The organism is Pseudomonas sp. PKS (assembly GCF_051913525.1).
Taxonomy (GTDB): Bacteria; Pseudomonadota; Gammaproteobacteria; order Pseudomonadales; family Pseudomonadaceae; genus Aquipseudomonas; species Aquipseudomonas guariconensis_D.
The window spans coordinates 113,670-291,536 of sequence record NZ_JBEGDO010000004.1 but is presented as its reverse complement, the minus strand read 5'-3'; the positions used below and the strand labels follow the sequence as shown (position 1 = coordinate 291,536).

At 63.5% G+C, this 177,867-nt stretch carries 159 protein-coding genes, 2 tRNA genes, 3 pseudogenes and 1 riboswitch (1 of these 165 cut by a window edge); of the genes and pseudogenes, 94 read left to right on the top strand and 70 right to left on the bottom strand.

Features of this window, described 5'->3' with window-relative positions:
- The first annotated feature begins 231 nt into the window (after window positions 1-231).
- From recC to ABOA88_RS06935, 6 genes are all read left to right on the top strand, one after another.
- Window positions 232-3,714: an exodeoxyribonuclease V subunit gamma gene (gene recC / locus ABOA88_RS06960; RefSeq protein ID WP_367851326.1), complete on the top strand. Its 3,483-nt coding sequence runs from the start codon at window positions 232-234 to the stop codon at window positions 3,712-3,714.
- Window positions 3,711-7,388: an exodeoxyribonuclease V subunit beta gene (gene recB / locus ABOA88_RS06955; protein WP_367851327.1), complete on the top strand. Its 3,678-nt coding sequence runs from the start codon at window positions 3,711-3,713 to the stop codon at window positions 7,386-7,388. Before recC ends, recB begins: the two co-directional genes overlap by 4 nt.
- Complete coding sequence (recD, locus tag ABOA88_RS06950) at window positions 7,385-9,460, top strand: exodeoxyribonuclease V subunit alpha (RefSeq protein ID WP_367851328.1); 2,076 nt, start codon at window positions 7,385-7,387, stop codon at window positions 9,458-9,460. Before recB ends, recD begins: the two co-directional genes overlap by 4 nt.
- A 107-nt stretch (window positions 9,461-9,567) precedes the next feature.
- A complete protein-coding gene (locus ABOA88_RS06945) occupies window positions 9,568-10,107 on the top strand; it encodes a YfiR family protein (protein WP_437437083.1) in 540 nt (179 codons plus the stop codon).
- Window positions 10,104-11,375, top strand: coding sequence for a diguanylate cyclase domain-containing protein (locus tag ABOA88_RS06940; protein WP_367851329.1), 1,272 nt, complete (start codon window positions 10,104-10,106; stop codon window positions 11,373-11,375). Before ABOA88_RS06945 ends, ABOA88_RS06940 begins: the two co-directional genes overlap by 4 nt.
- 3 nt (window positions 11,376-11,378) lie before the next feature.
- Window positions 11,379-11,879 carry an OmpA family protein gene (locus ABOA88_RS06935; protein ID WP_367851330.1) on the top strand — a complete coding sequence of 167 codons (501 nt, stop codon included), beginning with the start codon at window positions 11,379-11,381 and terminating at the stop codon, window positions 11,877-11,879.
- Window positions 11,880-11,925: 46 nt separating this feature from the next.
- On the opposite strand, the gene ABOA88_RS06930 is transcribed toward ABOA88_RS06935, so the two are convergent.
- Complete coding sequence (locus ABOA88_RS06930; protein ID WP_070092810.1) at window positions 11,926-12,870, bottom strand: LysR family transcriptional regulator; 945 nt, start codon at window positions 12,868-12,870, stop codon at window positions 11,926-11,928.
- Between the two features lie 129 nt (window positions 12,871-12,999).
- Between ABOA88_RS06930 and ABOA88_RS06925 the strand changes: the two genes are divergently transcribed.
- Entirely contained in the window at window positions 13,000-14,526 is a 1,527-nt protein-coding gene (locus tag ABOA88_RS06925; RefSeq protein ID WP_367851331.1) for a CoA-acylating methylmalonate-semialdehyde dehydrogenase, read from the top strand.
- Between the two features lie 10 nt (window positions 14,527-14,536).
- On the top strand, window positions 14,537-15,424 hold the full coding sequence (mmsB, locus tag ABOA88_RS06920; protein WP_196169830.1) for a 3-hydroxyisobutyrate dehydrogenase: 888 nt from the start codon (window positions 14,537-14,539) through the stop codon (window positions 15,422-15,424).
- Window positions 15,425-15,672: 248 nt separating this feature from the next.
- On the opposite strand, the gene ABOA88_RS06915 is transcribed toward mmsB, so the two are convergent.
- From ABOA88_RS06915 to dmeF, 3 genes are all read right to left on the bottom strand, one after another.
- The gene (locus ABOA88_RS06915; protein ID WP_043215260.1) at window positions 15,673-16,017 is read right to left on the bottom strand and encodes a cupin domain-containing protein; all 345 of its coding nucleotides are present in this window, start codon (window positions 16,015-16,017) and stop codon (window positions 15,673-15,675) included.
- Between the two features lie 96 nt (window positions 16,018-16,113).
- On the bottom strand, window positions 16,114-16,872 hold the full coding sequence (locus ABOA88_RS06910) for an aminoglycoside adenylyltransferase family protein (protein WP_367851332.1): 759 nt from the start codon (window positions 16,870-16,872) through the stop codon (window positions 16,114-16,116).
- A 36-nt stretch (window positions 16,873-16,908) separates the two neighbouring features.
- Window positions 16,909-17,841, bottom strand: a complete 933-nt coding sequence (dmeF, locus tag ABOA88_RS06905; RefSeq protein ID WP_367851333.1) for a CDF family Co(II)/Ni(II) efflux transporter DmeF — start codon at window positions 17,839-17,841, stop codon at window positions 16,909-16,911.
- A gap of 70 nt (window positions 17,842-17,911) precedes the next feature.
- Between dmeF and ABOA88_RS06900 the strand changes: the two genes are divergently transcribed.
- Window positions 17,912-18,187, top strand: a complete 276-nt coding sequence (locus tag ABOA88_RS06900) for a metal/formaldehyde-sensitive transcriptional repressor (RefSeq protein WP_043208377.1) — start codon at window positions 17,912-17,914, stop codon at window positions 18,185-18,187.
- Window positions 18,188-18,275: 88 nt separating this feature from the next.
- Here the strand turns inward: ABOA88_RS06900 and ABOA88_RS06895 are convergent, their stop codons facing one another.
- The 7 genes from ABOA88_RS06895 to ABOA88_RS06865 all read right to left on the bottom strand — a co-directional run bounded on the left by ABOA88_RS06895 (window position 18,276) and on the right by ABOA88_RS06865 (window position 25,117).
- Window positions 18,276-19,208, bottom strand: coding sequence for a phosphatidate cytidylyltransferase (locus tag ABOA88_RS06895; protein ID WP_070576767.1), 933 nt, complete (start codon window positions 19,206-19,208; stop codon window positions 18,276-18,278).
- Window position 19,209: 1 nt separating this feature from the next.
- Window positions 19,210-19,833, bottom strand: a complete 624-nt coding sequence (locus ABOA88_RS06890; RefSeq protein ID WP_196169827.1) for a lysophospholipid acyltransferase family protein — start codon at window positions 19,831-19,833, stop codon at window positions 19,210-19,212.
- Window positions 19,834-19,843: 10 nt separating this feature from the next.
- Window positions 19,844-20,278 (bottom strand): hypothetical protein, encoded by a 435-nt coding sequence (locus tag ABOA88_RS06885; RefSeq protein WP_367851334.1) that lies wholly within the window; start codon window positions 20,276-20,278, stop codon window positions 19,844-19,846.
- A complete protein-coding gene (locus tag ABOA88_RS06880; RefSeq protein ID WP_367851335.1) occupies window positions 20,275-21,633 on the bottom strand; it encodes a phosphatase PAP2/dual specificity phosphatase family protein in 1,359 nt (452 codons plus the stop codon). Before ABOA88_RS06880 ends, ABOA88_RS06885 begins: the two co-directional genes overlap by 4 nt.
- Window positions 21,633-23,381 (bottom strand): bifunctional alpha/beta hydrolase/class I SAM-dependent methyltransferase, encoded by a 1,749-nt coding sequence (locus ABOA88_RS06875; protein ID WP_196169824.1) that lies wholly within the window; start codon window positions 23,379-23,381, stop codon window positions 21,633-21,635. Before ABOA88_RS06875 ends, ABOA88_RS06880 begins: the two co-directional genes overlap by 1 nt.
- Before the next feature lie 30 nt (window positions 23,382-23,411).
- Window positions 23,412-24,017, bottom strand: coding sequence for a CDP-alcohol phosphatidyltransferase family protein (locus ABOA88_RS06870; RefSeq protein WP_367851403.1), 606 nt, complete (start codon window positions 24,015-24,017; stop codon window positions 23,412-23,414).
- A gap of 215 nt (window positions 24,018-24,232) precedes the next feature.
- Window positions 24,233-25,117, bottom strand: a complete 885-nt coding sequence (locus tag ABOA88_RS06865) for a LysR substrate-binding domain-containing protein (protein WP_196169823.1) — start codon at window positions 25,115-25,117, stop codon at window positions 24,233-24,235.
- 77 nt (window positions 25,118-25,194) lie between these two features.
- On the opposite strand from ABOA88_RS06865, the gene ABOA88_RS06860 reads away from it, so the two are divergent.
- Window positions 25,195-25,959, top strand: coding sequence for a sulfite exporter TauE/SafE family protein (locus tag ABOA88_RS06860; protein ID WP_196169822.1), 765 nt, complete (start codon window positions 25,195-25,197; stop codon window positions 25,957-25,959).
- On the opposite strand, the gene ABOA88_RS06855 is transcribed toward ABOA88_RS06860, so the two are convergent.
- Window positions 25,949-26,263: a putative quinol monooxygenase gene (locus tag ABOA88_RS06855; RefSeq protein WP_196169821.1), complete on the bottom strand. Its 315-nt coding sequence runs from the start codon at window positions 26,261-26,263 to the stop codon at window positions 25,949-25,951. The two genes, ABOA88_RS06860 and ABOA88_RS06855, sit on opposite strands and share 11 nt — an antisense overlap.
- 190 nt (window positions 26,264-26,453) lie before the next feature.
- Here ABOA88_RS06855 and ABOA88_RS06850 point away from each other — a divergent pair, with 190 nt between their 5' ends.
- The 3 genes from ABOA88_RS06850 (at window position 26,454) to ggt (ending at window position 29,872) form a co-directional block, all read left to right on the top strand.
- A complete protein-coding gene (locus ABOA88_RS06850) occupies window positions 26,454-27,044 on the top strand; it encodes an NAD(P)H-dependent oxidoreductase (RefSeq protein WP_196169820.1) in 591 nt (196 codons plus the stop codon).
- 145 nt (window positions 27,045-27,189) lie between these two features.
- Window positions 27,190-28,086 (top strand): LysR family transcriptional regulator, encoded by an 897-nt coding sequence (locus tag ABOA88_RS06845; protein WP_196169819.1) that lies wholly within the window; start codon window positions 27,190-27,192, stop codon window positions 28,084-28,086.
- Between the two features lie 118 nt (window positions 28,087-28,204).
- Window positions 28,205-29,872: a gamma-glutamyltransferase gene (gene ggt / locus ABOA88_RS06840; protein ID WP_196169818.1), complete on the top strand. Its 1,668-nt coding sequence runs from the start codon at window positions 28,205-28,207 to the stop codon at window positions 29,870-29,872.
- Between the two features lie 146 nt (window positions 29,873-30,018).
- Here ggt and ABOA88_RS06835 read toward each other — a convergent pair whose 3' ends face one another.
- The 3 genes and pseudogenes from ABOA88_RS06835 to ypfJ all read right to left on the bottom strand — a co-directional run bounded on the left by ABOA88_RS06835 (window position 30,019) and on the right by ypfJ (window position 33,043).
- Window positions 30,019-30,882 carry a methyl-accepting chemotaxis protein gene (locus ABOA88_RS06835; protein WP_419183386.1) on the bottom strand — a complete coding sequence of 288 codons (864 nt, stop codon included), beginning with the start codon at window positions 30,880-30,882 and terminating at the stop codon, window positions 30,019-30,021.
- Window positions 30,874-31,812, bottom strand: a pseudogene (locus ABOA88_RS06830) (methyl-accepting chemotaxis protein); the annotation flags it as partial. The gene ABOA88_RS06835 and the pseudogene ABOA88_RS06830, both read right to left, overlap by 9 nt.
- Window positions 31,813-32,155: 343 nt before the next feature.
- Window positions 32,156-33,043 (bottom strand): KPN_02809 family neutral zinc metallopeptidase, encoded by an 888-nt coding sequence (gene ypfJ, locus ABOA88_RS06825; RefSeq protein WP_196169816.1) that lies wholly within the window; start codon window positions 33,041-33,043, stop codon window positions 32,156-32,158.
- A gap of 199 nt (window positions 33,044-33,242) precedes the next feature.
- Between ypfJ and pcaH the strand changes: the two genes are divergently transcribed.
- Both pcaH and pcaG read left to right on the top strand, forming a co-directional pair.
- Window positions 33,243-33,962 (top strand): protocatechuate 3,4-dioxygenase subunit beta, encoded by a 720-nt coding sequence (gene pcaH / locus ABOA88_RS06820; protein WP_196169815.1) that lies wholly within the window; start codon window positions 33,243-33,245, stop codon window positions 33,960-33,962.
- 10 nt (window positions 33,963-33,972) lie between these two features.
- A complete protein-coding gene (gene pcaG / locus ABOA88_RS06815; RefSeq protein ID WP_367851337.1) occupies window positions 33,973-34,578 on the top strand; it encodes a protocatechuate 3,4-dioxygenase subunit alpha in 606 nt (201 codons plus the stop codon).
- A gap of 40 nt (window positions 34,579-34,618) precedes the next feature.
- On the opposite strand, the gene trmA is transcribed toward pcaG, so the two are convergent.
- The 3 genes from trmA to ABOA88_RS06800 all read right to left on the bottom strand — a co-directional run bounded on the left by trmA (window position 34,619) and on the right by ABOA88_RS06800 (window position 38,486).
- On the bottom strand, window positions 34,619-35,704 hold the full coding sequence (trmA, locus tag ABOA88_RS06810) for a tRNA (uridine(54)-C5)-methyltransferase TrmA (protein WP_196169813.1): 1,086 nt from the start codon (window positions 35,702-35,704) through the stop codon (window positions 34,619-34,621).
- The gene (locus ABOA88_RS06805; protein ID WP_196169812.1) at window positions 35,701-36,996 is read right to left on the bottom strand and encodes an NCS2 family permease; all 1,296 of its coding nucleotides are present in this window, start codon (window positions 36,994-36,996) and stop codon (window positions 35,701-35,703) included. The genes trmA and ABOA88_RS06805 overlap by 4 nt, the downstream gene beginning before the upstream one ends.
- A gap of 269 nt (window positions 36,997-37,265) precedes the next feature.
- On the bottom strand, window positions 37,266-38,486 hold the full coding sequence (locus tag ABOA88_RS06800; protein ID WP_367851338.1) for an MFS transporter: 1,221 nt from the start codon (window positions 38,484-38,486) through the stop codon (window positions 37,266-37,268).
- A 340-nt stretch (window positions 38,487-38,826) separates the two neighbouring features.
- Here ABOA88_RS06800 and ABOA88_RS06795 point away from each other — a divergent pair, with 340 nt between their 5' ends.
- The 3 genes from ABOA88_RS06795 to ABOA88_RS06785 are packed head-to-tail and all read left to right on the top strand — an operon-like array spanning window position 38,827 to window position 41,426.
- Window positions 38,827-40,263: a cytochrome ubiquinol oxidase subunit I gene (locus ABOA88_RS06795; RefSeq protein ID WP_196169810.1), complete on the top strand. Its 1,437-nt coding sequence runs from the start codon at window positions 38,827-38,829 to the stop codon at window positions 40,261-40,263.
- A 3-nt stretch (window positions 40,264-40,266) separates the two neighbouring features.
- Complete coding sequence (cydB, locus tag ABOA88_RS06790; RefSeq protein ID WP_043208417.1) at window positions 40,267-41,274, top strand: cytochrome d ubiquinol oxidase subunit II; 1,008 nt, start codon at window positions 40,267-40,269, stop codon at window positions 41,272-41,274.
- 11 nt (window positions 41,275-41,285) lie between these two features.
- Complete coding sequence (locus ABOA88_RS06785) at window positions 41,286-41,426, top strand: DUF2474 domain-containing protein (protein WP_043208419.1); 141 nt, start codon at window positions 41,286-41,288, stop codon at window positions 41,424-41,426.
- A 139-nt stretch (window positions 41,427-41,565) separates the two neighbouring features.
- On the opposite strand, the gene ABOA88_RS06780 is transcribed toward ABOA88_RS06785, so the two are convergent.
- Window positions 41,566-42,690 carry a methyltransferase gene (locus ABOA88_RS06780; protein WP_367851339.1) on the bottom strand — a complete coding sequence of 375 codons (1,125 nt, stop codon included), beginning with the start codon at window positions 42,688-42,690 and terminating at the stop codon, window positions 41,566-41,568.
- A 170-nt stretch (window positions 42,691-42,860) separates the two neighbouring features.
- On the opposite strand from ABOA88_RS06780, the gene ABOA88_RS06775 reads away from it, so the two are divergent.
- Window positions 42,861-43,637, top strand: coding sequence for a ferredoxin--NADP reductase (locus ABOA88_RS06775; RefSeq protein ID WP_196169808.1), 777 nt, complete (start codon window positions 42,861-42,863; stop codon window positions 43,635-43,637).
- A gap of 107 nt (window positions 43,638-43,744) precedes the next feature.
- Here the strand turns inward: ABOA88_RS06775 and mscL are convergent, their stop codons facing one another.
- A complete protein-coding gene (mscL, locus tag ABOA88_RS06770; RefSeq protein WP_070092760.1) occupies window positions 43,745-44,155 on the bottom strand; it encodes a large-conductance mechanosensitive channel protein MscL in 411 nt (136 codons plus the stop codon).
- A 174-nt stretch (window positions 44,156-44,329) separates the two neighbouring features.
- On the opposite strand from mscL, the gene radA reads away from it, so the two are divergent.
- Window positions 44,330-45,697, top strand: a complete 1,368-nt coding sequence (radA, locus tag ABOA88_RS06765; RefSeq protein WP_367851340.1) for a DNA repair protein RadA — start codon at window positions 44,330-44,332, stop codon at window positions 45,695-45,697.
- Between the two features lie 125 nt (window positions 45,698-45,822).
- Here the strand turns inward: radA and ABOA88_RS06760 are convergent, their stop codons facing one another.
- The gene (locus ABOA88_RS06760; RefSeq protein WP_196169806.1) at window positions 45,823-47,340 is read right to left on the bottom strand and encodes a nucleobase:cation symporter-2 family protein; all 1,518 of its coding nucleotides are present in this window, start codon (window positions 47,338-47,340) and stop codon (window positions 45,823-45,825) included.
- 261 nt (window positions 47,341-47,601) lie between these two features.
- On the bottom strand, window positions 47,602-47,967 hold the full coding sequence (locus ABOA88_RS06755) for a PilZ domain-containing protein (protein WP_196169805.1): 366 nt from the start codon (window positions 47,965-47,967) through the stop codon (window positions 47,602-47,604).
- Window positions 47,968-48,137: 170 nt separating this feature from the next.
- Here ABOA88_RS06755 and ABOA88_RS06750 point away from each other — a divergent pair, with 170 nt between their 5' ends.
- From ABOA88_RS06750 to yjiA, 3 genes are all read left to right on the top strand, one after another.
- Window positions 48,138-50,204 (top strand): carbon starvation CstA family protein, encoded by a 2,067-nt coding sequence (locus ABOA88_RS06750; protein ID WP_196169804.1) that lies wholly within the window; start codon window positions 48,138-48,140, stop codon window positions 50,202-50,204.
- Window positions 50,205-50,222: 18 nt separating this feature from the next.
- Window positions 50,223-50,420, top strand: coding sequence for a YbdD/YjiX family protein (locus ABOA88_RS06745; RefSeq protein WP_008094130.1), 198 nt, complete (start codon window positions 50,223-50,225; stop codon window positions 50,418-50,420).
- A gap of 193 nt (window positions 50,421-50,613) precedes the next feature.
- Complete coding sequence (gene yjiA, locus ABOA88_RS06740; protein WP_367851341.1) at window positions 50,614-51,591, top strand: GTPase; 978 nt, start codon at window positions 50,614-50,616, stop codon at window positions 51,589-51,591.
- A gap of 109 nt (window positions 51,592-51,700) precedes the next feature.
- On the opposite strand, the gene glyA is transcribed toward yjiA, so the two are convergent.
- Together glyA and ABOA88_RS06730 are read right to left on the bottom strand one after the other, a co-directional pair.
- Window positions 51,701-52,954, bottom strand: coding sequence for a serine hydroxymethyltransferase (gene glyA / locus ABOA88_RS06735; RefSeq protein WP_367851342.1), 1,254 nt, complete (start codon window positions 52,952-52,954; stop codon window positions 51,701-51,703).
- Window positions 52,955-53,179: 225 nt separating this feature from the next.
- Window positions 53,180-57,004, bottom strand: a complete 3,825-nt coding sequence (locus tag ABOA88_RS06730; RefSeq protein ID WP_367851344.1) for a sensor domain-containing protein — start codon at window positions 57,002-57,004, stop codon at window positions 53,180-53,182.
- Window positions 57,005-57,245: 241 nt separating this feature from the next.
- Between ABOA88_RS06730 and ABOA88_RS06725 the strand changes: the two genes are divergently transcribed.
- From ABOA88_RS06725 to gdhA, 3 genes are all read left to right on the top strand, one after another.
- Complete coding sequence (locus tag ABOA88_RS06725; RefSeq protein WP_196169801.1) at window positions 57,246-57,650, top strand: hypothetical protein; 405 nt, start codon at window positions 57,246-57,248, stop codon at window positions 57,648-57,650.
- Between the two features lie 225 nt (window positions 57,651-57,875).
- A complete protein-coding gene (gene ettA / locus ABOA88_RS06720) occupies window positions 57,876-59,543 on the top strand; it encodes an energy-dependent translational throttle protein EttA (RefSeq protein ID WP_196169800.1) in 1,668 nt (555 codons plus the stop codon).
- A gap of 291 nt (window positions 59,544-59,834) precedes the next feature.
- Window positions 59,835-61,175 carry an NADP-specific glutamate dehydrogenase gene (gene gdhA / locus ABOA88_RS06715; protein WP_196169799.1) on the top strand — a complete coding sequence of 447 codons (1,341 nt, stop codon included), beginning with the start codon at window positions 59,835-59,837 and terminating at the stop codon, window positions 61,173-61,175.
- A 98-nt stretch (window positions 61,176-61,273) separates the two neighbouring features.
- Here the strand turns inward: gdhA and ABOA88_RS06710 are convergent, their stop codons facing one another.
- From ABOA88_RS06710 to ABOA88_RS06695, 4 genes are all read right to left on the bottom strand, one after another.
- Window positions 61,274-61,771: a GreA/GreB family elongation factor gene (locus tag ABOA88_RS06710; protein WP_196169798.1), complete on the bottom strand. Its 498-nt coding sequence runs from the start codon at window positions 61,769-61,771 to the stop codon at window positions 61,274-61,276.
- Window positions 61,772-61,837: 66 nt separating this feature from the next.
- On the bottom strand, window positions 61,838-62,194 hold the full coding sequence (locus ABOA88_RS06705) for a hypothetical protein (RefSeq protein ID WP_196169797.1): 357 nt from the start codon (window positions 62,192-62,194) through the stop codon (window positions 61,838-61,840).
- A gap of 149 nt (window positions 62,195-62,343) precedes the next feature.
- Window positions 62,344-64,197 carry an Lnb N-terminal periplasmic domain-containing protein gene (locus ABOA88_RS06700; RefSeq protein WP_196169796.1) on the bottom strand — a complete coding sequence of 618 codons (1,854 nt, stop codon included), beginning with the start codon at window positions 64,195-64,197 and terminating at the stop codon, window positions 62,344-62,346.
- Between the two features lie 80 nt (window positions 64,198-64,277).
- A complete protein-coding gene (locus tag ABOA88_RS06695; protein ID WP_043208451.1) occupies window positions 64,278-64,766 on the bottom strand; it encodes a DUF3015 domain-containing protein in 489 nt (162 codons plus the stop codon).
- 264 nt (window positions 64,767-65,030) lie between these two features.
- Between ABOA88_RS06695 and ABOA88_RS06690 the strand changes: the two genes are divergently transcribed.
- The 5 genes from ABOA88_RS06690 (at window position 65,031) to ABOA88_RS06670 (ending at window position 69,778) form a co-directional block, all read left to right on the top strand.
- Window positions 65,031-67,469, top strand: coding sequence for a Lon protease family protein (locus ABOA88_RS06690; RefSeq protein WP_196169795.1), 2,439 nt, complete (start codon window positions 65,031-65,033; stop codon window positions 67,467-67,469).
- 162 nt (window positions 67,470-67,631) lie between these two features.
- The gene (locus tag ABOA88_RS06685; protein ID WP_043208458.1) at window positions 67,632-67,970 is read left to right on the top strand and encodes a PA4575 family protein; all 339 of its coding nucleotides are present in this window, start codon (window positions 67,632-67,634) and stop codon (window positions 67,968-67,970) included.
- Between the two features lie 164 nt (window positions 67,971-68,134).
- Window positions 68,135-68,623 (top strand): TIGR00645 family protein, encoded by a 489-nt coding sequence (locus tag ABOA88_RS06680; RefSeq protein ID WP_043208460.1) that lies wholly within the window; start codon window positions 68,135-68,137, stop codon window positions 68,621-68,623.
- A gap of 138 nt (window positions 68,624-68,761) precedes the next feature.
- Window positions 68,762-69,067, top strand: coding sequence for a DUF6482 family protein (locus tag ABOA88_RS06675; RefSeq protein WP_196169794.1), 306 nt, complete (start codon window positions 68,762-68,764; stop codon window positions 69,065-69,067).
- Between the two features lie 93 nt (window positions 69,068-69,160).
- Window positions 69,161-69,778 (top strand): FKBP-type peptidyl-prolyl cis-trans isomerase, encoded by a 618-nt coding sequence (locus ABOA88_RS06670; RefSeq protein ID WP_196169793.1) that lies wholly within the window; start codon window positions 69,161-69,163, stop codon window positions 69,776-69,778.
- A gap of 115 nt (window positions 69,779-69,893) precedes the next feature.
- Here the strand turns inward: ABOA88_RS06670 and ABOA88_RS06665 are convergent, their stop codons facing one another.
- The 3 genes from ABOA88_RS06665 to ABOA88_RS06655 form a co-directional block, all read right to left on the bottom strand.
- Window positions 69,894-70,139 carry a PA4570 family protein gene (locus tag ABOA88_RS06665; RefSeq protein ID WP_196169792.1) on the bottom strand — a complete coding sequence of 82 codons (246 nt, stop codon included), beginning with the start codon at window positions 70,137-70,139 and terminating at the stop codon, window positions 69,894-69,896.
- 142 nt (window positions 70,140-70,281) lie between these two features.
- Window positions 70,282-70,623, bottom strand: coding sequence for a zinc ribbon domain-containing protein YjdM (locus ABOA88_RS06660; RefSeq protein WP_043208469.1), 342 nt, complete (start codon window positions 70,621-70,623; stop codon window positions 70,282-70,284).
- A gap of 161 nt (window positions 70,624-70,784) precedes the next feature.
- Window positions 70,785-71,753: a polyprenyl synthetase family protein gene (locus ABOA88_RS06655; RefSeq protein WP_070092742.1), complete on the bottom strand. Its 969-nt coding sequence runs from the start codon at window positions 71,751-71,753 to the stop codon at window positions 70,785-70,787.
- A gap of 246 nt (window positions 71,754-71,999) precedes the next feature.
- Between ABOA88_RS06655 and rplU the strand changes: the two genes are divergently transcribed.
- From rplU to ABOA88_RS06630, 5 genes are all read left to right on the top strand, one after another.
- Window positions 72,000-72,314, top strand: a complete 315-nt coding sequence (gene rplU / locus ABOA88_RS06650) for a 50S ribosomal protein L21 (protein ID WP_003247466.1) — start codon at window positions 72,000-72,002, stop codon at window positions 72,312-72,314.
- 37 nt (window positions 72,315-72,351) lie between these two features.
- On the top strand, window positions 72,352-72,609 hold the full coding sequence (gene rpmA / locus ABOA88_RS06645; protein ID WP_043208473.1) for a 50S ribosomal protein L27: 258 nt from the start codon (window positions 72,352-72,354) through the stop codon (window positions 72,607-72,609).
- Window positions 72,610-72,797: 188 nt separating this feature from the next.
- The gene (gene cgtA / locus ABOA88_RS06640; RefSeq protein ID WP_196169791.1) at window positions 72,798-74,021 is read left to right on the top strand and encodes an Obg family GTPase CgtA; all 1,224 of its coding nucleotides are present in this window, start codon (window positions 72,798-72,800) and stop codon (window positions 74,019-74,021) included.
- A gap of 87 nt (window positions 74,022-74,108) precedes the next feature.
- Complete coding sequence (gene proB / locus ABOA88_RS06635) at window positions 74,109-75,227, top strand: glutamate 5-kinase (RefSeq protein ID WP_043208477.1); 1,119 nt, start codon at window positions 74,109-74,111, stop codon at window positions 75,225-75,227.
- A gap of 22 nt (window positions 75,228-75,249) precedes the next feature.
- Entirely contained in the window at window positions 75,250-75,693 is a 444-nt protein-coding gene (locus tag ABOA88_RS06630; protein ID WP_196169841.1) for a CreA family protein, read from the top strand.
- A 128-nt stretch (window positions 75,694-75,821) separates the two neighbouring features.
- Here ABOA88_RS06630 and mksF read toward each other — a convergent pair whose 3' ends face one another.
- Genes mksF through mksB form a run of 3 tightly spaced genes read right to left on the bottom strand, consistent with a single transcriptional unit; the run spans window position 75,822 to window position 80,624 of the window.
- Entirely contained in the window at window positions 75,822-78,653 is a 2,832-nt protein-coding gene (mksF, locus tag ABOA88_RS06625) for an Mks condensin complex protein MksF (RefSeq protein ID WP_196169790.1), read from the bottom strand.
- Complete coding sequence (gene mksE / locus ABOA88_RS06620) at window positions 78,650-79,357, bottom strand: Mks condensin complex protein MksE (protein ID WP_196169789.1); 708 nt, start codon at window positions 79,355-79,357, stop codon at window positions 78,650-78,652. Before mksE ends, mksF begins: the two co-directional genes overlap by 4 nt.
- A complete protein-coding gene (gene mksB / locus ABOA88_RS06615) occupies window positions 79,347-80,624 on the bottom strand; it encodes an Mks condensin complex protein MksB (RefSeq protein WP_043208486.1) in 1,278 nt (425 codons plus the stop codon). Before mksB ends, mksE begins: the two co-directional genes overlap by 11 nt.
- A gap of 302 nt (window positions 80,625-80,926) precedes the next feature.
- Here mksB and ABOA88_RS06610 point away from each other — a divergent pair, with 302 nt between their 5' ends.
- The 4 genes from ABOA88_RS06610 (at window position 80,927) to ABOA88_RS06595 (ending at window position 83,507) form a co-directional block, all read left to right on the top strand.
- Entirely contained in the window at window positions 80,927-81,715 is a 789-nt protein-coding gene (locus tag ABOA88_RS06610) for an energy transducer TonB (RefSeq protein ID WP_196169840.1), read from the top strand.
- The gene (gene rimI / locus ABOA88_RS06605) at window positions 81,712-82,167 is read left to right on the top strand and encodes a ribosomal protein S18-alanine N-acetyltransferase (protein WP_043208488.1); all 456 of its coding nucleotides are present in this window, start codon (window positions 81,712-81,714) and stop codon (window positions 82,165-82,167) included. Before ABOA88_RS06610 ends, rimI begins: the two co-directional genes overlap by 4 nt.
- A 52-nt stretch (window positions 82,168-82,219) precedes the next feature.
- Entirely contained in the window at window positions 82,220-82,858 is a 639-nt protein-coding gene (gene can / locus ABOA88_RS06600) for a carbonate dehydratase (protein ID WP_070576852.1), read from the top strand.
- A gap of 73 nt (window positions 82,859-82,931) precedes the next feature.
- Entirely contained in the window at window positions 82,932-83,507 is a 576-nt protein-coding gene (locus tag ABOA88_RS06595; protein ID WP_367851404.1) for a D-Ala-D-Ala carboxypeptidase family metallohydrolase, read from the top strand.
- On the opposite strand, the gene ABOA88_RS06590 is transcribed toward ABOA88_RS06595, so the two are convergent.
- On the bottom strand, window positions 83,429-84,364 hold the full coding sequence (locus tag ABOA88_RS06590) for a LysR substrate-binding domain-containing protein (RefSeq protein WP_196169788.1): 936 nt from the start codon (window positions 84,362-84,364) through the stop codon (window positions 83,429-83,431). The two genes, ABOA88_RS06595 and ABOA88_RS06590, sit on opposite strands and share 79 nt — an antisense overlap.
- 197 nt (window positions 84,365-84,561) lie before the next feature.
- Here ABOA88_RS06590 and ABOA88_RS06585 point away from each other — a divergent pair, with 197 nt between their 5' ends.
- The gene (locus ABOA88_RS06585; RefSeq protein WP_367851345.1) at window positions 84,562-85,179 is read left to right on the top strand and encodes a LysE family translocator; all 618 of its coding nucleotides are present in this window, start codon (window positions 84,562-84,564) and stop codon (window positions 85,177-85,179) included.
- Window positions 85,180-85,251: 72 nt separating this feature from the next.
- Here the strand turns inward: ABOA88_RS06585 and ABOA88_RS06580 are convergent.
- Window positions 85,252-85,328: transfer RNA gene (locus ABOA88_RS06580), tRNA-Met, on the bottom strand.
- A 305-nt stretch (window positions 85,329-85,633) separates the two neighbouring features.
- On the opposite strand from ABOA88_RS06580, the gene ABOA88_RS06575 reads away from it, so the two are divergent.
- The 5 genes from ABOA88_RS06575 (at window position 85,634) to ABOA88_RS06555 (ending at window position 92,751) form a co-directional block, all read left to right on the top strand.
- The gene (locus ABOA88_RS06575; protein ID WP_196169786.1) at window positions 85,634-86,848 is read left to right on the top strand and encodes an MFS transporter; all 1,215 of its coding nucleotides are present in this window, start codon (window positions 85,634-85,636) and stop codon (window positions 86,846-86,848) included.
- 354 nt (window positions 86,849-87,202) lie between these two features.
- Window positions 87,203-88,363 carry an MFS transporter gene (locus ABOA88_RS06570; RefSeq protein WP_367851346.1) on the top strand — a complete coding sequence of 387 codons (1,161 nt, stop codon included), beginning with the start codon at window positions 87,203-87,205 and terminating at the stop codon, window positions 88,361-88,363.
- A 152-nt stretch (window positions 88,364-88,515) separates the two neighbouring features.
- On the top strand, window positions 88,516-89,142 hold the full coding sequence (locus ABOA88_RS06565; RefSeq protein ID WP_196169784.1) for a DNA-3-methyladenine glycosylase family protein: 627 nt from the start codon (window positions 88,516-88,518) through the stop codon (window positions 89,140-89,142).
- A 91-nt stretch (window positions 89,143-89,233) separates the two neighbouring features.
- On the top strand, window positions 89,234-90,301 hold the full coding sequence (gene ada / locus ABOA88_RS06560) for a bifunctional DNA-binding transcriptional regulator/O6-methylguanine-DNA methyltransferase Ada (protein WP_367851347.1): 1,068 nt from the start codon (window positions 89,234-89,236) through the stop codon (window positions 90,299-90,301).
- Window positions 90,302-90,357: 56 nt separating this feature from the next.
- Complete coding sequence (locus ABOA88_RS06555; RefSeq protein WP_196169782.1) at window positions 90,358-92,751, top strand: DUF3772 domain-containing protein; 2,394 nt, start codon at window positions 90,358-90,360, stop codon at window positions 92,749-92,751.
- A gap of 158 nt (window positions 92,752-92,909) precedes the next feature.
- Here the strand turns inward: ABOA88_RS06555 and ABOA88_RS06550 are convergent, their stop codons facing one another.
- The 4 genes from ABOA88_RS06550 to ABOA88_RS06535 all read right to left on the bottom strand — a co-directional run bounded on the left by ABOA88_RS06550 (window position 92,910) and on the right by ABOA88_RS06535 (window position 97,927).
- On the bottom strand, window positions 92,910-94,127 hold the full coding sequence (locus ABOA88_RS06550; protein WP_196169781.1) for a DUF3422 domain-containing protein: 1,218 nt from the start codon (window positions 94,125-94,127) through the stop codon (window positions 92,910-92,912).
- 377 nt (window positions 94,128-94,504) lie between these two features.
- Window positions 94,505-95,935 (bottom strand): aldehyde dehydrogenase family protein, encoded by a 1,431-nt coding sequence (locus tag ABOA88_RS06545; protein ID WP_196169780.1) that lies wholly within the window; start codon window positions 95,933-95,935, stop codon window positions 94,505-94,507.
- Window positions 95,936-95,948: 13 nt separating this feature from the next.
- Window positions 95,949-97,448, bottom strand: coding sequence for a purine-cytosine permease family protein (locus ABOA88_RS06540; protein ID WP_196169779.1), 1,500 nt, complete (start codon window positions 97,446-97,448; stop codon window positions 95,949-95,951).
- Between the two features lie 89 nt (window positions 97,449-97,537).
- Window positions 97,538-97,927, bottom strand: a complete 390-nt coding sequence (locus ABOA88_RS06535) for a YybH family protein (RefSeq protein WP_070576886.1) — start codon at window positions 97,925-97,927, stop codon at window positions 97,538-97,540.
- 411 nt (window positions 97,928-98,338) lie between these two features.
- Between ABOA88_RS06535 and eppA the strand changes: the two genes are divergently transcribed.
- The 5 genes from eppA to ABOA88_RS06510 all read left to right on the top strand — a co-directional run bounded on the left by eppA (window position 98,339) and on the right by ABOA88_RS06510 (window position 102,960).
- Window positions 98,339-98,515 (top strand): EPS-associated small membrane protein EppA, encoded by a 177-nt coding sequence (gene eppA, locus ABOA88_RS06530; protein ID WP_167358099.1) that lies wholly within the window; start codon window positions 98,339-98,341, stop codon window positions 98,513-98,515.
- A gap of 363 nt (window positions 98,516-98,878) precedes the next feature.
- Window positions 98,879-99,436, top strand: coding sequence for a polysaccharide biosynthesis/export family protein (locus tag ABOA88_RS06525; RefSeq protein ID WP_196169778.1), 558 nt, complete (start codon window positions 98,879-98,881; stop codon window positions 99,434-99,436).
- An 18-nt stretch (window positions 99,437-99,454) separates the two neighbouring features.
- Complete coding sequence (locus tag ABOA88_RS06520; RefSeq protein WP_196169777.1) at window positions 99,455-100,570, top strand: hypothetical protein; 1,116 nt, start codon at window positions 99,455-99,457, stop codon at window positions 100,568-100,570.
- 21 nt (window positions 100,571-100,591) lie between these two features.
- Window positions 100,592-102,157 (top strand): GumC family protein, encoded by a 1,566-nt coding sequence (locus ABOA88_RS06515; protein WP_196169776.1) that lies wholly within the window; start codon window positions 100,592-100,594, stop codon window positions 102,155-102,157.
- A gap of 11 nt (window positions 102,158-102,168) precedes the next feature.
- On the top strand, window positions 102,169-102,960 hold the full coding sequence (locus ABOA88_RS06510) for a CpsD/CapB family tyrosine-protein kinase (RefSeq protein WP_230387801.1): 792 nt from the start codon (window positions 102,169-102,171) through the stop codon (window positions 102,958-102,960).
- A gap of 29 nt (window positions 102,961-102,989) precedes the next feature.
- On the opposite strand, the gene galE is transcribed toward ABOA88_RS06510, so the two are convergent.
- The 3 genes from galE to ABOA88_RS06495 all read right to left on the bottom strand — a co-directional run bounded on the left by galE (window position 102,990) and on the right by ABOA88_RS06495 (window position 108,257).
- On the bottom strand, window positions 102,990-103,961 hold the full coding sequence (gene galE, locus ABOA88_RS06505; RefSeq protein WP_196169775.1) for a UDP-glucose 4-epimerase GalE: 972 nt from the start codon (window positions 103,959-103,961) through the stop codon (window positions 102,990-102,992).
- A 136-nt stretch (window positions 103,962-104,097) separates the two neighbouring features.
- On the bottom strand, window positions 104,098-106,725 hold the full coding sequence (locus ABOA88_RS06500) for a cellulase family glycosylhydrolase (protein ID WP_196169774.1): 2,628 nt from the start codon (window positions 106,723-106,725) through the stop codon (window positions 104,098-104,100).
- Between the two features lie 5 nt (window positions 106,726-106,730).
- A complete protein-coding gene (locus tag ABOA88_RS06495) occupies window positions 106,731-108,257 on the bottom strand; it encodes an O-antigen ligase family protein (protein ID WP_196169773.1) in 1,527 nt (508 codons plus the stop codon).
- Window positions 108,258-108,354: 97 nt separating this feature from the next.
- On the opposite strand from ABOA88_RS06495, the gene ABOA88_RS06490 reads away from it, so the two are divergent.
- The 12 genes from ABOA88_RS06490 to ABOA88_RS06435 all read left to right on the top strand — a co-directional run bounded on the left by ABOA88_RS06490 (window position 108,355) and on the right by ABOA88_RS06435 (window position 120,662).
- Complete coding sequence (locus tag ABOA88_RS06490) at window positions 108,355-109,731, top strand: oligosaccharide flippase family protein (RefSeq protein WP_196169772.1); 1,377 nt, start codon at window positions 108,355-108,357, stop codon at window positions 109,729-109,731.
- Window positions 109,732-109,794: 63 nt separating this feature from the next.
- The gene (locus ABOA88_RS06485; RefSeq protein WP_328327890.1) at window positions 109,795-109,998 is read left to right on the top strand and encodes a twin-arginine translocation signal domain-containing protein; all 204 of its coding nucleotides are present in this window, start codon (window positions 109,795-109,797) and stop codon (window positions 109,996-109,998) included.
- A gap of 2 nt (window positions 109,999-110,000) precedes the next feature.
- Window positions 110,001-111,467: an FAD-dependent oxidoreductase gene (locus ABOA88_RS06480; protein WP_196169770.1), complete on the top strand. Its 1,467-nt coding sequence runs from the start codon at window positions 110,001-110,003 to the stop codon at window positions 111,465-111,467.
- Window positions 111,468-111,593: 126 nt separating this feature from the next.
- Window positions 111,594-112,214, top strand: a complete 621-nt coding sequence (locus tag ABOA88_RS06475; RefSeq protein WP_196169769.1) for an acyltransferase — start codon at window positions 111,594-111,596, stop codon at window positions 112,212-112,214.
- A complete protein-coding gene (locus tag ABOA88_RS06470; protein ID WP_367851348.1) occupies window positions 112,211-113,167 on the top strand; it encodes a glycosyltransferase family 2 protein in 957 nt (318 codons plus the stop codon). The genes ABOA88_RS06475 and ABOA88_RS06470 overlap by 4 nt, the downstream gene beginning before the upstream one ends.
- An 8-nt stretch (window positions 113,168-113,175) precedes the next feature.
- Window positions 113,176-113,685 (top strand): serine O-acetyltransferase, encoded by a 510-nt coding sequence (locus tag ABOA88_RS06465; protein WP_367851349.1) that lies wholly within the window; start codon window positions 113,176-113,178, stop codon window positions 113,683-113,685.
- Between the two features lie 4 nt (window positions 113,686-113,689).
- Window positions 113,690-114,667 carry a glycosyltransferase family 2 protein gene (locus ABOA88_RS06460; protein WP_367851350.1) on the top strand — a complete coding sequence of 326 codons (978 nt, stop codon included), beginning with the start codon at window positions 113,690-113,692 and terminating at the stop codon, window positions 114,665-114,667.
- Between the two features lie 7 nt (window positions 114,668-114,674).
- A complete protein-coding gene (locus ABOA88_RS06455) occupies window positions 114,675-115,643 on the top strand; it encodes a DUF535 family protein (RefSeq protein ID WP_367851351.1) in 969 nt (322 codons plus the stop codon).
- 30 nt (window positions 115,644-115,673) lie between these two features.
- A complete protein-coding gene (locus ABOA88_RS06450; RefSeq protein WP_367851352.1) occupies window positions 115,674-116,876 on the top strand; it encodes a glycosyltransferase family 4 protein in 1,203 nt (400 codons plus the stop codon).
- A complete protein-coding gene (locus ABOA88_RS06445) occupies window positions 116,873-118,060 on the top strand; it encodes a glycosyltransferase family 2 protein (protein WP_196169763.1) in 1,188 nt (395 codons plus the stop codon). The genes ABOA88_RS06450 and ABOA88_RS06445 overlap by 4 nt, the downstream gene beginning before the upstream one ends.
- The gene (locus tag ABOA88_RS06440) at window positions 118,060-118,803 is read left to right on the top strand and encodes a WecB/TagA/CpsF family glycosyltransferase (RefSeq protein WP_196169762.1); all 744 of its coding nucleotides are present in this window, start codon (window positions 118,060-118,062) and stop codon (window positions 118,801-118,803) included. Before ABOA88_RS06445 ends, ABOA88_RS06440 begins: the two co-directional genes overlap by 1 nt.
- A 437-nt stretch (window positions 118,804-119,240) precedes the next feature.
- Window positions 119,241-120,662: an undecaprenyl-phosphate glucose phosphotransferase gene (locus tag ABOA88_RS06435; RefSeq protein WP_196169761.1), complete on the top strand. Its 1,422-nt coding sequence runs from the start codon at window positions 119,241-119,243 to the stop codon at window positions 120,660-120,662.
- Here the strand turns inward: ABOA88_RS06435 and ABOA88_RS06430 are convergent.
- Complete coding sequence (locus ABOA88_RS06430; protein ID WP_367851353.1) at window positions 120,659-121,783, bottom strand: hypothetical protein; 1,125 nt, start codon at window positions 121,781-121,783, stop codon at window positions 120,659-120,661. The two genes, ABOA88_RS06435 and ABOA88_RS06430, sit on opposite strands and share 4 nt — an antisense overlap.
- 323 nt (window positions 121,784-122,106) lie before the next feature.
- Here ABOA88_RS06430 and ycaC point away from each other — a divergent pair, with 323 nt between their 5' ends.
- The 5 genes from ycaC (at window position 122,107) to ABOA88_RS06405 (ending at window position 127,044) form a co-directional block, all read left to right on the top strand.
- On the top strand, window positions 122,107-122,727 hold the full coding sequence (gene ycaC, locus ABOA88_RS06425; protein ID WP_043214892.1) for an isochorismate family cysteine hydrolase YcaC: 621 nt from the start codon (window positions 122,107-122,109) through the stop codon (window positions 122,725-122,727).
- Between the two features lie 74 nt (window positions 122,728-122,801).
- Window positions 122,802-124,955 (top strand): FUSC family protein, encoded by a 2,154-nt coding sequence (locus ABOA88_RS06420; RefSeq protein ID WP_367851354.1) that lies wholly within the window; start codon window positions 122,802-122,804, stop codon window positions 124,953-124,955.
- Complete coding sequence (locus ABOA88_RS06415; RefSeq protein WP_043214896.1) at window positions 124,945-125,151, top strand: DUF1656 domain-containing protein; 207 nt, start codon at window positions 124,945-124,947, stop codon at window positions 125,149-125,151. The genes ABOA88_RS06420 and ABOA88_RS06415 overlap by 11 nt, the downstream gene beginning before the upstream one ends.
- A 2-nt stretch (window positions 125,152-125,153) precedes the next feature.
- A complete protein-coding gene (locus ABOA88_RS06410) occupies window positions 125,154-126,101 on the top strand; it encodes an HlyD family efflux transporter periplasmic adaptor subunit (RefSeq protein WP_419183382.1) in 948 nt (315 codons plus the stop codon).
- A gap of 19 nt (window positions 126,102-126,120) precedes the next feature.
- Window positions 126,121-127,044 carry a LysR substrate-binding domain-containing protein gene (locus ABOA88_RS06405; protein WP_196169757.1) on the top strand — a complete coding sequence of 308 codons (924 nt, stop codon included), beginning with the start codon at window positions 126,121-126,123 and terminating at the stop codon, window positions 127,042-127,044.
- 40 nt (window positions 127,045-127,084) lie between these two features.
- On the opposite strand, the gene ychF is transcribed toward ABOA88_RS06405, so the two are convergent.
- From ychF to ABOA88_RS06365, 8 genes are all read right to left on the bottom strand, one after another.
- Entirely contained in the window at window positions 127,085-128,185 is a 1,101-nt protein-coding gene (gene ychF, locus ABOA88_RS06400) for a redox-regulated ATPase YchF (RefSeq protein ID WP_043214908.1), read from the bottom strand.
- A gap of 22 nt (window positions 128,186-128,207) precedes the next feature.
- Window positions 128,208-128,792, bottom strand: a complete 585-nt coding sequence (pth, locus tag ABOA88_RS06395) for an aminoacyl-tRNA hydrolase (RefSeq protein ID WP_196169735.1) — start codon at window positions 128,790-128,792, stop codon at window positions 128,208-128,210.
- Window positions 128,793-128,871: 79 nt separating this feature from the next.
- Window positions 128,872-129,468: a 50S ribosomal protein L25/general stress protein Ctc gene (locus ABOA88_RS06390; RefSeq protein ID WP_043214913.1), complete on the bottom strand. Its 597-nt coding sequence runs from the start codon at window positions 129,466-129,468 to the stop codon at window positions 128,872-128,874.
- Between the two features lie 120 nt (window positions 129,469-129,588).
- On the bottom strand, window positions 129,589-130,530 hold the full coding sequence (locus ABOA88_RS06385) for a ribose-phosphate pyrophosphokinase (protein WP_043214915.1): 942 nt from the start codon (window positions 130,528-130,530) through the stop codon (window positions 129,589-129,591).
- A gap of 47 nt (window positions 130,531-130,577) precedes the next feature.
- A tRNA-Gln gene (locus ABOA88_RS06380) sits at window positions 130,578-130,652 on the bottom strand.
- Window positions 130,653-130,686: 34 nt separating this feature from the next.
- On the bottom strand, window positions 130,687-131,532 hold the full coding sequence (gene ispE / locus ABOA88_RS06375; RefSeq protein WP_367851355.1) for a 4-(cytidine 5'-diphospho)-2-C-methyl-D-erythritol kinase: 846 nt from the start codon (window positions 131,530-131,532) through the stop codon (window positions 130,687-130,689).
- 3 nt (window positions 131,533-131,535) lie between these two features.
- On the bottom strand, window positions 131,536-132,153 hold the full coding sequence (gene lolB / locus ABOA88_RS06370) for a lipoprotein insertase outer membrane protein LolB (protein ID WP_196169733.1): 618 nt from the start codon (window positions 132,151-132,153) through the stop codon (window positions 131,536-131,538).
- A gap of 3 nt (window positions 132,154-132,156) precedes the next feature.
- A complete protein-coding gene (locus tag ABOA88_RS06365) occupies window positions 132,157-133,884 on the bottom strand; it encodes a tetratricopeptide repeat protein (RefSeq protein WP_367851356.1) in 1,728 nt (575 codons plus the stop codon).
- 699 nt (window positions 133,885-134,583) lie between these two features.
- On the opposite strand from ABOA88_RS06365, the gene hemA reads away from it, so the two are divergent.
- Genes hemA through murI form a run of 5 tightly spaced genes read left to right on the top strand, consistent with a single transcriptional unit; the run spans window position 134,584 to window position 139,310 of the window.
- On the top strand, window positions 134,584-135,861 hold the full coding sequence (gene hemA, locus ABOA88_RS06360) for a glutamyl-tRNA reductase (protein ID WP_196169731.1): 1,278 nt from the start codon (window positions 134,584-134,586) through the stop codon (window positions 135,859-135,861).
- Entirely contained in the window at window positions 135,858-136,940 is a 1,083-nt protein-coding gene (gene prfA, locus ABOA88_RS06355) for a peptide chain release factor 1 (protein ID WP_043215331.1), read from the top strand. The genes hemA and prfA overlap by 4 nt, the downstream gene beginning before the upstream one ends.
- On the top strand, window positions 136,941-137,771 hold the full coding sequence (prmC, locus tag ABOA88_RS06350; protein WP_196169730.1) for a peptide chain release factor N(5)-glutamine methyltransferase: 831 nt from the start codon (window positions 136,941-136,943) through the stop codon (window positions 137,769-137,771).
- Entirely contained in the window at window positions 137,765-138,520 is a 756-nt protein-coding gene (locus ABOA88_RS06345) for a molybdopterin-synthase adenylyltransferase MoeB (RefSeq protein ID WP_196169729.1), read from the top strand. The genes prmC and ABOA88_RS06345 overlap by 7 nt, the downstream gene beginning before the upstream one ends.
- Window positions 138,513-139,310, top strand: a complete 798-nt coding sequence (gene murI, locus ABOA88_RS06340; RefSeq protein WP_196169728.1) for a glutamate racemase — start codon at window positions 138,513-138,515, stop codon at window positions 139,308-139,310. Before ABOA88_RS06345 ends, murI begins: the two co-directional genes overlap by 8 nt.
- 67 nt (window positions 139,311-139,377) lie before the next feature.
- Here murI and phrB read toward each other — a convergent pair whose 3' ends face one another.
- The 4 genes from phrB to ABOA88_RS06320 form a co-directional block, all read right to left on the bottom strand.
- Window positions 139,378-140,793 carry a deoxyribodipyrimidine photo-lyase gene (gene phrB / locus ABOA88_RS06335; RefSeq protein WP_367851357.1) on the bottom strand — a complete coding sequence of 472 codons (1,416 nt, stop codon included), beginning with the start codon at window positions 140,791-140,793 and terminating at the stop codon, window positions 139,378-139,380.
- 10 nt (window positions 140,794-140,803) lie between these two features.
- A complete protein-coding gene (locus ABOA88_RS06330; RefSeq protein WP_196169726.1) occupies window positions 140,804-141,664 on the bottom strand; it encodes a MerR family transcriptional regulator in 861 nt (286 codons plus the stop codon).
- Window positions 141,654-142,622, bottom strand: coding sequence for a YbgA family protein (locus ABOA88_RS06325; protein ID WP_367851358.1), 969 nt, complete (start codon window positions 142,620-142,622; stop codon window positions 141,654-141,656). Before ABOA88_RS06325 ends, ABOA88_RS06330 begins: the two co-directional genes overlap by 11 nt.
- Before the next feature lie 109 nt (window positions 142,623-142,731).
- The gene (locus ABOA88_RS06320) at window positions 142,732-143,718 is read right to left on the bottom strand and encodes an NAD(P)/FAD-dependent oxidoreductase (protein WP_367851359.1); all 987 of its coding nucleotides are present in this window, start codon (window positions 143,716-143,718) and stop codon (window positions 142,732-142,734) included.
- 187 nt (window positions 143,719-143,905) lie between these two features.
- Between ABOA88_RS06320 and ABOA88_RS06315 the strand changes: the two genes are divergently transcribed.
- Window positions 143,906-144,811: a TIGR01777 family oxidoreductase gene (locus tag ABOA88_RS06315; RefSeq protein WP_367851360.1), complete on the top strand. Its 906-nt coding sequence runs from the start codon at window positions 143,906-143,908 to the stop codon at window positions 144,809-144,811.
- Between the two features lie 13 nt (window positions 144,812-144,824).
- The gene (hemH, locus tag ABOA88_RS06310) at window positions 144,825-145,838 is read left to right on the top strand and encodes a ferrochelatase (protein WP_196169722.1); all 1,014 of its coding nucleotides are present in this window, start codon (window positions 144,825-144,827) and stop codon (window positions 145,836-145,838) included.
- 73 nt (window positions 145,839-145,911) lie between these two features.
- Here hemH and ABOA88_RS06305 read toward each other — a convergent pair whose 3' ends face one another.
- Together ABOA88_RS06305 and upp are read right to left on the bottom strand one after the other, a co-directional pair.
- Window positions 145,912-147,186, bottom strand: a complete 1,275-nt coding sequence (locus tag ABOA88_RS06305) for a uracil-xanthine permease family protein (protein WP_043215312.1) — start codon at window positions 147,184-147,186, stop codon at window positions 145,912-145,914.
- Window positions 147,187-147,188: 2 nt separating this feature from the next.
- On the bottom strand, window positions 147,189-147,827 hold the full coding sequence (gene upp, locus ABOA88_RS06300) for a uracil phosphoribosyltransferase (RefSeq protein WP_028691132.1): 639 nt from the start codon (window positions 147,825-147,827) through the stop codon (window positions 147,189-147,191).
- Window positions 147,828-147,992: 165 nt separating this feature from the next.
- Here upp and ABOA88_RS06295 point away from each other — a divergent pair, with 165 nt between their 5' ends.
- From ABOA88_RS06295 to ABOA88_RS06280, 4 genes are all read left to right on the top strand, one after another.
- A complete protein-coding gene (locus tag ABOA88_RS06295; RefSeq protein ID WP_043215311.1) occupies window positions 147,993-148,550 on the top strand; it encodes a hypoxanthine-guanine phosphoribosyltransferase in 558 nt (185 codons plus the stop codon).
- Window positions 148,551-148,552: 2 nt separating this feature from the next.
- On the top strand, window positions 148,553-149,026 hold the full coding sequence (locus ABOA88_RS06290; protein WP_367851361.1) for a WbuC family cupin fold metalloprotein: 474 nt from the start codon (window positions 148,553-148,555) through the stop codon (window positions 149,024-149,026).
- A gap of 198 nt (window positions 149,027-149,224) precedes the next feature.
- The gene (locus tag ABOA88_RS06285) at window positions 149,225-149,695 is read left to right on the top strand and encodes a hypothetical protein (protein ID WP_196169720.1); all 471 of its coding nucleotides are present in this window, start codon (window positions 149,225-149,227) and stop codon (window positions 149,693-149,695) included.
- A gap of 68 nt (window positions 149,696-149,763) precedes the next feature.
- Window positions 149,764-150,054 carry a PA4642 family protein gene (locus ABOA88_RS06280; RefSeq protein WP_196169719.1) on the top strand — a complete coding sequence of 97 codons (291 nt, stop codon included), beginning with the start codon at window positions 149,764-149,766 and terminating at the stop codon, window positions 150,052-150,054.
- A gap of 146 nt (window positions 150,055-150,200) precedes the next feature.
- Here ABOA88_RS06280 and mqo read toward each other — a convergent pair whose 3' ends face one another.
- On the bottom strand, window positions 150,201-151,712 hold the full coding sequence (gene mqo, locus ABOA88_RS06275; protein WP_367851362.1) for a malate dehydrogenase (quinone): 1,512 nt from the start codon (window positions 151,710-151,712) through the stop codon (window positions 150,201-150,203).
- 679 nt (window positions 151,713-152,391) lie between these two features.
- Window positions 152,392-152,544 carry a hypothetical protein gene (locus ABOA88_RS06270; RefSeq protein ID WP_437437084.1) on the bottom strand — a complete coding sequence of 51 codons (153 nt, stop codon included), beginning with the start codon at window positions 152,542-152,544 and terminating at the stop codon, window positions 152,392-152,394.
- A 177-nt stretch (window positions 152,545-152,721) separates the two neighbouring features.
- Between ABOA88_RS06270 and ABOA88_RS06265 the strand changes: the two genes are divergently transcribed.
- Complete coding sequence (locus ABOA88_RS06265) at window positions 152,722-153,306, top strand: YajG family lipoprotein (RefSeq protein ID WP_196169717.1); 585 nt, start codon at window positions 152,722-152,724, stop codon at window positions 153,304-153,306.
- Between the two features lie 138 nt (window positions 153,307-153,444).
- Here the strand turns inward: ABOA88_RS06265 and ABOA88_RS06260 are convergent, their stop codons facing one another.
- Window positions 153,445-153,651, bottom strand: coding sequence for a hypothetical protein (locus tag ABOA88_RS06260; RefSeq protein WP_196169716.1), 207 nt, complete (start codon window positions 153,649-153,651; stop codon window positions 153,445-153,447).
- A 159-nt stretch (window positions 153,652-153,810) separates the two neighbouring features.
- Between ABOA88_RS06260 and ABOA88_RS06255 the strand changes: the two genes are divergently transcribed.
- The gene (locus ABOA88_RS06255) at window positions 153,811-154,071 is read left to right on the top strand and encodes a hypothetical protein (RefSeq protein WP_196169715.1); all 261 of its coding nucleotides are present in this window, start codon (window positions 153,811-153,813) and stop codon (window positions 154,069-154,071) included.
- Between the two features lie 75 nt (window positions 154,072-154,146).
- Here ABOA88_RS06255 and ABOA88_RS06250 read toward each other — a convergent pair whose 3' ends face one another.
- Window positions 154,147-155,316: a 1-acyl-sn-glycerol-3-phosphate acyltransferase gene (locus ABOA88_RS06250; protein WP_196169714.1), complete on the bottom strand. Its 1,170-nt coding sequence runs from the start codon at window positions 155,314-155,316 to the stop codon at window positions 154,147-154,149.
- 123 nt (window positions 155,317-155,439) lie between these two features.
- Between ABOA88_RS06250 and ABOA88_RS06245 the strand changes: the two genes are divergently transcribed.
- From ABOA88_RS06245 to ABOA88_RS06235, 3 genes are read left to right on the top strand one after another with little or no spacing between them, the layout of a single operon-like run.
- Window positions 155,440-155,625, top strand: a complete 186-nt coding sequence (locus tag ABOA88_RS06245; protein WP_043213807.1) for a CPXCG motif-containing cysteine-rich protein — start codon at window positions 155,440-155,442, stop codon at window positions 155,623-155,625.
- Window positions 155,625-155,885 carry a putative signal transducing protein gene (locus tag ABOA88_RS06240; RefSeq protein WP_196169713.1) on the top strand — a complete coding sequence of 87 codons (261 nt, stop codon included), beginning with the start codon at window positions 155,625-155,627 and terminating at the stop codon, window positions 155,883-155,885. Before ABOA88_RS06245 ends, ABOA88_RS06240 begins: the two co-directional genes overlap by 1 nt.
- A gap of 12 nt (window positions 155,886-155,897) precedes the next feature.
- Window positions 155,898-156,518, top strand: coding sequence for an SOS response-associated peptidase (locus tag ABOA88_RS06235; protein WP_367851363.1), 621 nt, complete (start codon window positions 155,898-155,900; stop codon window positions 156,516-156,518).
- Between the two features lie 33 nt (window positions 156,519-156,551).
- On the opposite strand, the gene ABOA88_RS06230 is transcribed toward ABOA88_RS06235, so the two are convergent.
- The 3 genes and pseudogenes from ABOA88_RS06230 to ABOA88_RS06220 form a co-directional block, all read right to left on the bottom strand.
- Window positions 156,552-157,295 carry a methyl-accepting chemotaxis protein gene (locus tag ABOA88_RS06230; protein WP_419183385.1) on the bottom strand — a complete coding sequence of 248 codons (744 nt, stop codon included), beginning with the start codon at window positions 157,293-157,295 and terminating at the stop codon, window positions 156,552-156,554.
- Window positions 157,296-157,406: 111 nt separating this feature from the next.
- Window positions 157,407-157,601: pseudogene (locus ABOA88_RS06225) on the bottom strand (HAMP domain-containing protein); the annotation flags it as partial.
- Window positions 157,602-158,422: 821 nt separating this feature from the next.
- Window positions 158,423-158,693 (bottom strand): annotated as a pseudogene (locus tag ABOA88_RS06220) (methyl-accepting chemotaxis protein); the annotation flags it as partial.
- A 148-nt stretch (window positions 158,694-158,841) separates the two neighbouring features.
- On the opposite strand from ABOA88_RS06220, the gene ABOA88_RS06215 reads away from it, so the two are divergent.
- Complete coding sequence (locus ABOA88_RS06215; RefSeq protein WP_043213812.1) at window positions 158,842-159,657, top strand: M48 family metallopeptidase; 816 nt, start codon at window positions 158,842-158,844, stop codon at window positions 159,655-159,657.
- 72 nt (window positions 159,658-159,729) lie between these two features.
- On the opposite strand, the gene ABOA88_RS06210 is transcribed toward ABOA88_RS06215, so the two are convergent.
- From ABOA88_RS06210 to ABOA88_RS06200, 3 genes are all read right to left on the bottom strand, one after another.
- Window positions 159,730-160,314, bottom strand: a complete 585-nt coding sequence (locus tag ABOA88_RS06210) for a TMEM165/GDT1 family protein (protein WP_177343710.1) — start codon at window positions 160,312-160,314, stop codon at window positions 159,730-159,732.
- Window positions 160,315-160,404: 90 nt separating this feature from the next.
- Window positions 160,405-160,525, bottom strand: a riboswitch (yybP-ykoY riboswitch).
- 38 nt (window positions 160,526-160,563) lie between these two features.
- The gene (locus ABOA88_RS06205; RefSeq protein ID WP_196169710.1) at window positions 160,564-161,562 is read right to left on the bottom strand and encodes a class I SAM-dependent methyltransferase; all 999 of its coding nucleotides are present in this window, start codon (window positions 161,560-161,562) and stop codon (window positions 160,564-160,566) included.
- Between the two features lie 50 nt (window positions 161,563-161,612).
- Entirely contained in the window at window positions 161,613-162,578 is a 966-nt protein-coding gene (locus ABOA88_RS06200; RefSeq protein WP_196169709.1) for a 2-hydroxyacid dehydrogenase, read from the bottom strand.
- Window positions 162,579-162,804: 226 nt separating this feature from the next.
- Between ABOA88_RS06200 and ABOA88_RS06195 the strand changes: the two genes are divergently transcribed.
- From ABOA88_RS06195 to ABOA88_RS06160, 8 genes are all read left to right on the top strand, one after another.
- Window positions 162,805-164,487, top strand: coding sequence for a fatty acid--CoA ligase (locus tag ABOA88_RS06195; RefSeq protein ID WP_196169708.1), 1,683 nt, complete (start codon window positions 162,805-162,807; stop codon window positions 164,485-164,487).
- 311 nt (window positions 164,488-164,798) lie between these two features.
- Window positions 164,799-166,688 (top strand): DUF1302 domain-containing protein, encoded by a 1,890-nt coding sequence (locus tag ABOA88_RS06190; RefSeq protein WP_196169707.1) that lies wholly within the window; start codon window positions 164,799-164,801, stop codon window positions 166,686-166,688.
- Between the two features lie 24 nt (window positions 166,689-166,712).
- Window positions 166,713-168,077 (top strand): DUF1329 domain-containing protein, encoded by a 1,365-nt coding sequence (locus tag ABOA88_RS06185; protein ID WP_367851364.1) that lies wholly within the window; start codon window positions 166,713-166,715, stop codon window positions 168,075-168,077.
- A gap of 324 nt (window positions 168,078-168,401) precedes the next feature.
- Complete coding sequence (locus tag ABOA88_RS06180; RefSeq protein WP_367851365.1) at window positions 168,402-171,116, top strand: LuxR C-terminal-related transcriptional regulator; 2,715 nt, start codon at window positions 168,402-168,404, stop codon at window positions 171,114-171,116.
- A gap of 148 nt (window positions 171,117-171,264) precedes the next feature.
- Window positions 171,265-172,872, top strand: a complete 1,608-nt coding sequence (locus ABOA88_RS06175; RefSeq protein WP_367851366.1) for a response regulator — start codon at window positions 171,265-171,267, stop codon at window positions 172,870-172,872.
- Window positions 172,869-173,561, top strand: coding sequence for a sensor histidine kinase (locus ABOA88_RS06170; RefSeq protein WP_196169703.1), 693 nt, complete (start codon window positions 172,869-172,871; stop codon window positions 173,559-173,561). The genes ABOA88_RS06175 and ABOA88_RS06170 overlap by 4 nt, the downstream gene beginning before the upstream one ends.
- A gap of 209 nt (window positions 173,562-173,770) precedes the next feature.
- Window positions 173,771-174,415 carry an MBL fold metallo-hydrolase gene (locus ABOA88_RS06165; protein WP_196169702.1) on the top strand — a complete coding sequence of 215 codons (645 nt, stop codon included), beginning with the start codon at window positions 173,771-173,773 and terminating at the stop codon, window positions 174,413-174,415.
- Window positions 174,416-174,509: 94 nt separating this feature from the next.
- Window positions 174,510-175,229, top strand: a complete 720-nt coding sequence (locus tag ABOA88_RS06160) for an OmpA family protein (protein WP_043213831.1) — start codon at window positions 174,510-174,512, stop codon at window positions 175,227-175,229.
- Between the two features lie 46 nt (window positions 175,230-175,275).
- On the opposite strand, the gene pta is transcribed toward ABOA88_RS06160, so the two are convergent.
- Both pta and ABOA88_RS06150 read right to left on the bottom strand, forming a co-directional pair.
- Entirely contained in the window at window positions 175,276-177,366 is a 2,091-nt protein-coding gene (pta, locus tag ABOA88_RS06155) for a phosphate acetyltransferase (protein WP_367851367.1), read from the bottom strand.
- A gap of 31 nt (window positions 177,367-177,397) precedes the next feature.
- A complete protein-coding gene (locus ABOA88_RS06150) occupies window positions 177,398-177,700 on the bottom strand; it encodes a DUF3565 domain-containing protein (protein ID WP_196169700.1) in 303 nt (100 codons plus the stop codon).
- Between ABOA88_RS06150 and ABOA88_RS06145 the strand changes: the two genes are divergently transcribed.
- A protein-coding gene (locus ABOA88_RS06145) for an FKBP-type peptidyl-prolyl cis-trans isomerase (protein WP_070576981.1) crosses the window boundary here: on the top strand, window positions 177,699-177,867 show its 5' portion. Its footprint extends 317 nt past the window's final position; the window shows 169 of its 486 coding nt (coding positions 1-169); its start codon is at window positions 177,699-177,701; its stop codon lies beyond the right edge, outside the window. The genes ABOA88_RS06150 and ABOA88_RS06145 overlap by 2 nt on opposite strands.

The following is a 177,867-nucleotide window of genomic DNA, read 5'->3' as shown; positions in this document are numbered from 1 at the left end:
TAGTGTGGGGCTTCCCCATGTGAGAGTAGGTCATCGTCAAGATTCATTTCGCAAAACCCCTATCTGCGTGAGCAGGTAGGGGTTTTGTCTTTTCTGCATCCTGTACTTACCGCTCGACCGGTGCTTCCTGGAAGGCGCTTCCTACCGCGATTTGGGGCCTGCAACACCTCGGGCGATGCATAGCCCCTGTGATATGGTTCCCTACCAGAACCTCCCCGGCTGAGACGCTCAATGACCGACACATCCTCCCTGCATCCAGGTTTCATGATCGTTCAAGGCAACCGTCTGGATGACTTGCGCCATCTGGTAGTGGGTGTGATGCGTCGTTATCCCTTGGCACCGCTGGAGAACGAGATCGCGCTGGTTCAGAGTAACGGCATCGCCCAATGGCTCAAGTTGGCCCTGGCCGAAGACCCGCAGGAGGGCGATCAAGGCGGATGTGGAGTTGCGGCTGCTATCGATGTCCAGTTGCCGGGCAGTTTCATGTGGCAGTTGTATCGCCGTGTTCTGGGGCGCGATGAAATTCCTGAGGTTTCGTTGCTGGACAAAGCACCTCTCACTTGGCGGTTAATGCGCCTGCTTCCTGAGTTGATCGAGCTCCCCCATTTTGAACCCCTGCGCCGCTTCCTCACCGACGATAGCGACCTGCGCAAGCGTTACCAATTGGCCGAGCGCTTGGCGGACCTGTTCGACCAGTACCAGGTTTATCGCGCCGACTGGCTCAAGGATTGGGCAGTGGGCGAGCATGTGCTCAACAGCGCCCGCGGCGAACGCAAGCCCTTGCCTGTCGCTAATCGCTGGCAGGCGCAGCTATGGCGAGCCTTGCTCGAGGATGTCGGCGAGGCGGGCATGGCGCAGAGTCGCGCCGGGGTGCACCAGCGTTTCATCGAACGTATCAACAGCCTGGATCAGGCGCCTGCCGGTTTGCCGAAACGGGTGATCGTCTTCGGCATTTCGTCCTTGCCCGCCCAGGCGCTGGAGGCGTTGGCGGGTCTTGCTCGCTTCAGTCAGGTGTTGCTGTGCGTGCATAACCCTTGCCGCCACCATTGGGCTGATATCGTTGCTGACAAGGACCTGTTGCGTCATCAGTACAAGCGCCAGCAGCGCAAACACGGCACACCCTTGCAATTGGATGACGAAAGCCTGCACCAGCACGCCCACCCATTACTGGCTGCCTGGGGCAAGCAGGGCCGTGACTACATCAACCTTCTCGACAGTTATGATGACCCCGGCAGCTACCGCGGTGTATTCAGCGAGGGTCGCATCGACCTTTTCCAAGAGACTGAGCCAAATTGCCTGCTTCGCCAGTTGCAGGATGACATTCTCGAGTTGCGCCCACTGGCCGAAACCCGCGAGCAATGGGCTCCCGTCGATCCCGCCAAGGATCGCTCGGTGCGCTTCCATGTGGCCCACAGTCCGCAGCGTGAAGTGGAGATCCTTCATGACCAGTTGCTGGCCCGCTTCAGTGCAGATCCCTCGCTGCGTCCGCGTGATGTCATCGTCATGCTGCCGGCCATCGACGACTATGCACCGCATATCCGCGCGGTCTTCGGCCAACTTGAGCGCAACGACCCTCGCTACATTCCTTTCACCCTCACCGACCAGGGCCAGCGTGGTCGACAACCGCTGCTGATCGCTCTGGAGCATCTGCTCAAGCTGCCGGAGAGTCGCTTTGCTGTCAGCGAAGTGCTCGACCTGCTGGATGTCCCTGCTCTTCGTGCGCGCTTTGCCATCTCGGAGAGCGATTTACCGACCTTGCATCGCTGGATCGAGGGCGCCGGCATCCGCTGGGGCCTGAGCGCCGAGCAGCGGGCGACCCTGGGCCTGCCTGAGGGCCTGGAGCAGAACAGCTGGCGGTTCGGCCTGCGACGCATGTTGCTGGGGTATGCGGTCGGTGTCGGGGAGGGCTTCGACGAGATCGAGCCCTATGATGAAATCGGTGGCCTCGATGCCGCGTTGATCGGTCCGCTGGTGGCCCTGCTCGACGCGCTCGATGTGGCATGCGAGGCCTTGTCGCAGCCGGCTACCGCGGGCGAATGGGGCGAGCGCCTGCAAGCGTTGCTGCGGGTGTTTTTCCTCGCCGAGAATGAGCATGACGAGTTCCTGTTGATGCAATTGCAGGATCTGCGTGACACCTGGCTGGCCACGTGCGAAGCGGTCGGCCTGCAAGACGTGTTGCCGCTAACGGTGGTTCGCGAGGCCTGGTTGTCGGGTCTGGACCAAGGCAAATTATCCCAACGTTTCCTGGCAGGTTCGGTGAACTTCTGCACGCTCATGCCCATGCGCGCGATCCCCTTCCGGGTGGTATGCCTGCTGGGCATGAATGACGGCGACTACCCACGTGCCCAGCCGCCGCTGGACTTCGACCTCATGGCCAGCGACTACCGCCCCGGTGATCGCTCCCGCCGTGAAGATGATCGTTATCTGTTGCTTGAAGCCCTGCTCTCGGCGCGTGACCAGCTCTACATCAGTTGGGTCGGACGCAGCATTCGTGACAACAGCGAGCGTCCCGCATCGGTGTTGATCGGTCAGTTGCGCGACCACCTCGCCGCAGGTTGGCGTCTGGCGGGCGCCCAGGAGGGGCTTCGGGAGACCCCTGGCGAGCAATTGCTGCATGCCCTGACCCAGGAGCATCCGCTTCAACCCTTCAGCCAACGTTATTTCCAGAAAGGCAGCGCGCTGTTCAGCTACGCCCATGAGTGGCAGGTATTGCACCAGCTCGACACGGACCCTGTGGCCTGTGATGACACGCTGCCGCCCTACGTAGCCGAGGAGGCATTGAGCCTCACTCAGTTGCAGGATTTTCTGCGTCACCCTGTACGGCACTTCTTCAGTCAGCGTCTGAAAGTCTTCTTCGAGGCCTTGGAAACGCCAACGCCGGATGAAGAACCTTTTGTGCTCGATGCCTTGCAGCGCTACGGGCTGAGCGAGAGTCTGCTCGGTGCCGCGCTGGCCGATCCCGACAACGCCGCTCACGCGCTGCTGAGCCAGGCTCGTCGCCTTCAGGCCTGCGGCCTGCTGCCGCTGGCCGGGTTTGGCGAAATCCTTCAGGCCGAGCTGATCCAGCCCCTGCCTGACCTGCTGCAACGTCATCGCCAGTTGCTGCAACGCTGGCCAACCGTTTTAGATGGGGCGCTGCCGATTCATTTCGACCATGCAACGCAGCGTCTGGAAGGATGGCTGGGGAGGGTGTACCAAGCCCAGGACCAGAGCCTTCTGACCATCACCACAGTGCCCAACACCCTGAGTGCCGGGCGCAATAGCCGTAAATGGCATCGCTTGATCCCTGCCTGGGTCGTACATCTGGCGGCCTGTGCCGCAGGCTATCCATTGCATACCGCCATGGTCGCCAGCGACCTGACCTTGTTGCTCGACCCGCTGCCCCAGCCCCAGGCTGCGGAGCTTTTGAGCGACCTGATCGTGGCCCGCCAGGCGGCCATGAATGCGCCGCTGCCCGTGGCTGCCAAGACTGCGTTCGCCTGGCTGGCCCAGAGCGATCCGGACAAAGCCCTGGCCGCTGCGGTGCGTGCCTACGAGGGCGATGGTCAGAACACCACCGGCGAGTGCGGTGAGAGTCTTGCCTTGGCCCGTCAGTTCCCTGACTTCGCCGCGCTTTGCGCCGACGAAACCTTCGAAGGTTGGTGCGAGACCCTGTACCGCCCCTTGTTCGCAGCGCCCTGGCAGACCCTGGGCAATCCGGAGAGTGCCGCATGACCCAGGCCCGCCCCTTGGCACTGAGCTTTCCGTTGCACGGCAGCCAACTGATCGAGGCCAGTGCTGGCACCGGCAAGACGTTCACCATTTCGGCGTTGTACCTGCGCCTGATCCTGGGCCATGGCGGTGAGCAGGGCTTTGGCCGTGAATTGCTGCCGCCACAGATCCTGGTGGTGACCTTTACCGACGCTGCCACCAAAGAGCTGCGTGAGCGGATCCGTGCTCGCCTGGCCGAAGCGGCACGGTTCTTCCGCGGTGAGCTGGCCGAAGCTGATCCGCTGCTGCAGATGTTGCGCGATGATTATCCCGCCGAGCAGTGGGCGCGTTGCGCTAGTCGCCTCGAAGTTGCTGTCCAGTGGATGGACGAAGCCGCGGTGTCGACCATCCACGGTTGGTGCCAACGTATGTTGCGCGAGCACGCCTTCGACAGCGGTAGCTTGTTCACCCAGAACCTGGAGACCGATCACAGCGAGTTGCTGGGTCAGGTCATGCGCGATTACTGGCGGCGTTTCTGTTACGGCATGCAAGGCGAAGCCCTGGCCTGGGTACGCAACCAGTGGGGCAGCCCCGACGCGTTGCTGCCACGTATCCGCCCGTTGTTCGGCCGTTTGCGCGGTGAGGTGGATGATGCGCAGCCACAAGCGTTGATCGAACAGGCCCTGCGCGAACGTGCCACGCAGCTGTGCCAGCTCAAGGCGCCCTGGGGCCGATGGGCCGATGAGCTGCACCAGATTTGCCAGGCAGCCGTGGCCGGCAAGCTGGCGGATGGCCGTAAGCTGCAGGCACGCTTCTTCGAGCCTTGGTTCGACAAGCTGCGCGCCTGGGCCGGTGACGACCAGCTCCTGGAGCTGGACCTGGGCACCGGTTTCACACGGCTGACGCCTGCGGGCATGGCAGAGGCCTGGAAGTCTGGTGAGCCGCCTGATCATCCCGCGCTGCATGCCATGCAGAGCCTGCATGAGCAATTGCAGGGGCTGGCCAGCCCCGATGCACGGCTGCTGGAACACGCCGCTACCTGGGTGTCGGCGCGCTTCGAGGTGGAGAAGCGCAAGCGCGCCGAGATGGGTTTTGACGACATGCTCTTGCGTTTGGAGCAAGCGTTGGCCAGCGAGTCTGGGGAACGCCTGGCCGGAGTGATTCGTGAGCAGTTCCCGGTAGCGCTGATCGATGAGTTCCAAGACACTGACCCGGTGCAATATGGCATCTTCGAGCGCATCTACCGGATCAGCGAGAACCACAGAGATACCGGCCTGTTCATGATCGGCGACCCCAAGCAGGCGATCTATGCCTTCCGCGGGGCCGATATCTTCACCTACCTGGCCGCCCGCCGCGCCACGGCAGGGCGCTTGCACAGCCTGGATACCAACTACCGGTCCAGCCAGGCGATGGTAACGGCGGTCAATCGCGTGTTTCTCCAGGCCGAAGAGCGCCCTCAGGGTCGCGGCGCCTTCCTGTTCCGCGAAGGCCAGGACAACCCCCTGCCCTTCGTCGAGGTCCGTGCCAAGGGGCGCGATGAGCAACTGGTGATCGATGGCCAGCCCGCTGCGGCGTTGCAATGCTGGCAACTGCAAAGCGAGGAGCCGGTCTCCAGCACGCTCTACCGCCAGCAACTGGCGGCCAGTTGCGCCAGTCATATCGTCGGCTTGCTCAATGGCGGCCAGCAAGGCGTGACCGGACGGGTCGATGGCCAAGGCACGCTGCGCCCCTGTCTGCCGTCGGACATCGCCATCCTTGTACGCGATGGCCGGGAGGCCCAGTTGATTCGCGCTGAGCTCGCCGCCCGCGATGTGCGCAGCGTGTATCTGTCGGACAAGGACTCGGTCTTCGCCGCTCAGGAAGCCCATGACTTGTTGGTCTGGCTCAAGGCCTGTGCCGAGCCGGATTCCGAGCGTCTGCTCAAGGGCGCCCTGGCCAGCCTGACCCTCGATCTGCCGCTCGCCGAGCTGGAGCGTCTGAACCAGGACGAGCGCGTGTGGGAAGGTTGGGTCATGCGTTTTCGTCAGTACCGCGACACCTGGCAGCGCCAGGGCGTGTTGCCGATGCTGCGGCGCCTGCTGCATGACTTCCAGCTGCCGCGCATGCTCATGGCCCGCAGCGACGGTGAACGGGTGCTGACCAACTTGCTGCACCTGGCCGAGTTGCTGCAGCAGGCAGCGGGTGAGTTGGACGGTGAGCAAGCCTTGATCCGCCATCTGGCCGAACACCTGGCCAATGCCGGACACGCCGGCGAAGAGCAGATCCTGCGCCTTGAAAGCGACGAGCAGCTGGTCAAGGTGGTGACCATCCACAAATCCAAGGGGCTGGAATACCCTTTGGTCTATTTGCCGTTCATCTGCACCAGCAAACCGGTGGATGGTCAGCGCCTGCCACTGACCTGGCACGATAGCCAAGGCCAGGCCCATCTCACCCTGACACCCGACGAAACACAGATCGCCCGCGCCGATGACGAACGCCTGGCCGAGGACCTGCGCCTGCTCTACGTGGCCCTGACCCGTGCGCAGTATGCCTGCTGGCTGGGTGTCGCCGACCTCAAGCGCGGCAGTCAGAAAACCTCGCAATTGCACCGCTCTGCCCTGGGCTATCTGCTCGGCGCAGGCTTGCCCCTGGCAGCTTCCAGCGAACTGGGCGAATGGCTTGCGCTGCTGCAGGGCACCTGTGCGGACATCACGTGCAGCGGGCTGCCCGAAGCCGACGCCCAGCGCTATCACCCCCCTCGTGACGAGCGCGAGCTGTTGCCGGCGCGCAAGCCACGGCGGGCCGCCGCCGAGCATTGGTGGATCGCCTCCTACAGTGCCCTGCGAGTCGGTGATCAGACCTTGAGCGCCGACAGTTCCCAAGCCCAGCAACTGCTGGACGACGAAATAGTCGATACCCAGGCATTGCGTGAGGTGCCCGCCGAGGGCGGAGATATCCACCGCTTCCCTCGTGGTCCGAGTCCCGGCACCTTCCTCCACGGCCTGCTGGAGTGGGCCGGCCGGGAAGGATTCGCCGAGGTCAGCGGCAAGCCGGAGCTGATCAAGCGCACCGTGGGGGAGCGTTGCAACCGCCGGGACTGGACCGGCTGGATTCCCACCTTGGAGCAGTGGCTGGGGCAATTGCTGAGCCGACCGCTTCCGTTGCACGCCGACGGCCCGAACCTGATCCTCGCCGAGTTGCGTCACTACCAGATCGAGATGGAGTTCTGGTTCGCCAGCCATCAGGTGGATGCCGTGCGCCTTGACCATCTGGTCGCCCGCCATACCCATGGCGCAGCGGCGCGTCCTGCGGCCCTGCCCACGGTGCTCAACGGCATGTTCAAAGGCTTCATCGACCTGGCATTCGAGCTGGACGGTCGTTACTACGTGGCGGACTACAAATCCAACTGGCTCGGCCCGGACACCCAGGCCTACAACAGCCTGGCCATGGAGCAGGCGATCCTGGATCATCGCTACGATCTGCAGTACGTGCTCTACCTGCTGGCCCTGCATCGCCAACTGCGGGCTCGGTTGCCGGACTACGATTACGACCGTCATGTGGGCGGTGCCGTGTTCATCTTCCTGCGTGGCGCCGACAGCGCCGGCCATGGCTTGTATTTCGCCAAGCCGCCGCGGGTACTGATCGAGGCGCTCGATGCGTTGTTCCGCGGTGCCCATGAGCCGGAACAGCAGGACCTGTTTGCTGGAGTCGCGCCATGAGCCGATGTCTCGATGACCTCTTGCCTACCCCTGTAAACGCCGAACAACTGTCGGCTCTGGCGCCCCTGCGCGAGAGCCGTGACCTGCTGGTGCTGCTCGATCGCTGGGTCGAGCGAGGCTGGCTGCGGGCACTGGACCGTGCCTTCGTGAACTTTCTCGAAGAGCGTGCCCCCGGCAGCGACACCTTGCTGTTGCTGGCAGCGGCCCTGGCCAGTCATCAGTTGGGCCATGGTCATGTTTGCCTCGATCTGGAACAGACCCTCGCTGAGCCTGATTTCGCCTTGTCGCTGCCGCCGGAGGGCGACGTACTGACCGGGCCTTTGCTGCTGCCCTCGCAACTGCTCGCCAGCCTGACCCTGGACACCTGGCTGCAGCGTATTGCCGCCAGCCCTCTGGTGGCCGCGGGCAATAGCCCGGGGCAAGGCGCACGGCCCCTGGTGCTCAGCGGCCAGCGTCTTTATCTGCGCCGCTACTGGAGCTACGAGCGGCGCATCGACGACGCCTTGCGCCAGCGTCTGACCCAGAGCGAAGCCATGCCGGCGGATCTGCCCGCACGGCTTGATCACTTGTTCGAAGGCGGCGCCCCGGCAGAGCAGGTGGACTGGCAGAAACTCGCGTGTGCGCTCGCCACGCGCGCGGCGTTCAGCATCATCACCGGCGGCCCTGGCACCGGCAAGACCACTACGGTGGTGCGTTTGCTGGCGTTGTTGCAGGCACCGGCCGTGGAGAAGGGGCGCCCTTTGCGCATTCGCCTCGCGGCGCCCACCGGCAAGGCCGCCGCGCGCCTGACCGAGTCGATCGGCCAGCAGGTCGAGCTGCTGAAGGTCAGCGGTGAGGTGCGCGCGCAGATCCCGACCGAGGTCAGTACCGTTCACCGCCTGCTGGGCAGCCGACCGGGGTCCCGTCACTTCCGTCACCATGCCGGCAACCCGTTGCCGCTGGACGTGTTGGTGGTCGACGAAGCCTCGATGATCGACCTGGAAATGATGGCCAACCTGCTCGACGCCCTGCCGCCCAAGGCACGTCTGGTGTTGTTGGGCGACAAGGACCAGTTGGCCTCGGTCGAGGCCGGCGCGGTGTTGGGTGATTTGTGCCGCGATGCCGAGGAGGGCTGCTACTCCCCGGCTACCCGGGCCTGGCTGGAGCAGGTCGGCGGCCAATCGCTGGAGGGGTGTGGTCTCACGCCTGGGGATGCGCAGCGCAATCCGCTGGCCCAGCAGGTGGTGATGTTGCGTTACTCGCGCCGTTTCGGCGAAGGCAGCGGCATCGGCCAGCTGGCCCGCCTGGTCAACCGCCAGCAGGCACAGCAGGCGCGTGATCTGCTGACCCTGCCGCCGAGCGATGTGTTCGGTCTGACCCTGCGCGGTGAACAGGATCGGGCTTTTGATCGCTTGCTGTTGGACGGCCTGGGCCGTGGCGACGATGGGCCCCAGGGTTACCGCAGCTATCTGCGTGCCATTGGTCGTCATCGTCCGCCCCCTGGCACGCCCGTCGATGACCCGCGCTGGGAGCAGTGGGCCAGCAAGGTGCTGCAGAGTTTCGAGCACTTCCAGTTGCTCTGCGCAGTGCGCAAGGGCCCTTGGGGGGTTGCGGGTCTGAATGAACGTGTGGCGCGTGTGCTTGGCAACGCCGGGCTGATCGACAATCAGCAACCCTGGTATGAAGGCCGGCCAGTGCTGGTCACGCGCAACGACTATGGCCTGGGCCTGATGAACGGCGACATCGGCATTGCCTTGCGTCTGCCGGATGATCTGGGCGAGCCGGTACTGCGCGTGGCCTTTGCGCGCAACGATGGCAAAGGCGGGGTGCGCTTTGTGCTGCCGAGCCGGCTCAACGAGGTGGAAACGGTGTTTGCCATGACCGTGCACAAATCCCAGGGCTCGGAGTTCAGCCATACGGCCTTGGTGTTGCCGGATGCACTGAACCCGGTGCTCACCAAGGAGTTGGTCTATACCGGTATCACCCGCGCCAAGCACTGCTTCAGCCTGATCGAGCCGCGCACTGGCGTTTTCGAGGAAGCGGTGGCGCGCAAGGTGCGGCGGATCTCCGGATTGATGCTCGAGCAAGTGTGACGTAGCGCACATTTCTGGGCAAAAGGCCTTGTGCTATCGTTGCGCCAAATCGGAAGGGACTTTGTGGGATTTCCTAAATGGTGGCTGTCTCGCCTCGGGGACGCGTGATGGGCCGTGCGCTTGCGCTGTTGATGGCCGCCTTGCTGCTCGCAGGCCCTGCATGGGCAGACACCCCTGCGAGCGCTGCCCAGGTCCAACAGCGGGCCAAGGCCGTGACCCAGGTCGTGCTGGGCATTCTCAGCTATGCGCGCTGGCCGGTGGAGCCAGTGCCGTTGCGCTTGTGCCTGGTGGGGCCGACCGAATACGCCGATGACCTGATCAAGGGCAATGTGCAGAACTCCGGCCAGCCCTTGCAGGTGCGGCGCTTGCTGGTGAACGACCAGCGTGTCGCCAGCGCCTGCGACGCACTCTATATCGGCAAGCTCGACCAAGGTGAGCGGGAGCGGCTGTTCCAGTCGGTCAGCGGCCATCCGGTGCTCAGCATCAGCGAGGCAGACGACCCCTGCACCGTGGGCAGCTTGTTTTGCCTGCGGGTCAGTGACGAGCAGGTGGCCTTTGACGTAAACCTGGATTCGGTCGCTCGTAGCGGTGTGCGCATCCACCCCAGTGTGCTGCAGTTGTCTCGCCGACGGGCGGTGCAGCCATGAGAGGGTGCACCCAGCCTGGCGTTCGCCCGACCCTGCGTTCGGTGCTCGGCCGCGGCCATCTGGGGCTGGCCTTGCTGGCGGTGGGGTTGGCAGGCGTCTCCCTGACCCTGCTTGGTGTGCTTGCCTTGCGCGTCTATGCCAATCACAACCTGCATCTGATTGCCCGGTCGATCAACTACACCGTCGAAGCGGCGGTGGTGTTCGACGATGCCCCTGCCGCAAAGGAAGCCCTGGCGTTGATCGCAGCCACCGAAGAGGTGGCCGATGCCAAGGTGTTCAATGACGAAGGGGAGCAACTGGCCCATTGGCACCGTGACGACGATGGCATGTTCGCCCAGCTGGAGGCGGAAGTGGCCAGCGCGCTGCTGGAGGAACCGATCACGCTGCCGGTGATGCACCAACAACAAAAAGTCGGGCACATCGAAGTGTCCGGGCAGGGCGGCAACCTGCTGCGTTTCCTGTTCAGTGGTCTGGCGGGGATCGTCTTCTGCACGCTGCTCAGTGCAGTGGTGGCCCTTTATCTGTCACGTCGGCTGTTCGGCGACATCATTCGCCCGTTGCGCAGCCTCGCCAGCGTCGCCCATGCCGCCCGCCGCGATCGTACCTTCGACCGGCGCGTACCCGAAACGCAGATCGCCGAGCTCAACGAACTGGGCAACGACTTCAACGCACTGCTCGACGAACTGGAGGCCTGGGACAGTCACCTGCGCAGTGAGAACGAGAACCTGGCTCACCAGGCGACCCATGACAGCCTTACCGGCCTGCCCAATCGCGCGTTCTTCGAGGGGCGCCTGAGCCGCAGTCTGCGCAATGCCCTCCGCCAGCAGGAGCAGTTGGCGCTGTTGTTCCTCGACAGCGACCATTTCAAACAGATCAATGACAGCCTGGGCCACTCGGCGGGGGATGAAGTCCTCATCAGCGTGGCCAGTCGGATCCGCGCGCAATTGCGCGAACACGACCTGGTGGCGCGCCTGGGCGGGGACGAATTCGCAGTGCTGCTGACGCCCTTGCAGTCGCGAGGCGACGCCGAGCGCATCGCTGAAAAGATCATCGCCAGCATGCAACTGCCGATTCAACTGGAAACCGGCAACAGCATCACCACCTCGTTGAGCGTGGGCATCGCCTACTTCCCCGAAGACGGCCTGGACCCGGCAGGGCTGCTCAATGCCGCTGATGGGGCGATGTATCAGGCCAAGCGCATGCGCCGTGGCCATTGGCAAGTGGCGCAGACGGAGCATTCGGCCACTGACGTTGATAACAGGAGCTGAACCGTGATTCACCGTGTCGTTGAACTGCGTTTACCCGCGCTGGTATTGGCATTGCTGACGTTGCTGGTGCTCGGCGGTTGCCAGAGCGTTCCCAAGGGCTTGAGCGAAGAGCAGATCGCCGTGCTCAAGCGCGAAGGCTTCGCGCCGACTGACGAAGGCTGGGCGTTCGATCTTTCCGGCAAGGTGTTGTTTGGCAGCGATCTGGACAGCCTGAACAGCCAGAGCCGAGCAATCGTCGAGCGCATCGGCAAAGCCTTGCTGTCGGTGGATATCCAGCGGGTACGGGTTGACGGCCATGCCGATGCCTCGGGCAAGGAGGCGTATAACCAGCAGCTGTCCGAACGCCGTGCGCAGAGCGTCGCCCGGGCGCTGATCGGCATCGGCATGCAACCTCATAACATCCGCACCGTTGGCTTGGGCAGCAGCCAGCCGGTGGCGGACAACCGTACTGCCAGCGGGCGAACCGAGAACCGCCGCGTGTCGATCGTGGTGGCGTCCTACTGAGCCAAGTGCAGGCGCCTGCGATTGGGCGCAGAGCGCCCATCCGGCATCACGCGAACTTCATCTCCCGGCTGTTGCCCATCAGCAACGGCGCGTTCGCCTCGGTCACATCGCGAATGTAGTCCCACAGCAGGGTGATGCGCTTCAACTTGCGCAGGTCCTCCCGGCAGTACATCCAGAACTGCCGGGTAATCTCCACCTCTTCCGGTAGCAGATTGATCAACCGTGCATCCTGCGCAGCCAGGAAACACGGCAGGATTGCCAGCCCGCGGCCTTGCAAGGCCGCGGTGTATTGGGCGATCACGCTGGTGCTGCGCAGGTGGGCGTTGGCGTTGGGGATCAGGTTGGCCAGGTACAAAAGCTCAGAGCTGAACGCCAGATCGTCCACATAGCTGATGAACCGGTGCTGGGTCAGGTCGGTGGCCTGGCGGATTGGCGGGTGGTTGTCCAGGTATTCCTGGGTCGCGTACAGCCGCAGGCGGTAGTCGCACAGCTTGCAGCACACGTAGGGCCCATGCTCGGGCCGCTCCAGGGCGATGACGATGTCGGCCTCGCGCTTGGACAGGCTGATGAAGTGCGGCAGGGGCAGGATGTCCACCGAGATCGCCGGGTAGGCATCGACGAAATGGCTCAGTTGTGGGGTGACGAAGAAGCTGCCGAAGCCCTCGGTGCAGCCCATGCGGACATGGCCCGAAAGTGCCACGCCTGAGCCGGAGACCTGCTCGCAGGCCATGTGCAGCGTGCTTTCGATCGATTCGGCGTAGCCCAGCAGGCGTTGGCCCTCGGAGGTCAGGACAAAGCCGTTGGTCCGGGATTTTTCGAACAATAGCGTGCCCAGCGCACCTTCCAGCGAGCTGATGCGTCGCGACACCGTGGTGTAGTCCACGGCCAGGCGCTTGGCCGCGCTGCTGGCCTTGCGGGTGCGCGCCACTTCAAGAAAGAACTTCAAATCGTCCCAGTTCAGTGAGCTTAGGGAGGTGAGGTCTTTTTGCATGATGATCCGGTTTTTTTGTGCGTTCTTGTTGGATGTTTGCACATCTATACTCGAAAAAAGCCCCACGGCGCCACCCCGCCTCGGCGCGCTGGCGATCTCGTTCCGACAATAATTCCAAGGAGAGCGCAGATGAACGCACCCCATACCCCCGACCAGGCCAAGGTCGAGCAGGTCAAACTGCTGATCGACGGCCAGTGGGTCGAGTCCAAGACCACCGAGTGGCGCGACATCGTCAACCCGGCCACCCAGCAGGTGCTGGCGCGGGTGCCGTTCGCCACCGCAGAGGAGGTCGACGCCGCCGTGGCTGCGGCCCAGCGGGCCTTCGCCAGCTGGCGCGACACCCCCATCGGCGCCCGCATGCGCATCATGCTCAAGCTGCAGGCGCTGATCCGCGAACACACCAAACGTATCGCCCAGACCCTCAGTGCCGAGCAGGGCAAGACTCTCGCCGATGCCGAAGGCGATATCTTCCGAGGCCTGGAAGTCGTCGAGCACGCCGCCTCCATCGGTACCTTGCAGATGGGCGAGTTCGCCGAAAACGTCGCAGGTGGCGTGGACACCTATACCCTGCGTCAACCGATCGGCGTGTGCGCCGGCATCACCCCGTTCAACTTCCCGGCGATGATCCCGCTGTGGATGTTCCCGATGGCCATCGTTTGCGGCAACACCTTCGTGCTCAAGCCGTCCGAACAGGACCCGCTGTCGACCATGATGCTGGTGGAACTGGCCCTGGAAGCCGGCATACCGGCCGGTGTGCTGAACGTGGTGCATGGCGGCAAGCAGGTGGTGGATGCGATCTGCACCCACAAAGACATCAAGGCGATTTCCTTCGTCGGTTCCACCGAGGTCGGCACCCACGTGTACAACCTGGGTAGCCAGCACGGCAAGCGCGTGCAGTCGATGATGGGCGCCAAGAACCACGCCGTGGTGCTGCCGGACGCCAATCGCACCCAGACGATCAATGCCCTGGTCGGTGCCGCTTTCGGCGCGGCCGGTCAGCGCTGCATGGCCACCTCGGTGGCGGTGTTGGTAGGCAAGGCCCGCGAATGGCTGCCGGACATCAAGGAAGCCGCCAGCAAGCTCAAAGTCAATGCCGGTAGCGAGCCGGGCACCGACGTCGGCCCGGTGGTTTCCAAGCGTGCCAAGGAGCGCGTGCTGGGGCTGATCGAAAGCGGTATCAAGGAAGGCGCCAAGCTCGAACTGGACGGGCGTGACGTCAAGGTGCCGGGCTACGAGCAGGGCAACTTCGTCGGCCCGACCCTGTTCTCCGGGGTACGCACCGACATGCAGATCTACACCCAGGAAATCTTCGGCCCGGTGCTGGTCACCCTGGAAGTCGACACCCTCGACGAGGCCATCGCCTTGGTCAATGCCAACCCGTTCGGCAACGGCACGGGCCTGTTCACCCAAAGCGGTGCGGCAGCACGCAAGTTCCAGAGCGAGATCGACATCGGCCAGGTCGGCATCAACATTCCGATTCCAGTACCGGTGCCGTTCTTCAGTTTCACAGGTTCGCGTGGCTCCAAGCTGGGCGACCTGGGCCCGTACGGCAAGCAAGTGGTGCAGTTCTACACTCAGACCAAGACTGTCACCGCTCGCTGGTTCGACGATGACAGCGTCAATGACGGTGTGAACACCACCATCAGCCTGCGCTAAGGAGTTCGTCATGCGTATCGCATTCATCGGCCTGGGCAACATGGGCGCGCCCATGGCCCGCAACCTGATCAAGGCCGGGCATCAGTTGAGCCTGTTCGACCTGAACAAGACCGTGCTGGCCGAGCTCGCCGAACTGGGCGGGCAGGTCAGCGCCTCGCCCAAGGAAGCGGCGGCCAGCAGTGACCTGGTGATCACCATGCTGCCAGCGGCGACCCATGTGCGCAGTGTCTATCTGGGTGACGATGGTGTGCTGGCGGGTGTACGGCCGGGCACACCGACCGTGGACTGCAGCACCATCGATCCGCAGACCGCCCGCGAGGTGTCCAAGGCCGCAGCGGCCAAGGGCGTGGACATGGGCGATGCGCCGGTGTCCGGCGGTACTGGTGGCGCGGCGGCGGGCACCCTGACCTTCATGGTCGGCGCCAGCGCCGAACTGTTCGCCACGCTCAAGCCGGTGCTGGAACAGATGGGGCGCAACATCGTGCACTGCGGCGAGGTGGGTACCGGACAGATCGCCAAGATCTGCAACAACCTCCTGCTGGGTATCTCGATGATCGGTGTGTCCGAAGCCATGGCCCTGGGCAATGCGCTGGGCATCGACACCAAGGTGCTGGCCGGCATCATCAACAGCTCCACCGGGCGTTGCTGGAGTTCGGATACCTACAACCCTTGGCCGGGCATCATCGAGACCGCCCCGGCTTCGCGCGGCTACACCGGCGGCTTTGGCGCCGAGCTGATGCTCAAGGACCTGGGGCTGGCCACCGAGGCTGCGCGTCTGGCGCACCAGCCGGTGATCCTTGGCGCCGTGGCGCAGCAGCTGTATCAGGCCATGAGCCTGCGTGGCGAGGGCGGCAAGGACTTTTCGGCGATCGTCGAGAGTTATCGCAAGAAGGATTGACGAGCGAGGTGAATTTTATCGCGGGCCAGGTGGCCTTCCCTCTGTAACTGCGCACCAGAGGGAAGGGCACTTGCCTCGCGATTTTTTTGTGCTCGATTCTTCGAGCGCTGCATAGTCCTGTAGGAGCGGGTTCACCCGCGAACACTGCAGTGGCTGTAGCACTGCATTCGCGGGTAAACCCGCTCCCACAGGGTCGAGTCGTGCTCAACTGTTTGCGCTATGGAAGGCCCTGCGAAAGGGCTTTGGCATCAGGCGAAGACGAAGTACTTGCGCACGGTCTCGACCACTTCCCAGGTGCCTTTGAGGCCCGGCTCGATGATGAACACGTCGCCTGCCTTCAGGTGCTTGGGCTCTTCACCTTCCGGGGTGATGATCACGTAGCCTTCGAGGAAGTGGCAGAACTCCCACTTCTCGTAGTTGATCTCGAACTTGCCAGGGGTGCAGATCCAGGTGCCCATGATCTTGCTGCCATCGGCAGAGAGGTAGGCGTTCAGGTTGACGGTCTGCGGGTTGCCGCCGATGCGCTTCCACGGGGTGGCGTTCAGGGCCGGGGTCGGGCAGGTTTCGCGCAGGACGGTAATGAAGTCGGACATGGCAGGTTCCCAGGTAAGTGGCTGAATGACACGTCACCATAGGGCCTGCGCTGGCGATGGAGTTGCCTGGGCTCGACGTCCAGGTGTCTGGATGCGCTATGTGGGCATATGCGCTTTGCAATGAAGAACGAAGGCGTTGACCTGTTCCGGCCATTGGGCGAGCAGGTCCGGCGCGGTACCCAGGTAGGCGGCGCGCGCGTTGGCCAGCACCGGCTGATGTGCGTGTGGCAAGCGCTCCAGCAACCACTGGGCGGCTACATCCTTGGCCGCGATCGAACCCGTCGCCAGGCTGTACCAGATGCGCGCCAGGGCGAGCACCACGGTGTGCTCGTCGCCGGTCCAGTCCTCGGGCATATTCCACTGGGCCAGGGTGTCGGCAAAGGCTTGTTTCAGATCGTCGGGCGGCACCGGGTCGAACCAGCTCGCAGCCGCTTCGCCCATCAGGCAACGGCTGTGCTGGCGGGCCTTGGTCAGCAGGATCGCCAGGTCTGGGTCGAACTGGGCAGGTTCGACCTCGCTCGCCAGCAGCGACTCGCGCAGCCACTCACCGAATTGCAGCTCGCGGCGGGCCGGATAGCGCCAGGGATGGATGTCGTCGCGTACCAACAGCGTCACCTCCAGGGCGCGCAGGTTGGGGTCTGCTGCCGGTGGTGCGGAAACATCCAGCAGCGCGCGCATCAACCCCTGGCGTGTGGCGTCGGACAGCGGTCGGGACACGGTCACCAGCAGGTCGAGATCGCTGTGCGGCTTCAATCCACCGGCTACGGCCGAGCCGTACAGGTGGATGGCCTGCAAGGTGTCGCCAAGGTGCTGGGCAAGCAGTTGCTGGGCAGCGAGCAGTTGTGGGTCGGTCATGGTGCGCCTCCTGAGGGCACACCATAGCAATCACCCTCAGGCGTTGGCCATTGCGTTGACTTCGACCGTGATGTGCGCCAGTTCTTCATGGACCGCCAGTGCCTGGCGTACGGTGTCGGCGCTAAGACAGCCCGTCGCCGCCAGGCTGAGGATACAGGCGTACTGGTCCTTGCCGACACGCCACACGTGCAAGTCGGTGAGGGTGGCCGGTACTGACAGTTGCGCCACGACGTCGCGAATCTCCTGGACCACGGGCGCGTCCATCTCGGCGTCCAGCAACACCCGCCCGGTGTCACGCAGCAGGCCTTTGGCCCACACCGCCACCAGCACCGCTCCCACCAGGCCCATCACCGGGTCGAGCCAGGCGGCGCCCCAGAACTTGCCGGACAGCAGCGCAATGATCGCCAGCACCGAGGTCGCGGCGTCGGCCATCACATGCAGGTAGGCCGAGCGCAGGTTCAGGTCATGGTGGTGATGATGGTCATGATCATGGCCGTGGTGATGATCGTGCTGGTGATCGTCGCGCAGCAGCCAGGCACAGGCGAGGTTCACGGCAAGCCCGAGGGTCGCAAGGGTGATGGCTTGGTCATAGTGAATCGGCCCCGGTGCCAGCAGCCGCTCGACCGACTGGAAGGCCATGAGCCCTGCCACGCCCAGCAGGAGCAAAGCGCTGGAGTAGCCGCCGAGGATCTCGATCTTCCACGTGCCGAAGGCGAAGCGACGATCCCGGGCGTAACGCCGTGCGGCAGCGTACGCCAGCAGCGAGAGTCCCAGGGCCAGGGCATGGGAGCTCATGTGCCAGCCGTCGGCCAGCAGCGCCATGGAGTTGAAGTACCAGCCGCCGGCGATCTCCGCCACCATCATCACTGCCGTGAGCCACACGGCCAGGCGTGTCTTGCGCTCGGCGCCGAGGTTGCCGGTATGGAACTGATGGCTGTGCAGCCACTTGTCTGAGGTTTGCGCAACCATGGTTTATCATGCTCCGGTAGATAGGCGAAATATACTATACCCCAGTATACCTAGAGTGATGCAGAACCCTATGGCACATACCATCAAGAGCAAGAAGCAACTGCTGACCCGTGTGCGCAAGATCAAGGGCCAAGCCGCAGCCCTGGAAAGCGCGTTGGAGCAGGACAAGGACTGCTTGGCGATCCTGCAGCAGATCGCCGCCGTGCGAGGTGCGGTGAATGGGTTGATGGCAGAGGTGATGGAAGGGCACATTCGCGAGCATTTGGTGGCCGATGACCTGAGTGCCGAGCAGCGCCAGGAGGAGGCCGACAAGGTGGCCTCGCTGCTGCGCTCTTACCTCAAGTAACCAGTGTGGGGCTGCGTTGCGGCCCATCGCAGGCTTGGCAATTCGGCAAGCCCAGGCCGCAGTTCTGAATACCCCCTGGGGGTATTTTCTAGGCCCACCAGTACCGCACGAAGTGGAAGAACACTGGCGCCGCGAAGCACACCGAGTCCATGCGGTCTAGCATGCCGCCGTGGCCTTCGATCATGTGTCCCCAGTCCTTCACCCCGCGGTCGCGCTTGATCGCCGACATCACCAGCCCGCCAAAGAAACCCATGGCGTTGACCGTCAACGCCATCAGCGCCGCCTGCCAGAAGCTGAACGGGGTGATCCAGCACAACAAGGCGCCCACCAGGGTGGCCAGGGCCACGCCGCCGGCCAGCCCTTCGACGGTCTTGGAGGGCGACAGGTTGGGCGCCACCTTGCGTTTGCCGAACAGCTTGCCGCAGACGTACTGCAACACATCGCTGATCTGCACCACCAGGATCAGCCAAGCGATCAGCAGCAGGTTGCGGCCTTCATAACCGGGAATGTCCAAGGTCATCAATGCCGGCACCGAGGACAGGCAGTACACCGCGATCATCAACCCCCACTGCACCTTGGAGGCGCGCTCGAGAAAGCGCGTGGTATCGCCACCGAAGCTTGCCAGGATCGGCAGGAACAGGAACAGGTACACCGGGATGAAGATGCTGAACAAACCGTACCAGTCCATGGCGATCAACAGGTACTGCACCGGCAGCGCCACGTAGAAGGCCGCCACCAACGCTGGGTAATCGCTGCGCCGGGTGGGCGTGAGGGTCATGAACTCGCGCAGGGCATAGAACGAGACGAAGTAGAACAGCACGATCACGCCGTACTTGCCGAACACGAAGGCGATGCCGATCACCAGCACCATCACCCACCAGGCGTTGATGCGGGCGTTGAGGTTGTCGATCACGGCGTGCGGCGCGGGGCCGGCGCGCCATTTGAGCAGCCGGCCGATCACGCTGGCGAGCAGGAGCAGGGCGCCGATGCCGGCGAACAGGGAAAGGGTGTTGTCGTCCATCTCAGGCATCCTTCGGGGCCAGGTTCAGCAGGGCCTGGCGGGCCCGCTCGAGAAAGGCCTGCTTGCTCTCGTCGGGCAGCAGGTGCAGGGGTTCGCCGAAGCTCAGGGTGCACAGCAGCGGCAAGGGCAGGGCGCGGCCCTTGGGCATGACGCGGTTGAGGTTGGCGATCCACACTGGCACCAGTTCGATATCAGGGTGGGCCGAGGCCAGGTGGAACAGGCCGCTCTTGAACGGCAGCAGTGGCTCATCGCTGAGATTGCGGGTGCCTTCGGGGAAGAAGATCAGCGAATCGCCCTGGCCCAGGGCATCGAGCACCGGTTGCAGTGGGTTGTCGTTGGACTCGCCGCGCTGGCGGTCGATCAGCACGGCGTCGAACACGTTACGGATCAGAAAGTCCCGGATGCCCGGCTTGGCCCAGTAGTCGGCCCCGGCGACCGGGCGGGTGCGGCGGCGCAGTGGTTCGGGCAGCGAAGCCCAGAGCAACACGAAGTCGCCGTGGCTGCTGTGGTTGGCAAAATACAGGCGTTGCCTGGGGTGCGGCGTGCAGCCGAGCCAGAGGGCCCGGGCACCGGTGATCAGGCGTGCGGCAGAGGTGATGGCAAAGGCGGTCAGGGCGGCGAACATGGCGCGGTGGTTATCCGATGAAAGGGAGTATCAGCAGGGTAGTCAGGGCCAGCACGACTTGCGCGGCGAGACACAGCGCCTGGCGTCGCAGCAGGCCCAGCGCGCCTTGGCTGCGTGCGGGCCAGTCGCGTGCGTCGCGGGCGTGGGGCTTGAGGCTCAAGTCGAACAGGGCGCGATCCAGGGCCTGGGTGTCGGCTGTGAGGTCGGCGCTGGTGGCGAGCCGGGCGAACAGCGCGGCGTCCAGGGCTACGCGGATTGCCCAGTATTTGTGCAGCAGCCCCAGCCCCAGCCCCAGCAGCACTGCGCACACCGCACTGGCCAGCGGCGACAGGTGTGTCACCAGAGGTGCCAGGCCGTAGGCCAGGGCCAACAGGGTTATGCCATCGGACAAGCATTCGAGCTGTCGACCACGGCCCAGCAGGCTGGCCACCAGATGCAGGTTCATGGCTGGGCCTCCAGCTGTTCGAGTGCCAGGCGATGGCCGGGATGTAACACGACAGAGGGGCGGGCTTTGCGGATCAGCGCTTCGGCCTGGGTGACGCTGGCGCAACGGCCACTGTGCACCAGCCAGGCGGCCACAGCGCTGGCGCTGCGGGAGTAGCCCAGGGCGCAGCAGACCAGGACCGGGCCCTGCTGGCGTAGGCATTCGATGGCCTCGGCGGCCTGTCTGAGCAGGCTGGCATCCGGGACGATCAGGTCCAGGGTGGGCAGGCAGGTGTACTGTGTGGGCATCTGCATTGTCTGGCCCGGGCCATTCTCGGGTTTACCCGCGAAAGCGTCGGCACAGGCATAGCACGGCAGTTCAGCCGTCAGGTCCACCACGGCAGTGAACGAGGAGGCCGCGCCGGCTCCGGGAATGCGCCCCAGAAACACCCCATCGCACACCTCATCGGCTTGTGGCCGTTTGCGCGTCCAGATCCGCGAGTTGAGCCAGGCGCCCAACAGATACGGCGCCAGCAACCAGCTGGCGGCGTTGGACAACCGCCCATCTGCGCCTTTCTGGAAACCGTCGGCTCCGAACACGGCATAGTTCAGCGCCACCATCAGCAGCGAAACCGCCGGCCACAGCAGCCATAGCCAGGCGCCCGCCAACTGCAGCGCCAGCACCGTGCAAAACAGCGCACCGCCCCCGTAATACAGCGCAAGCCGCCAGCGTCGAGGATCACGGGCCAGGCGTGCTGCCTGCAGCGGCACCTCGCCCTCCCGCGGCCATAGCCAGACGCACACCAGCCCCGCCAGAGCCCCGGTGGGCAGATCGATGAAATGATGCTGCCAGGTGGTCAGCACCGATACCCCGATCAATGCCATCCAGCCATGCATCAGCCCGCGCCAAGGCTGGCGATGAACATGACGGGCAAACATTGTCCAGATGATCACCAACAGCGCGATGTGCAGTGACGGGGCCTGGTTGAAGGGCTTGTCGAACCCCATCAGCACATCGAACAGCCAACCGAACAGGCCGTCCAGCGCTGGGCGTTCGAAGGTAAAGCGCAGTGGCCACAGCAAGAAGCAGCCGACGCTGATCACTTGCGCGGTCAGCAGGGCCAGGGCATGGCGGTCCATCTCCCGGCGGGTGGTCGGCAACAGGAAGGACAACCCGTACAGCAGGTCGATCGACCAGTAGGGCACGATCGTCCACGGCCATAAAGGCGTTTGCCCCTCCCAGCCAAACACCAGGCTGCCGACGTCGTCGCGAGTGGCGGTATGGTTGTTGACCAGCCCGTAGCTGAGAAAGAAGAACGGCCCCAGCAGCAACAGCCAGAGCACGCCTCGGCGGATCAAGCCGGGTTCGCGGGCCATCAATCCACCCGTTGCGCCAGGCTGACACTGAAGATGCCCCACTCATCGATGCGCTGGGCGATCTTGCGAAAACCTGCTGCCTCCACCAACTGGTCCATCTCTACCTGGCTACGCCGACGCATCACCCAGGCCTGGCCATCGCGGTGGCTGGTCAAGGCGCGGGCGATCATCTCCAGTTGCGGGTGCCAGGGCTGGCCGGTGTACACGAGATAGCCGCCCGGCTGGACAGCATCGGCCAGGCCCGCCAGGGAACTGCCCACCAGGTCATTGCTGGCGAACAGCTCATAGAGGCCAGACACCACTGCCAGGGTCGGGTGCGGATCGAGACTGGCCAGGCTCTGGCGGTCGAAGGCATCGCCCTGGACGAAGCGGGCCACCTCGGTCAGGCCCTTCTCGGCGATCAAGGCGCTGCCTTGCTGGACGTTCAGCTCGCTGTAGTCGCGCAGCAGGATCGAGTCGGGCATCTGCTCCTGCAGCGCTTCGAGGATGTAGCGACCGTGGCCTGCCGCGATGTCGACGATGTGCACCGGGCGCTGCTGCTCGCGCAGGCGGCGGATGGCTTCGCGCAGCAGTTCTTCCACATGCAGCTTGCGTTGGCGGATGCCGCGCCAGCCGATGGCGTTGAGGTAGTTCTGGTCGATCAGCTCACCCAGCTTGCCTTTGCCGCTGGGCTGGTTGCGATACACGTAGTCCAAGGTGCTGCCCGAATCGAAGCCAGTGTCGAAGCCCAGCTTCACCCCCTCCGAGAAACCCTTGCCCAGGCCCAGCCCGGCACGGGTGGCACGCCAGTAGAGGTCGCGTGGCGAGTTGCGAGGTAGCGGCGCGGCCAGGCTTTCGGCTTCAGCGCAGCTGGGGCCGCTCTTGTCGGCATCGAGCAGTGAGGGCACCGGTGCGGGGGTATCGAAGCAGTGCGCAACGAAGCGCTGGATCCGCGCCAGGGCGTGGGCCCGGTCGCGCTCGCCGAGGGTGTCGTGGAAAAAGCCTGGGAGAACATGCATCTCCTTGCGCGCACTGCCCAGACGCTCGAAGAAGCGCTCCTGGGGTTTGCGTTCGACCACAAGGTCGGCGCCGGACACCAGCATCTGGGTCGGTACCTGGATCGCCTGGGCGTCGGCGACCACCCGATCGGCCGCTTCATACAGGCCCAGCAGCATGGTCACCGAGATCGGCCGACTGATCAGCGGGTCGGCCAGGTAGGACATGACCCGCTCCGGGTCGTGGGTCAGCAGGCGTGGCTTGACGTAGCTATTGACGAAGAAGTTGCCGCGCAATGCCTTGAGCAGCTTCAGGCCGGGGCGAGCGAACGGCACGTAGAGCTTGACCTTGAAGGCCGGCGAGGCCAGCACCAGGCAGCGCACTTTCGGCGCGTAGTCATGGGCCCAGGTCGCCACCAGCACCGCGCCCACGCTCTGGGCCAGTACCACCATGTCCGCCTCGGCAATGCCATGGCTGTCGCGGACATGCTCGATGAAGGTCTGCACGTCCCGCACGCTGGTGGCAAAGCCTGGGCTGTCGCCACGGGCACCGGGCGACTGGCCATGGCCCCGGGCGTCCCAGGCGAAGAAGTCGTAGCCGGGCATGTCCAGCTCGTCGGCCAGATGCGCCATGCGCCCGCCGTGTTCGTGGCCGCGGTGGAACATCACCACCGCCCGGCGTGGCTGGTACTCGTTGCGGGTGGCGGGCCAATAGCGGTAATGCAGCTCGACACCGTCATGGGTGGAGAAATGCAGCGATTGCGCTTGGCGCATGGCGAAGCTCCTTGTCCGGCGGCGAAGAGGTCAGCGAGTTTCGGCTAGGCCCTGGCGAACCCGGTTGTAGAGGGTATAGAGCGAGAGTGCGAGGATGACCAGCAGCAGGCCGTCGATCCACGCCGCACTCAGCACCCCGAAGGCGATCCCGGTGCCCAGCACGCCAAAGGCGAAGGCCCGGTCGCTCTTGCCCATGGGCCCGTCGTAGCGCCGCGAAGCCCCTGTCAGCGGACCCATCACCCCGGCGTACTCGCTGATGATCGCGCTCACGACCACCAGCACCACCAGCACTGGCGAGACGCCCGGCAACAGGGCGAAGGGCAGGTACAGCGCTGCATCGGCGACCACGTCACACAGCTCGTTGAGGTAGGCTCCAAGCTTCGATTGCTGGCCGAACTCCCGCGCCAGCATGCCGTCGACGGCATTGAGGGCCATGCGCAGCAGCATCCACACCGGCACCAGGATGAACAGCCCGGTCACATCGTGCTGCCAGGCCAGCAGCAGGCCCAGCAGTACCGACACCACGGCGGCTGCCACGGTGACTTGATTGGCGGTGACGCCCCGCGCGTACAGGCGCTTCACGCCGGGGCGCAACAGGGCCTGGAAACGGGGTTTGAGTTGATAGATCGACGGCACGTTGAACTCCCTTTCATGGCGCGACATGACCGGATTGTGGGGAATGAGCCTGGTGGGCGGCAAGGGGGACGTTGATTGATCTTCAGTGGCGCGCCATCCCGTGGTATCGGAGGGCTGCGGACGTTGGGGCAGGCGTGCCAGGACCGTGCAGGGTTCGCTGTGGGTCGAATCTCGATTATGCGGTTGGGGTGATTTCGATCAGGCCTGCGCAGGTTTCAGCCCGCCGCCAGTTGTTTTACCAAAGCGGCGGCATACCCTGGCAATGCTTCGAAATCCCGGGCGCACAGCAACAGTCGGCGGTTGGCCCAAGGCTCGGGCAGTGCGACCCAGCGCAGTGGCAACACCCCTTCCCAGCGTCGCACGGATGCCAACGGCACGACCGCTACCCCGGCGCCACCGGCAACCATGCGAATCACCCCGTCGAACCCTTCGGCCCGAACCCGGACCTGCATGCGCCGCCCTTCGCGCAGGGCCTGTTCCTCGAGATGCAGGGCCAGCGCGCTGTTGGCGCCCAGCCCGACATGGCCATGGGCGAGGCTGTCGATGAAGGTCGGCGTGGTCTGCTCGGCCAGGGGATGACCGATGGGCATCGCCAGCACCAGCGGGTCGTCGCGAAAGGGGCGAGTCTGCAGGTGCTCATTGGGCGCGGCGGTGGAGATGATGCCCAGGTCGGCCATGCCCTGGGTGATCGATTGCACGATGCGCAGGCTCGGCATTTCCTGAACATCGACGCTGACACCGGGATGGCCGCACAGATAGGCAGCCAGCAGTTCGGGCAGGTATTCGGTCAGCGCGGCGGTGTTGCACAACAGGCGCACCTGGCCATATTGGCCTTGGGTGTACTGGGCCAGATCGTATTGCAGGCGCTCGACCTGCTGGCTGATCAGTCGGGCATGCTGCAACAGCGCCTGGCCGGCGGGTGTGGGCAGCACGCCACGGCGATTGCGCTCCAGCAACGCGATGCCGAGCGAAGCTTCCATGGCGCGGATACGGGCACTGGCGGCGGGCAGCGACAGGTGGCTGCGGCGAGCGCCGGCGGTGATGTTGCCGCACTCGGCGGTGTGGCGGAACAGCTGGAGGTCGGTCAGGTCGAAGTGCATCAGCCTCTGTCCTGGCAAGAGTCTGGCTGAGTATATGGCAGATTTTCAGCCAAGCACCGAGGCGTCATCCTGGCGCCATGAAGACCTTCTTGGCGTTTTATCAGGATATGGGGCCGGCATTGTGGCTGCTGGTGACGATGACCTTTCTGCTGGCCGGCGCGGTCAAGGGGGTGATTGGCCTGGGCCTGCCGACCATCGCCATGGGCCTGCTCGGTCTGGCTATGGCACCGGCGCAGGCTGCTGCGCTGCTGATCCTTCCTTCCACCGTCACCAACCTCTGGCAGTTGGCCTCTGGTGGCCATTTACGGGGGTTGCTACGCCGACTGGGTCCGTTGTTGCTGATGATCCTGGCCGGCACCTTGATCGGCAGTGCCTGGCTGGGTATCGACAGTGGACCTTGGGCCGCTCATGCGCTGGGTGGGGCGTTGCTGTTGTATGCCGTGTACGGGCTATTGGGGCCGACGATGAAGGTGCGGCCGGCATGGGAACGGTGGCTGGGACCATTGTGTGGCCTGCTGACCGGCCTGGTGACGGCGGCGACGGGCGTGTTCGTGATGCCGGCGGTGCCTTACCTGCAAAGCCTGGGCTTGTCGCGTGACGAGATGGTCCAGGCCCTGGGCCTGTCGTTCACGGTGTCCACGCTGGCGCTGGCCTTGGGCCTGGCCGGTCAGGATGCCCTCGGCGGACAGGCGCTTGGCGCTTCACTGTTGATGTTGGTGCCCGCCTTGTTGGGGATGCTTGGCGGCCAGTGGTTGCGTCAGCGCATCAGCGCGCAGGTGTTCAAGCGCTGTTTTTTCATTGGGCTGGCGCTGCTGGGCGGGCACCTGCTGCTCAACGGCTAGCCGAGGAAGGGCTGAGCATCTCGATCAGCTGGATGTCGAAATCGCGCTCCAGGTAATCCATGCGCTGTTCGAAGAATGCGCGCATGTGCGGCAGGGCCGAATGCACATCCAGGTCGGCCTTGCTGGCCCAGACCTCATAGAACACGAACAGGCTGGGGTCCTGCTTGTCGCGCAGCATGTGGTATTCGATGCAGCCCGGCTCCTGGCGGCTCGGTTCGACATAGGCGCGGAACAACTGCTCGAACGCCTCGGCTTTTTCCGGGCGGGTCTTGGCTTTGAGAATGAAAGCGTATTGCTCGGTCATGGACTGGCCTCGTGGGTTAAAAGATGGGAAGAATTCTAAGGCAATAATGGGTGTGCAATTCGTGATTCGAGCGCAAATGTATTTTGCCGTTCGAGCGCTTTTTCTCAGCTTCCCGGATGCCTAATCTGCCGCCATCGAACTTGACGTGACCGGTGGCCGACAGCCTCGGGTCCCCTTATCGGAGGCTCCCATGAAAAAGATTCTTCTGCTCAACGGCGGCAAACGCTTCGCCCATTCCGACGGTCGTCTCAACACGACCCTGCACGAGGTTGCCCTGGCCCATCTGGACCGCGCAGGTTTCGACGTGAAGCAAACCTTCATCGATGGCGGCTACAACGTTCAGGAAGAAGTCGAGAAGTTTCTCTGGGCCGATGTCGTGATCTGGCAGATGCCCGGCTGGTGGATGGGCGCGCCGTGGACCGTCAAGCAGTACATCGATGAAGTCTTCACCGCAGGCCACGGCAGCCTGTACGCCAACGATGGCCGCACCCGCTCCGACGCCTCGCAGAAGTACGGCAGTGGTGGTCTGATCCAGGGCAAGCAGTACATGCTCTCGCTCACCTGGAACGCGCCACAGCAAGCCTTCGACGACCCGAGCGACTTCTTCGAGGGCAAGGGTGTGGATGCGGTGTACTTCCCGTTCCACAAGGCCAACCAGTTCCTGGGCATGACCGGCTTGCCGACCTTCCTGGCGGTGGACGTGATGAAGCGTCCGGATGTGCCGGCGGCGACGGCAGCCTATGAAGCTCACCTGGACAAGGTGTTCGGCAGGGCCCAGTGAGGGGCTAAGGCTGCATTGCAGCCCCTCGCAGGCTCGGTCAGCGCTCCAACGCGCGTTGGGAGCCGCCCAGGCCTGCGAGGGGTGTCTTGCGTGAATCCCCATCACCGGCTATCAATCACGGCATTCCCCGAGACAGGCCTGATACGTGAAAACCCGATCCGAAGAGCTCCAGGTATTCGTCGCTGTGATCGACTGCGGCTCGATTTCCGCCGCAGCCGAGCAGATCGGCCAGACCCCGTCGGCTGTCAGCCGCACGTTGTCACGGCTGGAGGGCAAGCTCGGCACCACCTTGGTCAACCGCACCACCCGGCGCATGGACCTGACCGAGGAAGGGCGTTTTTTCCTGGAGCGTTCACGGCGGATCCTCGAGCAGATGGACGACATGGAAGAGCACCTGTCGATGCACAACCAGACGCCTTCCGGGCGCCTGCGCATCAATGCCGCGGCGCCGTTCATGCTGCATGCCATCCTGCCGTGGATCGGTGAATTTCGTCGCCAGTACCCTGGGATCGAGCTGGAGCTCAACACGGACGATCTGATCATCGACCTGCTGGAGCAAAGCACTGACGTTGCCATCCGCATCGGCGATCTCGCTGACTCCAGCCTGCATGCCCGCGCCCTGGGGTGCAGCCCGATCCAGGTGCTGGCGAGCCCCGAGTACCTGGCCCGCCATGGCACGCCGGAAAAGGTCGAGGACCTGAACGCGCATTCGCTGCTTGGTTTTAGCCAGCCGGAGTCACTCAACCGCTGGCCGCTGCGCCATGCCCAGGGTGATTACTGGCAGATCCGTCCTAGTCTCATTGCCTCCAGCGGCGAAACCTTGCGTCAACTGGCCTTGGCGGGGGAGGGCATTGTCAGCCTCTCGCACTTCATGACCCACGAGGACATCCGCACCGGCCGCCTGCAGGTGGTGCTGGGCGATTTCAACAACGGTTATCGCCAGCCGATCCACGCGGTGTACTACCGCAATACCCAATTGGCCCTGCGCATCCAATGCTTTCTGGATTTCATCCAGAAGAAGCTGGCGATGTACGCCTGCTGAGTTGCCTGAACACGACAGGACCTGTGCAGGGGCGGCGCAATCTTCCCCGGGTGTTTGCTTAGTCGAACGGCTTCGGCCTTAATGACTGATCAACAAAAACAACACCAAGGAAGTGCGCATGCGTATCGTCATGTTCCAGTCCATGGCCCTCGGGGCCGCGATCCTGAGCTGTTCGTCCGCCTTTGCGGTCACCCTGGAGGGGGGCGCGGTGGCCGCGCCCGATCAATATGGCGCACAGGTGGCTGCCGACATCCTGAAAAAGGGTGGCAACGCGGTGGATGCCGCCGTGGCCACGGCCTTCACGTTGGCGGTGACCTACCCTGAAGCCGGCAACATCGGTGGCGGTGGCTTCATGACTCTGTTCGTCGATGGCAAGCCGTATTTCCTCGATTACCGCGAAGTGGCGCCCAAGGCGGCCAGTCGCAACATGTACCTCGACGAAAAAGGCGAGGTCATCGAGAACCTCAGCCTGGTCGGAGCCCGTGCCGCTGGTGTGCCAGGTACGGTGATGGGCCTTTGGGAGGCCCACAAGAAATTCGGCAAGCTGCCCTGGAGCGAACTGCTGACCCCCGCCATCGGCTATGCCAAGAACGGTTTCAAGGTCGCCCAGAAGCAGTACCAGTACCGCAACGATGCCCAAGGCATGTTCAAGACCGCCACCAACTTCAACGATTACTTCGGCAACATGAAAGTGGGCGAGCTGTTCAAGCAGCCTGAGCTCGCCCAGACCCTGGAGCGTATCGCCGACAAGGGCGTCAGCGAGTTCTACCAAGGCAAGACCGCCGACCTGCTGGTGGCGCAGATGCAGGCCGACAAGGGCCTGATCACCAAGGCCGACCTCAAGGATTACAAAGCCGTCTGGCGCCAGCCGATGGCGATCAGCTGGCGTGGCAATATTGTCTATACCGCACCGCCACCTAGCTCTGGCGGCGTGGCTCTGGCCCAGCTGCTGGGCATCAAGGAAGACCGCGCGGCGGACTTCAAGGGCGTGGCGCACAACTCGGCCAAGTACATTCACCTGCTTTCGGAGATCGAGAAGCGCGTGTTCGCCGACCGTGCCGACTACCTTGGTGACCCGGCTTTCACCAAGGTGCCGGTCGACCGGCTGATCGCCAAGGATTACCTGGCCAAGCGAGCCGCCCAGGTCAACCCGAACGCCATTTCCGACACCGACAAGGTCAAGCCGGGCCTGGAGCCGCACCAGACTACGCACTTCTCTATCGTGGACAAGCAGGGCAATGCGGTGAGCAACACCTACACCCTGAACCTGGATTACGGCAGTGGCGTGGTGGTCAAGGGCGCGGGCTTCCTGCTCAACGACGAAATGGACGACTTCAGCGCCAAGCCGGGCGCAGCCAACGCCTTCGGTGTGGTAGGCGGCGATGCCAATGCCATCGAGCCGGGCAAGCGCATGCTGTCATCGATGAGTCCAAGCCTGGTGACCCGTGACGACAAGGTGGCGCTGGTGCTTGGCACGCCCGGGGGATCGCGGATCTTCACCTCGATCTTCCAGGTGATGAACAACCTGTACGACTACGACATGCCGCTTGAGAAAGCCGTGGCGGCGCAGCGCGTGCATCACCAGTTGCTGCCCAAGGACACCCTCTATTTCGACAGCTATGCGCCACTGACCGGCCAGGTGGCCGATGAGCTGAAGAAGATGGGCTATGTGCTGGAGGACCAGGGCTGGGAGATGGGCGACATCCAGGCGATCCGGGTGACCGGCGAGAAGCTCGAGACTGCCTCTGACCCGCGTGGGCGGGGGGTAGGGATGATCGTGAAGTAAGCCAGTGGTGAGTCAGGTCATGCAAGGTTGCCTGGCCTGACGCATTCGCGGGTAAACCCGCTCCCACAGGGTTGGGCTGCGCTCAAGGGCGCCGCCAAACCTGTGGGAGCGGGTTTACCCGCGAAGAGGGCTATGCAAATGTGAGGTCAGACACGGAACTGGCTGACCAGTGCCTGCAGATGCCCACCCAGACGTGCCAGCTCGACGCTCGAAGCCGCAGTCTCGTCGCTTGCGGTCGCGGTCTGCTCGGACACATCACGCACATTCAGGATGCTGCGGCTGATTTCCTCGGCCACGGCGCTCTGCTGCTCGGCGGCGGCGGCGATCTGCTGGTTCATCGACTGGATGTTCGACACCGTGCGGGTGATGTTCTCCAGCGAAGCGCCAGCCTTGCGCGCCAGCTCAACGCTGCTGTCGGTCAGGCTGCGGCTGTCATTCATCACATCAGCCACTTGCTGGGTGCCATTCTGCAGGCTGGCCACCAGCCCTTCGATTTCCTCGGTGGACTGTTGGGTGCGTTGAGCCAGGCCGCGGACTTCATCGGCGACCACCGCAAAACCACGGCCGGCCTCACCGGCGCGGGCGGCTTCGATGGCGGCGTTCAGCGCCAGCAGGTTGGTCTGCTCGGCCACCGATTTGATTACGTCCATGACGCTGCCGATCTTCTGGCTTTCCTGCTGCAGCAGGCTCATGGCTTCGGTGGAGCGGTGCACTTCCGAGGCCAGGCGCTCGATCTGGCTGATCGCCTCGCCTACCACACGATCACCTGCACGGGCTTCTTCATCGGCGCCCGTCGCGGCATGGGACGCTTGCTCGGCGTTGCGTGCCACTTCCTGTACGGTGGCGGCCATTTCGTGCATGGCGGTGGCGACTTGGTCGGTCTCGACTTTCTGGTTGTTGGCGCCGGCGCTGGTCTGCTCGGTCACCGCCGACAGTTCCTCGGCGGCACTGGCGATCTGGGTGACGCCATCGCGGATGCCGGTGATCAACTCGCGCAGGGTCGTGCCCATGCGCGCGATGCCTTGCTGCAGCGCGCCGAGTTCGTCGCGGCGTGTGACGCGCAGGTTCTGGGTCAGGTCGCCATTGGCGATTTTTTCCACCACGTCCATCGTCTCGCGCAGGGGGCGGGTGATCTGGCGGGTGATGAGGAATGCCGCCAGCACGCCGACCAGCAGTGCCAGCACGGTGGCGATGGTCTGCAGGCTGCGGGCCTGGGCGCTTTCGCTGTCGCGACGGTCCAGTTGGATCTGGTACAGCTGGTCGCTGCGTTTGACGATGTCGGCGCCTTCGACGGTCATTTCCGCACGGGCCACGCCGACTTCGGCGTTGGCATCGCGGAACTGACGCAGCGCATCGCGGTAGCCGGTCATGGCCGACTCGAACGCCTGGATTCGGGCAGTTTCGCCAGGCAACTGGCGCTTGAGGTTGTCGATCTCCACCAAGGTTTTTTCAACCTGACGGGTGACGGTCTGTTCTGCATCGCTGGTGAGGTCCGCGATGTAGCTGCGCACGTCCAGGCGCAGTTGGACCAACTGTTCCTTGGCCTGGCTGATGGCCAGGAACTGCTGGAGGGTGGCCGTGTCGCCAGAAGTGCGCGCCAAGGCGTCTCGGCTGACGGCCTCGATGGCGGCGAGCGCCTCGCTGGCCTGGCGGGCGGTCTGGTTCATGGCTTCTCGCGCGGCGAGGCCGGTTTTGTAGGCCTTGCGCATCTTCTCCAGCGAGACCCAGTACTGGGCGATGGTCTCGCCCTGCTCGCGTAGCAGCTTGAGGTTTTCGGGGCTCTTGAAGGTATTGACCAGATGCTGTTGCTGCGCACCGAAGGCATCGAGCTTGTTCAGCACGTTGGCGGCCGAGGTGTCGTCGCCGTTGGTCAGCATGTACTGCAGGCGCGCCACGCGCAGGTTGGTCAGGTCACTGTTGAGCTTGGTGATGTCGCTCATCCAGTTGCTGCGGTCGATCAGGCTGCCCAGGCTGGTCCAGCCGGTCAGGGCCAGAAGCCCGGTCAGAAGCAGGACCAGGCCGAAGCCCAATCCGAGTTTGAGGTTGACACTGATATTGGCAAACCAGCTGTTCATGGCACGCTCTCCAGAAAATTGATTTTCGCTCGCTTGATCTCCAATCGCTGGGCATTGTTGTTGTCGGCGCCCGCTGATTCATGTGAGGAGTTATCGGCAAGGTAGGGCGAAGCTGAAACGCTTTTTCAGCGGATTTGTAACCTACTGAAAACGTTTGCGTTTTGGAGATGGCAGAAGGCTGCGATGGGCCGCAGAGCGGCCCTGTCTGTCAGAGGCTACGTGAGCCGAAGGTATCGCAGCGGTTCACGTCCCCGCTGGAGAAGCCGGTCTTGAACCAGCGCACCCGCTGCTGCGAGGTGCCATGGGTGAAGGAGTCCGGCACCACGCGCCCTTGGCCTTGCTGCTGGAGGCGGTCGTCGCCGATGGCGTTGGCGGCGTTGAGGGCTTCTTCCACATCGCCGGGTTCGAGCCAGTTCAGGCGCTTTTGCGCCTGGTAGGCCCAGACGCCTGCCAGGCAATCGGCCTGCAGCTCCTGGCGCACCAACAGGCCGTTGTCGCCCTCCATGCGTTGGCCGTTGCGCCGCGCCGCGTCGACCTTGGCCGAGACGCCAAGCAAGGTCTGCACATGATGGCCGATCTCGTGGGCGATCACATAAGCCTGGGCAAAGTCACCGGCGGCGGCAAAACGGGTTTCCATCTCGCGGAAGAAGGTCATGTCCAGATACACCCGCTGGTCTGCCGGGCAGTAGAACGGCCCGACCGCCGAGGAGGCGAAACCACAGGCGGAGTTCACCTGGCCACTGAACAGCACCAGTTTGGGATCGCGGTACTGCTTGCCGGCCTGGGCGAACAAGGCCTTCCAGGTATCCTCGGTGTCGCCTAGGATCGAGGCGACGAACTCGGCCTGCTCGTCATGGGCCGGTGGCGCCTTGCCGCCTGCGCCCGACGGCGCCTGTTGCTGCTGTTGCTCCATCTGGCCGGCGAGTTGGCCGAGGATCTGCAGCGGGTCCTGCCCGGTGATCCAGCCGATGCCGACGATCAGCAAGATGGCGCCGAGCCCCAGCCCTTTGCCACCGCCAAAGCGCATGCCGCCGCCACCGCCTTCACCTCGGGCATCGACCACATTGTCGCTGCGTCGGCCTTTTCGCCATTCCATGTAATGTTCTCCGGAGCTTGAAACATGAGCTCAAAGATTAGTTCAGGGCTGTTTCGGGTGTCAGCCAATCTGCAGATACATAACCATATGGTTATGTGTTGTGGCGTTGTTTTCAATGTTCATGCCCCGTGACCTATCTGAAACTGCATGCCCACCTGCCACGCACAGGTGCCCGACAATTCCAAGAGAGGAACACGGCATGCCCGTCCAGGACACCAGCCGCTTCGTGATCCGTGATCGCAACTGGCACCCCAAAGCCCTCACGCCTGACTACAAGACCTCCGTGGCCCGCTCGCCACGCCAGGCGCTGGTCAGCATCCCGCAGTCGATCAGCGAAAGCACCGGGCCGGACTTTTCCCACCTAGGCTTCGGCCCTCACGACAACGATCTGTTGCTCAACTTCAACCACGGCGGTCTGCCGATCGGTGAGCGCATCATCGTCGCAGGCCGGGTGGTCGACCAGTACGGCCAGCCGGTGCCCAACACCTTGGTTGAGATGTGGCAAGCCAACGCCGGTGGCCGTTACCGCCACAAGAATGACCGCTACCTGGCGCCGCTGGACCCGAACTTCGGTGGTGTCGGCCGCAGCCTGACCGACCGTGACGGCTACTACAGTTTCCGCACCATCAAGCCAGGGCCTTATCCGTGGCGCAATGGCCCCAACGACTGGCGCCCGGCGCACATCCACGTGTCGGTCAGTGGCCCGTCGATCGCCACCCGCTTGATCACCCAGCTGTACTTCGAAGGCGACCCGCTGATCCCGCTGTGCCCGATCGTCAAGTCGATCGCCAACCCCGACGCGGTGCAGCGCCTGATCGCCAAGCTCGACATGAGCAACGCCAACCCCATGGACTGCCTGGCGTATCGCTTCGACATCGTGCTGCGCGGCCAGCGCAAGACCCACTTCGAAAACTGCTGAGGACCCCGTCATGCCTATCGAATTGCTGCCGGAAACCCCTTCTCAGACCGCCGGCCCCTATGTGCACATCGGCCTGGCCTTGGAGGCAGCCGGCAACCCCACCCGCGATCAGGAGATCTGGAATCGCCTGGCCAAGCCTGACGCGCCAGGTGAGCACATCCTGTTGATCGGTCATGTGTACGACGGCAATGGGCACCTGGTGCGCGACTCGTTCCTGGAGTTCTGGCAGGCTGATGCCAACGGCGACTACCAGGACCAATACCACCACGAGAATGCCTTCAACAGCTTTGGCCGTACCGCCACCACCTTCGATGCCGGCGAGTGGACCCTGCACACGGTCAAGCCGGGCGTGGTGAACAATGCTGCCGGGGTGCCCATGGCGCCGCACATCAACGTCAGCTTGTTCGCGCGGGGGATCAACATCCACCTGCACACCCGGGTGTATTTCGACGATGAGGCCCAGGCCAATGCCCAGTGCCCGGTGCTCAACCTGATCGAGCAGCCGCAACGGCGCGAGACGCTGATCGCCCGGCGTTGCGAGGTGGATGGGAAGACGGCATATCGTTTCGATATCCGTATCCAGGGGGAAGGGGAGACGGTGTTCTTCGACTTCTGAGTGAACTCTGGGGCTGCAGTGCAGCCCCAGGTTCTGAAACTCAACGCCGAACCAGCAGTACGCCGCTTTCCATGTGGTGGGTGTAGGGGAACTGGTCGAACAGCGCGCAGCGCTCGATGCGGTGAGTGTCCTGCAACTGGGCGATGTTGGCCGCCAGCGTCTCGGGGTTGCACGAGATGTACAGGATCCGCTCGAAGCGGCGGGTCAGCTCGCAGGTGTCCGGGTCCATGCCGGCGCGCGGCGGGTCTACGAATACGGTGCCGAAGTCGTAGCTTTTCAGGTCGATGCCTTCAAGACGACGGAACGGGCGCACCTCGTTCAGTGCCTGGGTCAGCTCTTCGGCCGACAGGCGCACCAGGCGCACGTTGTCCACGGCGTTCTCATCCAGATTGCTCAGGGCCGCATTGACCGAAGTCTTGCTGATTTCGGTGGCCAGCACCTGGCGTACGCGAGTGGCCAGCGGCAGGGTGAAGTTGCCGTTGCCGCAATACAGCTCCAGCAGGTCATCCTCACGCTCGCCGATGGCCTCGTAGGCCCAGCTCAGCATCTTCTGGTTCACCGCGCCGTTGGGCTGGGTGAAAGCGCCTTCTGGCTGGCGATAGCTGAACACGCGGCCGGCCACGTTGAGCTTTTCCACGGCATAGTCGCGACCGATGACCAGGCGCTTGCCCTTGGAGCGGCCGATGATGCTGACGCCCAGATCCTCGGACAATTGCCGTGCAGCGACTTCCCAGGCGTCATCGAGCGGGCGGTGATAGCACATCGTGATCATGGCATCGCCGGCCAACGTGGTGAGGAACTCCACCTGGAACAGGCGGTTGCCCAGTTCCTCGCTGGCCTGCCAGGCAGCCTTCAGGCGTGGCATCAATGCGTTGATCTGTTCACTCGCGATGGGGAAGTCGTCGATCAGGATCGCCTTGTGTTTTTCGCCCGGGGCGAACATCGCATAGTGGCGCTGGCCCTCTTCGCGCCACAGGCGAAACTCGGCGCGCAGGCGGTAGTGCTCGCGCGGCGAGTCGAAGACGGCCGGCTCCGGCGCGCCGAACGGCGCCAATAGCTCACGCAGCCGGGCGACTTTGCCCTCGAGCTGCGTGGAATAGGCGGAAGGGTCGAAGACAGCACTCATGCGTTGAACCAGCCCAGCTTGATGACGAACAGGATGGAAAGGATCACCAGTGCCGAGTTCAGGTCGCGGTGGCGACCGGAGATCAGCTTGATGGCGGTCCAGGCGATGAAGCCGAAGGCGATGCCGTTGGCGATGGAGTAGGTCAGCGGCATGGCCAGGGCGGTGACCACCACGGGCGCAGCTTCGGTGACGTCGTCCCAGTTTATTTCCGCCAGGCCCGAGGCCATCAGCACCGCGACGAACAGCAGCGCGGGCGCGGTGGCGAAGGCCGGTACGCTACCGGCCAGCGGCGCGAAGAACAGCGCCAGCAGGAACAGGATGGCGACCACGATGGCGGTCAGGCCCGTGCGGCCACCGGCGCTCACGCCGGCTGCAGATTCGATGTAGCTGGTGGTGGTCGAGGTGCCCAGCAGCGAACCGGCCATGGCGGCGGTGCTGTCGGCGATCAGGGCGCGGCCCATCTTCGGCATGTGGCCGTCCTTGCCCATCAGGCCGGCGCGTTTGGCCACGCCGATCAAGGTGCCGGAGTTGTCGAACAGGTCGACGAACAGGAAGGCGAAGATCACGCTGATCAGGCCGACGTCCAGGGCACCCTTGATATCCAGTTGCAGGAAGGTCGGGGCCAGCGAGGGCGGCATGGACACCACGCCGCCGAAGGGCGTCACGCCCATCAGGATCGAGGCCAGGGTCACTGCCAGGATGCCGATCAGCACCGCGCCGCGGACTTTCATGGCCTCCAGGGCCACGATCAGGAAGAAGCCCAGGGTGGCCAGGATCGGTGCAGGTTGCTTGAGGTCGCCCAGGCCCACCAGGGTGGCCGGGTTATCCACGACGATGCCGGCGTTGTGCAGGGCGATCAGCGCCAGGAACAGGCCGATACCGGCAGCGATGGCCGAGCGCAGCGGCAGCGGGATGCTGTTCACGATCCATTCGCGAATACGAAAGATCGACAACAGGAAGAACAGCACTGCCGAGAGGAAGACCGCACCCAGCGCCACTTGCCAGGTGTGCCCCATGTGCAGGACCACGGTGTAGGTGAAGAACGCGTTCAGGCCCATGCCCGGTGCCAGGGCGATGGGGTAGTTGGCGATCAGGCCCATGGTCACCGAGCCGATGGCTGCGGCAAGGCAGGTGGCGACGAAGATCGCGCCCTTGTCCATGCCGGTCTCGCCGAGGATGCTCGGGTTGACGAACAGGATGTAGGCCATGGCCAGGAAGGTGGTGACGCCCGCGAGAATCTCGGTGCGCACGTTGGTGTTGTGTGCTTTTAGTTGAAACAGCCTATCCAGCATGCCCGCTCCCCAAGGCGCCCCCGGCGCCGCGATTGAATCGTCCCCAATCAGCAAAGCACAGACCGTCGACGATGCCTGCATTTGTGTGGGGCGCAAAAAAGCCGCGCATCATACCAGTATGGGTGGCGAGGGCCTATGGCCGGTGGGAAGGCCGCTGGCCGCGTTGGCCCGTTCGCGGGGATACCCGTTCCCACAGGGGGCCTGAAGGGCCTCGGGGGACGGGCCGACGCAACCCTTGTGGGAGCGGGTTGACCCGCGAATGGGCCGTTTCAGTCACCGTGCAGCCTGTCGCGCTTGGCCAAGGTCGGGAACAGCTTCATCCAGGCCCCGGTCACTATCAGCGTGCCCACGCCACCGAGCACCACCGCCGGCACGGTGCCGAACCAGTGGGCCGTCACGCCGGACTCGAACTCGCCGAGCTGGTTCGAGGCGCCAATGAACAGGCCGTTCACCGCGCTGACCCGGCCGCGCATCTCGTCCGGAGTCTCCAACTGCACGAAGGCGCCACGGATGACCATGCTGATCATGTCCGCCGCACCCAGTATCACCAGCACCGCGAGGGAGAACCAGAACGAGGTCGACAGGCCGAAGGCGATGGTGGCCACGCCGAACACGCCGACGGCGGTGAACATCGTCAGCCCCACCTTGCGCTCCACCGGGAAGCGCGCCAGCCACAGCGACATCAGCAGCGCCCCCACCGCTGGCGCCGAGCGCAGCAGGCCCAGGCCCCAGGCGCCGGTGAGCAGGATGTCCTTGGCGAACACCGGCAGCAGGGCCGTGGCACCACCGAGCAGCACGGCGAACAGGTCCAGGGAGATCGCTCCGAAGATGTCCGGGCGGCTACGGATGAAGCGGATCCCGGCCAACAGGGACTCCAGGCTGGCACGTCCACGTTGGGCCACTTGCTGGCGGGCATCGAGGCTCAAGGTCAGCAGGCAGGCGATGACGTACAGCGCCACGGTCGGTCCGTACACCCAGATGCTGCCGAAGGCATAGAGAAAGCCACCCACGGCCGGGGCGACGATGGTCGCCGCCTGGGTTGCCGATGCCGATGCCGCCACGGCCCGTGGGAACAGCCCAGGTGGTACGACATTGGGCAACAGGGCCTGGGTGGCGGGCATCTCGAAGGAGCGCGTGGCACCGAGCAGGAAGGCCAGCACGAAGATCAGCTCGCGGCTGACGTTGTCGGTGGCACTGCCCACGGCCAGTGCCAGGGCGATCAGCGCCTGCAGGCTCTGGCACAGGGCGGCGACACGGCGCCGATCATAGCGGTCGGCGACATGGCCGGTGTGCAGCATGAACAGCACCCGCGGGGCAAACTCCACCAGCCCGACCAAGCCCAAGTCCAGGACATTTCCGGTCAACTGGTAGAGGTGCCAGCCGATGGCCACGGTGAGCATCTGGAAGCCGCTGGCGGTGAACACACGGGCCAGCCAGAACGCCAGGAAGGGGCGATGCTGGCGGAGCAGAGGCGTGGTGGAGTCGGACATCGGCGAGCCTTGGCCTCGGTACGGGGAGGCGTTGCAGGGTATCACCTGTTTGTAACAAATGGTTGCTGTTTGCCGAGAGAGACAGCTTTTTCACGCCCCTTCAAGACGGTGGGACAACCGGTCACGCGGCAATCAACCGCACGGCTCGTCCGAGTATTCGGGTCTATGCTTCCCAACAATCGTTGACTTGGGTCAATCGTTCCAAATGCAACGATCCGGCCATCGGCCGCAATCCCTGCGATCGAACAGAACAATTCCAAGACAGCGCACTCGATAACCGTGGGGGCAGTGGGCGTCAGGGCCATGAGCCCGGCGCCGGATTACCTGAAGAGGAAGCACTATGTTCGGTTTAGAGGCCTTGGAGCTCGCCCGAATCCAGTTTGCGTTTACCGTGTCCTTTCACATCCTGTTCCCGGCCATCACCATCGGCCTGGCGAGCTACCTGGCGGTTCTGGAGGGCCTCTGGCTCAGGACCGGCAACAACACCTACCGCGACCTTTACCACTTCTGGTCCAAGATCTTTGCCGTCAACTTCGGCATGGGTGTGGTCTCAGGCCTGGTCATGGCGTATCAGTTCGGCACCAACTGGAGCCGCTTCTCCGACTTCGCCGGCGCCATCACCGGCCCTCTGCTGACCTACGAAGTGCTCACTGCCTTCTTCCTCGAGGCGGGCTTCTTGGGTGTCATGCTGTTTGGCTGGAACCGCGTCGGCCGGGGGCTGCACTTCTTCTCCACGGTCATGGTGGCGCTCGGGACCCTGGTCTCGACCTTCTGGATCCTGGCCTCCAACAGCTGGATGCAGACGCCCCAGGGCCACGAGATCATCGATGGCCGGGTGGTCCCGGTGGATTGGTTGGCGGTGATCTTCAACCCCTCCTTCCCCTTCCGCCTGATGCACATGGCCACCGCCGCGTTCGTCTCCACCGCCTTCTTCGTCGGAGCCTCGGCCGCCTGGCACCTGCTGCGCGGACGTGACAACCCGGCGGTGCGCAAGATGCTGTCGATGGCCATGTGGATGGCGCTGATCGTGGCGCCGATCCAGGCGGTGATCGGTGATTTCCATGGCTTGAACACCCTCAAGCATCAGCCGGTGAAGATCGCCGCCATCGAAGGCCACTGGGAGAATAAGCCTGGCGAGCCGACACCGCTGATCCTGTTCGGCATCCCGGACATGAAGGCCGAGACCACCCACTTCAAGATCGAGATCCCGGCACTGGGCAGCCTGATCCTCACCCATAGCCTGGACAAGCAAGTCCCGGCCATGAAGGAGTTCCCGCCCGAAGACCGCCCCAATTCGACCATCGTGTTCTGGTCGTTCCGGATCATGGTCGGCCTGGGCCTTCTGATGATCGCCGTCGGTTTCTGGAGCCTATGGCTGCGCAAGCGCGGCACGCTTTACAGCTCGCGTCCCTTCCTGCACCTGGTGTTGTGGATGGGGCCGTCGGGTCTGATCGCATTGCTGGCGGGCTGGTTCACCACTGAAATCGGCCGCCAACCTTGGGTGGTCTACGGCCTGATGCGCACCGCCGATGGGGTCTCCAACCACAGCTACGGCCAGTTGGGCCTGACCCTGGTGATCTTCGTGGTGGTCTACTTCGCGCTGTTCGGCACCGGCCTTGGCTACATGATGCGTCTGGTGCGCAAAGGGCCGAAGACCGGCGAGGGCGACGAGCACAATCCTGGCGGGCCTGGCCAGCAACGTACGCCGGCGCGGCCACTGTCCGCCGCCGATGAAGGCCATCAGGCCGATTCCGCCAGTCTGAGCAAGGGGAACTGAGCCATGGGTATCGACCTTCCGTTGATCTGGGCCGTGATCATCATCTTCGGCGTGATGATGTATGTCGTGATGGACGGCTTCGACCTGGGGATCGGCATGCTCTTCCCCTTCGTCAAGGCAGAGCGTGACCGCGATGTAATGATGAACACCGTTGCCCCCGTGTGGGACGGCAACGAGACCTGGCTGGTGCTGGGCGGGGCGGGGCTTTTCGGTGCCTTCCCGATGGCCTACTCGGTGGTGCTCGAAGCGCTGTACCTGCCGTTGATCCTGATGCTGGTTGGGTTGATCTTCCGGGGCGTGGCGTTCGAGTTCCGCTTCAAGGCCACGGCGCACAAGCGTCACCTCTGGGACAAGGCGTTCATCTGGGGCTCGCTGGTGGCGACCTTCTTCCAGGGCGTGGCCCTTGGCGCCTTCATCGAAGGCTTCAAGGTGGTCGATCGCCACTATGCGGGCGGGGCTTTCGACTGGTTGACCCCATTCAGCCTGTTCTCAGGGCTGGGGCTGATCGTTGCCTATAGCCTGCTCGGTTGCACCTGGCTGATCATGAAGACCGAAGGGCCGTTGCAGGAGCAGATGCACACGCTGGGCAAGCCTCTGGCGCTGGTGCTGCTGGCGGTGATCGGCATCGTCAGCCTGTGGACGCCGCTGGCTTATCCGCAGATCGCCGACCGCTGGTTCAGCATGCCCAACCTGATCTGGTTCATGCCGGTGCCGATCCTGGTGCTGGTGACCTTCTACGGCCTGTTACGGGCGGTGGCGCGCAATGCGCACTACACCCCGTTCCTGCTGACCCTGGTGCTGATCTTCCTGGGTTACAGCGGTTTGGGCATCAGCCTGTGGCCGAACATCATCCCGCCGTCGATCTCCATCTGGGATGCTGCGGCGCCGCCACAGAGCCAGGGCTTCATGCTGGTGGGGACGCTGTTCATCCTGCCATTCATCCTGGGCTACACCTTCTGGAGCTACTACGTGTTCCGCGGCAAGGTGACCCATGACCAGGGCTATCACTAGGAGGTCGGGCAATGATGGCTGAACAGAAGAAGCCCTTGTGGCAACGTCTAGGCTGGCTGGTGCTGATCTGGGCGGGCAGCGTGGCCGCCCTCGGTGTGGTGGCCTGGCTGATGCGGATGTTCATGAGTGCGGCTGGGTTGAGTACCCACTGAGCCTTGGGGCTGCTGTGCAGCCCATCGCCGGCTCCCACAGCGCGATTGTGGGGCTGCTGTGCAGGCCCTCTCTGGCTTGCATCGGAGCTCGTGGGCGCTGGCGAAGCCTGCGATGGGCCGCAAGGCGGCCCCAATCAGGTCACTTGCGTGCCTTGAGGATCACGAACTTGGGCGTCGCCGCCACTTGCTCCACCCCTCGGAACAACCGGCCCAGCTTACTGTGGTAACCCAGGTGACGGTTGCCGACGATGTACAGCGCCCCTCCTACCACCAACGCCTCACGGGCCTGCTGGAACATGCGCCAGGCCAGGAAGTCCCCGACCACCTGCTGCTGGTGGAACGGCGGGTTGCACAACACCACGTCCAGCGACTGTTTTTCCTGCCCCGCCAGACCGTCGGCGGCGCGGATTTGCACGTCCCGCTCACCCAGCGCCGCCTGCCAATTCTCGCGGGCCGACTGCACCGCCATGTACGACTCGTCCACCAGCGTGTAATGCGCCTCGGGGTTGGCCAGGGCACTGGCGATCGCCAGCACCCCATTGCCGCAGCCAAGGTCCGCGACCCGGGCCTGGCCCAGGTTGCTCGGTAAGTGTGGAAGGAAGGCGCGAGTGCCGATGTCCAGCCCTTCGCGGCAGAACACATTGGCGTGGTTGATCAGCTCCAGGGCCGGCGCATCCAGGCGATAACGGGTGGGATAGGGCGACCGGGTGACCGGGCGCTCGGCGACGGTGGCGGTCAGCAGTCGGGCTTTTTTCTGGGCCAGCGATGCCTGGACCGGGCCGATGTACTTTTCCATCAGGTCACCTGCCGCTCGCGGCAGGTGCTTGATCATGGCGCCCGCGATCACTTCGGCGCCGGGGGCCAGATGGCCTTGCAGGCGGATCAGTTGCTCTTCGAGCAGGGCCAGGGTCTTGGGCACCCGTACCAGGACCCGGTCGAACATGCCTTGCCAGGCCTCGCTGGCGGGAATGAAGGGCACGCTGTCGAACGGCTTGCCGTTGCGCACCAGGTTCTTCTCCAGCGCCAGGCGGCCCAGGTGGGAATCGCCGCTGCTGACCACCGGCAAACGGCCTGCCAGGCTGGCTGCCAGCGCGCCGAAGCTGTCGTTGAGCACCAGTACCCGGCAATCGGCGGCAGGCGCCTGGCTGGCCAGGTGTTCCAGCAGGTACTGGTCTGCGGCGTCGAAGGCCTGCAAGGGGTCGTTGGCCTGCTCAGGCTGGCGGATGAGGTCGAGTTCGGCGAAAGGGCTGGTTAGCAGGGGCATGGCGTAGGGCTCGGGTACCAATCTGCTCGACGCAGGCCACGTCGAGCTTCAAAGGCGCGATTCTACAGGGCTTTGTCGTCCGCTTGTACGGATGGAGGCCCTACAAACCATCGGTGTTCATCCCTGGCGCTTTGCGCGACACTGGGCGCACCTGCTCGATGGAGTCCGTCATGACCGCCAGCGCCGACAAGTTCACCCGCCAGACCCTGCTTGACGTCCAGCCGCTCACCCCCAGCCTGTTCACCCTACGGGTCACCCGCGATCCTGGATTTCGCTTCCGCTCCGGGCAGTTTGCTCGCCTGGGTGTGACCAAGGCCGACGGCAGTGTGGTGTGGCGGGCGTATTCGATGGTCAGCGCGCCCCATGACGAGTTTCTCGACTTCTTTTCCATCGTCGTGCCGGGGGGCGAGTTCACCAGTGAGTTGAGCCGTCTGGGCGAGGGCGATACCGTGCTGATCGACCGCCAGGCCTTCGGCTACCTGACCCTCGACCGATTCGTTGGCGGCCGCGACCTGTGGTTGCTGGCGACCGGCACTGGCATCGCGCCGTTCATGTCGATCCTCCAGGACTTCGAAGCCTGGGAGCGTTTCGAGCACATCAAGCTGGTGTATTCAGTGCGCGAAGCGAAGGAGCTGGCCTATCTGGACCTGATTGCAGGCCTCGAGCAACGCGAGTATCTGGCGGAGTTCGCGGGCAAGCTGCAGTTCATTCCGGTGGTCACCCGTGAGGCGTATCCGGGGGCGCTGAATGCGCGGATCACCACGCTGATCGAAAACGGTGAGCTGGAAAGGGCAGCGGGGTTGGCGCTGTCGCCGGAGCATTCGCGGATCATGCTGTGCGGCAACCCGCAGATGATCGATGACACGCGCAAGGTCCTGAAGGCGCGGGACCTGCAGTTGAGCCTGAGCAAGCGGCCAGGGCAGGTGGCTGTGGAGAACTACTGGTAAACCCGCATCCACCGGGTCGGCGCTGACCCCTGTGGGAGCGGGTTCACCCGCGAAGAGGGCGCCGCGGAGCAAGAGCGTTGCGCTTGCCTGCTCCCCGCGCGCTTGTGTCACTGGCGATTCTGCGCCTTGAGCAGGTCGCGGATCTCGGTCAGCAGGGTTTCCTCGGCGCTCGGCACAGGCGGTGCGCTCGGCGCCACGGCCTCTTCACGCTTGAGGCGATTGATCGCCTTGATGCCCATGAAGATGGCGAAGGCGACGATCAGGAAGTCGATCACTGTCTGGATGAACTTGCCATACGCCAGCACCACCGCCGGCACGTCACCTTCGGCCGCCTTGAGGGTGATGGCCAGGTCGCTGAAGTCCACGCCGCCAATCAAAAGCCCCAGCGGGGGCATGACCACGTCGCCGACGAAGGACGATACGATCTTGCCAAAGGCCGCTCCGATGATGATACCGACTGCCATGTCGACGACATTTCCCTTGACCGCGAAGGCCTTGAATTCACTGAGCATGCCCATGGTTTATTCCTTGTAACAAATGGAGAGGTAATCGCAGTGTAAGCCAGCAATGCGCTTCATGCGTTGCATCGCGATTACAGACTTCGCTTAGAGCGAATAGTTTTGTCGCCTCCCAGCACATTCGAGACACGTCCGGCTCGGCTATCATGGCGATTTTTCCAGGAGACTGAGCCCATGGCCAAGGCCAAGCGCTTGTATGGCTGCACCGAGTGCGGCGCAACCTTTCCCAAATGGGCTGGCCAATGCGGCGAATGCGGGGCCTGGAACACGCTGGTCGAGACCCTGATCGAAAGCGGTGGCGCTGCGGCCCCGGCCGGGCGTACCGGCTGGGCCGGGCAGCAGGCGCAGATCAAGACCCTGGCCGAAGTCAGCGTCGAGGAGATCCCGCGTTTCACCACCAGCAGCACCGAGCTCGACCGAGTGCTGGGTGGGGGACTGGTGGATGGCTCGGTGGTGCTCATCGGCGGCGACCCGGGCATCGGCAAATCGACCATCCTCCTGCAGACCCTGTGCAACATCGCTACCCGCATGCCAGCCCTGTACGTCACCGGGGAGGAGTCCCAGCAGCAGGTGGCCATGCGTTCGCGTCGCCTGGGGTTGCCCCAGGAGCAGCTCAAGGTGATGACCGAGACCTGTATCGAGACGATCATCGCCACCGCACGGGTGGAGAAACCCCGGGTCATGGTCATCGACTCGATCCAGACCATTTTCACCGAACAGTTGCAGTCAGCCCCCGGCGGCGTGGCCCAGGTGCGCGAAAGCACGGCCTTGCTGGTGCGCTACGCCAAGCAGAGCGGTACGGCGATCTTCCTGGTGGGCCATGTCACCAAGGAAGGCTCGCTGGCCGGGCCGCGGGTGCTGGAGCACATGGTCGATACCGTGCTGTATTTCGAGGGCGAGTCCGACGGCCGCCTGCGTCTGCTGCGGGCGGTGAAGAACCGCTTCGGCGCGGTCAACGAACTGGGCGTGTTCGGCATGACCGATCGTGGGCTCAAGGAGGTCTCCAACCCGTCGGCGATCTTCCTCAACCGCACCCAGGAGGAGGTTCCGGGCAGTGTGGTGATGGCGACCTGGGAGGGCACCCGGCCGATGCTGGTGGAGGTCCAGGCGCTGGTGGACGACAGCCACCTGGCCAACCCTCGGAGGGTCACCCTGGGCCTGGACCAGAACCGCCTGGCCATGTTGCTGGCGGTCCTGCATCGGCACGGCGGCATTCCCACCCATGACCAGGACGTGTTCCTCAACGTGGTGGGTGGGGTGAAGGTGCTGGAGACGGCTTCTGACCTGGCGCTGCTCGCGGCGGTGATGTCCAGCCTGCGCAACCGCCCGCTTGCCCATGGGCTGCTGGTGTTCGGCGAGATCGGCCTGTCTGGCGAAGTCCGTCCGGTACCCAGTGGCCAGGAGCGCCTCAAGGAAGCGGCCAAGCATGGCTTCAAGCGCGCCATCGTGCCTAAGGGCAATGCGCCGAAGGAGGCGCCGGCGGGCTTGCAGGTCATTGCCGTGACGCGCCTCGAGCAGGCGCTGGATGCGCTGTTCGAGTGACATCGCGGCGGCCCTTTCGCGGGTTTACCCGCGAAGAGCACACCGCGCCATCGGGTTTGTCTAGAACAAAGAAAAAGGGGAGCCGACGATGCGCATCGGCTCCCCTCGACCACCTCTGCGGGCGATCAGTGCTCGGCTAACGCTTTGCGCCGGGGCGCCTCGTTGCCATGTTCGTCAAGCTCCATCACAGGCACTTCGTTGCCGTCGGCGTCGAACAGCTTGCCATCTTTAAAGTAGTCGCCATCACGCAGGCAGGAGATGTCCGAGTATTGGATGGTGCGCTCGTAGGCGGCGGCGAATACCGACTGCTGGTCCGAGTTGCCGGTCTTGAGGTGGTTGAACAGCAGGTTCAGCAGGATCGCCATGATCGCCGCGGAGCTGATGCCCGAGTGGAAGATGGTTTCGAACCAGCTCGGGAAGTTGTGGTAGAAGGTCGGTGCAGCGATCGGGATCATGCCGAAGCCCAGGGAGGCGGCGACGATGATCAGGTTGACGTTGTTCTTGTAGTTGACTGTCGACAGGGTGCGGATGCCGCTGGCTGCCACGGTGCCGAACAGCACGATGCCGGCGCCACCCAGGACTGGGGTCGGTACCGCAGCGATGACGCGGCCCATGATCGGCAGCAGGCCCAATACCACCAGGATGACGCCACCGGTAGCCACCACATAGCGACTCTTGACCCCAGTCACGGCCACCAGACCAACGTTCTGGGCGAAGGCGCTCTGGGTGAAGGAGCCGAAGATCGGCGCCAGGATGCTCGAGGCCATGTCGGCGCGCAGGCCGTTGCCCAGACGCTTGGAGTCGACCTTGGTGTCGATGATCTCACCCACGGCAAGGATGTCTGCCGAGGTTTCCACCAGGGTCACCATGATCACGATGCACATCGACAGGATCGCCGCGATGTGGAAGGTCGGCATGCCGAAGTGGAACGGGGTGGGGAAGGCGAAGACCGGGCCTTCGGTGACTTTGCTGAAGTCGGTCATGCCCAGCGACCAGGCGATCAGGGTGCCGATGACCATGGCCAGCAGGATCGACAGGCGCGAGATGGTCGCGCTGCCCAGCTTGCTCAACACCAGGACGATGGCGAAGGTCAGCGCTGCCAGGCCGATGTTGGCCACGCTGCCGAACTCCGGCGAGGCGCTGTTGCCGCCCATGACCCAGCGCGCGGCGACGGGCATCAGGGTCAGGCCGATGGTGGTGATGACGATACCGGTCACCAGCGGAGGGAAGAACTTGGTGATTCGCGAGAACACCGGCGTGATCAGGAAACCGATGAACGACGCCGCCATGACCGCACCGAGCACGCCCGGAAGACCGCCGCCGTCCTGGCTGCTGAGAATGGCGCCCATGGTTGCCACGCCTGCGAACGAAACCCCTTGCACCAGCGGTAGCTGACAGCCGAAGAACGGCAGGCCGAGGGTCTGCAGCAAGGTCGCCAGACCACCTGCAAACAATGATGCGGCGATCAGGATGCCGATTTCCGCGGGGGTCAGGCCTGCTGCCTGGCCGAGGATCAGGGGTACGGCAACGATGCCCCCATACATGGTCAAGACGTGTTGCAGACCATAAGCCAAGTTGGCACCAAGCCCGAGATTTTCGTCTTCGGGACGTTTGGTGGGAGACGTGCTAGGGGACGTAGTCATGGAGCAGGCTCACTTGTTTATTGTTGTGCCGCTACTGTAGACAATTCCTTCAAACAAATACCACATGAATTGTATACAAGATTTTGATCGGAGCACGAACGCAGGTGAGCGCCACGTGCGGTACAAGTGAATGCAGGTTGTGTTCCAAAGTGTCAGAGGCGGTGCTAGAGGGGTGTGTACATCCTGTCCACCGGCTGGCAGAAAGCTGTCTGGGTAGACAGGAAACACATTGAGGCTAGAACGTTAGCAGGCTAAGAGATATCAATATTCGATGAGTTCGCGCAGTTCACGCATCATTTCGGTGCCGTCGGCCACGTTCAGCTCCACAAGACGGTGCAAATGCGTCATTGAGTCGATATCGATATACAGGCAGATGAAGCCCAGGCGGGTGGGTTCTTCGTGGCGCAATTCGACCTGCATGCTCACGTGATTGTGAGGGTCGAGGTGGATGATGGCGTCGAAATCCTGGGTCAGGTCCGCATCCCAGGGTTCTGGCCTTTCGATCAACAGGCCCTTTAACGAGAGATCCAGCAGCTTTACCGGCCAGCGTTTGAGGCCCTGGCGCAGTTCGGTGGGGGCGTCGAAATCAATGCGCAGGAAACGGCGGCGTTCGTCGTGTTCGCTCATGGGGCAGGCCCTCCGGGGGGTACTTCCTGACTATAGTTGATTGTGTATGTCCTTCCGGTACCTGAATCGGGCCGCAGAGGCTCTAGACCAAAGCAAGTGTGGCAATGCGCGATGACACGCCCTAGACTCGATGGGCGGTCTTTTTCCAATCCACCAGCTGGAAGTAAACCATGAACAACAATAATAGCCTGCTACGCCACATTCCGTGGCTGGCGCTGGCAGTCATAGGAGCCTGCGCGTTGGGTGTGGTTGCCCTGCGTCGCGGCGAGGCGATCAACGCCTTGTGGATCGTGGTCGCGGCAGTGGCCATCTACCTGGTCGCCTACCGCTACTACAGCCTGTTCATCGCCACCAAGGTGATGCAACTCGACCCCCGTCGGGCCACACCGGCGGTGCTCAACAACGATGGCCTGGACTACGTCCCGACCAACAAACACATTCTCTTCGGTCACCACTTCGCAGCCATTGCCGGCGCAGGCCCCCTGGTCGGTCCGGTGCTTGCCGCGCAGATGGGCTACCTGCCCGGCACGCTCTGGCTGATTGCAGGCGTCGTGCTGGCAGGTGCGGTGCAGGACTTCATGGTCCTGTTCCTGTCCACTCGCCGTAACGGCCGTTCCCTTGGGGACATGGTCCGTGAGGAAATGGGCCGCATCCCCGGCACCATCGCCCTGTTCGGCTGCTTCCTGATCATGATCATCATCCTCGCGGTGCTGGCGCTGATCGTGGTCAAGGCCCTGGCCGAGAGCCCATGGGGCATGTTCACGGTGATGGCGACTATCCCGATCGCGATGTTCATGGGCGTATACATGCGCTACATCCGTCCGGGTCGCATCGGCGAGATCTCGCTCATTGGCGTGGTCCTGCTGCTGCTGTCGATCTGGCTGGGGGGCCAGGTAGCGGCCGATCCGGTCTGGGGCCCGGCGTTCACCTTCACCGGCGTGCAGATCACCTGGATGCTGGTGGGGTATGGCTTCGTGGCTGCCGTGCTGCCGGTATGGCTGGTGCTGGCGCCGCGTGACTACCTGTCGACGTTCCTCAAGATCGGCACCATCGTGGGCCTGGCCATCGGTATCTTGATCATCGCGCCGGAGCTGAAGATGCCGGCCCTGACCCAGTTCACCGACGGCACCGGCCCTGTCTGGAAGGGCACCCTGTTCCCGTTCCTGTTCATCACCATCGCCTGTGGCGCGGTGTCCGGCTTCCATGCGCTGATCTCTTCGGGGACCACGCCCAAGCTGCTGGACAACGAAGTCAACGCTCGCTACATCGGCTACGGCGGCATGCTGATGGAGTCGTTCGTTGCCATCATGGCCATGGTCGCCGCCTCGGTGATCGAGCCGGGTGTGTACTTCGCCATGAACAGCCCGGCCGCAGTGGTCGGTGCCGACGTCGCGTCGGTCGCCCAGACCGTCAGCAGTTGGGGCTTCATGATCACCCCCGAGCAGCTCGAGGCCACCGCCCGTGACATCGGCGAGCACACTGTCCTGGCCCGTGCCGGTGGTGCGCCGACCCTGGCGGTGGGGATCGCCCAGATCCTGCACCAAGTGCTGCCGGGCGATAACACCATGGCGTTCTGGTACCACTTCGCGATCCTGTTCGAGGCGCTGTTCATCCTCACCGCGGTGGACGCCGGTACCCGTGCCGGTCGCTTCATGCTGCAGGACCTGCTGGGCAGCTTCGTTCCAGCCCTCAAGCGTACCGACTCGTGGGGCGCCAACCTGCTGGGCACCGCAGGCTGCGTGGCCTTGTGGGGCTACCTGCTGTACCAAGGGGTGATCGATCCGCTCGGTGGCATCAACACCCTGTGGCCGCTGTTCGGCATCTCCAACCAGATGCTGGCCGGTATCGCCCTGATGCTTGGCACCGTGGTGCTGATCAAGATGAAGCGCCAGCAGTACGTCTGGGTCACCCTGCTGCCAGCGGCCTGGCTGCTGATCTGCACCACCGCCGCAGGCCTGATCAAGCTGTTCGATCCGAACCCGGCAGTGGGCTTCCTGGCCCTGGCCAACAAGTACAGCGTCGCGCTGGACGCAGGCCAGGTACTGGCGCCGGCCAAGGACATCGGCCAGATGCAGCACGTGATCTACAACGCCTACACCAACGCGGGCCTGACCGTGTTGTTCCTGGTGGTGGTGTTCAGCGTGCTGATCTTCGCGATCAAGGTCGGCATCGCCGCCCTGGGCCGCAAGGAGCGCAGCGACAAGGAAACTCCGTTCCAGGCCTTGCCTGACGCGTAACCGAAGAGGAATGCAGTGATGTTCAACGACCTGGGTCGACTGGGTAAGTACCTAGGCCAGGCAGCCCGCCTGATGGTCGGCATGCCTGACTACGACAACTATGTCGAGCATATGCAGACCAAGCATCCGGACAAGCCGGTGATGAGCTACGAGGCGTTCTTCCGTGAGCGTCAGGAGGCCCGTTACGGTGGCAAGTCCGGCCCCAAGTGCTGTTGACGCAACCCCTGGGAGGTCGGCTGCCGGCCTCCCATTGAACATCACGCCCCTCATTGAGTAGCAGAACCTGTGGGAGCGGGTTTACCCGCGAAAGCGTCGGTGAGTTCACTGGCGCATTCGCAGGCAAGCCTGCTCCCACAGGTTTATTGCTTGAGGCCTCGCGCAATTCTTATCAGCTTCAGGAGACGACTGCGTGCAAACGCCTATTCCCGTGACGGTGCTGACCGGCTTTCTCGGTGCCGGCAAGACCACCCTGCTCAAGCACATGCTCAAGGCCGAGCACGGTCTGAAGATCGCCGTGATCGAAAACGAGTTCAGTGAAGCAGGCATCGACAGTCAACTGCTCGGTGACGAGCCAGTACAGGTCATGACCCTGGCCAACGGCTGCGTGTGCTGCACCATCCACACCGACCTGACCAAGGCCCTGTACCTGCTGCTCGAGCGCCTGGATGCCGGCGAGATCGCTTTCGACCGCCTGGTGATCGAATGCACGGGCCTGGCTGACCCGGCTCCGGTGGCACAGACCTTCTTCATCGACGAGGACCTGCGCGAGCGCTACCTGCTGGACGGCATCATCACCCTGGTCGATGCCGCGCACGCCGAGGTGCATCTCACCCAGGCCATCGCTCAGGCCCAAGTCGGTTTCGCCGATCGCCTGCTGCTGAGCAAGACCGACCTGGTCGAGCCTGAGGGCGTGAAGGCCTTGGAGCAGCGCCTGTCTCGCATCAACGGTCGTGCCGCGATTCGCGTGGTCGAGCATGGCCGCATTGACTTGGCCGAGTTGCTGGATGTGCGCGGCTTCAACCTCAATACCGACTTGGGCGCCAACCTCAAGCCCGCGTTGCGACCGGTGCTCAAGCCCGCTACCCCGGATCGTATCTCGACCCTGGTGCTGTGTACCGACACCCCGCTGGACATCGACCGCCTCAGCGACTTCATGAACGAGCTGCTGGAAAGCCATGGCAAGCAATTGCTGCGTTACAAAGGCGTGCTGAACATCGCCGGTGAGGACCGCCGCTTGGTGTTCCAGGGGGTGCTCAAGCTGTATGGCTTCGACTGGGACGCCGAGTGGGCCGAGGGAGAGAAGCGGGAAAGCGTGATGGTGTTCATTGCCGATGAGCTGCCGGAAGATAAGATCCGGGCGGGGTTCGAGGCGTTGAGCCAAGGCTAGCAGCTGATCCAGCGACTTATCGCTGGGCAAGCTGAACCCATCGTGAGTTTTACGCACAATGAAAAAGCCCGGCACAAGGCCGGGCTTTTTCACATCAGGCGATTGCCGATCAGTTGCCGTACACCGGCAGCTTCTTGCAGATGGCCTTGACCTTCTCGCGAACGGCGTCGATCACCGCTTCGTTGTTCAGGTCGGCGAGGATGTCGCAGATCCAGCCGGCCAGCTCGCGGCATTCGGCTTCCTTGAAGCCACGGGTGGTGACGGCTGGGGTGCCGAAACGCAGGCCCGAGGTGACGAACGGGGAGCGTGGGTCGTTCGGGACCGAGTTCTTGTTGACGGTGATGAAGGCCTTGCCCAGGGCAGCGTCGGCGTCCTTACCGGAGATGTCCTGCTTGATCAGCGACAGCAGGAACAGGTGGTTCTGGGTGCCGCCGGAAACGACGTCGAAGCCACGTTCGATGAACACACTGGCCATGGACTGGGCGTTCTTCACGACCTGCTGCTGGTAAGCCTTGAACTCAGGCTGCAGTGCTTCCTTGAAGCAGATCGCCTTGGCGGCGATGACGTGCTCCAGCGGGCCGCCCTGGGCGCCTGGGAAGACGGCCGAGTTGAGCTTCTTCTCGATTTCTTCGTTCTTGCGCGCGAGGATCAGGCCGCCCCGTGGACCGCGCAGGGTCTTGTGGGTGGTGGTGGTGACCACGTCGGCGAACGGAACAGGGTTCGGGTAGACGCCTGCGGCGACCAGGCCGGCAACGTGGGCCATGTCGACGAACAGGTAGGCACCGACTTTGTCGGCGATGGCGCGGAAGCGGGCGAAGTCCAGGACCTGCGAGTAGGCCGAGAAGCCCGCGACGATCATCTTCGGCTTGTGCTCGACCGCCAGGCGCTCGACTTCGTCGTAGTCGATCAGGCCGTTGCTGTCGATGCCGTACTGGATGGCGTTGTACAGCTTGCCGGAGGAGCTCACGGCGGCGCCGTGGGTCAGGTGGCCACCGTGGGCCAGGCTCATGCCCAGGATGGTGTCACCGGCCGACAGCAGGGCCAGGTAGACGGCGGCGTTGGCCTGGGAGCCGGCGTGCGGCTGGACGTTGGCGTAGTCGGCGCCGAACAGCTGCTTGGCACGGTCGATGGCCAGTTGCTCGACGACGTCGACGTACTCGCAGCCACCGTAGTAGCGCTTGCCTGGATAGCCTTCGGCGTACTTGTTGGTCAGTACCGAGCCCTGGGCTTCCATGACGGCGGGGCTTGTGTAGTTTTCCGAAGCGATCAGCTCGATGTGCTCTTCCTGGCGCAGAGCTTCTTGCTGCATGGCTTCGAAGAGCTCGGCGTCGTACTTGGCAATGGTCAAATCACGGCTGAACATGGCGGTCCTCAAGGATCGGGCTGAATTGGGTGGGCATTCTAACCGATTGATTCGCCACTGGCATATGAAGTGGTGTCACGTAGCAGACCAATGGGGTTCATGTTGCAACCCGCGCCCTGACTGGGCTGCGCACCTGTGCAGGTTGACTCGAAAGTCCGGTTTTGCCTGCGGCTGGCCTGGGCGGTCAAGCGACGCTTTTGCGGGTAAACCTGCGAACCGCCTCGCTCACTGGAACACGAACAACGTCTCGTGGCTGAACTGCGCCTCGAACTGGTGGGCCGGCATGGGGCGGCCGAACAGGTAGCCTTGCACTTCGTCGCAGTCGTGTTCGCGCAGGAATTCCAGCTGCTCGTGGGTCTCGACCCCCTCGGCAATGACCGCCAGGTTCAGGCTGTGGGCCATGGCGATGATCGCCCGGGCGATCTGGGCGTCCTGCTCGCCTTCCGGCAGGCCATCGACGAAGGTGCGGTCGATCTTCAGCACGTCGATGGGGAACTGCTTCAGGTAGTTAAGCGACGAATAGCCGGTGCCGAAGTCGTCGACCGCGATGCTCAGGCCGAGGTTCTTCAGACTGTCCAGGATCTGCATGGCCTCGTTGACTTCGCGCATCAGGATACTTTCGGTCAGTTCCAGCTCCAGGCATGCCGGGGGCAGTCCGGTTTCCTCGAGGATGGTGGCGATGCGCGTACCCAACTGGCCATCGGAGAACTGGCGCGCCGAGATGTTCACCGACACCTTCGGCACCCGCAGCTTGGCTTTGTGCCAGGCCTTGAGCTGGCGGCTGGCTTCTCGCAGCACCCAGTCGCCGACGTCCACCACCAGGCCCAACTCCTCGATGACCGGGATGAAGTCGCCCGGTGGAACCAGGCCTCGACGTGGGTGACGCCAGCGCAGCAGGGCCTCGGCACCGGTCAGGCGTTTGCCGTCTCCGCTGAACTGCGGCTGGTAGTAGAGGATGAATTCGTTCTGCTCCAGGGCATGGCGCAGGTCGCTTTCCAGCTCCAGGCGCTCCAGGGCGCTGGCGTTCATGTCGGCCTGGTAGAACTGGAAGTTGTTCTTGCCGCGCTCCTTGGCGTGGTACATCGCGGTGTCGGCGTTCTTCATCAACTGGCTCAGCTCACCGCCATCCTGCGGGCTGAGGGCGATGCCGATACTGGCAGTGACGAAGAACTCGCGGTTTTCCAGGACGAACGGGCGCACCAGGCTGCCGAGGATGTTCTCGGCCACGTGAATGGCGCGGTTCAGGGCCATTTCGCGGCTGGCCTTGGGTTGCAGCAGCAGGGTGAACTCATCGCCGCCCATGCGCGCAACGGTATCGTCGTCGTCGACGCAGGCCAGCAGGCGCTGGGCCATGTCCTTGAGCATGCGATCGCCTGCAGCGTGGCCGAGGGAGTCGTTGATCGGCTTGAAGCGGTCCAGGTCCAGGAACATCAACACCACCCATGACTTGTGCCGCTCGGCCTGTTGCAACGCGGTGAACAGGCGATCCTGGAACAAGGTCCGGTTGGGCAGGTGGGTCAGGGCATCGTAGTAGGCTAGGCGGTGGATGCGCTGTTCACTGGCCTTGCGCTCGCTGATGTCGGTGAAGAAGCACACATAGCTGGCCAGGTCGCCCTCGTCGTCGAGCACGGCGGTGATGCCGACCCAGGCCGGGTAGTGCTCGCCGTTGCGACGCTTGAGCCAGACTTCGCCTTCCCAGCTACCACGTTGATGCAGCTGCTTGACCACATAGCGCAGGTGCGCCTCTTGCTGGGCGTCGACCGTGAGCATGCCGGGCAGTTGATCGAGCACCTCGCTGACCGCATAGCCGCTGACTCGGCTGAATGCCTCGTTGGCTTGCACGATATAGCCGGCCGGGTCGGTGATGAGGATGGCCGACGTGGAATGCTCGAATACCGTTGCGGCCATGCGCAGGTCTTTTTCAGCGCGGCGCTGCTGGCTGATGTCACGCCCGACGCCGAGCACACCTTCGAAGTGTTCGTGCTCGTCCCAGACCAGCACCAGACGCAGCTCGATGGGAATCTTGCGACCATCGGCGCGCAGGCAGTCGAACAGGAACAATTGGGTGGGCAACTGGCTGCGCAGTTGGGCCAGCTGCTCGCTGTCGTGCAATGCCTTGCTGACCCGCTCGAGCAGGGTGTAGACGCCCGTGAGTTGGGCCGGGTTGGCGACGATCGATTGCCAGCCGTGCTCGAAGATCCAGTCGGCCTGATAGCCCAGCACCGCCTGCACCGACGGGCTGACATAGTTGAGTTGCAACTGGCTGTCGGTGGAGAAGATCACGTCGCTGATGCTTTCGGCCAGCATGCGGTAGCGCTGCTCGCTGTCGCGCAGCGATTCACTGGCTTCGATCTGCACCGTGACGTCCTTGCCCACCCCGATGATGCGTGTCACCTGGCCATTGGCCTCGCGGCTCAGGACCTGCTCGCGGATTTCGTAGCAGCGCCAGCCGCCGTCACGGTGGCGGAAGCGCAGTTGGCAATGCAGGGTCTGGCCGTGACCGGTGTCACGCTGCTGCTGGCGGAGCGCTTCGTAGTGTTCGGCATCCTCCGGATGCAGCAGCAGTTCCCAGAAGCGATCCCCCATCTGTGTAAGCTCGGCGCGGTCGTAGCCCAGGGTCTGGCCGAGATGGCGATTGCTGAAGATGATCCGTTGGCTGTGCACATCCTGCACGTACAACTGGTCGGGAACGGTTCGCACCACGTCCGACCAGAAGCTCTCGCGTTCGAGCAGTGACAGCTCGACCTGTTTGCGGCGGGTGATGTCGCTGATGCTCAGGATCACCGCCTGGTAGTCCCGGCGCTGCTGGGGCAGGCGGGCCATCAGCCAAAGGTGCAGCTCGCCGCTCGTGGGCGCGGGCAGACGCACTTCCAGTTCCAGCAGGTTGCGTTGCTCGATCAGCGCATCGATCAACTGCATGCCGACGCTTTCGCGGCCATCGCCGCTGCCGTCGATCAGGCGCTGCCAGGCCCCCTCGTGGCATTGCACGTTGAGCAGTTGACGCGCGACTTCGTTGATTTCGGTGATCTTCAGCTCTTGCAGCAGCGAGCGGCGCAAATTGGCATCCAGGGCCAGGCTCTGCTTGAGGGCGGCATGGTTGCGCAGGTGGTAGCGGTCGAGCTGGCCAGGCAGGCTGGACAGGTCGAGCACGCACAATGCCACGCCCGTGCCTTCGAAGATTTCCTGGTAGCGACGACGGTCTTCCTGCAGCGCCCGATGGCGACGGCGCAGGTTGATCAGGGCCAGCACCGGCAGCAGGGCGCAGAACAGCACCAGTAGGCATTTTCCGATCAAGGGTGGGAGCAGGTCGGCACGTGCCTGCTCGGCGTCGAACAGCCCGCGCAGTTGCCAGGCACTGTTGTCGATGAAGGCCAGCATCACGCTTTGCAGAGGCTCGCTGGGCTGCGGGACTGCTCCGTGCCGCTCGAGAACCTTGCCGCTGCGGCTGTTTTCCAGCAGCCACAAGAGGTGACCCGTGCCGTTGAGGTGTTCGGACAGTTGCTGGTAGTAGCGGGGGGCAAGCCGCAACAACCAGTAGCCGCGGTCGTCTGGCTGGCGCAGCAGCAGGTAGATCTGGTGGTTGTCCGCGGTATTGCTGAAGAAGTACGGGCGGCCTTGGATCAATTGCAGCAGCTCGTCAATCGATTGACGGTCCGGGCTACCGGCCAGGCTGTCGGCCACGACCCTGCCGCCGTTGTCCAGCCAGGCCAGTTGTTGCAGGGTGGGAAGACGATCACGAACCGCGCGCAGCGCAGCGGGCAAGGCCGCAGGTGTCGGGGCGTTGACGTAAGGCTGGAGAATGTTCCCGGCCTGTTCGGCCTTCAGGGCCATGTTCAGGCTCAGGTGATCGGCCAGCTGGGCGCTCGCTGCCAGGCTCTGGCGGTGCAGCTCGGCCTGGGTTTGGCGGTATTGGGAGAACAATTGCCACAGCAGCAACGCCAGCAGGACCAGGGCCAACAAGGCCAGGGCGCTTTTGAGCGAGCCCCGCGGATTGCCAGCCGAGGCAGGTTCAGCAGGGCGCAGGGAGGGCGATCGAGTGAGATTGGTCAAGCGTTGATCCTGCGATTGGGCTGGCGATGGCAGGGGCTGAACATGCATGGGGCGTGCCTGGGCATATCGCCGGGCGCACTATTATAGAGTGGCGCATCAAGCCGACTAGCATGCCTTGAATTATGGCGAAGTGCCACTCTTCTGTCCGCTGCCGATGGTCGACATCCTGTTCGGCAAGACCCTTCAAGCTGTGCGAGAATGCGCGCCGCTTCATAGTCAACGCTTCTGGAGATGTACGGTTTTGGTTACTCACTATTCCACCAATGGCCTCGATTCCGCCTGTGGGCGCAGCAGTCAGACCCTGGTCAGCACTGCCGTGACCGACGACGTATCCTGCAAGTCCTGCCAGCGTTCGTTGGCAAAGCCAGATGCCACCAGCGCGGCGGTGCGCAAGAGCCCTTCGCTGGCTGAACTGCGCAAGTCGGCCAAGGCCTGTGTCGAACCGGCTGCCGAGCCGGTTGCCGTGGCTGCACCCTCGGCAAAACCTGCCGCCAAACCGGTTGCCCAGCGTGGCGCCAAACCAGGCGCGAGCAAGCCGGCACGCACCGGCGGTTTCAGCGTCAAGGCCGCCTGGGCTGCGCGCCTGGCCGAGCAGAACGACCGTTGCCGCCTGCCACGCGGCAAGGCCAAACAAGCTCACGTCTGAGTTTGCCTCGGCGCAGGCCGCTCCCTCCGGTACAGCCCGCGTACGGAAGGGGAACGGCCTCGCCAGAGCACTCTTCCTTCAATGCACCCATTCGACGCCCCGCCATCTGTGAAACGCCACGACTTGGCGTAGAATGGCCCACTTTGTTCAACGACACCCCGTAAACACATCCCCCTGGCCCATGCCGGGGTCGTTGTCTTTACCTTTCTGATAGAGGGCTTGGTTTTGGCTCAATACGTCTACACCATGCATCGGCTGAGCAAGGTCGTGCCGCCGAAGCGGGAAATCCTGAAGAACATCTCCCTGTCGTTCTTCCCCGGCGCGAAGATCGGTGTGCTCGGCCTCAACGGCGCGGGCAAGTCGACCCTGCTGCGCATCATGGCCGGCGTCGACAAGGAGTTCGACGGCGAAGCCCGTCCGATGCCGGACATCAATGTCGGCTACCTGCCCCAGGAGCCGCAGCTGGACGCGAGCAAGACCGTCCGCGAGGTCGTCGAGGAAGCGGTGAGCGTGATCAAGGATGCCCAGGCACGCCTGGACGAGGTCTACGCCGCCTACGCCGAGCCGGATGCCGACTTCGACAAGCTGGCTGCCGAGCAGGCCAAGCTCGAAGCGATCCTGCAGGCCTCCGACGGCCACAACCTGGAGCGCCAGCTGGAAGTCGCCGCCGACGCCCTGCGTCTGCCGCCATGGGAGGCCAAGATCGAGCACCTGTCCGGTGGTGAGAAGCGCCGTGTGGCCCTGTGCCGCCTGCTGCTTTCGGCCCCCGACATGCTGCTGCTGGACGAACCGACCAACCACCTGGATGCCGACTCGGTGGCCTGGCTCGAGCACTTCCTGCACGACTTCCCCGGGACCGTGGTGGCGATCACCCACGACCGTTACTTCCTGGACAACGTTGCAGGCTGGATCCTCGAACTGGACCGTGGCGCCGGTATTCCGTACGAAGGCAACTACTCGGGCTGGCTGGAAGCCAAGTCGGCGCGCCTGGAGCAGGAATCCAAGCAGCAGAGCGCTCACGAGCGCGCCATGAAGGAAGAACTGGAGTGGGTGCGCAAAGGCGCCAAGGCCCGCCAGTCCAAGTCCAAGGCTCGTCTGGCACGTTTCGAGGAGATGCAGTCCCAAGAGTTCCAGAAGCGCAGCGAGACCAACGAGATCTACATCCCGGCCGGTCCGCGCCTGGGCGACAAAGTCATCGAGTTCAAGAACGTCACCAAGGGCTACGGCGACCGCGTGCTGATCGACAACCTGTCGTTCTCCATGCCCAAGGGCGCCATCGTCGGCGTGATCGGTGGCAACGGTGCCGGTAAGTCGACCCTGTTCCGCATGCTGATGGGCAAGGAGCAGCCGGACTCGGGCAGCATCGAGATCGGTGAAACCGTGCAACTGGCCTGTGTCGACCAGAGCCGCGAGGACCTGGACGGCAGCAAGACCGTGTTCCAGCAGGTTTCCGACGGCTCGGACGTGATCCGTATCGGCAACTACGAAATCCCGTCGCGTACCTACGTTGGCCGTTTCAACTTCAAAGGCGGCGACCAGCAGAAGTTCGTGAAGGACCTTTCAGGCGGTGAGCGTGGCCGTCTGCACCTGGCCCTGACCCTGAAGGAGGGCGGCAACGTCCTGCTGCTCGACGAACCGTCCAACGACCTCGACGTCGAAACCCTGCGTTCGCTGGAGGAAGCCCTGCTGGACTTCCCGGGCGCCGCGATCGTGATCTCCCACGACCGTTGGTTCCTGGACCGTGTGGCCACTCATATCCTGGCCTACGAGGACGACTCGAACGTGGTGTTCTTCGAGGGCAACTACACCGAGTACGAAGCCGACCGCAAGAAGCGCCTGGGTGATGCCGCTGCCCAACCGCACCGGGTACGGCACAAGAAGCTGGCCCAGTAAGCCGGCACGCGCTGCACAAGAATGGGGCCCTCAGGGGCCCCATTTTTGTGCCTGGCGTCTGAGGTGCCGTTGCCTGAGCGTGGCTGTTGAAGAGGGCCTTGTGTTGAGACCGGGCGCGGTGCAAGGCGCTCTTGAGCGCGCCGATTGGCATGGTGCCGTTTGTATACAGTTATAGAAATTGCACCAGAAAATTTCAAAAAAACGACATATCGCCCTGTTCCGGTGCGATTGGTTCTTGGTAAAGTCTCGGAAAAAACCAATAAGTCCAATCCTCTTGGTGAGATGTCTACCATGATCGAATCCGTCGACGATTTCCTGGCCCGCCTGAAGCAGCGCGACCCGGCCCAGCCTGAATTCCACCAGGCCGTGGAAGAAGTTCTGCGCAGCCTGTGGCCTTTCCTCGAAGCCAACCCCCGCTACCTCAAGGCCGGTATTCTCGAGCGGATGGTCGAGCCCGAGCGTGCCGTACTGTTCCGCGTTTCGTGGGTCGACGACCAAGGCAAGGTGCAAGTCAACCGCGGCTACCGCATCCAGATGAGCAGCGCCATCGGCCCGTACAAGGGCGGCCTGCGTTTCCACCCGTCGGTCAACCTGGGTGTGCTCAAGTTCCTGGCCTTCGAGCAGGTGTTCAAGAATTCGCTGACCTCGCTGCCCATGGGCGGCGGCAAGGGTGGCTCGGACTTCGATCCGAAAGGCAAGAGTGATGCTGAAGTCATGCGCTTCTGCCAGGCCTTCATGAGCGAGCTGTATCGTCACATTGGCGCCGATCTGGACGTTCCGGCCGGTGACATCGGCGTCGGTGCCCGTGAGATCGGCTACCTGTTCGGCCAGTACAAGCGCCTGGCCAACCAGTTCACCTCGGTGCTGACCGGCAAGGGCATGACCTATGGTGGCAGCCTGATCCGCCCAGAAGCCACTGGTTACGGCTGTGTGTATTTCGCCGAAGAAATGCTCAAGCGCCGCGATCTGCGTATCGATGGCCGCCGTGTGGCGATCTCCGGTTCGGGCAACGTGGCCCAGTACGCCGCGCGCAAGGTCATGGACCTGGGCGGCAAGGTTATTTCGCTGTCGGACTCCGAAGGCACCTTGTTCTGCGAAGCCGGCCTGACCGACGAGCAGTGGGATGCGCTGATGGAACTCAAGAACGTCAAGCGCGGCCGCATCAGCGAGATGGCCAGTCAGTACGGCCTGGAGTTCCGCAAAGGCCAGACGCCATGGAGCCTGCCATGCGACATCGCGCTGCCATGCGCCACCCAGAACGAACTCAACGCCGAGGATGCTCGCACCCTGCTGCAAAACGGCTGCATCTGCGTGGCCGAGGGCGCCAACATGCCGACCACCCTCGAGGCGGTGGATATCTTCCTGGAAGCGGGCATCCTCTATGCGCCGGGCAAAGCCTCCAACGCAGGTGGCGTGGCGGTTTCGGGCCTGGAAATGTCGCAGAACGCCATGCGCCTGCTATGGACGGCCGGTGAAGTGGACAGCAAGCTGCACAACATCATGCAGTCGATCCATCACGCTTGCGTGCATTACGGCGAAGAAGCCGATGGCACCATCAACTACGTCAAGGGCGCCAACATCGCTGGCTTCGTCAAGGTCGCCGATGCCATGCTGGCCCAAGGTGTGGTCTAAAAGCCATCACCGACCCTTTCGCGGGTAAACCTGCTCTGGCAAGGTTACCGCCCACCTTGTGGGCGCGGGTTTTGCCCGCGAAAAGGGCGCACGATGTTTCAGGGCTCGCCTTCGATGCTGACGATCTCGATCGACTGATCCCCCGCCGGTCGTCGCCACAGCACTTCATCCCCTGGCCCCGCGCCTAGTAGCGCCCGGCCCAGCGGTGAGCCCCAGTTGACCAGGCCATGCGTGGCGTCGGCCTGGTCTTCCCCCACCAGTTGCACGGTGTGTTGCTGATCGTGTTCGTCGACGAAGGTCACCCGGCTGCCGATCTGCACTTTTTCGGTGGAGTGGGCGGCAGGCACGACTTGGGCGCTCTGCACCCGCGCGGAGAAATACCGTAAATCCCGCTCGCTGTCGGCCAGGCGCTGCTTGTCGGCGCGCTCGCCCTGGGCCAAGAGCTCGCTGCGCAGTGCGTTGAGCTCGGCCACGCGTTGCTGCAGTTGGGCGAGCCCGCTGGCGGTGACGTAGTTGGGCTGGTCGCTGACCCGTCGCTCCACCGGTTGGCTGGCCTGGGCAGCGGCCTGATCCTCGTTGACGAATGCTCGACTCATGAAAGCCTCCTTGTGCAGGAGACTATGGTGGCAGCTTGCGGGTTTCAAGGGTTGTCCGTTTGCGACTCATTGGCGGCGATAGGCGCGTGCGGCGTCGCGGTCTTTTTCCTGCTGCCATTGCCGGTCGCGTTCATCCCAATAGCGTTCGCGATACTGGCGTAGATCTTCGTTGGACTGCATTGCATTGCACTGGCGAAAACCGTCGTCCCAACCGGTTTCGTATTGGCGCTCGTGCAGGTACCGCGCCACGTTCTTGCGAAAGCCCCCGACCATCAGCCCAGCTGCCTGGCGACCGCTGCTGCAGCCGTCTTCGAAACCATCGGCGTAGGCGGGCGGGTAGCCCTGGTCGATCATTTGCTGGTGGGCTGACTGGCAGCCGGCGAGCGACAACGTTATCCACAACCCGACCCCACACCAACGCATGACCACCTACCCTCTGACCGATACGGGAAAGTCTAGGCGGCGATTTGTCGGTGGGGCGTCAAAACCGTGTCAATGAGTCGCACAGTGTCCCGGTGTGCCGACCTGTTCGCGGGTAAACCCGCTCCCACAGACGGTGGCAGCGAGTCGGCTCAGTAGTGGTACCACTTCAACTCCAGCATCACCTCGTTCTGCGCCGTCGCCAGGTGGCTGAACTCGCGGCTGGCGCTTAACCGCAACCCAAGGTTCTGGCTGATTTCCCACTGCTGGTTGAGGCTCAGGGTGCGGCGTACCTCGCCATTGACGAAGTAGTCGCCCTTGGCCTCCAGGGTCAGGTTGCCCAGGCCGTTGCGCCACAACAGCCCGCCGTTGAAGCCTGCCGCCGGGGCGATGAACTGGGCAAAGTCGTTGTGGTGCTCGATCCGCGCCGTGCCCAGGGCGAAGCCCAAGAGGCCGTCGGCCAACTGCCAGGTGGCACCGGCGCCACCGTTGACATGACTGACCAGGACCTCGTCGTCATGCTTGCCCGGCACCCGCTCGAGCCCTCCTGCTACCTGCCAGGACCAGGGCTGGAGCAGCTCGTTGCGTGGTGTCAGGGAACGGATGGTCGCAAGGTCCAGGCGTTGCACCTGCCAGTCGTTGTTTTCGTACTGGCGCAGCTTGAGCTGCAGGATCTCGATCTGCGCGCCCAGCGGGAAACCGTAGGCATTGTCGTTGAGGTCATGGTAGGCCATGCGCAGGCCGTATTCGGCATAGGCGCGGTCGTCGCGGGTGCCGACGCCCAGTTGCCAGGTGCGTGACTGATGGCCGTCCTCGGGCAAGCCCGGCCGCTCGATTGCCAGTGGTGGTGGCGGGTTGCGGTTGATCGCCTGCAACAGTTCAAAGCTGCGCCGGGCCTGGGCCGGGTCACGGACCTGGCCATTGGCGCGATAGCGCTCCAATCGGTAGGCGGCGTCCTGCACGAGGGCTTGGCGTTCGCGGGGCAGGGCGGTGAAGGCGGGGGCCTTCAGTTCTGCGGTATCGGCACTGACGGCCAGCACCTGCTGCTTTTCGTCGTGATCCAGGGATTCGGCGCGGGCTAGCAGTTCACGCTCGCGGGAGGGGCGGTAATGGACGCTGGCGACCAGGCCGGACTGCTTGACCGCCTTGACCGTGTCGGTGGGGATGGCGGTCAGCGGGAACTGCGAGGTGAGGTCCAGGCTGGGGCGGGCCACCTGCAGCAACTCCAGCAGGCGGTAGGAGCAGTTCTCATCGAAGAAGAAGTAATCGAACTGGATCTGTTTGAGTTCCCACACATGCTCGACCATACGCCCGGTCTCTTCGGGGGTCAGGTCCAGCTGGTATTCCCACAGGTCGCGGTTTTCCAGGCTGCGGTACTCGGAGAGTTTTTCCTGGTAGGGCATCAGTGCGAACAGGCCGGGGTAACCGCCCATCAGGCCCTTCCAGGCATAGAGGATGCTGTTGTCGCTGCCTTCGATATAGGCACCGAAGTTGATCGCGTAGCTCAGCAGGGTGGTGTCGTCGCTGCGGGTATTGGACTGGTCGATACGCAGCAGGGTATGGCCGAACATCGACGAAGGGCTGTTCAGGTAGGCCGCCGGAAACACCAACACGGCGCTGTGCGGGTCGATGGATTTGTACCAGGTGGCGAATTCCTGGCAGTTCGGCTGTGGCAAGTCCGTGAGCTGCAGTTGCTCGCGCAGCCAGCGGGTGCGCGCAGGGAAGACGCATTGGACATGCTTGTCGCCCAGGCTGGCCGGGGCATACAGGGCCTGGACCGTTGCCTCGAGCTCCTGATCGGGATGATGGGCGCCATCGGGGGCCAGGAAGAACGCGTCATCGTCCACATAGCTGCGCCAGCCACCGAGCTTGGCCGTCTCGTAGTGGCCCAGGGCAATCCAGTAAGGGGTCGAGGCCAGTTGTTGGACTCGCGCCTGATCGAGCTGTGGCGCGGCATGAAGTGGAGCACTGGCGACCAGCGCCAGGGAAGCGAGGCGTTTGAGCATATCGGGCAACTACGTCTGGATGATGCCGAAGGTGAAAGTGACCGAACCCGCCCCGAAACCGGGGCGGGAAAGGGCAGGACTCAAGCCTCGGTTGCGTATTTGGCCAGGCGTGGGTCGCTCTTGAGGACCGCGAGCGTGTTGCTGTGGACGGTCTCGGCGGTGACGTCGGCGCTGCTGAAGATCTCGCTGAAGTGCTGGTGGGTGACAGCGGCGAAGTGCGCGCGGTCTTCAGGTGCCACACCAAGGACCACGGCATAGGTGGTCAGGGCTTCGCCCTGGCCCTGGGCCATGTCTTCGGAGAGCTCGTTCATCATGCCGTTCATGGCGAACCAGGACTTGCCGCCATAGGTGAGCGCTGCTTTGGTCGAGCAGCCGTTGGTGCCGGAGGTCATGCCGAAGGTCGCGTTGCCGGAAGTGCCGTTGGTGGTGGAAGCCAGGAAGTGGGCCGGTGTACCGCGCTGGCCCTCGAACAGCAAGTTGCCCCAGCCGCAGTTCGGGCCACCCGGCGCTTCCGCCATGGCATTGATCGAAACAGCGGCGAACAGAGTACCCAGAAGAATCCGTTTCATAGCTTTGTTCTCTTTTTCGGTTTCAGTAGACGTACCAATGGTCAGGGGTTCTGGCAACGCGGTTGCCAGGTCGGGAAAGCAAATAGGCCCACCCGCGCAGGTTGGAGTTTAGGCACGATCCAAAGGTTGCGTTATTTATTGCGAAAAATTGCTTGCGCATTCGCATCGGCTGGGCTGCGACATAAAGTCCCGCCAAGCCTTGCAAGCAGCGAGCGGGCAGCGCCAGAATGCCTTTCATCCGCCCCGCCGAAGTAAGGAAACCCAATGCCCGATTCTGTCGCCTCGCGCCTGCGTCTCGCGCCCGAAGCCCTGACCCGGCGTTTCTCCGCTGAGCAGTTTGCCTTTTCCACCACCGACGATCTGGAGCCGTTTCGAGGGGTCCTGGGCCAGGAACGTGCCGTAGAGGCCCTGCAGTTCGGCGTGGCCATGCCGCGCCCAGGCTATAACGTATATGTCATGGGCGAGCCGGGCACCGGCCGCTTCTCGTTCGTCAAGCGCTACCTCAAAGCCGAGGGCAAACGCCAGCAGACGCCGTCTGACTGGGTCTACGTCAACAACTTCGACGACACCCGTGAGCCACGGGCACTGGAGCTGCCGGCTGGCAGCGCCCATGAATTCATCGCCGACATGAACGGCTTGATCGACAACCTGCTGGCCACGTTCCCTGCAGTGTTCGAGCATCCGTCCTACCAACAGAAGAAAGGCGCGATCGACCGGGCGTTTAACCAGCGCTATGACCGCGCCCTGGACGTGATCGAGCGGGCGTCTCTGGAAAAGGACGTGGCCCTATATCGCGACGCCAGCAACGTCGCCTTCACGCCCATGGCCGATGGCAAGGCCCTGGACGAGGCCGAGTTCGCCCAACTGCCCGAGGAGGTGCGCGAGCAGTTCCACGAGGACATCGCCGAACTCGAGGAGCGCCTCAACGAGGAGCTGGCCAGCCTGCCTCAGTGGAAGCGCGAATCGAACAACCAGCTGCGTCAGCTCAACGAAGAGACCATCACCCTGGCCCTTCAGCCGCTGCTGGCGCCGCTGTCTGAAAAATACGCAGAGAATGCGGCCGTCTGCGCTTACCTGCAGTCCATGCAATTGAACCTGCTGCGTACCGTGGTGGAGCAACTGGTCGACGACAGCAAGACCGACGCCGTGGCGCGCAAGATGCTCGAGGAGCAATACGCCCCGAGCCTGGTGGTCGGTCATCATGTCAGCGGCGGAGCACCGATGGTGTTCGAGCCGCACCCGACCTACGACAACCTGTTCGGCCGTATCGAGTACAGCACCGACCAGGGCGCGCTCTATACCTCCTATCGCCAGCTGCGCCCGGGTGCGCTGCACCGGGCCAATGGCGGCTTCCTGATCCTCGAAGCGGAGAAGATGCTCGGCGAGCCGTTCGTCTGGGACGCCCTCAAGCGCGCCCTGCAATCGCGCAAGCTGAAAATGGAATCGCCGCTGGGTGAACTGGGACGGGTCGCCAGCGTGACCCTCACGCCGCAGATGATCCCGCTCACCATCAAGCTGGTCATCATTGGCTCTCGCCAGCTGTACTACGCGCTGCAGGACCACGACTCGGACTTCCAGGAGATGTTCCGGGTGCTGGTGGACTTCGACGAAGACATGCCGATGGTCGACGAGAACCTCGAGCAGTTCGCCCAGTTGCTGCGCACCCGCACCAATGAGGAAGGCATGGCCCCGCTGACCAGCGATGCCGTGGCAAGGCTGGCCACCTACAGCGCCCGTCTTGCGGAGAACCAGTCGCGCCTGTCGGCGCGTATCGGTGACCTGTTCCAGCTGGTCAGCGAGGCGGACTTCATCCGTCAGCTGGCCAGCGAGGACATGACCGACGCCGGGCACATCGAACGCGCCCTCAAGGCCAAGGCCACGCGCACCGGGCGGGTGTCGCAGCGAGTGCTCGACGACATGCTCGCCGGCATCATCCTGATCGACACCGAGGGCGCGGCCATCGGCAAGTGCAACGGCCTGACCGTGCTCGAGGTCGGGGATTCGGCGTTCGGCATGCCGGCGCGGATCTCCGCCACCGTCTACCCGGGCGGCAGCGGCATTGTCGACATCGAGCGCGAAGTCAACCTGGGCCAGCCGATTCACTCCAAGGGCGTGATGATCCTCACCGGTTACCTGGGTAGCCGCTATGCCCAGGAGTTCCCGCTGGCGATCTCGGCGAGCATCGCGCTGGAGCAGTCCTATGGATATGTCGACGGGGACAGCGCATCGCTCGGCGAAGTCTGCACCTTGATCTCGGCCTTGTCCCGCACTCCGCTCAAGCAGTGCTTCGCCATCACCGGCTCGATCAACCAGTTCGGTGAAGTGCAGGCGGTGGGAGGTGTCAACGAGAAGATCGAAGGCTTCTTCCGGCTCTGTGAAGCACGCGGCCTGACGGGCGAGCAAGGCGTGATCATCCCGCGCGCCAACGTCGCCACGCTGATGCTTGATGAGCGGGTGGTCCAGGCGGTCGAGGCCGGACGGTTCCACGTCTATGCCGTGAGCCAGGCCGACGAGGCCCTGAGCCTGCTGGTGGGCGAGGAGGCCGGGGCACCTGACGAGAAGGGCCAGTTCCCTGAGGGCAGCGTCAATGCGCGGGTGGTCGAGCGCTTGCGGGTGATTGCCGAGATGATCAGCGAGGAAGACATCAAGGAAGCTGAGAAAGAGCGCATGGAGGAGGTGGTTGCCCAAGCGAATCCTGCTTGAGTCAATAAACCGGCGCTGGAGGCAAATGGCTACCGTTCAGCGCCGGTTTTCCATCTTTTTGCGCGTGTCTTCTATGCTGGAACTTAGGACGGTATCAGCGTTCAGGATGGAGACAGCCTGAAGTTTTCGGGCTGAACAAGGCTTCACAGAGGGGACGCCGCCATGCGCAACCTCAGCCTCACTCGCCAGTGCCTGGGCCTGGTGACGCGTATCGAATGCAGTATCCGTCCGCTGGCCGGCGACACGGGGATGTGGACCTTGCTCTTCGCTGCCGGGATGGAGGGAGAGCAACCGTCGGCCATCAAGGCTCAAGGGCCGTTCCATGGTCCGCTGGTCGCCGAGTCGGTGCTCAATGCCATCGTCGACAGCCTGACCTTGCATGGTTATCAGGTCGCTGACGACCCGCAGATCTGGTGCCTGCACCTGCAAGCGCAGTTGCGGCGGATCAATGGCGAGCGCTGTCGCAACCTGGGGGATTACCAGTTCCATCCTGAGACCTGATGGCGAGGCAGTCGTTGCGTTCGGCTGCCTGGCGCATGGTGGGTACCGCTTCCACCTGTGGGGGCGGTTGCCCGCGACGCTCTGGGCTCCAGGCTTTTGCTGTCCTGGAGGGGTAGCTATACTCGCGCTCGTTTTTTCGCCATCTGACGAGTCTCTATCTCCCCATGGAACGTATCCTTGAAAATGCGATGTATGCCTCGCGCTGGCTGCTCGCTCCGATCTATTTCGGCCTGTCCCTGGGCCTGCTGGCCCTGGCGCTGAAATTCTTCCAGGAAGTCATCCACGTCCTGCCCAATGTCTTCGCGCTGAGTGAAGCCGACCTGATCCTGGTGATCCTGTCGCTGATCGACATGTCGCTGGTCGGCGGCCTGCTGGTGATGGTGATGATCTCTGGCTACGAAAACTTCGTCTCGCAGTTGGACATCGACGACAACAAAGAGAAGCTCAACTGGCTGGGCAAGATGGATTCTTCTTCGCTGAAGATGAAAGTCGCGGCCTCCATCGTGGCAATCTCCTCGATCCATCTGCTGCGGGTGTTCATGGATGCCCAGAACATCTCCACCGACTACCTGATGTGGTATGTGATCATCCACATGACCTTCGTGGTCTCGGCGTTCGTCATGGGTTACCTGGACAAGCTCACCAAGCACTGATCGACGCCGTTGCCGAGTATCTAGCCGCCGCCCGTCCGTTGCCAAACGGACGGGCGGTTGCGTTCATGGCTTGTGATTTTTCACTGGGTGTACAAAAAATGAGCAGTCATGCGTGGTTCCCACTTGTGAGGTGCTCTCATGAACCTGCATCAGCTCAATGTCGAAGCCAGGGCTGGCCATGTCGAAGAACTCAACCTGATCGCCATCGAAGGCGGTGATTACCTGCTCGAGGCCCGGGTCCAGGGCCATGCCCACCCGCTGGCAGATGGCCGTGGCGAACGGCTGCGGGTGCATTCGGTAGAGGATGCGCGGCAATTGCTCAACGCTTTGCCGATGCTGTCGATGAACCTGGTGCACTGGTCGGTCCAGGACGAAATGTGCGGAATGGGCTCGCATCCGGAAGAGGACTTGAAGGTGCCGATCTCCCAGCGTTCGGCTTGGTAGCCCTGATAGCTGAATCACTGCGCCGCTGTGTGCTAGGCTTCTTGCCCTTTTTCATGCAGGGCGGATTTCCTTCGCCCTCAAGCGGAGAGTGAAATGTCCGAACTGAACCTGAGCACCGACGAAACGCGCGTCAGCTATGGCATTGGCCGTCAGCTGGGCGGTCAACTGCGTGACAACCCGCCACCAGGCGTCAGCCTGGACGCCATCCTGGCCGGCCTGACCGACGCGTTCAACGGTGCCGAGAGCCGTGTCAGCGAAGCCGACCTGTCGGCCAGCTTCAAGGTCATCCGTGAACTGATGCAAGCCGAAGCGGCTGCCAAGGCCGAAGCTGCTGCTGCCGCTGGCAAGCAGTTCCTGGTCGATAACGCCAAGCGTGATGGCATCGTCACCCTGGCGTCGGGCCTGCAGTACGAAGTCCTGACCGCAGGCGAAGGCGCCAAGCCGACTCGCGAAGACAACGTGCGTACCCACTACCATGGCACCCTGATCGACGGCACTGTGTTCGACAGCTCCTACGATCGTGGCCAGCCGGCTGAATTCCCGGTCGGTGGTGTCATCGCGGGCTGGACCGAGGCCCTGCAACTGATGAACGCCGGCAGCAAATGGCGTCTGTACGTGCCGAGCGAGCTGGCCTATGGCGCCCAAGGCGTCGGCAGCATCCCGCCGCACAGCGTACTGGTGTTCGACGTCGAACTGCTCGACGTTCTGTAATGCCGCTGGGGCCGCATTGCGGCCCAATCGCGGGACAAGCCCGCTCCCGCAGGTGCCTTGCATTCAGCGCGTGCGGGAGTCGGCGAAGCTTGCGGTGGCGTCTGCCGAGACGGTATCAGCTCCACTCTGTTCCCCCCGGGCGCAATGCCCGTGCATAGCAATACAGAAACAGATTTCGCACCAACTCCTTGAGCACTCCCGGCTCGCTTGAATTCAGGCCATTGAGGTCCAGGTCGCCCTGGTCGCGCAGTTCATCGAGCGCGTCTTGCTCGAGCACGGCACAGACTTCGCCTGTTTCGCGATGCAGAATGCGCAGGTAGGGGTGGGGCCGGTCGAGCCAGGCATCGATCAGATAGGTCATGGCTGTTCTCCTTGGAATGCGGTTCCAATGAGAATAATTCTTATTACGAGAATGGCAAGTCCCTATTGGAAGTTTTCTTCCGGGCGGGGTAGGGGCTTGTTGAGCTGACGGGGCCGCCTGGGTGGCGGCCCCGGTGTGCGGGTCAGACCTTGCGCACGAACTCGGACTTCAGCTTCATGGCGCCGATGCCGTCGATCTTGCAGTCGATATCGTGGTCGCCATCGCACAGGCGGATGTTCTTGACCTTGGTGCCGACCTTCACCACCAGGGAAGATCCTTTGACCTTGAGGTCCTTGATGACGGTGACGGTATCGCCGTCCTGCAGGACATTGCCGACCGAATCCTTTTTCACCACGTCGTCGCTGGCGGCTTCGGCTTCGCCGTTGGCCGACCACTCGTGGGCGCATTCAGGGCAGATCAGCTGAGTGCCATCCTCATAGGTGTATTCGGAGTTGCATTTGGGGCAAGGTGGCAAAGTGCTCACAGGGGTTCCTCAAGACAAGCGGGATTAAGGCCCACATTGTATAAGGTTTTGATCGGATAGTGTGTTTTGCCTGTGCAAATGCATTCGCGGGTAACCCGACTCCCACAGACGCGGTGCAATCTGTGGGAGCCGTGTTACCCGCGAATGAGGGCGATGCGAGCTTAGTGGGTACGGGCTACCGCGAATTCGCTCAGTTCGATCAGTGCGTCACGGTATTCGCTGGCGGGCAGCACTTCCAGGCATTCGATGGCGCGCTTGACGTAGTCACGGGCCAGCTGGGCGGTATAGTCCAGGGCGCCGGAGGCTTCCACGGCGACGCGGATCTGCTCCAGGTCCTCGATACCGCCTTTCTGGATCGCCTGGCGTACCAGGGCGGCCTGTTCGGCGGTGCCTTCGCGCATGGTGTAGATCAGCGGCAGGGTTGGCTTGCCCTCGGCCAGGTCGTCGCCGACGTTCTTGCCCAGGGTCTGCGAGTCGCCCTTGTAGTCCAGCAGGTCGTCGACCAGTTGGAAGGCCACGCCCAGGTGGTCGCCGAAGGTGCGCAGGGCTTCGCGCTGCTCGTCGCTGGCGCCAGCCAGTGCAGCGGCGCTGTGGGTGGAGGCCTCGAACAGCATCGCGGTCTTGCCACGGATGACATCCATGTAGACTTCTTCGGTGGTGCTGGCATCGCGAACTCGCGACAGTTGCAGCACTTCGCCCTCGGCGATCACCCGGGTGGCCTTGGAGAGGATCTGCATGACTGGCATCGAGCCCAGCTCGACCATCATCTCGAACGAACGCGAATAGAGGAAGTCGCCGACCAGCACGCTCGGGGCGTTGCCCCACAGGGCGTTGGCGGTGGAACGGCCACGACGCATGCCGGACATGTCGACCACGTCGTCGTGCAGCAGGGTGGCGGTGTGCAGGAACTCGATGGTCGCCGCCAGCAAGCGTAGGTCGTCGCCTTCACGGCCCAGGGCCTTGCCGCACAGCAGCACCAGCAGTGGGCGCAGGCGCTTGCCGCCAGCGGACGTGATATAGTCGCCGATCTTCGATACCAGCGGCACGCGCGAGGTCAGCTGCTTCTTGATGATCTCGTCGACGGCGCTGAAATCGTCAGCTACCGCGCGGTAGAAGGTTTGGGGTTGCATCGGCTGCTCCATTGAGGTTGCGCGGCATGCTAGGTCGCGGGTCCCGGTGTGTCAAGGCGCGGTGCCCGTGGCCCCTGGCCGCCACTTGCAAGCATTTATTGGGTTGCGTACAATCGCGCACCCTAACTTCCTGGGCAGCACCTGCCTTACGCAATTGCACCGGGCCGTTCCAGCCCAGTGCAGCCATGCCAGCCAATACTCATCATATAAAGCGCTGGGTGAGCAGGATTATCGGAGAAATACCCAATGTCTTACGCAGTAATCGTTACCGGCGGCAAGCAGTACAAAGTCGCTGAAGGTGAATTCCTCAAGATCGAGAAGCTGGAAGTCGCTACTGGCGAATCCGTGACCTTCGATCGCGTTCTGCTGGTCGCCAACGGCGAAGAAGTCACCATCGGCGCTCCAGTCGTCGCAGGTGCCAAGGTTGTGGCTGAAGTCGTTTCGCAAGGCCGTCACGACAAGGTTCGCATCATCAAGTTCCGTCGTCGTAAGCACCACATGAAGCGCATGGGCCACCGCCAGTGGTTCACCGAAATCAAAATCACCGGTATCCAGGCTTAATCGCCCCGATCCCCTGAATTTATTGGAGAATTGAACCATGGCACACAAAAAGGCTGGTGGTAGTACTCGTAACGGTCGCGACTCAGAATCGAAACGCCTTGGCGTGAAGATGTATGGTGGCCAGGTTATCAAGCCAGGCAACATCATCGTCCGCCAGCGCGGCACCGAATTCCACGCCGGCTACGGCGTTGGTATGGGCAAGGATCACACCCTGTTCGCCAAGATCGAAGGCGTGATCAAGTTCGAGAAGAAAGGCGAGTTCGGTCGTCGTTACGTAAGCGTCGTCGCGGCCTAATCGCGCTGTCGCTGGAGAAGCCCCGTCATGCGACGGGGCTTTTTCGTTTGTGGTGAGCCTCTTGCAAAGCTGTTTGTATGGGCTGCCGGCGTGGGTTTCTACGGTCGTACGGGGCCGCCGCGCTCATTTTTGCAAGAGCCTCATGTAATTGAGTCATTCAGCTCGTCGGAAGACGAGAGGCGGTTTTTATGAAGTTTGTTGACGAAGTATCGATCCGGGTCAAGGCCGGTGACGGCGGCAATGGTTGCATGAGCTTCCGCCGCGAGAAGTTCATCGAGAACGGTGGTCCCAACGGTGGTGATGGTGGCGACGGCGGTTCGGTGTACATGGTTGCCGATGAGAACCTCAACACCCTGGTTGACTACCGCTACACCCGCCACCACGAAGCCCAGCGTGGTCAGAACGGTGGCAGCACCGACTGCACCGGCAAGAAGGGTGAGGACCTGTTCCTGCGTGTGCCGGTCGGCACCACTGTGATCGACGCCTCGACCCAGGAAGTGATCGGCGACCTGGTCACCCCGGGACAGAAGCTGATGGTCGCCCAGGGCGGCTGGCACGGCCTGGGCAACACCCGTTTCAAGTCCAGCACCAACCGTGCGCCGCGTCAGACCACGCCAGGCAAGCCGGGTGAGCAGCGCGACCTGAAGATGGAGCTGAAAGTCCTGGCCGACGTCGGTCTGCTGGGTTTGCCGAATGCGGGCAAGAGCACCTTCATTCGTGCGGTTTCCGCAGCCAAGCCGAAGGTCGCCGACTACCCGTTCACCACCCTGGTGCCGAACCTGGGTGTGGTCAGCGTCGACCGCTGGAAGAGCTTCGTCATCGCCGACATCCCGGGCCTGATCGAAGGTGCATCCGACGGCGCCGGCCTGGGTATCCGCTTCCTCAAGCATCTGGCGCGCACCCGTGTGCTGTTGCACCTGGTCGACCTGGCGCCGCTGGACGGCAGCAGCCCGGCCGATGCCGCTGAAATCATCCTCAACGAGCTGGCGCAGTTCAGCCCGGCTTTGGTCGATCGTGAGCGTTGGCTGGTGCTGAACAAGGCTGACATGATCATGGACGAGGAGCGCGAAGAGCGCGTCAAGGAAGTCGTAGAGCGCTTGAACTGGGATGGTCCGGTCTACGTGATTTCGGCCATTGCCAAGCAGGGCACCGAGCAGCTCAGCCACGACCTGATGCGTTACCTGGAAGATCGCGCCGACCGCCTGGCCAACGACCCGGCCTACGCCGAAGAACTGGCCGAGCTCGACCAGCGTATCGAAGATGAAGCCCGTGCCCAGCTGCAGGCGCTGGATGACGCGCGTACGCTGCGCCGCACCGGCGTCAAGAGCGTGCACGACATCGGCGACGACGATGACTGGGATGATTTCGAGGACGACGAAGACGGTCCGGAAATCATTTACGTGCGCGACTGATCGGTTGCAGTACACTAAACGCCGCTCAAACGAGCGGCGTTTTTGTATCTACGGTATCTACAGATTCGACATAGGTTGGAAGAGAAGATGCGAAGCAAGGTGACGGGCGCCAAGCGCTGGGTCGTGAAGATCGGCAGCGCCCTGCTGACGGCGGATGGCAAAGGCCTCGACCGCGGTGCCATGGCCGTCTGGGTCGAGCAGATGGTCGCACTGCGGGAAGCAGGTGTGGAATTGGTGCTGGTCTCCTCCGGGGCCGTGGCGGCGGGCATGAGCCAGCTGGGCTGGACCTCGCGACCGAGCGCGATGAACGAGCTGCAGGCTGCCGCTTCCATTGGCCAGATGCGCCTGGTGCAGGCGTGGGAGTCGAGCTTCGGCGAGCACGGCAAGCACACCGCGCAAATTCTTCTGACCCATGATGACCTTTCCGACCGCAAGCGTTACCTCAATGCACGCAGCACCCTGCGTACCTTGGTCGACCTGGGTGTGGTCCCGGTGATCAACGAGAACGACACCGTGGTCACCGACGAGATCCGTTTCGGCGACAACGACACCCTGGCCGCCCTGGTGGCCAACCTGGTGGAAGCCGACCTGCTGGTGATCCTCACCGACCGCGACGGCATGTTCGACGCCGACCCACGCAATAACCCGCAGGCGCAGCTGATCTATGAGGCTCGCGCCGATGATCCGTCGCTCGATGCCGTTGCTGGCGGTACCGGTGGTGCCCTCGGCCGTGGCGGCATGCAGACCAAACTGCGTGCCGCGCGCCTGGCGGCCCGTTCCGGCGCCCATACCATCATCATCGGTGGCCGCATCGAGCGTGTCCTGGACCGCCTGAAGGCCGGCGAGCGCCTGGGGACCCTGCTGTCGCCCGAGCGCGGCATGCTCGCCGCGCGCAAGCAGTGGCTGGCTGGCCATCTGCAAACCCGCGGGACCCTGGTGCTGGACGACGGCGCCGTGAAGGCCTTGCGCGAATCGAACAAGAGCCTGCTGCCGGTCGGCGTGAAGACCGTGCAGGGCAGCTTCCGTCGTGGCGAGATGGTGGTCTGCGTGGGGCCCGATGGCCGTGAAGTGGCCCGTGGCCTTGCCAACTACAGCGCCCTGGAGGCGCAGAAGATCATTGGTCAGCCTTCCGATGCCATCGAGAGCCTGCTGGGCTACAGCGCCGAGCCGGAGCTGGTGCACCGCGACAACCTGGTGCTGGTCTGAGGAGGCGGGTGTGCTTAAAAAGATGATTGCCGTGGCGGCTTTGACGCTGCCGATGTTGGCCGGAGCCGATGAAATCGGCCAGGTGTCCACTGTGTTCAAGTTCATCGGGCCGAACGACCGCATTGTGGTCGAGGCGTTCGACGATCCGAAGGTCGAGGGTGTGACCTGCTACCTGTCGCGGGCCAAGACGGGTGGTGTGAAAGGTGGGCTGGGCCTGGCCGAAGACCGCGCGGAAGCGTCGATCGCCTGCCGTCAGGTCGGTCCGATCAACTTCAAGGGTGAGCTCAAGGACGGCGAGGAAGTGTTCAAGGAGCGCACCTCGCTGGTGTTCAAGACCATGCAGGTGGTGCGCTTTCTGGACAAGAAGCGCAACACGCTGGTGTACCTGGTGTACAGCGACCGGATGATAGAAGGTAGCCCGCAGAATGCGGTAACGGCAATTCCTATCCTGCCGTGGGCGCAGTGATACCTGATTGACCGCCGGGAGGCTTCGGCCTCCCATCCTCGGCTGTCATGGGTTCACGCCCAGCGGACTCCCTGTAGGCGCTGGAGATAGCCTGCGAAGGGCCGCAAAAGCGGCCCCTGTTTACCGAGTCAGGCCAGTTCCTCAGCCACATCCTCACGCACGATCGCCTTCACTTCATCGATACGGCTGATGAACTTCCAGTCCGCTTCGTCGATGTAGATGCCGTTCGGCCCGCTACCCCCTTCCAGATCAATCGCGACCCGCGCCGACACCTGCGGCTTCACACTCGCGAGAATCGGCACGAAGCCCAGCTGTTGGCTGGTTTCCAGCAGCGCTGCCTGGTTACGTTCGTCGATGTCCGCCGCCTCGTCGAGGTAGTAGGGCAGGCGAATGCGCCCGGCCAGATCGCGATCCATCAAGTGCAGCAACAGGTACATGTTGGTCAGCGCCTTGATGGTCATGGTGGTGCCGTTGGATGCGGCGCCATCGATGTCGGCGTGGATCACGGGCTGGCTGTTGATCTTGGTGATCTCGAAGGCCAGCTCGAACAGGTCCTTCAGGCCCAGCTGGTTGTGGTTGGCCGCCACCAGTCGCGCCAGGTACTCCTTGGCCTCTTCGTTCTTGTGATCCTGCTCGGCGCTCTGGGTCAGGTCGAACACCGACAGGGTCTCGCCTTCTTCGTACTGGCCGGCGCTGTGGATGATTTGGTCGATGTGCTTGAGCGCTTCCTTGTTCGGTGCCAGGACCACACGGAAGCTTTCCAGATTGGACACCTGACGCCGGTTGATCTCGCGGTTGAACAGCGCCAGTTGGTGCTCGAGGCTGTCGTAGTCGCTGCGGATGTTGCGCAGGGTCCGGGCAATGTCGGTGACCGCCGCGCGACGGGCCTTGGCCAGGGTCAGGGCCTCTTCGGTGCGGTGCGAGTAGGCATTGATCAGCAGTTGCAGGCGGCGCTCCATGTCGTCTTCGCTGTCGAACTTGGCCACGCCCTTGAGGCGTACCTGGGCATACAGCGCCTCGATCTGGTTGTCCACCCGCTGCAGCGCCTGCCAGCTGTCCTGGTAGTCGTTGAGCAGTGGCAGCAGGTTGTCCATGGAGTCGTCGACCGCTTCCATGAATGGCGTGCCGAACGGCAGCTCGGCGGGCAGCAGCTGGCGGCGGCGCAAGGCGTCGTCGAGGGTACGCTGCTTGGCTTCGAGGTCGGCGATCTGCCGGCCGACCAGTTGCAGCTTGGCCGACAATTGCTGGACGCGTTCGGTGAAGGCGTCGCTGGAGCGCTTGAGCTCGTCCTGGGCGGCTTCCAGCTGCGCCAGTTGCTCCATCTTATCGGGCTCTTCGGCGCTCAGGGTTTCGCTGCGGCGGAAGTCTTCCAGGGCCTTCTGGGCGTCGAGCACCTGTTGGTACAGGGCCTCGGTCTGGGCCTTGCTCGCGTTGCGGTCGGCGGCAACTGCCTGCTGGGTCTTGAGCTGCTTGAGTTCTTTTTCCAGGCGCTCTTTCTGGTCGCGCAAGGCGGCGCGGTCGGCCAGGGCCTGCAGGGCCGGTGGATCGATATGCGACAGGTCGATGGACAGGCCAGGCGCCTCGAAGCGCTCGCCCTTGAAGCTGTCGAGCACTGCCTCGAGCGTCTTGACCCAGACGTCGCTGTCGTCCAGCTCGATGCCGCGATCGCCCAGCGGCAGGCTGAACAGCGCACCGTTGAACAGGCGCATCAGGCGGTCGACATCCTGCTGGGAGAACTCCTCGCGCAGGCGGGCATAGCTGTTGTTGTCGGCGTGGTCGAGCTGCTGCTTGACCTGCTTGAGGCGTTTCTCCAGATCGCGCACGCGCTCGTCGAGGTCCTCGGCGGAGAACTGACGCGACTGGGCCAGGGCGCCGGCCAGTTCGTCGTGGGCGTCCTTGGCGGCCAGCAGTTGCTGTTCCAGGACCTTGGCATCTTCGACCAGGGCGAAGCGGTGCTTGAGTACCGACAGCTCGCCAAGCCAGCGCTGGATACCGGTGATCTCGCGCTCCAGGCGCATCAGCTCCTGGGTGCCGCCGCGCTGATCGTTCTGTAGGCGGTCCTGCTCGCCGCGGTAGTGCTCGGCCTGGATGACCAGTTCTTCCTTGCGCGCCATGGCGTATTCCTGCCAGGTGCCCAGCAGGTTGTCGAGCAGGGGCGAGAGGCGGTGCAGCTTGCCGCGCAGGATGTCGCGCTGGGCCACGCCGCCGGCCAGGGCCTCGACCAGCGGGCCTGCGGCGACCAGGGCGTTGTAGTCCTGCTCCATGCGGCGCACGTCGCGGAAGGCTTCCTCGCAGGCGGCGATGTAGTCGACGCTGCCCGAGCGCAGGCTGTGCTCGAAGGCATCGAGGAACAGCTGCTTGAGCTTGGCTGCGGTGATCTCGCGCATGTGCAGCAGGTTGATGAACAGCGATCGGAAGGTCTTCAAGCTCTGTTCGCTGGTCGAGCGCAGCGGGATCAGGGTCAGGTCCAGCGGCACCGACGTATGGCCGCCGACCAGCAGTCGGCGCAGTTCGTCGGGCTTGAGTTCGTAGGCCTTCAGGCCGTGCTGCTCGAGGTTGGTGAACAGCTCCTTTTGGCGCAGGCAGGTGTCGTTCTTCTGGTAGTGCGCCAGGTCCAGTTGGCCCTGGTAGGCGAAGAACTGGTGGCCGAAGCCGCCCCCTGGGCCGCGGCCGACCACACCGATCACGTGGGGGCCGTGGGGCAGGTTCAGCTCGCAGAGGATGTAGCTGGTGTCGCTGGCGAAGTAGAACCGGCGTGACTGCTCCAGGCTGTACTTGCCGAAGCTCATGTCGGACATGCGCGCCAGGATCGGGAACTGCAAGGCGTTGATCGAGGCGGATTTACCGAGGTTGTTGGCACCATAGACCGACAGTGGCTGCTCCAGAGGGAACAGTCCCAGGCTGTAGCCGGCGGTGTTGAGCAGTGCGAAGCGGCGAATACCGTAGCGTTCCTGGCTCATGCGTCAATCTCCTGTTGCTCTTCGCGGATGGCTCGGGCGAGGGCTTCTTCCTCGCTCTCCTCGCTGTCGAACGGCGACAGGTCGAGCGGATCGTCGGTGCGGTTGAGTGCTTCCGGGCTTTCTTCTTCGACCAGGACCGGCGTTGGCAGCGGCAGGTCGCTGTGCAGGCTGGCGGCCAGATCCCGGTCCTGCTGGACCGACAGGCATACATCCAGGAAGCGGTGCATCGGCGGCAGGAAGCGGTAGATGCCGCCTTCCTCGTGGGCAAAGCCCAGCTGGGTCATGCGGCGCAGGATCTTTTCTTCCAGCTCGTCGACGGTCTGCACTTCGGCCTGGATGAACAGGTCGCGGTACTTTTCCAGCAGTGAAGGCAGCTCATCGCGGCCAATGCTGCCGCCGTCGAGCACGGCCATCGGATCGCGGCCCTGGTCGGCCAGGTGCTCGACTAGGATGAAGGTGAACAGCGACAGGCGCTGGGCGGTCTTGTTGACCTGCGCGGCGGCTTGCTCGGGCACGAAGTAGTAAAACCCGCGGGTATCGCACACCAGCTCGAAGCCCAGGGCCTTGAACAGGGTACGGTACTGGTCCTGGAAGTTCGACAACTGGGCATACAGCTCAGGGTCGCGGCGGCTGATGTGAAAACCTTTGAACAGCTCGCGGAAGATGGGGGCGAGCTGGGACAGTTCGGAAAGATCAAGATGCATTGGCTGGGCTCGCGTTGGATTCGGGCGTGGTTTCGCGGCTGGAGGTCAGGGCGAAGGAGCGCAGGCTGACCAGGTGCTCGCGGGTGGTGTACTCGCGGCGGTCCAGGCGTTCGCGGCTAAAGCGCTTCTCCCGCGACAGGCGCGAGAACCAGTACAGCAATTCGTCGGTGGCGCCTTCGGGCTCCTGCTCGAGCAGCCAGACCATCAGATCTGGCAGGGGCAGGGCGTCCTCGCAGCGCTCGAGCATTTCCTTGACCGTGCGCGGAGCGCGGGGCAGCGGGCCTTTCTGGCTCTTGTGCGCCTTGGGGAAGCGCGCCGGCTTGGGCTCGAAGCGGGCCAGGGCATACACATAGGCCTCGACCTGGCTGGCGCTGCCGAGGAACGTGCTCTGCGGGCGGGTGAACATCGGCATGGCCGCATGCGGCACCGCATCGATGCCTTTGCGGCGGATCACCGACAGGGCAAGGGCCGCGCCACGGGTGACCGCGTTGTGCCGGCGCGCCTCTTCGCGCAGCGGCAGCAGCAGCTCGCGGGCGTGGCGCAGGGTGAGCTGGGCGCTGGTCTGCATCTCGAGGATGCGCGCATGGGTGCGCAGCAACATGTCGTCGTCGACCAGGTGGCCCAGACGCGCCTGCTCGCCCAGCAGGCGCAGCAGCACGGTCTCGACCTTGCGTACGCCCTGTTCGAAGGCGCCGTCGGCATTGACCAGCTGGATCATCGGCTCGACGTATTCGTCCCAGGTCGCCAGGACTTCGGCGTAACGTTGGCGCAGGGGGATCTGGCGGTTGCTGGTCTTGGCCCGTTCGGCCACGGCGACCAGCGCCTGCTCGTCGTTGTCGAGTTTCTTCAGGACATCGCGCACGCGCATGTCGAGCAGGCGCAGCTGGCGCGCCAGGTCGTCGCTGTCGCGGTTGTCGAAGGCGTCCTGGATGTGCCCGGCCAGGCGCTCCAGATGGCGCAGGTAGGCCTCGATCTCCAGGCACAGGCCCAGGCGGTGCTCGCGGCGCAGGTAGGCGAGGAAGTCGTGGATCTGGGCGTTGAGCTCGAAGCGGTTCGGGCTCTTGGCCACCGGCACCAGGATATCCAGGCGTATCCAGACGTCCAGCAGCTGGGTGATGTCCTGCGGCGTACTTTCCACCTGCTGCCGGGCCAGCTGCTGGCGCAGTTCGACCAGGCTCAGGGTGCCCTGGTCGAAACGCTCGCACAGCGGCTCGATCAGGGCCCAGTGTTCGGCTAGGGCGCGCAGGACGCGCTTGGGTTCGATCATTGGCGGGTCGACTCGTTGCCAAATAAAAGGGGCGATTGTACTGCATCCGGGGGGGAGGATTTCACCCCTTGGTCTGTAATCAGGGATGGCCCGGAGCCTTGCAGAGAATTGCCTGGCCTCTTCGCGGGCAAGCCTGCTCTCGCCTGGTTCTGCGGTGCGCTCAGCAACACCGCTGGATCCGTGGGCGCGGGTTTGCCTGCGGATGGGGGAGCAAACAACAAATTTCCGCCGACCAGTTGCGGCGCTTGCTGGGCAACGGCGTTAGAATGACCGACTGTTTTCGTTCCCCGGATGCCTGTGCCTTGCTGACCGAGCCCCGCCGCCGCGCCTACCTATCCGCCATGCAAGTGGTGCATTGGCTGCCGCGCGCCGAATTGCCGTTCGCCGCGCCGTCGCGTCCGGAGCTGCTGGCGCCCTTGGCGCCGGTCGAGGATTTCGACAGGGACGTGCAGCCACCGGCGCAGCCGTCCAGGGAGGTGCCAGCCGCGCCCCAGGCCCGCTCGGTCGAGCGACCGAAGATCGAGATTCCCCGCCCTGGCGCTGCGCCCAAGCCTGCCAGCAAACCGGTCGAAGCCGAGGAGCAGGCCCCCGCACCTCGGCCTGCACCTGTCCCACCGCCGCGTTTCGCCCTGCAGTTGCTGCGCGCCGGCAGTTGCCTGCTGTTGGTGGAGCTGGCGACCGGCCAGCCGTTCCAGAGCCGCGATCCGTCCTACCTGCTGCTCAAGGACATGCTGCGTGCCGCTGGCCTGCCCGATGCCCCGCAGATCATCGGCGAGCCGGTACGCTGGCCGCTGTTGGTGCGCGGCAACATGGATCAGGGCCCTGAGGCGGCGCGGGATTTCGTCCAAGGGTTCATCCAGGCTCGCCTGGAAGAGGCGCCCTGCACCTGCCTGTGGCTGGTCGGCTTGCCGGCCGTGCGCTTTGCCGGCCAGGCCGACGGCGAGGCCTACTACCAAGAACTGAAGGTCGAGGGCCTGGGCGATGCCTGGGCCTTGCCGGGCCTTGAACTGTTGATGGACGAGCCGCAGCGCAAGGCGGACGTCTGGCAAGCGATGCGCCGGCTGATGGCGCGCTGGAAGAGCGTTGAATGAGTGACTCGATCAGTTTCCGCCGGATGACCGAGGCGGATCTGGATGCCGTGCTTAAGATCGAATATGCCGCGTTCAGTCATCCCTGGACCCGCGGGATCTTTCAGGATGCGCTCAAATCCTACGAAGTGTGGCTGATGTTCGACGGGCAGCAGCAGGTGGGGCATGGCGTGATCAACGTGATCATCGACGAAGCGCACTTGCTCAACATCACCGTCAAGCCGGAGAACCAGGGGCGCGGCCTGGGCCTGCGCCTGCTCGAGCACCTGATGGCGCGGGCCTACCAGCTCAATGGCCGCGAATGCTTCCTGGAGGTGCGCGCCAGCAACCAGTCGGCCTATCGTTTATATGAGCGCTACGGATTCAACGAAATCGGCCGGCGCCGGGACTACTACCCGGTCGCCGGTGGCCGCGAAGATGCTCTGGTGATGGCCTGCACCCTGCTCGAAGAGTGACCTTGCAGGAGCAGGTCGTGTCACACAGCCATACCCTGATGAGGCAACGACCATGCATGACCTGCAGGAACTGATCGACAACAACGAGCGCTGGGCCGATGCGATCAAGCAGCGCGACCCGGATTTCTTCGCCAAGCTGGCCCGTCAGCAAACCCCCGAATTCCTCTGGATCGGCTGTTCCGATGCCCGCGTGCCGGCCAACGAGATCGTCGGCATGCTGCCGGGCGATCTGTTCGTCCATCGCAACGTCGCCAACGTGGTGCTGCATACCGACCTTAACTGCCTGTCGGTGATCCAGTACGCGGTCGAGGTGCTCAAGGTCAAGCACATCCTGGTCACTGGCCATTACGGCTGCGGCGGGGTTAGGGCGGCCATGCAGGACCGCCAATTGGGCCTGATCGATGGCTGGCTGCGCTCGATCCGCGACCTGTACTACGAAAAGCGCGGCGAGCTGGCCAAGCTGGAGAGCGAAGAGGCCAGGGTCGATCGGCTGTGCGAGCTCAATGTCATCCAGCAGGTTGCCAACGTGGCTCATACCAGCATCGTGCAGAACGCCTGGCATCGCGGGCAGGAGCTGTCCATTCATGGCTGTATCTATGGCATCAAGGATGGTCGTTGGAAGAGCCTGGACACCACCATCAGCGGCTTTGCCCAGTTGCCGCCTCAGTATCGCCTGCGGCCTCTCGAGTAACCCTGTCATCAGTGGTGCGGGTCCCATGCTTTACTCGATGTAGGGGCGAGCACAGGAGTGGCAGATGAAAGGCATGACGCTGCTGGCATTGGCGGCAAGTCTGGTGATGGGCGCTCACGCTCGGGCCGATGATCGAGACCTTTGGATGTTCGCTCAATGGGCGGGCGACCACCAGGCCCGTGCCTTCCGCCAGATGCTGGTGGATGCGCGCCTTTATGGCGTGGTGCCGATCCATCAACTGTTGCGCTCGGCCTCGGACTGGCGCCTGTGCCGGGCCTCGCCCTTCGCCGTGCCGCCGGCCGCCCAGTGGCCCCAGGTGCGCTCCACCCTGGCGTTGCTCAAGACCCTCGACGAGCAAGGCATCCTGCGTCAGTTCGAAGTGGTTTCGGCCTACCGCGATCCGCGCCTGAACGCCTGCGCAGGCGGCGCGCCGGGTAGTGCTCACACGCGCGCTTTCGCGGTCGACGTGTTGCTGCCGGCCTGGTCAGATCCCAATCCGCTATGCCGCTTCTGGCAACAGTACGGCCAGGCCTGGAACATGGGGCTGGGGCGCTACCCGACTGGGCGCATTCATTTGGATACCGCAGGGTTTCGGACTTGGGGTGGTGACGGGCACTCGGGCTCGTCATTCTGTATCAAGCCCAAGTGAGCCAGGCAACTGCGGCACTCCTGAACCACCCACGTTGCGAAGCGCTGGCGCTTGTCACCGGCCTCCAAGGGCCGGGGGCTGAGCAGGTGGTAGGCAGAGCCATCACGCAGGAAGCCAAACGGCGCCTGAAGCTGTCCGCTGTCGAGCTCGTCGCGAACCATCAAGGCTGATGCGATCGCCAGGCCCAGGCCCGCGCTGGCGGCCTGTATCGACAGGTAGAAATGCTCGAAGTCGCTACGCTCGGTCTCTCGGGCCTGTCTGCCGTCCAAGCGCAGCCAGGTGCTCCAGGCGTTGGGACGGGTGGCGCTATGCAGCAGACGTTGGCCGTCGAGGCTGCGCCCCAGGTTGGGTTGGCAGACGGGGCCGATCCATTCGTCGCAGATCTTCAGGCTGTGCAATTGTCGGTCCCAATGAAAATCATCACGCCGTAGGGCCAGGTCGACACCCGCCCGTGCAAAATCCAGGGGGCCGCCGGCGGCCACCAGGTGCAGTTGCAGGTCAGGGTGGGCGGCGTGGAAGCGGGGCAGGCGTGGAATCAGCCAGCGCATGGCGATGGTCGGCTCGCACGACAGCACGAGGACGTTATCGCGCTCCTGGGTTTGCAGGCGCTGCACCGTACCTTCCAGTTGTTCGAAGATCGATTGGGTGGTGCTGTGCAGTGTCCGGCCGGCAGCGGTGAGGAAGATCGCCCGGTTGCGCCGTTCGAACAGTTCGATGCCAAGGCTCTCTTCCAGTAGGCGCACCTGGCGACTGACCGCACCATGGGTCACATGCAGGCGCTCGGCGGCGCGCACGAAGCTTTCGGTTTCGGCGGCGATGTCGAAGTAACGAAAAGCGGTAAGTGGCGGCAGTTTCATGATCGTGTCGGCGCGACAGCCCTGTGGGAGCGGGTTTGCCCGCGAAGGGAATCCCGTGTTTTCAAGAGCGAGTTCGCTCTCGAATCTGTGAACAAAACTAGCGGATTTGTCGCACTATAAATCGATTTTTGCCTGTGGATAAGCCCTCGATAATTGGCACCTCTGTGTATTTTCATCGCCTATCGAGGAGCTTTTTTGTGAATGAACTGATCGCTGTCGCCCTGTTCACTGTGCTGGCTGTCATCAGCCCGGGTGCTGACTTCGCCATGGTCACCCGCAGCAGTTATGCGCAAGGGCGCAAGGCAGGGCTCGCCGCTGCCATCGGCATCGCCCTGGGGGTGCAGGTGCATGTGCTGTACACCGTCCTGGGTATTGCCGTGATCATCAGCCAGAGCCCGTTGTTGTTCATGGCGATGAAGGTGGTGGGGGCGGGCTACCTGATCTACCTGGGCTACAAGTCGCTGACCAACACCTCGCGCATCTGCCTTGATGGCCTTGCGCAGGACGGCCAGGCGAGCACGTTACAGGCGTTGCGCACGGGCTTTCTGACCAATGCGCTGAACCCCAAGACCATGCTGTTCGTCGTCAGCGCCTATACCCAGGTCGTGCAACCGGGCAGCCCGTTGGCCCTGGACTTTGCCTATGGTGCGTTCATGTCCTTTGCCCATTGGGTGTGGTTCAGCCTGGTGGCGGTGTTCTTTTCCAGTGCGGTGCTGCGCAAGGCAATGATCGAGCGGCAGGTGATGGTCGATCGAGTGATCGGCGTAGCCCTGATCGGGCTAGGTGTCGCGGTGGTGGCGGCGGGGGTGCGATGAGCTAGGGCGGGGAACGCGACTTTTTCGCGGGCAAAGAAAAAGGGCTTATCTTTCGATAAGCCCTTTTCAATATGGTGGCTACACAGGGACTTGAACCCCGGACACCGGCATTATGAATGCCGTGCTCTAACCGACTGAGCTATGTAGCCAAGTGGCGCGCATTATTCGCCTGAAACGCGATTGTGTCAACACTCATTTCAAAAAAAAATTACGCGCTTTCAATCGCTTAGCCAGAAAGCCCTGAATCCGCGCACCACCAGCCAATGGCCGAACACCTTGGGCAGGTGCGAATGCTGTTCGCCAGCCAAGCGTTCTGCGCGCTGTGTGGGGTGTCGAAGGTGAAGTCATCACTGACACGCCGCTGGAGAGTCTGTGGCAACGATATAAAAAGGTAGCTATCTATCTACCTATTTCCGGATAATCGGATCCCAAATTCGCGAACGGAACACCTGACATGGCCATCAGCAGCGCCCAGACTTCCACTGCCGCCAGCGCGACGGCCCAAGCCAACCCGCTGGTGATGCGCATCATCGCCTTCTGCGCCTTGGCGCATCTGATCAACGACTTGATCCAGTCGGTGTTGCCAGCCATCTACCCCATGCTCAAGGCGAACTATGACCTGAGCTTTGCCCAGATCGGCCTGATCACCCTGACCTTCCAGGTCACTGCCTCGCTACTGCAACCTTGGGTGGGCTTTTTCACCGACCGGCGACCGACGCCGAACCTGTTGCCCCTGGGCACGGTGTGCACGTTGGTGGGGATCGTGATGCTGGCGTTCGTCGGCAGTTTTCCGATGATTCTCCTGGCCTCGGCGCTGGTAGGCATCGGCTCGTCAACCTTCCACCCGGAGACCTCGCGTATCGCCCGTCTGGCGTCGGGCGGACGGTTTGGCCTGGCCCAGTCGAGCTTCCAGGTTGGCGGCAATGCCGGCTCTGCCCTCGGCCCGTTGCTGGCGGCGGCCATTGTCATTCCCTTCGGCCAGACCCACGTGGCCTGGTTCGGACTGGCCGGGCTGTTCTTCTTCGCCGTGACCTTGCTGCTGCGCCGCTGGTACACCGGGCACCTCAACCAGTTCAAGGCGCGCAAGGCCGTACAGGCCAGCCATGGCATCTCCCGCCAGCGGGTGATCCTGGCGCTGGTGGTGCTGGGCCTGTTGGTGTTTTCCAAGTATTTCTACATGGCCAGCTTCACCAGCTATTTCACTTTTTACCTGATCGAGAAGTTCGACCTGTCGGTGGCCAGCTCCCAGTTGCACCTGTTCCTGTTCCTCGGCGCAGTGGCCGCCGGGACCTTCTTTGGCGGGCCGATTGGCGATCGCATCGGGCGCAAAGCTGTGATCTGGTTCTCTATCCTGGGCGTGGCGCCATTCACCCTGGTGCTGCCCTATGCCGATCTGTTCTGGACCACCGTGCTCAGTGTCGTGATCGGCTTCATCCTCGCGTCGGCCTTCTCGGCGATCGTGGTGTACGCCCAGGAACTGGTGCCTGGGAGTGTCGGCATGATTGCCGGGATCTTCTTTGGCCTGATGTTCGGCTTCGGGGGCATTGGGGCGGCGTTGCTCGGGTATCTGGCTGACTTGCGGGGGATCGAGTACGTGTACGGGTTGTGTTCGTACCTGCCGTTGTTCGGCCTGCTGGCGGTGTTCTTGCCGTCCACCGGCAAGCGCTGATGTCGTCGGGACCGCCTGGCGGTCCCGAGATTGACGAGTCGGCGGCCGTTGGCCTAGAGTGCCGGCTCTTTTCTTCCCACGTAGTCGATGCAATGCGCTGTTCCCTGTGCCCTCGCCTTGTTCGCCAGCCTGCCTTCCAGGCTGCACGTCGCACGTGGCCGAGCGACACGGTGCTCAAGCGTCGACGCAGCGTGCTGTTCGCCTTCACTTTCTCGCCACACCTTGCCCTGATCTGATCCGCGCTCGCCTGCGCCGTGCCTTTGCGGTGCTCGTCTGCGCTCACATCTCTTTCAGTGATTTTTCCAGCCGACCGAGCCCCATGGGGGCTGCCTGGCGGCGCGCAAGGAGTGGTACATGAACATGCGTTTACTGGCGGGCCTGCTGTTCGCCGTGTCAGTGGTGGGCTTCAGCCTCGGAGCGAGCCTGCCGCTGGTGTCGTTACGCCTTCACGAGGCGGGGGCCAGCACCCTTGAAATCGGCATCATCTCGGCCATTCCGGCGGCGGGAATGATGCTATCGGCGTTCATGGTCGACGCCTGCTGCCGGCATCTGACCCGGCGCACCATCTACCTGTTGTGCTTCAGCCTGTGCACCCTGAGCATCGCCTTGCTGGAATGGTCGTTCGCCTCGATCTGGCACTTGGCGCTGCTGCGCCTGGCGTTGGGGGTTGGCATGGGGATTGCCATCATCCTGGGTGAATCCTGGGTGAACGAGCTGTGCCCGGATCACAACCGCGGCAAGATCATGGCGCTGTACGCCACCAGTTTCACCGGCTTCCAGGTGCTAGGCCCGGCGATGCTGGCGCTGGTCGGTGCCAATAGCCCCTGGGTCACCGGCGTGGTGACGGCCTGCTACGGCCTGGCCCTGTTGTGCATCTTGCTGACAGTGCCCAACGATCATGTGGAGCATGGCGAGGAAGGCGAAAAGAGCTTTACCCTCGCTGGCTTCTTCCGCGTGGCACCGGCGCTGTGCGTGGCGGTGCTGTTCTTTTCCTTCTTCGATGCCGTGGTGCTGTCGTTGCTGCCGGTGTACGCCAGCAGTCATGGCTTTGCCGTGGGTGTGGCGGCGCTGATGGTGACGGTGGTGTTCGCCGGCGACATGATCTTCCAGTTGCCCCTGGGCTGGTTGGCCGACCGGGTCGAGCGTACCGGGCTGCACTTGGTGTGCGGGCTGGTGGCGATGTCGATCGGCATAGGCCTGCCGTGGTTGTTGCAGGCAACCTGGTTGTTGTGGCCGATGCTGGTGCTGTTGGGCGCGGTGGCCGGTGGCATCTACACCCTGGCGCTGGTGCTGATCGGCCAGCGCTTCAAGGGCCAGGACCTGGTCACGGCAAACGCCAGCGTCGGCTTGCTGTGGGGTGTCGGCAGCCTGGTCGGGCCGCTGGTCAGCGGCGCGGCGATGGATGTGGCGCCCCATGGGTTGCCGATGGCGCTGGCGCTGATGGCGGGTCTGTTCGTGTGCTTTGCCCGGCAGTCGTATCGTCGGGCGGTCAGGCTGCGGGCTGTGACAGACTAAAACCAAATGTTGGCCTGTTCGCAGGTATTTCGCGAAGAAGGCGCCACGGAGCAAGACCATTGAAAGCGGAATTACCCGCGCAAGATCCGTCGTTTAGCCGGTGAGCGATTGGTCTAAGCTGGGTGTTTTCCGCTCCCTGGAGGGCACTGCGCATGATCCACGCCGACCTCTCGCCTGCGGCCTACCGTGAAGCCACGGATTTTCTGGCCGCCCTGGACCCGGACTGGGCCCGGCATATCGACACCATCGGCCCCTGCCTGCACAGTGCCGCGCCCGAGCGTGAACCCTTCGAAGCGCTGGTGCGGGCGGTGGCCTATCAGCAACTGCATGCCAGGGCGGCCGAGGCGATCCTGGCGCGGATGCTGGCCTTGTTTCCCGATGCCGCATTCCCCGAACCTGAGCAGCTGTTGGCGACACCGCCTGAGGTGCTGCGCGCCTGTGGCTTTTCCGCGAGCAAGCTGGCGACCGTGCAGGGCATCGCCCAGGCGCGCCTGGAGGGTATCGTGCCCAGCCGCGAGCAGGCCATGACCTTGACCGATGACGCGCTGATCGAACGATTGGTGAGCCTGCGCGGTGTTGGCCGTTGGACGGTGGAGATGCTCCTGATCTATTGCCTGGAGCGCTCCGACATCCTGCCGGTGGACGACTTCGGCGTACGAGAGGGGTACCGGCGGCTCAAGGGCATGGACAAAGCACCGACCCCTGCGCAGTTGCGCTCGTTGGGCGGGGTATGGAGCCCGTATCGGACGGTGGCGTCCTGGTACTTGTGGCGGGCTTGAACCGATGACGCACAGATTGCTCGGCAAGAATCGGAGTGCCACGCTCCCACCACCCTGTCAGGCTTGAACCATCCGCAGCCAGGAGATGCCCATGAAGCCTGCCTCGAATTACCTCACCGATACCGCCCGCTGGCACGCTGTGCAGGCGCGCGACACTGCGGCCTGCGGTCATTTCGTCTATGCCGTGCGCACCACGGGGGTCTATTGCCAACCGGGTTGCAAGTCGCGGCTGGCCAAGCGTGAGAACGTCGAGTTCTTTGCCGATGGCGGGGCGGCCGAGGCAGCCGGTTATCGGGCTTGCCGACGCTGCACCGAGGCCAAGGCCGAGCAGGTCGCGCGACGCACTGAGCTGGTTGCTCGTGCCTGTCGCTTGATCGAGGCCAGCGACACCGCGCCCAACCTCGAGCAACTGGGCGAGCAACTGGCACTGAGCCCGTTCCACCTGCATCGCCTGTTCAAGGCCGAGACCGGGCTTACGCCCAAGGCCTACGCCTCGGCCTTCCGCGCCCGGCGCCTGCGCGAGCGGCTCGATGATCAAGGCAGTTCCGTGACCGACGCGATCTATGACGCCGGTTACAACTCCAACAGCCGATTCTATGAAAGCGCAGGCCAACGCCTGGGCATGCGTCCGCGCGAGTATCGCGCCGGCGGGGCGGGGGCGAGGATCCGATTCGCCATTGGCCAATGTTCCCTGGGGGCGATCCTGGTGGCCCAGAGCGAGCGCGGCATTTGCGCCATTCTGTTGGGTGACGACCCTGAGCAACTGTTGCGCGAGTTGCAGGATCAATTTCGCAATGCGCAGTTGATCGGCGGCGATGCCGGCTTCGAGCAATTGGTCGCGGTGGTGGTGGGCTTTGTCGAGCAGCCGGCACTGGGGTTGGCCTTGCCGCTGGATGTGCAGGGCACGGCCTTCCAGGAGCGGGTCTGGCAGGCGCTGCGTGAGGTGCCGTTGGGCAGCCGGGTCAGCTATACCGATATCGCCCAGCGCATCGGCGCGCCCAAGGCCGTGCGTGCGGTGGCCCAGGCCTGCGCGGCCAACCACCTGGCCGTGGCGATCCCCTGCCATCGGGTGGTGCGCCGCGATGGCGACCTCAGTGGCTACCGCTGGGGTGTCGAGCGTAAGCGGCAATTGCTGGCGCGAGAAACGGCACTCACGTGATCATCAGGAGCAGCGTAGAATTCCCGCCCAATTGAGCTTGTAAATAGGGGAATTCGATGAGGCGACTCAGCCTTTGCCGTTTTTGCGTGGGAATCCTCGCCGTGTTGCTGTGGGTGGCGACACCGGCCTGGTCGGCATCCGTCGGGCCACTGAGCCTGGACGAATTGCCGGTGCTGGATGAAAACGCCAACCTGAAGCAACTGACTGATCGGCTCGATCAGGTTCGCCAGGAACTGACCAGCGAAGCCAACGACGACTTGCTGTCACAGTTGCGTCAGGCCGCCTTGCAAGTGCAGCGCCAAGCTGACGCCCTGGGCACCCAGCGTACGACCGATGTAGAGCGTCTGGACGATCAGCTCAAGGTCCTCGGCCCGGTATTGCCGGATGAAGCCGAGAGCATCACGCGTCAGCGCAAGCAGCTCAGTGACGAGCAAAAGCAGGTGCTGGCCGAGCAACAGCAGGCCATCAAGCTGACCCAGTCGGCACGCGACCTGGCCACGCAGATCGTCAACCTGCGCCGCAGCCAGTTCAACTCCCAGGTCACCACCCGCGCCGCCAGCCCCTTGAGCCCGGCGTTCTGGTCGAGCCTGATCCGTCCGACCGACGAAGATGTCGCCCGTCTGCGCGATCTGCGTGGCGAGGCGACTGACGCGGTGGCCAGCGCCTTCAGTGCCGATCACCGCTGGTTGTTCATTGGCAGCCTGGCGGCCGCGCTGTTGGTCTGGACCTGGGTACGCCGCTTGCTTGAGCGTTTGCTGGCCAATGCCATGGTCCGCTGGTTGCCCGAGGGCCGCCTGCGTCGCAGCGCCCTGGCCTTGAGTGTCAGCCTGGCGACTTTGAGCACCATCGGCGGCTCGGTGTCGCTGGTGCGTTGGGGCTTGGAGAACAGCGCCGAGCTGGGCAATGACATTGCCAGTCTGACCAACCACATTCTGACGCTGGTGGTGTTCAGTGCCTTCATTGCCGGCCTTGGCCGCGCCATGCTGATGCTCCAGCGTCCGTCCTGGCGACTGCCGCCGATTCCGGATGAAGTGGCCAGTGCCCTTGGCTGGTTCCCCAAGCTCCTGGCGCTGGCGCTGATGGTGTTGCTGACCCAGGAGCGCATCAACAGCGTGATCGGTACCAGCCTTGCGCTCACCGTGGCCACCAATGGCCTGACCGCGCTGGTGGTGTCGCTGATCTTCGTCGCAGCGCTGGTGTGCTATCGCCGTGCCCGCAAGCAGCATCAGCTGGAGCGGGCACCTGGGCTGGCGGGGCTGATCCCGTTCGTGATCGTGGTGTGGGTCGCGTTGGTCCTGCTGGCGCTGCTCACCGGTTACCTGACCCTGGCCTATTTCCTCACCGCCAAGCTGTTGTGGGTCAGCGTGGTGGGCACCTGCGCCTACCTGCTGGTCACGGTGTTTGGCGATCTGTGCGAAACCTTGCTCTCGCCACGCCAACCTGGTGGCCTGGCCCTGGCCTCTGCGCTGGGGCTGCAGCAGCGCCACCAGGCCCAGGCCAGCACGATCCTGGCAGGGATCGGCCGCACCTTCCTGTTGTTTGTCGCCGGCCTGCTGGTGCTCATGCCGTCGGGCACCAGCCCGGGTGAGTTGCTGCTGAGCCTGGCGGACTGGGACGACACCGGCGGCAAGCTGCTGGGCAACCTGAACATCGTGCCCCAGGACATCCTGCTGGCCGTGGCCATGTTCCTGGGCGGTCTGTTCGCCATTCGTGTGGTCAAGCGCTGGCTGAGCGAGCGCCTGCTGCCGGAGACGGACATGGATGCCGGCATGCGTGCCTCCCTGGTGACTCTGGTCGGCTACCTGGGCTTCCTGTTCCTGGCCATGCTGGTGATGACGACCCTGCGCATCAACCTCACCAGCCTCACCTGGGTGGTCAGTGCCCTGTCGGTGGGTATCGGTTTCGGCTTGCAGCAGATCGTGCAGAACTTCATCTCCGGCTTGATCCTGCTCACTGAGCGTCCGGTCAAGGTAGGTGACTGGGTGAGCCTGGCCGGGGTGGAAGGGGATATCCGCCGGATCAACGTGCGTGCCACGGAAATCCAGATGTCCGACCGTTCCACGGTGATCGTGCCCAACTCCCAGTTCATTTCGCAGAACGTGCGCAACGTCACCATGGGCAATGCCTTGGGGGTGGTCGGCATCACCCTGACCTTGCCGCTGGAAACCGATGCGAACAAAGTGCGCGAACTGCTGCTGACGGCCTTCCGCGAACATGAGTCGATCCTCGATGCGCCGGCCTCGTCGGTGACCTTCAAGGACCTCACTGCCAGCGGCATGGTGCTCAGCGTCAGTGGCTATGTGGCCAGCCCCCGCCAAGTGTCGGGCGCGCGCAGCGACCTGTTGTTCACGGTGCTGGGGCGTCTGCGCGACGAGGGCATCGCACTGTCGTCGCCGCAGAGCATGGTGCTGTTGCAGGACAACGTACGGCCCGCGGACGGGGCCGTGTGAGGACCGTCGCGGGTAAACCCGCCCCACAGGCCCCGCGTTTTTTTTGAGAACAGCGTACAACCTGTGGGAGTGGGGTTATCCGCGAAGCCGACGGCTCGGTCGTTGCGACCGGCGTTGTCGGTGTTCGTGGGTGGATCGAGGCACGAGCGCCTGCAGGCTCAATGCTGCTTCGCCCGCCGGATCCGCAACAGGATCATTCCCAGCAGCAGAATCACCGGCACCGCCATCCCCAACAACGCCTCGCGCGCCGTCAGCCCAGCCCCCAGCACGTTCAGCCCGCCATACAGCAGCTTGAACAGGTTCAGCAGGTAATAGGTGATGGCGATGATCGACAGCCCTTCCACGGCCCGCTGGATCTTCACCTGGGCGTCGGCCCGGGCATTGAGGCTGCGCAGGATCTCGGCGTTCTGTTCTTCCATTTCCACCTGCACCCGTGCCTGCAGCAGGTCGCCCAGGTTGGCCACGTTCTTGGCCAGTTGTTCCAGGCGTTGCTCGGTGGCCGCGCAGTAACGCACGGTCGGTTTGAAACGCCGCTCGATGAACACCCCCAGACGCTGGCAGTCGCCAACATGGCTTTCGCGCAGCTCGCCCAAGCGCTCGAACACCAGTTGTGCGTAGGCTTGGGTAGCGCCGAAGCGGTGACGGGTCTTGACCGTGCGGCTGACCACTTGGCGCGAGAGGTGGGCAATGGCTTCGAGCAGGGCTTTGGAGTCCTGGCCGTCGACGCTGGCGCTGCGCTCGGAGAGGCTCACCAGGGTCCGGTCGAAGGCATCGAGCTCCTGGCTCAAGGTCTTGGCCGTGGTCAGTGTCAGCGAAGCCATCATGCGGTAGGTCTCGATCTCCAGAAGGCGACGGATCATGCGGCCTTGGCGGTAGGCATTGAGCCGCCGGTTGACGAACAGCAGGCGGTTGGTGCCGTCTTCGGTCAGGCGAAAATCGCTCCACACCACCGCATCGCCGCCCCCGACGCACGAGCCGCACGGGTCCTTGAAACCGTAGCGCGTCAGGTCCAGGTCCTGCTCGCCACGCACCAGCACCTGCACGGCATTGATCACTTGCGCCGCCTGCGGCGCGATGGCCTCGGCCAGTACCTGGGGCAGCCCCTGCCAGCCGGCATCGTGGGTGGCGCAGGGCACCACCAGCGTCAGGGTGAAGAACTCGGCGTGGCGCTCCCATTTGAACGGATGCCCCTCCAGCCGGGTGATGCCTTGGGCGGCCTCGGTGTCGAGTGCATCCGGGCAACAGCGCTGCAGCAAGGCCTGGCAGTCGGCCTCATCGCCCAGCAGTGCCAGGTGATGGACATGGGCAGGCTCGTTGAAATACAGCGAAGGTCGGGCGTGCAGTTCGTTGTGCAGGGCGGTGCGTTGCGGGTGCATGGAAGGTCTGGCCTGGTGTTGTGATTGTTGGGCTACCAGGGGTGGGACTCTTCCATTGTAGATAAAAGTCACCAGAGGCACAGAAATGTGCCGGCGGGTTGTGGGACTCGCTCGCTGCGTAACGTCATTGTGGCGACCGATCGCTTGCAGGATGCAATCGTACGAGCTCTGGTCGCGTCTGAAAGAGTGGGTTGCGTTGCGTCTGTTGTTCATCCGCGTACCGAGCGGCTTGAGCAGTTCTACGCACAATATGCGGGGTTCAGACACTGCCCTTATCTGTCACCCAAGACGATGATGCGGGCGCTTCGGTAGCCAATCCCCTGTATGTGAAAGCCCCTTGTGACAGCCGTCAGCAAGGGGCTTTTCGTCTCCGGCTATCAGCCCAGGCAACGCGTCACATGCTTGACCGACTGATACGCTGACAAGCCCCACGGCCCGAGTTCACGGCCGATGCCGCTGCCCTTGGTTCCGCCCCAGGACGTCTCGACGAATACCGCCTGGACCGAGTTGATCCACACGTGCCCGACCTCCAGCGCATCGGCCACACGTTCGGCGCGTTCGAGGTCGGCGCTGCAGACCGTGGCGACCAGGCCGAAGCGGCTGTCGTTGGCCTGGGCGATGGCTTGGTCTTCAGTGGTAAAGCGGCGGGCGCAGAGCACCGGGCCGAAGATTTCCTCGCTCCACAGGCGGCTGGATTCGGGCACGTCCACGTACAGGGTGGGGCTGACGAACCAGCCGTCACGGTCCAGTACCTGGCCGCCGGTCAGGCAGCGCAGGCCTTCTTCGCGCGCGGTGGCGAAGTAGCCGGCGACCTTCAGCCATTGCGCCTGGCTAGTCAGTGGGCCCATGGCCACTTCCTCGGTCAGCGGATTGCCTACCTGCATCTGTTCCAGGGCTGCCTGCAGACGTGGCAGCAGGGCGTCGGCGATGCCCTCCTGCACGAGCAGGCGGGAGGTGGCCGAGCACATCTGGCCGGCGTTCCAGGTGATGCCAGCGACGATCCACTCCACCGCCTGGTCCACGTCACAGTCATCGAACACCACGATCGCCGACTTGCCGCCAAGCTCCAGGGTCACTGGCCGGCACTGGGCCGCGGCGGCGCGCATCACTTGGCTGCCGACGCCATTGCTGCCTGTGAACGACAGCTTGTCCAGGCCGTTGTGGCCACTCAGGGCGGCGCCGGTCTCGGCCTTGCCGTTGACGATGTTCAGCACACCGGCAGGCAGGTTCAGAGCGTCGGCGATCTGGCCGTAGGCCTGTTCGATCAGTGGGGTGACTTCCGAAGGTTTGAGTACCACGGTGCAGCCTGCGGCCAGGGCCGGGGCGAGCTTCCAGGCGCTGGTCACCAGGGGGAAGTTCCACGGCACGATCAGGCCGACCACGCCCACCGGCTCCAGGCGGGTGCGGGCGGTAAAGCCCGGGGCGGCCAGGGGCACGTCGCGGTTCTTTTCCGGCAGTTGCTCGGCAAGGTCTGCGTAGTAGCCGAAGGTGGCGATGGCATCGTCCAGGTCGATCTCGGCTTCGTGGCGTGGCTTGCCGTTGTTGCGCATCTGCTGGGTGATCAACGCGTCGCGGCGCAGACCGAGTTGTTCGGCGAAACCACGCAACAGCGCGGCGCGGGTGGCCGGGCTGGTGGTCTTCCAGGCGGGCAGGGCGCGGCGAGCGGCGGCCACGGCCTGGTCGACTTGGGCAGCGCTGGCCGACATCAGTTCGGCGAACGGCTGGCCCAGCGAGGGGTCATGCACGACGATGCAGTCGTTGCCTTGGCCTTCGACCCAGCGGCCATCGATGTAGTGAGGTGTGGTCATGATCGGATTCCAGTCAGGCGATTTCGGCGGAGGTTACCGGCGTGCGCGGCGCGCTTTTGCAGCGCACCCAGCGCGGGCCGTTCGGGCCATAGACGCCGGCAGGTTCAGGGAACAGATTGAGCAGGATCAGGTACAGCACGCCCGCCAGGCCCAGGGTGACCGGCAGGCTCAGGTCGATACCGCCGGCCAGTTCGCCCAGGGGGCCGACGAACTGCCCGGGCAGGTTGACGAAGCACAGACCCACCGCCGCGCTGGGGATCCAGGCGCCCATGCCGCGCCAGTTCCAGCCATGCAGGAACCAGTAGTGGCCGCCGCGTTGGCCCCGGGTGAACACTTGCAGGTCATCGGCGTGGTAGAAGCCGCGGCGCGTGATCAGGCCGAGGATCATGATCACCATCCAGGGGCTGGTACAGGTGATGATCAGCACAGCGAAGGTCGACACGCTCTGCACCAGGTTGAAGGTGAAGCGGCCAATGAAGATGAAGGCGATGGCAGCGACGCCGATCAGCAGGGTGGCGCCGGCGCGGCTGAGCAGGCGCGGGAAGACGCTGGACATGTCCAGTCCTGTGCCGTACAGCGCTGTGGTGCCGGTGGACATGCCGCCGATCACCGCGATCAGGCACACCGGCAGGAAGAACCAGCCCGGCGAGATCGCCAGCAGGCCGCCGACGTAGTTGTTGGCCGCGATGTAGTCCGGTGCCTGGGTGGCGACCAGGGTCGCGGTGCACAGGCCGAACAGGAACGGGATCAGCGTCGCCACCTGGGCGGCGATCACCGCCAGCATGATGCGCGCCTTGGGCGTCTGGCGTGGGATGTAGCGCGACCAGTCGCCAAGGAAAGCGCCGAACGACACCGGGTTGCTCATTGCCAGGATCGCCGCGCCCACGAATGCCGCCCAGAAGCCTGGCTGACCGAGATTGACGCTGCCGGCGAAGTTCAGGTCGAAGGGGCCGGCGAAGGCGAAGATGCCCAGCAGGAACAGCAGGCTCGAAGCCCACACCGCGATCTTGTTGACCCACAGCATGAAGCGGAAACCAAAGATGCACACCACCAACACCAGCACCGCGAACAGGCCGTAGGCCAGGCCCAGGGTCAAGTCGGTTTCCGGCAACCCGGCCAGGCGCTTGGCGCCGCCGACCAGGGCGTCGCCCGAGCTCCACACTGACAGGGAGAAGAACGCCACGGCGGTGAGCAGCGACAGGAACGAGCCGACGATGCGCCCATGCACGCCGAAGTGCGCACCTGACGACACCGCGTTGTTGGTGCCGTTGAGCGCGCCGAACAGGCCCATGGGGGCGAGGATCAGGGCGCCGACCCCGACGCCGAGCAGGATCGCCCAGACCCCAGCCTGGAACGACAGGCCGAACAGTACTGGGAAGCTGCCCAGCACCGCAGTGGCGAAGGTATTGGCACCGCCGAAGATCAGGCGGAACAGGTCCAGCGGGGAGGCGTCGCGTTGATCGTCGGGGATCTGTTCGACGCCGTTGGTCTCGATACCGGTCGATTGACTCATGGCAAGGCTCCAGCGCGCATGTTGTAGGTCGTCGCGGGGCGCGACCCTATTGTGGTTGCGTTGGCAGTGCGGCAAGGCCGCAGGAAAGGTCAGGCGTCGGAGACGACCGACAGGTGCTCGTGGCAGGCCAGCCAGCCGTCGTCCTGGCGACGGAAGACGATGGTTTCGCGCTCGGCGAGCGAGTGCTCCTGGCCTGCGATGCGGATGCGGGTGGCCACATCGTGCATGAAGATCGCCACGTCGCCCTGCAGGCTCACGTGTTGATTGCTGGACTGACACGCCAATACGGCGAAGCCTTCGGCTTGCCACTGCGCCCACAGTTGTTCATAGGCGCGGCGTGACAGCAGTGGCTGCGCCAGGGTATGGAAGAGGAAGGTGGCGTCTTCGCTGAAACAGGCGAAATAGCGGGCGGTATCGTTGCTGGCGAAAGCGGCGACGAGGTCGGCGGCGGCCTGGCGTACCTGGAGGGTCTGGTCCACAGCAGTGGCCTCACGGTTATTGTGATTGTGGTGAAGCGATTCTGGTGAGCCTTGGCGAGGGGAAAAATCGCTGGGGATAAATAATCAGTTCAGGAATTTGTGAACCAAGTCATCCCCGAAGGCAGCAGCCGTTGTGTCACAGCGCCTTGGCTTTGGGGCCGCGTTGCGTCCAATTGCAGGCACCGCCAGCGCCCAGAAGGTCAGCGGCGGCCTCTGCAACACTGCTGAAACAGTGAGCGTTTTTTAGCCACAGAATGGTTGTCGAAATTTTGACGAGGCAGGGCGGGGGCCATTGAGATTTATCATGGTGGCGGTCTATTGACGTAGTGTCATGGTGCCCCATACTCACCCATATAAAAAGAAAGCTGTTTCTCAATTAAACAGTTTCAATCCTCTTTAAGGGAGGGGATCATGCGCTCGACACTGATCATCAAGTCGATTTTCTTGTTGGTGCTGATGAGTGGCGCAGCCGGTGCTGCGGACTCCTACATCAGCAAGGCGAGTGTAGTGCCTGCCGCGACGGCGGGATGGCTGTTTTCCTTTGCGGTAATTGGGTTTATCGCCCTCGCCAACCGATCGAAAATATAGTGAAAGTTATTCGCTTTTCTATGCATTAACACTTTTGTTTTAATGCGTACGTTTTAAAGTTGGCGTGCGGTGTATTGCCCTGCGCCAATAAGTGAAAAAGATGTGAAAGTTCCTGGAAGAACCGCGTTTTATCAGGACGGAGCAACGGCTTGTGGAATCCTCTGCCGTTGCTATATTCCATTTGTCGGCGCCCCCAGCGGGCGCGTCGGAGCAGGGAGCTTCGTCGATGTGTCTCATCGCGGAAACATCCTCCAGGACGGTCGAGGCGATTGCGGTCGGTACTTGTTTTACGGCAAAGGCGAGCGTTTTCGCCCCGTTCTTTTGTGTAGCGCTGGGCATGGCTACTTGACCGGAGGGATCCCGATGTTCCGTTTCCTGATCTCCACACTTTGCGCACTGATGCTCCTGCCTTCGGCGGCCAACGCCACCGAACCGAATGCGGCCTACCTGCTGAGCCCTGGCGATGTGATCCTGGTCTCGGTCTGGCAAGAGGAAAACCTTCGCCAGGAGGTGAAGGTGCTTCCCGATGGCAGCATCACCTTCCCGCTTGCCGGGCGAGTCGACGTTGCCGGCCTCGATGCCAGCGCGGTCGCCCAGAAGATCGCCAAGAAACTCGAGCAGTACCTGCCCGAGCCGAATGTCAGCGTGGTCGTCACCAGCATCGCCGGCAACCTCGTCTATGTGCAGGGCAAGGTGCTCAAGCCCGGCCCGGTGTTGATGGAAGGTCCCATGGCGGTGTTGCAGGCCCTGAGCATGTCCGGTGGCCTGGACAAGTTCGCCGATGAAGGCTCCATCAAAGTGATCCGGCGCAAGGGTGAGAGCCAGCAAGTGCTGCCCGTGCGCTACCGGGACCTGGTTTCCGGACGTGACATGACCACCAATTTCCAACTGCAGGCCGGCGATACGCTGGTCGTTCCTTGATCCTGTTCTGAGTCTATCGTGTCTGTATTGAAAACTTCCCGGGTCGCCGCGGCGATCCTGATTCTTCCTTGCCCGGCCGTGGTCCAGGCAGCTATCTGGCACACGTCGGTCGCCGTACCCATGACCGTCGAACATGACAGCAACCCCTTGCTGCTGAGCTCCCAGGAGAAGGCAGTGACCAGCACTTACCTCGATCCGGAAGTCGGCCTGCTGGGCACTTTCGATCGCGACCAGTTCGACTTCGGTCTGGGGGCCCATGTATTGCGTTCATCCGATCGCAATATCCTCGACAACCGCGAGGACCCTCGTGTGCGGCTGGGGTGGCAACGCGATTACGACAAAGGCCGGTATGGCCTGGTGGGGACCTACGTCGAGAGTTCGACGCTGTCCAGTGCGGTACTTGAAACTGGCGTGGTCACCACCGACGGTACGCAGAAGCTCTACACTCTGACCGGCAACTGGAGCCGGCAGCTCAGCGAGCGAGGCCTTCTGGAAAACGAGACTTCGTACGACGACGCCAGCTACGACGTGTCCACGTTGATCGGCTACAAGGAATACGCCAACCGGTTGAGCTACACCTATGCCTGGACCGAGCGCACCGACCTGTTCACCCGGTTCATCTACCGGCGTTACGAACCGGATGATCGCAATGCGGCGATTGCCTCGAACAGCTACACGCCGGTGATCGGCATGACGCACCAGTTCACCGAACGCCTGGAAGGGAGCGTGAACGTCGGCGTCAACGAAGTCTCCGGCGACGGCGGTGGACGCAAGGGGCAGGGGGGCGTGTCGTTGCGTTATCGGGGCGAGCGCATGGACGCCAACGTCGCGGCCGACCGCAGTTCGGTGGCCAGCGGCCAGGGCGGGTTTTCCGAGATCGATACGTTGCGGGGCTCCTGGAGCTACCTGGTCGCCGACACCGATCGGGTCGGGTTCGATGCCAGCTGGCAGGACAGCAAAGGGCAGACGCCAAACAAATTGTGGTCGGTTGGCGCCTGGGCCAGTCGTGAGCTCTCGCCATTTTGGGTGGCGCGCCTATCCTTGGTGTACAGAGAGCGCCAGCAAGACAACCTGCCAGATGCCACCGGCACCATTATCGGACTGAGCTTGACCTATAGATTTCCCGACTACTGATTTTTCAGCGGTGTGGTGACTATGAAATCTGAATACGAGCTGTCGATCAGGGACTACATCTCCATCATCAAGGATCGTGCACTGGTGCTGGCGATTGTCATCGTGGTGATCCTCGCGGCGACCGTGGCGGTCGCTGTGGCGGTGCCACCGGTCTACCAGTCGACCGGGACCATCCTGGTGGAGTCCCAGCAGATATCGCCGGATTTGGTCGCCAATAACAACAACAGCTTTGCCGATGAACGCATCGAGGTGATCCGCCAGCGGGTGATGACCCGTGAAAACCTGCTGCGGATCATCGACAAGTACGGGCTGTTTTCCAGCAAGTCTCGCCTGCTCAGTGATGCCGACAAGGTCGAGCTGATGCGCACCGCGATCCTGGTCGAGACCTTGAGCACTTTCATCAAAGGGCGTGGCGAGGCCACGGTCGCCTTCAACGTGTCCTTCGAGCACAAGCAGCCGGAGGTGGCCAGGGAGGTCGCCAACGAGCTGGTGACCCTGTTCCTCAACGAGAACATCAAGCAGCGCACCGAGCGCGCCAGTGAGACCACCGAGTTCCTGAGCCAGGAAGCGGACAAGCTGGGCGCCGAGCTGCAGAGCCTCGAGAACCAGTTGGCCGATTTCAAGCAGGCGCATGCCAACGCATTGCCGGAACACCAGACCCTGCGCATGAACATGCTGTCGCGCTCGGAGATGGAGTTCAGGGAAATCGATCGTGACTACAAGGCCGCCCAAGAGGAGTTGCGCTATCTGGACCTGGAGCTGGCCGGGGCCAAGGCCGGCGTGCCCAGCACCCTTGATGGCGGCAGGCCTCGTACGGCGGAGCCGCCGCAGGACCTGGCCAGCCTGCAGGCCGAGTACACGCAACTGCTCTCTCGCTACAAGGAAGCGCACCCCGACGTACGCGCGGTCAAGCGCAAGATCGACGCCTTGAAAGCCGGCGGTGGTGCGGGTGGCATTGGCGTCGAGGGTAACCTGGACGTGGCCAAGGTGCGCACCCGCATGGCTGCGGCGCAGGAGCGCGTCGCCTCGTTGGCCCAGCAAAAGCGCGACATGTCGCAGAAGATCAACGCCTACGAGGCCGAGATCCTCGAGGCGCCCCAGGTCGAGCGTGGCCTGGTCAACCTGATGCGCGACCACGACAACGCCCGCAAGAAGTACGAAGAGATTCGTGCCAAGCAAATGGCGGCGAAGATTTCCGAAAGCCTGGAGCAGGAGAACAAGGCCGAGCGCTTCGTGCTCCTGGAGCCGCCGATGTTGCCGGAAAAACCGGTGAAGCCTAATCGCAAGAAGATCGTCGCGCTGGGCTTCGTCCTGGCCCCGGCCGGCGGTGGCGCATTGGTGATGGTGCTGGAAATGCTCAACCAGCGCGTGCGCGGTGTGGGGGCCCTGGAAAGCATCGTGGGCAAGCGTGTCCTGGTCAGCATTCCGCATATCCCGACCCAGGCCGAGCTTGCGCAGCGGCGCCGTTGGCGCGTGTGGCTGGTGGTCTCGATCCTGGCACTGGCGGTGCTGGGGGTGGTGTTGCTGCACTTCTTCTATATGCCGTTTGACCTCTTGCTGATGAAGGCCATGAGTCGGTTCGGATAGGGACAGCTGCGATGAACAAGATCACGCCGATAGACGAAACGAAAAAGACCGGCGCATCAGCGCCTTCCTCCATCGTGCCGGTCAAGCATCCGGAAGTGCCAGGCCTGTTCGACTATGTGCGCACCAAGGTCGTGCCCTTGCGCCCGGACCATCTGGAGCGTCACCGCATCGTGGCCTACAAGAAGAACTCGGCGATCAGCTCGGCCTTCGACCTGCTGCGCACCCAGGTGCTGCAAGCCATGGAAGAGAACGGCTGGCGCACGCTGGCCATCACCTCGCCGACGCCTGAAGCGGGCAAGACGGTGCTGGCGATCAACCTGGCGATGAGTATCGCCCACCACACCACCAAGACCGCGTTGCTGGTGGACTTCGACCTGCGCAGGCCACGGGTCGGCGCCTGCCTGGGGTTGCCGATGGAGAAGTCGCTCAACGACTACCTGGCCAACGAAGCCGAGTTGAGCGATGCCATGGTCAACCCGACCTTGCCACGCTTTGTGGTGTTGCCGACCCGCGAGCCCATTCCGCTGTCGACCGAATTGCTGTCCTCGCCGCTGGTGAGCAACCTGATCCACGAGTTGCGCGAGCGTTACGAGTCGCGCATCACCATCTTCGACCTGCCGCCGCTGCTGAGCTCCGATGACGCCATCACCTTGCTGCCGAAATTCGATTGCGTGTTGCTGGTGGTGGCCAATGGCATGAACAGCAAGAAGGACATCGAGGACAGCCTGTATCACTTGGGGGCCAGCAACTTGATCGGGACGGTGCTGAACAAGGCCGAGGAGCAGCCGCGTACCTACTACTGACGTACTGGCAACTGCGCAAGGGCTGCTGATCAGTTTGGGGTGTACCAGGGGTACTTCTGCTCCCAATGCCAGGCATGCGAGACGATCTGCTCCAGCGCCGCGAACGCCGGTCGCCAGCCCAGCACGGTCCTGGCCCGGCTGGCATCGGCCACCAGCCGGGGCGGGTCGCCGGCGCGGCGGGGGGCGTCGCTGGTGGCGATCTTGCGCCCAGTCACGCCGCAGGCGGTGTCGATCACTTGCTGCACCGAGAAGCCTAGGCCATTGCCCAGGTTGAATGCCGTGCTCGCACCGCCGGCGAGCAGGTAGTCCAGCGCCAGTGAATGCGCCGCAGCCAGGTCGGCCACATGGATGTAGTCGCGGATGCAGGTGCCATCCGGCGTGTCGTAGTCCCGACCGTACACCGTGATCGTCTCGCGCCGTCCGGAGGCCGCCTGCAGGATCAACGGCAGCAGGTGGGTCTCCGGCTCATGGCATTCACCCAGTTCGCCCTCCGGGTCCGCGCCAGCGGCGTTGAAATAGCGCAGGCAAACGGAGCGCAAGCCATAGGCACGGTCGAAATCCTCGAGAATCTGCTCGACCATCCACTTGCTGCGTCCATAAGGGTTGATCGGCTGCTTGGGATGCGCTTCGTCGATGGGCACATGCTGCGGGTCGCCGTATACGGCGGCGGTCGAGGAGAAGATCAGGTGGCGGACATTGGCGCGCACCATGGCCTGCAACAGGCTCAGGGTCGCGACGACGTTGTTCTGGTAGTACTTGGAGGGCTCGACCACCGACTCGCCCACCTGTATGAACGAGGCGAAATGAAACACCGCGCTGAACCGATGCTGGGCGAACAAGGCATCCAGGGCATGGGTGTCGGCGATGTCCAGCCTGACCCAGTTCGGACGCGGCCCGCAGGGGCAATTGTCCGCCACCATGACGTCGTGCCCTGCGCAACGCAGGTGCTTGACCATGTGCGAGCCTATGTAGCCCGCGCCGCCGACAACCAAGAACTTCATCCAAGCCTCCTGGAATCTGTTTGATGTGCAAGCGCGCTCCGGAGGGGCCGGGCGGTCATCCTTAGCAAGCGGATCAGGTGGTCAGCGGGTTGGCCAACTGCATGGGCACGCCCCTGGTTTCTTGGAGCCTAGATGCCTATTTCAAGAACAGCCAATTCGTCATCTGCCTACCGTCGAAACGGATCAGGTAGCGCCCGTCCTGGTAGCTGACGGGGTATTCCTGAAGCTGCCCCTGGGCGTTTCGACTGAACAGTTTCAAGCCGTCGACGGCCTGGATCGACAAGGTGCCGTCCAGCGGCTCGACACGAAACGGGGTCCGCTTGTTCGGCTGGGGCTCGGCCCGGGTGCCCAGGGAGATCAACAGGTTCCGCGACTGTTTCAGCGGTTTGCCGTCCAGGCTCTGCACCGCCACGCTGGCGCTGGCGGTCTTGAGCTTGAGCTGGATATCGCCGAGCGCGAGTGTCTTGCCGCCGAGCCAGCCGATGGCCGCCTGGGTCAATGGTGTGTCGATGGTGTAGAGCCCCTGTTGCCAGTTGCGCCTGAGCTCGCCGGTGTCGCTGCGGGCCTCGCTGGCGTTGGCCGGCAGCAGGGACTGATTGGGATCCTGGATAACCTTTGCTGCGGCGGGCAGTGCGCTCGCCTGCAGCCACGGCAGTGCCGGTGTCTTTGGCAGGGCAATCTGCAATTTGCCTTTTTCCATGGCTGTGCGCAGCAGCACCGAATCGGCTGGCGAGATGGACTGGTTGAACAAGGTGTCGGAGGTGGGGGCGAACACGTAGCTTTGGCCGGCTTCACGTACATCGCCGCGGCGATAGACCAGGGCGGCGGCCGGGAGTGTGGCCAGCTGGCTGGGGTCGTTGTAGGCGTGCCAGTTGCTCGCCGAACGATCCTCCTCGCGGAAGGGCTCCTGGCTGTAGGCGTAGTGCATCAAGGCGTCCCAGCCCTGATAGCGGGCCGTGGCGGCGACATACAGCGCCAGTGTGTAGCGATCGGCCACAGGCTGGGTGTCGCTTTGCCATTCGTTGTTCCACTCGGTCACGCTCAACGGCCGGCCCACGACCTGGGCTGCGGCGAGCCAGTTGACCAGGTTGTCGCTCGTCAGCGGGTTCTTCTCCAGCTGGCCTGCGCCGCCATAGCTGTGGACGTCGATCAGGTCGCCACTGGTCAAGGCCGGCAAGGCGCTCAGGCCATTGCGTCCCCAGGTGCTGGTGGTGACGATGGGCACCTTCACGCCCAAAGCACGCAGGTGATCGATCATCTGCTGGTCGAAGCGTTGCTCCAGGTCGTTGAGAAACAGCTTGGATGGGCCATGTTCCCAGGCGCGCCAGGTCTGCTCCTTCGCAAGCCCATGCTGCTTGGCGAAGGCCTCGGCCAGCGCCATGTAGCGTTTGATGTGCTGGGTCGGTGTCTTGTCTGGGAGCAGGGCATTGCCGTAGTGCCCGGTGAGGTCGTTTTCATTGGTGATCAGTACCGCGGCGATGGCCGGGTCATCCTTGTAGGCAAGGCTGGTGTAGGGGTTGACGTGCCCCAGGTACTGCTCGGCGAAGTGCTTCATCGTCTGGGCGATGGTGTCGTTCACATAGTTGTAGCCCTTGAGGTCGGCGATGGGCTGTTTGTCGCGGTCGGTCAGGCCTTCGCGCTTGGGCAATTCATCGAAGCCGCGGATCTTGTCCCTGGCCATGAGGGCGCGTTGGACGTGCAGGTCCAGCCACACATAGATCCCTTCGTCCTTGAGGCATTTGATCCACCAGTCGATCTTTTGCAATGACTCAGGGCTCAGGTTCTGGGTGTCACGCACTTGGTCGTGCCGGCCGAAAATGCTCGGTGTCACCCAATACGAGTCATGGTGATGCAGGCGCACGAGGTTGAAGCCCAAGGCCGACAGGCGCTTGGCCTGGGCACGGATTTCGTCGTCCGAGGTTTTGAACAGCGCATAGGCCGAGACGTTGGTGCCCCAGAAGCGCGCGGGGGTGCCATCGGCGAACTGCAACTGGTCACCCACCGCCTTGACGAAGCCACGCTTGCCGGCCGGTTTTTCCCCGGCGTTGAGGAACGACAGGTCCACCGGCGAGGTGCGCCAGTCTGTCTGGTCCAGCGGCCAGCGGCTGGTGTCGCCCAGGCCGAAGCGCTCATCGGAGGTCTGGGCCAACTCGATGCCCTGCGAGACCGTGAGCACGCCTTTGATTTGCTGAGTGCCGGGCGCGATCTGGTCCTTGTAGAAGAATGCCCGTACTTCGGCGTCGTCGATGGGTTCGATGTACACGCTCGTCAGGGGCGGGTCGAAGCGCATCTCGATGTACGGCCCTTTGGCGCGGTCGCCCCAGCTCCAGCCGCGGTTGCCCGGCAGCAGATTGGGCTTGCCCATTTCAGTGAACAGGGCGCGGTCGAACTGGAACGAGATGCCGCCGCCCATCACATTGGTTTTGCGGCTGTGGGCCTGCAAGTCGAAAGCCCAGGTCAGGCTCTGCTCCGTGGTCTTGGCGATCTGGGCCTTGAGGTCGAACCCCAGTGTCGAGTTCCTGGCCCGCAGGCTGTAGGTAAAAGGGGCCTCTACCTTGAAGGCGCCGCTGTCGAAGTTCGCCCATTTCCAGTCGGCAGCGAAGAACTTGAACTTGGCCTGCATTGCCAGGTTACCGCCACGGGTCAACTGTGGCAGGCCCTGGCTTTCGTCGATACTGGCGACCCAGTCCTCGGCGTGAGTGACGGGGGGCAGGGCCAACAGCAGGGTGAGCAGCAGGGATGAAACCAGGCAGTGTCGTGTCATGCGGGTCACCGGGCGGGCAGGCCGGCACCAACGATGCCGGCAGCGTGGGCGAGTTTGAATCGGCGCACCATCTGCACATAGGCAACGGCTACACCGGCGAGGGACCAGTACACCACGGGGATGAACGTGATGCTGCTGACAGTGAAGATCGTGACCAGGATGCCAAGCAGGGTCGCCAGCAAACTGCGCCCGAGCCGGCACAGGTGCTCGTCCTTGTCGGCAAACGTACGCAGTGTCTTGCGCAGGCTCAGCACCGTGGAGGTGAAGAAGGCGATGAACAAGGACAGGCCGATCACGCCAAAGCGCAGGGCCAAGTTCAGGTAGGTATTGACGATGTCGATGATGCCTTGGCCCTGGACCATCGACTGCATTTCCGGCGTCTTGCGAAAATCGAACGAGCCGAACCACAGGTTGCGCTCGATGACGATCAGCGAGTTGTCCAGCAGTCGCTCCCGATAGGTGATGTTGTCTTTTTCCAGGGTGCCGATGTACGGCAGCATGTCGATCACCTTCTCGCCCCCCGGTACCACGGCCAGCAGGGGCAAAGAGAGCATCCCGGCCACTGCGAGCATCGCCAGGCGCTTGACGGCGCCGCGCCCGGTGGCGATGAACACGACGATGATCACCCCGGTGCCGACCCAGGGTCCGCGTGACATCGGCACGAACAGGCCGGCGGCCAGCAACAGGGCACCCAGGGTGCGCTGCAGCGTGCTGTGCACGTAGCCTTGGACGAACAGGTACAAGCCGATGCCGACCATCATCACGTAACCCAGGACGATCGCCTGGCCGGTGGTGGCGCTGGCGCGCAGCGAACCGCCACGGCTCAGGTAGCTGGTCATGTCCATCTGGATGCCCAGCACGTAGGTCAACGCGTTGTACAGCAGCCAATGGCGCACATACTCGAAGGTGCCGATCAGCGCCAACAGCATGGTGGCGATCACGAAACTCAGCAGCGCGTCCTTGAAATGGCTGAGCTCCTTGAGTGCCCGGCTGGCCACGTAGTAGGGCAGGAAGATATCCAGGAACAGGTACAGCGTCTGGCGCAGGGTGTCGGTCACGCTGGTCTCGCGCAGGTAGAGCAGGTTCATCAGCACCAGGCTGGCGAGCAGGAAGCGGTCAGGCCAGGTGCGTCCGAACGGCAAGGTGTCCGACTCCTGGCGCAGGGCCAGGGCCGCGGGCAGCAGCACGCTCAGGCTGAGCAGGCGGATGTGGTCCAGGTCGACCAGGTAGTTGATCACGCCAAAGCCAGGCACCGGTATCGCCGCCGCTGGCATCAAGAACAGCAGCATGAGGAACAGCGCCATCGGGTTGGGCTCGCGCCGCCCGGCAACCAGCAGCACCAGCAGGGCAATCGCTGAGTAGATCCAGAAGTTGCCGGACACGAATATCAGCAAGGTCAGGGCGAACCAGAGGTTGCGCCGACGCTTGAAGTCGGCTGGGCGGATCAGGTCCAGCGCCGGCCGTCGTGCCATGGTGAACACCACGGTGGCCAGGAACAGGATGACGATCAATGCGCGAAGGTGTTCTGGCATAGGCGGTGATGACCTGTCCCTTTGTGATGGACGACGGCTAGCGACATGGCAGATTGAGACTATAGTGACTTTAGCCAATAGGTCAGGGAATGTAGTCATGCCGTCAGTCGACTTATCGCCGCCGACCAGCCTGCGCAAACGTGCATTGGGAGCGGGTGCGTGGAACATGGTCTCCCTGGTCGGTACGCAGGCCCTGCGCCTTGGCGGCAACCTGATCATGGCACGGCTGCTGGTGCCGGACATGTTCGGCATCATGGCCATCTCCACCACCTTGTCGGTGGTCCTGCACCTGCTGTCGGATGTCGGCCTGCGGCAGAACATCATCCAGAGCCCGCGCGGCGACGATCCGCTGTTTCTCAATACCGCCTGGACCGTGCAACTGCTGCGCGGCATCCTGCTGTTCGCCGTGACGCTGCTCATCGCCTTTGGCTCCTGGGTGACCCAACAGATCAACCTGTGGCCAGCCGGATCCTCCTATGCCGCTCCGGAACTGCCGTTGGTGCTGGCGGTCACCGGCATTTCCGCGGTGATCTACGGCTTGCAGTCCAACACCATCGACTTGGCCGTGCGGGCGTTCCAGCAAAAGCGCGTGGTGATTCTCGAACTCACGGCGCAGTTCGTCGGATTGCTGGTCATGCTGGTGTTCGGCTACCTCACCCGTTCGATCTGGTCGTTGGTGGCCGCAGGGATCGTGTCCACCCTCGTCTCTACCGTGATGAGCCACCTGCTGTTCGAAGGGCCACGCAGCCGCCTGTGCTGGGACAAGTCCGCGCTGACCGAGCTGATCAACTATGGCCGCTGGATCCTGCTGTCCTCGATGGTGGGCGTGCTGGCCATGAACGGTGATCGCATCTGGTTCGGCGGGGTCATGTCCACCTTCGACATGGGTGTCTATTCCATTGCCGTGCTGATTCTCTCGGCCGTGCAGGTCGGCTTGCTGAAACTTGGCGGGGCGGTGGTGCTGCCGGCCTTCAGCGAGGCCACCCGCGCTGGCGACAAACCCCGGCTGCTCAAGCTGTACAACCACTTCAGGCTGTACTTCGACACCGCCTGCCTGTTCGCCTGCGGCCTGTTCCTCACGGTCAGCCCACTGATCATCAGCTGGTTGTACGACGACCGTTACCAGGATGCGGGCCGGATATTGGCTATTCTTTCATGGTCGTTCTTCACCTTGCGCTACAGCTTGGCCCACCAGGTGTGGCTGGCCGTGGGGCTGACCAAGTACCAGGCCATGGACAACATCATCCGGGCCGTTTCGCTTTGGGTGGGGATGCCAGTGATGCTGGCCATCGGCGGCGTGGACTACGCGATCTGGTGGGTGGCGCTGCATACCTTCCCCACGTTGATCCTGGTGTTCTACGTCAATCGAAAACTGGAGATGTTCAGCCTCAAGCGTGAGCTGATGGTCCTGCCGATCATCGCGGTCGGCGCGTTGTGTGGTGAGCTGGTGACGCGGCTTTTCAACGGGTTCTGATTCCATCGCGAATACTCTGTCTGTCGCCGTCGGAAACCTAGAATTCAAAGTCAATTTCACGGCATGGGTCTTGGAATCATGGGAAAGCATGACTCTGTTTCCCCGCTGCTAGGACGCAGGGGCTTTCTCAAGGGATGCGCGGTATTGGGGGCGGGCGGGCTGGTCTTCGGGCTTTCCGGGACTGCTACGCGCAAGGTCTCTCAGACCGGGGGCTTCGTGGTGATCAACGGATGGGTGTTGCCCGCCGAATACTTTCGCAAGGCGTGAGCATGATCAAGGATTATCAGACGCACAAAGCACTGCGTGATGATTACGACTTCTGCATCATCGGCGGGGGACCTGCGGGCATCACCCTGGCCCTGCGCCTGGCCGAAGCAGGTTGGCGCGTGGTGCTGCTCGAAGGCGGTGGGCACGAGTATTCCCAGCAGTCCCAAGACCTCTACCAATGCAGTTCCTCCGGTCTGGAGGCGTATATCCACGACACGCGCCTGCGCTTTCTGGGGGGCACCTCCAACCATTGGGCCGGGCGTTGCCGGCCATTTGAAGCCTCGGACTTTTCTGTCCCGCCGCCGGGCGGCATTCCCGGCTGGCCCATCGCCTATGCCGAGATCGAGCGTTACCTGCCGGCCGCCATGGCGATTGTCGACCTGCCGGAAGGCGCGCACTTCCAGGCGATCAATGTCAGTCGGCTCGGTGATGACTTCGTGCCCGACGAGTTCTTGCTCAGCCCGCCCACACGGTTTGCCCAGAAGTACGCCAAGGCGCTGGAGCAAACGCCAGGGCTTGATGTGTTCATCCACTGCAATTGCGTTGACCTGGAATTCGATCACGTTGCCGATAGGGTCAAGGCTGTAGTGGTGTCCGATTACGATCAGCACCGTGAGCGGGTGATCGCTCGACAGTTCGTGCTGGCGATGGGCGCTGTCGAAAATGCCCGGCAACTGCTCAACAGCGAGTCGCTGGCTGCCGCGGGCGTGGTCAAGCCCGATGGTTTTGTCGGGCGCTGTTTCATGGAGCACCTGAATGTCGACCTGGGCACGTTCATCCTCAACAGCGGAAAGGTGGACAAGCCTCGCCAGTACTTCACCACCGATGCGTTCGTGGCTGAGTATCACGCGGGCAAAGGCAATGTCTCCGCGACGGTGCTGGACGAGGTGACGAACTATGGCCGGACCGCCCAGGTCAAGGACTTCCTCGAGACCCTCAGCTGCAATATGGGGATCGCCCACAAGATCGATTTCATCGCCAAGTTCAACTGCCCCGGCGATGGTGTGCTGAGCACCATGATCGAACAGTTCCCCAACCTGCAGAGCCGCCTTTCGACCGTGCAAGAAAAGGACGCGCTGGGCGTGGCCAAGGTGAACATGAACTGGGTGCTGAGCGGCGATGACCGCCAGACCATCAAGTGCATTGGCGTCGAGCTGGCCAAGCGTTTCGCCGAGAGCGGGCTGGCCTTCGTCAAGTTGAACGACTTCGTCCACGACACGTCCCTGCCCCTGAAAATGTCGCCCCACGCGCACCACATGGGGACCACGCGCATGGCGGCCTCGCCCGATGCCGGAGTAGTCGACCCGGACTGCAAGGTGTTCGGTACCGACAATCTGTATATCGCTGGCAGCAGCATCTTCGCCAAGGGCGGGGCGAGCAATCCGACGATGCCGCTGCTCCAGTTCGCCTTGCGACTGGTGGACCACCTGGATGCAAAGATGAAGTCTCAGGCGGGCGAAGTCGCCTGACGGGTGTGACAGCGTGTCTGCAACTTGTGGATGTTTCGCAGCTGCGCTGATGGGGGCAGGTACCGTGCGCGAGGGGCGCGTGGCCTGGGTTCGGTTCGACATCGATAGGTGTGTGAGGGCGACAGCATGATGGGATTTTTGAAGAAGATCGTGAGGCATTACGCCATGTCCACCGGACGTGGAAGCGGGTTGTACAGGCGCCTGTGCCGACCGACCGCAATGGAGTGGGGTCAGTACATGACACGTTGGGGACGGTTCTATTCCACCGGCAACAACGTCCATATAAACCCGGGGTGCAATATCACCGACCCTACCTTGGTGCGGCTGGGCAGCAATTGCGGGCTGTCCGATTGCACCCTGATCGGGCATGACGGCGTGGTGGACCTGATCGAGGCCGTCTACGGCAAGAAACTCGATTCGGTGGGGTTCATCGATGTGCGTGACAACAGCTGGGTTGCCCACGGAGCGATCGTCATGCCCCGGGTGACCATCGGGCCGAACTCCATTGTGGCCGCCGGGGCGGTGGTGACCAAGGACGTGCCACCGGGTACGGTCGTCGGTGGCAACCCGGCCAAGGTCCTGTGCACGCTCGAAGACCTGGTCAAGCGGGTCGAGGCGCGCTGCGAGGCCTACCCTTGGATCGACCTGATCAAGAACCGCGCAGATGTCTTCGACCCGCAGTTGGAGCCGAAACTGGCCGCCATGCGCGCCGAGTACTTCTACGGCAGCGGGAGGCAGGAGACATGAGTGAAAAGCTCGTCGATGTGCTGATCGTCAACTACAACACCGCAGGGCTGTTGCAGCCGATGTTCGATGCCCTGCGCCGTGGCGAGGGCGCGGATCTGGCGAGCTACCTGGTGGTCGACAACGCCTCGGTCGATGACTCCCTGGAGCGCCTGGCGGCGGTCTGCCCCGAGGCGCTGCTGCTGGCCAATCCGAAGAACGTCGGTTTTGGCCGCGCCAACAATCAGTTGGTCGAGCACCTGCGGGGCAAGTACGCCTTGCTGCTCAACACCGACGCCTTCGTCGCAGACGACACCCTCGTGCGTACGGTCGAGTACATGGAGGCACACCCGGAGTGCGGCGTGCTCGGGGTGCGTCTGGTGGGGCGTGAGGGAGACCTGCAGCCCAGCTGCCGGTACTTTCCGACGCCGCTGAACATGTTTGCCGCACGCACGGGGCTGGAGCGTTTCTTCCCTGGCCTGCAGACCATCGACGAGATGAACTGGGACCACGACTCGGTGCGTGAATGCGACTGGTTGCCAGGCTGCTTCTACCTGGTCCGGCGCGAGGTCATCGAGCAGGTAGGCTTGTTCGACCCGCGCTACTTCCTCTACTACGAGGAAGTGGACCATTGCAAACGGGTCAAGCAGGCCGGCTGGAAAGTCGTGTACTACCCCTACACCACGGTGGTGCACATCGGCGGCGAAAGCTCCAAGTCGGTCACCGAACTCGAAGCGGCCAGCCGGCAGATCTCGGTGATGCAGATCGAAAGCGAGCTGCTGTACTTTCGCAAGCACCATGGCGTGCTCGGGCTTGCGCTGCACATGCTGTTGGTGAGCCTCGGTGACACTTTGCTGGCGCTCAAGGCATTGCTCAAACGACGTGGCTGGGGGGCCGTCGAAGCCAGCTGGAAGCATGCCCGGGCGACCTGGGCGCTGCTCTTCGACACGCGCTTTGCACGTCAGCCGACACGCTAGGGGGCCGTATGTTCGAGAACGTTCGCGCGGACCTGCGGGCCCATGGAGGCGACTGGGCGGCACAGGGCTTCTGGGTGATGCTGGTCTACCGTTTCGGGCGCTGGCGCTACGGGGTGCGTCCGGCGTTGCTGCGCAAGGTGCTTTCGTTCGTCTACAAGGTGCTGTTCAAGCTGGTGCAGATCCTCACCGGCATCGAGCTGCCCTGCGAGGTGGAGCTGGGGCGCAACTTCGTCATCGACCATTTTGGCGGCATCGTGGTCAGCGGCTATGCCCGCTTCGGCGACGACTGCCGCATTCGCAATGGCGTGGTGGTGGGCTTGAAGAACGTGCAGGCGCCCATCGCGCCGGTGTTCGGCAACAACGTCGATATCGGCACCGGTGCCAAGGTGCTGGGCAATATCCGCATCGGCAACAACGTGATCATCGGGGCCAACGCGGTGGTGTTGACCGATGTGCCCGACGATTCGCTGGCTGTCGGCGTGCCCGCGATCATCAAGCCCCGACGCAGTGGCGGATGAGCCCATGATGACTGGCATCGGTGTGGTGGTGATCGGGCGCAACGAGGGCGCGCGGCTGGAGCGCTGCCTGGATTCGCTGGCCGGTGCGGCGGATCAGGTGGTGTACGTCGACTCAGGCTCCACCGACGGGTCGGTGCAGATGGCGCAGGCGCGGGGCATCGAGGTGCTGGCCCTGGACATGACGCAGCCCTTCACCGCTGCGCGCGCGCGCAACGAAGGCTTCGCCTGTTTGCATCGCGTAATGCCTTCGGTGCGCTACGTGCAGTTCGTCGATGGCGATTGCGAAGTGGTGGCCGGCTGGTTGTCCGCTGCGCAGGCCTTCCTCGACCAGCACCCGGAGGTCGCAGTGGTCTGTGGTCGGCGCCGCGAGCGATTCCCCACACATTCGATCTACAACCAGTTGTGCGACCTGGAGTGGGACACCCCGGTCGGCCAGGCCAAGGCCTGTGGCGGCGATGCGCTCATGCGCGCCGATGCCTTCGTCCAGGCGGCCGGCTACCGCGCCGACCTGATCGCCGGAGAGGAGCCTGAGTTGTGCGTGCGCCTGCGTGCCCAGGGCTGGAAGATTTGGCGCCTGGACGCCGAAATGACCCTGCACGACGCCGCCATGACCCGCTTCAGCCAGTGGTGGCGGCGCAGTCTGCGTGGCGGCTATGCCTTTGCCGAAGGCGCGTTCCTGCATGGCGCGGCACCGGAGCGCCATTGGTTGCGTGAGTCGCGCCGAGCCTGGGTGTGGGGGCTGGGGATTCCCTTGGCGACCCTGCTGGCCTGTACGGTGTTCGGTTGGGGAGGGCTGTTGCTGTTGCTCGTCTATCCGTTGCAGGTGGTGCGGCTGATGCGCCGGGGGCGAGGGTCGTTGCAGCAGAACGGGTTGCAGGCGGGGTTTCTGGTGTTGGGCAAGTTTCCCGAAATGTGTGGGCAGGTGAAGTTCTTGCTGAAAAGGTTCGGTGTCGGCAAATCCGTGTTGATCGAATACAAGTGAGATGTCCATGACATATCGGTCACTGGTCAAAAGCGTGTTCACCCTGCACCCCGGATACTCGCTGAGGGCGCTGCACAACAAGCTCCGCCTGGTGCGGCACATGGCGCGGGAATGGTCTGGCCTCAATGCGTTCCAGCGGCGCCTGTCACTTGCCTTGGGTGACAGTGGCCGGGAGCGGCTGGGCATCGATTGCATCGGTCTGGTCCAGTGGCCCTACATCAGCAAGGACTGGCCGGCGTCGATGCGTTTCGATGCGCTGGCCTCGCACTACGAAGTGGTCAGCAGCCGGTGCCCGAGCCTGCTGTTGCTGGGGCGCGAAGAGCGGCTGCTGCTCGATGACCTGTCGCGCTATTCACCGGCATGCTCTTTGGTGCTTGATCGCGCGTTCTGGTTCATGCGCGAAGGGGAGTTGGTGCTGAACCTGTTCCAGTACGATCTGCGGGTCGCGTCGCTGGCCTTCAGCCTGGGCCTGGAGGATGGCGAGCTGTGCGTGTTCATCGGCGCAGTGCAGGGCATTCACAAAGGCATCGACAGCGAAACGTCGCTGTCGATCTACCGCACACTGACCAAGGATTTCGAAGGGCTGCGCCCGCGCAGCCTGTTGATCGAGGTGCTCCGCCACCTGGCCACGCGCCTTGGCGTCACGCGGCTCTACGCCGTGGGCGATGGTTACCGGCATCACCGCCATGCCTACTTCGGCGCGCAAAAGGTCCAGGAGTTGCCGACCAACTACGACGTCATCTGGCAGGAGCACGGCGCGCTGCCTTCGCAGCGCCAGGACTTCTACGTCATGCCGATCGACGAGGCCCGGCGCAGCCTGGACGATGTCGCGCCCAAGAAGCGCGCGATGTACCGCCGCCGTCATGGACTGCTGGACGATGTGTTCGCCCAGGTGGACGCCACGTTGCGCTTGCAGGGTAAACAATCGGTGAGCTTGAAGGAGGCAGGCTACCCTGAGTCAGGAGTGCACCCATAATCAATCGAACACGCATTCAGTCGGGTCCCTATGCGCATTACGTATTTCGTCAATCAGTACCCGAAGGTCAGCCATAGCTTCATTCGCCGTGAAATCCTGGCGCTGGAGCGTCAGGGCTTCGTCATCCAGCGCATGGCCTTGCGGGGTTGGGATGCGCAGTTGCTGGATGCCGACGACATGACCGAGCGGGACCAGACCCAGTACGTCCTGCAAGGCGGCCTCAGAGGCCTGATCAAACCCCTGCTGCAGGTGCTGCGGGCCGACCCGCGACGGTTTTTCGCCGCACTCTGGCTGGCCCTGCGCCTGGGCTGGCGCGCCGACCGGCCATTGCCTTACCACGTGGTCTACCTGGCTGAAGCCTGCTGGGTGCTGCAGCGATTGCGGGCATTTGGCAGCGAGCATGTGCATGCGCACTTTGGCACCAACTCCACCGAAGTGGTGATGCTGGCCAATGCCCTCGGCGGGCCGGCGTACAGCTTCACCGTGCACGGTCCGGAAGAGTTCGACAAACCTCAGTTTCTCCACTTGGGCGAGAAGGTCCGGCGCGCCGCGTTCGTCGCGGCAATCAGCTCCTACGGGCGCAGCCAGTTGTTCCGTTGGGTGGCCCATGGGCATTGGGCCAAGGTGAAGGTGGTGCATTGCGGCTTGGAGCGGATGTTCCACGACGTGCCGGCAGTACCGGCCCCGGCGGTGCCACGGCTGGTGTGCGTGGGGCGGTTGTGCGAACAGAAAGGGCAACTGTTGCTGCTCGAGGCGGCGCGCCGCCTCGCCGAGCGCGGCGTGGCCTTTGAACTGGTGCTGGCGGGCGATGGCGAGATGCGGGCGGATATCGAGACGCTGATCGCCCGGCACGGCCTGCAGGCCCAGGTGCGCATCACCGGCTGGATCAGCAGCGCGCAGGTGCGTGCCGAGATCCTGGCGGCGCGCGCCCTGGTGTTGCCGAGTTTCGCCGAGGGCCTGCCGGTGGTGATCATGGAGGCCATGGCCTTGCGCCGACCTGTTCTGACGACCTATGTGGCGGGCATCCCCGAGCTGGTCCGCCAGGGTGAGAACGGCTGGTTGTTCAGCGCCGGGGCCGTGGAGGAACTGGCGCAGGCCATGGCCGACTGCCTGGCGCAACCGGTGGAGGTGCTCCAGCGCATGGGTGAGGCGGCATATGCGCGGGTGCTGGAGCGCCACGACATCGATACCGAGGCCGGTAAGCTGGCCGCACTGTTCAGGGCTCCGGCATGACAGGGCTCGCGGCGGCGATACTGGGCGCGCTGGCGTTGCTCGTGCTGTTGCCGACGCTGGTGTTGTTCATCGAGGTGCTGATGGCCTGCCTGCCGGCGCGGCTGCCGCCGGCAGCCCGCGTACCGCGTCCGCGTTTGGCGGTGCTGGTGCCGGCCCATGATGAGGCCTCGATCATCACCGCCACGCTGGACAGCATCCGCGCGCAGTTGTGCGAGGGTGATCGGCTGCTGGTGGTGGCGGACAACTGCACCGATGACACTGCGGCGCTTGCGCGGGCAGCAGGTGCCGAGGTGGTCGAGCGTTTCGATGCGCAGGCGCGGGGCAAGGGCTATGCGCTGGACTTCGGGGTGCGCTACCTGGGGTTCGACCCACCGCCGGTGATCATCGTGATCGATGCCGATTGCCAGCTGGGCGAGGGCGCGCTCACGCGCCTTGCCACCTGCTGCATCGACAGCGGGCGTCCGGTTCAGGCGTTGTACCTGATGCAGTCGCCTGACGGCGCAGGGCTCAAGACCCGCGTGGCCGAATTCGCCTGGCGCGTGAAGAACCTGGTGCGTCCACGCGGCTCGGCGCGGCTGGGCCTGCCTTGTCAGTTGATGGGCGCTGGCATGGCGTTCACCTGGCGTGACCTGGCCTCGCTGGAGCTTGCCAGCGGCCATTTGGTCGAGGACCTGAAGATGGGCCTGGACCTGTGCCGCATCGGCAAGGCGCCGTTGTTCTGTCCCGATGCCATGGTCACCAGCTGGTTTCCCGTCAGCAACGAAGGGCTGGGGGCGCAACGCCGACGTTGGGAGCACGGGCACCTGGGCGTCTTGCTCAAGGATGCGCCACGGTTGTTGATCGAAAGCCTCGCCCGTCGCAACGGTGCGTTGTTGGCCCTGGCGCTGGACCTGATGGTGCCACCGCTGGCCTTGCTGGTGTTGGCCTTGGCCGGGGTCTTCTGCCTTTCGTGGTTGGCCTGGTTGCTGCTGGATGTCAGCACCGCCCCCTGGCTGGCGAGCTGCGCAGTGGTATTGCTGGGCATCGCCATCCTGCTGGCCTGGTACCGGTTCTGCCGAGGGCTGATCGCCTTTTCGGTGCTGCTCTACGCGCCGCTCTACGCGGCGAAGAAGATCCCCATCTACCTGGGGTTCCTGGTCAAGCGCCAGGTGGACTGGGTGCGTTCCAAACGGGATGGCAACTGATGCCTCTATCGATCTGGCAAGGCCACTGGAGCACCATCGTCGACAAGCTGCGGGTGGTGGAAAACGCAGAGGATGAGCAGCGCTTGCTGGCCCAGTTATCCACACCTGGGGCGCAGCGGGTGCTGGGTTTCGTCAACGCCCATGCCATGAACCTGGTGACCCGCGACCGCGCTTATCACCAGGCGTTGGCTTCGGCGGACGTGCTGTTGCGCGATGGTTCGGGCATGGCGATCCTGTTGCGCCGGCTGGGGGTGGCGCCTGGGTTGAACATGAATGGCACCGACTTCATTCCCAAGTTGCTGATGGCCTTCAGGGGGCGGCGCGTGGCGTTCTGGGGCACCGAAGCGCCTTTTCTGGACAACGCAGCGCGCAGCAGCGAAGCCCGCTTCGGGGTTCAGGTGACGTCTGTTCACCATGGTTTCGACGAGGTCGATACCTACATGGCCCTGGCGCACCGGCAGCGGCCGGAGCTGATCGTGCTGGGCATGGGCATGCCCAAGCAGGAGGCCGTCGCCGCCCGGCTGGCGCAAAGCGGCGTGCCCTGTGTGGTGGTGTGCGGCGGGGCGATCCTGGACTTTCTTGGCGACAAGGTGACGCGAGCGCCGCGGTGGATGCGGCGCTTGGGCTGCGAGTGGTTGTTCCGACTGCTGCGTGAGCCCAGGCGGCTGTTCAGCCGGTATGTGGTCGGCAATCCGTTGTTTCTCTGGCGTACGTTGAGCTATGCGCGAGCGCGTGGTCACTGATAGGGAGCGGTGTCTGCTTCGCGGGTGAACCCGCTCCCACAGGTTCGGCGCAAGCCTTGCAATAGGGTGTTTACTCACCCCACAGGTTCGGCGCAGACAGTGTGGGAGCGGGTTTACCCGCGAAGGGCGCGACACGCATCTGAAGCGGCCACAAAGAGGGTAAATCCCCGGCGCGGTTCCAAAGTACTGCTACAGTGATATCAAACGCACCCAGGTGTCGAGGATCCTCGGCAAACGGGTCGCACTATCGCCCTGGGGAGCAGTCCGCGCATTGGCGTGTGATTCAGGTATCGATAGTCACGGGGACGATCTCCTACGTCATTGACCAGGCGGCACTCGCAGAGTGCGCGTCGGGTCTTTGTCTTTTCAGGATGAGTACGGTTGTTCTTGGCTTGGTAGGAAAGCGTGTGGTTTCTCGGCATCAGTGAGGACGAACAATGGTTTTCGAACCCAGAAGTAACCGTTCCCTACTCCAGCGCAGACGCAGCATCAGCAACGCCATTCAGGCCGGGCTCGACGGCATCGCGGTGACCGGGGTCGCCTGGTACCTGATCTACCTGCACGTCGGCTACATCACCCCCGATTACGTCATCATGCTGCTGTTGCTGATCGGCGCCCTGGCGGTGGTCTATGACCACTACGCCATCTACCGCAGCAACGTGGGGCTGTCGATCAAGGCTTTCAAGCTGTTCAAGGCCTGGACGGTGACGTTCTGCTTTCTCGTGGCCATGGCCTTTCTCACCAAACAGAGCGAGCAGTATTCGCGCCTGCTGGTGGGCGAGCTGTTCGTCATCGGCTATTTCATCCAGTTGCTGCTGCATTTTCTGGTACGCGAAATCCAGGTGAAGTTCCTGACGCTGCCCTACAGCCATGAGAACGCCTTGATCATCGGCTCTGGTGAGCTGGCAACCTTCCTTCACAAGAAGATCAGCAACAACCCTTGGCTGGGCGAGAAGATCGTCGGCTGCGTGCACATCGGCGAGACGGACCTGCAAGTGGGCGCGCAGGAAGGCGAGGATGGCCCGGTGATCCTGGGCGATATTTCCCATCTGGATGACATCGTGGTGCGTCACGGTATCAAGACCGTCTACCTGGTCACGCCGCTGGAAGGCTCGCAACTGATCCGCGATGTTTACTTGCGGCTGCTGGACAAATGCGTTTCGGTCAACTGGATTCCCGACATCTTCTCGCTGCGGTTGATCAACCACAGCGTGCGCGAAATTGCCGGTATCCCGGTGCTCACGCTTTCCGAAACGCCGCTCACCGGCACCAGCCTGTTCCTCAAGAATCTCGAAGACAAACTGCTGGCTGCATTGATTCTGCTGTGTGCCGCGCCGGTCTTACTCATCGTCGCTGTGGCGATCAAGCTCGACAGCCCGGGGCCGGTGTTCTTCCGCCAGGAGCGCATGGGCTGGAGCGGCGAGACCTTCCGCATCTGGAAGTTCAGGAGCATGTTCGTGCACCAGCCCGAAGCCGGGGTGCTCCAGCAGGCGCAGAAGAACGACCCGCGCATGACCCGGGTCGGGGCGTTCATTCGCCGCACCAGCCTCGACGAGTTGCCGCAGCTGTTCAATGTACTGATGGGCGAGATGTCCCTGGTAGGGCCACGTCCGCATGCCATCCAGCACGACACTCAGTATTCCCGGGACATTGCCGACTACTTCGCGCGCAACAATATCAAGCCTGGCATGACAGGGCTGGCGCAGGTGCGCGGTTACCGGGGGGAGACCAAGGATCTGGGGCAGATGATCCAGCGGGTCGATTCGGACATCGAGTACATCAACAACTGGTCGGTGTGGCTGGACTTCATCATTCTCGTGCGCACGCTCTCGGCGTTCACCGGCAAGCAGGCGTATTAGCGCGTCAGGCGGGTCTGGATCATCGGCATCGGGTTCAGGTGCGCGTAGCGGCTGCGCAAGGTCTCGATCAACGACGGGCTCGGTGCCCGGGTGCAATGCAGGTACACCTTGGACAACCCGCCAAAGCCCATTTCCCGGTAGCGGCTGGCGATCTCTTCGTCGCTCGGCCCCTCGGGCACGCCCAGGTGCAGGGTCAGCCGGCCATCTTCCACCGCGAACAGCGGTGTGCTCCAGAGGAACCATTCCGAGCCGGTGCGAGGGAGCCTGATAAAGAAGTGGGCATGGTTGCCCAAGGTGTCGACGTCGCCGCCGCGGCGTCTTTTCCATTCCAGCAACCCATCGTCGGGGCGGGCCAGGCAGCAGCCGATGTCGTAGTAGTCGAAACCGTTTTCCAGCGCCCACTCCAACGCCATGAAGGTGGTGATCGAGTTGACCTCGCGCAGTTGCTTGGCATCGGCGAAGACCGATTCGGGGTAGCCGAAGCGGATGGTGCTCCAGTAGCGCTTGCCGGCGCGGGTGATGACGCACCCCAGGTGGCAGGCCACCACTTCCTCGTCCCGCAGGATCAGGTCCAGTCGGCCTGCGGACTTGGCGAGCCTGAAGACCTCGGCAGTGGCAATCTGTGAGGCGGACGCCCCATGGCGGGCCTTGGCGTAGGGTTGCAGCATCGTCGTGTCGGCATGGGCTATTTCTTCGTCGGTGACTGCCGGGCGCATGTGATAGCGCGGCCGGTGCTTGCGCAGGCTGCGTCGCAGCTCGCTGTTGTAGGTGGCGACGATGCTGTCCAGGGAGCGCCCTAGTGGCACCACGGCGCTCAGAAAGTGCGGCACCTGCAGGGCACCGGGCACCGGCACTTCGCTGGCCAGTACCACGGCATCGCTGGTCGCGCTGGCCGGCGTGGTCGCCCCCATCAGCAACTTGGCCAGGTCGCGGTGGGCTTTGCGGCCCAGGTAGATCACCTCGTGACTGCTCTGTTGGTCGGGTTTGAAGCGGCTGCGCTCCCAGCGCCACAGGCAGGCGCGGCTGGCCAGGTCCTTGAGCCTGGCCGACGCGGCCCTGATCTCGAAGCGGACCGACGGCGAAATGCACTGCCTGGCCAGTAGGGCGAGCTGTTCTTTCATCGCGGTGCTGGCGCTCCTTCAGGGGGCCTGGGCCTGTCTAGAACGAGTAAAGATGTGAAATAGCCCGCTCGCAAGGCAGGGGCTCAGTGTTCACCCAATGGAACGCTGAGGTCCGATTTGGGTATCTAGCGACTGTCCACTCGTCGGACTAACGTTGTGTCTATTGTTTTTTCACAGGGCGCGCCGACCGCCGAATCGAGCCGACTGACGGTCGCTTGGCATGGCCGGTGTTGCCTACGCTGATAGTCCCGCACATCAATTGTGGGCAGGCGACAACTGGATTGCGTACGTCTAAAAATCCCACCGAAGAAAGGAGCATTACCATGGCTTTCCAATACAAGCGTCTGGACAAGAACGACGCCGCTGTCTTGCTGGTCGACCACCAGACGGGTCTGCTCTCCCTGGTGCGTGATATCGAACCGGACCGCTTCAAGAACAACGTGCTGGCCCTCTCGGACCTGGCCAAGTACTTCAAGCTGCCGACCATCCTCACCACCAGCTTCGAAAACGGCCCCAACGGCCCGCTGGTGCCCGAACTCAAGGCGCAGTTCCCGGATGCGCCCTACATCGCACGCCCCGGCAACATCAACGCCTGGGACAACGAAGACTTCGTCAAGGCGGTGAAGGCCACCGGCAAGAAGCAACTGATCATTGCCGGCGTGGTGACCGAGGTGTGCGTGGCCTTCCCGGCGCTGTCGGCCCTGGAGGAAGGCTTCGATGTGTTCGTGGTCACCGATGCCTCCGGCACCTTCAACGAACTGACCCGTGATTCGGCCTGGCGCCGCATGGAGGCGGCCGGTGCGCAGTTGATGACCTGGTTCGGTGTGGCCTGCGAGCTGCATCGCGACTGGCGCAACGACATCGAAGGCCTGGGCACGCTGTTCTCCAACCACATCCCGGACTACCGTAACCTGATGACCAGCTTCAGCACGCTGACGAAGTAATCCGGCGTGGGAGCCGTGCCTTAGGGGCTACAGCGCCTAAGGTAGGGCTCCCCGTCTGTGTCCAGAGGTACCGGATGGGTCCACTGATTGGCTATTTCAAACTGGCCCTCAATCCCGGGCGCGGGGTTTTGCTCTTCACCTTGCGCACCATCGTCGCCGGCCTGTTGTGCCTGTACCTGGCGTTCATCTTCGATCTGGAACAGCCCAAGTGGGCGCTGATGACCGTGATCATCATCAGCCTGCCCTTGGCCGGCATGACCCTCAAGCGCAGCTTCGCGCAGGTGATAGGCACGGCGGCAGGGGCGGCGGTGGCGGTGGTGCTGATGGCGCTGTTCCCCCAGGCACCGATGCCCTTCATCGTTTGCCTGGCCCTGTGGCTGGCGTTCTGCACGGCAGGGGGCACGCTGCTGCGCTATACCGACTCCCATGCCTTCGTCCTCAGTGGTTTCACCGCCGTGGTGGTGGCGATGCTGGCGGTGCCAGAGCCGGACGGCATCCTGCTGCTGGCCATCACGCGCCTGACCGAAACCCTGCTGGCAGTGGCCTGTGTAGCCGTGGTCAGCCTGCTGACAGCGCGTCCGCAGGCGGTTGCCCAAGGTTACTTCGCCCAGGTCGACAGCCTGGTCAAGCTGATCGCTCGGCATGCCGCTGAGGTCATCAGGACCGAGGAAGACGAAGCCGCCTTCAACCAGCGCCAGGCCCAGTTGATCGCTCAGGTCAGCGCGCTGGAAGGCCTGCGCCGACATCTGTATTTCGATGCCCCGCACCTGCGCAGCGCCGATGGTCTGGTGCAACTGCTGGCCAACCAGCTGGTGCTGCTGGTGTCGCGCCTGTTGGTGTTGCGACAGCAACGTGAGCTGATCAAGCAGCACTGGCAAGGGCCACTGCCGTCCGACATCCAACTGCTGCGCAACGATGAGCTGGACAGCCTCGATGCCCTGGCCAGTGAGGGCGTGGCGTTGTCGGCGCAGCGTCGTCAGGCCATACACCGCCTGCACCAGCGCTTCGAGCAGGCCGCCGATCGTGCGGAGTTTCTCAGCGAGCCATTGCCACCGCGTCTGCGTTCACTGGCCTGGGCCCTGCGTTGGGAGCAGGCGCGTCTGTTGCAACAACTGAACGAGTTGATCGAGCTGAACGAGGCGATCCAGCAGGGCAGGGCTGCCAGCTGCCCCCACGCCCAAGGGCGGGGCAGTGCCCTGCATCTGGATTTTCGCCTGGCCGGCATGAACGCCGCGCGGGCCTTCCTGGCGTTGTTCCTGGCCGGGTGGCTGTGGATTGAGACGGCCTGGGACGGCGCCCGCTCCGGGGTGATCCTGATCGGCGTCATGTGCTCGCTGATGGCCACTTTGCCTCGACCGCTGCTGGCCAGTCAGAACTACAACCGCGGTTTGCTGGTGGCGCTGGTGCTGTCGGCGGTCTATCAGTTCGGCCTGCTGCCGATCTTCACTGATTTCGAAATGCTCGCCCTGTGCCTGACGCCCTTGCTCTACCTGGCCGCCGTCGGCCTGGCCAACCCCATGACCGCGGGGATCGGCATGGGCATCGGCTTGGTGGGCCTGCTGATGATCGGCCCGCAGAACGTCGGGGCCTACCACAACAGCGCCATCCAATGGTTCGAGTTCGCTGGGGCCTACCTGGCCGGGGGGCTGCTGGCGATGGTGGTGTTTGCCCTGGTCTTCCCGTTCAACCCGCAAAGGCGCATGGCTCGCCTGTTTCGCCTGAGCCGGGAGGATGTGTACCAGCAGGTGACCGCACCCTCCAGCCTGGTGCGCCAGTTCGATTTCGAGAGCCGCATGCTCGACCGGCTCTCGGCCATGATCGGCCTGCTGCCGGCCACCAGCGATGCGCATTCGCGGGAGTTGTTCGAGTGCAACCTGGTGTGCCCGGCGTTGGCCATCGTCCTGGCCAAGGCTCAGGCCCAGTGCGTCACCAGCGAGACCTTGCCGGAAGGCGTAAAGGCGCGATTGCGCCTAGGGTTGCAAGAGATGGCGGACTTCATCGGTGCGCGTCGTCGGGTGGACGTGGATGCACTGCTGCACGAGCTCGAAGCGCTTGGTGAAACCCTGGATGCCCTGCATCAAGCGCATTTCGAGGCGGGCCGGGAGGCGCTGCGTCAGTTGCTCATCCTGCGGGTCGCGCTGGCGATCGCCGGCCAGTTGCTCCAGCGCTACCGCCAGGTACTGGCGCCGGCCACGCAGCCTGAAGAGGAGGGCGCCTATGCCCATTGATTTCGAGTTCGGCGGTGTCTATCTGCCGCCGATCGCCCAGGCGCTGTTGCTTGGCTTGCCGTTGTTTCTGCTTGCTGACGCCTTGCTGCGTCGGGTCGGGGTGCTGGCGCTGGTGTGGCATCCCGCTTTGTTCCAGGGCGCTCTGTATGCCGCGATTTGCGCGGCACTGGTGTTATCGATGGGAGTGAGTGTCTGAAGATGCCTGCCTTGAAACCTGTATTTTCCAAGGCGCTGACCTTGGCCGTGCTGGCCCTTGCCCTGGTGCTGGGCTGGTTTGCCTGGGACTACTATACCCGCGCGCCCTGGACCCGCGACGCCCGGGTGCGGGCGGATGTGGTGACCCTGTCGGCCGAGGTGGCCGGTCGCATCATCGAACTGCCGATCCATGACAACCAGTTCGTCAAGCAAGGCGACCTGCTGCTGCAGATCGACCCCGCCCGTTACGAACTCGCTGTCCTGCATGCCGAGCGCGCGGTCGAAGTCGCTCGCGCCGCACTGGGGCAGTCCAAGGCGTCGATCGTCGCCAACGAAGCCCTGCTCAGGCAACGGCGCAGCGAGGAGCAGCGCCGGCGCAGGCTTCAGTCCCTGTCGGCGATTTCCGCCGAGGAGTGGGAGAAGTCCGGCACGGACGTGGCCGTGGCCCAGGCCGATCTTTTACGCGAGCAGTCCAACCTAGGCTTGGCACAGGCCAACGTGCAGCTCGCCGAGGCCACATTGAAGCAGGCTCACCTGGACCTGGAGCGCACCCGGGTTACCGCGCCGGTCAGCGGCTACGTGACCAACCTGCTGACCCGGCAGGGGGATTTCGCCCAATCGGGCACGCCGCTGTTGGCGTTGGTCGACAGCAGTTCGTTCCACGTCAGTGGTTACTTCGAGGAAACCAAGCTGCCGAAGATCAAGGTGGGCAGCCGCGCGCGCATCGCCCTGATGAGCGGCGAGGTGCTGGAGGGCACGGTGGAAAGCATCGCCTACGCCATCACCGACCGCGAGAACCAGCCGGGCAACCGCCTGCTGGCCAACGTCAACCCGAGCTATACCTGGGTCAAGCTTGCCCAGCGGATCCCGGTGCGCCTGCGTCTGGAGCACAGCGCCGACGCACCACCGTTGCGCGCCGGGACCACGGCGACGGTCACCATTGTGGAATGAGGGTGGGTGAGTCTGTCGCATGTTCGATCTGAATGATTTGTACCTGTACACCAAGGTGGTGGAGCACGGTGGCTTCGCCCCCGCCGGCCGCGTCCTCGGCTTGCCCAAGTCGCGCCTGAGCCGGCGTGTTGCCCTGCTCGAGGAGCGCCTGGGCGTGCGTCTTATCCAGCGCTCCACCCGCCAGTTCGCCGTCACCGAGGTGGGCCTGGAGTACTACCATCACTGTGTATCGATGATGGACCGGGCCTATGCCGCCGAAGACGCGATTGAGCGCAGCCGTGCGGTGCCCAGCGGCATCATTCGCCTGGCCTGCAGCACCTCGCTGCTGGACGCGCGCCTGGCGCCGATGCTGGCGCGTTTCATGGCCGAATGTCCGGTGGTGGAACTGCTGGTCAAAAGCTACAACCGGCGGGTCGATGTCATCGGCGAGGGCTTCGACCTGGTCCTGAGCGTGCGCCATCGACCACTGGAGAGCAGCGAGCTGGTGATGCGCAAGCTGGCCCATAGTCGCCAATGCTTGGTGGTCGCCCCCAGGCTGCTGATCGGACATGAGCAACCGCTGCGCCCCTCCGACCTGTTCGAACTGCCGAGCCTGGGCTGGGGCGCCAATGTGCAGGAGTACACCTGGGACCTGGACGGGCCGGACGGTGCCGTGGCGTCGATTCGCTACCGGCCCCGCCTGGTGTCGGACGATGTCGCGGTGCTGCGCCAGGGTGCGTTGGCAGGTGTCGGTGTGGTGTTGCTCCCCGAGGAACTGGTGCGCGACGACCTGGCGGCCGGGCGCCTGGTGCATGCCTTGGAAGACTGGACCCCACGCAAGGGCGAGATCGTTGCGCTGTTCCCGTCACGACGCGGGGTGATGCCTGCGGTGCGCAAGCTGATCGACTTTTTGGTAGAGGCGTTCGAGCAGGAAGCCGAAGGCCTGATGCAACAAACCCCTTGAGGCGGCGAGCCTCAAGGGGTTTGTCGTTGACCGGGCAGGATCAGACGTTGAAGCGGAAGTGCATCACGTCACCGTCCTTGACGATGTAGTCCTTGCCTTCCAGACGCCATTTGCCGGCTTCCTTGGCGCCGCCTTCACCCTTGTACTGGATGAAGTCGTCATAGGCCACGACTTCGGCGCGGATGAAGCCTTTCTCGAAGTCGGTGTGGATCACGGCGGCGGCTTGCGGCGCAGTGGCACCGACACGTACGGTCCAGGCGCGGACTTCCTTCACACCCGCGGTGAAGTAGGTCTGCAGGTTGAGCAGGGCGTAGCCGGCGCGGATCACGCGGTTCAGGCCAGGCTCTTCCAGGCCCAGGGCCTCTAGGAACATGTCCTTCTCCTCGCCTTCTTCAAGCTCAGCGATCTCGGCCTCGATCTTGTTGCACACTGGCACCACGACCGCGCCTTCTTCCTCGGCGATGGCCTTGACCACATCCAGGTGCGGGTTGTTCTCGAAGCCGTCCTCGGCCACGTTGGCGATGTACATCACCGGCTTGCTGGTCAGCAGGTGGAAGCCGCGGATCACGGCCTTTTCCTCGACGCTCATGTTCTTCATCAGGCTGCGCGCAGGCTTGCCATCGGTGAAGTGGGCAATGAGCTTTTCCAGCAGGGCTTTCTGGGCCAGGGCTTCCTTGTCACCGCCCTTGGCGTTGCGCGCGACCTTCTGCAGTTGCTTCTCGCAGCTGTCCAGGTCGGCGAAGATCAGTTCCAGGTCGATGATCTCGATGTCACGCTTGGGGTCGACGCTGTTGGAGACGTGGATCACGTTCTCGTCTTCGAAGCAGCGCACCACGTGGGCGATGGCGTCGGTCTCGCGGATGTTGGCGAGGAACTTGTTGCCCAGGCCTTCGCCCTTCGAGGCACCGGCGACGAGGCCGGCGATGTCGACGAATTCCATGGTGGTCGGGATCACACGCTCAGGCTTGACGATCTCGGCCAGGGCGTCGAGGCGTGCATCGGGCATCGGCACGATGCCGCTGTTCGGCTCGATGGTGCAGAAGGGGAAGTTCTCCGCCGCGATACCGGACTTGGTCAGGGCGTTGAACAGGGTGGACTTGCCGACGTTGGGCAGGCCGACGATGCCGCAATTGAAACCCATGGGAATTCCCCTCTCTAGGAAATCAGGCCTTCTGGCTGTGCAGTTCGCGCATCGCCTTGGCGAAATCGCCGGCGAGCACGTCCGGCATCACGCCGAGGGCAAAATCGATGCTGGCGTCGAGCTTCTCCTGCTCGGCGCGCGGTGCGCGGCCCAGGACGAAGTTGGAGACCAGTTTGGCGTCACCCGGGTGGCCGATGCCGAGCCGCAGGCGATGGAAGTCGTTCTGGTTGCCGAGCTGCGCGATGATGTCGCGCAGGCCGTTGTGCCCACCATGGCCGCCGCCTTTCTTGAGTTTGGCGACGCCCGGGGGCAGGTCGAGTTCGTCATGCGCCACCAGGATGGCCGCCGGTGGGATCCGGAAGAAATTGGCCAATGCCGCGACGGACTGGCCGCTGCGGTTCATGTAGGTGGTGGGAATGAGCAGACGAACGTCTTGGCCCTGATGGCTGAACTTAGCCGTCAGGCCGAAATACTTGCGGTCAGCGTTCAGCGATACACGCTGGGCGCTGGCGAGGCGTTCAACGAAAAGAGCCCCTGCGTTATGCCGGGTCTGTTCGTATTCGGGGCCGGGGTTACCCAGGCCGACGATCAACTGGATGGCGGTCACGTCAGGGGCTCTTCCTTGGAGTTGGTGGGTCACGGTGCGCGCGGCACTGTAACCCGATCAACGCCGGCGTGCGAGTGGATTACTCGGCAGCGCCTTCAGCAGCGTCAGCGGCTACGCGCGGGGCGTGGACGTTGGCAACAGCTTTGTCATCACCGTGGGCCAGAGCGACGAACTCTACGCCTTTCGGAGCTTTCAGGTCCGACAGGTGGATGATGGTGCCGATTTCAGCCTTGGCCAGGTCGACTTCGATGAACTCAGGCAGGTCTTTGGCTTCGCAGGAAACTTCGATCTCGGCTTCTACGTGGGAGATCTCGCCGCCTTTCTTGACCGGGGCTTCTTCGTTGATGAAGTGAACCGGTACCTTGGCGGTCAGCTTCTGGCCAGCAACGACGCGAACGAAGTCGGCGTGCATGATGAAGCCTTTGGCTGGGTGACGCTGCAGGGCCTTGACGACGACGTTCTGCTTGGTGCCGTCAACGTTCAGTTCCAGAACGTGGCTGAAGGCAGCTTCGTTATCGAACAGCTTGGTGATTTCCTTGGCCAGGATGGTCAGGGATTGGGCTTCTTTGCCACCACCGTAGACAACGGCTGGGATGTTGGCGGAATGACGCAGGCGGCGGCTCGCACCTTTCCCCAGGTCAGTACGCGCTTGGGCGTTCAGGATGAAATCGGTCATTTTGTATCTCCAAAATAGCCTCCCGTATGGCGTTTGCGACCAGCGCCATCAGGATTGGCAAAAAAGCCCCGCCCCGACAAGGTGCCGGGGCGGGGCGCTTTTCGTCAGCGAGCGTTCCGCTTAGCGGAACATCGCGCTGATCGATTCTTCGTTGCTGATACGGCGAACCGCTTCAGCGACAACCGGTGCGATATCCAGCTGGCGGATACGGTCACAGGCTTGAGCAGCGGCGGACAGCGGGATGGTGTTGGTCACCACCAGCTCGTCCAGCACGGACTTCTCGATGTTCTCGATCGCACGACCCGACAGTACCGGGTGCGTGCAGTAGGCATAGACCTTGGCAGCGCCGTGGTCTTTCAGGGCCTTGGCCGCGTTGCACAGGGTGCCGGCGGTATCGACCATGTCGTCTACCAGGATGCAGGTGCGTCCTTCGACGTCGCCGATGATGTGCATCACTTCGGAGTGATTGGCCTTTTCACGGCGCTTGTCGATGATACCCAGGTCGACACCCAGGGACTTGGCGACGGCACGTGCGCGCACGACACCACCGATGTCCGGGGAGACGATCATCAGGTTCTCGAAACGCTGGTCTTCGATGTCGTCGACCAGTACGGGCGAGCCGTAGATGTTGTCGACGGGAATATCGAAGAAGCCCTGGATCTGGTCAGCGTGCAGGTCGACGGTGAGTACACGGTCGATACCCACGACAGTGAGCATGTCAGCGACGACTTTGGCGCTGATGGCTACACGTGCCGAACGCGGACGGCGGTCCTGGCGGGCGTATCCGAAGTAAGGAATCACGGCAGTGATTCGTGACGCTGAGGAGCGGCGGAAGGCGTCGGCCATCACTACCAGTTCCATCAGATTGTCGTTGGTAGGGGCACAGGTTGGCTGAATGATGAAAACGTCCTTACCACGAACATTCTCATTGATCTCAGCACTGATTTCGCCGTCGGAGAATTTACCGACAGAAACATCACCCAGTGGAATATGCAGCTGACGTACGACACGCCGAGCCAGATCGGGGTTGGCATTCCCCGTGAAGACCATCATCTTGGACACGCGCAGTACCTGAAGGCTGAGGGTAACCTGGATGAGTATAAGGAAAATGGCAGGGGCGGCTGGATTCGAACCAACGCATGGCAGGATCAAAACCTGCTGCCTTACCGCTTGGCGACGCCCCTGTATCTGTTGCTGCGAGTACCGAATACTCGACTTCTAGAGCAGGCTCTGCAGCTTGCGATGCAACATCGAAATGTTGCTTCCCTTTGCCACAAACCCTGTTTGGGCCTCTGAAAGAAGGGCCAGAACTTTATCAGCTTCGGCTTTGCTTGGGAAGGCCCCAAACACACAACTTCCAGTGCCGGTTAGACGAGCTTCAGTGTATTTGCCCAGCAAATTCAATGCATTGCGAACTGCTGGATAACTTTGCTCTACCACCGGTTGGCAGTCATTTCGACTGTTTCCCTCGGGAACGGGGCGCATCTTAAGGGGGAGGGAATTGCGTGTCAACTCTGGATGCGAAAAAATTTCCGCTGTGCTGACAGACACTTGCGGCACCAGTACGACGTACCAGGGCTCTTCGGGGTCCACCGGGGTCAGTTGCTCACCCACGCCTTGGGCGAAGGCGGCGTGGCCGCGGACGAACACCGGCACATCGGCGCCAAGCCCCAGGCCCAGGTCGGCCAGGCGGTCTTCGTCCCAGCCCAGTTGCCACAGATGATTGAGCGCCAGCAGGGTGGTTGCGGCGTTGGAGCTGCCGCCACCGATGCCGCCGCCCATGGGTAGGATCTTGTCCAGCCAGATGTCGACGCCGAGCGTGCAGCCCGATTGGTGTTGCAGTTGGCGTGCAGCCTTCACGATCAGATTGCTGTCGTGGGGCACGCCGGCGATGTCGGTGCGCAGGTGGATCTGGCCATCGTCACGCAGGCTGTAGTGCAGCTGGTCGGCATGGTCGAGAAACTGGAAGACGGTTTCCAGCTCGTGGTAACCGTCGGGGCGGCGACCGATGATATGCAGCCACAGGTTGAGCTTGGCCGGGGCGGGAAGGGTGAGCATGGCCATTGATCAATGCCCCAGCTGGCGTGGCTGCCAGTCCTTGACCACCAGGGTAACGTCCAGGTCCTGGCCGTGCAGCTTCAGGCGCTCAGGTAGCCAGTAGCCGTTCTGTTGGGTGTAGCTCAGGTACTGCACCTGCCAGCCATCCTGGGTCAGGCTGGCCAGGCGGCTGTCGCCGTCCAGGGTCAACTGGCTCTTGCTGTCGGGGGCAGGCAGGCCACGGACCCACCAGACCAGGTGCGAGACCGGCAGTTGCCAGCCCAGTTGTTCTTCGAGCAGCGCCTCGGGGCTTGGTGCTTCGTAGCGGCCCTGGTTGGCCACTTCCAGCACCACGCCGCCGGGGCGTCCGGTCAGGCGTGCCGCCCCGCGACCCAGGGGGCCGGCCAGGCGGATGTCGTAGTAGTCCTGGCGTTGCAGCCAGAACAAGGTGCCGCTGCCCGAGTCACGGGGGGCGCGAATGCCGACCTTGCCGTTGATCTGCCAGCCGTCGAGGGTGCTCAACTGCTCTTTATGGGCGCGCCACAACTGTGGGTCGCCGTGGCCTTGCAAGGATTCACGGCTACCGAATCCGGCGCAGCCGGCCAGCAGGGCGATCAGGGTAAAGGTGATGCAATGACGCAGGAACATGGTTTACAGGGTCTCTGATCCGGTCAGGCGCAGGAGAGTCTTGCGCAAGATTTGGCTGTCGGGTTGGCCCTCGAAGGCCTTGGCCCAGACCTGGCGGGCTTCGCGGCGTTTGCCATTGGCCCAGAGGACTTCACCCAAGTGGGCTGCCACTTCGTGGTCGGGGAAGCGCTCCAAGGCCTGGCGCAGCAGGCGTTCGGCTTCGTCGAGGTTGCCCATGCGGTAGTTGACCCAGCCCAGGCTGTCGAGCACGGCTGGGTCGTCCGGGGTGAGCTGGTGGGCTTTTTCGATCAGCGCCTTGGCTTCGGCGTAGCGGGTGGTGCGGTCGGCAAGGGTGTAGCCGAGCGCGTTCAGGGCCATGGCGTTTTCCGGCTCGCGCTGGATGATGGCGCGCAGGTCTTTTTCCATTTGCCCCAGGTCATCGCGCTTCTCCGCCAGCATGGCGCGGGTATAGAGCAGGTTGAGGTCATCCGGGTAGCGCTTGATCGCCTGGGCCAGGACTTGTTCGGCCTGGGCCTCCTTGCCGTTGTTGCCGTAGCTTTCCGCCTCGATCAGGTACAACTGGATGGCGTAGTCCGGCTGGGCCTCGCGGGCTTCGCCGAGCAGGCGCGACGCCTCGCTGGCACGCCCGTTGGCAATGAGGATGTCGGCCTGGCGCAATTGTGCGGGCAGGTAGTCGGGGCCAGGGCCTACCAGGGCGTATTCACGCAGGGCGGCCTCGGGATCGCCGCGCTCTTCGCGCAGGCGGCCCAGGTTCAGGTGTGCGGCGTCGACATTGCTGTCGCGTTCGACCAGCTCCTGCAGATACCCCTCGGCCTCGTCCCAGCTCTTGGTTTCCAGGCAGACCAGGGCGAGCGAATAGCGCAGTTCGTCATCTTCAGGGTATTGCTGAAGCAGACTCTCGAATTCGGCCTTGGCGTCTGCCATGCGGTCCTGCTCGACCAGGGTGCGGGCGTAGGTCAGGCGCAGGCGCTTGTCGTCCGGATTGTCGCGAATCGCCCCGCGCAGCAGTGGCAAAGCCTCCGAGCCACGGTCCAGGCCCTGCAGCAGGCGGGCGCGCAGCAATACCGGGGCGACTTCGCCGTTTTGCGGCGGGTGCGATTCGAGTAGTTCGAGGGCTTGCTCGGTCTTGCCATCCTGGTTCAGCAGCAGTGCTTTGCCAAACACCAACTGGCCGTTGTCCGGATATTTGATCAGCAGACGGTCGAAGCTTTGCAGCAGGCCGTCGCGGGTGTTCTGGTCGGTTTCGGCTGCGGACAGCGCGAGGAAGTCGAAATGGGTGTCGCCCTGGCCCTGGAGGACCTTCTCCATGTATGCCATGGACTCGTCGTAGCGTCCGGCGCGCGCCAGCTGAATGGCGGCGGCGCGTTGGGCATCGAGGTTCTGCGCATCGTTGCGCGCCCAGATCATCGCGGTGTCCAGCGCAGGCTCGTCGGCACCGAGGTATTCGGCGATGCGGTAGGCGCGCTCGGAAACGGCCGGGTCCTGGGTCTTCTCGGCCTGGTCGACATAGTTGGCCAGGGCGATGTCGAAACGGTTGCGTTGCCCGGCCAGTTCCGCCACCAGCAGGCTATAGAGTGTTTCCTCCTTGAACGAGCCGTACACCACAGGCTTTTCCGGTGCGCCTTTGCCTGCCACGGCAACGGGCGACGCGGCCTCGTTCTTCTGCGGGGCCAGGCTTTGGCAGCCCTGGAGCAGGGCGAGGGCAAGCAACAATGCGTAGGACTTGTTCATAAAGAAGGCTTTGGATACCGGCGGTCGGAGCATGATGACACAAGCGCGATGGCAAACCCACCTGCGAAGGTCGTGGTTGCGAGGTTTCGGATTGTTCGGACCATTCTATGAGCGGGTTGTTCTGGACTTTCGAAATCACCGGACCAAAATCCCAATCCCGCTTTTGCTTTTAATTGCACAAATTAGTTCAGGCGCCGGCAATCGCGACTTCAGGAGGCCGAGTGCAGGTGCCTGTAGGGGCAGGCGCGCAGCGCCCTTCGGCGTCAGCCGAAGTTGCGAGATGGAGACTTGCGCAGCAAGTCGGAGGCCGCGAAGCAAGTCGGAGGCCGCGAAGCCCAGTAAGGCGCCGGAGCGGAGGGGCCGGATGCAGGAGCAAGCGGTTTTTGCCTCCTTTTTGCCAAGACAAAAAGGAGGTCGCCGTAAGTGCGAAAAGGTGAGTCTGCGTCGGCGCAGGGAACGGATATTCACACGCTGTAAATGCCCACCGGCGGTGTTTGGGCCATCGTGCACCAAAAAGCCAAAGCCGATAGGGTGAGAGCGAGGGCTGTCAGTCACTGTATGTGCTCGTAGCGTCTGGCCGGCGCAACGGCCCGCCACCGTCGATAGCCCTCGGGTATCGCGACAATAGCGAACGGTGGTTGTTCTGAAACCTGCGAAGTAGGACAATTATCGGCTTCTCGTCTCAACCAGCGACCTTGCATGGCCTTTCTTGCACTTGGTATCAACCATAAGACTGCCTCGGTAGACGTACGCGAGCGCGTGGCGTTTACGCCAGAGCAGCTGGTCGATGCCCTGCAGCAGCTTTGCCGACTGACCGCCAGCCGTGAGGCGGCGATCCTGTCGACTTGCAACCGCAGTGAACTCTATATCGAACAGGACCACCTGGCCGCCGACGCCGTGCTGCAGTGGCTGGCTGAGTATCATCAGCTCAACCTCGAAGAGCTGCGTGCCAGCGCCTATATCCACGAAGAGCATGATGCGGTCAAGCACATGATGCGCGTGGCCTCGGGCCTGGATTCGCTGGTGCTGGGCGAGCCACAGATTCTCGGCCAGATGAAGTCGGCCTACGCCGTGGCCCGCGAGGCCGGGACTATCGGCCCGCTGCTCGGGCGCCTGTTCCAGGCCACGTTCAGCGCCGCCAAGCAGGTGCGCACCGACACCGCCATCGGCGAGAACCCGGTTTCCGTAGCCTTCGCCGCTGTCAGCCTGGCCAAGCAGATTTTCAGCGACCTGGGTCGCAGCCAGGCGCTGCTGATCGGCGCTGGCGAGACCATCACCCTGGTCGCCCGCCACCTTCATGAGCAGGGTGTACGGCGTATCGTCGTGGCCAACCGTACCCTGGAGCGCGCCAGCATCCTGGCCGAACAGTTCGGTGCCCATGCGGTGCTGCTCTCGGACATCCCTCAGGAGCTGGCCAACAGCGACATCGTCATCAGTTCCACCGCCAGCCAGTTGCCGATCCTCGGCAAGGGCGCGGTGGAAAGCGCCCTGAAGCAGCGTCGGCACAAGCCGATCTTCATGGTCGATATCGCTGTGCCAAGGGACATCGAAGCGCAGGTTGGCGAGCTTGATGACGTCTACCTTTATACGGTCGATGACCTGCATGACGTCGTCGCGGAAAACCTCAAGAGCCGCCAAGGCGCGGCCCAGGCCGCCGAGGAGCTGGTGTCGGTCGGTGCCGAAGACTTCATGGCGCGCCTGCGCGAGCTGGCCGCGGTGGATGTGCTCAAGGCCTATCGCCAGCAAAGCGAGCGCCTGCGCGACGAAGAACTGCAAAAGGCCCAGCGCCTGCTGGCCAATGGCGGCAATCCCGAAGAGGTACTGGCCCAACTGGCCCGTGGCCTGACCAACAAATTGCTGCATGCGCCCAGCGTGCAATTGAAAAAGCTCTCCGCCGAAGGCCGCCTCGATGCGCTGGCCATGGCCCAGGAACTCTTTGCCCTCAACGAGGGCTCGACGGACAAAACCCCGCAATGAAAGCGTCGCTGCTCAATAAACTGGACACGCTCCAGGACCGCTTCGAAGAACTCACCGCGCTCTTGGGCGATGCCGAGGTCATTTCCGACCAGACCCGTTTCCGCGCGTATTCGCGTGAATACGCCGAAGTCGAGCCAGTAATCGACGCCTATAAGGAGTGGCGAAAGGTCCAGGACGATCTGGCCGGCGCCCAGGCGCTGCTCAAGGACAGTGACCCGGACCTGCGCGAGATGGCCGTCGAGGAAGTGCGTGAGGCCAAGGAGCAACTGGTCGGCCTGGAGGCCCGGTTGCAACGTATGTTGCTGCCCAAGGATCCCAACGACGGGCGCAACGTATTCCTCGAGATCCGCGCCGGTACCGGTGGTGACGAGGCGGCGATCTTCTCGGGCGACTTGTTCCGCATGTATTCGCGTTACGCCGAAAAACGTGGCTGGCGTCTGGAGATTCTCTCCGAGAACGAAGGTGAGCACGGCGGCTACAAGGAGATCATCGCCCGGGTCGAAGGTGACAGTGTCTACGGCAAGCTCAAGTTCGAGTCCGGCGCGCACCGCGTGCAGCGCGTGCCGGAGACCGAATCGCAAGGGCGTATCCACACCTCCGCCTGCACCGTGGCGGTCTTGCCGGAGCCGGACGAACAGGTCGCGATCGAGATCAACCCGGCCGACCTGCGTATCGATACCTACCGCGCCTCGGGCGCCGGTGGTCAGCACGTCAACAAGACCGACTCGGCGATTCGCATCACCCACCTGCCTACCGGCATCGTGGTCGAATGCCAGGAGGAGCGGTCGCAGCACAAGAACCGTGCCCGGGCCATGTCCTGGCTGTCGGCCAAGCTCAATGACATGCAGACCAGCGCCGCGCAAAACGCCATTGCCACCGAGCGCAAGCTGCTGGTGGGTTCGGGCGATCGCTCCGAGCGTATCCGCACCTACAATTATCCACAGGGCCGGGTGACCGATCATCGCATCAACCTGACCCTGTACTCCCTGGATGACATTCTGGCCGGGGGCGTCGATGCGGTCATCGAACCCTTGCTCGCCGAATACCAGGCCGATCAGTTGGCCGCCCTGGGGGATTGAATGACCATCATCGCCAGCCTGCTGCGCGACGCGCAGTTGCCGGATTCCCCGACCGAGCGCCTGGACGTCGAGCTGTTGCTCGCCGCTGCCCTGGGCAAGTCGCGCAGTTATCTGCACACCTGGCCCGAGCGCATCGTCAGCAGCGAGGCCGCCGAGACGTTCGCCGGCTACCTGGCGCGTCGCCGAGCCGGTGAGCCGGTGGCCTACATCCTGGGCCAGCAGGGTTTTTGGAAGCTCGATCTTGAAGTCGCGCCGCACACCCTGATCCCACGTCCGGAAACCGAGTTGCTGGTAGAAGCGGCGCTGGAGCTGCTGCCCATGCGACCTGCGCGGGTGCTTGACCTGGGCACTGGCACCGGCGCCATTGCCCTGGCCCTGGCCAGCGAGTGCCCGGCCTGGCAGGTAACGGCACTGGACCGCGTGCCCGAAGCCGTGGCCCTGGCCGAGCGCAACCGTGATCGCCTTGGCCTGGCCAATGCCCAGGTACACCTGAGCCACTGGTATGACGCCGTGGCTGGCGAGCGCTTCGACTTGATCCTGAGCAACCCCCCTTACATCGCTGCCGACGACCCGCATCTGGTCGCAGGCGATGTACGCTTCGAGCCCAGCAGTGCCCTGGTGGCGGGGCAGGATGGCCTGGATGACCTGCGAGTGATCATCGCCCAGGCGCCGGATCACCTGTCGGCCGGTGGTTGGCTGCTGCTCGAACACGGTTACGACCAGGCCTCGGCCGTGCGTGAGCTGCTCACCCGCCACGGCTTTATCGACGTGGCCAGCCGACTCGACCTGGCCGGTCACGAACGCATTTCCATGGGACGACTGCCATGCTGAGTGATCAGGAACTGTTGCGCTACAGCCGGCAGATCCTGCTGGCCCAGGTGGATATCGACGGCCAGTTGCGGCTCAAGCGCAGCAAGGCGCTGGTGGTAGGGCTCGGGGGGCTTGGTTCGCCGGTGGCTCTGTACCTGGCCGCGGCCGGTGTGGGCGAGCTGCACTTGGCCGACTTCGACACCGTCGACCTGACCAACCTGCAACGCCAGGTCATCCATGACAGCGACAGCGTGGGCATGAGCAAGGTCGACTCGGCGTGCAAGCGTCTGGAGGCGATCAACCCCGAGGTCAAGCTGGTTCCGCACCGCGAGGCGCTGGACGAAGATTCGCTGGCCGCGGCCGTCGGCGCGGTCGACGTAGTGCTGGACTGCTCCGACAACTTCTCCACCCGCGAAGCGGTCAACGCCGCCTGCGTCGCCGCGGGCAAGCCGCTGGTCAGCGGCGCGGCGATTCGTCTGGAAGGGCAGCTGTCGGTGTTCGACCCCCGTCGTGACTACAGCCCTTGCTACCACTGCCTCTATGGGCATGGCAGCGAGGCCGAGCTGACGTGCAGCGAGGCGGGTGTGCTCGGTCCATTGGTGGGCTTGGTGGGCAGCCTGCAAGCGCTTGAGGCGATGAAGCTGCTAGCTGGCTTCGGCGATCCCCTGGTGGGGCGCTTGCTGTTGATCGATGCGCTGGGCACGCGCATGCGCGAGCTGCGGGTCAAACGCGACCCCGCGTGCGCCGTCTGTGGCAGCCAGCATGGCTGAGCGTTCGGCGCCGGTGGGCGTGATGGATTCCGGGGTCGGCGGTCTGTCGGTGCTCGCCGAGATCCAGCGCCTGTTGCCCAACGAATCGCTACTGTATGTCGCCGACAGCGGCCATGTGCCGTACGGCGAAAAATCGCCGGACTACATCCGCCAGCGCCTGCGCCACATTGCCGGGTTCTTCCACGCACAAGGCGCCAAGGCGATGGTCCTGGCCTGTAACACCGCGACCGTGGCGGCAGTGGCCGACCTGCGCGAGCTGTACCCGGATTGGCCGCTGGTGGGCATGGAGCCTGCGGTCAAGCCGGCCGCTGCGGCGACGCGCTCTGGCGTGGTCGGGGTGCTGGCCACCACCGGCACCTTGCAGAGCGCCAAGTTCGCAGCCTTGCTCGATCGTTTCGCCAACGATGTCCAGGTCATCACCCAGCCGTGTCCTGGTCTGGTGGAGCGCATCGAGGCAGGGGATCTCGACAGTCCGCAACTGCGCCAGTTGTTGCACGGCTATGTGCGGCCTTTGCTGGACGCAGGTTGCGACACGATCATCCTTGGCTGCACCCACTACCCCTTCCTGCGTCCGCTGTTGGCCGGCATGGTGCCGGCGGACGTGGCCATCATCGACACCGGCGCCGCTGTGGCGCGGCAACTGCAGCGCTTGCTAGCGGCGCGGGACCTGCTGGCCGAAGGGCAAGCGCGCGATACCGCGTTCTGGACCAGCGCCGAACCCCAGTCGCTGAGCGACGTGCTGCCGCTGCTCTGGGGCCGTGCTGATCGGGTTCTGCCTTTTCCGCTGTAACAGTGCCCAAGGTCGCGCCGGTAGGCGCTTGCTTAGCCTGCGATGGGGCGCACCGCGCGCCGCAGGCTCAATCCTTAAGACCTTGAAACGCCGCCAAAACCCGCTCACGACTGCTGCCCAGGTCCACGATCGGCTGCACGTATGGCGCAGAAAATAAATCCCCGCCGGCCCCCGGTTCATGGACGGCTTTGTCATCGAGCCCCTGTAATTCCGGCAGCCAATGACGGATGAACTGCCCCTGCGGGTCGAAGCGGCGTGACTGGCTCACCGGGTTGAACAGACGGAAATAGGGCACCGCATCGGTCCCGGTGGAGGCGCTCCACTGCCAGCCGCCATTGTTGGCGGCCAGGTCGCCGTCGATCAGGTGCCGCATGAAATGACGCTCGCCCAGGCGCCAGTCGATCAGCAGGTTCTTGCTCAGGAACATCGCCACGACCATGCGCAGGCGATTGTGCATCCAGCCGGTGTGCAGCAATTGGCGCATGGCGGCATCGATGATCGGAAAGCCGGTGCGACCGGTTTTCCAGGCTTCCAGGTCTTCGGGTGAATCACGCCAGGGCAGCGCCTCAGTGTGGGCGCGGAAGGCCCGGTGTCGAGAGACCTGTGGATAACCCACCAGGATGTGTTTGTAGAACTCCCGCCACAGCAGCTCGTTGATCCAGGTTTGTACACCCACGCTGCCGCTGTCCAATTCGCCCTGGTTCCCGCTCAAGGCCGCGTGCAGGCACTGGCGCGGCGAAATCACGCCGGCGGCCAGATACGGCGAGAGCTGGCTAGTGCCGGTCCGGGCGGGCAGGTCCCGCAATTGGAGGTAATCCTCGACCGTCTCATCGATGAAGCGGGTGAGGCGCCGATGGGCTTCGTTTTCTCCGGCTGGCCAGTGCTCGCGCACACTTCGCGGTGGGGGCGGGAAACCGGTAAAGGCCTGAGGGAGGGGATCGCTGGCAATGCGCAGCGGTGCCTGACGTTTCACGGGGGGGGCCAGGCTCGGCAGGCTCAGGTGCAAGTGCTCAAGGCAAGCCCGGCGGAACTGGCCGAACACCTGGAAGTAGTGCCCACTTCGGGTCAGTACCGAGCCTGGGCGTAGCAGCAGTTGGTCCAGGTGGCCATGAGTGAGGATGCCCGCCTGCTCGAGCAGAGCCTGGGTCGCGGCGTCTCGCTGTTGTTCATTGACGCCGTACTCTTCGTTCCAATGCACCGCCTCGATCCGATGTTCTCGGCAGACCTCCAGCACCGCCTGGGGCGCCTGCCGCCAGGTGTCGACGTGGCGGATCAGCAAGGGGATGTTCAGGCGCTCCAGTGATTGGCGCAGGGGCCGGAGGTTGCGCAGCCAGAAGTCGACCTTGCAGGGGGCATCGTCATGGGTTAGCCACTGGCCGGGGCTGGCCAGCCACAGGGCGAGGGTCGGCCCAAGGGCACAGGCTGCGCTCAGGGCGGTGTTGTCTTCGACGCGCAGGTCGCTGCGCAGCCAGATCAGTTGCAAAAGCGTTTCCTCAAAGTGATTGCAGCAGGCGCAGGGCTGCCAGGGGCGTGTCGAACAACTGCAAGCCCTCGACCTCTTCGACCAGGCGCGGGCCGTGCGCGAAGACGGTGCCACCACCGGCCAGCAGCGGGATGTCGATGCCGGTCAACGATGCCTTGAATGAGCGGGTGTCGACGCGGGTGCCCAGGTAGAAAATCACCGCCCGTGGGCGCAAGGCTTGCACCGCGCGGTGCAGGCAGTGGCCGGTGAGCGTTTGCTCGAGCACCTCGACTGCGATCGCGCTGTTGCCGAGCAACCAGGCGCACAGCCAAAGGTGCGGATCGAACGCGCCGTCGCCGCAGGTTGTGATGAGCACGGCGGGGCCGGGCAGCGACAGGCTGTCGTACTGAACCCGCGCGCCCAGCTTGCTACGCAGCCAGGTGTGGAAGAACGCTTGCTCGAGCCGGGCGTTGAAGTAGCTGCGCCAGCGTTGTTCCAGGCTGTCCAGCAGGGGCAGCAGCAATTGCTCGCACAAGGTGAAGGCCGGATACAGTGCCATCGCCTGGTTGAATTGCTGGTCGAGGGCATGATGTGAAAGCGAGGCGATGGCCTCTATCATTGCCTGTTCGCGCAATTGCCAGTCGCCCACCGGGGCAACGCTGGGCGGCCGTTCGAGCAGCTCGCGCACCTGGCCCACCGATGCGCCGCGTTCCAGCCAGCTCAGGATGGCGTGCACCCGCTCGACCTGTTCTGGCGGATAAAGGCGATGGCCTTTGGCGGTGCGCTGGGGTTTGAGCAAGCCATAGCGCCGCTCCCAGGCCCGCAGGGTGATGGGGTTGACGCCCGTGCGTCGTGCCAGTTCGCCGATCGGCAGCAGGATTTCAGAGAGCATTGCGCAGGCCCAGGGGCGCGGGGTGCGGTTGCAGGTAGGCCTGTTGCAGCAGGTAAGGGTCGGGGTGCTTGCGCAGGTGATGCTTGAGCAAGGTCAGGGGCACCACCAATGGCACCATGCCTTGCTGGTACTGGCCGATGAGCTGCTGCAGTTCGGTGCGGTCGCCTCGGCCCAGAACATCTCGCAGGTAACCACTGAGGTGCTGCAAGACGTTGCCATGGGTGCCACGGCTGGCGCGGCGGCGCAGCGCCTGCATCAGCGCGCTGAAGTAGCGGGGGCCGATGACGAGCGGGTCGTCGTCACGGCGCATGCTGCCGAGCATCCTGCCCAGGTCGCGATAGGCCTGGGGGTTGTTGGCCATGAGCAGGTATTTGTAGCGCGAGTGAAAGCGCACCAGGGCTCCGCGGTCCAGGCCCTGCGTCAACAGGCGCTGCCAGTCGGCATAGGCATAGACGCGGTTGATGAAGTTTTCCCGCAGTACTGGGTCGTGCAGGCGGCCTTCCTCTTCCACCGGCAGATCCGGGCGGCGCGCGCAGAATGCGCTGGCGTATGCACCTTGCCCCGGCACGCGGGAGAGCTGGCCGTCGTGCTGATAGACCTTCACCCGCTCCAGGCCGCAGGAAGGCGACTTCTGCATGAAGATATAACCGCACAGGTTATCGAGTGACTCGGCCATCTGCTCGCCATAGGCACGCAGCGGGCCGGACAGGTCAGTGCCGGGGCGCTGGGGGGCTATGACTTCAGGGTGTTCAGGATCGCCAACCAGGCGGATAGCAGCGCGGGGAACGCCTAGCCCGATGGCCACTTCCGGGCATACCGGAGCCCATTCGAAATGCTCTGCGAGTAACTCAAGGCACAGGGGAGAGGCCTTGTGACCGGCGTTGAAGCGCACGGATTGGCCGAGCAGGCAGGCACTGATGCCAATCCGCAGCTTGTCGGTGGGCGAAGTGATGTCCATGGCGTGCCTCCGGAAAACCTGTACGCGAATATGTGTCTTGTACAGGTTTATTCCAGCACACCAAAAAACTTATGCAAACAGTTTTTTTTGTACAGCCCTGCGTATTTCTTTAATCGAGGTGCTCCAGCAGCCGCCTGGCAGCCTCCTGGCCGCTGAGCCAGGCGCCTTCGACACGTCCGGACAGGCACCAGTCGCCGCAGGCATACAACCCTAGGTCGGCATCGGCCAGAGCGCCCCACTCATGGTTGCCGGCCGGACGGGCATACAACCAGCGGTGCGCCAGGGCGAAGGTCGGTGGCGGCACGATGCAGCCGATCAACTCCGCGAACTCGCCCCACAACTGCTCGATCACGTCTTCTTTGGGCAGGTCGATATGTTGCTTGCTCCAATTCGAGGTGGCGTGCAACACCCAGGTGTCGAGTTGTTCGTCGCGTCCGGGCTTGCTGCGGTTGCGGGCTAGCCAGTCGAGCGGGTTGTCCTGTACGAAGCAGCCCTGCATGGGCGTATCGAGAGCGGTCTGGAAGGCTAGGGCGACGGCCCAGGTAGGCTCCATCTGTACGCCTGCGGCCACGGCGGCGAGCTTGGGTGTAGCGGCCAGCAGCGGTGTCGCCTGGGGGGCGGGCACCGCGATCACTACGCGGCTGAAGGGGCCATGGCTGCACCCTTCGGTGTCCTGCAGGTGCCAGTACTGTTTGCCCCGGAAGACCTCGGCGATGCGGCAGCCAAAGTTCACCGTCACGTCCTTGAGCAGGCCGCGGGTGATGGCGCTCATGCGCGGCACGCCGACCCAGCGCGTCTGTTCGTCGGGTGAGGGGGTCAGTTCGCCGTCACGGTAGTTGTATAGCTGGGGCTTCCACTGCTGCGCCCAGCCGGCTTCGACCCATTGATGGACCTGCTCGACGAAACGCCGGTCGCGGGCGGTGAAGTACTGCGCACCCAAGTCCAGTGCGCCCGCTTCGCTGCGTTTGCTGGCCATGCGGCCCCCGCTGCCGTGGCCCTTGTCGAACAAGTGGACCGTCTGCCCGGCTTTTTGCAGGGCCTGGGCGGCGGAAAGGCCGGCGATACCGGCACCGATGATGGCAATAGGTACTGTCATGATGGCCTCTTCGAACCTTGCTGTAAGCAGACTACGCTGTCAGGCAAACCTGTACAATGCACAAAATTTGTATAAGGTTATTCCGCTCGATAGGGCAGGTTGGCCTATGTTTAATCCGAGAGCATCCGGTCTAAAAAGTGCCTTGTCTTAAAAATAGACCACGGCCGCAACTTGCGAGGACACAGCCATGCATATATTGCTGACCGGCGGTACTGGCTTGATCGGCCGGCACCTGTGCCAGTACTGGCGCGGCCAGGGCCATCGCCTGACCGTATGGAGCCGTCGCCCCGAGCAGGTCCCTAAAATCTGCGGCACCGGTGTGCGCGGCATCGCTCGACTGGAAGATTTGGCCGCGGACGACGAGGTCGATGCGGTGATCAATCTGGCCGGCGCACCGATCGCCGACCGTCCCTGGACCGCCTTGCGACGGACCCTGCTATGGGCCAGCCGCATCACCCTCACCGAGCAGCTGCTGGCGTGGCTGGAGAGCCGTGAACAGCGCCCCGAGGTGCTGATATCGGGGTCCGCGGTGGGCTGGTACGGCGACGGTGGCGAGCGGGAACTGACCGAGGCCTCGCCTCCGGTGAAGGAAGATTTCGCCAGCCAGCTGTGCATCGCCTGGGAGGAAACCGCCCAGCGTGCGCAACGGCTGGGCATTCGCGTGGTGCTGGTGCGAACCGGGCTGGTGCTGGCCAGCGACGGCGGCTTTTTGTCGCGCCTGCGCCTGCCGTTCAAGCTGGGGCTGGGCGGGCCTTTGGGGGATGGTCGGCAATGGATGCCTTGGGTCCATATAGAAGACCAGGTCGGCTTGATTGATTTTCTCTTGCAGCACAAGGACACCACCGGTCCCTATAATGCCTGCGCGCCGGAGCCGGTGCGCAACCGCGAATTCGCCAAGCGTCTGGGGCGTGCCCTGCATCGGCCTGCCTTCATGCCGATGCCGGGACTGCTGCTCAGGGCAGGCCTGGGCGAGCTTTCTACGCTGCTGCTTGGCGGACAACGGGCGCGCCCGGTCCGCTTGCTGGCGGCAGGTTTCACATTCCGTTTCAACGATCTGCAATCGGCCCTGGACAATCTCTCCAGCCGCCTCTGACATAGGATGCTGCATGACCGATCACGCCTTGCTACTGGTCAACCTGGGTTCGCCGGCCTCCACCTCGGTGGCCGACGTGCGCCGTTACCTCAACCAGTTCCTCATGGACCCCTACGTGATCGACCTGCCGTGGCCTGTGCGTCGTCTGCTGGTGTCGCTGATCCTGATCAAGCGACCGGAGCAGTCGGCCCACGCCTACGCCTCGATCTGGTGGGACGAGGGCTCGCCCTTGGTGGTCCTGACTCGCCGCTTGCAAGCGGCCATGGCCGAGCATTGGCCCCATGGCCCGGTGGAGATCGCCATGCGCTATGGCCAGCCGGCTTTGCCCGAGGTGTTGGAGCGCCTGGCTGCCAAGGGCGTGCGCAAGGTCACCCTGGCGCCGCTATATCCACAGTTCGCCGACAGCACCGTGACCACGGTGGTGGAGCTGGCCAAGCAGACCATCGCCAGCCAGCAGCTGCCGTTACAGATGCGCGTGCTACAGCCGTTCTATGATCACCCCGACTACATCGATGCCTTGGTCGCCAGCGCCAGGCCTTATCTCGAGCAGGGCTACGATCACCTGCTGCTGAGCTTCCATGGCTTGCCCGAGCGACATTTGAAGAAGCTCGACCCGACCGGCAAGCATGACTTCCAGGCCGCCGATTGCTGCAAGGATGCCGATGCCCAGACCCGTGCGATCTGCTACCGCGGTCAATGCCTGGCCACGGCCAAGGCGTTTGCGCAAAAGATGGGGATTGCCGATGGCAAGTGGTCGGTGTCGTTCCAGTCACGCCTGGGGCGCGCCAAGTGGATCGAGCCCTATACCGAGACGCGTCTGGATGAGCTGGGCAAGGCCGGGGTGAAGAAGCTGCTGGTGATGTGCCCGGCGTTCGTCGCCGATTGCATCGAGACGCTGGAGGAGATTGGTCAGCGCGGCAGCGAGCAGTTCATTGAGGCGGGGGGCAAGGAGTTGGTGCTGGTGCCGTGCCTGAACGATCACCCGCAGTGGGTGAAGGTGCTGGCAGGGATGTGCGAAAAGGCCTGATTTTTCAGGTCACCTGTCCAGGCCTCTTCACGGGTAACCCCGCGAAGAGGCCTGGTCAGGCTGAGGCTGGGCGTCAGGGCAACTGATCGTCCAGTTTCTTGTGCTTCCAGCTGTCATTGCCCGGCAGGATCAGGTTCAGGGCGATGGCCACGATGGCGCACAGGGCGATGCCCTTCAGGCCCCAGTCATCCGGGCCGTCGCCGCTGCCGATCAGTACGCCACCGATACCGAACACCAGGGTCACCGAGACGATCACCAGGTTGCGGGCTTCGGCCAGGTCGATCTTGTGACGGATCATGGTGTTCATGCCCACCGCGGCGATCGAGCCGAACAGCAGACACAGAATGCCTCCCATCACCGGCACCGGAATGCTCTGCAACAGTGCGCCGAACTTGCCGATGAACGCCAGGGTGATGGCAAAGATCGCCGCCCAGGTCATGATCTTCGGGTTGTAGTTCTTGGTCAGCATCACCGCGCCGGTCACTTCGGCGTAGGTGGTGTTGGGCGGGCCGCCGAACAGGCCGGCTGCGGTGGTGGCCAGGCCATCGCCCAGCAGGGTGCGGTGCAGGCCTGGTTTTTTCAGGTAATCGCGCCCGGTCACGCTGCCCACGGCGATGACGCCGCCGATGTGCTCGATCGCCGGAGCCAGGGCCACCGGAACGATGAACAGGATCGCCTGCCAGTTGAATGCCGGCGCGGTGAACTTCGGCAGCTCCAGCCAGGGCGCCGAGGCGATCTTGGCGGTATCGACCACGCCAAAGGCGAACGACAGGCCAAAGCCCACTAGCACGCCGGCGATGATCGGTACCAGACGGAAGATTCCCTTGCCGAACACGGCCACGATGAGTGTGGTCAGCAGGGCCGGCATGGAGATCAACATGGCGGTCTTGTACGGCATCAGCACGCTGCCGTCACCGGCCTTGCCCATGGCCATGTTGGCCGCGATCGGCGCCATGGCCAGGCCGATGGAGATGATCACCGGGCCGATCACTACAGGCGGTAGCATGCGGTCGATGAAACCGGTGCCCTTGATCTTCACCATCAGGCCCATGAAGGTATACACGAAGCCCGCTGCCATCACGCCGCCCATGGTCTCGGCCAGACCGAACTGGCCCTTGGCGAGGATGATCGGGGTGATGAAGGCAAAGCTGGAGGCCAGGAATACAGGGACCTGGCGGCCTGTGACCAGCTGGAACAGCAAGGTGCCGATGCCCGCGGTGAACAGCGCCACGTTGGGGTCGAGGCCGGTGATCAGGGGCATCAGTACCAGCGCGCCGAATGCCACGAAGAGCATCTGCGCGCCCGAGACGACCTGGCGCCAGAGCGGGTCGTTGAAGCCGTCCTGCATGGTCAGGCGTCCTTCTGCTTGGTGCCGAAGATCTTGTCGCCGGCATCACCCAAGCCTGGGACGATGTAGCCGTGTTCGTTCAGGCGCTGGTCGATCGAGGCGGTGTAGATCTGCACATCAGGGTGGGCTTTCTCCACCACGGCGATGCCTTCGGGTGCGGCGACCAGGACCATGGCGCGGATCTCTTTGCAGCCCGCCTTCTTGAGCAGGTCGATGGTGGCGACCATCGAGCCGCCGGTGGCCAGCATCGGGTCGATGATCAGGGCCAGGCGCTGGTTGATGTCCGGCGCGAGCTTTTCCAGGTAGGTATGCGCTTCGAGGGTTTCTTCGTTGCGGGCAACGCCCACGGCGCTCACCTTGGCGCCCGGCACCAGGCTGAGCACACCGTCGAGCATGCCGATGCCGGCGCGCAGGATCGGGACCACGGTGATCTTCTTGCCGGCGATTTTCTCGACCTGCACCTTGCCGCACCAGCCGTCGATCTCGTAGGTCTCCAGCGGCAGGTCCTGGGTGGCTTCATAGGTCAGGAGCGCGCCGACTTCCTGGGCGAGTTCGCGAAAATTCTTGGTGCTGATATCGGCGCGGCGCATCAGGCCGAGCTTGTGGCGGATCAGCGGGTGGCGGATCTCACGAGTAGGCATAGGGGAGGGCTCCGGGAGGCGGGCAAAAAAACGGCGGTAGATTAATCTATTCAGTCCGGCATGTCGTCTGCTCATTCTGGACGTTAGTCCATAAATGCTTGATCTGGGGCGGGCGGATGCGTACCTTTGCCCGCTTTTCCAATTCCGAGCCCCCTGGAGAGCGCCATGTCCGCCGATCTCGAGCATATCCGTCAAGTCATGCGCGAGGCTGACTGCCTGTACACCGAAGCCGAGGTCGAAGCGGCCATCGCCAAGGTCGGCAAGCAGATCTGCCAAGACCTGCACGACAAGAACCCGGTGGTCTTCTGTGTCATGAACGGTGGCCTGATCTTCGCCGGCAAGCTGCTGACTCACCTGCAGTTCCCGCTGGAGGCCTCCTACCTGCACGCCACGCGCTACCGTAACCAAACCAGCGGCGGCGAGTTGTTCTGGAAGGCCAAGCCTGAGATTTCCTTCATCGACCGCGACGTGCTGATCGTCGACGACATCCTCGATGAAGGCCACACCCTCAGCGCCATCATCGATTTCTGCAAGCATGCCGGTGCCCGCTCCGTGCACACCGCCGTGCTGATCGACAAGGACCACGACCGTAAGGCCAGCCCGGACCTGAAGGCCAACTACGCCGGCTTGCCGTGCGTCGATCGCTACATCTTCGGCTATGGCATGGACTACAAAGGCTACTGGCGCAACGCCAACGGCATCTTCGCAGTCAAGGGCCTGTGACCATGCGCCAACCTGCATTCATCGACCGCGCGTTGTTTGCCGAGTTGGCGCAAAAAGCCGCCGACAGCCCCCGTGGCCGGCAACACCATAATTTCCATGAGATGGAAGAACCCTGCCACCGGATGGTTGTCGGTCTGCAGCCCACCACCTACATTCCACCCCACCGCCACCTGAGCGACGACAAGGCCGAGGCGCTGATCGTGCTCAAGGGGCGCCTGGGCCTGCTGATCTTCGACGAGCAGGGTGCGGTGATCGACAAGCGGGTGATGCAGGCCGGCGGCGATTGCCTGGGTGTCGACCTGGCACCGGGTACCTACCACGGGCTGGTAGTGCTTGAAGCCGACAGCATGCTGTTCGAATGCAAGGCCGGGCCTTACCGGCCGGTGGGCGAGGGCGAGCATGCCCATTGGGCGCCGCGTGAGGGCGAGCCGGGCGTGGCCGAATACCATGCCTGGATGCGTGCGCAGTTCGAGTAACGTTCACGGGTAAACCGGGTCCGCAGCGCCTGTTTTACCCGCGAAGACGACACCGCAGAGCAAGGCAGTTGCTCCACGAACCTGCGTGGGGGCGGTTTTCTGCGAAGGGGCGCACAGGCAATCAAAAAGGGCCGCGCCCAGTCAGGCTCCTGAGCCCGCCTCCATGCTAGAGTGCTTCTCCCTGCCAAGGAGCCTCACATGCGTGCGATTCTTCCTTTCCTGCTGGCGGTGAGCCTGCCGCTGTCCGCGGCGCCGCTGCATGGCCAGTTCCTGCCCCCCGATGAGCTGTCCCTGCGCCAAGAGGCTCCGACAGCCCAGCAGTTGCTGCAGGTGACCGACTATTCGGTGGTGACCGGCATCCAGCGCCAGTCCGACCAGCAACCCATCCCGATTACCTCCTCATTGCTGTTACGCCTGAAGGGCAAGCCCCTGAGCAAGGGCGCCACCCTCAGCCAGGTCTTGATCAATTTCGATGGCGAGGGCGGCAAGAGCCTGAAGAAACCGGTCTACGACGAGAAGACCCGAACCCTCACCTTGAGCTATCCGCTGGCCAGCTATCGAGTGATCATGGACCTGCTGCGCAACGAGACGTTGTACGTGCAGTTCCTCACCTACCCCAACGGTCATCTCTGGGCGGATCTGCACACCGGCACCGTACGTACGCGTTGAGACCCGTGGGCCGTGAGGGGTACACTGCCGGCCTTTGAATGCCCATGATGGCCCAGTTGGAGTCGGCAATGCGTAAAGACAAGAAGCAGGTGATTGGTGACGAGATCAGCGACGACTACGTCAAGACGTTCCTCCAGTTCGAGCCGGCCGATGGCGTGACCTCGCCGTCGCTGCACAAACTGGTCAAGGCCTATCGCGGCCTGCGCGTCGACGACTTCGAGCGTTTCGTCGGCTTCTTCGTCGAGGCGGGCCTGGACCTGGACGGCAAGGACGAGCACGGCAAGACCTTTGTCGAGTTGATCGCCGACCAGCGCAATGCGCCTGAGTACATCGAGATCATCAAAAACGCCCGTGGCTGATCGGTAAGCCTGTGCCGGCCTTTCGCGGGTAGACCCGCTCCCACAGGGTTCATCGCAATGCTTGTGGGCGCGGGGTTCCCCGCGAAGAGCACCGCAGATCCAGGCACAAAAAAACGCCCCGAGGGGCGTTTTTTTGTGGGCCGGTATCAAGCGTAGTGCTGGGCCGGGCTGCTGGTGTCTTCCACCATTTCCAGCGCTTCGTCGTTCTGGGCGCTGATCTTGCGGTAGAGCGCGGCATCGGTGGCCAGGACCTTCTCGCGAGCCGGGAAGATCTCCTTGAGCTTGGCAGCCCAGGCACCCTTGGCCTGCTCGGGGAAGCAGCGCTCGATCAGCTCGAGCATGATCGAGACGGTCACCGAAGCGCCTGGTGAGGCGCCGAGCAGGGCTGCCAGGCTGCCGTCCTGTGCCGAGACCAGCTCGGTACCGAATTGCAGGATGCCGCCTTTCTTCGGGTCCTTCTTGATGATCTGCACGCGCTGGCCTGCAACTTCCAGACGCCAGTCCTCGGCTTTGGCTTCAGGGTAGAAGCGGCGCAGGGCCTCCAGGCGTTGTTCCATCGACTGCATCACTTCGCTGACCAGGTATTTGGTCAGGTCCATGTTGTCACGGGCGACGGCCAGCATCGGGCCGATGTTGCCCATGCGTACTGACAGCGGCAGGTCGAGCAGAGAGCCGTGCTTGAGGAACTTGGTGGTGAAGCCTGCATACGGGCCGAACAGCAGCGACTTCTTGCCATCGACCACGCGGGTGTCCAGGTGTGGAACCGACATGGGCGGTGCGCCGACCGCAGCCTGGCTGTAGACCTTGGCCTGGTGCTGCTTGACGATCTCTGGGTTGTCGCAGCGCAGCCACTGGCCGCTGACCGGGAAGCCGCCGAAGCCCTTGCTTTCAGGGATGCCGGAAAGCTGCAGCAACGGCAGGGCCGCGCCGCCAGCGCCGAGGAAGACGAAGCGGGCGTCGACTTCACGGCTGCCGCCGCTGTTGACGTCCTTGATGCTGACGGTCCAGCCGCTGCCGTTGCGGCGCAGGCCGACGACCTTCTTGCTGTACTTGACCTGCGCATCGGCGCAGTTGCCCAGCTGTTTGAGCAGCTTGTTGGTCAGGGCGCCGAAGTTCACGTCGGTACCCTTGAGCACGCGAGTGGCGGCGATGCGCTGGTCGGCCGGGCGGCCCGGCATCATCAGCGGCATCCACTGTTCCATCACGGCCTTGTCTTCGGTGTACTCCATCTCGGTGAAGGCGTGGTGCTGCTTGAGCAGCTCGAAGCGCTTCTTGAGGAAGGAAACGCCCTTGTCACCTTCGACATAGCTCAGGTGAGGGACCGGATTGATGAAGGCACGGGGCGAGCCGAAGCTGCCTTTGCGCACGAGGTAGGCCCAGAACTGGCGGGACACCTCGAACTGGGTATTGATGTGCACGGCCTTTTTGATGTCGATGCTGCCATCGGCGGCCTGAGGCGTGTAGTTCAGCTCGCACAGGCCTGCGTGGCCCGTCCCTGCGTTGTTCCAGGGGTTGGAACTTTCCGCGGCACCGGAGTCCATCGCCTCGACGACCTCCAGCTTGATCGACGGGTCGAGTTCCTTGAGCAGTACGGCCAGGGTGGCACTCATGATGCCCGCGCCTACCAGTACCACATCAACCGATTCGTTCTGCGCCATTAACGCGTCTCCACAATCTACAGCACCTAATTGACAGCATAGGATCCCTGGGTTGGCCAGGATCGCCATGTCCGACTCTTCGCAGTTCTTGCCACTTCCGCGGACCCTGCCAATTCAGTCTTGGTGTTCAGCTATTGAACGCCGCTTGCCACGGGTGCGGCAATTCGACTTATGGTCAAGGTATCCGCCGTGCGGTATGGACCGGCTTCAGTACTTCATCGAGGATGAGCACTTTTGCCGTCTGTTCGAGGCTGTTCGGGACGCATCTGTCGCTTTTGCACATGCCAGACTGTTCATTTTGCTCGCCACACTCTTGTGAAGTTTGAAAAACCCGTTTTTTCACGCTCTTTTGGAACGTGAACCTCAAAAGGGATTGCGCGATGGCAATCCACAGGTTCCTGCAATGCGAAGGCCGGGAACAGCAGGCGCGGCGGATGCAAGACCTGAGTGGAAGGCTCTCTGTGGGCAAAGCGTCGAAAGTGCCGTGGTCAACGGCGATGCGGGGCCCGATCAGGAGACGTCCTTATAATCGGGGGGAGATTATAACGATGTCGCGGGCAGAAAGGTGCGCTTAATGGGCTTTTTATTGCTGCGTTTGTCAGGCTGGCAGGGTGCGTTGCTGCCAGCGGCGGCTTGCATGGGCGCAAACCCGGACGCAGGCCGGTAGCGGCTGGCCAAGTCAGCCCAGCTGGGCTTCGCTGACCTGCACCCAGCCGCTGCTGCTGGGCAGTCGGGTGCAGTATATGAATCCAAGGCAATTGCCCTCGGCATCGAGGCGGACATAGGTGTCCTGGTGGGGGCGGGAGAAAAGCAGATTCCACAGCGAGGTCATGGCGGCGATCCTGTTCGGTCGGTCTGGCAACAGGATGGACGCAAGGCATGAAACTCATGTGACATCTGAAATAAGGAAGCGGATCGGTTACTCGGCTGCTTTTTCTAACAGCTTGCAGCGTGAAGCTTGTCGCTAGGTATACTGTGGGCCTTTGCCGTACTTTCTGGAGAAACGCGCATGTTGCAACGTCTGTTGTTCGGTTTGATCGCGGTGGCCAGCCTGAGCCTGGCCGGTTGTGCCCACAGCCCGCAACAACTCAGCCCGCAACCCAAGCTCACCGCCCAGCTCAATCCGGTCGGCCGTGGCCAGCCGGTCGTGGTCAAGGTGGTCGATGGCCGTGCCTCGCAATCACTGGGCACCCGGGGTGGCATGTACCCTGAAACCAGCACCATCAGCGTCAGTGGCAACGATATCGTGCCCAAGCTGCAGGCCCAGGCCGAGGCCGCGGTACGTCTGCTCGGCTTCACCCCGACGCCCAACGCCTACAATGCACCCCAGTTGACCGTGACCCTGGCCGAGCTCAAGTACCAGTCGCCCAAGGACAAGATGTATGTGACCGAAGCCACCATCGGCGCTACCTTCCGTGCCGATGTGTCCAACGCCAATCGCCGCTACAGCGGTCGCTACGGTGCTTCCCTGGATCAGCGCTTCGGCATGGCACCGAATCAGGAGACCAACACCAAGCTGGTCGGTGACGTGCTCAGCGATGCCCTGACCCGCTTGTTCAAGGACCCGACCATCGGCCAGGTCCTGGGCGAATAAGCGCAGCGCCCTCGATAAAAAAAGCCCGCTGCCGGGTCTTCCGGCAGCGGGCTTTTTATTGCCTGTTGGAGCGTACTCGCGGCCTATGGGAGTGGGTTTATCCGAGAATGTGGTGCTATGGCGCAAGCATGTTGCTCATCATGCGGCCTCAATATGAAAGTCGAGCAGGCTGCGGCCGGTGTACACGTCGACTTCGGGCAGGTCTTGGTGGGCATGGCCGCCCAATGCGCAATAGACCAGCCACTGGTGATCCTGGACATTAATGGCGAAGCCGTCGATCAGCGCTTCTTGTTCATCGCTCTGGGCGACGAGGTAGAGGCGGTCCTGGTTTTCGGCGTGCAACATGACGAGCTCCATCGTAGTAAAAGGCCGACAGGGTGGCCTGTCCAGATGACGAGCGTGTGACAGTGAAATTCAATGACAGTTGGTCGCAAAAACCGAGCAGTTGGGTGGGGCTTGGGTAGAATGCCGGGCTTTGCTGTCGTTCTTTTCCGAGGTTACGCGATGTCCTTGCAAGTGCTCTGGGGATTCCTGGCTGCCCATCCGGCCAAGTTGGTCAACCTGCTGGCCCTGCTGATCACCTGCCCTGGCGGGTTGTTGCTGCAAAGCGCACGGCGGCGCGAAGTGGTGGTGCGGGCAAGTGGTGCGAGCGACGAGGCCGTGGTCGATGCCTTCGACCAGCGGGTGCCGCGCTACTACTACATCCTCGGGTTCTCTTGCCTGGCCATGGCCCTGCTGTTGTCCTGGTTCAGCACCTTGCTCTGAATACCGATTACCCTGTGGGAGCGGGTGACCCGCGAGCCTGGTGCTCGCGGATCAACCGCTGCCACAAAACGGGTGTCAGGCCACGGGACTTCGAGCCTTGACCTGATACTGGTTGCGCACCGGCGTCGCATACTGCTGCACCAGGTATGGCTGGTGTTCCACCGGGCAGGCATTCAGGCGGCGTTGCCATTCTTCCTTGGCCTTGGCCAGTTCTTCTGCGGGGAACAGTTTCTCCGCACTCGGCACCTGCAGGGCCGGGTCTGCTTCACTCCACATGCCATAGGCCAGGTAATGCACCGGGAACAGGCGGTAGCCGCCGAGGATCTGCCGGTCGATTTCCTGCGCCAGTTGCTTGGTGTCCTCGAAGTACTCGGTTACCGGGGCCGCGAAGCTGATATGCACCCGGCCTTTGTAGCCGGTGATGCCCTGGGCGATGCTGTTGTCATCCTCGCCCGGCGCCTTCTTGTAGGTGCCGGTGGTGGCGCGGATGTACAGCTCGCGGGCCTTGGCCAGGTCGCACGGATCGTACTCGTAGCTGATCGACACCGGTGTCAGGTTCAGGCTCTGGATCACGGCGCCGAAGGCTTCGTCCTTGCGGCTCATGTGGAACATCTTGAGGATCGCCGAATCGGTACGGTCGTCGCCGTCCTTGGCCCGTCCTTCGGCCTGGGCGATCCAGATCGAGACGCAGTCGGTGCGGATCGAGTGATTGATGTAGGCCGACAACAGCTGGTAGGCGGCCAGTTTTTCCCGGCGACCGCTCAGCGAGCGATGGACGATGAAGCTCTTGTTCAGGCGCATCATGTCGCTGACGAAGGGCTTTTGCAGCAGGTTGTCGCCAATGGCAATACGTGGCGTCGGCAGGCCGGCGTGGTACACCGCGTAATTGACGAAGGCCGGGTCCATCACGATGTCGCGGTGGTTGGCCAGGAACAGGTAGGCGGTCCCCGACTTGAGCTGTTCGACACCGGAGTAGGTGACACCATCGGTGGCGCGCTCGATGGTCTGGTCGACGTAGTGCTCGACCTTGTCCTGCAGGGTCGAGACGCAGGTGACGCCGGCGAACTCGTTGCGCAGGCGGCGGGCGATCAGTGGCTTGAGCAGCCAGCCGAAGGCGCCGGCCGCCCGCGGGAAGCGGAAGTGGGTGAGGATATCCAGAAATGCCGGGTCGCTGAGCAGGCGTGCCAGGACGGCAGGGACCTCAGCGTCGTCGTACGGTCGGATGGCATCGAATTCGCCCATCATGCTCTCTTGTTGGAAACGGCTAGGGTAATAAGGTAGGGGTGGGGTCCGAAAAAACGGCTCGGACACACGCAGGCCCTGTAAACAGACCGGCAATTATACGCATAAGTCACCGCGGAGGCCGCGATGCTGGAAACCGACTTCTATCGTTGTCCCTATTGTGGTGAAACCGTGGAAACCACGGTGGATATTTCCGGCGGTGACCAGGTGTACACCGAGGACTGTCAGGTGTGTTGCCAGCCTGTGGTGTTCATCTTGCAGGTGCATGGTGACGAATGGATGCTCGATGTCAGACGCGAGGATGATGCCTGATGATGCGGATCTACGAGCCGGAGAGCCTGATGGAGGCACAGTTGCTGGTGGGCATGCTGGCCAGCGAGGGTGTCCAGGTGCATCTGGCCGGGCGTGATCTGGTCGGCGGTGCCGGGGAGTTGCCCATGCACGGGTTGCTCGGTCTGGTGGTACCGGACGAGCAGGCCGGGTACGCACGGCAGTTGATCGATGCGTACAATGCGGCCCTGCCACTTGCCGGCGACGAACCGGAGAGTTTTCCCGGAACCCTGATCTGCTGAGTTTTTATCGCCATGTGTGGACGCTACGCCCTGTTTCGCTGGTCCCCGGCCTTTGCCGCCTTGCCCGGGTACCCCGCCGACCAGCAGGCGCAATGGAACATCGCCCCAGGCGCTTCGGTGCTCATCCAGCGCCAGTTCGATGGCCAGGTCCAGTTGGCCAGGGCCCGCTGGGGACTGACCCCAGCCTGGCTGACCGATCTTTCCCGCACGCCGGCCCAGGCGCGTGCCGAAACCCTGGCGGAGCAGCCGATGTTCCGCGAAGCCTTCCGCCAGAGGCGCTGCCTGATGCCGGCCAATGGTTTCTACGAGTGGCGCGGCACGGTGCGCAAGCGGCCGTACTGGCTGACACCGGGTGAGGGCGCCTCGCTGTTCTTCGCAGCGGTGTGGGAGGCGTATCCGGTGCAGGACGAGGTCTGGCTGAGTTGCGCGGTGGTGACCCAGGCGGCGATGAGCCAACGTCGACCGCTGATTCTCGATGAAGCGGGGCAGGCGGCCTGGCTGGACCCGGAAACGCCGCTGGCGCGGCTGCACGGGCTGTTGGCCAGCCCACCAGCAGCGTTGCGCGAGCGGGCGCTGGCGCATTTCGTCAATGATCCGAAGCTCGATGCGCCGGAGTGCCTGACCCCGGCGTGAACCTCAAGGGGCTGCAAAGCAGCCCCTTGTTCCTCAAACGCGGAACTGGTTGATCAACCGCCGCTGCTGTTCGGCCAGCTTGGTCAGTTCGGCGCTGGCCTGGCTCGACTCGTCGGCACCGCCGGCCACTTCACCGGCCACCTGGCCAATGTTGATGACGTTGCGGTTGATGTCTTCGGCCACGGCGCTCTGTTGCTCGGCAGCGCTGGCGATCTGGGTATTCATGTCATTGATCACCGACACGGCCTGGGTGATGCTCTCCAGCGCTTCGGCGGCACGGGTGGCCTGTTGCACGCTGTCGTCGGTCTTGCCCTGGCTGTCTTCCATGACCTTGACCACTTCGCGGGTGCCTTGCTGCAGTTGCTGGATCATCTGCTGGATTTCTTCGGTGGCCTGCTGGGTCTTCTGCGCCAGGTTGCGCACCTCGTCGGCGACCACGGCAAAGCCCCGGCCTTGCTCGCCCGCGCGGGCCGCTTCGATGGCGGCGTTGAGCGCCAACAGGTTGGTCTGCTCGGCGATGGCGCGGATCGCCACGAGGATCGCGTTGATGTTCTCGCTGTCGCGGGCCAGGGTCTGGACCACATCCACCGCGCGGCCGATCTCGGTGGCCAGCACGCTGATCGAATGGGAGGTCTCGCGCACGATCTGCAAGCCCTGGTTGGCCGCCTGGTCGGCGTTGTTCGCGGCCTGGGCGGCGTGGGTCGCATTGCGCGCCACGTCCTGGGCGGTGGCGGTCATTTCCTGCACGGCGGTGGCCACCTGATCGATCTCGGCCATCTGCTTGTGCACGCCCTGGTTGGTGCGAATGGCGATGTCGGCAGTGTGCTCCGAGGAGTCGCTGACCTTCTGCACCGAGCCCACCACCTGGGTGATCATCGCCTGCAACTTGGCCAGGAAGGTGTTGAAGCCCTTGGCGATCGCGCCCAATTCGTCGGCGCGGTCGCTATGCAGGCGACGGGTCAGATCGCCTTCGCCTTGGGCGATATCATCGAGCATGGCCACCATCTGGCGCAGGGGGCGGGCAATGCCGTGGGCCAGCAGCCAGATCACCAGCAGACCGACGGCGGCGATGCCAAGGCCCATTAGCGTCATACCGGTGATGTCGGTGCGTCGTTGCGCGGCCAGGTCTTTCTGCAGTTGGTTGACGTCGGCCATGACCGTGCTCAGCGGCAGTTCGAGCAGCAGCGTCCAGCGAGCGTCGGTGTTGGCGACGCGGAAGGGCAGGTAGAGTTCGATGCGGTCCTTGGCCTCGTCGACCTCGTAGTGCAGGTCCTCGCCAGTCAGCGACGTCAGCGTGCCCGACTCCTCGGCGTCCAGCACGTCACTGGCTTTTTCGCCGAACTTCGACGGGTCACGGGTATAGGCCACCAGGCGACCGTTGCTCGAGGCCAGGGCCAGTTCGCCGGCGCCGTCGTACAGCTGACGGTCGGCGTTGTTGAGCAGGTCCTGGATGAAGTCCACCGACAGGTCGGCACCGGCCATGCCCTGGAACTGGCCATCGATCATGATGGGGGCGACGAAAGAGGCGAGCATGACGGTCTTGTCGCCCACCTTGTAGGGTGCCGGATCAATCACACAGGGCTTCTTCGACTCTTTCGGGCACAGGTAGTACTCACTGGCGCGTACGCCCGTGGCCAGCACGGTATGGTCGTTCACATCGATCAGCTTGTCTTGGCCGAGGCTGCCGTCACCATTGCGGAACCACCACGGCAGGAAGCGCCCCGTGGCGCTATCGATGCCAACCATGTTGCTGCCGACATAGCGGGCATCGTCATGGTCCAGGGCATTGGGTTCCCAACCGAGGTAGGCGCCGAGCACGGTCGGGTTGACCTCGACGGTGCGCTTGAGTTGGTTGATCAGGGATTGGCGGTCGACACGCATCAACGGTTGGCCATCGGTACCTTGCATGCCGATCATGGCATTGCTGGTGGCCAGGCTACGGGAAATCAGCAGCGGCGCTTCCAGCCCGCGCTGGATCTCGCTCACCTGCGTGCGGGCCAGGGCTCCCAGGCGTTGCTCGATCACGTTTTCAAACTGCTGACGGGTGCGCTCCTGCACCAGCGACTGGGTGCGTTCGCCGGAGTACACGGCGTACAGCACCAGGGCCGCGACAATGCTCAAAACGATGGCGCCCGCCAGGGCAGCCACGGAAAACTGAATCGACTTGAACTTCATGGGGCACCGCGTTCGAGAATGATTGTTTCCCGGGTTATCGGCGGGGCCTGGTGAAAGCATGAGGGGGGGTGAGAAATCTTACCTGCGGCTCTGGCGAGGCCAGGCGACTCGGCCTAGGATACGCGGCATGTAAAAACGGAGTGCTTTCATGCGTAGTTCATTCGTTGCCAGCCTGATCGGCGCCAGTATCCTGCTGTCTGGTTGCCAGGCAGTGAATACCACCAGCGGTGGTGCCGTGGGCGTTGATCGCCAGCAGTATATGTTCAGCATGCTCTCGACCGACCAGGTCAACCAGATGTATGCCCAGTCGTATCAACAGACGCTCAGCGAGGCCTCAAGCAAGGGGGAGCTGGACAAGAGCAGTGCCAAGGCCAAGCGTATCCAGGCAATCGCTAGCCGCCTGATCGCCCAGGCGCCCAAGTTCCGGCCGGACGCCGCGCAGTGGAACTGGGAGGTCAACTTGATCGACAGCGACGAGCTCAACGCCAACTGTGGCCCGGGCGGCAAGATCATTTTCTATACCGGCCTGATGGACAAGCTGCAGCTCACCGACGCCGAGATCGCCGCCGTACTGGGTCATGAAATCGCCCACGCCCTGCGCGAGCACGGCCGTGAGGCCATGTCCAAGGCCTATGGCGTGGAGATGGCGCGCCAAGGCGCCGGTGCTCTGTTCGGCCTGGGTCAGGGCGGCATGGCCCTGGCGGACACCGTGGTGAACTACGCCATGACCCTGCCCAACAGCCGCGCCAACGAGAACGAAGCCGACCTGATCGGCCTGGAGCTGGCGGCGCGTGCCGGCTACGACCCGAATGCCGCGATCACCTTGTGGAACAAGATGAGCAAGGCCTCCGAAGGCGCACCGCCTGAGTTCATGAGCACCCACCCGGCCTCGAGCAGCCGTATTGCCTCGCTGCAGGCGGCGATTCCGAAGGTGATGCCGCTGTATCAGGCGGCCAAGAAGTAAGCTTCGAGCTGCAAGTTTCATGCTGCAAGGAAAGCGTGGCTCGCTTCTCTTGCAGCTTGCCGTTTGCCGCTTTCAGCCTACCCAGCCGCTGGCTTTCATCGCCGAGTACACGGCGACGATGGCCAGCACGAAGAATGCAGCCGCTGCCAGGCGTCGAATCAGCGTCAGCGGCAGCTTCTCGGCGGCGAAGTTGCCCGCCAATACCACCGGTACGTTGGCAATCAGCATGCCCAGGGTGGTCCCGAGGATGACCATGATCAGGTGTGGGTACTGGGCCGCGAGCATGACCGTAGCAACCTGAGTCTTGTCGCCGATTTCAGCCAGGAAGAATGCGATCAGCGTGGTGACGAACGGGCCGAAGCGACGTGCGGCGCTGTTTTCGTCGTCGTCCATCTTGTCCGGAACCAGGGTCCACAGGGCTGTTGCGGCGAAGCTTGCGGCGAGGATCCAGTGCAGCACCGTCTCGCTGAAGAAACTGCTGACCCAGGCGCCAACAGCGCCGGCGGCGGCATGGTTGGCGAGGGTGGCGGCGATGATGCCGGCGATGATTGGCCAGGGCTTGCGAAAGCGAGCGGCGAGGATGAGTGCGAGTAGTTGCGTCTTGTCGCCGATTTCAGCGAGGGCAACGATAGCAGTGGGGACGAGCAGGGATTCCAGCATCAGGTTTCCTACGGGGGCGGGTCGACACGGCTATGACACGTACGACCTCCCCGCCCCGGGTAAGGTGTGCGTGTCATAGGTCTTGTCAAACCCTGGATCTACCTGTGCAGATCGTGGGTCGCACGCGCCATGGCCTGTGGGCCAAGTGTGTTGACGCGTGCCGGGCGAGCAGGGCGCTCGCGGGAGACTACTCCCCTAGGACGGTGCGGATTCTGCCTTCGAGAATGTGTTTCGGCAAGCCCTGTTTTATCCGCGTGTGGCTTGGTAGATACGAAAACCGTCCGCTTCGGCGCAGACCCGGCAGTTGCCCAGGGCACCTTCAATCAACGGCTGGTAGCGCAGGAAACTGTTGGCGACCAGCCGCATTTCGCCACCTGTTTGCAGGTGATCGCCGGATTTTTTCAGCAGGTTTTCCGAAGCTTGGTAGTTGGTATGCACGCCGGTGTGGAAGGGCGGGTTGCTCAGAATCACGTTCAATCCGGTGGGGGCGGCATCGATGCCGTCGCCACTGATCACGTCGCCTTCCAGACCATTGGCCGCCAAGGTCAGCCGACTGCTCGCCACGGCGAAGGCATCCACGTCGAGCAAGGTGACGCGACTCTGTGGATAACGGCGCTTGATGGTCGCGCCCAGTACGCCTGCGCCGCAGCCGAAGTCCAGCACGTGACCGGCTGGCAGGTTGTCCAGGTGTTGGAGCAGCAGGGCAGTGCCGCGGTCCAGGCGGCCATGGCTGAACACGCCTGGCAGGCTCACGACCTGCAGCGGGCCGTCGTCCAGGGGCAGTTCGAAACGTTCGGCCAGGCTCTCCAGGGGTTTGGCCTGCGGAGCATGGTCCACCGTCACCTGCCACAGCTGGCAGTGACGTGCGCTGTCGAGCTTGCGCGGCTTGCCGAAGGCTTGCAGTTGCTTGGCCGCGCCCTCGATGCCGCCGCGCTTCTCGCCCACCAGGTACAACTCACGGCCTGCGAGGCGCGAAGCCAGGGCATTGAGCAGATAGGCGGCAAGCTCCCGCGACTTGGGTAGAAACAGTACGGCGGCCTCGAAGGCCACTTCGGGCACGTTCACCCCATAGTGGCTGCGGCCGCTGAAACGGCTGTCGAGCAGGGCCTGGTCGCCGGCGTGCCAGGACCAGCCGCTGGCCTGCGGCAGTTGGCCGAGCAGGTCGTCGGCGGGCAGCCCGGCGAGCAGCAGCGGGCCTTGGAACAGTTCGGCCTGGCGGAGCAACACTTCACTGCGCGGGTCCATGGACGACGTCTCCTGAAAAAGCGCGCAGTGTACCAGAGCCCCTTGCCGATTCAGCTGACCACTCGCCGTGGCTGGCCGGCGAAGAAGGCCTGGGCGTTCTCGCTCAACTGGCCGACGATGCGCTGGCGCGACTCCACCGCGCCCCAGGCGCTGTGCGGGGTGACGATCAGACGCGGGATGTCCGGGGCCAGCAAAGGATTGCCATCGACCGGGGGTTCGACGCTCAGCACGTCGGTGGCCGCGCCCCCGAGGTGGCCGCTGCGCAGGGCGTCGGCCAGGGCCTGTTCATCGATCAGGCCGCCTCGAGCGGTATTGACCACCAGGGCGCCGGGCTTGAGCTGCGCCAGTTCGCGCGCGCCGATCATGTGACGGGTGTGCTCGTTGAGCGGGCAGTGCAGGGTCAGCGCATCGACCTGAGGCAGCAGTTCATCCAGTGGCAGGCGTTCGGCGCGGGCCGGGCGACCGGGGATCTGCCCGCTGAGCACGCGCATGCCGAACGCCTCGGCCAGCCGCGCCACCGCGCCGCCGAGCTCACCGTGACCGAGCAGACCGAGGGTCTTGCCTTCCAGTTCGACAATAGGGAAGTCCAGCAGGCAGAACTGGCTGGCCGTGGCCCAGCGGCCTTCGGCGACCGCCTGGCGGTAGTCGCAAAGGCGCGTGGCCAAGGCCAGCAACAAGGCCAGGGTGTGTTGGGCGACCGATGGGGTGCCATAACCCTGGCAGTTGCACACGGTGATGCCCTGGGCGCGGGCGGCGGCCAAGTCGACGTTGTTGGTGCCGGTGGCGGCGACCAGGATCAGCTTGAGCTGTGGATTGGCCGCCATGGCCGCGGCGTCGATCATCACTTTGTTGCTGATCACCGCCGTGGCACCTTGCAGGCGCTCGGCGACCTGCTCCGGCTGGGTTGAGGCGAACAGCTGCAGGTTGTCGAAGGGGCGCTGCAAAGGCGAGAGATCGAGGTCACCCAGGTCAAGGGACTGGTGATCGAGGAAGACGGCGCGACGCGGGCTAGGCATGAGGGGCTCCGGGCTGGGGTTCGGGCGGTGACAGATCAGGTCAGCCGTTGCGCAACAGCGCAGCCCACCAAGCTGAAGGCGGGCTGGCAAAGTGTCAAGCGTGGGGGAAGAGGCCACTCATACCTTTATCCCGTCGAATCATTCCTTCGGCTGATTTGACCAAAGTGTCACCGTTCTAGAGTAGATATCAGACTTCTCCGGCCAGCATTGCAGATAAGGGATACCTATGTTGCAGACGCGTATCATCAAGCCCGCCGAGGGCGCCTATACCTTCCCGCTGTTGATCAAGCGTCTGCTGATGTCGGGCAGCCGCTACGAAAAGACTCGTGAGATCGTCTACCGCGACCAGTTGCGCCTGACCTACCCGCAACTGGTCGAGCGCATCGCGCGTCTGGCCAACGTGTTGACCGAGGCCGGGGTCAAGGCCGGTGACACCGTGGCGGTGATGGACTGGGACAGCCACCGCTATCTGGAGTGCATGTTCGCCATCCCGATGATCGGCGCGGTGGTGCATACGATCAACGTGCGCCTGTCGCCGGAGCAGATTCTCTACACCATGAACCACGCCGAGGATCGCGTGGTGCTGGTCAACAGCGACTTCGTCGGTCTTTACCAGGCCATCGCCGGCCAGTTGACCACGGTGGACAAAACCGTGCTGCTGACCGATGGGCCAGACAAACAGGCTGATCTGCCCAATCTGGTCGGCGAGTACGAGCAACTGCTCGCCGCGGCCAGTCCACATTATGACTTCCCCGATTTCGACGAAAATTCGGTGGCCACCACCTTCTACACCACAGGCACCACCGGCAATCCCAAGGGGGTGTATTTCACGCATCGCCAGTTGGTGCTGCACACCCTCGCCGAGGCGTCGGTCACCGGCAGCATCGACAGCGTGCGCCTGCTGGGCAGCAACGATGTGTACATGCCCATCACCCCGATGTTCCACGTGCATGCCTGGGGCATTCCCTACGCGGCCACCATGCTCGGCATGAAGCAGGTCTATCCTGGGCGCTACGAGCCGGAAATGCTGGTGAAGCTTTGGCGTGAGGAAAAGGTCACCTTCTCCCACTGCGTGCCGACCATCCTGCAGATGCTGCTCAATTGCCCGTCTGCCCAAGGCGAGGATTTTGGCGGCTGGAAGATCATCATCGGCGGCAGCGCGCTCAACAGGGCGCTCTATGAGGCGGCCCTGGCTCGGGGCATCCAGCTGACCGCAGCCTACGGAATGTCGGAAACCTGTCCGCTGATTTCCTGCGCTCACCTCAACGACGAATTGCAGGCCGGCAGCGAGGACGAGCGCATTTCCTACCGCATCAAGGCGGGCGTGCCGGTACCGTTGGTGGAGGCGGCGATTGTCGATGGTGACGGCAACTTCCTCCCGGCCGATGGCGAGACCCAGGGCGAACTGGTATTGCGCGCCCCCTGGCTGACCCAGGGGTACTTCAAGGAAGCCGAGAAGAGCGAGGAGCTTTGGGCGGGCGGCTGGCTGCATACCGGCGATGTCGCCACCCTCGACGGCATGGGCTACATCGACATCCGCGACCGCATCAAGGACGTGATCAAGACCGGTGGCGAGTGGATCTCCTCCCTTGACCTCGAGGACCTGATCAGTCGCCACCCGGCGGTGCGCGAAGTGGCGGTGGTCGGTGTCGCCGATCCGCAGTGGGGCGAGCGGCCATTCGCCTTGCTGGTGGTCCGCGAAGGGCAGGCCATCGATGCCCGGACGCTCAAGGATCACCTCAAGCCGTTCGTCGAGCAGGGGCACATCAACAAGTGGGCGATCCCTAGCCAGATCGCGATTGTTACTGAAGTTCCCAAGACCAGTGTCGGCAAGCTCGACAAGAAGCGTATCCGCCAGGACATCGTCCAGTGGCAGGCCAGCAACAGTGCGTTTCTGTCGACCTTGTAACCCTCCCGCGGGTCGCGCTCGTCCGTGCGCGACCCGCATGCCAGAGCGGCTGGCGCTTGTAAAACGCTGGAATTACGCCATGCTTGCGCGCGCCCTGCAGGCCATCGTCAGCCCAGGACACACAAATCACACTTTAGAGGGATCAAGCACCCGGACCTGCTGGCTATAGTCGGGGCCAGGTGATTTTCAGGAATGGGGCAAGGCACTGCGCGCAAGTCGCAGCGCCGTGGGCGCAAGCCTGCACACCGGTCGCACGGGCCGTTTCTGAAAGGACTCACTGCCATAACAATAAAGTACATGGAGTAGCGTCGATGACATCTGCAAACCTGTTCTGGCGCCGGGCGAAGCTGCCCTTGGCCGTCAGCCTCGCTTCCACGCTCGCAAGCCCTGCATTCGGTGTCAGTTTCAACATCGGGGAAATCGAAGGCCAGTTCGATTCGTCGCTCTCCGTCGGGGCCAGCTGGTCAACAGCCAATCCGAACCAAAACCTGATCGGGGCCAACAATGGTGGCAAGGGCTTGTCCCAGACATCCGATGATGGCCACTTGAACTTCAAGAAGGGTGAAACCTTCTCGAAGATCTTCAAGGGCATTCATGACCTGGAATTGAAGTACGGCGACACTGGCGTGTTCGTCCGGGGCAAGTACTGGTATGACTTCGAACTCAAGGACGAGCACCGCGAGTTCAAGGACATCAGCGACTCCAATCGCAAGGAAGGCGCCAAGTCCTCGGGCGCTGAACTGCTCGACGCCTTCGTCTACCACAACTACTCCATCGGCGATCAGCCAGGCTCCGTGCGCCTGGGCAAGCAGGTAGTCAGCTGGGGTGAAAGCACCTTCATCGGCGGCGGCATCAACGCGATCAACCCGATCGACGTGTCTGCCTTCCGCCGCCCTGGCGCCGAGATCAAGGAAGGCCTGATCCCGGTCAACATGTTCTATATCTCCCAGAGCCTGACCGACAACCTGTCCGCCGAGGCCTTCTACCAGATCGAATGGGACCAGACGGTCGTCGACAACTGCGGCACCTTCTTCTCCCAGGCCGACATCATCGCCGATGGCTGTAGCGACAACCTGCGCGTGCTGGCCAGCAGCCGGGCGATTCCCACCGCTGTGCCGTTGCTCAATGCCCAGGGTGTAGACATCAATGAAGAGGGCGTTCTGGTGCGCCGAGGGCCTGACCGCGATGCGCGGGACAGTGGACAGTTCGGTGTCGCGTTCCGCTACATGTTCGAGCCACTGGACACCGAATTCGGTGCCTACTTCATGAACTACCATAGCCGTGCGCCGATCTTCAGTGCCACCGGTGCTTCGCAGTCGGCATACAACCGCGCCCGTGGCTTGCTCGGGGGGCCATTCGCAGGCTTGGCGCCACTGATCGTCGCGGGCAACTCGCAGTACTTTGTCGAGTATCCCGAAGACATCCGTCTGTACGGCTTGAGTTTCTCCACAACCCTACCGACCGGTACGGCCTGGAGCGGCGAGTTGAGCTACCGCCCCAACGCCCCGGTGCAACTGAATACCACGGACATCCTGTTCGCTGGCGTGGGGCCGCTCGGTGTTCCTCCATACAGCAACGCATCGGTGCTCCAGGGCGCACCCGATCAGGATCTGCACGGCTACCGGCGTAAGGAAATCACCCAGTTCCAGACCACTCTGACGCACTTCTTCGACCAAGTGATGGGCGCCAGCCGCCTTACGGTCGTGGGTGAAGTCGGTGTGACCCATATTGGTGGCCTGGAAAGCGCGAACAAGGCGCGCTATGGACGCGATCCGGTGTTTGGTCCGGGTCCGCTGCCGGATTCGGGGCCGTTCAACACCTGCCAACTGCTCAATGGCAGCACCCTTGGCAATTCGGGGCTGAACTCTTCGACCGCCAACCTCAACCGCAAATGCGAGAACGATGGCTATGCGACCACGACCTCCTGGGGTTACCGCGCTCGCGCCATCTGGGACTACAACGATGTCTTCGCCGGGGTGAACCTGCGGCCGAACGTGGCCTGGTCCCATGACGTCTCGGGCTATTCGCCAGGCCCTGGCGCGAACTTCGAAGAAGGTCGCAAGGCCATCAGCTTGGGCCTGGACGCCGAGTACCAGAACACCTACACGGCGAGCCTTTCGTACACCAACTTCTTCGATGGCAAGTACAGCACCGTGGATGACCGCGACTTCGTGGCGCTGAGCTTTGGCGTGAACTTCTAAGCACACTGATCCAGGACGACAACAATGAACAAGACCAGAAGTCTGCTCAAAGCCGGTGTATTGGGGCTGTCCCTGCTGGCCACCAGCGTGATGGCCGCGGTGTCCGCCGACGAGGCTGCCAAGCTGGGCACCAGCCTGACCCCGATGGGTGCAGAGAAGGCCGGCAATGCCGATGGCTCCATCGGCCCGTGGGAGCCGCTGTCCAAGACCGCGGGCAGCGCCGATGCCAAGGGCTTTTTGTCCGACCCTTATGCCAGCGACAAGCCGCTCTACACCATCACCGCGCAGAACGTCGACCAGTACAAGGACAAGCTGTCCCCAGGCCAGGTGGCGATGTTCAAACGCTACCCGGACACCTACAAGATCCCGGTGTACAAGACCCACCGCGGCGCGACCGTGCCTGATGAAGTGTTCGCCGCCATCAAGGAAAACGCCACCAAGACCACCCTGGTCGAAGGCGGCAACGGCCTGAACAACTTCCGCACCGCCATTCCGTTCCCGATCCCCAAGAGCGGGCTGGAGGTGATCTGGAACCACATCACCCGCTACCGCGGCGGTAGCGTGACCCGCCTGGTCACCCAGGCCACGCCCCAGCAGAACGGCTCCTACAGCCTGGTGTACTTCCAGGACCAGTTCGTCTTCCGTGACCGGATGAAGGACTACGACCCGAACAACCCGGGCAACATCCTGTTCTACTTCAAGCAGAAGGTCACCGCCCCGGCGCGTCTGGCGGGCACTGTGCTGTTGGTCCACGAGACCCTCGACCAGGTCAAGGAGCCGCGCAAGGCGTGGATCTACAACGCCGGCCAGCGTCGCGTGCGCCAGGCCCCGCAGGTGTCCTACGATGGACCGGGCACCGCTGCGGACGGGCTGCGCACCTCCGACAACCTGGACATGTACAACGGTGCACCGGACCGCTACGACTGGAAGCTCGAAGGCAAGAAGGAGCTGTACATCGCGTCCAACAGCTACAAGCTCGACTCGCCTAGCCTCAAGTACGCCGACATCCTCAAACCGGGGCACATCAACCAGGACCTGGCCCGCTACGAGCTGCGCCGTGTGTGGCATGTGGTCGCGACCTTGAAGCCTGGCCAGCGGCACATCTACGCCAAGCGTGACTTCTATATCGACGAGGACACCTGGCAGGCCGCGGTGATCGACCAGTACGACGGCCGTGGCCAGCTGTGGCGCGTATCGGAGGCCCATGCCCAGGATTACTACAACGTGCAGGTGCCTTGGTACACCCTGGAGACCATCTACGACCTGCAGTCGGGCCGTTACCTGGCACTGGGCATGAAGAACGAGGAAAAGCGCGCCTATGACTTCGGCTTCAGTGCCAGCAAGAGCGACTTCCAGCCGGCGGCGCTGCGCCAGGACGGCGTGCGTTGAGGTCTGATTTCGCCTGACACCCCTGGGGCCGCTCCGCGGCCCCAGGCTTCGCCAGCCCCTACAGCGCTCCACCTCGTTTCCAGGGTCGACAGCCGGTAGGTGCTGGCCAAGCCCGCGAGGGCTGCAAATCACCCCCCAAGATTTGAACACCCTCCTTGCCATTCACGCATCCAATGCCTGTTCATTCCCGCCATCGGCCTTGTTTCTTTTTGTTGTAGTCTTTTTCTTGCTAACCGCAGCCATCATCTTCAAATGCGCGGCGTTACCGGCTAGTCTCGCAACCATCCATACCCGCCGTAGTCCTCCACCCAGAACGAGCCGGCCATGACAGACCTGTCCCGTACGCATGGATTTGCCAGTCAGGCTTTCGGCTTGTTGGACGGGCGTTTCTTCCGGCCACCCCTGCCTGACGGCCATGTACCCAGATCGCGGCTGTGCCAGCGCCTGCAGTTGGGGCTCGATGGACGTCTGTTGCTGGTCAATGCCCCGGCGGGCTTCGGTAAAAGCTCCCTGGCTATCGAGTTCTGTCAGGCCTTGCCCGTTCACTGGCGCAGCCTGTGGCTTGGCCTCAGCCAGCGCGATGCTGATCCCGGCCGCTTCCTCGAACGCCTGCTCGAAGGCCTCCAGCAGTTCTGTCCGGCCCTGGGTGGCCAGGCCATGGGGCTGCTGAAGATGCGTCAGCGTCACCAACCGTTCGCCTTCGAACAGTGGCTCGATGGCCTGCTCGACGAGCTCGCGCTCTACCTGCAGCCGGATTCTCCCTTGTTGTTGGTGCTGGACGACTACCACCTGGCCCAGGGGCCTGTGTTGGACCGTTGCCTGCAGTTCTTCCTCAATCATTTGCCCAACGGCCTGGTCCTGCTGGTCACCAGCCGCCAGCGACCGGACTGGCACCTGGCGCGATTGCGCCTGTCGCGCCAACTGGTCGAGCTCAATGAGCAGGACCTGCGCCTGACGCCCGACGAAGCCTTGGCGGTGATCGGCCGCCAACCCACGGGGCTGCGCGGGCAGGCGCTGGACAACCTGATCCAGCGCAGCGACGGCTGGGTCGCCGGGCTGCGTTTCTGGCAACTGGCGGCCAGCGAGTCCGGCGAGGACAACGCCTTGCCCCAGGCCTTGCACGGCGGCGAAGGGCTGATTCGCGACTACTTGCTCGAAGAGGTCATCGAGATCCTGCCGGCCCATGTGCAGGCGTTTCTCTACGACACCGCCTGTCAGGAGCGCTTCTGCGCTGAGCTGTGCGATGCGCTGCGGGACCGCGAGGACAGCGCCGGCATCTTGAAGTACCTGCAGGCCCACCAGGTGTTCCTGGTGCCGTTGGACGAACATGGCCGCTGGTTCCGCTATCACCATTTGTTCTCCGACCTGTTGCGCAGCCGTCAGGCCAGCCAGCCGTTAGGCGCCCTGCACCTGCGGGCGTGCCGCTGGTTCCAGGCCCAAGGCTTGCTCGACGAGGCCGTGGAACAGGCCTTGCGCGCGGGGCATCTGGACGTGGCCGCCGACCTGGTGCAGAGCCTGTCTGAAGAGCAACTGCTGGCCGAGCAGAATGTCGGCATGCTGCTGCGCTGGAAGATGGACCTGCCCGACAGCCTCCTGATCAGCACCCCGCGCCTGATCGTGCTGTACAGCTGGGCCTTGGGCCTGGCGTGCCAGCTTGATGCGGCCGAGGAACTGGCGGCGCACCTGAGCCGTTTTCTGCCAGCCCCTTCGGCCACTGCACAGAAATCCATGCTCGCCCAGTGGCTGGCATTGAGCGGGGTGATCGCCCGGGGGCGGGGGGATCGTCAACGCACCCTGGCCTACTGTGGCGAGGCGCTGCGCAGCCTGCCCTACAAGCGCTATGGCCAGCGCCTGGTCTGCCTGTCGACGCTGTCCAACCTGGCGATCGCCGATGGCGATTTCTGGCGGGCCCGAGGCTGGAACCGAGAAGCCCTGGAACTGGCGCAGCGCGTCGGCAATCCCTTGTTCGAGGCCCTGGCCCATTACGATCGGGCGCGTGTACTGCACGCCCGGGGCGAGGTGCTGCGTGCCCTGGATGAGGTGCGCCAAGGCCTGCAGCGTCTGCAAGGGCTGTCGGCGCAACGCTTGTATGCCGTACGCGCCCGGCTGACCTTGTATGAGGGGTATCTGCTGGTCTCGCGCCTGCAGCCCGCCCAGGGCCGGGCGCGGCTGCGTGCCGGGCTCAGCGAGGCGCGGGCGTGCCGCGATATCAGCGTGCTGATCGGCCACTGCGTGATCGCCTCGCTCGACGGTCGGGAGGGCCGGTTCGCCGAGGCCTTCGCCGAACTGGCCGAGGCCGAGCGGCTGATGCACATCTGGGATGTGCCGCCGATCTTCTACCTGGCCATGATCACCCTGGTGAAGTGCGAGCTGTGGCTGGCCCAGGGGCGTACCGACCTTGCCGGGTCCTGGCTGTTGCGTCTGGGCCAGACCTATGGCGGCGAGCGACCGGCGGCGGCGCCGGAGTTCCACCCCTTGCTGGCGCTGCACATCGAGTTGCAGCAGTCGCTGCTTGAGCCCGTGCTGGCGCGGCCCCTGGAGGCGATGGAGCGTCTGCGCGCGCTGGTGGAGCGTGGTCAGGGCAGTGGCGGCATGATGCAGGTGGTCAATGCCTTGTGCCAATGGATGGCGCTGTTGCTGGCCGAGGGGCAGGAGCAGGAGGCGGCGGCCATGCTGCCTCAAGCCCTCGAGGCTGCCCGGGGCGGCGTGCTGCAACCCTTCCAGCGACTGCTCGAGCAGCAGCCCCAATGGCTGCGTGAGCAACTGGCCATGCGCCCGGCCTGCCAAGTCCAGGCTGAATTGCTCGCCCGCCTGCCTCGCCCTGCTGCGGTCCCGGAAAACGTCGAGGCGCTCAGTGCACGTGAGCTGGCGGTGCTCGAGTTGATCGCCCAGGGCTGTTCGAACCAGCAGATCAGTGAGCGGCTGTTCATTTCCCTGCATACCGTCAAGACCCACGCCAGTCATATCAACAGCAAGCTTGGCGTGGAGCGTCGCACACAGGCCGTGGCCAAGGCCAAGAGCCTGGGGCTGCTTGCTTGATCGTTGATCGAATTGGATAATGGCGCATTGCCATTATTCTGGCCGGCCATTGCGGGCTCATCTTTCCTGACTCGCTGCCGATAGCCTGTTCGGCGGTACGCATCGCCACGGACCATTCTCCAACTCTTGCCAATACAGGGTCGTGTTGATGCTGCAGTACGGGCAAAAAAGCTTCCTGATCGTCGACGACTTCACCGACTTTCGCACCTCGACCCGCTCCATGCTCCGTGAGCTGGGTGTGCGTGACGTGGATACCGCCGACAGCGGCGAGCAAGCCTTGCGCATGTGTGCGCAGAAGCGCTACGACTTCGTCCTCCAGGATTTCCACCTGGGCGACGGCAAGAAGAACGGCCAGCAGGTGCTCGAAGACCTGCTGCTGGACAAGCTGATCAGCCATGAATGCGTGTTCATCATGGTCACCGCCGAGAGCAGCCAGTCCATCGTCCTGAGCGCCCTCGAACATGAGCCTGATGCCTATCTGACCAAACCGTTCAACCGTGTGGGCCTGGCCCAGCGCTTGGAAAAACTCGTTCAGCGCAAGACCCTGCTCAAGCCGATTCTCCAGGCCCTGGACCGTGCACGCCCTGCCGAAGTGCTGGCGGCCTGCGCCGAGCTGTGCAAGAAGGACCCACGCTTCGCCCCGCTGTGCCTGCGCTATCGCGCTGACGCGCTGCGCGATCTGAACCGCTTCGAGGAGCTGGAGAAGTTCCTCACCAGCATCCTTGCCAGCCGCCCCCAGCCCTGGGTCTATGCAGCCCTTGGCAGCCTGTTGCACAAGCGTGGCCAGCATGCCCAGGCCCAGGGCGTCTATGAGCAGGCGCTCAAGGCGTTCCCGATCATGCCGGGGCTGTACGATGGCATGGCCGAAGTGCTGGTGGCCCAGGGCGAGACCAAGCGGGCCCAGCACATGCTCGAAGAGGCCGTGCGCCTGTCGCCCCTGGCGGTACGTCGGCAGGCGGCGCTGGGCAAGCTGGCATTGGACAACGAGGACTTCGAGAGCGCCTCCAAGGCCTATCGTCACGCCGTCAACCAAGGCCAGAGTTCTCGCCACAAGAGCCCGGAGAGCAATCTGGGCCTGGTCCAGGCGTTGATGAGCAAGAACGCTGGCAATGGCCTGGATGCACGCACGCGCGTCGAGATCAACACGGTACTCAGCGAAGTCGCCAAGGAAAACGTCGAGGACCAGGGCCTGCAGGTGCGTGCCAGGCTGATGAAAGCCGCCAGTCTGCAACAGGCCGGTGACGAAGAAACGGCGGGCAAACTCACCGAGCAGGCCATGCAGCGCCTGGAAAAGATGGACCAGTTCTTCTCGGTCGAAGCGGCCCTGGCCGTGGCCAAGCAGTTGCAGCAACTGGGCCAGGCCTCGGCCGGCACCAGCATCCTCAAGGGCTGTGTGGAAACCTACGGCGACGACCCCAAGGTCATGCAGAGCGTGGCCAAGCTCACCGAAGACCCCAGCGTGCTCGGCGCTGTCACCGAGGCGGTGGACCTCAATCGCCAGGGCGTGCGCAGCTACCAGGGCGGCCAGCTCAACGAGGCGCTGGAGATGTTCCGCCGAGCGCTGGCGTTGCAGCCCAAGAACATCAGCATTGCACTGAACACGGCCCAGGCGCTGCTGCGTATCGGGGGCGAAAACCCGGCGCCTGCATTGATGCAGGAGTGTCGCAACTGCCTGCAGAGCGTCGCTGGCATTCCGGCCAGTGACAACCGCTACGATCGCTACCGCAAACTGCATATCCGGGTGTTCGGCGCATGAATCGAGACGAGCAGGGGCTGGATTTCTCCACGGTGATCGCTTCTACCGTGCACGACATGAAAAACTCGCTGTCCGCGTTGATCCAGGCCCATGACCAATGGTTGGCGCGTCTGCCCGAAGTGCTGCACGGCGGCAGCGAGCAAGGCGTGATGGAGCATGAGTTCCGCCACCTCAACGGCATGCTGGTGCAGTTGCTGGGCCTGTACAAGCTGGACATCAACCAGTTGCCGATCTGCCCGGACTACCACGAACTGGACGACTTCATCGAAGCCCAGCTCGCCGCCCAGCAAGAGGTGCTGGTGCATCGCGACATCCTCGCCAGCTGGCGCCTCGAGACCGAAAGCCCGCTGGGCTTCTTTGACCGCGAGCTGGTCGCTTCGGTGGTGGGCAACGTCCTCACCAATGCCATTCGCCATGCCGGTCACGCCTTGCTGATCAGCATCGAGGACGTGGGGGAGCAACTGGTGATCAGCGTCAACGACGACGGCCCCGGTTATCCACAGCGCATGCTCGAACGCCAGCAGGACTACGTCCAGGGCATCGACTCGAGCACCGGCAGCACCGGCCTTGGCCTGTACTTCGCCGCCCGCATCGCCGCCCTGCATGAGCGCAATGGCGTGCGCGGGCGGATCGAGATCACCAACGGCGGGGTGCTGGGGGGCGGGCTGTTCCGGTTGTATCTGCCTTGATGCTGCGCTGAACACGTTTTTGTACAAGCCCCGTCCGCGGGTAAACCCGCTCTCGCAAGGGGCAACGCGGGCCAGGTAGGAGCGGATTTACCCGCGAAGAAGGCGCCACGAAGCGAGACAGTTGCTCTTCAGTTCAGCGTCATTGGTGTGGGGAGCCTGGGGTTTTTCTTGTATGGTTTCTGTCTAAACACGAGCAGGACCAAACGCACATGAATCCGCAATCTCCCAGCCTCATCCGGGAAACCTTCCCTGTCGGTCCGTTGCAGTGCAACTGCACCCTGATCGGCGATCCGGTCAGCAAGAAGGCGATCGTCGTCGACCCGGGCGGGGATCCGGAGAAGATTCTCGCCCGCCTGCAAGCCCATGGCCTGACCTTGGTGAGCATCATCCACACCCATGCTCACTTCGATCACTTCCTCGCCTCGGGCAAGCTCAAGGAACTGACCGGCGCTACCTTGCATCTGCACAAGGACGACCAGCCGCTGTGGGACAACCTTCAGATGCAATGTCAGATGTTCGGCGTGCCCTATACGCCGGTGCCGCCGCCGGATCGCTGGTTGGGGGACGACGAGGAACTGGCCTGTGGCTGCGGTGTGGCGTTGCATACGCCGGGACACACACCGGGCTCGATGAGCTTCTGGTTCGCCGATGCCAAGCTGTTGATCGCGGGCGATACGTTGTTCCGCCGTGGAATCGGTCGCACCGATTTGTGGGGGGGAGACCAGCGGGCGATCGTCCGTTCCATCAAGGAGCGGCTCTATCGCCTGGACGAGGAAGCGGTCGTGGTGACCGGCCATGGCCCGGATACTCGCCTTGGCGACGAAATGCGCGAAAATCCTTTCGTGCGGGCGTGAGGTTTCATGGAATTATTCCGCCTCGCTTCGGTCCAAGGCTGGCATAGGGCCATCCGTGACCTTTGCACTTTCGAATTTCTGTAGGAGCTTGTCCATGTTCACCATGCGTCGTCTGATTATCGTCGCTACCGCTGCTGCCCTGATGACCGGCTGTGCCGGCCAGAACCCCTATGACAGCCAGGGCCAGGCGCAGGGCTCCACCGGGATGAGCAAGACCGCCAAGTATGGTGGCTTGGGCGCGTTGGCCGGTGCCATCGCCGGCGCTGCCATCGATCACAACAACCGTGGCAAGGGCGCGCTGATCGGCGCCGCCGCGGTGGGCGCTGCCGCTGCTGGCTATGGTTACTATGCCGACAAGCAGGAGGCCGAGCTGCGCGCCAAGATGGCCAACACCGGTGTCGAAGTGCAGCGCCAAGGCGATCAGATCAAGCTGATCATGCCGGGCAACATCACCTTCGCCACCGATTCGGCGAACATCTCCCCAAGCTTCTACTCGCCGCTGAACAACCTGGCCAACTCGTTCAAGCAGTTCAACCAGAACACCATCGAGGTGGTCGGCTTCACCGACAGCACCGGCAGCCGTCAGCACAACATGGACCTGTCCCAGCGTCGCGCCCAGGCCGTCAGCAGCTACCTCACCTCCCAGGGCGTAGACCCGTCCCGCGTCAGCGTGCGCGGCATGGGCCCGGACCAGCCGATCGCCAGCAACGCCGACGCCAATGGTCGCGCCCAGAACCGTCGTGTGGAGGTCAACCTCAAGCCGATTCCGGGTCAGCAGTACGACCAGCAGGGCACTGTTCAGCAGTACCCGTAAGCATCAGATCCACATGACAGGGGCCGCGTAGCGGCCCCTGTTCATTTCAACGCACGGTACTGGCCTGAATCGCGGTCAAGGCGATGGTATGGACGATATCGTCTACCTGAGCCCCGCGTGGCAGGTCGTTCACCGGCTTGCGCAGCCCTTGCAGCATCGGGCCGAGGCTGACGCAGTCGGCGCTGCGTTGCACGGCCTTGTGCGTGGTGTTGCCGGTGTTCAGGTCCGGGAAGACGAACACCGTCGCCCGCCCGGCCACAGGGCTTGCCGGTGCCAGCTGACGAGCGATTTCGGGGTTGGCGGCGGCGTCGTACTGCAACGGTCCGTCGATCACCAGGTCGTGCTCGGCCTGCTGCGCCAGGCGGGTGGCCTCACGTACCTTTTCCACTTCCTCGTCGCTGGCTGCCGAATCGCTGGAGTAGCTGAGCATTGCCACGCGTGGGGCGATGCCGAAGGCCTGGGCTGATTCGGCACTCTGCCGGGCGATCTCGGCCAGTTCTGCGGCGCTGGGGTGCGGGTTCATCACACAGTCACCGTACACCAGCACCTGCTCGGGGAAGAGCATGAAGAACACCGACGACACCAAGCTGCTGCCCGGCGCGGTCTTGATCAACTGCAAGGCAGGGCGGATGGTGTTGGCGGTCGAGTGCACCAGGCCTGAAACCAACCCGTCGACCTCGTCGAGCGCCAGCATCATGGTGCCGATCACCACCGGATCTTCCAGTTGCTGTTCGGCCATGGGGGCGTTGAGATTCCGGTTCTTGCGCAGCTCGACCATGGGTTCTACGTAGCGCCCTCGGATCAGCTCAGGGTCGAGTACTTCGAGGTCCGGAGGCAGGGTGATGCCCTGGGCGCGAGCGACCGCCTGGACGTCCTCGGGCTTGGCCAGTAGCACGCAACGGGCGATGCCCCGTGCCTGGCAGATGGCGGCGGCCTGCACCAGCAGCGGCTCGGCGCCTTCGGGTAGGACGATGCGCTTGTTGGCCTGCTGGGCGCGCTGGATCAACTGGTAGCGGAACACCGCCGGCGACAGGCGCAACTCGCGTGGTGTGCCACAACGCTGATGCAGCCAGGCGGCATCCAGATGGCTGGCGACGAAGTCAGTGATGAACTCGGCGCGTTCGCGGTCATCGACCGGGATCTCGCGGTTGAGTGAGTTGAGGCGGTTGGCGGTGTCGTAGGAACCGGTGCTCACCGACAGGATCGGCAGGCCGGCCTGCAGGGCGCCGCGGCACAGTTCGAGGATACGTGGGTCCGGCTTGCTGTCGCTGGTCAGCAGCAGGCCCGCCAGCGGAACGCCATTGATCGCCGCCAGGCTCACCGCAAGGATGATGTCGTCGCGGTCACCCGGCGTCACCACCAGTGTGCCCGGCTTGAGCAGCGGCACGGTGTTGGCCACGGTGCGGGCGCAGATGATGATGGTGTTCATGCGTCGCTGTTCGTAGTCGCCGGCATTGAGCACTTGGGCGCCTAGCAGCTCTGCCACATCGCGGGTACGTGGGGCATTGAGCTCGGCCTGGTAGGGGATGCAGCCAAGCAGGCGGAAGTCATCGCCGCGCAGCAGGGGCGAGTGTTCGCGCAGGCGGGTGGCGAAGTCGGCCATGCTCTCTTCGGTGCGGACCTTGTTCAGGACCACGCCGAGCACCTTCGGATCGCGCGGGCCACCGAATAGCTGGGCCTGCAGTTCGACACGGCCGGACAGCTCGCTGAGTACTTCGTTTTCCGGTGCCGACACCAGGATCACCTCGGCGTCCAGGCTCTTGGCCAGGTGCAGGTTGACCCGGGCCGCGTAGCTGGCATAGCGGGTGGGCACCATGCCCTCGACCACCACCACGTCGTTGCCAATGCACGCCTGCTGGTACAGGCGGATGATTTCCTCGAGTAACTCGTCCAACTGGCCGTCGCCGAGCATGCGCTCGACCTGGGCCAGGCTCAGGGGCGTGGGAGGACGGATGCCGTGGGTGCGGGCGACCAGTTCGCTGGAGCGCTCCGGGCCCGTGTCGCCAGGGTGGTGCTGGGCGATCGGCTTGAAGAAGCCCACCTTCAGCCCGCCGCGCTCGAGGGTACGGACCAGGCCGAGGCTGATGGAGGTCAGGCCGACACCAAAATCTGTCGGCGCGATGAAAAATGTCTGCATGCGTGCTTCTCGAAATAAGCGGTGCAAGGGATCAACGGCCAAGGGTATCGCTATCGGTACCCTGGGCGCACCAGCCGCAGGCAAATACCTGGCCGATGTGCCGTTGGCGCTCTTGGGCATCGAGCACCCAAGGCCTGGCCTGCCAGGGCGGTTGGTGGCGTAGATGCTGGGTATGGCCGCAGGAGAGCTCGACCACCCAGTGGCCGTCTTCGTCCTGATGAAAGCCGGTGACCCGACTGACGGGAGTTTCATGGCCCGAGGTACGTTCGCAATCGGACGATGCCTTGGTTACACTTGTTCGCTCTACATTCTTTTGCAAAAGGTCTTGCCCCATGCTGATCGCCGCCAACAAGGCTGTCTCCATCGACTATACCCTGACCAACGACGCCGGGGAGGTCATCGACAGTTCCGCCGGCGGTGCGCCGCTGGTGTACCTGCACGGTGCCTCCAACATCATCCCAGGCCTGGAAAAAGCCCTGGAAGGTAAACAAGCCGGTGACG

What these genes read in the sequence shown, in the direction of transcription:
- ABOA88_RS06325 (WP_367851358.1), bottom strand. Translation starts at nt 142,622, where the DNA reads ATGGACATCACTTCGCCCACCGACAAGCTGCGGATTGGCATCAGTGCC.
- ABOA88_RS06465 (WP_367851349.1), top strand. Translation starts at nt 113,176, where the DNA reads ATGTTCGAGAACGTTCGCGCGGACCTGCGGGCCCATGGAGGCGACTGG.
- mksE (WP_196169789.1), bottom strand. Translation starts at nt 79,357, where the DNA reads ATGCATCTTGATCTTTCCGAACTGTCCCAGCTCGCCCCCATCTTCCGC.
- ABOA88_RS06925 (WP_367851331.1), top strand. Translation starts at nt 13,000, where the DNA reads ATGAACGCACCCCATACCCCCGACCAGGCCAAGGTCGAGCAGGTCAAA.
- cgtA (WP_196169791.1), top strand. Translation starts at nt 72,798, where the DNA reads ATGAAGTTTGTTGACGAAGTATCGATCCGGGTCAAGGCCGGTGACGGC.
- mksF (WP_196169790.1), bottom strand. Translation starts at nt 78,653, where the DNA reads ATGAGCCAGGAACGCTACGGTATTCGCCGCTTCGCACTGCTCAACACC.
- ABOA88_RS06675 (WP_196169794.1), top strand. Translation starts at nt 68,762, where the DNA reads ATGAACCTGCATCAGCTCAATGTCGAAGCCAGGGCTGGCCATGTCGAA.
- ABOA88_RS06805 (WP_196169812.1), bottom strand. Translation starts at nt 36,996, where the DNA reads ATGCTGGATAGGCTGTTTCAACTAAAAGCACACAACACCAACGTGCGC.
- can (WP_070576852.1), top strand. Translation starts at nt 82,220, where the DNA reads ATGCATGACCTGCAGGAACTGATCGACAACAACGAGCGCTGGGCCGAT.
- ABOA88_RS06415 (WP_043214896.1), top strand. Translation starts at nt 124,945, where the DNA reads ATGCCCATTGATTTCGAGTTCGGCGGTGTCTATCTGCCGCCGATCGCC.
- mqo (WP_367851362.1), bottom strand. Translation starts at nt 151,712, where the DNA reads ATGGCGCAGAACGAATCGGTTGATGTGGTACTGGTAGGCGCGGGCATC.
- ABOA88_RS06655 (WP_070092742.1), bottom strand. Translation starts at nt 71,753, where the DNA reads ATGCAACCCCAAACCTTCTACCGCGCGGTAGCTGACGATTTCAGCGCC.
- ABOA88_RS06855 (WP_196169821.1), bottom strand. Translation starts at nt 26,263, where the DNA reads ATGACCGAGCAATACGCTTTCATTCTCAAAGCCAAGACCCGCCCGGAA.
- ABOA88_RS06410 (WP_419183382.1), top strand. Translation starts at nt 125,154, where the DNA reads ATGCCTGCCTTGAAACCTGTATTTTCCAAGGCGCTGACCTTGGCCGTG.
- ABOA88_RS06565 (WP_196169784.1), top strand. Translation starts at nt 88,516, where the DNA reads ATGATCCACGCCGACCTCTCGCCTGCGGCCTACCGTGAAGCCACGGAT.
- ABOA88_RS06575 (WP_196169786.1), top strand. Translation starts at nt 85,634, where the DNA reads ATGGCCATCAGCAGCGCCCAGACTTCCACTGCCGCCAGCGCGACGGCC.
- ABOA88_RS06250 (WP_196169714.1), bottom strand. Translation starts at nt 155,316, where the DNA reads ATGATGGGCGAATTCGATGCCATCCGACCGTACGACGACGCTGAGGTC.
- pcaH (WP_196169815.1), top strand. Translation starts at nt 33,243, where the DNA reads ATGCCCGTCCAGGACACCAGCCGCTTCGTGATCCGTGATCGCAACTGG.
- ABOA88_RS06240 (WP_196169713.1), top strand. Translation starts at nt 155,625, where the DNA reads ATGATGCGGATCTACGAGCCGGAGAGCCTGATGGAGGCACAGTTGCTG.
- ABOA88_RS06915 (WP_043215260.1), bottom strand. Translation starts at nt 16,017, where the DNA reads ATGTCCGACTTCATTACCGTCCTGCGCGAAACCTGCCCGACCCCGGCC.
- ABOA88_RS06595 (WP_367851404.1), top strand. Translation starts at nt 82,932, where the DNA reads ATGACGCTGCTGGCATTGGCGGCAAGTCTGGTGATGGGCGCTCACGCT.
- ABOA88_RS06440 (WP_196169762.1), top strand. Translation starts at nt 118,060, where the DNA reads ATGCCTCTATCGATCTGGCAAGGCCACTGGAGCACCATCGTCGACAAG.
- ABOA88_RS06545 (WP_196169780.1), bottom strand. Translation starts at nt 95,935, where the DNA reads ATGACCACACCTCACTACATCGATGGCCGCTGGGTCGAAGGCCAAGGC.
- ABOA88_RS06295 (WP_043215311.1), top strand. Translation starts at nt 147,993, where the DNA reads ATGTCCGCCGATCTCGAGCATATCCGTCAAGTCATGCGCGAGGCTGAC.
- radA (WP_367851340.1), top strand. Translation starts at nt 44,330, where the DNA reads ATGGCCAAGGCCAAGCGCTTGTATGGCTGCACCGAGTGCGGCGCAACC.
- upp (WP_028691132.1), bottom strand. Translation starts at nt 147,827, where the DNA reads ATGCCTACTCGTGAGATCCGCCACCCGCTGATCCGCCACAAGCTCGGC.
- ggt (WP_196169818.1), top strand. Translation starts at nt 28,205, where the DNA reads ATGCGTATCGTCATGTTCCAGTCCATGGCCCTCGGGGCCGCGATCCTG.
- ABOA88_RS06895 (WP_070576767.1), bottom strand. Translation starts at nt 19,208, where the DNA reads ATGGACGACAACACCCTTTCCCTGTTCGCCGGCATCGGCGCCCTGCTC.
- ABOA88_RS06880 (WP_367851335.1), bottom strand. Translation starts at nt 21,633, where the DNA reads ATGGCCCGCGAACCCGGCTTGATCCGCCGAGGCGTGCTCTGGCTGTTG.
- ABOA88_RS06775 (WP_196169808.1), top strand. Translation starts at nt 42,861, where the DNA reads ATGACCGCCAGCGCCGACAAGTTCACCCGCCAGACCCTGCTTGACGTC.
- ABOA88_RS06495 (WP_196169773.1), bottom strand. Translation starts at nt 108,257, where the DNA reads ATGCCAGAACACCTTCGCGCATTGATCGTCATCCTGTTCCTGGCCACC.
- ABOA88_RS06170 (WP_196169703.1), top strand. Translation starts at nt 172,869, where the DNA reads ATGAATCGAGACGAGCAGGGGCTGGATTTCTCCACGGTGATCGCTTCT.
- ABOA88_RS06900 (WP_043208377.1), top strand. Translation starts at nt 17,912, where the DNA reads ATGGCACATACCATCAAGAGCAAGAAGCAACTGCTGACCCGTGTGCGC.
- ABOA88_RS06180 (WP_367851365.1), top strand. Translation starts at nt 168,402, where the DNA reads ATGACAGACCTGTCCCGTACGCATGGATTTGCCAGTCAGGCTTTCGGC.
- ABOA88_RS06195 (WP_196169708.1), top strand. Translation starts at nt 162,805, where the DNA reads ATGTTGCAGACGCGTATCATCAAGCCCGCCGAGGGCGCCTATACCTTC.
- prmC (WP_196169730.1), top strand. Translation starts at nt 136,941, where the DNA reads ATGACCATCATCGCCAGCCTGCTGCGCGACGCGCAGTTGCCGGATTCC.
- ABOA88_RS06260 (WP_196169716.1), bottom strand. Translation starts at nt 153,651, where the DNA reads ATGTTGCACGCCGAAAACCAGGACCGCCTCTACCTCGTCGCCCAGAGC.
- ABOA88_RS06185 (WP_367851364.1), top strand. Translation starts at nt 166,713, where the DNA reads ATGAACAAGACCAGAAGTCTGCTCAAAGCCGGTGTATTGGGGCTGTCC.
- ABOA88_RS06485 (WP_328327890.1), top strand. Translation starts at nt 109,795, where the DNA reads ATGGGTCTTGGAATCATGGGAAAGCATGACTCTGTTTCCCCGCTGCTA.
- ABOA88_RS06795 (WP_196169810.1), top strand. Translation starts at nt 38,827, where the DNA reads ATGTTCGGTTTAGAGGCCTTGGAGCTCGCCCGAATCCAGTTTGCGTTT.
- ABOA88_RS06875 (WP_196169824.1), bottom strand. Translation starts at nt 23,381, where the DNA reads ATGCGCCAAGCGCAATCGCTGCATTTCTCCACCCATGACGGTGTCGAG.
- ispE (WP_367851355.1), bottom strand. Translation starts at nt 131,532, where the DNA reads ATGGCCATGCTCACCCTTCCCGCCCCGGCCAAGCTCAACCTGTGGCTG.
- ABOA88_RS06315 (WP_367851360.1), top strand. Translation starts at nt 143,906, where the DNA reads ATGCATATATTGCTGACCGGCGGTACTGGCTTGATCGGCCGGCACCTG.
- ABOA88_RS06490 (WP_196169772.1), top strand. Translation starts at nt 108,355, where the DNA reads ATGCCGTCAGTCGACTTATCGCCGCCGACCAGCCTGCGCAAACGTGCA.
- hemH (WP_196169722.1), top strand. Translation starts at nt 144,825, where the DNA reads ATGACCGATCACGCCTTGCTACTGGTCAACCTGGGTTCGCCGGCCTCC.
- ABOA88_RS06480 (WP_196169770.1), top strand. Translation starts at nt 110,001, where the DNA reads ATGATCAAGGATTATCAGACGCACAAAGCACTGCGTGATGATTACGAC.
- murI (WP_196169728.1), top strand. Translation starts at nt 138,513, where the DNA reads ATGGCTGAGCGTTCGGCGCCGGTGGGCGTGATGGATTCCGGGGTCGGC.
- pta (WP_367851367.1), bottom strand. Translation starts at nt 177,366, where the DNA reads ATGCAGACATTTTTCATCGCGCCGACAGATTTTGGTGTCGGCCTGACC.
- ABOA88_RS06690 (WP_196169795.1), top strand. Translation starts at nt 65,031, where the DNA reads ATGCCCGATTCTGTCGCCTCGCGCCTGCGTCTCGCGCCCGAAGCCCTG.
- ABOA88_RS06750 (WP_196169804.1), top strand. Translation starts at nt 48,138, where the DNA reads ATGAACAACAATAATAGCCTGCTACGCCACATTCCGTGGCTGGCGCTG.
- ABOA88_RS06835 (WP_419183386.1), bottom strand. Translation starts at nt 30,882, where the DNA reads ATGGGCACGACCCTGCGCGAGTTGATCACCGGCATCCGCGATGGCGTC.
- ABOA88_RS06175 (WP_367851366.1), top strand. Translation starts at nt 171,265, where the DNA reads ATGCTGCAGTACGGGCAAAAAAGCTTCCTGATCGTCGACGACTTCACC.
- rpmA (WP_043208473.1), top strand. Translation starts at nt 72,352, where the DNA reads ATGGCACACAAAAAGGCTGGTGGTAGTACTCGTAACGGTCGCGACTCA.
- ABOA88_RS06555 (WP_196169782.1), top strand. Translation starts at nt 90,358, where the DNA reads ATGAGGCGACTCAGCCTTTGCCGTTTTTGCGTGGGAATCCTCGCCGTG.
- ABOA88_RS06910 (WP_367851332.1), bottom strand. Translation starts at nt 16,872, where the DNA reads ATGACCGACCCACAACTGCTCGCTGCCCAGCAACTGCTTGCCCAGCAC.
- ABOA88_RS06475 (WP_196169769.1), top strand. Translation starts at nt 111,594, where the DNA reads ATGATGGGATTTTTGAAGAAGATCGTGAGGCATTACGCCATGTCCACC.
- recB (WP_367851327.1), top strand. Translation starts at nt 3,711, where the DNA reads ATGACCCAGGCCCGCCCCTTGGCACTGAGCTTTCCGTTGCACGGCAGC.
- ABOA88_RS06450 (WP_367851352.1), top strand. Translation starts at nt 115,674, where the DNA reads ATGCGCATTACGTATTTCGTCAATCAGTACCCGAAGGTCAGCCATAGC.
- ychF (WP_043214908.1), bottom strand. Translation starts at nt 128,185, where the DNA reads ATGGGTTTCAATTGCGGCATCGTCGGCCTGCCCAACGTCGGCAAGTCC.
- ABOA88_RS06700 (WP_196169796.1), bottom strand. Translation starts at nt 64,197, where the DNA reads ATGCTCAAACGCCTCGCTTCCCTGGCGCTGGTCGCCAGTGCTCCACTT.
- ABOA88_RS06500 (WP_196169774.1), bottom strand. Translation starts at nt 106,725, where the DNA reads ATGACACGACACTGCCTGGTTTCATCCCTGCTGCTCACCCTGCTGTTG.
- recD (WP_367851328.1), top strand. Translation starts at nt 7,385, where the DNA reads ATGAGCCGATGTCTCGATGACCTCTTGCCTACCCCTGTAAACGCCGAA.
- recC (WP_367851326.1), top strand. Translation starts at nt 232, where the DNA reads ATGACCGACACATCCTCCCTGCATCCAGGTTTCATGATCGTTCAAGGC.
- trmA (WP_196169813.1), bottom strand. Translation starts at nt 35,704, where the DNA reads ATGAGTGCTGTCTTCGACCCTTCCGCCTATTCCACGCAGCTCGAGGGC.
- ABOA88_RS06665 (WP_196169792.1), bottom strand. Translation starts at nt 70,139, where the DNA reads ATGACCTATCTGATCGATGCCTGGCTCGACCGGCCCCACCCCTACCTG.
- ABOA88_RS06860 (WP_196169822.1), top strand. Translation starts at nt 25,195, where the DNA reads ATGAAGACCTTCTTGGCGTTTTATCAGGATATGGGGCCGGCATTGTGG.
- ABOA88_RS06940 (WP_367851329.1), top strand. Translation starts at nt 10,104, where the DNA reads ATGAGAGGGTGCACCCAGCCTGGCGTTCGCCCGACCCTGCGTTCGGTG.
- mksB (WP_043208486.1), bottom strand. Translation starts at nt 80,624, where the DNA reads ATGATCGAACCCAAGCGCGTCCTGCGCGCCCTAGCCGAACACTGGGCC.
- dmeF (WP_367851333.1), bottom strand. Translation starts at nt 17,841, where the DNA reads ATGGTTGCGCAAACCTCAGACAAGTGGCTGCACAGCCATCAGTTCCAT.
- ABOA88_RS06305 (WP_043215312.1), bottom strand. Translation starts at nt 147,186, where the DNA reads ATGCAGGACGGCTTCAACGACCCGCTCTGGCGCCAGGTCGTCTCGGGC.
- hemA (WP_196169731.1), top strand. Translation starts at nt 134,584, where the DNA reads ATGGCCTTTCTTGCACTTGGTATCAACCATAAGACTGCCTCGGTAGAC.
- ABOA88_RS06235 (WP_367851363.1), top strand. Translation starts at nt 155,898, where the DNA reads ATGTGTGGACGCTACGCCCTGTTTCGCTGGTCCCCGGCCTTTGCCGCC.
- ABOA88_RS06215 (WP_043213812.1), top strand. Translation starts at nt 158,842, where the DNA reads ATGCGTAGTTCATTCGTTGCCAGCCTGATCGGCGCCAGTATCCTGCTG.
- ABOA88_RS06800 (WP_367851338.1), bottom strand. Translation starts at nt 38,486, where the DNA reads ATGTCCGACTCCACCACGCCTCTGCTCCGCCAGCATCGCCCCTTCCTG.
- ABOA88_RS06245 (WP_043213807.1), top strand. Translation starts at nt 155,440, where the DNA reads ATGCTGGAAACCGACTTCTATCGTTGTCCCTATTGTGGTGAAACCGTG.
- ABOA88_RS06405 (WP_196169757.1), top strand. Translation starts at nt 126,121, where the DNA reads ATGTTCGATCTGAATGATTTGTACCTGTACACCAAGGTGGTGGAGCAC.
- ABOA88_RS06160 (WP_043213831.1), top strand. Translation starts at nt 174,510, where the DNA reads ATGTTCACCATGCGTCGTCTGATTATCGTCGCTACCGCTGCTGCCCTG.
- ABOA88_RS06280 (WP_196169719.1), top strand. Translation starts at nt 149,764, where the DNA reads ATGCGTAAAGACAAGAAGCAGGTGATTGGTGACGAGATCAGCGACGAC.
- ABOA88_RS06945 (WP_437437083.1), top strand. Translation starts at nt 9,568, where the DNA reads ATGGGCCGTGCGCTTGCGCTGTTGATGGCCGCCTTGCTGCTCGCAGGC.
- ABOA88_RS06680 (WP_043208460.1), top strand. Translation starts at nt 68,135, where the DNA reads ATGGAACGTATCCTTGAAAATGCGATGTATGCCTCGCGCTGGCTGCTC.
- ABOA88_RS06200 (WP_196169709.1), bottom strand. Translation starts at nt 162,578, where the DNA reads ATGCCTAGCCCGCGTCGCGCCGTCTTCCTCGATCACCAGTCCCTTGAC.
- ABOA88_RS06255 (WP_196169715.1), top strand. Translation starts at nt 153,811, where the DNA reads ATGTCCTTGCAAGTGCTCTGGGGATTCCTGGCTGCCCATCCGGCCAAG.
- ABOA88_RS06290 (WP_367851361.1), top strand. Translation starts at nt 148,553, where the DNA reads ATGCGCCAACCTGCATTCATCGACCGCGCGTTGTTTGCCGAGTTGGCG.
- ABOA88_RS06590 (WP_196169788.1), bottom strand. Translation starts at nt 84,364, where the DNA reads ATGAAACTGCCGCCACTTACCGCTTTTCGTTACTTCGACATCGCCGCC.
- lolB (WP_196169733.1), bottom strand. Translation starts at nt 132,153, where the DNA reads ATGTTCCTGCGTCATTGCATCACCTTTACCCTGATCGCCCTGCTGGCC.
- proB (WP_043208477.1), top strand. Translation starts at nt 74,109, where the DNA reads ATGCGAAGCAAGGTGACGGGCGCCAAGCGCTGGGTCGTGAAGATCGGC.
- ABOA88_RS06525 (WP_196169778.1), top strand. Translation starts at nt 98,879, where the DNA reads ATGTTCCGTTTCCTGATCTCCACACTTTGCGCACTGATGCTCCTGCCT.
- mmsB (WP_196169830.1), top strand. Translation starts at nt 14,537, where the DNA reads ATGCGTATCGCATTCATCGGCCTGGGCAACATGGGCGCGCCCATGGCC.
- mscL (WP_070092760.1), bottom strand. Translation starts at nt 44,155, where the DNA reads ATGGGCATGCTCAGTGAATTCAAGGCCTTCGCGGTCAAGGGAAATGTC.
- ABOA88_RS06420 (WP_367851354.1), top strand. Translation starts at nt 122,802, where the DNA reads ATGGGTCCACTGATTGGCTATTTCAAACTGGCCCTCAATCCCGGGCGC.
- ABOA88_RS06695 (WP_043208451.1), bottom strand. Translation starts at nt 64,766, where the DNA reads ATGAAACGGATTCTTCTGGGTACTCTGTTCGCCGCTGTTTCGATCAAT.
- ABOA88_RS06165 (WP_196169702.1), top strand. Translation starts at nt 173,771, where the DNA reads ATGAATCCGCAATCTCCCAGCCTCATCCGGGAAACCTTCCCTGTCGGT.
- ABOA88_RS06550 (WP_196169781.1), bottom strand. Translation starts at nt 94,127, where the DNA reads ATGCACCCGCAACGCACCGCCCTGCACAACGAACTGCACGCCCGACCT.
- ABOA88_RS06445 (WP_196169763.1), top strand. Translation starts at nt 116,873, where the DNA reads ATGACAGGGCTCGCGGCGGCGATACTGGGCGCGCTGGCGTTGCTCGTG.
- ABOA88_RS06430 (WP_367851353.1), bottom strand. Translation starts at nt 121,783, where the DNA reads ATGAAAGAACAGCTCGCCCTACTGGCCAGGCAGTGCATTTCGCCGTCG.
- ABOA88_RS06890 (WP_196169827.1), bottom strand. Translation starts at nt 19,833, where the DNA reads ATGTTCGCCGCCCTGACCGCCTTTGCCATCACCTCTGCCGCACGCCTG.
- ypfJ (WP_196169816.1), bottom strand. Translation starts at nt 33,043, where the DNA reads ATGGAATGGCGAAAAGGCCGACGCAGCGACAATGTGGTCGATGCCCGA.
- ABOA88_RS06190 (WP_196169707.1), top strand. Translation starts at nt 164,799, where the DNA reads ATGACATCTGCAAACCTGTTCTGGCGCCGGGCGAAGCTGCCCTTGGCC.
- ABOA88_RS06745 (WP_008094130.1), top strand. Translation starts at nt 50,223, where the DNA reads ATGTTCAACGACCTGGGTCGACTGGGTAAGTACCTAGGCCAGGCAGCC.
- ABOA88_RS06230 (WP_419183385.1), bottom strand. Translation starts at nt 157,295, where the DNA reads ATGGCCGAGATCGATCAGGTGGCCACCGCCGTGCAGGAAATGACCGCC.
- galE (WP_196169775.1), bottom strand. Translation starts at nt 103,961, where the DNA reads ATGAAGTTCTTGGTTGTCGGCGGCGCGGGCTACATAGGCTCGCACATG.
- ABOA88_RS06345 (WP_196169729.1), top strand. Translation starts at nt 137,765, where the DNA reads ATGCTGAGTGATCAGGAACTGTTGCGCTACAGCCGGCAGATCCTGCTG.
- ABOA88_RS06510 (WP_230387801.1), top strand. Translation starts at nt 102,169, where the DNA reads ATGAACAAGATCACGCCGATAGACGAAACGAAAAAGACCGGCGCATCA.
- rimI (WP_043208488.1), top strand. Translation starts at nt 81,712, where the DNA reads ATGAGTGACTCGATCAGTTTCCGCCGGATGACCGAGGCGGATCTGGAT.
- ABOA88_RS06460 (WP_367851350.1), top strand. Translation starts at nt 113,690, where the DNA reads ATGATGACTGGCATCGGTGTGGTGGTGATCGGGCGCAACGAGGGCGCG.
- ABOA88_RS06760 (WP_196169806.1), bottom strand. Translation starts at nt 47,340, where the DNA reads ATGACTACGTCCCCTAGCACGTCTCCCACCAAACGTCCCGAAGACGAA.
- ABOA88_RS06150 (WP_196169700.1), bottom strand. Translation starts at nt 177,700, where the DNA reads ATGGGGCAAGACCTTTTGCAAAAGAATGTAGAGCGAACAAGTGTAACC.
- glyA (WP_367851342.1), bottom strand. Translation starts at nt 52,954, where the DNA reads ATGTTCAGCCGTGATTTGACCATTGCCAAGTACGACGCCGAGCTCTTC.
- eppA (WP_167358099.1), top strand. Translation starts at nt 98,339, where the DNA reads ATGCGCTCGACACTGATCATCAAGTCGATTTTCTTGTTGGTGCTGATG.
- ABOA88_RS06540 (WP_196169779.1), bottom strand. Translation starts at nt 97,448, where the DNA reads ATGAGTCAATCGACCGGTATCGAGACCAACGGCGTCGAACAGATCCCC.
- prfA (WP_043215331.1), top strand. Translation starts at nt 135,858, where the DNA reads ATGAAAGCGTCGCTGCTCAATAAACTGGACACGCTCCAGGACCGCTTC.
- ABOA88_RS06705 (WP_196169797.1), bottom strand. Translation starts at nt 62,194, where the DNA reads ATGCGTTGGTGTGGGGTCGGGTTGTGGATAACGTTGTCGCTCGCCGGC.
- ABOA88_RS06780 (WP_367851339.1), bottom strand. Translation starts at nt 42,690, where the DNA reads ATGCCCCTGCTAACCAGCCCTTTCGCCGAACTCGACCTCATCCGCCAG.
- ABOA88_RS06710 (WP_196169798.1), bottom strand. Translation starts at nt 61,771, where the DNA reads ATGAGTCGAGCATTCGTCAACGAGGATCAGGCCGCTGCCCAGGCCAGC.
- ABOA88_RS06320 (WP_367851359.1), bottom strand. Translation starts at nt 143,718, where the DNA reads ATGACAGTACCTATTGCCATCATCGGTGCCGGTATCGCCGGCCTTTCC.
- ABOA88_RS06755 (WP_196169805.1), bottom strand. Translation starts at nt 47,967, where the DNA reads ATGAGCGAACACGACGAACGCCGCCGTTTCCTGCGCATTGATTTCGAC.
- ABOA88_RS06455 (WP_367851351.1), top strand. Translation starts at nt 114,675, where the DNA reads ATGACATATCGGTCACTGGTCAAAAGCGTGTTCACCCTGCACCCCGGA.
- ABOA88_RS06685 (WP_043208458.1), top strand. Translation starts at nt 67,632, where the DNA reads ATGCGCAACCTCAGCCTCACTCGCCAGTGCCTGGGCCTGGTGACGCGT.
- pcaG (WP_367851337.1), top strand. Translation starts at nt 33,973, where the DNA reads ATGCCTATCGAATTGCTGCCGGAAACCCCTTCTCAGACCGCCGGCCCC.
- ABOA88_RS06630 (WP_196169841.1), top strand. Translation starts at nt 75,250, where the DNA reads ATGATTGCCGTGGCGGCTTTGACGCTGCCGATGTTGGCCGGAGCCGAT.
- ycaC (WP_043214892.1), top strand. Translation starts at nt 122,107, where the DNA reads ATGGCTTTCCAATACAAGCGTCTGGACAAGAACGACGCCGCTGTCTTG.
- ABOA88_RS06270 (WP_437437084.1), bottom strand. Translation starts at nt 152,544, where the DNA reads ATGACCTCGCTGTGGAATCTGCTTTTCTCCCGCCCCCACCAGGACACC.
- ABOA88_RS06365 (WP_367851356.1), bottom strand. Translation starts at nt 133,884, where the DNA reads ATGAACAAGTCCTACGCATTGTTGCTTGCCCTCGCCCTGCTCCAGGGC.
- ABOA88_RS06885 (WP_367851334.1), bottom strand. Translation starts at nt 20,278, where the DNA reads ATGAACCTGCATCTGGTGGCCAGCCTGCTGGGCCGTGGTCGACAGCTC.
- gdhA (WP_196169799.1), top strand. Translation starts at nt 59,835, where the DNA reads ATGATCGAATCCGTCGACGATTTCCTGGCCCGCCTGAAGCAGCGCGAC.
- rplU (WP_003247466.1), top strand. Translation starts at nt 72,000, where the DNA reads ATGTCTTACGCAGTAATCGTTACCGGCGGCAAGCAGTACAAAGTCGCT.
- ABOA88_RS06670 (WP_196169793.1), top strand. Translation starts at nt 69,161, where the DNA reads ATGTCCGAACTGAACCTGAGCACCGACGAAACGCGCGTCAGCTATGGC.
- ABOA88_RS06285 (WP_196169720.1), top strand. Translation starts at nt 149,225, where the DNA reads ATGCGTGCGATTCTTCCTTTCCTGCTGGCGGTGAGCCTGCCGCTGTCC.
- ABOA88_RS06390 (WP_043214913.1), bottom strand. Translation starts at nt 129,468, where the DNA reads ATGACCGATTTCATCCTGAACGCCCAAGCGCGTACTGACCTGGGGAAA.
- ABOA88_RS06265 (WP_196169717.1), top strand. Translation starts at nt 152,722, where the DNA reads ATGTTGCAACGTCTGTTGTTCGGTTTGATCGCGGTGGCCAGCCTGAGC.
- cydB (WP_043208417.1), top strand. Translation starts at nt 40,267, where the DNA reads ATGGGTATCGACCTTCCGTTGATCTGGGCCGTGATCATCATCTTCGGC.
- ABOA88_RS06515 (WP_196169776.1), top strand. Translation starts at nt 100,592, where the DNA reads ATGAAATCTGAATACGAGCTGTCGATCAGGGACTACATCTCCATCATC.
- ABOA88_RS06850 (WP_196169820.1), top strand. Translation starts at nt 26,454, where the DNA reads ATGAAAAAGATTCTTCTGCTCAACGGCGGCAAACGCTTCGCCCATTCC.
- ABOA88_RS06785 (WP_043208419.1), top strand. Translation starts at nt 41,286, where the DNA reads ATGATGGCTGAACAGAAGAAGCCCTTGTGGCAACGTCTAGGCTGGCTG.
- ABOA88_RS06865 (WP_196169823.1), bottom strand. Translation starts at nt 25,117, where the DNA reads ATGCACTTCGACCTGACCGACCTCCAGCTGTTCCGCCACACCGCCGAG.
- ABOA88_RS06205 (WP_196169710.1), bottom strand. Translation starts at nt 161,562, where the DNA reads ATGGACCCGCGCAGTGAAGTGTTGCTCCGCCAGGCCGAACTGTTCCAA.
- ABOA88_RS06930 (WP_070092810.1), bottom strand. Translation starts at nt 12,870, where the DNA reads ATGCAAAAAGACCTCACCTCCCTAAGCTCACTGAACTGGGACGATTTG.
- ABOA88_RS06570 (WP_367851346.1), top strand. Translation starts at nt 87,203, where the DNA reads ATGAACATGCGTTTACTGGCGGGCCTGCTGTTCGCCGTGTCAGTGGTG.
- ABOA88_RS06435 (WP_196169761.1), top strand. Translation starts at nt 119,241, where the DNA reads ATGGTTTTCGAACCCAGAAGTAACCGTTCCCTACTCCAGCGCAGACGC.
- ABOA88_RS06470 (WP_367851348.1), top strand. Translation starts at nt 112,211, where the DNA reads ATGAGTGAAAAGCTCGTCGATGTGCTGATCGTCAACTACAACACCGCA.
- ada (WP_367851347.1), top strand. Translation starts at nt 89,234, where the DNA reads ATGAAGCCTGCCTCGAATTACCTCACCGATACCGCCCGCTGGCACGCT.
- ABOA88_RS06330 (WP_196169726.1), bottom strand. Translation starts at nt 141,664, where the DNA reads ATGCTCTCTGAAATCCTGCTGCCGATCGGCGAACTGGCACGACGCACG.